Here is a 224,728-nt window from a genome sequence, read left to right as displayed (position 1 = left end):
GGCGCGGCGGCGGGGCGGGCGCGGGGCGGCGCGGGCGCGGCGCGGGCGCGGCGCGGGCGCGGGGGCGGCGCGGGGCGGGGCCGCGCGGGGGCGGGGCCGCGCGGGGGCGGGGCAGGGCGTTCGGGGCGGGGCCGCGCGGGGGCGGGGCACGGCGTGCGGGGCGGGAACGGCGAACGCCCCGCCGGCCGGAGCCGAGCGAGGCGTTCGCGAAGACGCGGGGGCGTCAGATCATCTTGGTGACCTGGTCGAACGACAGCTCGACCGGGGTCTCGCGCTCGAAGAGCGACACGAGCACCGTGAGCTTGCCGCTCTCGGGCTTGATCTCGCTGATCGTGCCGGGCAGACCCGCGAACGAGCCTTCCTTGATGGTGATCGTCTCGCCGGTCTCGAAGTCGACCTCGGCGGGGATGACACGGGCCGTGGTGGCCGAGCCCTTGGCGGCGGCACCCTTGACGGGGGCGGCCTCCTTGACCTCGACGAGGCTCTTCAGCATGTTGAAGGCTTCTTCGAAGCGCAGCGGGGTCGGGTTGTGGGCGTTGCCCACGAAGCCGGTGACACCGGGGGTGTGGCGAACGACCGACCAAGTGTCTTCGTTGAGGTCCATGCGCACCAGCACGTAGCCGGGGATGCGCACGCGGTTGACCATCTTGCGCTGGCCGTTCTTGATCTCGACGACGTCCTCCATGGGGACCTCGACCTGGTAGATGTCGTCCTCGACCTCGAGCGTCGACTTGCGCTGCTCGATGTTGGCCTTCACCTTGCGCTCGAAGCCGGCATAGGAGTGGATGACGAACCACTTACCGGGGAGCGAGCGCAGCTCGGTGCGGAACGCCTCGTACGGGTCGGCGTCTTCGTCGGACTCGGTGCTGTCGACATCGGCGGGCGACTCGGCAGCCTCGGCTTCGTCGATCTCGCTCGAGGCGGCGGCGACCTCGTCGACGAAGTCCTCGTCGAGCACGGGAGCGTCGGGCTCGCCGTTGACGTCGGGACCGTCGTAGGGGGTGACCTCGTCGGCGGCCTCGGCAGCCTCTTCCGCCTGCTCCTCCGCGAGGGAGTCGTTGAGGACCTCGGCGGCGGCCTCGGCCTCGCTGGTCTCGTCGATCTCGAGAGCGTCGTTCACGATCGCGTCCGCCTCCGGGTCGGTGATGTCGATGTCGCCGAGATCGGCGTCGTCGGTGTCGGTCTCGTCGTCGACGATGTGGACCGCGGCGTGCTCGGCCGAGTCGGAGGCGCGCTCCTGGGACTCGAGCACGTTGCCCTCCTGGGCTTCGTCGTCCTCGCTGGACTGCTCGGCGGCCGTCGCCCAGTCGGCGTCGTCGACATATCTTTCAGACACTGTGATCTCTTCCGTTCAGAGGCGGCCGCTCTCGGCGCCGCGCGTCCGTCCAGACGCCGGTCAGGCGCCGGCGGTACCGGGGACGCCGAAGACGGCGGTGGTGATCCACACGAACAGCACGTCGAGGCCGTAGACGATCGCCATCATGACGACGACGAACCCGAGGACGACGGCGGTGAACTTGATCAGCTCCTGCCGCGTCGGCGTGACGACCTTGCGCAGTTCTGCGAAGACCTGACGAATGAACAGGGCGATCCGCGCGAAGAAGTTGAGCTTCTTCTCGCGGGGCGCGCCGCGCTCGGCGACGATCTCGCCCTTCGCCTCGTCCTGCGTCATCGAACCACCTAGGTCTGTTGTCTGTGCCAGCGTGCGCTGTGCGCAGGGCGGACAGGAATCGAACCTGCAACCTGCGGTTTTGGAGACCGCTGCTCTGCCAATTGAGCTACCGCCCTAAGATCCCGAGGGATCCAGGATGCGAAATCCACGCGCTTCCGCCTGGAATCTCCCGGGGGAGGGATGCCACGCGCCCGGGGGCACGGCGAAAGAATGCAGATTTCGACTGCACTGCAAGTGTACGGCATCGGGCGGACCGCCGACGAACGGAGCCCCCCGGCAGTCTCACGGCGAGCGCTCGTGGATAGGCTGGGAAACGGTCGCCACCTTGGCCCCCGACTCATCGGCGACCGGTGAGAGTTCAGGAGCATCCCGATGAGTTCGCACGCGCCCGCCCAGCACTTCCAGGTCGATCTGCGCGGCGTCATCGACCTGTTGAGCCGCCACATCTACTCCGGTCCCCGCGTGTTCCTGCGCGAGCTCCTGCAGAACGCCGTCGACGCGATCGCCGCGCGTCGAGAGGTCGACGGCGGCGGCGGTCGCGTCCGGATCACCCCGATCAGCGCGTCATCCGATGAGTTCGTCCTCCGCGACGACGGGGTGGGCCTGACACTCGACGACGTGGCGGATCTGCTCGGGACGGTGGGCCGCAGCTCCAAGCGCGATGTGTTCGATCTGCCGCGCTCCGACTTCCTCGGGCAGTTCGGCATCGGCATGCTCTCGTGCTTCATGGTGTGCGACGACATCGTCATCCGCTCCCGCAGCGCCCGTGGCTCCGCGCCCGTGCAGTGGAGGGGGCGCACGGACGGGACCTTCGAGGTCGGCGCCGCCCCCGACGACACCCCGGTGGGGACGAGCGTGCACCTGCGCCCGCGCGGCGACAGCCGCGCGCTGTTGAGCACCGCTACCGTCATCGAGCTGGCCGAGACCTTCGGGCGTTTCCTCCCGATCTCGGTGAGCGTCGACCTCCCCGCCGGCGGCGAGACGACCATCACCGCCGCTCCCCCGTTCCTCGGCGATGACCGCGAGGAACAGGCGGCGTACGGGCGCGAACTGCTGGGCGCGGAACCGCTCGCGATCATCCCGCTCGCCGTCCCCGCCACTCAGACACGCGGCCTGGCCTTCGTGCTGCCGTTCGCCCCGGCATCCACCGCTCGTCAGAGCACGCGGGTGTACCTGCAGCGCATGCTGCTCACCGAACGCGCCGAGGATCTCCTCCCGGACTGGGCGTTCTTCGTCCGAGCGGTGGTCGACTCGGCGGGACTGCACCCGACGGCGAGCCGCGAGGCGCTCGTGGCGGACGACGCGCTCGAGCAGACCCGGACGGAACTGGGGGATGCCATCCGCCGGTGGATTCTCGACCTCGCGCTCAGCGATCCCCTCCGCCTGGCGCAGGTCGTGAGCGTGCACGAGGTCGCGCTGAAGTCGCTGGTCCGCCACGACGACGAGCTGGCGCGGTTCATCGTGCCCTGGCTGTCGGTCGAGACGAACGTCGGACGCCTCCGCATCGACGACCTCGTCGGGCGCTCCTCCCCCGTCCGGTTCGCCGAGTCCGTCGAGGCGTTCCGACAGGTCGCGAGTGTCTCCCCGGCCGGCTCGATCCTCGTCAACGGCGGCTATCTCTACGACGACGAACTCATCCGGATGCTTCCCGAGGTCATGCCCGACGTGCGCGTCGAAGCCGTCGACGTCGTCGACGAGATCGACCGTCTCGACCCGCCTCCATGGGATCAGCGCGCGCTCGCCCTCGCCTTCGAGGAACGCGCTCGTGATGCCCTGGGCGCCGTCGAGGTGGTGGCACGCGCTTTCGAGCGCGCGGAGACGCCCGCCCTCTTCGTCGCCGACCCCGACGTGCTGCGCGCACTCGACCGCGGGCGCGCGCGCAGCGCGGGAGGATCACTCTGGGCCGGAGTGCTGGATCGTGCCGAGCGCGCCGGTGCGCGGCCGCTCGACCAGGCACACGACAGGCCCGCCTCGCGTCTGTGCGTGAACTGGACGAACCCGACCGTGCAACGCCTCGCGCATGCCCCCGAGGGGCGGGCTTTCGCCGCGGGCGTGCAGGTGCTCTACGTGCAGGCGCTGCTCGCCGGTCACCATCCCCTCGGAGGGGGAGACCGGGCGCTGATGTCGTCGGCCCTCGCCGATCTGATCGAGCTCGCAGCCTCTTCCCCCGACCCCCTCACGAAAGGACCCGAATGACCGCCGCCGCCGAGAGCATCCGCGCTCTGTTCGACGAGATCGACCGGACGCCATGGGGTCCCCGGGAGCGCGCCCTCGTGGCCGAGGCCGTGGCCCGCGCGCAAGAGAGCGGTGACGCGCGCCTCGAGTACGAGGCACGCCTGCGTCAGACCTCGAGCGCCAACATGATCGGCGACACCGATCTCATGCTGACCTCTTTCGCGTGGTGCCTCGCGCAGCACGACGCCGATCCCGAACGTTTCCCCGCCGAGCTGGAGCCGGCCGGCGATCTGCTCTGGCAGTACAAGTGGATGGCCGGTGCCCTGCGCGGCTCGCCCGAGTTCTCGAGCGAGCAGATCGACGCCGTTCTCGATGACATGGAAGAGCACTACCACCGCGCCGGCGTCGGGCCGAGCGGTGCGATGATGGCGCGATTCGAGGACGCGTGGGCGGCCGGCCGCATCGACGAGGCCGCTGCTCTCCGCGAACGCCTCGAGGCGACACCGCGTGACGAATACAGCCACTGCGACGCCTGCGTCCGCAGCCAGTTCGCCGGGTTCTTCGCCGAGACAGGGCGCGAGGACGAGACCATCCGCCTCGTCGAAGAGATGGTCGAGGGCGGCTTCACGTGCGGCGAGGAGCCCGAACGCGCTCTCGCTCTCGCACTTCTGCCCCTGTTGCGAGCGGGCCGCCTGGATCAGGCCCGCGCGTTCCATCTGCGCAGCTACCGGCTGGCGAGGGAGAACCCCGACAACCTCACGATCATCGCCGACAACGTGGTCTTCTGCGCGCTGACCGGCAACGAGGCACGCGCCCTGAGCCTCGTCGAGAAGCACCTGCGGTGGTTGGCCCACGACGGTCTCAACGCCGAGGCGCACCAAGAGGCCTTCGCCGCCTTCGCGCTGGCTCTCGACGCCGTGACCCGCGCCGGCCACGGAGACACCCCCGTACGGGGATCGGATGCCGCCGAGCTCGCGCCGCTGCTCGGTGGGCGCGAGGCGATGCTGGCGGCATCCGAGCTGGCCTCCCTGTGCTGGGCACGGGCCGACGAGATCGCGGCGGCATTCGATCGACGCAACGGCAACGACGCGCACGCACGCCGACTGGAGCGCACGCGAGCGCTCGAGCGAGAGCACTACGACGTCCCGCTGTCGTCGTCGGGTTTCTCCGCCCCGGCCGCCGCCCCTCGTGAGCGGAACCTCGCCGAACGCATCGAGCGCGCCCAGGTGCTCGCCGCCGTCGGCACCCCGACCGCGATCGACGCCCTCGCCGACGTGCTCGACGACGCCGACGCCGCCGATCGCGTGACCCTGACCTTCGCGCTCCTGCGCGCGCTCGTCGCCGAAGCACGCCACGGCGACGCTGCAGCCGTGCTCGAGGCGCGCGTGGAGGCTCTGCGCGCGCTCGGACGAGACGATCGTGCCGACATCGAGGCCGAACGTGGCCCTGCCCTGTTCGGTGTCGACGACGAGGTCGCTCGCCGGACACTCGATGCTCACCCCGACGCTCCCGCTGACTTGACGGCTCACCTGCTGACGGTCATCGCCTTCCGCCACCTCGTCGAGAATCGGCTCGACGATGCCCTCGACGCGAGTCGCCGCGCCCGGGATCTGTACGCGCGGGAGGGCGATATCGAGCGCACGCACGCCCTGACTCATCTCGAGGCGGATGTGCGACGAGCGGCAGACGAGCCCGAGCGGGCGCTCGAGGTGCTCGACGCGCTGCTGTCCGAGGACACGGTCGCCCCGGGGCGACGCGTGCGACTGCTGATGGATCGGGCGACGATCCAGGATGCGCTGGGCGAGCCCCGGAGGGGTGCCGACGATGCCGACGAGGCCGCGCGACTGCTCCTGGTCTGGGACGTCGACGACCACGCCGTCGCGAGCGCCCTGTCGTTGGGCGCGCAGCTCGCGGAACGCGCGGGCGAGAACGACCGAGCCGTCGCCGGCTACCGGGTCGCCCTGCAGCGCCTCGAGGCCACGGGTGAGCCGACCACCGGGCTTCTCTACGGGCTGGGCCGCGCCCTCCTGGCTGCCGGCGCCCCGCACGAGGCGATCGAGGTGATCGACGACGTACTCGAACGGGAGACGGCGGCGAACGAGGCACCGGGGTCGCGGGCCATCACGGTGGGGCTGCTCGCTCGAGCCTTCGAGCACGCCGAGGAATGGGGCAACGCCCTGCGCGCGTGGGAGATCACGGCCGACCTGCACGTCGAGGCCGAGGAGCCGGCCCGCCGCGCATCGGCACTCGTGGCCCGTGCGCACCTGCTCGGTCGGCTCGGCGAAGAGGACGAAGCGGTCGAGACGTTGACGACGGCGGTCGCGGCCGCGCGAACCGACCCCGACAATCGCGGCATGCTCGCCGATGCCCTGCACTCCCTCGCCCAGGCCAAGGCCCAACGCGGGGACGACGACGCCCTCGCGATGCTGGACGAGGCGCTCGAGATCGGTCGGGCCGACGAGGCGGGGTGGCTCGTGGCCGACCTCCTCGACACGCGCGCGCGGATCCTCGGCGGCACCGGTCGCATCGACGAAGCGGTCGCCAACGCGCTCCAGGCGGCCGACGGATTCCTCGCCGCCGGGGGCGCGCCGCAGGCGGGAGCGTCGGAACTCCTCGCGGCCCGGATCCTGCGGGATACGGAACGCATCGAAGAGGCCGCCGCGGTGCTGCGCTCGGCTCACGAACACGCCGAGGGACAGGAGCAGCTGCGCCAGGCGATCGCCATCGACCTCGGCGACGCCCTCGAGGCGCTCGGCCGCCACGGCGAGGCGGCGGAGGTGCGCAGCACACTGCGCAGCTGACGGGGTCCTCACGAACGACGACGGCGGCACCCCTCCGGGTGCCGCCGTCGTCGTTCGTGAGGTCAGGCCGTACGGATGAGCTTCTTGTTGACGAACTCGTCGGCCGCCAGCAGGCCCATCTCGCGCGAGGTGCCGCTGCGCTTGACCCCGCCGAACGGCAACTCGGGCGAGTCGGCGAGCACGATGTTGACGTAGACCATGCCGGCCTCGATCCGATCGGCGATGCGCTGAGCCTGCTCGGCATCCGTCGTGAAGACGTAAGAGCCGAGACCGTAGCCGGTGTCGTTCGCGAGATCGACGGCCTCGTCCTCGCTCGAGACGCGGTAGACGGTGCCGACCGGGCCGAAGAACTCCTCGCCGTAGGCGTCCATCTCGCGCGTGACACCCGTGAGCACGGTGCCCGGGTAGAACGCGCCGTCACGGGTGCCGCCGACCTCGACCGTGGCGCCCTGCGCGACCGCGCGCTGCACCTGCTCGTCGAGACGCTCGGCCGCAGCCAGCGACGAGAGGGGGCCGAGGACCGTGTCGTCGGCGAACGGGTCGCCCACCTTGGCCTCGCCGAGCGCAGCCGAGAACTTCTCGAGGAACGCGTCGTAGAGCTCGTCGATCACGATGAAGCGCTTGGCGCCGTTGCAGGACTGACCGTTGTTGTCGAGACGGGCGTCGACGGCTGACTGCACCGCCGCATCCAGATCCTCCGTGGAGAGCAGGATGAACGGGTCGGATCCGCCGAGCTCGAGCGCGACCTTCTTGAGGTTGCGACCGGCGATCTCCGCCACCGCCGCCCCCGCACGCTCGGACCCCGTCACCGACACGCCCTGCACGCGGCGGTCGGCGATGACGGTCGCCGCCTGGTCGTTGGTGACGCGGATGTTCACGTACGCCCCCTCGGGCAGGCCCGCGTCGCGGTAGATCGCCTGCAACGCCTCGGCCGATTCGGGGCACTGGGGCGCGTGCTTGAGAAGGATCGTGTTGCCGACGGCGAGGTTCGGGGCGGCGAAACGGGCGACCTGGTAGTACGGGAAGTTCCACGGCATGATGCCGAGCAGCACCCCCAGCGGAGAGCGGCGGATCACCGCCGTACCCTCGCCCAGGATGTCGAGCGGGCTGTCGCCGGTGATCTTGTCGATGTTGTCGGCGTAGTACTCGGTGATGTCGGCGGCGAAGTCCACCTCGCCGAGCGCCGCCTCGAGGGGCTTGCCCATCTCGCGGACGATGATCGCGGCGAGGTCGTCGCGGCGCTCGCGGTGCAGCTGGGCGACGCGGCGCAGGCCCTCGGCACGCTCGGCCGGGGCGGTGCGCGACCACACGCGGTATCCGTCGTGGGCGGAGGCGATCGCTGCTTCGACTCGGGAGTCGCTCAGCGTGTCGTACTCGGCGAGGGTCTCACCGGTCGCGGGATTGACGACGGCGTAGTCGCTCATGGTGCTCCTTTTCGTTTCGTTGTCAGGACGTGATGCGGCGGCGGGCGCTGGCGGGGGCTTGTCGACCCAGGGTCTCACCGCGGAAGAAGCCCGGGCTCGCCACGCGCTGGGCGATCATGAGAACGAGTCCGACCACGATGATCACCACGGTGATCACGAACACGAGACCCACGCCGCCGATCTCGGAACCCGAGCCGTAGTCGGGGCTCGCGCTGTCGATGAGGGTGGTCACGAAAAGCACCGCGAGGATCAGCCCGCCGACGAGGGGAGCGAGCAGCGTCAGGAAGACGTTGCGCACCGAATCGAACCATTGCCTGCGGAAGTACCAGACGCACGCGAAGGCGGTCAGGCCGTAGTAGAAGCAGATCATCGCGCCCAGGGCGGTGATGGTGTCGGTGAGCACGTTCTCGCTCAGCACCCGCATGACGGCGTAGAACGCCGACGCGACGATCGCCGAGGCGACGGTGGCGTAGCCCGGGGTGAAGAAACGGGGACTGACCCTCGCGAATTTCTTGGGCAAAGCGTCGTAGTGGGCCATGGCCAGGAGCGTGCGCGCGGGCCCCACGAAGGTCGCCTGCAGCGAGGATGCCGAGCTGGTGAGCACCGCGAGCGAGACGAGGAACGCGAGGGGTCCCAGAATCGGGCCCGACAGGTGGAAGAACACGTTCTCCTGGATGTCCTCGTTGCCCAGGCCCAACTCCCCCGTGCCGTTGCCCGCGAACATGAGCAGCGCGACGGCGATCAGCAGGTACAGCGCGACGATCAGGAACACGGTGACGGTCGCCGCACGACCCGGCGTCTTGTCGGGATCCTTCGTCTCCTCGTTCATCGTGAGGATGACGTCCCACCCCCAGAAGATGAAGATCGACAGCGAGAGCCCGGCGGCGAACGCACTGAAGGACGAGACCTCGAAGGGGTTGAACCACGACGCCTGCACGGGACTCGCGTCGAAGGCGTTGCCGTTCATCATCTCGACGACGGCCGCGCCCGCGAAAATCAGCAGAACGAGGATCTGGAAACCGACCAGGCCGTACTGCAGGCGCTGGGTGGTCTGCAGGTCGCGGTACGACACGATCGTGGCCAACAGCATGAAGATCAGGCAGACGGCCACGTTGATCGGGACCACACGGGTGAGCTCGGCGATCTCGGCGTTTCCGGTGAGCTGCGCGATCAGCAGGAACAGGAAGTCCACGGCGATACCGGCCAGGTTCGACAGCACGATGACGGTGGCGGCGATCAGGCCCCAGCCCGCCATCCACCCCACCCACGGCCCGAAGGCGCGGGCTGCCCAGGTGAAGGAGGTGCCGGCATCCGGCATTCGCGAGTTCAGTTCGCGATAGCCGAGGGCGACGAGGAGCATCGGGATGAAACCGACGAGGATGATCGCGGGCACCTGGAAGCCCACGGCCGACACGGTCGGGCCGAGGGCTCCGGTCAACGTGTACGCGGGGGCGATCGTCGAGATGCCGATGACGACGGCGCCGATCATGCCGATCGAGCCGACCCGCAGTCCCTTGTTCGAGATGCCGGTGGTGACGGCGCTGTCCGGTGCCGGACTCGCCTCGTTGCGAGAACTGGTCATGAGGAGGCCTCCGAGGTGCGCGGCACCACGATCATGGGGACGGGAAGGGCGCGGAGGATGCGCCCCGCGGTGGAGCCGAGGAACAGACGGCGGGGCTGCGCGAGACGGCTCGAGCCCACGAGGGCCACCTCGCCCGGCTGCCAGTCGATGCGCGAGACGGCGTCTTCGATGTCGGAGCCCGCACCGACGACGGCCTCGACCTCGATCTCAGCGGGAAGCGCCGTGCGGGCGGCGTCGAGCACGCTCTCGGCGTGCGCGTGACCGGTCAATCTCGTCAGGGACGCATCGACGCGGCCGGGCAGGTCCACGCCCGCGAGCGAGAGGAGCCGCAGGGGCGCTTTCGCCCGACCGGAGAGGGATGCCGCGGCGTCGAGCAGGACCTCGGCTCCGGGGCGCGTGCCGATCGCGGCGGTGACGCGCGGCAGCCCGACAGCCGGGTCGACCTCGCGCGCTCCCTCGGGGGCGAGCGCGACGGGGACGGGCGCGGAGTGGACGAGCTCTTCGGCGGTGGTGCCGAGGCGATGACGGCCGCGGGATCCGCCCCCGCCGGTGCCGACGACGATGACTCCGGCGTCGAACTCCTCGGCCGCCGCCACGAGTCCGTCCGACACCGCCTGGGCGAAGCGGACGTGACCGCGGATACCGGGGTAGGGCGCGACGGCCTCGCGCAGCCAGCCGCGGGCGGTGTCCTGCACGAGGCGCTCGTAGCCGACATCCGTCGGGATCGACACGTTGTTCTCGGCCGAGGGCAGTACGACGACCGCGTGCACGGGGGCGTCGAGAGCGGCACCCAGCCGTGCGCCGAGCGCGAGGGCGTCGGCTCCCGCATCGGTGGCGGTGTAGCCGACCACCACGCGACGGGCGGTCACCCGCGCGTCCGCTCGAGGATCTCCTCGGCCGCACGGCGCCCCTGGCGGATCGCTCCGTCGACGTGCTGGAACCCGGCACCGGCCATGTCGCTGCACGCGAGGTGGATCGCGCCGACGGGCTCGCGGAGGTCGGCCCCGTAGCGGTGCAGACCGCCCATGTCGAAGCTCGCGGCGTACGCCCCGCGGGTCCACTCCTCGGTGCCCCAGTCGCTCTCGTAGTACACGACGGGGTTCTTCGCCTCGGGACCGTAGTAGTGCGACAGCGACTCGAGGATGCGCTCCTTGCGCTCCTCGGCGCTGAGGCGGAACAGGTCGTCGGCGTTGTGGTCCGAGACGAAACCCACGAGGGTCCCGCGCTCGTCGCCGTGGTTGGTGTTGTCGTACGCCTCGTGCGCGAGCTCGTAGGGGCTGAAGGCGGTGCCGGACAGACCCTTCTCGCGCCAGAACGGGGTCTCGTACACGGCGTGGACCTTGATGACGAAGCCCATCGAGATGTGCTGATGCATCTGGTGCTGCAGGCGCGGGAGGGGGGGCTCGAACGAGATGCGCGAGTACAGCACCGGCGCGAGCGCCAGGATCGCGAAGCGGGCGCGGACCGTGACGCCGTCGGCGATCACGGTGACCCCCGCCGAGGAGGTCTTCGCGGCCTCGACGCGGGCGGTCAGCGCGCGCAAGTCGTCGACCCGCTGGCCCGTCGCCGAATCGGCGGGGCGCTCGGGCGTCGCGACGGCGTCGCCCCAGATGATGCGGCGCACCGGCTGGTTCAGCAGCACGTCGTCGCCGAGGCGCTCGGCGAGCAGCTCGGGAACCTGCTGCAGACCCCCCGCGACGCGCTTGTCGAGGATGAAGTCGGCGTCGACAAGATTCGAGTACGAGCCCGCGGATGCCGCCATGTGCAGCGACTGCAGCAGCGAGAACGTGTGCGTGGGCTTGGTCAGCATCGCCGAGCCCGTGGCGAACGCAAGGTTGCGGACGGCCTCGTCGTCGTCGGTCTGCTCGCGCAGCCAGGCGTCCCACGAGATCCTGTCCCACTCGGCGGCCCGCGGGTGCGCCCACGGCCGGTCGGGGTCGATCTCGGCGACCATGGCGTCGAGGCGCGCGGTCACCTCGTCGATGACCTTCTCGGTCTCGGGCGCGACGGGGAACATCTCTCCGGTGAAGCGCTTCGTCTCGCCGTCGGGGCCGACGTAGACGCTGTCGCCCTCGCGGTAGCGGCTGTAGGTCGACAGCCCCAGGTCGGCGACGGTGTCGATGAGCGCCGTCTGGTCGGGCGACACCCACTGTCCGCCCAGCTCGAGCATCGCTCCGTCGATCACATCGGTCCACAGGCGCCCGCCGACGCGGTCGCGCGCCTCGAGCACCGTGACCGAGAGACCGGCCTTGCGCAGGTCGTTGGCGGCGGTGAGGCCGGCGGCGCCGGCTCCGATGACGACCACGTCTCGGGTGATCTCGTCCATGAAAGCGTCCTTACTTGTCGTGCGGAGTCGAAGGTATGGCCCCGACGGCGGCGGAGTTCGGGTCGACACCGCCGCCGGGACGTTCGTCAGTTGCGGGCGAGGGCGGCCGCGACCACGTCGAGACCCTCGTTGAGGAGTTCGTCGCCGATCGTCAGCGGCGGGAGGAAGCGGATGACGTTGCCGTAGGTGCCGCAGGTGAGCACGATGACGCCTTCGGCGATCGCGGTCTTCGCCACGGACGCGGTGAGGGCAGCGTCGGGCGCACCCGTGGTGGGGTCGACGAACTCGGCGGCGATCATCGCGCCGTGTCCGCGCACGTCGCCGATGCGCGGGTCGGCCTTCTGCAGCTCACGCAGGCGCCCCTTCAGAAGCTCCCCGATCTGCTGGGCGCGCTCGACCAGGCCCTCGTTCTCGAAAGCGTCGATCGAGGCCAGCGCCGCGGCGCACGCGATCGGGTTACCGCCGTAGGTGCCGCCGAGTCCGCCCGTGTGGGTGGCATCCATGATGTCGGCGCGGCCCGTGACGGCCGCGAGCGGCAGGCCGGCGGCGATGCCTTTGGCGGTGGTGACCAGGTCGGGGACGATGCCGAAGAGCTCGCTCGCGAACATCGCGCCGGTGCGCGCGAAGCCCGACTGCACCTCGTCGGCGATGAAGACGACGCCGTTGGCGCGGCACCAGTCGACGATCGCGTTGAGGAAGCCGTCGGCGGGGACGATGAAACCGCCCTCGCCCTGGATCGGCTCGATGATGACGGCGGCGAGGTTGTCGGCGCCGACCTGCTTCTCGATCAGCGAGATCGCCTTGGCCGCGGCGTCCGGGCCCGACAATCCGTCACGGAAGGGGTAGGACAGCGGCGCACGGTAGACCTCCGCCGCGAAAGGACCGAAGCCGCTCTTGTACGGCATGTTCTTCGCCGTGAGCGCCATCGTCAGGTTGGTGCGACCGTGGTAGGCGTGGTCGAAGGCGACGACGGCCTGGCGTCCGGTGAACTTGCGGGCGATCTTCACCGCGTTCTCGACGGCCTCGGCGCCCGAGTTGAACAGGGCGCTCTTCTTCTCGTGGTCGCCCGGCGTGAGGCGGTTGAGAGCCTCGGCCACCGCGACGTACGAGTCGTACGGCGAGATCATGAAGCACGTGTGGGTGAAGGCCGCGACCTGCTCCTGGACGGCCTTGACCACGGCGGGGTGGGCGTTGCCGACGCTGGTGACGGCGATGCCCGAGCCGAGATCGATGAGCGAGTTGCCGTCGGCGTCGACGACCACTCCCCCACCCGCGGCGACGGCCTGGATGGGCACGGTATGACCGACACCGGATGCCACGGCGACGGCCTTGCGGTCCAGCAGCTCCTGCGAGCGCGGGCCGGGGATGGCGGTGACGAGGCGGCGCTCCTGGGCGAGGGACGGACCGCCGACGAGGGGAAGGGTGTCGAGGCTCATGGCGCGATGCTACGGACGCCGTCACGAGACATGCACTCTCCTCCATGTACAGTCACAGGCACCGTCGTATACGAGTCGTACAGGAGCTGCCATGGTCGACACCGCCGTCGCCCCGCCGAGTCTGCGGGCCCTCCTCGCCCGCCGCGACCTGCACCTGCGCCTGGTGACCGGTGAGGACGAACTGTCACCGGGGAGCATCGACCGCCCGGTGAGATGGGTGCACTCCAGCGACCTCGTCGATCCCACGCCGTTCCTCAGCGAGGGCCTCGTGCTGCTGACGACGGGGACGCAGTTCGTCGACACGGCCGACTACACGGCGTACGTGGATCGGCTCGTCGCCCGGGGCGTGCGGGCGCTCGGCTTCGGTACCGAAGTGGTGCGCGACGGCATCCCGGCGGGACTCGCCGCGGCTTGCCTCACCGCGGGGATGCCGCTGTTCGAAGTGCCCTACCGCACGCCCTTCATCGCGGTGGCCCGGGCCGGCGCCGAGGCGATCGCCGCCGACGCCTACGCCCGCCGCAGTTGGTCGCTCGCCGCTCAACGCGCCGTCTCTCTGGCGGCCCTCCGCCCCGACGGGCTGACCGCCACCCTGGCAGAGCTGTCGAGGCAGCTCGACTGCTGGGTCGGGCTGTTCGACGCGGCCGGGGCCCTGCGCACCGCGTACCCCGCCGGTTCCCTCGCCACCCCGGCGGTCGACGCGGTGACGACGGAGGTGACCACGATGCTCCGCCGCGGGACGCGAGCGGCATCCAGCCTGCGGGTCGCGGGATCCGCCGTGAGCCTGCAGACCCTCGGGCGGGGCGGGCACCTGCGCGGAGCCCTCGCGATCGCCGACGACGACCTCGACCACGAGGCGCGCAGCGTCGTCACGGCCGTCGTGGCCATGGCCGCCCTCGCCCTCGAACAGCAGGACGGGCTGAGCCGGGCGATCGGTACGTTCCGCGCCGGGCTCGTGCAGTCGCTCGGCACCGACGATCCGACCCTCGCGCGGCGCGCGTCGCGCGACCTGTTCGGCCCCCTCCCCTCGGCCCCGGTGCTCGTCGCCCTGACCCCTGGCACGTCGTCGCGATCCGCCGCCCTCGGCGAGTGGCTCGAGATGCGTGCCCAAGAGGGGCGCGGCGAGATGTTCTTCGGCCGCGGGGACGACGGACTCGTCATCGTCGTGCCCACCGCGGGACGCGCCCTGCTGGACGAAATAGCCGACCGCTTCGAGATCGTCGTCGGGTGCTCCGCCCCCACCGGATACGACGCGTTCTCGAGCGCCCTCACGCAGGCGCGTACGGCGCGCGAGCGGCTCTCGGCGCCCGGGGTCGCCGACTTCGCCGACACGGCGCGCGCGGGGCTGCTCGCCGCCCTCGGTTCCGAGGCCGCACGCAGTGTCGCGGCGGGCGCGCTCACTCCCCTGCGCGCCCACGATGAGGCACAGGGATCCGCGCTGCTCGAGACTCTCGACGCCTGGCTCGCCCACGATTGCTCGCACGAGGCCACCGCCCAGGCCCTCGGCATCCATCGCCACACCGTTCGCGCGCGCATCGGTCAGGCGGAGCGCGTGCTGGGCCGCGACCTGTCGTCGTTCGCCGCGCGGGCGGAGATCTGGACCGCACTGCGGCTCGCGGAGTAGCGGGGCCGGGCCCGGGCCGTCGGGCGGAGTCCGTGCCCGACACGCCGGGCGCCGGCATGCCGAGTCGGCGTGTCGGCCGCATGACGGCACGGACGAACCCCGCAGCGGAACGGGGTGTCGCAGGACCGGGCCCCGGAACCTCAGCCGGCGTCGCCGAGGTTGTCGGACAGGATCTCGAGCACGCGCTCGCGGGCGAGGTCGGCGTCGCCCGCCCGGGCGCGAGCGACGGCGTCGACGAACGCCTCGGCGAAGACCGCGTGGGCGATGCGGGAGGTGTGCTCGAGCTCGTCGCGGAAGGTCCCGCCCGAGGCGAGGACGAGCGACAGATCGGCGCGCTCGGTCAACGGCGAGGCGACGAACGAGGTCAGGGCGATCACGCGCGCTCCGGCCGCCCGTGCCGCCGAAGCCGCCCGCAGGCTCGCCTCGTTGGCGCCCGAACCGCTGATCACCACGCACACGTCGTCGGGCGACAGGTGGCGCGCGGCGATCTGCTGACCGATCGGGTCGCCGAGAGTCTCGGCCGGGCGCCCCACGGCGGTCAGGCGCATCGCGAGGTCGGTCGCGACCGGGGCGGACAGGCCGCTCGCGACGACGAGCAGGCGCCGGGCGGTCACCACCGCTTCTACCGCGGCGTCGACCCCGTCGGCATCCAGCAGGCCCGTGGCGGTGCGCAGGTCGTCGGCGATGCGATCGATCGACGAACGGATGCCGCCGAGGGCGCCGTCCTGGGCGACCGGGGGCACCGCGCGACGGCCACGTTCGGCCGCGAGCGCCACGCGCAGTTGCGGATAGCCGCGGTACCCGAAGGTCTGGCAGGCGCGCACCACCGTGGATCGCCCCACCCCCACGCGATCGGCGATCTGCTGGGCGGTGAGTTCGATCACGGCATCCGGATCGTCGACGATGAGATCGGCGACGCGACGCTCGCTCGGCTGGAGGGAATTGCGGACGGCCGCGATGCGGGCGGTCACGGGGACCTCAGCGGACACGCGGACCCTCCATGATGCGGCGGCGGATGCGGCCCGAGACCGCGTCGATCGCGACGGTGACGACGACCACGACGATCAGGAGCATCCCGACCGTCGACCACTCACGGTACTGGGTGTACGAGGTGAGCATGTCGCCGATTCCGCCGACCCCGATCAAGCCGAGGACGGCCGACGCACGCACGTTGATCTCGAAGCGGTACAACCAGAACGACAGGAACGTCGGCGACGCCTGGGGCCACACGCCCCAGCGGAGCACCTGGGCGGTGGAACCGCCGGCCGCGCGGGCGGCCTCGATGGGGCCCGGCGCGACGTTCTCGACGGCCTCGTAGCCCCACTTGCCGAGCGTTCCGACACCGCCGATCGCGAGCGCGAGCGCGCCGGTGAGCGGGGTGAGTCCCGTGACCGACAGGATGATGATCGCGAACACGAGCTCGGGGACCGCCCGCACGAGCGAGAAGACGAAGCGCAGCACCGCGCGCACGGGCGCCGGTCCGAAGCCGCGCGCCGAGATCAGCGAGAGCGGGGTGGCGATCAGGATGCCGAGCACCGTGCCGATCCACGCCATCTCGACGCTGCGCCAGGTCTGCCACAGAGCCTCGGGGAGCTTCGACCAGTTCGGGGAGCCGAACATGAGCCCCAGGTAGCGCGCGATCTCGGCGGGCAGCTCGCCGAGCCGCGACCACGCGATGTCGGCGGACCAGAACCCGACGATCACGATGACGCTGACGACGACCCACGACAGGGTGCGCAGGGGGCGCCGGCGGCGGGGCGGCACGACGAGCGCGGCGGGGCGTGCGGGGGCGAGGGCGGTCATACGAGCCTCCGGCGGATCGCGTCACTGACGGTGTCGAGCACGACGACGATCACGAGGATCTCGACGATGATGAGCGAAAGCTGGTCGTAGCGGTAGAAGGTGCGGACGGCGTCGATGAGCAGGCCGATACCGCCCGCGCCGACGAGCCCCAGCACGGTGGACGCGCGCACGTTCAGTTCGAAGACGTAGAGCGTCTGCGACACGAAGGCGGGCCAGGTGTCGGGCAGGGCGATCGCGCGGTTGATCTGCGTCTGCGTCGCGCCCGCGGCGCGGCCGGCCTCGAGGGGGCCGAGGTCGGTCGCGTCGATCGACTCGGAGACGAGTTTGACGATGATGCCGACGTTGAACAGCACCAGCGCCAGGATGCCGGGAAGAGCCCCCACCCCGACCATGGCGACGAGCACCGCCGCGTAGACGAGCTCGGGAACGGCACGGACGACGTTCAGGATGCCGCGCACCGCCGCCCGCGTCGGGGTGAAGGGGTTCGTGGGCCGGGCCGCCCAGAAGCTCACCGGCAGAGAGATCGCGGCACCCACCGCGGTGCCGATGACCGCCATCTGCAGCGTCTCGAGGATCGGACCGACGGTGCGCGGAAAGAACGACCAGTCGGGGGTGAGCAGTTCGCCGACACGCAGCGCGCCCTGCTGCCAGTTGCGCGCGATCGCGGCGACGTCGAGGCCCACCCCGACCACGGGCAGGCACATGAAGACGGTCACCGCGACGACGACGCTCGCGGCGGTCCACGGCATCCATCGCCCCTTCGGACGCGGCGGAACGGTCAGCACCGTCATCGCTCGAGCCTGTCGGCTGCGGTCACTGAGCGGCCGTAAATCTGCGCGAAGTCGTCATCGGTGGCGGATGCCGCGGGGCCGTCGTACACGATCTCTCCGGCGCGCATGCCGATCATGCGCGTGCCGTACTCGCGGGCGAGATCCAGCAGGTGCAGGTTGACGAGGACCGTGATGCCGAGGTCCTCGTTGATGCGACGGAGGTCGTCCATGACGCCGCGGGCCGTGGGCGGGTCGAGGCTCGCGACCGGTTCGTCGGCGAGGACGATGCGCGGCTGCTGCGTCAGCGCGCGGGCGATGGCCACACGCTGCTGTTGCCCGCCGGAGAGGGCCGACGCGCGGTCCCAGACCTTGGGCAGGAGGCCCACGCGGTCGAGGGCCTCGAACGCCAGGCGACGGTCGCCCTCGCGGTAGGCGCCGAAGAGCGTGCGCCAGAGGGGGGTGTGAGCCAGACGACCGACGAGCACGTTGTTGAGCACCGTGGTGCGCCCGGCCAGGTTGAAGCTCTGGAACACCATGCCGATGTGTCCGCGGAGTTCGCGCAGTCGACGACCCGAAGCGCCGTCGACGCGGCGACCGCCCACTTCGACGATGCCGGAGGTCGCGGGCACGAGGCCGTTGATCGTGCGGATCAGAGTCGATTTACCGGACCCCGAGAGCCCCACCACGGCGATGAGTTCTCCCGGCGCGATGTCGAGCGAGACGTTCTTGAGCCCCACCGTGCCGTTGGGATAGCGCACCGAGACGCCGTCGAGGCGGATGCCCCAGGGCGCCGAGGCCAGAGCCTCGACGCCCGGGGTGAGCGTTCCGGTGGTCACTGGAGCCCGAGCTGCTGAGCGGCGCGGGCGACCACGTCGAGCGACGAGGGGTCGGCCGGGGCGAGCTTGGTGATCGAGTACACGGCCTTGAGTGCGGCGGAGCCCTCGTCGGTCGCGGAGTAGTCGGCGAGCGCCGTCGAGATCTTCTGCTGCAGCTCGGGCGAGAGGTCCTTCGACACGGCCACCCCGTCGTTCGGGATCTCGTTGGTCAGGCCGAAGACGACGACCTTCTGGCCCACGTCGGACTTGTCCTTCTTCACCAGGGTGCGGGCGTCCCAGAAGCTGAAGCCGACCTCGGCGTCGCCGTTGTAGACCGCGAGCACCGAGGCGTCGTTGGCCGTGACGGGCACCTTCTGGAAGCCGCTGTCGATGTCGACGCCAGCCTCTTTCAGCGCGAGCATCGGGTAGATGTAGCCGGCGGGCGAACCGGGCCCGAGCACGGCGACCTTGGCGCCGGCGATCTTCGAGATGCTGTCGAGACCCGCGGGGCCCTGCAGGGCGTCGGCACCGTTGCAGAACGACATGCCGTCGCGCTCCACGACCGGGGTCTCGCAGTACTTGTCGGGGTTGTTCGTCATGAACTGGCCCGGGTAGGTGATGTTGCCGTTGCGCTCGGTCTGCAGCACGACCGAGGCGCCGTAGCGGTCGTTCGCCTGCCACAGCTGCAGCGAGGGGAGGAAGCCGATCTGCGCCTGGCCCGCCCCCATCGCCTCGACGGCGGCCTGGTAGTCCTTCGACACGACCCCGGTGACCGGGATGCCGAGCTTCTCGGTGAGCATGTCGGTGAGGGGCTTCGCGGTGTCGACGAGGTTCGCCTGGTCCTGCGAGGGAACGAGCGCGAGCACGAGCGAGCTCGGGTCGGCGGCGGGACCGGAGGCGGCGCCCGCGGTTCCGGAGCAACCGGCCAGGGCGATCGAGGCGAGGGCGGCGGTGGCGAAGGCCGCGGCGAGACGGGTGCGACGAGTGTTCATGATTCCTCTGCGGTTCGGGTGGGATTCAGGCGTGAGAAGGGAGGTGTGCGGCGGGGGGAACGTCGACGTGGGCGGCGTCGACCCACGCGGCGAGTGCGGGCAGCAGCTCGTCGAGGGTGTCGGCGCGGAAGGTGGGAGCGGCGGCGGCATCGGCGTATCCGCCGACGAGAGCGGTGTCGAGACCACGGGCGTGGGCGGGGGCGAGGTCGTTGCGCCAGACGTCGCCGACCGCGAGCACGCAGATGCCGTCGTCGAGGTCGTCGAGCAGGGTCTCGAGCCCTGCGGGCTTGGAAGCGTCGGTGACGATGCGGTCGAACAAGCCGTCCAGGCCCATCGCGGCGAGCGCCTCGTCGAGGCGGGTGGCGGGGGCGTTCGTGACGAGGAGCCGCTCGGCATCCACGTCTGCGAGGAAATCCGCGAGGCCGCGAGCCGTCGACACCGGCGCGTCGACACTGCCGAGCTGCGTGCGACTGAGGGCGTACGCCGACGCCAGGTCGTCGTCGTCGACGCCGGCCTCGAGGGCCACGCGACGGACGGCGTCGTAGCCGTCGATGACGTCGTCCGTCGGGGCGGCGAGGTGGGCGGCGACGGCCGAGACGAAGTCGTCGGCGGATGCCGTGTGCACGGCGACCGCGCGGGCGTAGGCCAGCAGCGGGCCGTCGCCGACGGCGACGGTGCCGTCGAAGTCGAAAATGAGAACGGGGCGGGGCACGGGGAGACTCCTGTCGTGGACGTTGCGTCCATGTTGCACCTCAAATGTGGACGCAATGTCCACGCCGTGTAAACGCTGGATGAACGGCACCTGTGCGCCCCCGCTCCGGCTCTAGCGTGGAGCGGTGACCTCCTCCGCCGCCCTCGACGCCGCCGCCGCCCGGGCCCTGTCCGACCCCGCCGCCGCGATCTCGTCTCTGCCGTGGCTCTCGACCGCGCTCGCCGACGACGCCGCCGCGGGACGCTTCGCCGCGTGGGGTCGCTCGAGCGTGATCGACGAGAACGTCGCAGCCGCGGTCCTCGCTCGCCCCCTCTTCGACGAGCTGCACGCGCGGGCGGGGCTCGAGGCCTCGTGGCCGGTGGGGAACGCCGGTGTGCTGCACGTGTACGGCTACCTTCTCTCGACCACGCCGACCCCCTACGGCCTCAAGCGCGAGCGGTGGCTGACGGGCGAACTCGAACGCGCGTGCGGGCTCGACGCCGGGGCGTTCGTACCCTGGGTCGGCACGCAGACGCTCCTGTCACGCGCCACCGCGGCCGCGTCCGTGTTGCTGGCCCGTCCGGATGCCCTCACCGAGGAGGCCGAGGGCCGCACCGCGCGCATCGCGCTCGGCGCCCCGCTTCCCGAGGGCACCGCGGCTCTGGCCTACGCCGTCGACGGACTCCTCGTCACGATGTTCCCGGTGGCCGATCCCGCGGCATTGCGGGCGGGCCTGGGCGCCCCGCGGCTGCGGTGGAACGCGGTCTGAGCCGAACGGTCGCGGACCGTCCCGCGGAATCCAGGCCGGATGCGCCGCGACACGGCATCCCGAACCGGCGCGTCATCCCCGACCTCCGCCCGAGGGAACACCCCCCGGCGAGGGCGGACGGGGCTCAGCAGCCGCAGCTCCCCCGAACCAGCACGCGCGGCTCGAACACGACGTCGAAGGTTTTGCCCCTCGGCGGCGAACCGGCCGTTCCGGCGAGGATCCGCGCGGCCGCGCGTCCCATGGCCTCCATGGGCTGGCGGACCGTCGTCAGCGGCGGAGTGGTCAGGCGCGAGCCGAGCGTGCCATCGAACCCGGTGACGATCACGTCGTCCGGCACCCGTACCCCCTCGGCCGCCAGGACGTCGAGAAGGGTGAAAGCGTTCTGGTCGGTCGCGCAGACGAAGGCGCGCGGCATACGCCCCCCGGCCAGGAGCGCGCGCACCTGCGGCACGAGCTCGTCCTCGCCGCGCACGGTCGCGTCGATGGAATCGAGACGGGGGCGGATGCCGCGGGCCTCGAGCTCCGCGATCATCGCGTCACGACGCTCCACCGCATCCGTCGCCTCGAGGCGTCCGACGAAGGCGATGTCGGTCGCGGCGTGCTCCTCGACGAGGTGGGCGACGAGGTCGCGCATCCCTCGCGCATTGTCGACCCGCACGCGGTGATGGGGATCGTCGGCCGGGGCGGCGCTGAAGAGCACGATCGGAATGCTCGGAGTGTGTCGAGCCAGGGTCGGCGCGGTCTGCGGGGACGGGAAGATCGCCAGCCCGTCGACACGACCCACGGTGTCGGCGACCGAGACATCGGCATCCGATCCGCTGCTGAGCATGACCGGTCGCCCGAGCGCCCAGCACTCCAGTTCGAATCCCCGCTGGACCTCGTCGACGTACAACGGAAAGGCGCGGGGATCGGACAGCACGTCGTCGTCGGTCTGGTCCCAGGCGATCACGCCCCCGGCATCGAGCGCCGGCGACTGCATCCCGCTGAGCGGCTGCGCCCGCGGGTCGGCCCGCTCGAGCAGCAGGTCGAAGGCGTGCAGGCCGAGGATGCCGGTGCGTCCGCGCGCGAGCCCGCGGGCGGCGCCGCTGGGCGCATATCCCAGCCGCCGAGCGGCATCGAGCACCCTCTCGCGAGTCGCCTCGCTGAGCTTGTCGGGACGGCGGAAGGCGAACGACACCGACGCGATCGAGACGCTCGCCTCCTGCGCGACGTCGTAGACGGTCGGTCGACGCGTCGTCTGCTCCTCCGGCATCGGATCGGCCCTACCCCTCCTGCAGCGCGACGAGCTCCTCGAGCTCCAGCCCGTGGTGCACGGGGAAGACGGGATCGCCGCTGTCCGACGGTACATCCTCGCGCGAGGAACGCACGGCATCCATCGACCGGGGGATCTCGATCGGCAGCCGACCGCGCGGGGCGACGCGCCCCGTGAGGGCATCGAGCACCGCCGCCGACGAACTGCCGTAATCGGCGACGATCGCCGCGGCATGGCCCACGAACGGCGTGAGGATCGCGGGGCGGTCGAGGTTCACCACGATCACGAGGGGGCAGGACGCCGCGATCCGGTTCAACCGGTACACCAGACCCGGCGCGAACTCGAGCGAGCCCTGGTGGAACCAGGCCTCGAGGAAGAGATCGTCGCGGGGCTCGAACGGCGCACCGATGCGGACCAGGGCGAGATCGGCCTCGGCGGGGTCGGACACCACGCGTCCGAGCTCGGCCACGTCGTCGGCGCGGAAGCCCTCGACATAGACGCTCCCGGTGGGGCGGAGAGGCAGAGTCGACCCCTCGTTCACCAGCACGGTGAGCGAACGCGCCTGCGCCCGCTCGCCGAGGGCCCGGAATTCGGGATTGCCCACGAGGCGCTCGGCCGCGTCGACGTCGACGTAGGGATCGTCGAAGAGTCCGAGCTGGAACTTCACCCGCAGCAGGCGCCGCACCGACGCGTCGAGACGCTCCTCGGACACCCGGCCCGAGCGGACGAGATCCACGAGCATCTCGACGCATTCCTCTCCGCCGAACTGGTCGCTGCCGGCATCCAGGATCTTCTCCATGCGCTCGACGGCGGTGAGGTGTTCGACGCCCCAGGCTCGGGCGGGGAGCACCTGGTCGCCGACATGGTTGTCGTTGACGAGTTCCCAGTCGGTCACCACGACGCCGTCGTAGCCGAGCTGCTCGCGGAGCAGGCCCGTCACGATCTGCCGGTTGTACCCGAAACCGACCTCCTCGATCGGCTCCCCGTCGACCTCGAGACCGACGGGCATGCCGTAGTACGGCATCATGCCCGCCGTCCCCCGGCGGATCGCCTCGCGGAACGGCTCGAGGTGATAGTCGAACATGCCGCCGGGATACACCTGCTCGCGCCCGTAGGGGAAGTGCGCATCCTCGCCAGCGAGCTGCGGGCCACCGCCCGGGAAGTGCTTCGTCGTGCAGGCGACGCTGTCGGGTCCGAGCTCATCGCCCTGGAAACCCCGCAGATACGCCGCGGTGAATGCGGTGACCCGGTCGGCATCCTGACCGAGGGTCTGCGCCTGTCGACCCCACCGCGGTTCGGTGGCGAGGTCGATCTGCGGGTGGAGGGCCGCACGGATGCCGACGGCGACGTACTCGCGCCGCGCGACCTCGGCGAACCCGCGCACGGTGTCGACGTCGTCGAGCGCGGCGAGGCCCAGACCCTCGGGCCACTGCGAGAAGGGACCTGCCGAGAAGGCGACGCCCGTGTTCTCGACGAACGCGTGCCGCGGGTCGGTGCTGATCGTGACCGGGATGCCGTGGGGCGTCGTCTCGGCGAGCGCCTGGAGGTTGTTGTTCCAGGTCGCCGCCTGGCGTGCGGTACGGATCGCGTGCACGTTGAAGTGGTTCATGTTCTTGTGCACCACGACCGTGGTCGTCGGGGACTTCGAGATCTTGCCCGGCGTTTCGAGCAGCTCGCCCTCGTCGCCGACCTCGATGACGGTCTGGAACATCAGACCGGCCTTCTCCTCGAGGCTGAGGCGGTGAAGGAGGTCGTCGGTGCGCTCGTCGACGCTGAGCGTGGGGTTCTCGTACGGGTCCATCACACCGTTGCCGTTGAGATCGCGGAAGCGCGTTCCGTCGGGTGCGGTGAGGAAGCGGGCGGAGGTCATGGGGGGTCCTTTCGGGGCCGCCGGTGCAGGCGCGGGCGGCGGAGCTCGGGGGTCGGACCGGCGCGGGGGCCGGGCGGGCCGCGGTGACGCGACCCGCCCGCGCCTCACTTCAGACCGGTCGAGGCGATGCCCTGGATGAAGTAGCGCTGCAGGAAGACGAACAGCAGGATGATCGGCGCGATCACCAGCACGGAGCCGGCGAGCAGCAGGCCGTAGTCGGTGGCGCTCTGGCCCGTCGAGTACAGCGAGAGTGCGACCGGGAGGGTGTACTTCGCCTCGGTCTGCGCCGCGACCAGCGGCCAGAGGAAGTTGTTCCAGGAGGCGAGGAAGGTCAGGATGCCGAGGGTCGCCAGCGGCGGCCCGCACAGCGGCATGACGATCCGGGCGAAGATGCGCAGCTCGCCCGCTCCGTCGATCCGCGCGGCCTCGAGGAGCGGATCCGGGATGCCGAGCATGAACTGCCGCATGAGGAACACGCCCAAGGGGGTCGTGACGAACGGAAGGATGAGCGCCGCGTAGCTGTCGACGAGGCCGAGCGAGGAGACCATGACGAACAGCGGCACGAAGGTCACGACGCCGGGGACCATCAGGGTCACCATGACGACGACGAACAGCGCCTTCTTGCCGGGGAAGTCCATCTTCGCCAGCGCGTATCCGACCATCGAGCAGAACACGAGGTTGCCGGCGACGGTGAACAGCGCCACGACGATGCTGTTGCCGAAGAACTGGCCGAAGTTCAGCTGCCCGAACCAGGCGCCGAAGTTCTCCCAGGTGAACTGCTGCGGCCACCAGGTCGGCGGGCGCTGCAGGATCTCGCGCTGGGTCTTGACCGAGCCCAGCAGCATCCACGCGAAGGGCAGGATCCAGACGACCAGGCCGACGATCAGCACCGTGAAGGTGAGTGCGCGCCCCGGGGTGACGCGCTTGTCGGCGCGCCGGCGGCGCGGCGGCTCGGTCGCTTCGACGACGGCGGCCGGAGCCGCGGGAGACGTGAGTGTCATGGCATCCGCCCTCAATCCTTCGCGCGCAGCACGCGGAACTGCACGAGGCTGAGCAGCGCGATCGCGAGGAACAGCAGGTAGCTCGCGGCCGAAGCCGCGCCGTACTGCCCGAAGCCGAACTGCTTGAACGTGTAATAGGCCACCGAGAGGGTGGAGTTGAGGGGGCCGCCCTGTGTCATGACGAATGCCTCCTCGAAGAACTGCAGGAAGCCGACGGAGATGAGCACGGCACCCAGCAGCAGCGTCGGGCGCAGCAGCGGGAGGGTGACCGACGTCAGCCGCCGCCACGATGAGGCGCCGTCCATGAGGGCCGCCTCCTTGACGTCGGTGGGGATCGCCTGGAGCCCGGCGAGGAAGATCACCATCAGCGTGCCCACGTTTCGCCACACCGCCATCGCGATGAGCGAGGGCAGGGCGGTGCGGGTGTCATTGAGCCAATCCGGGCCCTGGATGCCGATGATCGCGAGCGCCGAGTTGAGCAGGCCTTCCGGTTGCAGGATGTAGCGCCACACCACCGCGACGGCGACGATGCTCGTCACGACCGGGGCGTAGAAGCCGACGCGCAGGATCGAGACGAAGCGGCCCGTGCGGGCGTTGAGCGCGAGCGCGAGCGCCAGGGCGATCGCCATCGTGACCGGGATGCCGACGACCACGAACGTGGCGGTCACGCCGAGCGAGGTGAGGAACACGGGGTCGGACAGCACGCCGATGTACTGCTGCAGTCCGACGAAGTTCACGGAGAACGGCGATCGGATGTCGCGCGCCGTGAAATCGGTGAACGACATCGCGAACGACCCCACGATCGGCACGACCATGAAGATCGCGAAGACCGCGACGAACGGCAGGGCGAAGCCCCACGCGACCCATCCCTGACGCCGGCGGCGGCTCGATGCCCCGCCGGCGCGGGTGCGACCGCGGGCCGGAGCCCGTCCGGTCGCACCCACGACTGCCTGCGTCATGATCTCAGCCCAGACCCAGCTGGTCGGCGGTGGCCTGGAGCTCCTTCAACCCGTCGGCCGGCGTCTGCTGGCCGAGTCGAAGCTTCTCGAGCATCGCGTCACCGGCCGCGGCGACCTGCACCCACGTGGTGACCGCGGGCACCGACTTCGCCGTCTCGAGCTGCGTACCGAAGGCCGCGAGGGTCTTCGACGAGGCGAGGGCGTCGGTCTTCCAGGCATCCTGCACCGCGGGGAGGTCACCGGTCGCGGCGTACCACGCGGCCTGCGTGTCGGGCTGGGTCAGCCACTGGACGAGCTTCCACGCGCTCGTGGCGTTCTTCGAGTTGTCGAACACGGCGAGGTTGGCGCCACCGCTGAACGACGTCGACGACTCCTTGGTGGGCAGCACCGCGGTGGTGAACTTGTCGCTGAAGCCGGCGCCGCCGAGTTCTTCGAGCTGGCCGATGAGGAAGGGCCCGTCGATGAGCATCGGGGTCTTGCCCGAGACGAAGTCCGCCTCCTGCGCCCCGGCCGAACGATCGGCCGCCGGGTTGGCCACACCGTCGGTGTAGAAGCTCTGGTAGTACTGGAACGCCTCGGCGGTCTCGGGGGTGTCGAGGGTCCATTTCGATCCGTCCTCGAGCTGAGCGCCGTTGGACCACGGCATCCACAGGTTGCCCTGGAACGAGTCGTTGCCGGCGGGGAAGCGGATGCCGTAGTCGGCGCCCCCCTTCGACTGCATGTCGGCGGCCATCTTCTTCAGGTCGTCCCAGGTGGCGGGCGCCTTGTCCCAGCCTGCTTGGGCGGCGATGTCGGTGCGGTAGTACAGCACGCGCGTGTCGACGTACCAGGGCACGCCCGTCGCGCGATCGTCGATCTTCGTCGAGTCGAGGGCTCCGGGGAAGATGCCGTCGGTGGACAGGTCGCTCGGCACCGTCTGCAGCGCGTCACCGAAATCGGCCATCCACGTCGAGCCCACCATCGCGAGGTCGGGGGTGTTGCCACCGGCGATCGCCGTCTGGAACTTGCTGTACGCGGCATCCCACGGCACGGGCGTCACATTCACGGTCACGCCGGGGTTGGCCTCCTCGAAGGTCTTCACGAACTCCGGCAGCGCCTCGCCCTCGGCACCCATCGCCCACATCGTGAGCGTGCCCTCGGCCTTGGCGTCGCCGATCGTGCCCGCCTCCGCCGCACCGGGACCGGCGTCGGAGGGCCGGCCGCAACCGGTGAGGACGATCGCCGCCGCGGCGATCACGGCCACGGCGCTCCATCGGGTCTTCTTCATGTGTTCCTCCTCGAACCAGGCACCCGCCGTCGGGTGCTCCCTGCACGTCACGTCCAAGTTTAAGCGCATAACCAAACCGTTGCAACCCATCTCCTCGCGCGACCGGGGCGCGAAATGTGCACTGGGGCGGACGTTTCGCGCCCCGCTGCACATTTCGCGCCCCACTCCCCCACGATGCCCTCGCGCGCATCCACCGGCGGGGGGCGGGGGGATGCCGATGGCTCAGGCCGGCGACTCCAGGTAGCCCCGCACGAACTCGGCGAAGAGCGCGGGCATGTCCACCGTCTCGTCGAGGAGCCACTGCTGCTGGAGACCGTCCATCACGGCGCTCAGCAGCCGCGCGGCGCGCTCCGGGTCGACGTCGGCGCGCACCTCCCCCGCGGCCTGCCCGGCCCGCAGCAGGTCGGCGGCCGTCGCGGCGCTGCGGCGGTACCGCTCGGCGAAGGCCTCGTGGGAGGGGTGGGCCGGGTCGCTGGCCTCGGCGACGACCAACGTGTACAGCGACGTCAGGCCGCGCGTGGTCGCGTTGTGCGCCACGACTTTGCGCATCTGCTCGACGAGGGTGTGCTCGTGCGGGTCCCCGGCGGCGGCGCGGACGCGCTCGTCGCGCTGGCGCAGCACCTCGGCGAACAGCTCCTCCTTCGAGGCGAAGTGATGCAGGAGCCCCGCGGGGGTCAGGCCCACACGGGTGGCGACCTCGCGGAGCGACCCGGCCGTCACGCCGGAGCGTCCGAAGACCACGACCGCCTCGTCGACGATGCGCTGTCGCGTCTGCTGCCCCTTCGCATAGCTGCCGCGGCGACCGCGCGGTGCGGGTGCGTCGGTCATCGGCATCCTCTCCCCCGTCCGAACACACCGATGCCCGGCACCTCCGCGAGGCACCGGGCATCGAGCGGTCGAGCCGTCAGCGACGCGAGGCGCCCCACGACGAGCCGAAGACCTGCTGTTCGATGGCGGGCCGGAGGTTCTGCTCCATCCTGTCATCGACCATGTAGTCCTTCAGCGTGTCACCGGTCAGCGCGTTGCCGATCGCCGCCATGATCATCGACTGGTCGAGCGACAGGTATCGCTCGGCGACCGTGCCGCTCTTCACCGCGACGGCGTCGTAGAAACCGCCCGGGCCGTAGGCACCGAGCTTCTTCTCGATGCCTCGCAGGTTCTTCAGCACACCGGCGCGGTCGTACGGCAGCGCGAGGAATGCGGCGTGCGGGGTGACGACGCCGTCGCCGAAGGTCGGGTCGGGGTTCGTCCCCTCGGCGCAGCCCGGGCGGTCGATGTCGACGTCGGTCTTCTCGGCATCCGAGGTGTATCCGTCGGACCGGATGCCGGCGATGTCGACGCCGTACTCGCTGTAGCCGCCGAACGGGTTGCTGGCGGGAGAGAAGCCCCAGTAGCCGTACCCGGCTTCCTTCAGCCCGTGGCGCTTCTGCACCTCGACGGTGATCGGGTGGTTCAGGCCCCACGAGCGCGGGCCCCACTCCGCCTCGGGAATGAGCATGTCGGGCATGAGCGCCTCGAACATGCTCCCGCCCCAGCTCGGCGCGAACGACATGCCGTCGTACGAATACACGCCCTCGTAGACGTCGACACCGTCGTAGGTGCGGGTCTGACCGGTGGGCAGCTGCTCCTGCCACGCCCAGTCGCAGCCCGCGGGCATCGTGCGGTGGGTGCCGTACAGGCCGGATGCCGGGATCGCCCCCTCCGAAATGCCGAGGTAGGTCGCGATGCGGCTCTCGCTCACGGTCGTGTCGTAGTGGTGACAGGTGTAGAACGCCTGCTCTCCGCTGCCGTTGTACATCGGCGCCTCGACCGCGCAGCCGTCGCCGGGAGGGGCCTCCCAGAAACCGCCGCGGTTCGTGCCGGCCGGAAGTCCCGCCGCCCCCGCCGCGTCGAAGAACGCCGCGAAGTCCATCGACCGGTAGAGCGTGTCGGCCCGGTCGGCGAGCGTCGGCTCGGCCTCGCGGACGATCCTCAGCCCCGCCGCGAGCCAGCCGTTGTCGACCGTGCTGAGGAACGGGTGAATGACCTCGCCCGAGGTGGGGAAGATCTCGAGCTTGGCGCCGGTGTCGGGCGCGTACCAGTTGTAGTACATGCCGCTCGCGTCGTTGCGCTCCATCGTCTCGAGCGTCGACACCGTCGCGGTCAAGCGATCCCGCGCCTCGTCGGCGTCGATGATGCCGAGGTCGCGCGCGGTCACCGTCGACCACAGGTACCCGCCGATGTTGGTCGGCGAGGTGTACCCGGATGCCGTGGACTCCTCCAGCGCACCCCCGATGTTGTCGTCGGGAAGGCCGGTGTTCTCGTGGGCCATCGCCGCGAGCGAGGCCCACGTGTCGGCGGCATAGCGCTCGAGGTCACGTGCGCCAGGTCCGGCGTGGGCGGGCGGACCGGCGTGGGCGGGCGGACCGGGCTTCTCCGGGGGTGCGGCGACGGCGGGGGATGCCGCGGCGACACCGCCCAGGACGAGTCCGACGACCGCGGTGGATGCCGCGAGGGTGTGCTTCATGGCTGGCTCTCCTCATCGAAAGCGCTCCGGGGGAATGGAGCTCACTGCTCCAAAACCTTACACATGGTAGGTATTCACGCAACCCCTCCTCCGTCGCACCGCGGGATCGGTGCTCGCGGCGTGAACCGTCGCGCGGAGTTCGTCCGCGACGCGCCGAGTCATCGGCATCCCGGACGGAGTGTCAGGCCCACACTCCGCAGGACGGCGAAGGCCGACGGTCGCGGGGCGCCAGGCGCGCGGCGCAGCTCGCCGCGACGGCCTCAGCGCAGCGCGCGGCAGGCGAGGTGCAGGGCGAGGCGGGCGTCGGTGTCGGTGAGGTCGACGCCCAGCACCTCCTGCGCACGAGCGATGCGCATCGCCACGGTGTTGCGGTGAAGGCCCAGGGCGGTCGCCGTGGCCGAGACGCCCGACTCGTGGTCGAGGTACGCGGTGAGGGTCTCGAGCAGCTCGGGGCCCTGTGACACGAGCGGCGCGAGCAGCGCCTCGGCGGCGGGCACGAAGGTGTCGGACCCGGCCCACGACAGCAGCACCTGCTCGATGCCGAGGGCGTCGACGCGCACGAACCAGCCCGTCGCGGCGCGTCCGGCGGCGATGCGCGCGCCGTCGACCGCGCCGTCGATGCTGCGCAACAGCCCGCTCGCGCCGCTGTCGAGCGAGCCGACGCCGGTTGCGACGTCGAACGAACGGCGGACGTTGTCGTGCAGGGCTCGGACGGCGGCGACGTGCTCGTCGAGGCGGTCGGCTGCCGGTGGCTCGGCGAAGCTCAGCCAGCCGGTCACGCCGCGGCCACTGGTCACGGCCTGCGAGTCGACGGGCAGTGCGGCCAGGTTCCGGCGCACGAAACGCAGCAGTTCCAACGTTTCGAGGCGGCGGCGGCCCGCAATCCGAAACGCGAGGTGGTACCCGCCCATGCGCCACCCCCGCTCGCTCATGCGCTGCTCGACGTCGGGATCGCGGGCGTCGCGGGCCTCGAGGAACTCCCGGAGGAGACCGGATGCCACGGCGGCATCGCTCACGTCGGCCACCTCGTCGATGAGGATACGGGCGGCGACCGCCGGCATCGCCACCTCGGCGGCCACGGCCAGGGCCGCCAGCTGTGCGGGGCTCAGCCCGGAGCCGAACACGGCCAGGCGCAGCCCGGCGCGGCTCGGGCTGTCGACGCGTACCGAGGCAGCCGCTCCCTCCGCGACCGAGACCGCATCCTGCCAGAGTCCGAAATCGATGGCAGCGCGTACCGCCTCGGGCAGGTCGCCGCCGGCCTGCAGCAGTACGCCCTCGGCGTCGATGAGGGCCACGCCGTGACCGACGCTGGCCGAGAGGTGGCGGAGCAGGTCGGCCAGGTGCGCGGCGGAGTACTCGATCGACTGCGCGACGCGTCGCACGTATCCGAGCGTCAGTGCGTCGCGCCCCTGTACGAGCTCCCACGCGGCGCGGGCCAGGGCCATCGGGTCGTCGACGGCGAGCAGGGTGAGTCCGAGCCGGGCGGCGAGGCCGCGGCTGCCGGCACCCAGCGCCTCGGCTCCGGAGAGGGCGAGACCGCGGAAGCCGCGGTCGCGCACCCGCCGCACGAGGGCGTCCTGCTGCCACGGCGCGGAGGGCGGAGGCTCGGTGAGCGCGGCGAGCTCGCCGTCGCCTCGCTCGGGCAGCAGCGTCTCGCGCGCGGCGACGACCACGCCGGCGAAGGCCTCCGCACCCGCGGACTCGACGAGCACGCGTGCGCGGCCGTTCGCGGGGTGCGCGAGCAGGGCACGGAGGTCCAGGGGCGTCATGGCGTCCCCCTCGGATCGCGGAGAGCACGACACGGCACGCTCACCATGACTCGACCTCGCGGTCGCGCAGGCCGCAGGCGGCGGGGCATGCAGGGCCGCACGGGCGTCACGACTCCATCTCCAGGTCACGCAGCCCGTAGGCGGCGGGCACCACGTGCGCGAGGCGCTCGGGGGACTCCCTCCACCACTCCGGCGCCGGAAGCGACAGCACGCGCACGTGCCGAGCGAGGGTCACGGCGTCGACCTGCAGCACGTCGCCCGAGACGGTGTCGATCGCGACGAGGACGTCGGGGGATGCGGCGATCGTGCGCCCGTCGCGAGTCACCGCGAGAAACTCCGAACGCGCGACGAGCCGCAGCAGCGCACCGTCGTCGCCCGTCAGCTCGACCGACCTGGCGAACGCGTCGTCGGGCACGGCATCCACCGCGCTCACCCGCCCCGCGCCCAGGATCCGCGCCCCGAGAAGCTCGCCAGCGGAGACGTCGGACTCGCCGAGCGCGAGCGCTCGAGCGAAAGTCCCCCGGATGCCGTGGGCCACGAGGTCGCCGACGGTGAAGCCCGCGACGAGGACCGCGCCCGCTCCCCCGGCCCGGATGACGCTCGCGCGCACGAGGCTCTCGACGTCGGCGGCCCGCGCCGACTCGACGACCATGACGCCCCCGCCCGTGTCGGCGACCAGCACGACACCGGGCACCGCGTCGACCACGAGGGAGAGCTGGTCGATCCCGGGCAGCGCGCGGCCCATGAGATCGGCATCGACGAGGGTGTGACCACGGGCGAGGAGGAACGGGGTGAGGCCGTTCAAGCCGGCCCCCTCCAGCGCGCACACGGCCACGGCCGCCACCCCGGTCCAGCGCTCGGCGGCGGCCAGGAGCGGCGCGAAAGCATCTTCCGCCGGCACGCGCTCGCCCAGGAGGTACGTCGACCCGGCGAAACCGACGGCGACGCACGGGGTGAGCGGATCGAGGTCGTCGAGGTCGTGAAGCGCGACCGGACCGTCCAGCACCTCGGCGGCCATGAGCTCGAGGAGCGTCGTCGCGCCCCCGCCGCCCGCGCCGAGCAGGGCGAACCCCCGTGCCAGCGCCGGCAGGCGGTCGGGCCCGAGGGTTCTCATGCTCACAGGGTAATGAGCCGCCGCACGTCGGCGCCTCGCAACCGCTCGACCGGCTCGAACGCGTCGGCGAGACCGAACGCCGACGGGCCGAACGCGGCGAGCGCACCGGGCGTGCGCATGATGTCGGGCGTCGAGATGCCGAGCACCCGCACGCGCTGGCCGTAGCGCAGGCCCTCGGTGGTGATGGGCTCGGCCGACTCGATGTCGGTGATGCAGATGAGATCGGGCACGATCGCCACCAGCTCGCCGTCGCGGCGGGCGACGAGGTTCTCGTTCTGGAACGCCACCTCGAGCGCCGCGTCGTCGTCGGGGTCGAGCGCGGTGATGGTGGCGCGTCCCTTCGCGAAGCCGTCGGTGGTGCGTCGCTCGACGTCGGTGACCTTGCCGACGAACAGCTCCCGCACGTGCGGGTACAGCGTGGTCGAGAGCACGTCGGCGATGGCCTCGAAGGGCGAACGGTGCTGTTCCCGTGCCTCGCGGATGCCGCGCCCCAGCGCCAGAGCCATCGACAGCGTCCGCGGAATCGCGGTGCGGCGCACGTCGGCACCGGTCATGGCGTATTCGGCGATGTGCGACACCCCGCCGAGGCGGATCGTGACGCCGCGCGCGAGCCACTCCATCTGCCGGTCGTCGTCGCCGGTGTCGATGATCGCCGTCTCGCCGCGCTCGCCCGCGAGGGCCAGGGGCGAGCCGTGCACGCCGTAGACGGCGAAGGTCTCCATCGACAGTTCGGGGAACGCGCGGCCCATGCCGTCGGCATCCACCACGGGAAGCCCCGTCTCGGCGGCGACGAGCAACGGGATCATGGAGTTGATGCCGCCGCATTCGATGGGCATGGTCGCGTCCGCGGTGCGGCCGAGGTGCTTCTCGAGGGTGCGCAACGCCAGCGTCGGCTCGGTGCCGGCCGGGATCTTCTCGATCATCACGGTCGGGGCGCCCATCTGCGCGGTGGGGATGACGAACAGGTCGTCGGCGATCTCGTCGGGGTCGAGCACGGTGATGCTTCCCGCCCCCAGCACGCGCTCGACGAGCTTCTGCCCGATGTAGGGATCGCCGCCGCCCCCGGTTCCCAGCAGCGTCGCACCGCGGGCCAGATCGGGCAGGTCGGCGGCGGTCAGGGTCCAGCTCATGCGGCGGTCTCCGAGTTCTCGATGGTTCCGTCGAAGCGGTGGGAGGGCAGGTCGTAGCCGAAGTATCCGGGGCCGACCATCGCGAGGGCTTCGGCGCTGTGCCACCGCTCGTCGCTGGGCGCGGCGATGACCCGCACGCGCTGGCCGTAACGCAGGCCCTCGGTGGTGATCGGCTCCGCGGTCTCGGCATCCAGGACGATGATGAGGTCGGGAGTCGTGACCAGGATGCCGGTGGTGGTGCGCGCGATGAGGTGCTCGTTCTGGAACGACAGCGTCACCGTGTCACCCCGGCCCTCGATGCGGGCGTTGCCGCGGGCGAACCCGGCGGTGGTCCCGCGCTCGACATCCACGACCTTGCCCTCGAACACCTCGCGTCCCCCCAGGGCGGCGACGACCGCGGCGACCGGGTCGGTCTTCGCCTCGCGCGCTTCGACGATGCCGCGTCCGATGGACAGGCACGCCGACAGCGAGGCGGGGACGAGGGCCTCACGCGCGCTCGCGCCCGACATGGCGAAACCGGCGAGCATGACCGAGCAGCCCATCTCGACGCACGCCACACGGGCGATCCGCTCGGTCCAGGTGTTGTCGATGGTCGACAGCACCGCGGTGTTGCCCTTCTCGTCGGCGAACGCGAGCGGCGATGCGGTGATGCCGTAGAGCGTGGGGAGCACCATCTGCAGCTCGGGAAACGCGCGCCCCATGCCGTCGGCATCCAGCAGCGGCAGCCCCAGGGCGGCCGCGGCGGCGATCGGGATGGTGGAGTTGACCCCGCCGGCCTCGGCGCACGCGATGTGGGTGACCGGGCGACCGAGCGAGGCGCCGAGCGCGTGCACGGGGGCGACGACCTCGTCGAGGCTCGGGAGCTTCTCGACCATGACGGTCGGCGCGCCCATCATCGCGACGGTGAGCACGAGGGCGTCGTCGGGCAGTTCGTCGAGGCCCACGACCGTGACCGGCCCGTGGACGGCGAGTGCCTGGCGGGCGAGCAGCGCCCCGATGTAGGGGTCTCCCCCGCCTCCGGTACCGAGCACCGCGGCACCGCGGGCGAGATCGCCCACGATCGACGGGGTGAGCTGCCAGCTCACGCCCGCACGCCCATGTCGAGGTCGCCCACGGCCTTCACGCGCACCCGGGTGGCATTGCCCGGCAGGTAGGGAATGGGCACCTCGTCGAAGTCGACGATCGACACCGACGACGGTCGCGCGCCCGCGGCGATGGCCTTGTCGACGGCCTCGGCGCGAATCGCGGCGATACCCTCGTCGCGGCGGCCCGCCTCGATCGCGTAGACCTTGTCGATCTCACCGCCCACCTGGGCGATGGATGCGCCGATGGCGTTGGCGACGGCGTAGTTGCGCGGGCGGTGCACGGCGCCGAACATCGGCAACTCATCGGGGAGCAGGATGCTGCCGCCGCCGACCGCGACGACCGGGATCGGCTCGGGCGAGGTGCGCATGCGGTCGACGGCCTCGGCCACGCGGTCGGCGATGCGTGCGAGCACGCGCTCGACGAAGGCGGGGTCGAGGTGCGCGACGCGCGAGGGGTCGCCCACGTTCGCCCGCCCGGCGGCCACGGCGATGTCGGTCGCGGTGAGGGTGGAGCCGCCGAAGACCAGCGCCTCCTCGGTCAGGCGGTACCCCACGGACGCGGGCCCCACCTCCGCGGTGTCTTCGTCGACGATCGAGCCGCCGCCGATGCCGATCGAGAGCACGTCCGGCATCCGGAAATTGGTGCGGATGCCGGCGACCTTGACCTCGTTCGCGGTCTCGCGCGGGAACCCGGCGTTGAGCAGACCGATGTCGGCCGTCGTGCCGCCGATGTCGACCACCGCGCACGTCTGCAGGCCGCTGGTGAGTGCGGCGCCCCGCATCGAGTTCGTCGGGCCCGAGGCGAAGGTCGCGACCGGGTAGAGGCGCACGTAGTCCTCGTCCATCAGGGTGCCGTCGTTCTGACTGAGGAAGATCGGTGCCTGGATGCCTTCGGCGCGCACCGCGGCCGTGAGGCCGTCGACGATCTCGGAGGCGAGTTCGCGGAGCGCGGCGTTGATGATCGTGGCGTTCTCGCGCTCGAGCAGGCCGATACGACCGATCTCGTGCGAGAGCGAGATGGCCACGTCGGGCCCCAGCACGTCGCCGAGGATCTCGGCCGCGCGCACCTCGAGGTCGTGGTTGACCGGCGAGAACACCGACGAGATCGCCACGGAGCGCACGCCGTTCGCCTTCATGTCGTCGGCGATGCCGCGCAGCTCGTCTTCGTCGAGCGGTGAGATCGGGCGCCCATCGAACTCGTAGCCGCCGTGTGCGAGATAGCTCCGCGCCTGGATCGCGTCGGTGAGGACAGTGGGCCAGTCCACCAGCGGCGGCAGGGCCTTCGTGGCGGGGAGGCCGAGTCGTACCGCGGCGGTCGGGGCGAGGCGCTGGGCCTGCACGAGAGCGTTGATGAAGTGCGTCGTGCCGATCATCACCGCGTCGATGTCGGCACCGGCGAAGTCGCGTTCGGCGCGCAGGGCCGCGATCGCGTCGACGATGCCGGTGGTGACATCCGGGCTGGTGGACTTCTTCACGCCGGCGAGGGTGTCCTTGCCGTCCATGAGCACTGCGTCGGTGTTGGTTCCGCCGACGTCGATGCCGATGTGCATGGGTGGAGCTCTTTTCGTTCGGGGGGGGGTGGGTCAGGATGCCACGGGGGCGGCGTCGCGCACGGGAACCTGCGCGGTGGTCGCCTCGCCGACACCGCGCACCCAGCCGAGCTTGCCGGCGACGGTGTACAGCACGATCGAGAGCACAAGCGAGGAGATCGCCGGGATTCCCCAGGTCACGAAGTAGCCGACGAGGGCCGAGACGAGCCAGACCACCAGGGTCACGGGAACCAGGCGCGGAGCCGTCGCCGGCAGGCGGCCCTCGGCGCGCGAGGCGTCGAGTTCGCCGCGCCAGCGACGCACGATGAAGTACTCGGCGACCATGATGCCGGCGATGGGCGGGAAGACGACGCCGAGGATGATGAGGAAGCCGGTGAACTGCGACAGGATGCCGGCGGCGGCGAGGATCGATCCGACGACGCCGAGCACGATGGTGGTGCTGACGCGGTGCAGGTTCTTGCCGAACGCGGTGGAGATGAAGTTCACCAGGCCGAGGGTCGACGAGTACAGGTTCCAGTCGTTGATCTTCAGCGTGCCGGTGATGACGATGATGAGTCCCACCAGGCCCACCGACGAGGTGACGATCGCGACGATGTTGCCCGACTGGGCCGCGTGGGCGAGGAGCACTCCCGAGAGGCCGATGACGAACTCGCCGAGCGAGACGCCCACGACCGTCTGCTTGACGACGTCGGCCTTGGAGCGGTTGAAGCGCGTCATGTCGGCGGTGATGATGGCGCCGACGATGAGGCCGCCGGCGACGATCGCCGTGCCCTGCCACACCGACATGGTGGGTCCCGGGGCGGGCGAGGTGATCAGGTCGCCGATCGAGTGGTTGCTGAGCTCGGTGATGATCGACCAGCCGACGAGCACGAGGAACAGCGGCACGGTGATGTTGGCGAGCCACTGCATCCCGACGAAGCCGACGGCGACGATCGCCGTGACGGCGAGGCCGAAGAGCAGGCTCCACGCCCACATCGGCATCAGGCCCGGCAGGAGCGAGTCGAGCGACTCGGCCGAGATGGCCGATTGGATGCCGAACCAGCCGATGAGGCTGATGCCGATCGCGAGGCCCACGAGTGAGGCCCCGATCTCGCCGAAACCGGTCCAGCGGGCCAGGAGCGCCGTGTTCAGGCCCTCCTTCTGCCCGATGATGCCGACGATGCACATGATCACTTCGAGGATGATCGAGCCGAGCAGCAGCGCGAGGAACGCCTCGCTGAAGGTCATCGCGTAACCGAGAGTGGCGCCGAGAAGGAACTGCGACAGCGCCGAGACCTGACCGAAACGCTGCACGGCGATGCCGAACCAGTGCTTCTGGGCGTCGGGGGTCACGCGGCTGAGGGCGAAGTCGTCGGCGTGGGCCATACGTGCCATGGGGGTGTCCTTTTGCGGAAGAGGGACGGTGCGGGTGCTGCACACGCTATTGCCGCCGCTCGACGCACGACATGGGCACCTCGCCTCACATTGCCCCGCCGTTGTGCATGTTGCACACTGCGCGCTTACTCGCCCGGCGCGTGCGCCTCGAGGAACTCGTACAGCTCCGTCGTGTCGACCCCCGGGAACGCCCCTGTCGGCAGGGTCGCCAGCAGCGTCCGCGGTGTCCGCACGTTCGGCCACGCCTTGTCGCGCCACGCGGCCTCGAGCTCCGCCGGCGCGCGGCGACAGCACGTCTCGACCGCATGCCGGGAGACGCCGCGATTCGGGGTGTCCCGCCCGCGGAACCACCTCGTGTCGTCGAAGCGCACCCCCACGCTCACCGAGTGCGCCCCCTCGCTCGACTGCTCCACGCGGGCGGTGCACCAGTACGTCCCGTTCCCGGTGTCGGTGTACTGGTAGTACGGGTTGAACAGGTCGTCCTCGTCGAAGACGACGCGGCTCGTCCAGCGCCGGCAGCACATCTGCCCCTCGATGGAGCCGAGGCGATCGGTGGGGAAGTTCACGTCGTCGTTCTCGTACGCCTTCGTGATCGTCCCCGACTCGTGCACCTTCAGAAAGTGCACCGGGATGCCGAGATGCACCGTCGCGAGATTCGTGAAGCGGTGCGCGGCGGTCTCGTACGACACCGAGTAGGCGTCGCGGAGGTCCTCGATGCTGAGGGCGCGTCGCTCCTTCGCCTCGCGCAGCGCCGGCACGACGTGCGCCTCGGGCATGAGCAGCGCCCCGGTGAGGTAATTCGTCTCGACGCGCTGTCGGAGGAACTCGTCGTAGCTCGTCGGCTCGCCGTGCCCGAGGATCCGGCTCGACAGCGCCTGCAGCACCGCCGCGCGCGGGTCGCCCTTCGCGACCTTCGTCGACAGATAGAGCCGGCCGTTCTTCACGTCGGCGATGCTGCGCGTCGACGAGGGGAGGTCGGGAACGTAGTGGAGCGTGAAGCCGAGATGGGCGGCGATATCGCTCGCGCCCCGCTGGGTGAGGGGTCCACCGGGGTGCTCGATTCGATCGAGAATCCCGGATGCCACCCGCTCGAGGTCGGGGAAATGGTTGTCCTGCGTGCGCATGAGTCGCCGCAGCGCGACGTTCGCGCGCCGCGCCTCCTCGGGCGTCGCCGACCGCTCCTCACGGAGGCGTTCGATCTCGGCCTGCAGCGCGAGCATCGCGGCGAGCGCCTCGTCGGGCACCGCGCGACCCACGCGGAACGGCTCGATCCCGAGCGCCTGGAACGTCTGGCCCCGCATCGCCCGCTCCACCGAGAGCTCGAGGGCGGCGCGGGCGTCGAGGGGCTCGGCATCCAGGATCTGATCCAGCGTGCACTCGAGCGCGCGGGCAATCGCCTGCAGCAGCGTGAGCTTGGCCTCGCGGCGCCCGTTCTCGATCATCGACATCTGGCTCGGGGCGCGGCCGACCGCTCCGGCGAGATCGTCGAGGGTCATCCCGCGCGCCGTGCGCAATTGCCGGATGCGTCGTCCGATGGTGAGCGTGTCCACCTCCCCATCGTCGAAGGGGAGGGATGCCGAAGAAGTCGAGACGCCGGTGCCCATACGCCACGTTCTCACAAAAACAGAAGATCGCGCGATCTTCACACGATGAATCCGGTTTCGACCCCGTGTTCTTCGCCCACAGTGGTCGTCACGGGGCACCGCCGCCCCGGCATCCGAGAGGAGAACGCTCATGACGATCCAGGCCACCCCCGCCCAGCAGCCCCTGCGCCCCGGCGACCAGACCGAGACCGCCGACGAGATCCGCGCCGCGTGGGAGAACGACCCGCGCTGGGACGGCATCGAGCGCACCTACACGGCCGACGACGTCGTCCGTCTCCGCGGCAGCGTCCGCGAGGAGTCGACCCTCGCCCGTCGCGGAGCCGAGAACCTCTGGAACCTCATCCACACCGAGGAGTACGTCCGCGCCCTGGGCGCCTACACCGGCGGTCAGGCCGTGCAGCAGGTGCGCGCCGGACTGAAAGCCATCTACCTCAGCGGTTGGCAGGTCGCCGCCGACGGCAACCTCGCGGGGCAGACCTACCCCGACCAGAGCCTGTACCCCGCGAACTCGGTCCCCGCGGTCGTCCGCCGCATCAACAACGCCCTGCTGCGACAGGACCAGATCGAGCGCGCCGAGGGGGAGATCACCCGGGATTGGCTCGCCCCGGTCGTCGCCGACGCCGAGGCCGGGTTCGGCGGACCGCTCAACGCCTACGAACTCGCGCAGTCACTCATCCAGGCCGGGGCCGCCGGCATCCACTGGGAAGACCAGCTCGCGAGCGAGAAGAAGTGCGGCCACCTCGGCGGCAAGGTTCTCGTGCCCATCCAGCAACACATCCGCACCCTCAACGCCGCACGGCTCGCGGCCGATGTCGCGGGCGTGCCCACGGTGATCATCGCCCGGACCGATGCTCTGGCCGCCGACCTGCTCACCAGCGACGTCGACCCGCGCGACGCGGAGTTCCTCACCGGCGAGCGCACCACCGAGGGGTTCTACCGCGTGCGGCCGGGCCTCGACTCCGTGATCGCGCGCGGCCTCGCCTTCGCCCCGTACGCCGACCTGCTCTGGGTCGAGACCGGCGAGCCCGACATCGAGCTCGCTCGCCGCTTCGCCGAGGCCATCCACGCCCGCTACCCGGGCAAGAAGCTCGCCTACAACTGCTCGCCGAGCTTCAACTGGAAGCGCCATCTCGACGACGAGCAGATCGCCACGTTCCAGGCCGATCTGGCCGCTCTCGGCTACGCCTTCCAGTTCATCACCCTGGCGGGTTTCCACGCCGTGAACCACTCGATGTTCGACCTCGCCCGCGGCTACGCCGAACGCGCCATGAGCGCGTACGTCGAGCTGCAGGAGGCCGAGTTCGCCGCCGAAGCCCACGGGTACACCGCCACGCGCCACCAGCGCGAAGCGGGCACCGGCTACTTCGACGTCGTCTCGACCGCGCTCAACCCCGACAGCGCCACCCTCGCCCTGGCCGGCTCCACCGAGACCGCCCAATTCCACTGACCCTCGCCGCGCGCGCCTTCGTGCGGACCATGTCCCCCTTTGGGCAGACCTTGTCCCACTTTTGGTCGCCCGGGCACACCTCGGGCAGCCACTTCTGGGACATGGTGCTCAAAGGAGCGACGGGCAGCGACACAGACAGAAAGACACGATCATGACCCTCATCACCTCTCCCCCGCCCACCTCGACCCCCACACCCACCGAGGAATCCCGGATGCCGGGCACCCCGGCATCCGCTCCGCACCTGCGTCTCGCGCGGCCCCTCGAGGGACGCGACGGCGAGATCCTCACCCCCGCGGCGATCGCCTTCCTCACCGAGCTGCACGACCGCTTCGCCCGGCGCCGGCACGACCGCCTCGCCGCGCGTGAGCGCCGCCGCTTCGAGATCGGCACGGGCGATGACCCGCACTTCCGCGCCGACACGGCGCACATCCGCGACGACCCGTCGTGGCGTGTGGCCGGTGCTGGTCCGGGTCTGGAGGACCGCCGCGTCGAGATCACCGGCCCCACCGATCCGAAGATGACCATCAACGCGCTGAACTCCGGCGCGCGGGTGTGGCTGGCCGACCAGGAGGATGCCACGAGCCCCACCTGGCGCAACGTCATCGGCGGTCAGCTCTCGCTGTTCGACGCGATCCGCGGACAGTTGTCGTTCACGAGCCCCGAGGGAAAGCGCTACGAGGTGACCGCCGAACGGACGCCGACGATCGTGATGCGCCCGCGCGGCTGGCACCTGCCCGAGAAGCACGTGACGTTCGTCGATCGCACGGGGCGGGAGCTGCCGGCATCCGGATCCCTCGTCGACTACGGACTGTACGTGTTCCACAACGCGCACGCCCTCGTCGCGGCCGGCCGGGGCCCCTACTTCTACCTGCCGAAGATCGAGTCGGCCGAGGAGGCGCGGCTCTGGGACGACGTCTTCTCGTTCACCGAGGAGCGGTTGGGCCTCGCGCACGGCACCATCCGCGCGACGGTGCTGATCGAGACGCTGCCCGCGGCGTTCGAGATGGAGGAGATCCTCTTCGCCCTGCGCGACCACTGCGCGGGGCTGAACGCCGGGCGCTGGGACTACATCTTCTCGATCATCAAGACCTACCGCGGTCGCGGGGCGCGGTTCGTCCTGCCCGACCGGAGCGAGGTGACCATGACGGTGCCGTTCATGCGTGCCTACACCGAGCTGCTCGTGCGCACCTGCCACAAGCGGGGCGCATACGCGATCGGCGGCATGAGCGCCTTCATCCCGAATCGCCGCCGCCCCGAGATCACCGAGGCCGCCTTCGAGAAGGTCGCCGCCGACAAGCGGCGCGAGGCCGGCGACGGCTTCGACGGCACGTGGGTGGCCCACCCCGATCTCATCCCGGTGGCCCGCGCCGAGTTCGACGCGGTGCTCGGTGATCGCGAGAACCAGCTCGACCGCTCGCGCGAGGACGTGTGCATCGAACCGCGGCAGCTGCTCGACCTGCGCATCGGCCTGCCGGTGACCACGGCGGGTGTGCGCGCGAACGTGTCGGTGGCGATCCGCTACATCGAGGCATGGCTGCGGGGCCTCGGCGCCGTGGCGATCGACGACCTCATGGAGGACGCCGCCACCGCCGAGATCTCGCGCTCGCAGATCTGGCAGTGGATCCACCAGGACCGCGAGACCGCCGAGGGCACCGCGATCACACGTCCGTTCGTCGAGGGCCTGCTGGCCGACGTCCTCGCCGAGGTGCAGCGCTTCGACGGTGAGCGCTTCGACGACGCCGCCGAGGTGTTCCGCGAGGTCGCACTGCGGCCGGAGTTCCCGGCGTTCCTGACGCTGCCGGCTTACGCGAAGTACCTCGACTGACCCTCTCTCGGGTTCCCCGCGTCGCCCCGCCGGGCGGGGGCGGGGAACCCGAGGGGAGTTCTTCGCACTCCACAACGTCACCGTCCGCGCCGCGTCGCGGTGTTGTACGGATCCTCACTGTTTCCCCTCGGTCCCCCTCGGTTTCGAGAGAGTCGCCCCACCTGCATCGTTCGAAGGAGAACCGCATGCGCCGCCTCACCGCCGCCATCGTCGTCGCCCTCACCGTTGCCGCGCTCACCGCCGCACCCGCGCATGCCGCCGCAGCCCCCGGCTTCTACGACCCGCCCGTCACCCTCCCCGACGACAACGGCGCCATCGTGCGATCGGAGCCCATGCACCTGGGGGCGTCCGTGCGCATCACCGGAACGACCCGCGCCCTTCCCGGCACGGCCACGCGACTCATGTACCGCTCCACCGACGCCGTCGGCTCGGGCGTCGGCGTGACCGGCGTGTACATCGAGCCGACACTGCCCTGGAGAGGGAGCGGCGCTCGGCCGCTCGTCGCGTTCGCGGCGGGGACGCAAGGCCAGGGCGACTCGTGCGCACCGTCGAAGAGCCTCGAATCGGTCGTCGTGGTCGACGCCGACGGGACGGGGTTCGGGTACGAGATCCCGTCCATCTACGGCCTCCTGTCCCGGGGGATCGCGGTGGTCGTGACCGATTACGTGGGGCTCGGGACCACCGATCGCGTGCACAGCTACACCACCCGCCTCGACATGGGCCATGCCCTGCTCGATGCCGCGCGCGCCGCTCTGCAGCTGCCGGGCACGTCGGTCGACGGCCGTTCGCCGATCGGGCTGTACGGATACTCGCAAGGCGGGGGCGCCTCCGCATCCGCCGCCGAGCTCGCGCCCTCGTACGCCCCGGAGCTGAATCTGCGCGGAGCGTACGCCGGAGCACCGCCCGCCGACCTGTTCGGCGTTCTGAAGACCGCCGATGGATCGAGCCTGACCGGGGTGGTGGGCTACGCGTTCAACGGCATCCTGCAGTACTACCCGGAGGCGAAGTCGTTCCTCCAGACGCAGCTGAACGGCACGGGCACGGACGCCCTACGGCGCGTGAGCACCCAGTGCATCGGCGAGACGCTTCTCACGGCCGGGTTCGCTTCGACGTCGTCGTGGACCCGTTCGGGGCAGTCGTTCCTCTCGATCGCGACCGCGGATGCCGCCACCCGCCGCGCCGTCGAGGACCAGCGGATCGGCACGCTCCGACCGGCGATCCCCGTGCAGGTGCTCACCGGCACCCGGGACGACATCGTGCAGCACGCACAGGCCAAGCAGCTCGCCGCCGACTGGTGCGCGAAGGGGGCCGACGTCACCTACGTGCCCGTCGTGCAGCCGGTCCCCTCGGGCGGCACGGGGACGAACCATCTGGTCCCCGCCTTCTCGCGCATCGCCCCGAGTCAGCAATGGCTCGTGGACCGCCTCCAGGGCGTCCCCGCGACGTCGAACTGCGGAGCTCTCGCGGCCCTGCCCTGACCCGACGACCGGCCGGGGCCACGCTGTCCCCGGCTCGGTCGATGGGGCCTGCGCCGACCTCGGTCAGTCGGTCGCCGTCCACAGCTCGACGCCCATGTCGGCGATCGCCGCGGCCGCGCTCTCGGGCAGCTCCGCGTCGCTCACGATGACGTCGAGCGCGTCGAGCGGCACGACCCGGAAGCGCTCGGCGGTGCCGTACTTCGTGCTGTCGGCGACCAGGGCGCCCGAGGTCGCGGCATCCAGGACCGCCCTCTTGAGCACGACCTTGTCGAGCTCTGGACTGGTCAACCCGTGGGAGGTGTCCCAGGTCCCGGTGCTGAGGATCGCGAGGTCGAGGGTCATGGCCGAGATGGTCGCGGCGGCGAGGGCTCCGCTCGATGACCCGCTCGCGGCATCCACCACTCCACCGGTGTGGATGACCTCGATCGCGGGGTGCGCGAAAAGCGCCGAGACGGTGAAGAAGTCGTTGGTCACCACGGTCAGTCCGCGGCGGGACGTCAGATGCGGGACGAGCGCCTGACAGGTGGTCCCCGCGTCGATGAACACGGTCATGTCGTCGGTGATGAGAGCGGCCGCACGACGGGCGACGGCTTCTTTGCGGGGGAGCTCCAAGGCCGCACGGGAATCGCGTTCGCGCGGGGGCTCCACCCCCGTGTGCTCGCGCAGGCGCACGCCGCCCTGCACGGCGTCGACGAGGCCCTCGTCTTCGAGCGTGGCGATGTCACGACGCACGGTCATGTGCGACACCCCCAGCGACGAGGCCAGGTGGCGGATGCTGAGCGCGCCCGCCCCGCGCAGCAGACGCATCAGTTCTCGCTGGCGCTGTTCCGGGATGAGGGGTGGCGGTGTCGACATCCCCTCGAGCCTAAGCCTCCGCTCGGTGAGAGACTGTGTTCTCTCGTGTTAATCCACGTGATATCGTGTGCAACGATGTTAAAGAAACATGAAGTCCTCTCCGCCGTGGTCGACAGCGGCGTCGTCCTGATCGTTCGCCTCGACTCCCCCGACGAGGCGCTCGCCGTCTCGCGCGCCGCGGTGGCGGGCGGCATCCGGGCCCTCGAGATCACCCTCTCGGTCCCCCGGGCGCTCGAGGTCGTGCGCACCCTCGCGGACGAGGTCGGTGACCACGTGGCGGTGGGCGTCGGAACGGTCCTGGATGCCGAGATGGCCGTCGCCTCCGTGCAGGCCGGGGCGCGCATGCTGGTCAGCCCCAACCTCAATCCCGACATGATCCGCGCCGCCAATCGCTACCAGGCGCTGACCATCAGTGGCGCGTTCACCCCGACGGAGATCGTGCAGACGATGGAGGCCGGTGCCGACATCGTCAAGCTCTTCCCCACCGAGATCGCCGGACCCGACTACCTGCGCACCGTCATGGCACCCCTGGCGCACGCGCCCATCCTCCCCGCGGGCGGCGCCACGCGCGACAACGTCGGCGACTGGTTCGCCGCCGGGGCGCTCGCCGTCGGCGTCGGCAGTGCGATCACCAAGGCCGCTCGCGCGAGCGGCGACATCGACGACGTCACGCGCGCGGCCGCCGACTTCCTCGCCGCGGTCGAGAGCGCTCGCACGACTTCCTAACCCCCTCACGGCGGACCGCGACGTCCGCCCCTCACCCGAACACGAAGGAGTGGACCATGAGCGAGACGACGGCCGACGCGCCCGTACTCACGCGCGACGAGAAGAAGACGATCCGGATCCGGTGGTTCCTGGTCGGCTTCCTCATCCTCGGCGGGGTGGTGAACTATCTCGACCGATCGACGCTGAGCGTGGCCAACACCACGATCGCCGGTGAGTTCGGGCTCGACCCGTTCGCCATGGGACTGCTGCTGTCGGCCTTCTCGTGGCCGTACGCGATCGCGAACCTTCCCGCCGGCTACCTCGTCGACAAGTTCGGGCCGAAGAAGATGTTCGCCTTCGCCGCCGGAGCGTGGTCGCTCGTGTCGATCGTGACCGCCGCCGCGAACTCCTTCGGCCTGCTGTACGCGTGCCGCGTCGCCCTCGGCATCGCCGAGTCGCCGTTCTTCACCTCGGCGCTCAAGGTCAACGAGCGCTGGTTCAACAAGTCCGAGCGCGCTCTTCCCGTCTCCCTCGTCAACACCGGTTCCCAGATCGCCAACGCCATCGCGCCTCCCCTTCTGACGTTCCTGCTGCTGACGATGAGCTGGCGCGGCATGTTCGTCATCGTGGGCGCTTTCGGCATCGTGGTGGCCCTGGTCTGGCTGCGCATCTACCGCGACCCGACGCTCAAGGAGCAGGCGCTCATCAAGGGCGCCGAGGCCGAGGCCCGCGTCGCCGAGTCGGTCGAGAAGGTCGGCTGGGCAGGCCTGCTGCGACAGGCCAACACCTGGTTCATGGTGCTCGGCGCGTTCGGCATCTTCTACACCGTCTGGGTGTACCTCACGTGGCTCCCCAGCTACCTGCAGACGGCCCGCGGCTTCAGCCTCGCGCAGAGCGGGTGGCTCGCGTCCCTGCCCTTCCTCTGCGGCATCGTGGGCGTGATCTTCGGCGGCTGGCTGTCGAACCGGCTCGTGCGCCGCGGCGTGGCCACGGTGCGCGCCCGCAAGATCCCCATCGTCGGCGGAGCGATCCTCGCCGCCGCCGCGGTGCTGCCTGTCGCGTACGTCGACAGCACCCCGCTCGCCGTCGTCCTGCTGTCCGTCGGCTACTTCGCCTCGCAGGTGCCCATCGGGTGCCTGTGGACCCTCGCCTCCGACGTCGCCCCCTCCAACCAGGTCGCCTCGCTCGGCGCGATCCAGAACTTCGGCGGATTCATCGGCGCCGCCGTCGCCCCCGTCGTCACCGGCGCGATCCTCACCTCCACCGGCGGCAACTACACGACGGTGTTCCTCATCGGCGGTGTCCTGCTGCTGGTGGGCGCCCTGTCGTACGGCCTGTTCGTCAAGGACCGCTCCGTCGCGGCATCCTGATTCCGCGCGGGGAGGACGACCTCTCGTCCTCCCCGCCCTCCGGAAGGAACCCCCATGACCGCACGACTGTTCTTCGTGATCGGCCCGGCCGGCAGCGGCAAGTCGACCGTGAGCACGCTCATCGCCCGCCGCATCCGCGCGACGTACCTCGACAAGGATTCCGTCGCCACCGCCTTCACCGAGGCTCTCCTCGAAGCCGCGGGCAGCGACAAGAACGAACGCGACAACAACCCCTACTACCAGAGCGTGGTGATGGGGCTGGAGTACGCGACGCTGCTCCGCCTCGCCGGCGACAACCTGCGCCTGGGCAACGATGTCGTGCTCGACGCGCCCTTCGTGCGGTACTTCACCGAAGAGGACTACCTCGAGCGCGCCGCAGCCGCACACGACTGGCCCACCGATGTCGTCATCACCGTCGTGCACGTGACGGTCGACGGTGGCCTCGTCCGTGACCGCGTCGACTCACGCGGCTACGGCCGCGACGCCTGGAAACTCGCCCACTGGGACGAGTTCTGGGCCACGGCGCAGGCCGCCGACTGCCGCTGGCGCGGCGCGCACCACGTACTCTTCGACAACAGCGCCTCGGGCGCCGACCCCGCGGCGCTCGAGGCTGCCCTGGCGGCCTTCGTCTGAGCCGCCGCTCACGACGCCGGTGATCAGGGGCGCGCCGGGTCGATCGGCGTGAACCGCCGCAGACTCGCGCGCGAGCTGAGCCGCGAGGCCGCGAGCGATCCCGCGACGGCGAGGAAGATCGGCAGCAACAGGGTGAACCCGGTGTCGGTGAACTCGATGATCAACGCGATCGCGGTGAAGGGCGCTCGCATATTGGATGCCAGGAACGCGGCCGCCGCGATGATCGCGAGCGCCGTGCCGTCCGCGCCGGGCCAGACGAACGCCCACCCGGCCGCCGCGGCCGCACCCAGAGCCGCGCCGATCGCGACCGAGGGTTGAAGGGTGCCGCCGATCGCGCCGGAGCCGAGCGAGATCGTCGTGGCGACGTACTTGAGCAGGGCGAGCAGCAGCAGGAGGAGCGCCGGCTGGGACAGGTCGAAGCCCGCCGTGGCCAGGGCGCGACCGTTGCCGAGGATGAGCGGGAAGAACGCCCCCAGCAGACCGACCGCCGCGAACGTGAGGGGAAGGACGACGAGGAGCTTCCAGCCCTTCGGGCGGAACCGCCCAAGCGCCTTGGTCACGGTCGCGAAACTCGTCGCGCCCCAGCCCATGAGCGGCCCGATGAGGACGGCCGCGACGACGAGCGAGGCGTTCACCTCGAGCGCGGGCACCTGGTACAACGACCCGTCGCCGACGAGGGGCCGCGCGACGAACGTGGCGATCGCGCTGACCGCGAGGGCGACCACCGCCCCGCCCACGCTGAACTGGGCCAGCAGGATCTCGATCGCGAACAGGGCGCCCGCCAACGGGACGTTGTACACCGCAGCGAGACCGGCACCTGCCGCCGAGGCGATGAGGATGCGCCGCCAGCGGGGGTCGAGACCGAACCAGCCGACGATCTTCGAGCCCGCCATCGCGGAGAGCTCGCGCGGAGCCACCTCCTTGCCGATCGAGGCACCGAGGGCCACCGACGTGACCTGGATGACGGTGTCTGCGAGGGTTTCCCACCACGGCATCCGAACCCCGTCGACACCCTGCTCGACCGTGGCGAGCGTGCGTCCGAAACGCCGCAGCAGGTACCAGCCGAGAGCGGCGACGACACCCGCGCCGCCGACGGTGACGACCGGCAGCCACCACGGAGACGGCAACGGGAGCCCGTCGAGGAACGGCCCCTCGTCGTGCCCCCAGACGAGGTGCTCGATCGAATGGACGATCCACACCAGCAGGAGCACGGCGAGACCGGTGGCCAGCCCGACGATCAGCGTGGCGAGGCCGAGCTTGAACAGCGCGAGGACGGCACGGCGATGCGCGCGCGTCGGCGCCAGGGGGTCTGCTGTCACCCCGCAACGTTAACGGACCCGCGTTACCGTCCCGTGACGTGGTCCCCGGTGACGCCCCCACGGCCCTGCCCGACCGGACGCGAGCGGGGACGGCGTGCGGGGTCGCCGCGGCGGGACCCGGCATCCGATGCTCCTCCCGCCGGGCGCGGGCGAAGAGCTCGGTCACGGCTCTCGTCGCACGCGGGCGCGGACAGTAGGCTCGGAATCGTGACTTCCCGCGCCCCGCTCTCCCGCAAGCTGTCCGCCATCGCCGAGTCCGCGACCCTCAAAGTCGATGCCAAGGCCAAGGCCCTCCAGGCCGCCGGTCGACCGGTCATCTCGTACGCGGCCGGAGAGCCCGATTTCGCCACCCCGTCCTACATCGTGGATGCCGCGGCGAAGGCGCTGCAAGACCCGAAGAACTACCGCTACACGCCCGCCGCCGGTCTCCCGGTGCTGCGCGAGGCCATCGCCGCCAAGACGCTGCGCGACTCGGGCCTCGAGGTCGCGCCCTCGCAGGTCATCGTCACCAACGGCGGCAAGCAGTCGGTGTACCAGGCGTTCCAGACCGTGGTGAACCCGGGCGACGAGGTGCTGCTCCCGGCTCCGTACTGGACGACCTATCCCGAAGCCATCGCCCTCGCCGAGGGCACGCCCGTCGAGGTCTTCGCCGGCGCCGACCAGGACTACAAGGTCACCGTCGCCCAGCTCGAGGCCGCCCGCACCGACAAGACCACGGTGCTCGTCTTCGTGTCGCCGTCGAACCCTACCGGCTCGGTCTACACCCCCGAAGAGACCGCCGAGATCGGCCGCTGGGCCCTCGAGCACGGCATCTGGGTCATCACCGACGAGATCTATCAGAACCTCACGTACGAGGGCGTCCGCGCCGTGTCGATCGTCGAGGCCGTGCCCGAGCTCGCCGACCAGACGATCCTCGTCAACGGCGTCGCGAAGACCTACGCCATGACCGGATGGCGCGTGGGCTGGATGGTGGGACCGGCGGATGCCATGAAGCTCGCCGGCAACCTGCAGTCGCACCTGTCGAGCAACGTCAACAACGTCGCGCAGATCGCCGCGGCGGCCGCCCTCACCGGGCCGCAGGACGAAGCCGAGCAGTTCCGTCTCGCCTTCGACCGCCGCCGCCGGCTGATCGTGGCGGAGCTGTCGAAGATCGACGGCGTCGAGGTGCCCAACCCGCTGGGCGCCTTCTACGCCTACCCCGACGTGCGGGGCCTGCTGAACCGATCGTGGGGCGGAGTGACCCCGACCACCTCTCTCGAGCTCGCCGACCTGATCCTCGAGCAGGCCGAGGTGGCCGTGGTGCCGGGTGAGGCCTTTGGCCCGAGCGGGTACCTGCGCCTGTCCTACGCCCTCGGCGACGACCAGCTCCTCGAGGGCATCCAGCGCCTCCAGCGCCTGTTCGCTTGAGCCCTCGCCTCCCGCCGATGCCGGTCACCCGTCGCGGTGACCGGCATCGCTGTTCGTTCGCCGGCGCTGCGCACGCCGAGCCGTCGCACGGAGATGCCCGCCGACACACCGCATCCACGGCATCCGGAACCGGCGTGTCACCCGCGAACTCCGCCCTGCGGCACAGCACGACCGGGCGAGCCGCCCGGGACTACAGCTCGACGTTGATCAGGACGGGCTCGGGCTGCAGGACGAGGCCGAACTCCGACGCCACGCGGTTCTGCACGAAACGCGCGAGCTCGGCGATCTCGGCCGCCGTCGCCTCGCCGCGGTTCGTCAGAGCCAGCGTGTGCTTCGTCGACAGGCCCGCCCGCGAGCGCGGGAACCGGAAGCCTCGGCGAAGCCCGGCGTTCTCGATCAACCACGCCGCGCTCACCTTGACGTCACGCGTGACGACGGGGGGCGGGGGCAGGATGCCGTCGAAGGCGGCGAGCGGGATCACCGTCACCGGATCGAGCACCGGCGCGAGGGGCCACTTCGGGCACTCCGCGGGAAGGGTGCGCGCGAAGGCGTCCGAGACGATCGCGTTCTGGAAGAACGAGCCGGCACTCCAAGTGTCGGGGTCTTCGGCGTCGAGCACCATGCCCTTTCGAGCGCGGGTCGCGAGCACGTGGTCCCGGATCCACCGCAGCGACACCGCCTGATCGGGCTCGAGCCCCAGGGCGCCGCGCAGCTGCTCTCCCGCGATGGGCCGCTCCTCGCCGCCCACACGCTCGAGTTCGAGAGTCACCGACAGGATGACCGCGGGCCGCTCGGGCACCGAGCCGTAGTGGTGCTTCAGCACCGAGGTACGAAAGCCCAGGCCGAGCTCCGAGGCCGGAACGGTGGCGACCTCGCCCGTCGACTCGTCGATCAGCTCCACCTCGACGAGGGTCTGCACGATCTCCTGGCCGTACGCCCCGACGTTCTGCACGGGCGCCGCGCCGACCGTGCCGGGGATACCCGACATGGCCTCGATGCCCGCGAGTCCGCGCTCCACCGTCTCGGCGACGAGGGCGTCCCAGTCGTGGCCGGCCTGCACCCGGAGCCGCACCGTGTCGGCGCGCGAGCCCGGCAGCTCGTCGATGCCGGTCGTTCGCACCCGGATGACGGTGCCCTCGAACGGCTCGTCGCCGACGAACAGGTTCGACCCGCCGCCGAGGACGAACCACGGCTCGCCCTGCGCCCACACCTCGCGCAGTGCGCCGACCAGTTCGTCGGGCGTCTCGGCCTCGACGAGACGGGCGGGTTCACCCCCCGTCCGCAGGGTGGTCAGCCGAGAGAGGGGAACGGGGGTGATCTCGGGCATCAGGTCAGCCGCACCCGCACCTGCGCCTTGCCGAGGACGGTGGTCTCGGCGAACGTCACGGTGAGGTCGATGCGCGCGGTCTCGTCGTCGACGGCTCCGACCTTGGCACTCACGTGCAGGTCGGCGCCGGTCTCGGGGTCGACGACCACGGGGCGCGTGAACCGCACGCCGTACTCGGCGATGCGACCGGAGTCTCCCAGTGCCTCGGCGAGCGTGCCGACCGCGATGCCCATCGTGAGCATGCCGTGCGCGAGCACGCCGGGGAGGCCCACGGCGGCGGCCACGTCGTCACGGTAGTGGATGGGGTTGAAGTCGCCCGACGCACCGGCATAGCGCACGAGCGACTCGCGGGTCAGGTGCACCGATCGCTCGGCGACGACGTCTCCGACGGTGAACGCGCTCATGCTCCGGCCTCCCCGGCGAGGAGGACACTGGTGGTGGTCACGACGTGGGCGCCGTCGGCATCCACGATCTCGGCCTCGCTCGTGATCATGGCGTTGCCGCCCATGGTGCGGATGCCGGTGACCGACTGCGTCGCGACGAGTTCGTCGCCCGCGACGATCGGGCGCGTGTACCGGAAGCGCTGCTCCGCGTGCACGAGACGCGAGAGCTCGATGCCCGAGTCGGGCTCGGCGAGCAGCTGCTGGAGCGCGAGGTCTTGGACGACCATCGCGAAGGTCGGCGGCGCCACCACGTCGGTGTACCCGAGGGCGCGGGCGGCCTCGGGGTCGGAGTGCTGCGGGGCGTCGGCGAAGACGGCGCGGGCGAACTCACGCACCTTCTCGCGGCCGACCAGATAGGGAGCGGTCGGCGGGAAGACTCGACCGACGAGTTCGGGGTTCACGGGCACTCCCCCAGTCTACCGAGCGGGCCCGTGAGACCGGGGGTGTCAGCGCTGGTGGCGACCGCGCACGGCCTTCACCGCGATCTGCGAGGCGATGAAGACGAGGAAGATCGAGAACAACACGTTGGCGACGAAGGGGTCGACGGCCTTGGCGATCTGCGCGCCCACGGCGGTCGTCGCGCACGCCGCGAGCCCGACGCACAGCGCCGCCGGCAGGTCGACGTTCGACCGGCGGAGGTTTCCGACCGTCCCCGACACCGCGGTCGGGATCATCATGAGCAGCGAGGTGCCCTTGGCGACGAGGTCGCTGGTTCCGAAGAACAGGAGCAGGGCGGGGACGACGATGATCCCGCCGCCGACACCGAGCAGCCCGGCCAGGATGCCGGTGATCACACCGAGCAGCGCGAGCCCGGGGCCGGTGATCCAGGTGAGTTCGAGCTCGGCGTCGCGAGAGGGGATGACGAAGTACAGGCTCACGATCACCGCGAGGAGGAAGGCCACGAAGGCCCAGCGCAGGGCCGTCTGCGAGAGCTTGGGCAGCAACCAGGTGCCGATCTGCGCTCCCCCCACGGCCCCCGCTGCGAGGATGAGGGCCGGCAGCCATGCGACGTGCCCGTCGACGGCGTAGGTGATGACACCGACCGACGCCGTGGGAACGATCGCGGCGAGAGAGGTTCCCGCGCCGAGGCGCTGGTCGAAGCCGAGCAGGAGCACGAGCAGAGGAACGATGACCGTGCCGCCGCCCACGCCGAACAGGCCCGACATGAGTCCCGCGAGCAGACCCACGCCGACGCAGACGGCGTAGAAGCGGGCGGTGCGGGGCGGGCGGATGGCGGTCGTCACGAAGCGATTCCTCGGGGTCGGGGCGGGGCCGATCCCGCCGGCATCCAGTGTCCCACCGGTGCGCCCCCCACCCGGACGAGGCGGGAGAAGAAAGCGGCCCCCGGTGGTCCGAAGCCGCGTCCACCGGGGGCCGTCGCCCTCACAGGTCAAGCAGGACGGTGACCCGAACACCGGACTGCGACCACTCGCGTGAGGGTGCGACAAGATGACGATAAATCCCGTCATTCCCGGGCCGGGACCGCTTGACACCGATTACTCATCCTGCTAGCTATTCAGTCCACTGAATTCTTGGTACCGCTCCCGGGAATGCGCGAGCGGGCGCACCGGTTCTGCACTCGCATGACAACCGTAGGAATCATCGGAGCAGGACACATCGGCTCGGCCCTCGCCAAGGGCTTCGCGAAGAACGGCTACGACGTCGTGATCGCGAACTCCCGCGGACCGGAGACCCTCGCCGACCTCGTCGCCGAGGTGGGCGACAAGGCGCGCGCCGCCACGGCACAGGATGCCGCGGAGGCCGGCGACATCGTCGTGGTCACCGTCCCGCTGAAGGCGATCGACGCCGTGCCCGCCGCTCCTCTCGCCGGCAAGACCGTGCTCGACACCAACAACTACTACTTCGAGCGCGACGGCCACATCGCCGCTCTCGACGAGAAGAAGACCACCACGTCGCAGATGCTGCAGGAGCACCTGCCCGAGTCGACCGTCGTGAAGGCGTTCAATCACATCCCCGCCGCGGACATCCTGACCGACGGCGCTCCCGCCGGCTCCGAGAACCGTCGTGCTCTCGCCACCTCGAGCGATTCCGACGAGGCCGTCGCCCTCGTGACCCGTATCTACGACGAGTTCGGTTTCGACACCGTCAACGTCGGCCCCCTCAGCGAGAGCTGGCGCGTCGAGCGCGACCAGCCCGCCTACGTCGTACGCCAGAACGCCGACGAACTCGCGCAGAACCTGGCCCGCGCCGCGCGCTGACCTTTCCACCCCCGGCCGCAGGACACGCATAAACGCGATCCGCGCTCGTAAACGCTCTCTACACGCGTTTATGGGCGCGGATCGCGTTTATGCGTGAGTACCGGGCCAGCGCGTCGCCGACGGCAGGCGCACGCCGGGCCAGGCACACACGGAGCCAGGCACACACGGAGCCGGGCACACGCGGAGCCGGGCACACACGAAGCCGGGCACACACGAAGCCGGGCACACGCGGAGCCGGGCACACGCGGAGCCGGGCACACACGAAGCCGGGCACACGCGGAGCCGGGCACACGCGGAGCCGGGCGCGTGCGAAGACAGGGACGCGGGGAGGCGGTCGCGCTCAGAGCGCGGCGAGCGCCTGGTCGACGTCGGCGACGAGGTCGTCGACCGACTCGATACCCACCGACAGGCGAACGATGGTGTCGGGCACCGCGAGTTCGGTACCGCGAACGGAAGCGTGGGTCATGGCATCCGGGTAGTTCACCAGCGACTCGACGCCGCCGAGCGACTCCGCCAGAGTGAACAGACGCGTCGACTCCGCGAAGCGGCGGGCGGCCGCGCCGTCGGCGAGCGCGAGCGAGACGATGCCGCCGAAGCCACTCATCTGGCGCGCCGCCAGCTCGTGCCCGGGGTGCGAGGGCAGACCGGGATAGTAGACCTGCGCGACCCGATCGTGCCCGGCGAGATGCTCGGCGACGGCCTGCGCGTTCGAGCTGTGGCGCTGCATGCGCACGGCGAGCGTCTTGATACCGCGCGTGGTCAGGTACGCGTCGAAGGGACCCGACACCGCGCCCGCCGCGAACTGCAGAAACTGCACCTTCTCGGCGAGCGCCGCGTCGGCGAAGGCCAGCGCTCCGCCCACGACATCGCTGTGCCCGCCGAGGTACTTCGTCGCGGAGTGCACGACGACGTCGGCACCGAGCGACAGCGGCCGCTGCAGAGCGGGCGAGGCGAAGGTGTTGTCGACCACGACGATCGCGCCGGCCTCGTGACCGAGTCGGGCGAGACCCGCGATGTCGGTGATCCGCAGCATGGGGTTGCTGGGGGTCTCGACCCACACCATCCGCGGCGCATGCTCCGCGATGGCGGCGGCCACGGCATCCAGATCGCTCATGTCCACGACGCGCAGCTTCACGCCCCACGGCCCCAGCACCCGCGCGAGCAGACGGTAGGTACCGCCGTAGACGTCGTTGCCGAGGAGGACCTCGTCACCCGGGACGAGGGCGGCGCGCAGCAGGGCATCCTCGCCCGCGAGACCCGAGGCGAACGACAGCGCGCGCGTTCCCCCCTCGAGGGCGGCGATCTGCGTCTCGAGGGCGGTGCGCGTGGGGTTGCCGCTGCGGCCGTACTCGTAGCCGCCGCGAAGGCCGCCGATGCCGTCCTGCGCGTAGGTCGTCGAGACGTGGATCGGCGGGATGACCGCGCCGGTGGTCTCGTCGGGCGCCTGTCCCGCGTGGACGGCGAGGCTGTCGAAGCCGCGGGCGGCGTCATGGGTGCTCATGCGGAGTGCTCCTCGGAGGGGGTCGGGAGAAGGGATGCCACGGGTGCAACGTCGTAGCCGCGCTCGATCATCCAGTCGTCGTCGAAGATCTTGCTCAGGTAACCGCGACCGTGGTCGGGCAGGACGACGACGACCACGGCGTCGGCGGGGAGATCCCGTGCGACGCGGAGAGCTCCGACCACGGCCATTCCGCTGGAGCCGCCGACGAGCAGGCCCTCCTCGCGGGCGAGGCGACGGGTCATGGCGAAGGACTCGGCATCCGAGACGCGTTCGTAGCCGTCGACGAGGGAGGGGTCGAACGCGGGAGGCCAGAAGTCCTCGCCGACGCCCTCGACGTCGTAGCCGTGGATGTCGCCGCCCGAGTAGATCGAGCCGACCGGATCGACCCCGACGATGCGCACGGCCGAACCCGCGACCTCGCGCAGGTAGCGGCCGGTACCGCTGATCGTGCCGCCCGTGCCGACGCCGGCGACGAAGTGCGTGAGTCGGCCGTCGGTGTCGCGCCAGATCTCGGGACCGGTGGTCTCGTAGTGGCTGCGCGGGCCGTTCGGGTTGGCGTACTGGTTGGGCTTGAAGGCGCCGGGGATCTCGCGGACGAGGCGGTCGGACACGCTGTAGTACGAGTTCGGGTCGTCGGGCTCGACGTTCGTCGGTGTGACGACGACCTCGGCGCCGTAGGCGCGCAGCACCGCCCGCTTGTCCTCGGCGACCTTGTCGGGAACGACGAAGACGCACCGGTAGCCGCGCTGCTGCGCGATGAGCGCGAGCCCCACTCCGGTGTTGCCGCTGGTCGGCTCCACGATCACTCCGCCCGGTTGGAGCAGACCGTCGCGCTCCGCGGCGTCGACGATGTTGGCCGCGATGCGGTCTTTCGCAGACCCGCCGGGATTGAAGTACTCGATCTTCGCGAGGACCGTCGCGGCGATGCCGTCGGTGACGCGGGAGAGGCGGACGAGGGGGGTGTTGCCGACGAGGTCGGCGACGCTCTGGGCGTAACGCACGATGGAGTCCTGAAGGTTGGTGCGCCCGGTGCGGGCGCGGCTGACGGGGTCGTCGAAAGGGAACGCGGGGCGTTCAGCGACAACAGCGACAGGTCAGCACGCCGTCAGCATACCCGAGGACTCCCGGTCACGACACGGCGCCGAGAAACTCCTCGAAACTCTGGGCGGGGCGACCTGTGACGCGCTCGACGTCGTGCGAGACGGCGGCTTGGTCGCCGCTCGCGATCGAGGTGTACGTGCTCACCCACGCATCGACCTGCCACCGTGGGGCCCCGAACGCCGCGCGCGAGGCATACGCCTCGTCGACCGTCTCGTCGACGAAACGCACCCGGTGCCCGCGCACCGCCGAGATCTTCTCGGCGACCTCGGCGAGAGTCAGGGCCTCGGGCCCGGTGAGGTCGTACGACGCGTCGGCGTGCGCTGCGGGATCGAGCAGCACCGCGACCGCCGTGGCCGCCACGTCGGCACGCGAGACGAGAGAACAGCGGCCGTCCCCGGCGGGGCCCCGGATGACCCCGTCGTCTCCGGCGAAGAGCTCCATCATGTCCATGTAGAAGTTGTCGCGGAGGAAGGTGTACCTCATGCCCGAGGCGCGGATGATGTCCTCGGTGGCGGCGTGATCGCGCCCCAGCGTGAAGACGGCGTCCGGGGCAGCGGCGAAGAACGAGGTGTAGACGATCGAGCGCACCCCCGCGGCCGCGGCCGCCTCGACGAAGGTGCGATGGTGCTCGACGCGGTCGGCCGTCTCGGAAGCCGACACCATGAAGAGCGTCTCGACCCCCTGAAGCGCCGCGCGGGCGGCATCCGCGTCGGAATATCGGGCGACGTGCACCTCGGCTCCCTCGAGCGAGGGGGCACGCGAAACGTCGCGGACGAGCAGACGCTGGGGGATGCCGCGGGCGGCGAGGTCACGCGCGACCCGACCCCCTACGGCTCCGGTGGATCCGGTGACGGCGATGACGGGCGGCGTGGACATTCGGCCTCCGGGGACGAGTGGGCGGTGCCTCCAGGGTAAGCCGGTTCTCCCTTCCCTCGGCCGGGACGCTCCTCAGGAGCGCGGAGCGATCAGGCGCGCCACGCGGACGCGCACCGAGGACGGGATGTCGTCCTCGCCGGCTCCGCGGGCGGCCGTCGCGACGGCGGCGGCCACCACGGCCGCGTCGTCCTCCGACGAGACACCGATGCAGACCGTGACGGCGCGAGTGCCGGCAGCGTCGTCGACGTCGGCGAGCGAGCCCTCGACGTCGGTCAGATGCTCGACGGCGCGGGCCACGACCGGACGCGCCGAATAGCACTCGCGCACCCCCTCGACGGCGGTCACGGCCAGGTCGATGCGCGGTGCGAGTTCTGCCGCGGAGATGGTCGTCATGAGTGTTCCCCCTCATCGAGGTGCACGTCGCCGACGGTGACGTCCACCCGTCCGACCCGAAGGTCGCCGTGTCGTTCGATGGCCGCGCGGATGCCGTTCCGCATCTCGTCGACCGCGATGTTCATCGCGCGGCCGAAGCGCACGCTGACGCTCACACGCACGTCGAGAGGGGCGTCGGGCTCGGGCTGGTCGAGTCGCACCCGACCCACCAGCAGCCCGTCGATGCCGTCTCCGACCGCGCGGATCAACTCGTAGAGCGCACCCTCGGTCACCACCAGTTCGGTTCCGTCGTCGGCGCGCGCGAGGGGGATGTCGCGTCCGGCTCGGAACTCGCGCATGACCTCGCGCATGATGCTGTCGTACCAGGATTCCGAGAGCGGCTCGGTCGCCTGCTCCTCCACGATCTCGCGGGACAGTCGGCCCATCCGCTCCATCGATGCCAGGATCGCCTGGCACTCCGCGTTGCGCTCGACGGCGGGGATCCGGGGGATGCGTCCGCGGTCGAGGTACGCCGAGAGGTCCTCGAGGGAGTAGCCCGACCCGCCGATGTCGTCGTTGTTCTCGCTCACTGGGGTCACCTCCACTCCTCCATGCGTTCCAGCACCGTTCTCCTCGCCCGGGCGAGACGCCCGCGCACCGTGGCGGCCGATTCGCCCACCTCGACGGCGATCTCGTCGTAGCTGTGACCACCGACCTCGCGCAGCACCCAGACGACGCGGAGTTCCTCCGAGAGCTCGCCGAGGACCTTCTTGAGCGCGTCCATCTGCGAGCTCGCCACGACCGCGCGTTCCGGGTCGTCTCGTCCCGAGACCATCTCCTCGTCGATCTCTTCCGAGATCTTTCGAGAGCGGAGACGGTCGGTGGCCTTGCGCGACACGATGGTCGTGAGCCAGCTTCGCACCTTCTCGGGATCCGTGAGATCGGGCAGACGTCGCCACGCCGTGATCAGCGCCTCTTGGACGCAATCGTCGGCGTCGGCCCGCGAGCCGGTCAGCCGGGTCGCGAAGGCGACGAGGAACGGCGCATGCCGACGCACCAGCACCCCGAAAGCGAGCTGATCGCCGTCGGCCGCGCGCGACGCGAGGAACGCGTCGGTGGCGGAGGTCAAAGAGGGCATCGAGATTCCTGTCGGCAATCGTTCCGTCTCGAGCCGTGACAGTTCACGAATCGAGTCCGTCCACATAGCGAAACACCCCGAGGTCGGAACACCCCGGGATCTTGACGGGAGGACGCTCGTCGTGGCATGTCGGGTTCCCCCGCGGCGGTCAACCCACCCGAGGGGTGTCGGCGACCGCCGGTATGGTCGGCTCATCCCCGACCCCGAAGGACACCCATGCGCATCGCCCTCACCGGTTCGTCCGGCAAGCTCGGCACCGTCGTCGCTCGCGAGCTGCGTGCCGCCGGCCACGACGTGATCGGTTTCGACGTCCGCGGCGAACGCGGCCCCGGCTTCGTGCAGGTCGACCTGACCGACTACGGCCAGGTCGTCGACGCCCTCACCGGGGTGAACGACCAGCACGACGGTTTCGAGGCCCTCGTGCACCTCGCCGCCATCCCGGCTCCCGGCATCCGCTCCGACATCGCCACCTTCCACAACAACATGGCGAGCACCTTCAACGTCTTCTGGGCCGCCACGCGTCTCGGCATCCACAAGATCGTGTACGCCTCGAGCGAGACCGTGCTGGGCCTCCCCTTCGACGTGCCGCCGCCCTACATCCCGGTCGACGAGGAGTACGCGCCGCGGCCCGAGTCGGTCTACTCGCTCGTGAAGACCCTCGAGGAGCGCCTCGCCGTGGAGTTGGTGCGCTGGAACCCCGAGCTGTCGATCACGGCGCTGCGGTTCTCGAACGTGATGGTCCCCGAGGACTACGCCGAGTTCCCCTTCGACGACGACGCCCGCACCCGCAAGTGGAACCTGTGGGGCTACATCGACGCCCGCGACGGCGCCCAGGCCGTGGAGCGCGCCCTCGAGACGGCCCCGGCCGGCTTCGACACCTTCATCATCGCGGCGGCCGACACGGTCATGACCCGCCCCAACGCCGAGCTCGTGGCGGAGGTGTTCCCCGGCGTCGCGACGCGCGGTGACCTGGGCGAGAACACCACGCTCCTCTCGATCGACAAGGCCCGCCGCCTGCTGGGCTACGACCCCCGGCATTCCTGGCGAGACGGGCGCTGACGCGCCGGCCCGGGTGCTCGTCGCCCGGGCCGAGGCCCCTCGCCGCGTGACAGACTCGCCCCATGGACGCCGACGCACGCACTCCCCCCTCTTCGCCGACGCCCGCGTCGGATGAGCCGGTCATCCCTCTGCCGAACGCGCGCGAGAAAGAGGTCAGCTTCGTCGCGCGCAGCGGTGCGGTGGTCACGCTCCGCCTCATCGACACGGGGCGCTTCGAGCTCAAGCTCGATACGCGAGGCGACTACACGGCCGTGCTCCTGCACGACGGAGAGACCTTCGAGCTGCACCCCGCGCCCGGCGTCCACGCCCTGGGCGGCACGGGCCTCACACCCACCCAGATCTACGAGGGGTTCTGACCCACGGCGCAAGCCCCGCGTTCAGGTCGTCGGCGCGGGATTGACTGAGGCTCTCGACCCGGGAGGACCATCGTGAGCCACGACGCCGACAGCTACGACATCGCCGTGATCGGAGCAGGTCCCGCCGGAACAGCCGCGGCCCTCCGCGCTGCGGAACTGGGCGCCTCGGTGGTCGTCCTCGAGGCGGGCCGCGTCGGTGGCACCTGCGTCAACACCGGGTGCGTGCCCACCCGCGTCCTCGCGAAAGCGGCGCGCCTCATGCGCGAGACCCGCTCCGCCGACGATTACGGCATCGTCGTCGACGAGCCTCGAGTCGACTGGGCAGCCGTGGTGTCGAGGGTGCACGAGCGGGTGGATGCCGTGCGCTCCATCAAACGCGAGGCCGAACGCTTCGCCGAGGCCGGCGTGGATCTCGTGCACGAGGGGCGTGCGCGCTTCGCGGACGAGCACACCCTCGTGCTCGACAGCGGTCGGCGAATCCGCGCGGAATCGATCCTGGTCTGCGTGGGCGGCCACTCCCGTCGCCTGCCGATCCCGGGGGCCGACCTCGCCACCGTCCCCGAAGACGTGCTCGGCCTGAGCGAGCTCCCCCGTCGCGTCGTCGTCATCGGCGCGGGCAACACCGGCGCCCAGCTCGTGACCGTGTTCCGCTCCTTCGGTTCGGAGGTGACGCTGCTCGATGTCGCGCCTCGCGTCCTCATGGCATCCGATGCGTCGATCTCGCGCGTGATCGCCGAGTCGCTCACGGAGCACGGGGTCGACGTGCGCACCGGGATCGACACGGTCGAGCGCCTCGATCGCGCCGACGACGGATCGCTCGTCCTGGCCTGGCGCGAGGGCGGCTCCCCGTGCACCGTCGATGCGGACGTCGTCATCATGGCGACCGGTTGGCCCGCCGACGTCGAAGACCTCGGGCTCGAGAACGCCGGTGTGGAGGTCGAGCGCTCCGCCATTCCGGTCGACCGCTACTTCCGGACGATCGTTCCCCACATCCTCGCCGTCGGCGACGCGAACGGCCGCGACATGCTCGTTCAGGCGGCGCAGTTCGAGGGCGAAGCGGCGGCCGAGAACGCCGTTCTCGGCGCCAACCGGCGAACGCCCCACCACCTGCTTCCCGCTGGCGGCTTCACCGACCCCGACTACGCCGGCGTCGGACTGACCGAGGAGCAGGCGCGCGACCGCGACCCCTCGTGCGTCGTGGCGACCGTTCGGTTCGCCGATCTGGACCGCGCCGTGATCGACGATCGGGAACGCGGGTTCCTCATGCTCGTCGCCGACCGTCGCCGCGAGCTCGTGCTCGGCGCCCACGCGGTGGGGGAGAACGCCGTCGAGGTCATCCAGTCGGTGACCACCGCGATGGCGGCCGGGATCGACGTCTCGACCCTCGCCGGCGTGCGCTTCGCCTACCCGACGTACAGTGCGGTGATCGGCAACGCGGCGCGCGCGCTGCTGCACGCGGACTCCCCCGCGCTGCTGGAGTGACACACTGAATCCGTGACCGCCGATCCCGCGACGACGCCCGCGACCGCCGACGACTCCGCGCCGTCCCGCGAGGCGCCCGCGCGCCGAGGACGGCCAGGGTACGACCGCGACGGCCTGCTCGCCGTGGCCGTGCAGCTCTTCAACGAGCAGGGGTACGACGCGACGAGCGTGTCCGATCTCGCGCGGCGACTGGGGCTGACGAAGTCTGCGCTGTACCACCACTTCTCCTCGAAGGAGGAACTGCTGGCCGTCGCCCTCGAGGCCGCTCTCGGCGGGTTGGAGGCTGTGCTCGACGAGCCCGGCGCCCGCGAGGGCGCGGCATCCGATCGCCTCCGTTTCGTGCTCACGGGGGCGACCGACGTGCTCGTCGCGCAGCTCCCCGCGGTGACCCTGCTGCTGAGGGTGCGCGGGAACAGCGAGGTCGAGCAAGCCGCTCTCGAACGACGACGACTGTTCGACCACCGCGTGACCGCCCTGGTCGCCGAGGCTCAGGCCGAGGGCGACGTGCGGGGCGACGTCGATGCGGCGGTCGCCGCGCGTCTGCTGTTCGGGATGATCAACTCCGTCGTCGAGTGGTATCGCCCCGGTGGCGGGGTCGACGGCGACCGCCTGGGCGCCGACATCGTGCGCATCGCGCTCGACGGCCTGCGCACCGCCTGACCGGCGCACTGCCCGCCGGGTCGCGCCGCGGCAGGCGCACATCCCCGGCCCGTCCTGCGGATATCGCGGCGGCACGCCGCCACCGGCGACCCGGCATGCCGACGGCGGGCGACGAAGTCCGCGGTACGGCGCACCGCCCCTCGGCCGACGCCGACGAACCGCTCCCGGCGACGCGCAACGGGGCCCTCGCCGACGCGAAGGGCCCCGTCACGGCATCCGGGATCACGCCCGCAGGTCGACTCCCTTCGTTTCCTTGATGAGCGAGACGGCCCCGAGAGAGACGAGCGCGGCAACCGCGATGTACAGGCCGATCGTCCATGAGGCGCCCGTCGAGCGCAGCAGCGCCTCGGCGATCATCGGCGCGAAGGCCCCGCCCATGATGGCGCCGAGCGCGTAGCCGATCGAGACGCCCGAGTAGCGGACGTTCGCGGGGAACATCTCGGCGTACAGCGCCGCCTGCGGCCCGTACGACAGCCCGAGACCGAGGGTCATCACGAACAGCGCGACGAAGTACCAGAAGATGTTCGCGGTATCGATGAGGAACCACATGGGCACGGCCCAGACGGCCAGCAGCAGATAGCCGAGCTGGAAGGTGCGGATGCGCCCCAGGCGGTCGGAGAGCCTGCCGCCCCAGAGCGTGAAACCGAGCCAGCCGAAGGAGGCCAGGGTCGTGGCCAGCAGCACGGTCGGGCGTTCCATGCCGAGGACCGACACCGAGTAGGTCGCGAAGAACGCGATGAGCAGGTAGCCGGCGGCGTTGTTGCCGATGAACACGAACGCGGTCAGGGCGACCTCGCGCCAGTTCTTGCGGAACAGCTGTCCGAGGGGAGCGGACGACTCTTTGCGACGGCGAACGAGGTCTTCGAAGACCGGGCTCTCCTCCACCGCGCGGCGGATGAGGTAGCCGACGAAGATGAGCACGATCGAGAAGAGGAAGGGAACGCGCCACCCCCACGCGAGGAAGGCCTCGGCCGACATCGACGAGGTGAGGATCCACAGCGTCGCCGTCGCGAGGATCATGCCCACCGGCACGCCGATCTGCGGGTAGGCACCGAAGTAGCCGCGGCGGTGGACGGGGGCGTGCTCGACCGAGAGCAGCGCGGCACCGCCCCACTCTCCGCCGGCGGAGAAGCCCTGCAGAACCCGAAGGAGGATGAGCAGGACGGGGGCGGCCACCCCGATCGCGGCATAGGTCGGCAGCACGCCGATGAGGGCTGTCGAGACGCCCATCATGATGAGAGTCAGCACGAGCATCTTCTTGCGGCCGAGGCGATCGCCGAGCCAGCCGGCGACGACGGCGCCGAGCGGGCGGAAGAGGAACGAGATGCCGATGGTGGCGAACGAGAGCACCTGCGCGATCGCGGGATCGCTCTGCGCGAGCGGGGCGAGGAACAGCGGCGCGAGCACGAGCCCGGCCGCCTGGGCGTAGATGAAGAAGTCGTACCACTCGATCGAGGTGCCCACGAGGGTCCCGGCGAGCACGCGCCGTTCCTCCCGTTTCATCCCGGTGGCAGGGGCGGATGCCGAGGTCAGCGAGGCCATGAGAACTCCGTCGTTCTGTGGGGCAGGGTGAGAGGCTCGAGCGATACTGTTACCGACCGAGCGTTCAGTAATAGTGTCAGAGGGGTGCGCCCCCAACAAGAGGGCGGCGGAAGGAGCACCCATGACGCCCTGGACCATCACCCCCGGCGCCCTCGACGAACGCCTCGGCATCACCGTGACCGAGCAGTCCGCGGATCGGGTCAGCGCGTGGATGCCCGTCGAGGGGAACACGCAATCGCTCGGTCGGCTGCACGGCGGCGCGACGGCCGCGCTGTCCGAGGCGGTGGGGTCCTGGGCCGCCATGATCCACGCCTCCGCGTTCGGCCTGGTGTGCGTCGGCGTCGATCTCAACATCACGCACCACCGCGGAGCCGAGGACGGGCGCATCCACGCCGTGGCCACACCCGCCCATCGCGGTCGCCGTCTGGCCACCTACGACGTCCGCGTGGTCGACGACGACGACCGTCTGATCGCGACGGCGCGCATCACGAACCTGCTGGTCGATCCCGCCTGAGAGACGGGCGCCGTCTCGCGGCACCCACCGTCTCTGCCATTGTGGATCGCATGAAGAAGATCCGAGGGGTTGCGCCGCCCCCAAGCGGCGCAACCCCTCGCCCGTCGCCGTCAGACCCGAACATCGGACGACGGGCGTATGGGTGCCTTCTCGAAGCCGGAGTCAGCACCCACCCCCGCATATGTCGTGTCCGGCGTGCGCCTTTCCTTACACACCGATCCGGAAATCTTTTCTCTCGCGCATCCGTAAGGTTCGCGACCACCCCGACACAGCCCCCGTACACGCACGAGGAAAGACAGCGGTGACGGACGACGCGGATTTCGTGGCGCTCTTCCGCGAGCACTACAACGCCGTTCGGCGATTCGTCGAACGGCGCGTGTCGGACCGCGATGCCGCCGACGACCTCACGATGGAATGCTTCGAGATCGCCTGGCGCAAGCGCGATCCGCGAGAGCCGTTCGGGTTGCCGTGGCTGTACCGCACGGCGCGCAACCTCATCGCGAACGAATACCGACGACGAGACCGGGAGGGGGCACTGTGGACGCACATCGAGGACCAGGTCCGCACCCTCTCGAACGAGTCGGAGGGCGAGATGCTCGACAGGCTCGTCGACGCCATCCGCGGCCTGTCCGAGAAGGAGCGCGAGATCCTCTGGCTCACCTACTGGGAGGACCTTTCGGCCGCCGAGGTCGGCCTCGTCGTCGGCGCGAGCGCCGGGACGGTGTGGACACGGCTGAACCGCGTGCGGGCCAAACTGCGCCCGCTCCTGTCCGGAACGCCCCTGTCCGCGGAAGAGGTGTTCGATGAGCGACGATGACCTCACCCGGGCGATGCGCCGACTCGATCCCGCGCGAACGCCCATCGACGCGCCGATTCCTCTCGACGCCGAGCGTCGGGCACGCGACTTCGCGGGGAGCGCGCAGCGAACGCGCCGCCGACCCGCGTACGCCGTGTGGGGCTCGGCCGCCGCGGTCGTCGTCCTGGTGCTCGCGATCGTCACCGGAGTCCTGTGGATGCCGGGGAGCCCGGCATCCGCCCTCACCCCGGAACCACTCGTGTTCACCTCGATCTCGGAGGACGCGTCCCAGGTGATCGCGCAGGCGCAGGAGCGGTTGACCGACGGGTCGGGCCCCTCCTCACCCGAGCGACGGTCGCTTTCGCTCGGGTGGTACTACAGCGGTTCGCCCGACGAGGCCGAGGCGACGGTGTTCCGCCGCGAGTGGATCGACGTGCGCTGGAATGCGGATCTTTCGGGCTCGGTCGTGACCACTGCCGCCGAAGCGACCAACGCGGCCGGTGACACGGTGCCCGCGGGCGAGCCGACGCCGGGAACCGTCGTCGGCGACCTGCAGTTCGTGCAGAACCAGTTCTCGCCGCTCTCCCCCACCGCTCCCGAACCCACCGTCGAGGCGATGCGAGCTCTCGTGCTCACCTCGACCGGTGCCGGGGATCAGCTCACGGCGGGCGACGCGATGCTCGGCGCACGCGCCCTCCTGGGCGAATGGACCCTCACCGGACCGCAACAGGCCGCCCTGCTCGAGGTCGTCGCCCAAGCTCCCGGGCTGCGCGTCGTCGGCACGGCCTTCGACCGCCTCGGCCGCCCCGTGGTCGGGTTGGCCGCGGTGCCGTCCGGGCTGACCACCTCCGAGGCGACGCTGCTGCTTTCTGCCGACACGGGACGCATCGTCGGTTTCGAATCCGAACTCCTCGCCGACAACGACAGCCTCAAGCTCCCCGCCGGATCCGTCACCGACTACACCCTCTGGGACGTCTTCGAGAGAAAGGCACGCACCGAATGACCACGACCGATCAGCTGCACCCCGACATCGCCGCGGCTCTCGCCGAGATCCCCGGCGGGGTCGTCATCGATTCGCATCACGCGCAGTGGCCGGAACTCGGGATGACCATCGACGTCCCCTCCGAGCACGAGCGTGCCGTCGGCGGGTGCGCCGACGGCAACGTCTGCGCCTTCAGCGGGTCGAACCTCTCGGGGACGCGAGCGTCGTTCTCGTACTGCGGCACGTACTCCCCCGGAATCACCGTGCGCTCCATCGCCAACGCGCGATCGGCCGGGTACGTGCAGGCCCGCTCCTCGTCCGGGTCGGTGCTCGCGACCGCGATCGCCACGTCGTGGGCGAACGTCTCGGGCACGGTCGCGACGCTGAACTGCGTGCCCTGACCGCCGCTCAACGCCAGGGGCGTTCCGACCGGCGACGCCAGTAATCGACGGGGTCCGTCGCCAATTCCCCCGCGGTGTCCACCGGCCGCGCGCTCGCGCCTCGTCGCAGATGCGCGAGCGTGGTCGCGCCGCTGAGCACGATGTCGGCCCACGGCTGCGCCAGCGCGGCGCCCAGCGCGAACACGTCGGACGGCATTCCGGATGCCAGGGCCTCGAGGCGACTGCCCGATTCGGCGCGGGCGAGGTCGCCGTTGGCGAGGGCCTCTTTGACAACGACCGTCCAGTCGGCGTCTCGCGCGGCCTGCAACGCGGGGGCGACCGATGGCTCGAGGAGGTTCCACGTCGACTGCACGACCGTGAACGGCGAGTCCCGGAGCGCGAGAGCGCTGCGGATCACCTCGCCCTGGTGCGGCCCGCTGGTCGACAGCCCTACCCGCACGCCGTTCGCCCGTAGGCCGCGCAGCCGATCGAGAAGCCCGGTGTCCGCCAGAGCCGTGCTCTCCGGAGTTACCGAGTGGATCAGGTAGTAGTCCGGGGCCGACCCCAGAGCCTCGAGCGTCTCGGGCCACTGCTGGTCGAACATGGCGACCGAGTGCTCTTTGCGCTCGTGCACGGCGGCATCCATCCGCCACTCTCCGACGTAGGCGTAGCCCCACTTCGACCCCACGGTGAGCAGCTCGCGTCGGCCCGGGTGGGCGTCGAACCACGATCCGAGGAAGTGCTCCGCCCGACCGTAGGAACGCGCAACGTCGACGTATCGGATGCCGAGCGCCCAGGCCTCGTCGAGCAGCAGGTGCGCACGCTCGCGCATCGCGTCGACCGAGCGTTCGGCGGGGTCCCCCAGGTCGCTGTCACGCGCGGTCGTGATGTAGGCCGGGCGACCGACGGCGGCGAGGCCGAGACCCAGACGGGCGGAGGTGACATGCATGCCTCGACGCTAGCGTCCGCGCGCCCTGCTCGCGTCAGCTGCGACGGCTCCGGTGCACCTCGACGGCACTGAGCACGATGGCAGATCCCGAGAACACCACCGACACCGCGAGAGCCAGAGTGAGCGCGTCGGCGAAAGCCCCCGGGTCCGCGGCGGGGGTACCCGGGCCCGCGGCCGCCGCGGCTCCCACGACGGCCAGCGCGAAGGCGGTACCCAGTACCGTCTGCCCGATCGAAGACCCCACCCGCTGGGCGGTCTGCACGACTCCCCCGGCGACGCCGCCGCGGCGGGGGTCGACGTCGGCGAGCGTCAACGTCTGATTCGGGGTGACGATCGCTCCGCCCGCGATCCCGAGGACGAACAGGGGCACGCAGAGCCGCAGGATGACGCCCACCGGATCGGTCGCCTCGGCACCGGCCTGCACCAGCAGCCCCAGAACGACCGTGACGCCCGTGAACACCGCGACCGCGCCGACGAGCAGCGGGCGTCCCACGCGCGAGACGAAGCGCCCGGCGACGGGCGCTCCCACCACCGAACCGATGGCGTAGGCCGTGACCCCCAGGCCCGATTGCAGGGCGGTGAAGCCCAGACCGTCCTGGTAGTACAGCGCGAGCACGAGGGGAATCCCGGTGTTGCTGCAGAAGAAGACCACGGCGAAGACCACACCCGTGACGAACGAGCGGACGCGGAACAGGCGCAGATCCAGCAGGGGCCCGGCATCCGCCCTCGTCAGGCGCGCCTCATGCCGCACAAGCGCCAGGAGGAACCCCGCGGCGGGGAGCAGGAGGAGGAGGGTCACGGGGCCGCCACCCTGGCCCGTCTCGACGATGGGGAACAGCAGGCACAGCACACCCGCGCCGAGCAGGAGCGCGCCGAGCAGGTCGATGTGGCGGGCGGATGCCGTGGAAGACGGCTCATCGGCGGGAACCCACCGGCGAGCGAGCAGCACGGCCGCGATCCCGACCGGCACGTTGATGAAGAAGACCAGCCGCCAACCGATGTCGGGGCCACCAGCCGAGATGAGCAGACCCGCGATCACCGGACCGAGCGCCGTCCCCGCACCGACGGTGAGGCCGAGCCTGCCGAAAGCCCGCCCTCTCTCCCACGCCGGGAAGGCGTTCTGGATGAAGCCCGACACCTGCGGGCCCATCATGCCGCCGAACAGCCCCTGCACGACCCTGGCCGCGATGAGGAGCCCCGCGTTCGGCGCCAGACCGACGGCAGCGCTGGCGGTCACGAACCCGAGCACGGCGATCGTGAAGATGCGTCGTCGACCCCGCTGGTCGCCCAGCCGTCCTCCGATGACGGGGACCAGCGCGAAGGCGAGCACGTACCCGGTCACGATCCACTGCAGCTCGTTCGAACCCGCCCCGGTGGAGCGCCCGATCGAGGGCAGGGCGACGTTGGTGACGCTGACGTCGAGGAGGGCGGCGAACTGGCCCATGAGCATGACCGAGAGCGCGCTCCAGCGCCTCGGATCGGGAGCGGGGATGGATGCCGTCATGCGGCCTCCGCCACCGGAGCGGAGCCCGCGGCGACGCGAGGGTTCGGCATGGGCCGAGCCTATGCCTGCGGCGAAGCGTGCGGGTCGGAGATCATCGCGGGGAACATCGCGGCGACGCGGGGAGTTGTCCTCCCCGAGAGCCGACGAGCGGAACGCGATGACGTACAGAGACCCCTACGACGACACGGCACAGCCGATCTGCCCCTCGTGCGGGGTGACGATGCACCCGCTTCTCGAAGAGGGCGGCGGCGCCGACGAGTGTCGTGAGTGCGGCTTCCGACTGGAGTGGTCGACGGGGGCACCCGCTCGCAATGACGACGACGACGACCGCCCGCGGGATCGCTGGATCGACGAGTCCTAGCTGTCGCCGGCGACGTCACCCTCGACCGGGATATGGACTGCACGCGTCGGCGACATCCTGCTTCGTGCATCTAGCTCGCTGACGGGGCGAGCGCCGCCGAGCGGGTGGCGGTGTCCAAGACAGCCGCCACGCTCTCCTGCAGCTCGGATCCGACGTTCGCGAGTGCCGCTTCGAAAGCGTCGTCGAAGCGGGTGAGGCATCTCCACGGATCGGTCGTCAGGTCGACCATCGCGTAGACGTGGGTCACCCTCCGGTCATCCGGGTCGAACTCCCGGCGCAAGACGTCGCGACGCACGAGACGATCGACGATCGTCGTCACCCCCGCCCCGGTGATCCCGAGGTGTCGCCGGAGGTCGGAGGGGCGCACGCCCGGGTTGCGCGCGACATGGATGATCGCGACGACATCGATGTCGTTCAGCCCCATGGTGCGACGGGCCTCCGCCAGGCACCGGGTCCTCTCGAACAGGTAGCGCGCGAGAGCCAGTGAGATGGGCGAGATGTCGTGAGCGAGTGCAGTCATCGGCGGTGCCGTATCGATTCGTTTCGTGTCACCGCGCCCATTCGGACGCGCGACCTCACGGTAATCGGCGCCGCGCGGTTATGCGGCCGCGCCCGGCCCTGTTGACAAAGGGGCAGCAACCGTATCTCAGCGCTCGAGGACCACCGCGAGCCCCTGGCCCACGCCGATACAGATCGCCGCGACGGCGACTCCCCCGCCGCGACGCTTCAGCTCGTGCGCGGCGCGCGCGATGATGCGGCCACCCGACGCTCCGAGGGGGTGCCCGATCGCGATCGCCCCACCGTGCGGGTTGAGAAGCTCGGGGTCGAGCTCGGTCCACAGCTTGGCGCACGCGAGCGACTGCGATGCGAAAGCCTCATTGAGCTCGACGAGGCTCACGTCGGCCCAGGTGCGACCGGCACGCGCGAGCGCGCGGTTCGCCGCCTCGACGGGGGCGACGCCGAAGACGTCGGGATCGTTACCGAACGCGGCCCGACCCGCGATGCGCGCGAGGGGCTCGGTATCCAGGATCCCCTCCGCCCCCAGCAGCACCGCCGAGGCGCCGTCGTTGATGGGTGAGGAGTTTCCCGCCGTGACCGTGCCGTCCTTCTGGAATGCGGGTCGGAGGGTCGCGAGCACCTCGACGGTCGAATCGTCGCGGATACCCTCGTCGCGCGCGAGCGCGTGGCCTTCGACCTGCACGATCTCGTCGTCGAAGCGTCCCTCTGCCCACGCCGCGGCAGCGAGACGGTGGCTGCGGGCAGCGAAGGCGTCCTGCTGCTCACGCGTGATGGCGTAGATCTCGGCGAGCTTCTCGGCGCTCTCGCCGTTCGAGATCGTCCAGTCCGCCCTCAAGCGCGGGTTGGTCATGCGCCAGCCGATCGAGGTGTTCCACATCGTCTGGTTCGCCGCGGGGAAAGGACGCGGGCTCTTCTCGACCACGAAGGGGGCCCGCGTCATCGACTCGACGCCGCCGGCGAGGATGACATCGGCATCGCCGGCCTCGATGGCGCGGGAGCCCTGGATCACGGCATCCAGAGACGATCCGCACAGCCGGTTGATCGTCGTCCCCGGCACCGACGACGGGAAGCCGGCCAGCAGCGCACCGAAGCGCGCGACGTTGCGGTTGTCTTCGCCCGCCTGGTTCGCGTCGCCGAAGATCACGTCTTCGATGCGCGCGGGGTCGATTCCGGTGCGCTCGACGACGGATGCCATGACGGTGGCCGCCAGATCGTCGGGGCGGACGTCGGCGAAGGCCTTGCCGTGGCGCGCGAAAGGGGTGCGGACGGCGTCGTAGACGAAGGATGCGGGCATGTCTCAGGCCTCCAGGCTCAGACCGAGCAGGGACTCGATCTCTTCGTGCGTGTTGTCGCCGAAAAGCTCCCACACGCGGAAGCCGTCGGGGGTGACGTCGAAGACGCCGTGGTCGGTGTAGACCCGCGAGACGCAGCCCACACCCGTGAGGGGATAGCTGCAGGCGGCGACGAGCTTGGGCTCGCCGCCCTTTGTGAGCAAATCGGTCATGACGTAGACGTCTTTCGCGCCGATCGCGAGGTCCATGGCGCCGCCGACCGCGGGGATCGCACCGGGCTCGCCGGTCGACCAGTTGGCGAGGTCGCCGCCGGCCGACACCTGGAACGCCCCCAGCACGCACACGTCGAGGTGCCCGCCGCGCATCATCGCGAACGAGTCGGCGTGGTGGAAGTACGCAGCCCCCGCGAGCGCGGTGACCGGCTGCTTACCCGCGTTGATGAGATCGGGGTCGACGCGCCCGCGCTCGGGAGCGGGGCCCATGCCGAGCATGCCGTTCTCGGTGTGCAGGACGATCTCGAGTCCCGCCGGCAGGTAGTCGGCGACCAGGGTCGGAGCACCGATGCCGAGGTTGACGACCGCGCCCTCGGGAATGTCGGATGCCACGCGGGCGGCGAGATCGCGCCGCGAGATGCGAGTTGTCATTTCTCCTCCTCGGATGCCAGAGCCCGGCCCTCGATGTCGACGCCGCCGACGAACGCGCCGTCGCGGAGCCATGCGCGCTCCCCCACCGCGACCACGCGATCGACGTAGAGACCCGGGGTGACGACCGACTCGGGATCGAGCGAGCCGAGCTCGACGATCTCGTCGACCTGGACGATCGTGGTGGTTGCGGCCGCGGCCATGATGGGGCCGAAGTTGCGCGCCGTCTCGCGATAGACGAGGTTGCCCCAGCGGTCGGCGGCGCGGGCGCTGATCAGGGCGGCATCCGCGCGGATGGGGTATTCGAGCACGTAATCGCGGCCGTCGATGCGCCGCGTCTCTTTGCCCTCGGCGAGCTGCGTCCCGAACCCGGTGGGGGTGAAGAACCCACCGATGCCGGCGCCGGCCGCACGGATGCGCTCGGCCAGGTTGCCCTGCGGCACGAGCTCGAGCTCGACCTTGCCGGCGCGGTACAGCCCGTCGAAGACCCATGAGTCGCTCTGGCGCGGGAAGGAGCAGATCATCTTGCTCACCTGCCCGGCCGCGAGCAGGGCGGCCAACCCGGTGTCGCCATTGCCCGCGTTGTTGTTGACGACGGTGAGATCGCGCGCACCGTGCGCGATGAGCGCGTCGATCAGTTCGACGGGCTGACCCGCGCGGCCGAAGCCGCCGATCATCACGGTCGCACCGTCGGCGATGCCGGCGACGGCCGCCTCGAGGTCGGGAACGGTCTTGTCGATCATGCGGAGCACCCTTGCTTGTTCGCTCTGCGTACATGCGTACGTCCTGCGAACAGGATACGCCGACCACCGCGAAGACGGCAAGGGAGGACCGCTCTGGGCCCGTAGCCCGGATTCAGACCAGGCGGAGGTCCGCGTCGATCTCGCCCGCGGCGGCCCGCAACGCCGGCAGGCACCGCTCTCGCCACTCGTCCGCGTCACCGCGGGAGCTGGCCGAGATGTTCACCGCCGCAACCACCGCCCCCGAGCGGTCGTGGACGGGCGCCGCGAGGGAGCGCAGCCCCTCTTCGAGCTCGCCGTCCACGAGAGCCCACCCCTGAGCACGCACCGCCTCGAGCTCGACGGCGATCGCATCGACGTCCGTCCGCGTGCGCGGGGTGAGAGAAGCGGGGTGCGAAGCGGCCACGATCTCTCGCGCGTCCGCGTCGGGAAGCGCCGCGAGCAGCACGCGCCCCATGCTGGTCGCGTAGGCGGGGAAACGCGTGCCGATCGTGATTCCGACGCTCATGATCCGTCGCGTGGGAACACGGGCGACGTAGACGATGTCGGCCCCGTCGAGCACGGCCGAGGAGACGCTCTCCCCCACCTCGCGCGACAGACGCTCGAGATGCGGCTGGGCGAGCGCGGGCAGCGAGAGCGCGGAGAGATAGCTGAAGCCGAGCTCGAGAACGCGCGGCGTCAGCGAGAAGACCCGACCGTCGGCGCGCACGTAACCGAGGGTCTCGAGCGTCTGGAGGAACCGGCGGGCCGCGGCACGGGTCAGATCGGCGCGGCGGGCGACGTCGCTGAGGGTCAGCGCCGGGTTCTCGGCGTCGAAGGCCCGGATGACCTCGAGACCGCGAGCGAGGGATTGGACGAACTCTCCCGAATCACTCACGCGGCTCACCCTATCGGGGCGCCGTGAGGACCTCGTGCGGGAACGCGTCGGAGAGAAGCGAAAGCCGCCCCGGGGGACGGCTTTGCGGCGAATCTGTAGCGGGAGCGGGGCTTGAACCCGCGACCTCACGATTATGAGTCGTGCGCTCTCACCAACTGAGCTACCCCGCCGCACGGCATCCAGGATTCAGATGTGGATGCCTTGAGCCCCGAGTCAGGATTGAACTGACGACCCCTTCCTTACCATGGAAGTGCTCTGCCACTGAGCTATCGGGGCGTACCCGGATCGCTCCGGGCAACTAGAAGAGAATATCAGACCTCGACACTCTCTTACGAATCGAGGGTCAGCCGCCGGCGTGCTGACGCAGCCACGCGATCGGGTCGATCGGGGTGGTGCCGTTCTGCAGGATCTCGACGTGCGTGTGCGCGCCGAACGAGCGACCCGTGTTGCCGGTGCGTCCGAGGAACTGGCCGACGTGCACCTTCTCGCCCGGGGTGACCTGCAGCGAGCCGTACTGCATGTGGCCGTACCGGCTCGACACGAGCTGGCCGTCGATCACGTGGTCGATCAGCACGGTCACGCCGAAGGCGCCACCCTGCTCGGTCGCGATGCGGACGGTGCCGTCGGCGATCGCCTGCACGGGCGCGCCCTCGCCGGGCACGAAGTCGGCACCCTCGTGGAAGCCGCCGTCACGCATGCCGAAGCCGTACGAGATCGACACGCCGACCGCGAAGGGCCACTGGATGGGTGACGTCGGGTTGTTGACGTAGAAGTTCGTGGGGTACTTGATGCCCGAGTCGACGGCCATCTTGGAGTACGTGGTGGCGCTGTAGCCGTCGGCGCGGTCGACGACCGCGGCCTGCGACTGGGCGGGCGCGACGTAGGCCTGGATCGCCCCGTCGGGCGAGGCGACGTCTCCGCCGACCGCCAGACGCGTGGTCGCGGTGTCGGCGGCGGGAGCGGTGATGCTGTCGGTGCCGCTCGCCGAGGCGATGGCGCTGACGGGCATGGTCATGCCGACCGTGAGAAGACCGACGACGCCCATGACCCCGACCGAGAACGACGTCGCAGCGATGCGGCGGACGTTGCGGCGGGTGCGGGGAGCGGCCGCGGCGGGCAGCCCCTCCGAGACGGGCTCGGGAGCGGGGGTGACGGGGGCCGCCTGCTGCGTGGGCGTCTCGCCCGTGAACGAGAACAGGCGTGCGGCGGTGGCGAACTCGTCGGCCACGGTGTCGTCGGGGGTGCTCGAGGCGACGGCGGACTGCTCGATGGCGGCCTGCTCGACGACGGGCTTCGACGGACGCGGAACGGACGTCTTCGCCACCCGGTCGGCGGAGGACTCGACGACCGGCTCGGCCACAGCTTCGTCGACGGTCGAGTCGAGGATGACCGATGCCTGGGGGCGTCGACGCGCGCGGCGACTGACGGGAAGCGTGATGGGCGAGGTCGGGAGGGATACCGGGGTGGTGGCGACGGCGCCGTCCGCGCTCTGCAGGATGACCGCGACATCGTCGGCACGACGCTGCTCGTCGACGACCGTGACGTCGAGTGCGTCGGAAGCCGTGGCATCCGGGGTCTGGTCGGCGGAAGACACGGCAGTGTCGCGAGGCGGAAGCGTGGGCTCGATGGTCGCGGCGATGACGGTCTCGACCACGGCAGCGGCAACGCTCTCGATCAGTTCGGGCTGAGAGGCGGCGTCGGCGTCGACCGGTGCGGGATCGGCGGCCTTCTGCTCGGACGCGGGGGCGTCGAGCGTCGCGACGGCGTTTTCGCTCGCGGCGAGACGGCGCATCTCGGCTCGGGTCAGCCGGGGGGTCGTCTCGGGAGCGGGCGTGGAGAGGGGGCGACGAGACCGTCGGGTGACGGCGGGCTCAGTCTCAGAGGCTTCTGACGGCAACGCGGAAGGGCTCTCGTGTCGTGTCGCGAAAAGCGACGGCTTCGGGCTTGGGGGCTTGGCCATCTCCGCAGGTTCGGGTTGCGGAAGATAACGAACTGGTAAACACCCTACCTCGGCTGGTCTGGGAATGCCATGGGCGCGACCTCTGTCACCGCTCGTAGTCGAGCAGCGGCTCGAGACGGCGGTAGAAGTCGGGGCCCGCGGCGATCACCATGCCGTTGCCGGGGCGTCCGCCGGGCGCTCCCCCGATGATTCCCCCCGCTTCTTCGACCAGCAGCGAGCCCGCGGCGTGATCCCACGGCTGCGTGCCGCGTTCGTAGTAGGCGTCGACGCGACCGGCGGCAACCGACGCCAGGTCGAGAGAGGCCGCGCCGATGCGGCGCACGTCGCGGGCGATCGGCATGACGCGAGACAGCTGTGCGAGCGCGGGTCCGTGCGTCTCGGGGTTGTAACCGAAGCCGGTGGCGACGAGCCCCCCGGCCGGACCCACCTCGCCCACGGACAAGCGGGTGTCACCGAGCCAGGCTCCCCCGCCGCGCGAGGCCCGGAACAGCTCGCCCGTCACGGGGTTGAAGACCGCCCCGGCGAGCGCGGTCCACGACGCGGTCTCGGCGGTGCCCTCGACGGCGGCGATACTCACGGCCCAGGCCGGAATGCCGTAGGCGTAGTTGACGGTGCCGTCGATCGGGTCGACGACCCACGTGATCCCGCTCGTTCCCTCTTCGGCCCCGGATTCCTCGCCGAAGAAACCGTCATCGGGCCGCTCTCGCGCGAGCTCCGCCCGAATGAAGGCTTCGACCTCGCGGTCGGCGGCGGTGACGATGTCGGCGGCGGCCGATTTGGTCGCCGCGACCGTCACGCCCTCGCGACGGCGACGGTGGGCGAGTTCACCGGCCTCTCGGGCGATACGCGTGGCGATCTCGAGCAGGTCGGCTGCGGAAGTCATGGCATCCAGGCTACGTGCGCCACCCCCTGCGACGAATTCGCCGCTGTCGTTAGCGTGGGCTCATGACCGCTTCGGATTCTCGCCGGTACGACGTCGTCATCGTGGGGGGTGGGCACAACGCCCTCGTCGCCGCGGCCTATCTCGCCCGCGCAGGGCGCCGGGTGGTGGTGATCGAGAGATCGGATGCCGTGGGCGGCGCCGCCGTGTCGGAGCGCCCGTGGGCGGGAGTCGATGCACGCCTGTCGCGGTACTCCTACCTCGTCAGCCTGCTGCCGCAGCGGATCATCGACGACCTGGGCCTGCGCATCGAGCTTCGCCGGCGCCGGTACTCCTCTTATACGCCCGACCCGACCGACCCCACGCGCGGCGTGCTCGTCGATACCCGGGATGCCGAGGCCACCGCCGCCTCGTTCGCGCGCACCCTCGGCGACACCCACGAGGCGGCGCGTTTCGCGGCGTTCGGCGAGCGTCTCGCCCCGGTGGCCCGTGCCGTCTTCCCGACGATGGCCGAACCGCTGCCCACGTCCGACGAGCTGCGCGAGCGCGTGGGCGACGACGAGCTCTGGGATGCCCTCACCACCCGCCCGCTCGGAGATCTCCTGCGCTCCTCGCTCGACAGCGACCTCGTCCGGGGCGTCGCGCTCACCGACGGGCTCATCGGCACCTTCGCGTCGTCCGACGACCCCTCCCTCACGCAGAACCGGTGCTTCTTGTACCACGTGATCGGCGGCGGGACCGGCGACTGGGACGTCCCCGTCGGTGGCATGGGCGCGGTGACGGCCGAGCTCGAGCGCGCCGCCCGCGAGGCGGGGGCCGAGATCGTCACGGGTGTCGAGGTCGTCTCGGTCTCGCCCGACGGCGACGTGCACACGATGACCGATCGCTCCGAAGTCTTCCGAGGCGACCTCGTGCTCAGCGGCGTCGGCCGCGCGGTGCTCGACCGGCTGCTGACCGCCGGCGGATCATCGACGACCGGCGCCGAAGCGCCGGAGGGTGCACAGGTCAAGGTGAACATGCTGCTCTCGCGCCTGCCACGTCTGCGCGATGAGTCGGTGACCCCCGAGGCCGCCTTCTCGGGTACTTTCCACGTCAACGAGACCATGACCCAGTTGGATGCCGCTCACGTGGCGGCATCCGGAGGACTCATCCCCGAACCACTCCCCGTCGAGGTCTACTGCCACTCGCTGACCGACCCGTCGATCCTCGGCGAGGAGCTGCGGGCGTCCGGCGCGCAGACGCTCACGATGTTCGGTCTGCAGGTGCCGCACCGCCTCATCGACGACACCGATCCGGTCGCCGCGGGAGCGCGCCTGCTGGCCGCCGCCCAAGCCTCGTTGGATTCCGTCCTCGCCGAGCCCCTGCGCGACTGCATCCTGCGGGCGCCCGACGGGCGACTCTGCATCGAGGCCCGCACCACCCGCGACCTGGAGGAGTCGCTCGCCATGATCGGCGGCGACATCTTCCACGGCGCCCTGTCGTGGCCGTGGCTGTCGGCTCCCGCCGACTCCCCCGCCGCGCGCTGGGGCGTGTCGACGCCGCACGCCCGCATCCTGTTGTGCGGGGCGAGCGCTCAGCGCGGCGGGGCGGTGAGCGGCATCGGCGGCCAGAACGCGGCGATGGCGGCGCTGGAGATCCTCGGGGGGTAGGCCGAGGCCCTGGCATCCCGGCCGTCCCGCGGACGCCGAGGCGACACGCCGCACGCGCCTCACCGCACCCGGCACGTCGGCGTCGGAGTCCGCACGACGCCCCGGGGTGCGAGGGTCGTGGCTTCAGACCACGACGACCGGCTGCTGCAGTTCGGTCACCCAGTCGGACTGGTCGTCGGACTCGGCCCGCATGTACAGCTCGCGGCAGGGTCCCGATGGCACGTACCCGCGGTCGAGGATCTGCGCGTGGATGGACTGCCAGCTCTCACCGATCCGTTCCATCGATCCCAGATGGATGCCGCACACGGCTATCTCGACGGCGGGGAGTTCGACGATCTCTATGCCGTCGTGCACTGTTCCGAGATAGAGATACCCGGCGATCACCTCCGTGCCGTCCTCGCGAACCGCGTATTGCGCGACGGGGGTGTCGAGTGCTCCCTTCTCCGCACCGATGACTGCGGCGACGGCGTCGAAGGCCGGTCCGACGACGTCCGCCATCTCCGCGCCGTCGGCCACCAGGCGACGACGGGCGGCAAGGCGGAGGGCAGGCAGTGACTTCTGGACGATCTCGATCTCTCGCATGTGCTTTTCTCTCTCGATGAGGTGGAGGCGCCGCTCCACGTCGACGAGCCGTGCGGCGGCGATCCGATGCTCACGCTCCACCTCGACGCGACGCTCCCGCAGCAGCACCGCGATGCGATCGGCACCCACACCCTGGTTCAGAATCGAGGCGACGTCGTCGAGGCCGAAGCCGAGCTGCCGCAGCGCCACGATTCGGTGCAGCCTCTCGAGCTGCGACGGATCGTACGAGCGGTAACCGCTGTGCTCGTCCACGTGCGCGGGCACGAGCAGACCGGCGCTGTCCCAGTGCCGGAGCATCCGGTGGGTCACCTGGCCGATCTGCGCGAACGCTCCGATGGACAACATGCTTCTGTTCTCCTTCCTCACACCGTGTCAGGGTCAAGTCGCGGCCCAGAAGCGACGGCGCGCACGATCGCGATGAGTTCCGCGACGGCGGTCATCAGCACCGGCGTCGACGGCTCGGCGTAGCCGAACACGATTCCCGCGGGCACATCGACGGCGGCCCCCGGCACCGCATACCCGGAGAGGGGCGACACCAGGATGCCGCGGGCTGCGAGCTGGTCGACCACAGCCTGCTCGGTCGCGGCCCCGGCGACGGGCAGCAGGACCACGGCGTGCAGCCCGCCGTCCGTCGCGGTGAGCTCGACCCCGTCGATCCCGGCGAAGGCCTCCAGCAGAAGGCGGCGACGGTGACGGTAGTCGCGCCGGCGACGAGCGGTGTGCCGCGCGAGCGCGCCCTCGCCGAGGTACAGGGCCAGGGCGCGCTGCTGCACCTGCGAGACCGGCGGGTCGAGGTCGGCCCGCGTCGCGACGAGGCGATCGCGCAGCTCGCCGGTGGCGACGATCCACCCGCTCCGCAGCGACGGGCTGAGGACCTTCGACAGGGTGCCGATCATGACGACCCGCCCCGGATCGAGCAGGTGGAGCGGGGGCAGCGGCGCGCGACCGTGGGGGAACTCGCTGTCGTAGTCGTCTTCGACGATCACCGCGCCGGTGCGCGCGGCCCAGGTGAGCAGTCGCGCGCGGGCAGCGGCATCCAGCCGTGTTCCGAGGGGGTAGTGATGGTGAGGGGTGACGACGAGGGCGTCCAGGTCGGCGCGGGCCTCGACGGCGTCGAGATCGAGACCGTCGTCGAGGCGTACCGGGAACGGCACCACCTCGACCCGAAGCCGGTGCAGGATGCGACGGACGCGCGGATACCCCGGGTTCTCGATGCCCACGCGGAGCGGGCGGCCGACGTTCCGGGGCGTGAGAGCGAGCACCGTCAACAGCACCGCGTCGCTCGTCCCCGCGGTCACGATGACCTCGTCGGGCACGACGTCGAGCCCGCGGGTGCGTCCGAGGTGCCGGGCGATCTGGTCGCGCAGAGGCGGGTGGCCGCGCACGTCGTCGACGTCGGATACCGGATCGACACCCCCCGCCCGCCGCCAGGCCGAGCGCCATGCGGCATCGGCGATACCGGTGGTGTGGGGGCGCCCGGGGCGCAGGTCGACGACGGCCGGAGCCGTCTTCGCAGAAGCGTGGTCTCCCCTCTCGACCGGGCGGGTCGACGAGCCGACGACCTCGGCCACGACGGTCCTCCCGCCGGGGCGGGTCGAGAGGTAGCCCTCCCCCGCGAGGATCTCGTACGCGGCGACCGCGGTGCCGCGCGCGATCCCCAGATCGGCCGCGAGAGCGCGAGTCGAGGGAACCGCATCTCCCCCGCTCGCTCGCCCGGCCACGATGGTTGCGCGCAGGTTGTGCGCGAGCTGCTCGTGGAGGGGCACGTCGGAATCGCGATCCAGGATGCCGGCGGAGATCATGCCCCCACCCTCTCACTGGTCTATCGACATCCGCGAAAAGCGGACTACGCGCTGGACCAGCCGTTCACCTGGAATGGTGTCATGACCGACCTCCCCCTCACCGCCCTGACCCGCGTGCGTCGCGGCGCACACCACCAGCGCACCGACCGCGCCGCCCTCTACGACGTGATCGACGCAGCCCTCTATGCCACCCTCGCCATCGTGCGCGACGACCGGCCGGTGGCTCTGCCGGTGGGGATCGGCCGCGACGGCGACGATCTGCTCATCCACGGCTCGACGGGCAGCGACTTCTTCCGCCGCATCGCCGCGGGTGCCCCCGTGAGCCTCACGATCACGCACCTGATGGGCCTGAAGTATGCGCGTTCGCTTTTCGACAGCTCGATGCGGTATCGCTGCGCGGTCGTGCACGCCGTGGCATCCGTCGTCCCTCCCGAAGAGAAAGAAGCAGCCCTGCTCACGCTGTCGGAACACCTCATGCCGGGGCGCAGTGCCGACGTGCGTCCGATGACCGCGCGGGAGATCGCCGCGACCCTGGTGCTGCGCGTTCCGCTGACGGAGGCGAGCGTGAAGGACAACGCCGGCTCGCTCGTCGAGGTCGACGACGATGGCGAGGACCGGTCGGTCTGGGCGGGCATGCTGCCGCTGCGAGCGGTCGCCGGTGAGCCCGTCACCTCGGCTCAGACCGCGGCGGGCGTGGCGGTTCCGGACTCCGTGCGCCGAGCGGCCGAACGGGTTTCGGCGGCGGGCATGTCGTAGCCGCGGCCCGGTTCCGTCGACGCTCACGTCGGGCGTGAATCCGCTCCCGGACGTGGCGACGGGGCCGTCCCCGAGGGAACGGCCCCGTCGTCGGGAGGATCAGCCGACCAGCGGCGGCACCTCGTACCGCCGGGGCGTGCCGAAGCGGTGGGCCGTGATCGACACGGCCTGCTCGCGCAGGAACGGCAGCAGTTCGACGTGCCCGGCACGGGTGACCTCACCGGCGTACACCGCGACCGCGGGCGAACCGCCGGTGGCCTCGGCGAGAACTGCCGGCGAGCCCCCGAGCAGGCGCACACGCCCACCGGTGCGCACCAGACGTGCCGCGCGGCGGCTCCAGTCGGCGGTGTCCTCGACGGCGGCGCGGACGCCCACACCCTCGAGCCACGCGCGGACGGCGGGCGACAGCTCGCGCGCGGCGCTGACGGTCACGGTGGAGCGCGCCCGGACCCCGGCGGCGACCACTCGCACGAGCGCGGCCTCCGACGCGTCCTCGAGGCGCACGGTGACCGGCACCGCCGCGTAGCGGAGGACGTTCTGCTCCGACTCCAGACCCGTCACGTCGCGAGCCAGCGAGAACTCAGCGGCCCACGCGGCGGCGTCGCTCGAGAGGGCGGATGCCAGCCACTCGCGATCGCGCGCGGGCACGGCGGCCACGGCGGCGGCGGCGAGGGCGTCCGGTCGGGAGGGGCCGGACACCTCGGCATCCGCCCACGTTCCGAAGCCGGACAGGTAGTGGGGCCCGCCGGCCTTGGTGCCCGCGCCGACGGCCGACTTCTTCCATCCGCCGAACGGCTGGCGCTGCACGATCGCACCCGTGGTGCCGCGGTTGACGTAGACGTTGCCGGCCTCGATGCGCGAGAGCCACTGCTGGATCTCGGCCTCGTCGAGCGCGTGCAGGCCCGAGGTGAGGCCGTACTCGATCGCGTTGACGATCTCGATCGCGTCGTCGAGGGTCTCGGCGGTCATGATGCCGAGCACGGGCCCGAAGTACTCGGTGCGGTGGAACTCGCTGCCGGGCTGCACGCCCTCGCGGATGCCGGGACGCCACAGCATCCCCTCGTCATCGAGCTTCTGCGGCTCGACCACCCAGCGCTGGCCGGGCTCGAGGCTCGTGAGGGCCGTCAGCAGCTTGCCGTTCGCGGGCTCGATGAGCGGTCCGACGCGCGAGGCCTCGTCCCACGGCAGGCCGACCTCGAGCGAGGTGACGGCGTCGACCAGCTGGTCGCGGAAGCGGCGCGAACGGGCGACCGAGCCGACGAGCACGACGAGGGATGCCGCGGAGCACTTCTGTCCCGCGTGACCGAAGGCCGACATCGCCACGTCCTTGGCCGCGAGGTCGAGGTCGGCGCTGGGCGTGACGATCACGGCGTTCTTGCCGCTCGTCTCGGCGAGCAGCGGCAGGTCGGGGCGGAACGAGCGGAAGAGCTCGGCCGTCTCGTAGGCGCCGGTGAGCACGACCCGCCCGACGGCGGGGTGGGTGAGCAGCTGGCGACCCAGGTCGTTCTCGGACAGCTGTACGAGCTTCAGCACCTCGCGAGGGACGCCCGCCTCCCACAGCGCCTCGACCATGACCGCGCCGGAGCGCTCGGCGAGCACCGCCGGCTTGATGACCACGGCGGAGCCGGCGGCGAGCGCGGCGAGAGTGGAACCCGCGGGGATGGCGACGGGGAAGTTCCACGGCGGGGTGACCACGGTCACACCGACCGGGGTGAAGGTCGCCCCGTCCACGTTCTCCAGCGTCCGCGCCTGCTCGGCGTAGTAGTGCGCGAAGTCGATCGCCTCCGACACCTCGGGGTCGCTCTGCTCGATGACCTTTCCGCACTCGGCGCCCATGACCTCGAGCAGGTCGGCGCGGTGCTTCTCGAGCACGTCGCCGGCGCGGTGCAGGATCTCGGCGCGGCCGGCGGCTCCGAGCGCGCGCCAGGCGGCGGCCGAGTCGGCGGCATCCTGGATCACCGCGTTCAGCGCCGATTCGTCGGTGACCGTGTGCGCGGCGATGGTGTCGCGCCCCAGGGCGGAGCCCTCCATGCGCTGGATGATCGCGCGTGACCAGTCGCGGTTCGCGGCGATCGCCGGGTCGGAGTCGGGGGTGTTGCGGAAACCGTGGGTCGGCGCGGGAGCGGCCTCGGACGAGCGGTCCTGCACGCGGTTCGAGGCGGGAACGCCCTCGGGCATGTCGGCGAGGGATGCCAGGAAGCGGTCGCGCTCGCGAGCGAACAGCGCCGCGTGGGTGTCGAGGTCGAACACCGCCGACATGAAGTTCTCGCTCGAGGCGCCCTCTTCGAGGCGGCGGATGAGGTACGCGATCGCCACGTCGAACTCCTGCGGGTGCACGACGGGGGTGTAGAGCAGGATCGAACCGACCGTGCGACGCACGACCGCCTGCTGCGCGGTCGCCATGCCGAGGAGCATCTCGACGTCGATGCCCTCGGTCACCCCGCGCCGCTCGGCGAGGAGCCAGGCCAGGGCGACGTCGAAGAGGTTGTGACCGGCGACGCCGATTCGCACGTTGGTCGTGTGCTCGGGTCGCAGCGCGTAATCGAGGACCGCCTTGTACGAGGCGTCGGTCGCCTGCTTCGACGGCCAGGTGGCGAGCGGCCAGTCGTGCACGTCGGCATCCACCCGCTCCATCGGCAGGTTCGCGCCCTTGACGACCCGCACCTTGATGGGGGCGCCCCCGGATGCCACGCGCGCGGCGGTCCACTTCTGCAGGCGGATCATGGCGGCGAGTGCGTCGGGCAGGTACGCCTGCAGCACGATGCCCGCCTCGACGCCGCGGAACTCGTCCTCCGACAGCAGCGTCTCGAAGACGGCGAGGGTGAGGTCGAGGTCCTTGAACTCCTCCATGTCGAGATTGAGGAAGGTCCCCGTCTCCTTCGCCACGCGGTAGAGGGGGCGGAGGGCGGCGACCGCATCGGCGACCGCGGCGTCGAAGGCCCACGGCGTGTGCGGGGCGACGGTCGACGAGACCTTGATCGAGACGTAGTCGACGTCGTCGCGCGAGAGGAGCTTGCGGGTGCCGGCCAGACGGCGCGCGGCCTCCTTCTTGCCGAGGATCGCCTCGCCGAGAAGATTGACGTTGAGACGGATGCCGTCTCCCCGGCCGCGGATCGAGGTGATGGCCTCGCCCAGCTTGCGGTCGGTCGCGTCGACGATGAGGTGGCGCACCATCGAGCGCAGTGCCGTGCGGGCGGCGGGTACGACGACCTGCGGGAGGATCGGCGCGGCGAGGGCGCCGAAGCGGATCGCCGCCTTGAGGTGCAGCGGCAGGAAGCCCGGGATGAGCGGGGTGAGGGCGGCGAGGTTGCGCGCGGCGACGCGCACGTCTTCGGGGCGCACGACGCCGTCGACGAAACCGACGGTGAAGTCGAGGCCGTGCGGGTCGCGCAAGACACCCGCGAGGCGTTGAGCGGCGGCGTCGACGGGCTCGTTCCGACTCTCGGCGAGCCAGCGGCGCACGAGGGCGATCGCGTCGTCGGCGAGGTCGGCGGGGGCGACCGGAGCGGCGGGGGTGGGGCCGGACGTGGGGGCCGACGTCGTGTCGGGGGCATCGGTGAGCGACATGGCGATCCTTCCTCGGATGCTCTCAGTGTGGAGCGAGCATTCGTTCGAGAAAAGCGATGATTCCTGACGCATACTGTTCGACAGAGCCGAAGGGATGCCATGTTCGATCTGCGCCGTCTGCGCCTGCTGCACGAGCTGTCGGTGCGGGGCACTCTCGCCGCCGTCGCCGACGCCCTGTCGTACAGTCCGTCGACCATCTCACAGCAGCTCGCCCTGCTCGAGAAGGAGGCCGGGGTGCCCCTGCTCGAGCCCGACGGCCGTCGCGTGCGCCTCACCGCGCAGGGAGCCGCCCTCGCCGCCCACGCGGCGCGCATGCTCGCCGCCGACGAGGCAGCCCGCGCCGAGCTGGAGCACATGCGTCCATCGCTGGCACCCGTGCGGGTGGCGGTCATGCAGTCCGCCGCCCACGGCCTGCTCCCCGGAGCCCTCGACGCCCTGGCCGAGAGCGAGCCGCAGCTGCGCATCGAGGTGGCCGAACTCGCTCCCGAGGAGGGGCTGTTCGAGGTCGCGGCGCGCGGTTTCGATCTCGTCGTCGCAGAGCAGTACCCGGGTCACACGCGCGAGCACCGCGAGGGTCTCGAGCGCAGCCTGCTGGGGCGGGATGCCATCCGTCTCGCCGTCTCGAGCGACGATCCGGCGCAGAACCTGGAGGACCTGCGCGAGCGCGCCTGGGTCATGGAGCCGGTGGGCACCGCCGCCCGGCAGTGGGCCACGCAGCAGTGCCGCGCCGCCGGGTTCGAGCCCGACGTGCGCTTCGAGATGGCCGACCTGACCGCGCACGCCCGGCTCGTGGCATCCGGTCATGCCGTCGGCATGATCCCCGATCTCGTCTTCGCGGGTGAGACGCCGCCCGTGCGACTCGTGGGCCTGCCGGGCCAGCCGCGACGCGAGGTGTTCACGGCCGTCCGTCGAGGAACGGCCGACCGCCCCGGCGTACGCGCGGTGCGCGGAGCACTGCAGGTGGCGTACGACCGGGGCGGTCGGTGACGGTCAGCGCGTCAGCGCGATCTCGTTCGGCGTCTTCTCGAGGGTGACGCTCTTCACGACCTCACCGGTGGTGAGATCGACCGCGTGCACGGCGTTCTTCGCGGGCTCGGTCACGTAGGCGATGTCGCCCGAGACCTTGATGGCGGGGTGCGCGTCCTGCCACTCCGCCGGGCCCTCCCACGCGTCGATCACGGGGAAGGCGTCGGTGAACGTCCCCTTCTCGAGGTCGAGCACGTGGATCGCACCGTCAGAGGCCAGGACGTATCCCATATCCCGCGGACCGCGCGCCAGGTCACGGAAGGTGTACTCGGCCCCTGCGGGCATGTCGATGACGGTCTGCGTCTTGGCGGCCGTGTCGACGACGGAGACGCGGTGCAGCAGGTAACCCTCGGCGTCACGGTCGTCCTTGTAGTCGCCGAGCACGAGCGGGCTGGTCTCGCTCACGAACATGTTGCCCGAGCGTCCGTATGGCTGGTCGAAGGCCTCGATCTTGGTGATCTGACCCTCGTCGAGCACGAGAGCGCCGTTGTCGCACCCGAAGACGACGACCTCGTCCTTGGCGGTGCCTTCACCGTGCACACCCGGGCAGGCCGCGTTATCGGCGATCGTCGCACCCGAGGAATCCTTCACCACGATGCCCGTGCGACCGTTGGCGTTGCCCACGGTGGTCACGAACGAGCCGTCCTCGAGCACGATCGACACACCGTGGTGCGCCTCGACGCCCGGAACCGTCTCGACCGCGGGCAGGGACTCGGTGGATGCCAGCAGGGCATCGGTGTCGAAGATCGTCGAGTCGCTCGTGCCGTCGGCGTAGAGCACCGTCTTTCCTCCGTGCGTCACCACGTGACCGGGCTTCGACGCCGGGAAGACGAGGTCGGTGAGCTCGGGCTCGGCGGCCGAGGTCCCGGCATCCAGAACCTGGAAGCCCTCGCTCATGGTCACCATGATGTGCTGGCCGTCGCCGGCGGAGTTCAGGCGGGTGAACTCCTCCGACGGGAAGTCGCCGACGGTCTCGAGGGTCTGACCGTCCAGCACCAGGATGCCGCCGGGGTATGACAGCGCGACGCGCGTAGCCGCGTCAGCGGGGGCGGTCGACGCCGGGGCGGCGGACCCGGGAGCGGTGCCGCCGGCGCAGGCCGACAGGGTGACGGTGGCGCCGATCGCGAGGGCGACAAGGCCCGCGCGGGGCAGGGAGAAGCTGCGCATTGGTGTCTCTTTCTTCGGTGGGGTGGGTCTCGTCAGGGAGAGAGCCCGGTGGCGATGCGCTCCGTGTTGACGCGCATCATGGTCAGGTAGTCGGGGGCGTCGCCCGAAGCGTCGGTGAGCGACTCGGTGAACAGCTCGGTCACCTCGACGTGGCGGTCGGCTTCTTCGGCGAGCGCGCGTACGAGCCGGTCGGGAGACGAGGACTCGGCGAAGATCGTCGGCACCTTCGCCTCGTCGATGGCCGCGACGAGGTCGGCGAGGTCGCTCGTACTCGGAGCGGCGAGGGTCGTCCCGCCGGGGATCACCGCCCCGATGAGGCGGAAGTCGAAGCGATCGGCGAGGTAGCCGAACACGTGATGGTTGGTGACGAGGGCGCGCCGCTCGGCGGGGATCGCGGCGAAGGCCGCGGTCATGTCGGCATCGAGCTTCTCGAGCTGTGCGCGATAGGCGACCGAACGCTCGGCGACCTCCGCTCCGCCCAGACCTTCGAGCACGGGCGCGAGCCGGTCGACCACGGCGATCATCTGCGCGGGATCCGTCCAGAAGTGCGGATCGTCGGCTCCCTCCGCATCGGCCGAGGTGTACGGCAGCACGGTGACCACGTCGCCGGCGACGACCGTGTCCACCCCGTCGGCGGCCGCGGCGTCGAGGTGCTGCTGCAGGCCCTCCTCGAGACCGAGCCCGTTGGCGACCAGCAGGTCGGCCGAGCGCATGCGCGCGGCCTCGGCGGCGGAGATCTCGAACGAGTGCGGGTCGGCCCCCGGTCGCATGAGCGTCAGGACCTCGACGTCGTCGCCGGCCAGCTTCGACACGACGTCGCCGAGGATGTTGGTGGTCACCACCACCAGGGGACGATCGGATGCCGCGGTACCGCTGCATCCGGCGAGGCACAGCAAGGCGGCCGCGGCGAGGACGGCGAGGATCCGGCGCATGTCAGCGTCCCGTCTCTGCGAAGAAGAGCGGCGTGCGCTCGGGGGTGAACTCGCGCGCGATGCGTGCGCCGTCGGCGAAGTCGATCTCCCACATCCGGTTCTCGGCCGGCCCGTTGAGGTAGGCGCGCTGCTGGTCGGCGACGAGGGTCACCGGCTGGCCCGCGGCGAGACTCCCCGAGACCAGGGGGTCGGATGCCGCGCGCACCGCGCCGGTGTCGCCGTTCAGCACCAGCACCCGCCCACCGGCGGTGAGGGCCAGGAGGTTCGCGTTCTTGTCGTCGACGGCGGTGACCTGCACGAGCGGCTCGGGGGCGGCCAGGAGTGTCCACGCACGCTCGCGGGTGTCGAGGATCCAGACGCCGGCGTCGCCCGCGAGAGCGGCGACGCTCGGTCGTCCCTCGCGATTGTGGAAGGCCGTGGCGCGGGGCGCGGTGGTCCCGGGCGGGTAGGCGATGACCTCGGCGACCGGCTGCTCGCCGTCGACACTCACGAGCACGGCGCCGTCACGGCATCCGATCACCGCTCCGACGCGTGTCGTGATGGTACCCGCGGGATCCGCGCACGGGGTGGTCGCCCCCAGGGCCGTGCCGTCCGCCGCGTGCAGCGACACCTGCCCGGCGGCGGCGATCGCCGCGAACGACCCGGCGGGGACGACGAGACCCGCGCCCGGCTCCGTGGTCACGCGGAACTTCTCGGCCACTTCGCCCTTCGACAGCGCCTCGGTGTCGAGCAGGACCGCCTCACCGGAGTCGGGGAAGAACACCCCCGTGCCGCCCGTGGTCGACGAATTGGAGGTCGCCACCGTGGCCACGCCCTCGCCCGCGACCTCGCCGACCACCCGGGCGGGAGCCCGGTAGTAGTGGAAGTGGTCGACGTGATCCCACGTCCACACCCCGCTGTCGACGATCGAGACGCCGTCCGCATCGGCGGAGAAGAGGTAGCGACCGTCGGAATGCACCGCCGCGGGCGCGCGGACGGTTCCGAGGTCGGCCGTCGACTCGTCGAGGAGGTCGAGGTGCGAGACCCGGCCGTCGGCGTCGATCGAGGTGAGCCCGAGCGCGGGCTCGGCGAGCTCTGCGGCGCCGTCGATCTGACCGTGCGCGTCGACGAGAGGGGTGGAGGTCGCCGCGGACGGCGCAGACGGGGCGGCGCAGCCGGCCAGGGCGACGAGCAGAAGAGCGCCGAGGGGCGCGAGGCGTCGGGTGGGAGGGAGCATGGGGGGGCTTTCCAGGGGGAACGGGAAGGAACGTCAGGCGGGTACAGGCAGGAGGGCGGGAACGCGACGACGCACCTCGTTCGTCGCGAGGCGCAGCAGCCACGAGACGCCCGCGGCCACGATCGCGGTGGCGGCGATCGTCGCTCCGGCCGCCGTCGCGGCGTGCCACGACACGAGCAGCCCGCCCGCGACGGCGACCGCACCGATACCGGCCGCGAGCACCATGGTCGAGGGGATGCGTTCGGTCCACTGCCGCGCCGCGACGGCGGGAGCGACGAGCAGCCCCACGACGAGCAGCGAGCCGACGGCCTGGTACGAGGCCACGACCGCCAGGGTCACCAGACCGACCAGCACGGTCTGTGCGAGGCGCGGGCCGAGGCCCAGCACTCGCGCGACGCGCTCGTCGATCGCGAGCGCGACGAGAGAGCGGTGCGTCAAGGTCACGGCGGCGATTCCGACCACCACCGCCACCGCGAGGACGACGAGATCGGCACTCGTGACGGCGAGGATGTCGCCGAAGAGGATGGCCGTGGCATCCGTCGCGAAGCTGCGCGCGTGGGAGATCACGATCACGCCGAGCGCGAGCATGCCGACGAACAGCAGGCCGATGCTCGTGTCGTACGAGAGCTTCGCGCGCCGCTGCACGGCGCCGATGCCGAGGCTCATCACGACGGCGCTGAGAGCCGCCCCGATCAGCACCGGCACGCCGAGCACCGTGGCCAGGGCCACACCGGGGAGCATGCCGTGCGCGAGCGCCTCGCCGAGGAAGGCCATACCCCGCACGATCACCCAGGTACCGGCCACCGCGCACAGCACCGCGACGAGCACGCCGCCGAGGAGGGCACGCTGAACGAATTCGAGCGAGAAGGGATCGGTGAGCCAGGACACGATGTTCGACCGTAGCGTTAACTGAGAACGGTTATCAAACTCATATGATGGAGCCCATGACGATCTCCGCCCTGCGCGCTCGCGGTCTCCGCGTCGAGTTCCCCGGAACGGTCGCCCTCGATCGCGTCGACCTCGACCTGCCCCCAGCGGCGCTCACCGTGATCGTCGGCCCCAACGGCGCGGGCAAGTCGACGCTGCTCGAAGTCCTCGCGGGCGCGCGCCCGCCGTCATCCGGGACGATCGAGACCGGCGACCGGTCGATCGCCTTCGTCCCCCAACGTGCCGCCGTCGCGGAACACCTCCCCCTCACCGTCCGCGATGTGGTGACCGTGGGGGCGTGGGGCCGCGTCGGCCCGTTCCGCCGCCTGGGGCGCACCCATCGAGAGGCGATCGACCAGGCGATGCGTCGGCTCGACGTGGCGCACCTGAGTCGGCGTCCGTTCTCCTCCCTGTCCGGAGGGCAGCGCCAGCGCGCGCTTCTCGCGCAGGGCCTCGCGCGCAGAGCCGACATCCTGCTGCTCGACGAGCCGACCACGGGACTCGACGCGGAGAGCGCGGAGCTGAACCGCTCGGCGATCGATGACGAGATCGGCCGAGGTGCGACCGTCGCGTGCGTCAGCCACGACGAGAGGCTGATCGCCGAGGCCGACGTCGTGGTCCGCCTCGAGGCGGGCCGACTCAGACCCGCGTACGCACCCGTTCCGTGATGCGGTGGAGGAGGGCGGCGGCGGCCTCGGCGACCTCGCGCGGCTCCAACAGCACGGCGGCTTCGACCTCGGTCGGGAAGCGGCGCAGACCGGCCCAGGGCTCCACGGTGAGGTCGATCTCGAGATAGATGTGGTTCACGCGCCGGTCGTCCGCGTCGAGTTCGCGGCGCAGCAACCCGCGGCCGATGAGGCGATCGACGAGGGTGGTGACACCTGCCGGCGTCACCCCGAGACGCGATCGCAGGTGCGACGGACGGATGCCCGGCTCGTCGCCGATGCAGCGCAGAGCCGCCGCCTCGAGCTCGCTCACACCGAGGTCGATTCGCGCCTTCGCGGCGATCTCATCTCGTGCTCCGACGTACTCGTCGAGCGCCACTGTCAACGCAGAGGACTGTGTCATTTCCGCCACTTCCCCTTCCGGCCCGGCCGGCCACACCTCCACCATAGTGAACATCTCGAATATTTTGCGTAATTAATTAAATCTGTGAAATACGTGCTACCTTAAAGATTAGCCCGCGACCCCAAGCGAAGGAGATCGTCATGGCCACGTTGTTTTACGGATCGGATCTGAACCCGATCGTTCTGCCCGATCGCCTGATGGGATACATCAAGGTGATCACCTCGACCAAGCTCCGACGCGGTGAGTCCTTCACCCTGACGTGGACGGGCACGGCCGAAGAGACCGGCCGCTCCACCATCTGGCTGCAGCCCTCGATTCCCCTGCGCTTCGTCTTCGACGCCGTCGAACCGGAGCAGCTCGTTGGGGAATACCTCCGCTCCCTCGCCGACCAGGCGAACGCCGCCTCGGGTCTCGTCATCGACACGCGCACGTGGGAGACCGCCGAACAGGCCGTCCACGCCCCCGCACGCGTCACGCGCCCCGCCGGCCGTTCCATACGCGCTGCTTGATACCATTTCGAGCCAGCCCGATGCCGCCCGACCCCGCACCGTGCATACTGTGGGGGTGCGACACATTCGCGCGAATGGATCGGAGAGGCCCGTGCCGGTACGCACTCTGCTCGACAAAGCACTGCTCGAGGCGTGGCTGACAGAATTCCGCACGCTCGGCTACCTGACGGGCAGCGACATCCGCGTCCTGGATCAGGAGGACGACACCGACCCCGACACCGGGCTGATCGTCGTCGACCTCACCGAGGCGAAGACCATCACGTACCTGCAGCCCATCACGGGCGAGGACGGCGCGTGGAAGGCGACGATGGAGGCGCGGGACGCCACCATCGAGCTCGGGGCTGTCGCCCTGGTCAACCTCGGCAACGAGGTCAACGTGCTCGGCGCACTCGTGAGCTTCCTCGAGGCGAAGTCGAAAGCACTGCTCGCCGCGAGGTGATCCGGACGTCGCATCCGGAACGAAAAAGGGCACCCGATCGGGTGCCCTTTTCTTTCTCGGTGGCGAGTGAGGGATTCGAACCCCCGAATGCAATGCAGTCTGATTTACAGTCAGATCCCTTTGGCCGCTTGGGTAACTCGCCAGGTGCGCACCCGTCCGGCTTTCTCAGTCGACCGGAGGCGCGATAGACCACTCTACTATCCCGCGAGGGATGCTCGAAACCATCCCGGTCACTCGGGCGTGCGCAGCAGGGCACCCTCGTGCCGGCAGGTCGCGGCGGCGACGTCCATGGCCCGCGAGAGCACGGCATCCCACTCCCCCGCATCCGCGGGAAGCCGGTCGCGCACGAGAGCGGCGGTCGTCGCGAGCACCGCGTCTCCTCCGCCCATCGTGTCGACGATGCGGCCGGGCAGATCCGAGATCGGGCGCGACACCGAGCTACCGGCCGCGTCGATCGCGGCCCCGCCCGCGCCGTACGTGGCGAGCACCGCACCCACACCCAGGTCGACCAGTCGCGCGCGCAGGTCGTCGAGCGGTCCGTCGTACAGCAGCTGCGCGTCGTCCTCGCCGACCTTCACGATCAGAGCCCCGGATGCCGCCCGCTCGAAGCCGCGGACGAACTCGGCACGGTCGTGCAACATGCCACTGCGCGGGTTGGGGTCGATCGCGAGGGGCGTCGAGGGCGAGGCCGTCGCCTCGACCAGCAGGGAGGTCTGCTCGGGATCGTCGAAGGGGAAGCAACTGACCACGACCATCGGCGCCGCGGCGATTGCGGCGCGTTCGGCCTCGCCGTACGCCACACGACGGTTCTGGGCTGCCTCGTTGAAGACGTACTCGGGCTCGCCGCCCGGCGAACGCGTACTCACGGCGCGCGACGAACCGTGCTCCGCGGGGCTCGCGAGCAGTTCGACATCGTGCTCGTCGAGGAAGGCGCGGATCTTCTCGCCCGGCGCATCGTCGCCGACCATGGCGATGAGGGATGCCGGCACCCCGAGCCGCGAGAGGCCCACGGCCACATTGAGCCCGGCGCCGCCGACGAACTCGCGAACGCCGGTCTCGTCGCGGATCTCGTCGATCAGCGCATCGCCGATCACGACCACCCGGCCGGTCATCGCGGGACCTCGGCGGTGTCGAGCACGCGGGCGACGAAGTCTTCGGTGCGGCGCTTGGTGCCGTCGATCTTGCGGTCGACGCTCGCGCGGATCTCGCTCGGGGCGAGCGGAGCCGCCAGGCGCACGGTCTCGTGGCACGACATGTCGGCGCAGATGTAGGTGCCGACCGTATCGCCGTGCTCGCCCGCGTCTCCGGCCTTGCGCGCGGTGAACAGCGACACCTGGTCGCCGGGCTGCATCGTGTGGCAGAGGTTGCACATCGCCGACCGCGCTCGCGACTGTCCCTCGGCCGCGCGCAGCACGATCGCGGCGGGTTCTCCGTCGGCCTCGGTCAGGATGTAGCCGCGTCCGCGCGTGCGCGGATCGCGCCACGCCAGGAAGTCGAGGTGGTCCCAGTCGGTCAGGACGAAGTCGTGCGGAAGCTCGACGACCCTCAGCTCCTCGGGGGCGGCGTTGACGAACGCAGCCCGCACCTCTTCTTCGGTGAGTGCTCGCATGGCATCCGAGTCTACGAGCGCCTCTACCCGTGTGGGTCGGACGATGTCGAGGGGGTGTCGACGCGGGGGTCGCGAATAGAATCGATCCATGGCTGATTCTTCGTTCGACATCGTCTCCAAGATCGACCGGCAGGAAGCCGACAACGCGCTCAACCAGGCGCACAAAGAGGTGGAGCAGCGGTACGACTTCAAGGGCACCGATGCGTCCATCGCCTGGAGCGGCGAGTCGATCGTCATCAAGGCGAACTCCGAGGAGCGCGCCAACGCCGTGCTCGACGTCTTCCAGACCAAGCTCATCAAGCGCGGGATCTCACTGAAGAGCCTCGAGACCGGCGAGCCCGTGCAGAGCGGCAAGGAGTACCGCATCACCTCCACGCTGAAAGAGGGCATCTCGCAAGAGAACGCCAAGAAGGTCAACAAGATCATCCGCGATGAGGGCCCCAAGGGCGTCAAGTCGCAGATCCAGGGCGACGAGCTGCGCGTGCAGTCCAAGTCGCGCGACGACCTGCAGGAAGTGCAGCGCATCCTCAAGGCCGCCGACCTCGACGTCGACCTGCAGTTCACGAACTACCGCTGAGCCCCACAGCCGGAGGGATGCCATGGCCGTCCGCGTCGATCTGAACATCTCGCTCGACGGGGTGGCCATGCCCGCTGACCCCTCGCCGGAGAATCCGATGGGCGAGGACTGGGGGCGCCTGGTCGCCGACTACATGGCGACCCGGACGTTCCGCGCGCGTGTCTTCGGCGACACCTCGGGCGCCGGGACCACCGGTATCGACGACCGGTATGCCGCGGCATACTTCGAGGGCGTCGGAGCCGAGGTCATGGGCGCGGCCATGTTCGGACTCCACTCCTTCCCCGACGATCCGGATTGGCGCGGCTGGTGGGGAGACGACCCGCCGTTCCATGTTCCGGTGATCGTGCTGACCCATCGCGAGCGCGCCCCCCTCGCCTTCGCCAACGGCACGCGTTTCGAGTTCTTCTCCGAGAGCATCACGGATGCCGTGGCCCGAGCACGCGCTCTCGCCGGCGACGCGGACGTGCGCGTGGGAGGCGGACTGTCGACCGTCCGGGCCGCTCTCGCCGCCGACCTCGTCGACCGCCTCCACGTGGCCGTCCGACCCGTGATCCTGGGCCGCGGAGGTCGGTTGTGGGACGAGCTGCGCGAGCTGGACACGCGGTACACCGTGACGAGCGAGGTCGCCGAGAGCGGCGTCGTCCACGTCACGTTCGCGCGGTGAGCACTCCCGACGGGTTGCCCCGCTGCCCCACGTGCGGTGACCCCCTGCGGTTCGAGGTGCTCGACGACGAGAGGTTCCTCGTGGCGTGGTCGTGCGTGACCTGCGGCCTCATCCGCACGACCGAGCCCGACTGAGCCCATCCGTCAGTTGATGATCTCGGCGTTCTCGTCGCGCATCGTCGTCAGCCTCTCGCGCCAGGCCGCGAGAGCCTCGGGTGTCAGGCGCGTCCAGTCGCCGCGCTCGGCGACGATCCGCAGGGGCGCCGCACTGCGGAACGACCGCGTGGGGTTGCCGGGGAACTTCTTGTCGGTCACGTTGGGATCGTCCTCGAACGCGCCCGTCGGTTCGACCTCGTAGACGCGGGGCGGCCCGTCACCCGGAATGATCTCCGCGGCCAGGCCCGCACCGTCCAGACGCGAGGTGAAGTACACGTGGTTCATGACGGCCTCGGGCCGGTAGTTCGACCGGAACCCGGGCGTGAGCAGATCGCCCACAGCGAGGTGGGCCTTCGTCCCGTGGAAGAACGGCCCGGTGTCGAGGGGTTCGACCATCGGCACGAGGGGCCGTCAGCCCTCGATGCCGTTGATCATCTGCGTGATCTCGCGCTCGGTCTCACGGCCGACGTTGCGCTGCTCGGTGCGCGAGGGCATGTCGCTGTCGTCGTCGACGGTCGGGTTCTCGAACGGCTGCTTCTTGTCCTTGTCCATCTGTCGATGGTGACACGCCGGGGTGGCCGGCGCGAGGGGCTTGCACGTCAGCGATCGCCCCGCAGGGCGGCATCCGTCCACTCCTCGCAGGTGATCTCGCCGCGCGCGACGGCCTCTTCGCGCTGGCGCAGCTCGACCCGGCGGATCTTGCCCGAAATGGTCTTGGGCAGGTCGAAGAACTCCACGCGGCGCACGCGCTGGAACGGAGCGAGCCGTTCGCGCGCGAAGCGCAGGATGTCGAGCGCGACCTCCTGACCCGCCTCACGGCCCGCGGCGAGCACGATGTACGCCTTCGGCACGGCGAGCCGCAGTTCGTCGGGGGCGGGCACGACGGCGGCCTCCATCACGGCGGGGTGCTCGATGAGCACACTCTCGAGCTCGAACGGACTGATCTTGTAGTCCGACGCCTTGAACACATCGTCGGTGCGCCCGATGTAGGTGATGCTGCCGGTCTCGTCGCGGCGCGCGACATCGCCCGTGTGGAAGAGTCCGTCGGCGAAGGCCTCGGCGTTGCGCTCGGGGTCGCCCACGTAGCCGGTCATGAGGTTCACCGGACGTTCGGTGAGGTCGATGCAGATCTCGCCCTCGTCGACGCGCTCACCGGTCACCGGGTCGACGAGCACGATCGGGCATCCGGGAAGGGGGCGTCCCATCGATCCCGGCACGAGCGGGGCGCCGGGCGTGTTCGCCACCACGGCGGTCATCTCGGTCTGCCCGTAGCCGTCGCGAATGTCGAGGCCCCACGCCCGCTGCACCGAGGCGATGACCTCGGGGTTCAGCGGCTCGCCGGCCGAGACGACCTCGCGAAGCGCACCGCGGCGCCCGGTGAGATCCGCCTGGATGAGCATGCGCCACACGGTCGGCGGCGCGCAGAAGGTCGTCACGCGGTCGTTCTCGAGCTCCGACAGCAGCCGCTCGGCCGAGAACCGCGAGTAGTTCAGGGCGAGCACGGTCGCCCCCGCGATCCAGGGGGCGAAGAACAGGCTCCACGCGTGCTTCGCCCACCCCGGCGAGCTGATGGCGAGGTGCACGTCGCCGGGCTGCAGCCCGAGCCAGTACATCGTGCTGAGGTGGCCGACCGGGTACGACGAATGCGTGTGCTCGACGAGCTTGGGCTTCGACGTGGTGCCCGAAGTGAAGTAGAGCAGGAGGCGGTCTTCGGCGGTGGTCCCCGGATGCCGGGCCGGCTCGGCATCCGTGTGGAACGCGTCGTCGTACGTCGCCCAGCCGGCGTACTCGCCGCCCACGACGATGCGGCCCAGTCCCTCGGGCAGGTCGTCGAACTTGTCGGCGTCGGCCGCTCCGACCACGACGTGCCGGATCTCGGCACGCACGATGCGGTCGGCGAGATCGACCCGGCCAAGAGCCGTGGTGGTCGGGGCGATGACCCCGCCGATCTTCATGATCGCGAGCATCGCCTCCCAGAGCTCGACGCGATTGTCGAGCATGAGCAGCACCGACTCGCCGCGACGGACACCGCGGGATGCCAGCCACGCCGCGACCTGGTCGGAGCGGCGCGCCAGCTCGTCGAAGCTGCGCTGGTGGTGGGTGCCGTCGTCGTCCACGACGATGAGCGCGGGCGCGTCATTGCCCCGCGCCATCGGGTCGAACCAGTCGATCGCCCAGTTGAACGCACCGTCGAAGGTCGGCCAGCGGAAGGACGCCGCCTGCTCGGGGTCGGTCCGCGCGGCGAGGAGTTCGTCTCGAGCGGCCCGGTAGCGCTCGGTGGCGGACGCGTCGGTGGGGATCATGGTGCTCCTTCGATCGCGTTCTACGCTATCCGTCCCACCCAGGATCCGAGCGCGTCGAAGGCCGCGGCGCGCGCGGCCGGCGCCGACAGGAACACGTCGTGCACCGCCCCTTCGATGCGCGAGATGGTGACGGTGCGGGCGATGCGGGTGGCGGCGCGCGCGATGTCGTCGACCACGAGCACCGAGTCGGTCTCGCGCATCGCGTCGCTCCATCCGAGCGTCACCGTCGATCGGGCCGACAGCAGCACCAGCGTCGGGCACCCGACATCGACCCCGGATGCCACCCGCGCATGACCCGCGATGATCGCGGCGAGCCAGCCGGGATGGGTCGGGAACCCCTGGGCCGGGCGCCACCCCTCGGGACCGTCGGGGAGGGTGCCCAGCTCGCGCTGGGCGCGCGTGTAGAAGCCGAGGTCGACGACCGGATGCGTGCCGAGCGGGTCGAAGCGAGCGCGCGCGTTCACGATCGGCGCGAGCGCCTGGCGTCCGAGCGGGCCGAGCTGCAGCTCGAGCCACGGGCTGTTGAGCACGAGGGCATCGGCGACACCCGGATGCCGCGCCGCCCACAGGGTCAGCGTGAGCCCCCCGGTGCTGTGCCCGAGCAGCAGGAGGCGCCGCCCCGCGCTCTTGGTGCCCATGGCATCCAGGGCTGCCTCGATGTCGGCGTCGTACACGTCGAGCGCCGCAACGTAGCCCGGGGTCTGACCGGGTCGCAGACTCCGGCCGTACTTGCGCAGGTCCAGGGCGCAGAATCGGGCACCGCGGTCGGTGAAGAACCGCGCGAGATCGGCCTGGAAGAAGTAGTCCGACCACCCGTGCACGTACAGCACGTCTGTCTCACGCAGTTCGCCGAACAGACGGGCACCGGGGTGGGGACGCGAGCGCACGAGGGTAGCGACGACCTCGCCCTCGGTATCGCTGCCGAGCGGCAGGGTCTGCTGTTCGAACCCGTCGCCGAGGATATCCGGATGCCACTCCCCCATCGCGCCAGCCTACGGCGGGCGCTTCGCGCACACGAGGGGCTGCCGAAGCCGCATCGAACTCCTGAGGCGCACCGCCCAGCGGACTCGACAGGGCGGTTGGCGTCGTTCTCGGCGCCATGTCTCAGGAGTTGCGCACACGCGGCCCGTAAGACGAACGCGAACCGCCCCGTCCGAAGACGGGGCGGTTCGATCGAGAGGTCTACTCGCCGCGCGAGATCGCGATCATCTCGTCGCGCGGAACCACCTTGATGCGCGCACGCTCGTGCGGCGCACCCAAGGCCATCTCGTGCTCGTCGAGGCGGTGCCAGCCCTCGAGGTCGGTCCAGCGCACGCCGCGCTGCTCGAGCAGGGCCGGGATCGCGTCTTCTTCGGGGTGCGCGGGCTGCCACCACTCACTCGCGTCGTTGATGACGTGGCGCACCGTCTCCATGGCATCCGACTTGGTGTGTCCGATGAGGCCGACGGGGCCGCGCTTGATCCAGCCGGTGGCGTAGACGCCGGGGATCCGCTCGTTCGAGTCGGCGGACAGCACCTGACCCTCGTGGTTCGGGATGACGCCGTGCTGCTCGTCGAAGGGGACGCCCGTCAGCGGCGATCCGAAGTAGCCGACCGCGCGATACAGCGCCTGGATGGGTACCTCGCGGATCTCGCCGGTGCCGACGACACCACCCTCGGCGTCGGGCTTCGTGCGCTCGTACCGGAACGCGGCGACGCGGCCCCCGGCATCCTTCACGACCTCGACGGGCTTCGCCCAGAAGTGCAGGTGCAGACGGCGCGACGCCTCTCCGCCGGCGTTGTTCACGCCCGGGCGGGTGCGCCACTGCTGCAGGACGCGGTCGATGACCTTGACCTGCTTGTTGGTCTGGATCGCGGCGAGCGACGCCTCGTCGTAGTCGAAGTCCTCGTCGTACACGACCATGTCGACGTCGCGCAGCTCGCCCAATTCGCGCAGCTCGAGCGGCGTGAACTTCACCTGCGCCGGACCGCGACGGCCGAAGACGTGCACGTCGGTGACGGGCGAGGCCTTGAGCCCCTGGTACACGTTGTCGGGCACTTCGGTGGGCAGGAGGTCGTCGGCGTGCTTGGCCAGCATGCGGGTCACGTCGAGCGCCACGTTTCCGTTGCCGATCACCGCGACCGACTCCGCCTCGAGGGGCCACTCGCGCGGCACGTCGGGGTGGCCGTCGAACCAGCTGACGAAGTCGGCGGCGCCGTAGGAGCCGTCGGCGTCGATGCCGGGGATGTCGAGGTCGGCGTCGCGGATGGCGCCGGTCGAGAAGATGACGGCGTTGTAGTGCTGCTTGAGGTCGTCGAGGGTGATGTCCTCGCCGAAGCGCACATTGCCGAAGATGCGGATGTCTCCGCGGTCGAGCACCTCGCGCAGCGCCGTGACGACGCCCTTGATGCGCGGGTGGTCGGGAGCGACACCGTAGCGGACGAGACCGTACGGCGCGGGCAGCTGCTCGAACAGGTCGATCGACACGTCGAACTGACGCTCGGACTTCAGCAGGATGTCGGCGGCGTAGATGCCGGCGGGGCCGGCTCCGACGATGGCCAGGCGCAGCTTCGTCATGGGTTCCTCTCGATCGCGATCGGGGGGGGTGGAAAGGGGGGTCAGGCCGAGCGATCGGCGACCGCGCGGGCGAAGCGCGTCAGCGCCTCGCGCACGGCGCCGTCGGGCAGCGGCGCGAGGGCGTCGATCGCCTCTTGCGACCACTGGTGCGCAAGGCGCAGCGTCTCGTGGGTGGTGTCGTGTTCGCGCAACTCGGCCAGCGGGCCGTCGAGCACCGAGGGGTCGGCTCCGGCGGCGATGCGCTGCTGGCCCTCGTCGATGCGCGCACGAAGATCGGCGGATGCCGCGTCAGAGCGGTGCCCGAGCAACAGGTACGGCATGGTGGGCACGCCCGCGCGCAGGTCGGTGCCGGGCACCTTGCCCGTCTCGGAGGGGTCGGGCGACAGGTCGATCACGTCGTCGAGCAGTTGGAAGGCCACACCGGCCTTCTCGCCGAAGACGACCATGGGCTGCTCGAACTCCTCCGGCGCACCGGAGTAGATGACCCCCGACTGCGCGGCGGCCGCGATCAGCGACCCCGTCTTGTCCGCAAGCACCTTGAGGTAGAAGTCGACGGGCTCGTCGCCCTCTTGCGGGCCCACGGTCTCGTGCATCTGGCCGAGGACGAGCCGCTCGAAGGTGTCGGCCTGCAGCTGGATCGCGCGCTCCCCGCGGCGGGCCATGAGCTGGCTGGCACGGGCGAAGAGGAGGTCGCCGGTGAGGATGGCGATGTTGTTGCCCCACACCGTCTGCGCGCTCGGCACACCGCGGCGTTTGTCGGCACCGTCCATCACGTCGTCGTGGTACAGCGAACCGAGGTGGGTCAGCTCGAGGGCCGTGGCCACCTCGACGACCTCTTTCGTCGTTCCCTGACCGAGCTGAGCGGTGAGGATCGCGAGCATGGGCCGCACCCGCTTGCCGCCGGCCTCGTAGAGGTAGCGCGCGGTGACGTCGGCGAGCTTGTCGGCGCTGCGGACCTCGCCCTCGAGCTCGGTCTCGACGCGCGCGAGACCCGCCTCGACGGTGGAGAGCAGGGTGCGCGAACGCAGGCCGGCGAAGATGCGGTCACTCAGGCCCAGCTTGCCCGACAGGCGGGTGCCGGCCGCGGGCGGTCTCGGGGTCACGGTTTCAGCCTATCCTGGCGCGCTGAGGGCCCGCCGACGGTTTTTCGACGGTTCACAGGGGTTAGGAAGCGGGGCGGATGCCGCGGTGCAGCGCGACGATGCCGAAGGTGAGGTTGCGGTAGGCCACGTCGTCCCACCCGGCATCCCTCATCCACGCGGCGAGCGTCGGCTGGTCGGGCCAATCGCGGATCGACTCGTTGAGGTAGTCGTAGGCTTCGGCGTTGGAGCTCACGGCCTTCGCGACGATCGGGAGCACGCGATCGTTGTAGAAGCGGTAGAGCCCGTTGAACGCGCGGGACGGCGGGTGCGAGAACTCGCACACCACGATGCGCCCGCCGGGGCGCGTGACGCGCCGCAACTCGCGGAGCGCCCGACGCGGGTCGATGACGTTGCGGAGCCCGAACGACATCGTCACGGCGTCGAACTCCCCGTCGGCGAAGGGGAGGTCGGTGGCGTCGGCCTGCACGAACTCGAGGTTCGGCACGTCACCGTGACGGCGACGCCCCTCTTCGATCATGCCGCGCGAGAAATCGGCGGCAACGACGTGCGCTCCACTCGGCACGAACGCCATCGACGAGGTCCCGGTACCGGCCGCCAGGTCGAGGATGCGCTCCCCCCGCTGCGGCGCGACGGCGCGCAGCGTGGCGACGCGCCAGAGACGGTCGTTGCCGAGGCTCAGCACGGAGTTGGTGCGGTCGTACGCTGCCGCCACCTGGTCGAACATGCCGCTGACGCGCTGCGGATCTTTGCCGAGGTCGGCGCGGTTGGGTTCGCTGCTCACCCGTCGAGTCTAGGCGCGTGCCGTCGAGGGGTCTTCGGGGGTTGCCAGCGCGGCGAGACGTTCGAGCCAGGGGCCCGTCACGGCGTCGGAGAACGGCGCCTCGCGCGAGAGCACCCGGCGTTCCAGGTCGAGGGCCGTCGCCTCGAGGTGCGCGACGATCTCCGCCGGGTAGCCGTACCGCACGCGGTGCTCGTCCCACTCGTCGCGGTCGTCGATCCACGTGCCGCGCTCGTCGGTGCGGCGGACGACGTCGAGATCCATGTCGATGCCGCGGGGCACGCCGTCATCGTGCCAGCGCACGTCCCATCCCAGGTCGATGTAGACGGCCACCGGGTGCGGGTCGGCGTTGTGGGTGAAGGCCCAGTCGCCCGTCGCCGGGACCAGCGTGACGTTCGGTTGACGACACACGAACTCGGCCCCCGGCCGAGCACTCCGCCATCCCACCTGCTGGCCGAACCACTCGCCCCACTCGTCGGAACCGAGGTAGACACTGTCCTGCACCCAGTGCGGCGAGCCGTCCCACTTGCGCCACTCGAACATCAGGCGGGTGCCGGGCGCGGGTCGAGGATCCATGTCCGGAGTCTAAAACGCGCGCGGACGCCCGCGTCTCGCTCGACGCCGAAGCATCCCGGTGCCGCGTCCCTCCGGCCCGCCGAACGCGGGTCTACGCTGAAAGACGTGCTGGAACCCGCGGAAGACGTCGTGCCGCGCCTGCGCGTGATCACGCGCGAGCTGCCCCCCATGGACGATGTCCTGGCGTACACGACCCCCTACGACCCCCTCTTCTGGAGTCGCCGCGGCGAGTCGCTCGCCGCCTTCGGCGACCTCCTCACCCTGCGCTACACCGGGGAGCAGCCGGGGGATGCCACCGCCTCGGAGCGCTGGCGTGCGATCGCCGCCGCCGCGGAGGTCGACGATCCCGTCCAGCTCCCGGGTACCGGCCTGGTCGCCTTCGGATCGTTCGTGTTCGACCCCCAGTCCGAGCGCGAGAACGTCCTGCGCGTCCCCGGGATGATCGTCGGCCGGCACAGCGGTCGCGCCTGGGTGACCCGCCTCGCTTTCGACGACACCCCCGACGAGCCCGAACCCGAGCTCCCGCCCCGATCCCCCTTCGGTCCGCACTGGTCCGCCACGCTCGGCCCCGGGAGGCAGACGGCGGAGAAGTACCAGGATGCCGTCCGCCAGGCCATCGAGGCCATCGGCCGTCGCGAGGTGGGAAAGGTGGTGCTGGCGCGCGACATCACCGGCACGGTTCCCGCCGGCTCCGACCTGCGTCGCCTGGTGCGCTCCCTTCTCGAGGGCTACCCGGACTGCTGGGTCTTCGCCGTCGACGGCCTGATCGGCGCAAGCCCCGAGACCCTCGTCACCGTCTCGGGCGGAACCGTCACCGCGCGCGTCCTCGCGGGCACGGTGGCGCGCGGCGGCGACGCCGACGCCGACGTCGCGGCATCCGTGGGTCTCACGCGGAGCACGAAGGACCAGGACGAGCACCGGTTCGCCGTGCAGAGTGTGCTCAAGGCCCTCGCCCCCCACACCTCGGCTCTCGCCGCCGCCGACGAACCCTTCACGCTCAAGCTTCCGAACGTCTGGCACCTCGCCACCGACGTCGAGGGCGAGCTGAGCGAGGATGCGTCTTCCCTCGACCTGCTCTCGGTCCTGCACCCCACTGCCGCCGTGGCGGGTACGCCCACCGCCGTCGCCATGGACGTCATCCGCCGCCTCGAGCCCTTCGACCGCGGCCGCTACGCCGGGGCGGTCGGCTGGACCGCCGCCTCGGGCGACGGCGAGTGGGCCATCGCCCTGCGGTGCGCGCAGATCGACCGTGCGGCCCCCTCGTCGCCCACGGCGCCGATCACGGCCTACGCCGGGGCGGGCATCGTCGCCGACAGCGTGCCGGAATCGGAGCTGCTCGAAACGCGCGTGAAGTTCCGCCCGATCGTCGAGGCACTCGCCTGACTCACGAGTTCGCGAGCCGCTCCTTCTCGACCACGACGTCGTAGTCGGCCGCGGGCCACCGCGGGTCGATGTCTTCGAGGGCGTCGATCAGCAGTTGCTGGACGGCGAGGCGGGCGTACCACTTGCGATCCGCCGGAACGACGTGCCAGGGAGCGATCGGCGTCGACGTCCGCTCGATCGCGACCTGGTACGCATCCATGTAGGCGTCCCAGAGCTTTCGCTCGTCGACGTCGGACGGGTTGTACTTCCAGTGCTTGTCGGGACGCTCGAGACGCTCGCCCAGGCGCTCGCGCTGCTCGTCCTTCGAGATGTGCAGCATGACCTTGACGACGCGGATGCCCATCTCGGCCGCCCGCGCCTCGAACGACACGATGGCGCCGTAACGGCGTTCGATCTCGTCGCGCGGGGCGAGTTCGCGCACCCGACCGATCAGCACGTCCTCGTAGTGCGACCGGTCGAAGACGCCGAGGCGTCCGGCATCGGGCAACCGCTTCTCGATGCGCCAGAGGAAGTCGTGCTCGAGCTCCTCGGCGGTGGGCTTCTTGAACGAGGCGAGCTCCACGCCCTGCGGGTCGACGGCGCCGACGACGTGCCTCACGATTCCGCCCTTGCCCGCGGTGTCCATCGCCTGGAGCACGAGGAGCACCGAACCGGTGGCGGTGCCGGCAACGCTCTGGGCGAAGAGACGCTCCTGCAGGTCCTCGAGCGGCGCACGACCCGCCTCGAGATCGGCTCGACCGTCGTTCTTGTCTCCGCCGTAGCCGGGCGTCGAGCGCGGGTCGATGTCGGCGAGGCGGAACCCGGGCTCCACCCGCAGGGCGTCGGCGGCGGGCGTGGACCAGCGGTTCTTGGAAGTCACGGGGTCATGCTGCCGCGGCATCCAGGGTCATCGCCACCCGTTGACGGGCCGGATTCAGCGCGGGAGGGGGACTTCGATCAGCTGCCGCCCGCCGGTGGGGGCGGTGAGCACCTGGTCGAGGGCGACGCGGGTGGCGCAGCGGTGGTACTCCCACCCGAAGGCGAGGGCGAGCTGCTCGAGCCGGGCCGTGTGCGGGGTGTACTGCACGCGCGCCATGGCATCGTCGCCCGCGACCGTCGCCACCTCGAGACCGTCGAAGATCGTGCCGCCACCGTCGTTCCCGACGACGACCTGCAGGCGCGGTTCGGTCTCGCCGGGGGGCAGCATCAGCGCGCCCACGTCGTGCAGGAAGGCGAGGTCGCCGAGCAGCAGACGCGTCACCCCGGGGCGTTCCTCGACCTGACTGGCCAGGGCGACCCCCGTGGCCGTGGCGATGGTTCCGTCGATGCCGGCGAGCCCGCGGTTGGAGTGCACGGCGACCTTCTTGCCGCCGAGCAGCTCGTCGGCGACACGCACGATGCGCGACGAACCGAACACGAGGCGGTCGTGGGGCCAGGTCGCGCGCCAGAGCGCGTCGACCAGCGCGGGGCGATCGAGGGGCGCGCGCATGACCTCGAGCTCGGCGTTGATCGCCCCGAGCCGCTCGTGAGGGACGACGGAGGCGAGTCCGTCGGCGTCGGGGGCGGGCGGCGAGAGGTCGACGGCCCGGGCGCGCGAGGCACGCATCCACTCCCCCAGCCACGCGCGGTCGCCCTCGCCCACGCCTGCGCGGACGGCGTCGACGGCGAGGGTGGAACCGTTCAGGTTCACCGGTTCACCCGGTCCGCGCACCGCGATCACCTCGACGTCGTCGCGCATCAGCAACCGGGTGACCTCGCGACTGAGCGTGGGCCGACCGAACACGACCGCGCGTTCGATGCGTCCGCCGAGTTCGGGGGCGTTCACGAGGGCGCGGTATCCGTGCACGATCTGCCGACCGAAGCGCGAGCCGCTGACGATCTCGGCGATCAGGGGGAAGCCCCCGTCGTGGGCGAACTGCTCCGCCGCGGCCCCCGCATCGGCGCCCGCGACGACAACCGTTCGCGGCCCGGGCTCGACCACGTGCGCCGCCTCGGCCTCGGGCGCCACGTCGGCTTCGCCGATGCCCCCGCCGCCCTGGTAGAGCGCTCCGGAGCCGTCGGCGTTCTCTCCGGCGGGACGGGCTCCGGATGCCGCCCGCTCCGCCACCCACGACGGAGCCGCCCCCGCGAGCGGCTCGCGGAACGGGACGTTCAGGTGCACGGGACCCGCGGCCCGCGCACCCTGACCCCGCGCCGCGGCGAGCGCGGAAGCCGCCACGGCATCGAGCTCGGCGGTCTGCGCAGAGCTCGCGTCGTCGTCGGTGACCGTGGGGACCGCCAGGTCGGCTTCGAGGCGGACGGCGGAGCGGAACAGCCCGGGCTGCCGCGTGGTCTGGTTCGCGCCGACCCCGCGCAGTTCGGGCGGCCGATCGGCGGTGAGCAGCAGGAGGGGTACCCCGGCGTGATGCGCCTCGAGGGCGGCCGGCACGAGGTTGGCCACGGCGGTGCCGGAGGTGCAGACGACGACCGCCGGCATCCCGGTCTCACGCCCGATGCCCAGGGCGGTGAAGCCGGCGACACGCTCGTCGATGCGTACGTGCAGGTGAACGAGTCCCTGGCGTTCGAGCTCGGCGGCGACGAGCGCCAGGGCCTGGGATCGGGAACCCGGGCTCACGACGATGTGACGGACGCCGCGGGAGACGAGACCTGCCAGGAGGGCGGCGGCCGCGTCCGTCGCCGGCGCGGCCGCGCGCGCGTTGTCGAGGACCACGACTCAGCCGACGGCGCCGCGCTGACCGCGGGTGTCGTCGTCACCCTTGCCGGGGGTGTCGTCCGGGTCGGTCGTCTTCTTCGGGGGCTGCGGGTCGTCGGCTTCGGAGTCGAGCTGCGCCAGCTCCTCTTCGAGACGGCGGATGCGCTCGTCCTGCTCGGCGCGCGCCGACGCGGTCATGCGACCGAGGAACTCGGGGTCGTCGTCGGGGGCGCGTCGCACGACCGTCTGGGTCGCACGGCCCCGACCGATGGCGAACCACAGGATGCCGCCGAGCACGGGCAGAAGGATCACGATCGCCAGCCACGCGGGCTTGTTGACGCCGCGATGGCGAGAGGGGCTCTGCACGGCGCAGTCCACGATCGTGTAGACCCAGAAGACGGTCGCCACGAGCGCCAGGATGAGAAGCAACCGTGCCATGACCTGATTCTACGTGCGCCGGCTGGGCAGGGGCCCGGAGCCGGCGCGCGGTCTTCCACGCTCGAACCACCCGGGATCGCCGCAGAAGCGCCCGCCGTAGAATGACGGTATGCGCGCTCGTTCGGCCCTCGTCTACACGGTGCTGCGATTGCTCGCCTTCCTCGTGCCCCTCGGGATCCTGCTGCTATTCCCGGTGTTCCAAGAACTGCCGTGGCTCGCCGCCATCTTCGCCGCTCTGATCGGCTTGAGCCTGTCGACGCTGTTCCTCCGTCGTCCGCTCGACAAGGTCACCGGCGGTCTCGCCGAGCGTCGTGCGCAGCGCACCGCCACCGGTCGCCGGACCGGTGCTCAGACCGACGCCGACGCCGAAGATGCGGTGGTAGATGCCACGCGCAGCGACGTCGCCGAGGACCCGAGCGCGGCGGGCGAGGCTTCGCGCGGCTGATCGCCGCCCCTCGAAGGTGTCGACGGGCCGGTTCTCGCGCTGACGCCCGACGGCCGCTTCGCGCGAAGCGCCGTCAGACCGCGAACGCCCCGAACAGGACCGCGCCGTACGCGACCGAGGTGAAGCTCGTCACCTGGAGCGCGGTGATCAGCTCGCGCGGGGCGCGGTAGGTCCACACGATGAGGATCGCGGCGAGCCCGCCGAGCAGCGGGATCCCCTCGAGCCAGGCCACCGGGTAGACCAGGGCGAGGAACGCGGCGATCGCGAAGGGTGCGAGCACGAAGACCGTGAACAGCACCTGGGTCGCGCGACGGCCGATGAGAACCGAGAGGGTGCGCTTTCCCGCGAGACGGTCTTGGTCGATGTCGCGCAGATTATTCGCCAGCAGCACCGCGCAGGCGAGGAGCCCCGCGGCGACCGCCCCGAACCACGCCTCTTGCGGGAGGGACAGCACCTGCAGCCAGGTCGTGCCGAGGGTGGCGACCAGGCCGAAGAACACGAAGACGAAGATCTCGCCCATCGCGTTGTAGCCGTAGGGACGCTTGCCGCCGGTGTAAAACCAGGCCGCGACGATGCACACGGCGCCGACGAGGAGAAGCCACCACTGCCCCGTGCGGATCACCAGGGCGAGCCCGATCACCGCGGCGAGAGCGAAGAACGACAGCGCGACGATCAGCACGGTCCGCGGCTTCGCCTTCTTGCCGCCGGTGAGGCGACCCGGGCCGACGCGCACGTCATCGGTGCCGCGGATGCCGTCGGAGTAGTCGTTGGCGTAGTTGACGCCGATCTGCAGCGCGAAGGCGACGGCGAGACACGCGAGGGCGATCACCCCGTGCAACTGGTCGTCGACGAGGGTCGCAGCCCCCGTACCGATGAGCACAGGGGTGATGGCGAGCGGCAGCGTGCGCAGGCGCGCGGCGGCGATCCAGTCCCGCGCGGTGGCGGGCGTGACCGCCTGCGGCGCACCGCTCTTCGCCTTCTGCGGGTTGCCGCCCGAATGACGCTTCTTGGCGGTGTTCGGACGCTTGCGAGACTGTGCTGCCACGAGGGGTCAGTCTAATCCCGCGGGTCCGGCGAGCCCTCGCCGACGAGTCGACGCAGCGTTGCCCGATCGGGTTTGCCCGAGCGCAGGGTGGGCACCTCGGCGATCGCGATCACGCGGGCCGGTCGTGCCGGGGCCCCGACCGCCGCACCGACGACCTCGCGCACCGCGGCGAGCACCTCGCGCTCTCGGGACGGATCGATTCCGGTCACCACCACGGCGGACCCCTGGCCCCAGTCCGCGTCCGGGATCGGCACGACGACGGCGGATTCCAAGCCCGGGATGCCGCGCACGGCCGCTTCGACCCGGTCGAGCGAGACGTTCACCCCTCCCGAGACGATGACGTTGTCGAGGCGACCGGTGACGTTCAGCACGCCGTCGACGACCTCTCCCCCGTCGCCCGTGCGGTACCACCGAGTGCCGGCCGCATCGGAGGGGAAGGCGGATGCCGTGCGCTCGGGGTCGCCGAGGTAGCCCCCGGCGAGCGTCGGTCCCGACAGGCGCACCTCGCCGTCGACGATCGCGACGCCCACGCCGTCGAGCGGGACGCCGTCGTAGACGCACCCGCCGCTGGTCTCGCTCGAGCCGTAGGTGCGCACGATCCGTGCTCCCGCTGCCTCCGCTCGCTCTCGCACCGACGGGGCCAGAGCTTGCCCTCCGATCAGGATGGCCTCGAACGAACGCAGGGCCTGCGCCACGGTGGCGTCGTGCTCGGCGGCATCCAGAAGTCTCTGCAGCTGCGCGGGGACGAGCGAGGTGTAGCTCGGGACGCGGGCACCGTCGACGTGCGACGCCATGCCGAGGGCCGCCGCGGCGAACGGCTCGGCGCGGAACGGGCCCGAGACGACGGCGGGTTCTCGATCGGCCAGGAGTGCCCGCACGATCACCTGCACCCCGGCGACGTAGGTGGCGGGGACCGCGAGCAGCCACGCGCCCTCGCCGATGCGCGCCGCCGTGGCGTACGCACTCGCGATGAGGGCGTTGCGGCTGATCACGACCGACTTGGGCACACCCGTCGACCCCGAGGTCGTGACCACCGCCGCCGTCCCCGGGGGGACCTCACCGGCGAGGTCCGAGCCGCCGAGCGCCACGGCGGGACCCGCGCCGAGGACGGCCGCCCGCAGAGCGCGCAGCACGTCGCGCGGATCGTCGGATGCCGCCGGCTCGAGCTTCACGCGCGCGACCCGGTGCTCAGTAGTGCCACGGCACGTCGGACCAGTCGGGGTCGCGCTTCTCGAGGAACGAGTCACGCCCCTCGGCCGCCTCGTCGGTGCCGTAGGCGAGGCGCGTCGCCTCGCCGGCGAACAACTGCTGGCCGACGAGACCGTCATCGACGGCGTTGAAGGCGTACTTGAGCATGCGGATCGCGGTCGGCGACTTCGTCAGGATCGTGCGCGCCATCTCGAGGGCCTCGCGCTCGAGCTCGGCGTGCGGCACGACGCGGTTGACCGCGCCCATCTCGTACGCGCGCTCGGCGGAGTACTCCTCGGCGAGGAAGAAGATCTCGCGCGCGAACTTCTGGCCGATCTGGCGCGCGAAGTACGCGGAACCGTACCCGGCGTCGAACGAGCCCACGTCGGCATCCGTCTGCTTGAAACGACCGTGTTCGGCGCTCGCGATGGACAGGTCGCACACGACGTTGAGGGAGTGTCCGCCGCCCGCCGCCCACCCGGGGACGACCGCGATGACGACCTTCGGCATGAACCGGATGAGCCGCTGCACCTCGAGGATGTGCAGGCGACCCGCGCGACCGGGGTCGTGCACGGTCGTCTCGTCTTCGGAGTACTTGTAGCCGTCGCGGCCGCGGATGCGCTGGTCACCACCGGAGCAGAACGCCCAGCCGCCGTCCTTGGGGCTCGGGCCGTTGCCGGTGAGCAGGACGACGCCGATGCGATGATCCTGCCGCGCGATGTCGAGGGCGCGGTACAGCTCATCGACCGTGTGCGGGCGGAACGCGTTCCGCACCTCGGGACGATCGAAGGCGATACGCGCGACCCGACCGTCGTGCGTGACGTGGGCCGTGATGTCGGTGTAGTCCTCGGCGCCGGGCGCCAGGGTCCATTCCGCGGGGTCGAAGAGCTCGGAGACGGTCACCCGCTCAGCCTACGCGCGGGGGTCGCCGCGAGAGCAGGCATGAATGCGGTGGACGACCGTCCCCATGCCCCGTAGCCTGGACGACCCCGACGATCGGAGTCAGCATGACGAAGAAAGTGTCGATCCTGGGCCGCATCCGCGAGTACTTCCTCGGAGCGCCCGCACACGACCAGTCTGAGGACGCACGGCGGTCGATGAACCACCAGAGCGAGAGCGCGTACTACCAGGGCGAGGCCGCGAAGAACTGGACGGGGACGTCCGGGGGCGCGCAGTTCACACCGTGACCGCGACGGCGCCCCGACATCGCCGGGGCGCCGTCGTCGTCACGCGTTCTTGCCGTCGCGCCACCGCAGCCAGCGCTCGACGAGCGAGTAGTCCCACTCGGGACCTGAGAAGCCGAGCGTGAAAAGGCGGGTTCCGGCGTCGAACAGGGCGTCGGCCACGTCTTCGTCTCGGTCCTTGAGCTCGTTCGAGACGACGAGGCCCGACAGGTCGCGCTGCTCTGCCTCGGCCCACTTCTCGATCACACCAAACTTGTGCGGCAGTTCGTCGGGGGTGACGAAGCTGTGCCAGATGTCGGCGTGACGAGCGACGATGCGCAGGGTCTTCTGCTCCCCCTTGCCGCCGATCATGACGGGGATCTTGCGGGTGGGCGCCGGGTTGAGCTTGCCCCAGCGCGCGACGACCCGGTCGAGATCGGTCGCCAGAGCGTTGAGCCGCGTCCCGGCGGTGCCGAAGTCGTAGCCGTACTCGTCGTAATCGCGCTGGAACCATCCCGATCCCGTGCCGAAGATGAAGCGACCCGTGTCGCCGCCCTTCTTGCTGATGTGGTCGACGGTGCGGGCCATGTCGGCCTGCAGATCGGGATTGCGGTAGCTGTTGCAGTTGACGAGGGCGCCGAACTCGACGCGCTCGGTCTGCTCGGCCCAGGCGGAGAGCATGGTCCACGACTCGAAGTGCTCGCCCTCGGGGTCACCGTAGAGGGGATAGAAGTGGTCCCAATTGAACAGGACGTCGACGCCCATCTCTTCGAGACGGAGGACGGCGTCGCGGATGTCGGAGTACTGCACGTGCTGCGGCTGGATCTGCACGCCGAGCCGGACGGGGGTATCGAAGAGCATGGCGTCAGCCTATGCCCGCCCTCCGACACCCGGGCGGGTGGATTCTCCGCTCGGTGCCGCGTAGCGTGGGAAGGCCCCGACGATCGGAGTCAGCATGACGAAGAAGATGTCGAAGCTCGCGCGACTGCGCGATTACCTGTTCGGCCCGCGACGCACCCACGAGCAGTCCGAGGCGGCGAAGGAGTCGCTCGAGTCCACCCCCGACCTCTCCTCCTACACCGTCGAACGTCAGACGTTCTGGCTCGGCGGGTTCGGCGGCGGCGGGCCGCGCTGAGCGGCAGGATGAGGGCATGAGCACCGTCGCCCTCCCCTCGCTCGCCGAGATCCTCGACTCGGCGCGCGTCGTCTCCCTCCCGCTCGCCGCCCGCTTCCGGGGGATCGAGACACGAGAGGCGCTCGTGTTCGAGGGCCCCGAGGGGTGGACGGAGTTCTCGCCGTTCGTCGAGTACGCCGATGCGGAAGCCGCGACCTGGCTCGCCGGGGCCATCGACTTCGGGTGGCGTCCGTCACCGCCGGCCGTGCGCGACCGCGTCGCCGTCAATGCCACGATGCCCGCGGTCGCGGCATCCGAAGTGCCGAGGATCCTCGCCCGGTATGACGGATGCCGCACGGTCAAGGTCAAGGTCGCCGAGGCGGGCCAGACGCTCGCCGATGACGTCGCACGCGTCCGAGCGGTCCGCGAGGCGATGGGGCCCGAGGGACGGGTGCGCGTCGACGCGAACGGTGCGTGGAACGTCGACGAGGCCGAGCGAGCGGTCCACGCCCTCGCCGAGTTCGACCTCGAGTACGTCGAGCAGCCCTGCGCCGAGATCGACGAGCTCGCCGAGCTGCGCGAGCGGATCGACTATCTCGACATTCCGATCGCGGCCGACGAGAGCGTCCGCAAGGCCGCCGACCCCCTGCGTGTGGCGCGTGCGGGTGCCGCCGATCTGCTCGTCATCAAAGCTCAGCCCCTCGGCGGCGTCCATGCGGCGCGAGAGATCGTCGCGCAGGCGGGACTGCCCGCCGTGGTGTCCAGCGCCCTCGACACCTCCATCGGCCTGTCGATGGGGGTGGCGCTGGCGGCGGCGCTGCCCGACCTCGACTACGACTGCGGACTCGGCACCGCCTCGCTGTTCACGGTCGATGTCGTGGGATCCCCCCTCGTGGCCCGCGGCGGAATGCTGCCGCTCGAGCGCCCCCGCCCCTCGTCGTCCGATTTCGATCGGGTGGCCGCGACGGACGATCGACGGGAGTGGTGGCTGGACCGGCTGCGGCGGTGCTACGCCGCTCTCGAGATCACTCGAGGATGAGTCGCACGATCTGAGCGAGCCGCTCGCCCAGCTGACCGCGCGCGTCGGAGGGTGACGTTCCCGTCATGACGGCGGTCTCGGATGCCGAGATCCAGGCCGACAGCAGAAGCTCCGTCGCGGCGTCCGCGGGCAGGCGCAGAGTCAGCCCCCGCGCGTCGGCGATGTCGCGCACGAACTGCGTGACACTGTCGCACAGGGCGCCGTTCGATGAGAGGTAGGCCGCCGCGAACTCGGGGTTGCGCAGGGCCTGCACGCGCGTCTCGGCGCCGAGGAGGACGTCGAGGCGGTCCTCGCCCGCGACCTCGAGTACTTCTTGGACGAGATGGAGGACTTCGCCCGTGGCATCCAGTCCGCGGTCCTCGATCGAGGTGACCCGGTCGCGGACAGCGGCGATCGTGGTCTCGGCGGAGCGGCCGCAGAGGGCGAGGAAGAGCTCCTCCTTCGAGGCGAAGTTCGAGTAGAAGGCACCGCGCGTGAAGCCCGCGCGGTCGCAGATCGCTTCGACGGAGGCAGCGTCGATGCCGACCTCGGCGAACATCTCCGCGGCGGCGTCCATGAGACGCGTCCGGGTGTTCTCGCGCCGACGCGAGGGGGCGGGTGCGGTGTCGGTCATCCGCGTCTCCTGTTCTGGGTGGACGTCCAGCTAGGATCGCACCCTTCAGGTCTACGATACATTGATGTATCCGATACGGTGATGTATCGACTCGTTCACCGATCGTGGGAGCCGCCGTGTCGACATTCCTCTACACCCTGGGCCGCTGGTCGTTCCGCCACCCCTGGCGCGTGCTGACCGGTTGGCTGCTGATCCTCGCGATCGCGGGCGGCGGCGTCGCCGTGTTCGCGAAGGGCACCGACAACACCTTCGCGATCCCGGGCACCGAATCGCAGGCCGGTCTCGAAATGCTCGATCGCACCTTCCCCCAGGTGAGCGGCGCGAGCGCCGAGATCATCGTCGTCTCGGCCGAGGGCTCGAGCGTGCGCGATCAGGCCTACCAAGACACGATCGAGAAGGCAGAGGGTGAGATCGGCACGCTCGACTTCGTCGAGGCCGTCACCGACCCCTACGACGCACGGATCTCGGGCGGGATCTCCGACGACGGACGGGCGGCGATCGTGCGCATCCAGTTCGCCGGCGAATCGACCGCCGTGCCCGCCGACACGAAGGACGGGCTCCGAGCCGCCACGACGGCCCTCAGCACCGACCTCCCCTCCGGATCGCAGGCGATCCTCGGCGGCCAGTTGTTCGCCACCGAGATCCCCGGCGCCTCGCTCACCGAAGCCGTCGGCGTCCTCATCGCCGCGCTCGTGCTCATGATGACGTTCCGCTCGTTCCTCGTGGCCGGGATGCCGCTGGCCACCGCCATCCTCGGCGTCGCCCTCTCGATCGGGCTCATCTTCATCGCGACCGGCTTCGCCACCGTGTCGTCGACCACTCCCCTGCTGGCGGTGATGCTGGGCCTGGCGGTCGGTATCGACTACGCCCTCTTCATCGTGTCGCGACATCAAGACCAGACGCGCGCCGGAATGGACCCCGAGGAATCGACCGCCCGCGCCGTCGGCACCGCCGGATCCGCGGTCGTCTTCGCCGGAATCACGGTGCTCATCGCGCTCATCGGCCTGAGCTTCGCCGGCATCCCGTTCCTGACGACCATGGGCATCGCCGCCTCCGTCGCCGTGGCGATCGCGGTCTGCGTGGGACTCACTCTCACGCCCGCCTTCCTCGGGTTCGCGGGCCACCGCGTCGTGGGGTGGGGATACAAGCGACCGAAGAAGGGCGCTCACGGCGCCCCCGCGAACGACGACGACGAAGCGCGCGAAGCGGACGCCGCCGAGCGCGCAGAGAAGGCGAAAGCCGCCAAGGCGCGCGCCGAACGCAACGGACCGGCCACGCGTTGGGTGGGCCTGGTGACTCGGCATCCCGTGGTCACGACCGTCGCCGTCATCGGCCTGCTCGGCGTCACGGCGATCCCGGCCGCGTCGCTCGCTCTCACGCTCCCGAACGCCGGCCAATTGCCGAAGGGCGACGAGGCGCGCGTCGCCTACGAGCTGACCGACGAGTACTTCGGGCCCGGCGCCAACGGTCCCCTCATCATGACGGGCACGATCGTCACCTCGAACGACCCGCTGAACCTCATGACGAGCATCGGCGACGAGATCGCGAAGATCCCGGGGGTCGCGAAGGTGGCCCTGGCGACGCCGAACGCCACCGCCGACACCGGCATCGTTCAGATCGTGCCCGAGACCGCGCCCGACGACCCGCGCACCGCCGACCTCGTGCGTGCTCTCCGCGCCGCCGAGCCCCGCCTGTACGACCAGTTCGGCGTGCACCTGCTCGTCACCGGCTACACCGCCGTGACGATCGACATCTCCGACCAGCTGGGTGCCGCACTCCTGCCCTTCGGTCTCTTCGTGGTGGGCCTCTCGCTCGTCCTGCTGATGATCGTGTTCCGCTCCATCTGGGTGCCGCTGACCGCTGCCGGCGGGTACCTGCTCTCCGTCGCCGCGTCGTTCGGCGTCGTGGCCGCCGTGTTCGAGTGGGGGTGGTTCGCCGATGCCCTGCACGTGGCGAAGGTCGGCCCCATCATCAGCTTCATGCCGATCGTCGTGATGGGCGTGCTGTTCGGCCTGGCGATGGACTACCAGGTGTTCCTCGTCTCGCGTATGCGCGAGGACTACGTGCACGCGAACCGCGAGGGCCGTACGCCTCGCGAGGTCGCGCTCGGTGCGGTCCGCAGCGGCTTCTCGGCCTCGGCCCGTGTGGTGGTCGCCGCCGCCGTGATCATGTTCGCCGTCTTCGTCGCCTTCGTCCCCGAGGGCGACTCGAGCCTCAAGCCCATCGCACTGGGCCTCGCCGTGGGCGTCGCGGTCGACGCGTTCCTCGTCCGCATGACCCTCGTTCCGGCGATCCTCGCGTTGCTGGGCGCGAAAGCCTGGTGGATGCCGCGCTGGCTCGACCGGCTCCTGCCGAAGCTCGACGTCGAGGGCGAGGCCGTCGAGCGCGAGGTGCGCCTGGCCGATTGGCCGAGCGAGCCCGCAATGGCGATCGCCGCCGACGATCTGCGCGCGATCGGACCGACGGATGCCGAGGAACCGGTGTTCTCGGACGTGTCGCTGCGCCTCGCCTACGGCGGCACCCTGCTGGTCACGGGCGAGACCCGCACGACGCGGACGCTGCTGCTCGCCCTGTCGGGGCGACTGTCGCAGATCGACGGACGACTGCGTGTCGACGGCCTCCTCGTCCCCGAGCGCGCCGGAGCCGTCCGCGCCCGCGTCGGAGTCGCTCTCCTCGACGACCCCGCCGCGGCCGCGGCTGACGTGGCGCAGGCCGCCGCGCGCGGTACGCGTGTGCTGCTCGTTTCCGACATCGACCGTCTCGACGACGATGCCCGCGACGACGTCGCCGAGGTGCTCCGTCGCGCCGCGACCGAGGCGCGGGAGCGCAGCGAAAACGATGCGTCGGCGTTCACCCTCGTCGTCTCGGCGCGCGACGAACGCCGCGCCCTGGCCCTCCTGGCCGAAGCGCAGCGACCGCACATCGCCTCCCTGCACCTGCCGACCCCTCGTCGTCACCGCACCGAACCCGAAACCTTCGCCGATCTCTCCGAGGTGTTCGCATGACTCTCCCCGTCGAGCGCTCCCGTTCGCGCCGCCCCGTCACCTGGCTCACGCTCATCGGCGTGCTGCTGCTGCCCGCCGTGATCGGCGGCATCCTCGTCGGAGCGCTCTACAAGCCCACCGACCGCCTCGAGAACATCACGGCCGCGATCGTCAACGACGACAAGGCCGTGGAGCTCGACGGGCAGCTCGTCCCCCTCGGGAGACAGCTCACCGGCGGTCTCGTCAAGGGCGCCGACGACCAGCCGAGCAACATCGACTGGGTCATCTCCAACGACGAGGACGCCGCGGCGGGGCTCAAAAACGGCACCTACACGGCCGTCGTGACGATTCCCGAGAACTTCACGGCCGCCTCCCTCTCGACCCGACCGGGCGAGACACCCGAGAAGGCCACGATCGGCGTGCAGACGGCGCCGAACGCCCGCGTCGTCGACGGCGCGATCACCGGGGCCCTGGCATCCACCGCCTCCAACGTCTACGGCAGCACGCTGTCGTCGCAATACCTGAAGAACGTCTTCCTCGGCTTCACGACCCTCAGCGACCAACTCGGTACGGCCGCGAGCGGGGCACACCAGCTCGCCGACGGCGCCTCGCAGGCGTCCCACGGAGCCGAAGGACTCCGCGACGGCCTCGGCCAGCTCTCGAGCGGTGCCACCGGCCTCGCCGACGGCGCCTCGAAGCTCGCCGCGGGAGCCGGGCCTCTGACCGACGGGGCGACACAGCTCTCGACGGGAGCGGGGGCACTGGCGAACGGGACGCGCTCCGCGGCGGCGGGAGTCACTCAGCTGGCCGACGGCAACGCGGAACTGGCCAGACAGATCACGGCCCTCGCCGCCCAGATCCCGCCCGGATTCGCCGAGGACGCACAGCAGCTGTCGGCCGCCGCGCCGCAGATCAACACCGCTCTCACCGATGCCGCCGCCGCTCTGCAGACAGCCGCGGACACGTGCACCGGAACCCCCGAGCAGTGCGCAGCACTGCGCACCGCCTCCGACAACGCCAACGCGGCCCTGCCGAAAGCGAAGGCGACCGTCGCGCAGATCGGCGGTCTGACGGCGGAGGCGTCGAAGCTCCCCGCCGGGTTCAGCGCCCTCGCCCAGGCGAACCAGAAGCTCGCCGACGGCGGCTACGACGCCGCGAAGGGCATCGGCGCGATCGCGAGCGGCATGGACGGCATCGCGGGCGGAGCCACCACGCTCGCTGACGGCGCCCGCCAGTTCGGCACGGGAGCCTCGGCTCTGGCCTCGGGCGCCGGTCAAGTGGCATCCGGAGCCTCCGGCGCCGAGACCGGAGCAGGCCAGCTCGCAGACGGCATCACCCAGGTCGCGACCGGAACGGCATCCCTCGCGGACGGCCTCGACACCGCCGTCGCGAAACTGCCCACCTACACCGACGCGCAGGCCACGAACCTCGCCGATGTCGTCGCCGACCCCGTCTCGGCGTCGGGCAGCAGCGACTCGCTCTTCGGCATCGCGGCGGTACCGCTGCTGGCGATGGCCGTGCTGTGGTTCGGAGCTCTCGCATCGTTCGTGGTGTTCCAGGCGGTCTCGGCCCGCGCTCTCACCAGCCGGCGTTCATCGGGTCTCGTCGCGCTGCGCGGCTTCGCTCCCGCGGCGGTGGTCGGAGCCGTGCAGGGAATGCTGGTCGCGGGCGTCGTGCAGGTGGCATCCGACTACGACTGGGGCGACTGGGCGTTGTTCGCCATGATCTGCGTGGTCGCGGGCGTGGCCTTCGCGGCCGTGAACCAGGCGCTCGTCGCGCTCTTCGGCGGTGCGGGCCGTTGGATCGCCGCGATCGTCGGCGCGCTCGCCCTCGCGACGAGCATCGTCTCGACGGTGCCGCCCGTCTTGGCGGCCTTCGCCTCGCTGCTGCCGACGGCCCCCGCATACAACGCGATGCTCGGCGCACTCTCGTCCGTCGGCGGCGTGGGAGCGGGAGCCGCGGGACTGGTCGTCTGGGCCGTGCTGGCGCTGGTGGTCACGACGCTGGTCGTCGTGCGTCGCCGTACGGTGTCGACGCGGGCCGCGAGCGCCGTCGCCACCGCGGGGTAGCCGGCGGCGCGCTCGCGCCCCGCGTCTCGCGTGCCCCGCGTCCCGCGCCCCGCGCCCCGCGCCGTCCGGCGCCCCGCGGTCCGCGGTCCGCGGTCCGCGCCCCGCGGTCCGCCCCGTTGAGTGTCCAAGACACCCGAACGGATTCGAAAATCGTCCGGGTGTTTTGGACACTCAAGGTGCGCGCGGGCCCAGATGCCGCGCGAGCAGTTCGCGAGGCGGCTCCTCCCCCGTGTTCACGCTTCCGCGCCTCTCCACAACGGGCGTCACGACGCGCGCGGGCTCGCATCGCGACGCGCTGAAGTAGGTGCGTGCAACGCCGACAACTCCCCGAAGAACTCGGGACGTCCTTCACTGTGCGCGAGGCGAAGCGGCTCGGGGTGCCGCGCGACCGGCTGACGGCGATGGATCTGCGCTCACCGTTCCACGGAACGCGCACCTCGGTCCACCTTCACACCACCGCCGATCGATGCCGCGCCTACGAGCCCAGGCTCACCGCCGCGCAGTTCTTCAGCCATCAGACGGCGGCGCTTCTCTGGGGCTTGCCGCTGCCCGGCCCTGTACCGCAGCACCTTCACGTCTCGGCGATGCCACCCGGACGTGAGCCGCGTACGCGCGGCGTCATCGGGCACCGACTCGAGATGTCCCCCGACCAGCTGACGCTACGCCACGGCCTACCCGTTGCGAGTCCCTCGGAGACGTGGGCGCAGCTCGCCAGCACGCTCGGCGAGGACGACCTCGTCGCCGTGGGCGATGCGATCCTGACAGCCGGTCTCGCGGATCGCGCAGACCTCGTCGAAGCATCCGAGCGCCCACGCCGTCGCGGCGCGAAAGCGCTCGCGGCGGCGGTGCCGTTCCTGCGGGCGGGAGCCGAGTCGCCTCGCGAGTCAGCCGTCCGTCTCGTGCTCGTGCGCGCAGGTCTGCCCGAACCCGAGCTCAATTGGGTACTCCGCGACGCCGCCGGGCGCTTCGTCGCCCGCCTCGATCTGGCCTACCCCGACTACCGGGTAGCCGTGGAGTACGACGGGCGCCAGCACGCTGACCTCGAGCAGTTCCGTCGGGATGCCGACCGGTGGCCGGCCATCGCCGGACAGGGCTGGGTGCTCATCCGCGTGCTCGACCACCACCTTCGCGAGCCCCGAGGCCGCGTCGTCGAACCGACGCGGAAGGCTCTGCAATCACGCGGCTGGCCGGGCTCCCCCGTCGTCGGGTGAGCGTCCCCCGGACGAACCCACGAACCCACGAACCCACGAACCCACGAACCCACGAACCCACGAACCCACGAACCCACGAACCCACGAACCCACGATGAGTGTCCAAAACACCCGGACGGATCCGAAAATCGTCCGGGTGTTTTGGACACTCATCACAAGGACAGAGCCACCCAGGGCGCCGACGGAGTTGTCAGGACATCACGCGCCCGGGCCGCCACGCGCCCGCGCACAACCCGCACACACATCACCCGCTCGGGACGCCACGCGCACGGCATCACGAGCACGGGCCACCACACACCCGGGCACTACGCACACGAACACCGCCCACGCCACGCCCCGGGGGAGCAGCCCGCGTCAGGTGGTCAGGCCGCTGTAGGCGTGCAGGCCCTTGAAGAACACGTTGACGATCGTGAAGTTGAACAGCACCGCGGTGAAGCCGATGATCGACAGCCAGGCGGAGCGGGTGCCGCGCCAGCCGCGCGTCGCGCGGGCGTGAATGTATCCGGCGTAGAGCACCCAGATGACGAAGGTCCAGACTTCCTTCGTATCGAAGCCCCAGAAGCGGCCCCACGCGTCGTTCGCCCAGATGGAGCCGGCGATGAGGGTGAAGGTCCAGAAGATGAAGCCGACGATGGCGAAGCGGTACGCCAACGACTCCAGCGCCTCGGCGTTCGGGACGGTGCGCAGGAAGCTGCGCTTGGTCTCGGCATCCGTGGGACCGTCGAGCAGCTTGCGCTCGCGGCGCGTCTGGATGAGCTGCACGACCGACAACCCGAACGCGAGCGCAAACAGGGCCGTCGCGAGGCTGGCGACGAACACGTGCACGACCAGCCACACCGACTTCAGCGGGTCGGCCAGGGGCACGACCTCGACGTGGAAAGCGAGGGTCGCCCCACCCAGCAGCAGCACGGCCAGACCGGTCATGAGCGAACCGAGGAAGCGCAGGTCGTAGCGCGTCAGCACCACGAGGTAGACCGCGATGATCAACAGCAGACCGGTCAGGGCGAACTCGTACATGTTCGACCACGGCACGCGTCCAGCCGCGACTCCACGCAGCACCGTCGCGACGAGGTGGAAGACGAAGCCGAGCGCGGTCAGGACCGTGCCGAGTCGCGCCCAGAGGTAGCGGGGCTTCGCCGACGAAGCGGATGCCGGAGCCCCGGAGCCCGACGAGATCACTCCCCCGCCGCCCGCGGTCACCAGCTCTCGAGCGACGATCTGGTCTTTCGCCTTCAGCGCGAGGTCTGAACGACGGGCGAGATCGATGGCGTAGGCGATGAACGCCAGCACGTAGATGGCGACCGCCGTCCACACCAGGAGGAGGGAGATCTCGTCGAGGAGAAGCGGGTCGGTTCCGGGCATGGTGTCAGTCTACTTTTCCGGTGTCGGGGTGGCTCTGGGAGGGAAGGGTCGCGCCGTGCTTGTCGGCGAGCTGATCGACGGCTGCGGCGAGAGTAGGGTCTTCGCCGCGGGCCAGGCCCGCGTATTCGATCTCGACGCTGCCGTCCCGCGGAGTCGCCTTGACCCACATGCGCCGGCGCGGCACGAAGAGGGCCGCGAGCAGACCGAACAGGGCGAGAAGCGCGAAGCCCAGAACCCAGGGACCGGCGAGGTCGCGGTGGATCGACAGCGACGCGAAGCGCTTGACCGACTGCTCGTAGCCGACGGCTCCGGGAGGGGCCTCGTTCTCGAAGGTGATGGTGCCGAGTCCGTTCGGCAGGTCTTCGGTCTGCCCCGGCATCAGCTGGATCGCGGGGTTGCCGCTGTCGCCGCCCGCGATCTGCGTCATCTTCGACGGGTCGAGCGTGTAGACCGACCGCGGCGTACCGTCGTCGATGCCGAGATCGCCCTCGTACACGCGAAGCGTGAGCGTCGGGTACTCGAGGGCGCCGTAGGTCGATGTCAGAGCACCCGAATCGAGCACGTCCATCGTCGGATAGAAGAACCCGAGCAGGCCGAGCTGCTGCGGAAGCCCGTCGGCGACCTTGATGACGCCGAGCGAGGTCATGTTGGCGTCCTGGGGCAGGAACGCGACCGAGTCGTGGAACACCTCTTTGCCGTCGGCGTCGCGGATCGTGACGGTCGGGGCGTACCCGTTGCCGAGCAGGTAGACGCGGTCGCCCTGCACATCGAGGGGGTGGTTGACCCGCACTTCGCCGTCCTGCGCATCGCCTCCGGGTGTCTGGGTCGTCACGTGCGCGACGAAGTTGCCGGCCTGCCCCGAGCCGGGCTGTCCGGGCGGGACGTAGGTGACGTCGAACTTGTCGAGGGTCATCGAGTACGGCGTCAGGGTGTCACCCCCGACGAATCGACCGGGATTGAACGAGGAGTAGTCGAGCAGGCTGTTGCTGAACGCCTGTCCTTCCACGAGCACGCGCTGACCGGTGTAGGTGAAGCCGCCGCCGACGCCCACCGCGATGAGGACACCGACCAGAGCCCCGTGGAACAGCAGGTTGCCGGTCTCACGCAGGTAGCCGCGCTCGGCCGACACCGAGAAGCTGCCCCGGGAGTCGTAACGCGCCACGCGATAGCCGCTCTTGCGCAGCTGGGCGGCCGCGCTCTCCACGGCGGCCGCGGCCACGGCATCCGTGTCCGCGTCGACCTGGATCGTGCGGGTGCGGTGGTCGTCCAGTCGCGACAGTCGAGCGGGGGTGCGCGGAGGCTGCGAGCGCAGAGCCTTCCAGTGGTGCTTGGTGCGCGGCAGCACGCAACCGATGAGCGAGATGAACAGCAGGAGGTAGATCGCCGAGAACCACGGCGAGCTGTACACGTCGAAGAGGCTGAGCTTGTCGAGCACCGGTGCGAGATCGGGGTTGTCGGTGAAGTACTGTGTAACGCCGTTGGGGTCGGCGGTGCGCTGGGGCACGAGCGAACCGGGAACGGCCGCGATGGCGAGCAGTAGCAGCAGCACCAGAGCGGTGCGCATCGACGTCAGCTGGCGCCAGCCCCAGCGAAGCCAGCCCACGACCCCGAGGCGCGGCTGCGTGACCTCGTCGGAGGTCGAGTCGGCGTGGTCGGAGGGACGCAGCGGGTCGGTCACGGTGTTACCTCGGTCGGAACGATCAGAGCGGGAGCTGGACATTGCCGATCACCCCCTGCAGGGTCGACATCCACTGGCCCCAGAACCCGGTCACCATCAGCAGGCCGAGCACGATGAGCAGCGCTCCTCCGATGAGGTTGACCACGCGGATGTGCGTGCGGACGAACGCCACCGACTTCGTCGCCCATCCGAATCCGAGGGCGAGGAGCAGGAACGGGATGCCGAGACCCAGCGAGTACGCCAATCCCAGGAGCGCGGCCCGGCCGGGGTCGCCCAGGTTGTACGACACCGACAGGATCGCGGTGAGCGTGGGCCCGATGCAGGGCGTCCACCCGATGCCGAGGGCGATGCCGAGGAGCGGGGCGCCGATGAGGCCGAGGTTGCTGCGCGACTGCATCCGGATCGAGCGCTGCGCGAGGCCGAAGAGACCGATGAACACCAGCCCCATGAGGATGATGACGACGCCCATGACACGGGTGATCACGTCGGCGTACTCGACGAAGAAGCGACCGAGCGCTCCCCCGAGCACGTTGATCGCCATGAACACGAGGGTGAACCCGGCGATGAACAACAGGGTCCCGCCGAGCAGGCGGCCCTTGCCGGAGGCGGATGCCGAACCCCCGCGCGGCGCCACGGCACCGCTGATGTAGCCGAGGTACCCCGGCACGAGCGGGAGCACGCAGGGCGAGAGGAAGGAGATGAGGCCGGCGGCCAGGGCGATGGGAACGGCGATCCACAGCGCCCCGTCGAAGACGAGGGCGCCCGGGCTCACGCGTTCTCCGCGACCAGCGTGCGCACGATCGACTCGAGGATCGAGGCCTCGGGCAGCTCGCCGACGATACGCGCGGCGACGCGGCCCTGCTTGTCGAGCACGAGGGTCGTGGGGGTGGCGTTCAGGGGTGCCGCGTCGGTGAAGGCGAGCTTGAGCTGCGCGTCCCCCACGGCCATGGCGCTGGAGTACGACACCCCGTGATCGCGGGCGAACGACAGGGCGGTGGCCGGCTGGTCGTACGTGTTGATGCCGAGGAAGGCGACGTCCTGGCCCTGGAACGTCTGATACGCCTGCTCGAGGCGCGGGGCCTCGATGATGCACGGGCCGCAGGTGGCGTACCAGAAGTTGACGACGAGCACCTTGCCGGCGAAGTCGGCGCTCGAGACGGCGGAGCCGTTGTCGAGAGAGCCCGTGAATTCGACGGGGTCGCCGCGGTTCTCGGGAGGGATCTCGGTGGTCTGGAAACCGTTGGCGGCGATGTAGCCCTTGTTGTCACCCTCGCGGTACTGCGCGGCGAGCGGGTCTTCCGCGCACGCGGACAGACCCACGACGAGAGCGACCGCGGCGGCGATCGACCCCGCGGCGGTGAGGAATCTGCGCATCAGACGGCTCCTACATCGACGGCTCCGGCGGTGCTCGCCGGCTCGGCGTACGCCACCTCGACCCAGCGCGTCGAGCCGTCGGCGCCGTCTCGCCGTTCGAAGCTCGTCACGCTCGACAACGCGCAGCGGCGCTTGCGGGGGTCGTGGCGGGTGGGTTGGTGGGACAGGGCGAGGTGCGTCACCCAGATCGGGAGTTGATGCGACACGACGACCACATCGCCCGAGGGGACGCGGTCCCAGGCGTCGGTCATCGCGGAGGTCATCCGGGCGACGATGCGCTCGTACGGCTCGCCCCAGCTGGGCACGGACGGGCGGCTCAGGTGCCGCCAGTTGAGGGGGTTGGCGAGGGCCTGCTTCATGCGCCGCCCCTCGAAGACGTTGGTGGGCTCGATGACCCGGTCGTCGATGTACGGCTCGATGTCGAAGAGCTCTTCGAAGGGCTCGGCCGACTCGCGGGTGCGCTGGAGGGGCGAGACCACGAGGGCTTCGACCGGGCGGTCGAGGCCCTTCACGTACTCGGCCGCCTGACGCGCCATCCGGCGCCCGTCTACGCTGAGGCCGAATCCGGGGAGCCGACCGTAGAGCACGCGACGGGGGTTGTGGACCTCTCCGTGGCGCACGAGATGAAGGCGGTCGGCGGGCACGGCGCCAGTCTACGGGCGGGTTCTGTGGTCTGACTGAGTCCGGATGCCGGTTGCCTCGACGTGGAGATAACCCGCGGGACGACTTTCAGGCGTCGCGCGGCGCGGGTGCGGACCCATCGCGATCGCCCTCGCGCTTCGAGGCCAGCAGGGAGCGGACGCGGGAGTACAGGAACCAAGCGACACCGATGGCGACGACGGCGATGACCACGTACTGCAGGATCGAGGCGTACTCCTCGACGATGTGCCAGTTCTCGCCCAGCAGGAAGCCCGAGAGCACGAAGATCGTGTTCCAGATGAGACTTCCCGCGCCGGTGAGCAGACCGAAGCGCCACAGCGGCATCTTCGAGACCCCGGCGGGGATCGAGATGAGGCTCCGGAAAATCGGGATCATCCGCCCGAAGAACACCGCCTTGCCCCCGTGCCGCTCGAACCACGCGACGGTGCGGTCGACGTCTTCGGGATGCAGCAGCGGCATCTTCGACGCGAACGCGCGAAGTCGCGCGGCCCCGAGCCAGCGCCCGAGGCCGTACAGCATGAAGGCGCCGACGACCGATCCGATCGTCGTCCACAGCAGCGCCTCGAACAGCGTGAACGATCCGCGGCTGGCGGTGAGCCCCGCCATGGGGAGCACGACCTCGCTGGGCAGAGGCGGGAACAGGTTCTCGAGGGCGATCGCGACCCCGGCACCGACAGGGCCGATGATCTCCATGAGCGAGACCGTCCAGTCCGCGAGGGACGTCAGCCAGGACTGTCCCTCCCCGGATCCGGACGTCGACCGCAGCGGGACGAGAGAGACGGTGGTGTCGGTCATCGGGTGCCTTCGCGCTCGGTGATCGGCCGCCCGGTGCGGGCGCCCGCTCTCAGGTTAGGTCGCGCACCCCCGCCCTCCCTGGGGGTTGCCCCCGAACGGATCAGGATGCCGAGACCCCCGCGCCCACGAGGGCAGCGGCGACGAACCACACCGCGACGATGGCGACGACCGTGACCAGCGGCACCCAGAAGGCGAGGCGATGACGCACGAGTCGGACGATGGCGACGATCACCCCGATCAGGAGCACCCCCCAGGGCGAGACCACCGCGGTCCAGAAGCCGATGTTCATCAGCCCGGTGTTGCAGGTCGTCGAGACGCACGCGTCCGAGGCGTACGCGAGGAGCACCCCCGCGTACGAGGCGGCGAGCGCCAGGAGCGGGAGCAGTACGAGCAGCACGATGGTGAGGGCGACATCCCATCCGCGCGACCTGCGCACCGTCGGTTCCGGGCGCAGTGTCCGGAACGACTCGGGCGGCATCGAGAAGGTCACGCCCCCATCGTAGGTTCGCGCCCGGTGTCGTGCGGACCGCGCACGTAGACTGGTCGATCGTGAGCGAACGCGTCCTGGTCAACCAGCTGAAATCCCTCCCCGCCGGCCCCGTCGAGGTGTCGGGATGGGTCGAAACCGTGCGCGATCAGAAGAAGGTGCAGTTCGTCGTCCTCCGCGACGAGACCGGCGCCGTGCAGCTGGTCAACCCGGCGACCCGCCCCTCCGAAGAGACGGAGCAGGATGCCGCCGCCCTCGCGTTGACCGAGACGATCGGCACCCTCGCGACCGGCACGTTCCTGACCGTTCGCGGCGAACTCAAGCACGACGAGCGCGTCAAGCTCGGCGGCGTCGAGATCAAGGTCGGCGAGCTCGAGATCGCGGCCGCCGCGAACCCCGAGACCCCGATCGCCAGCGACAGCAGCCCCGACAAGCGCATGGACTGGCGCTTCATCGACCTGCGTCAGCGCCGCAACAACCTCATCTTCCGCGTGCAGACGACCCTCGAGCACGCCATGCGCACGTACTGGGTGGAGCGCGACTACATCGAGGTGCACTCCCCCAAGCTCATGGCATCCCCCTCGGAGTCCAACGCCGAGCTGTTCGAGGTGCCCTACTTCGAAGACAAGACCGCCTACCTCGCGCAGAGCCCGCAGTTCTTCAAGCAGATGGCCCAGGTCGCCGGCTTCGGAAAGATCTTCGAGATCGCGCCCGCCTTCCGCGCCGACCCCTCGTTCACCAGCCGTCACGCGACCGAGTTCACCTCGATCGACGCCGAGATCAGCTGGATCGACTCGCACGAAGACGTCGCGCGCATGCAGGAGGAACTGCTCCGCACGGCGTTCCAGGCCGTCGCCGACAAGCACGGCGACGAGATCCGCGAGCTGTTCGGCGTCGAGGTCGAGGTTCCTGCGGTGCCCTTCCCGCGCATCCCGTTGGCCGAGGCTCGAGAGATCGTCGCGGCCCGCGGCTACGACATCCCCCGTACAGACGGCGACCTCGACCCCGAGGGGGAGCGTCAGATCGCCGCTCATGTCCGCGAGACGTACGGCCACCCCTTCGTCTTCATCACCGACTACCACCCCGAGATCCGTGCGTTCTACCACATGCGCGACGAGGAGACCGGGCTGACCAAGTCGTACGACCTGCTGTTCAACGGCGTCGAGATCACGACGGGCGCGCAGCGCGAGCACCGCGTCGACATCCTGATCGAGCAGGCGAAGGAGAAAGGTCTCGACCCCGAGCACCTCGACTTCTACCTCGACTTCTTCCGCTTCGGAGCCCCGCCGCACGGCGGTTTCGGCATGGGCCTCGCGCGCATCCTCATGCTCATGCTGGGCGAGTCGTCGATCCGCGAGGTCACCTTCCTCTTCCGCGGCCCCACCCGTCTCGCCCCGTAAAGGTTCGAGTGAGCGACGCCCGGGGTTCACCGCCCGGGCGTTCGTGCGTCATGCGCTCTTTCTAGCGTGAGCGAATGGTCGCCGTCACCCCCATGGATCCGTCGCCTCTCGGGGAGGCGCCGCGGTCGGGGTGGTCCATCGCCCTGCGGGGCGTGCACAGGGAGCGCGCCGGGGTGTCGATCCTGCGCGACATCGACCTCGACGTCGCGCCCGGGACCATCGTCGCCCTCGTCGGCCCGTCGGGCTGCGGAGCGTCGACCCTCCTCCGCGTCGCGAGTGGCGTGGAGCGAGCGGATGCCGGCACGGTGATCGTCGAGGGACGCACGGGCGCCGCAGCGCCCCGCATCGCGGAGGTCCGCGACCGTACGCCGGTCGCTCGCTTCGGGCGCGTGCGCGCGGCGATCTCGGCGGCGGCACGGCACGCCGGCGACGACGACCCACGGGCGGAGACCGATCGGCTCCTCGATGTCGTGGGCCTCGACCCCGCCGACAAGAGCGTGCGCCGCCTCTCGCACGGTGATCGACAGCGCTGGGCTCTCGCGCGTGCCCTGGCCGCACGACCGCAGGCCCTCGTCCTCGACGACGCCCTCGCGGCGCTCCACACGACCGCTCGCGCCGAGACCCGCGACCGGCTGGTCCGCGAGCTGCGCGATCGCGGCGTCACGACCCTCTGGGCGACACGCGACACCGCCGAGGCTGCGGCCGTCGCCGACCACCTCGTTCTCATGGACGAGGGACGCATCGTGGCCGCGGGCCGCCCCGACGAGGTCTACGCCCGCATCGCGGACGCCGCGGTCGCCGAGGTCCTCGGACCGGTGAGCGCGGTCCCCGGAATCGTGGAGGGACTCACGGTCGAGGTCTGGGGCCAGGAGCTGCCCCTCGCGGAGTCCGCGCACGACGGTCACTGCGAGGTCGTCGTCCGCCCCGAGAACGTCCTGCTGGTCGGGGCGGACTCGCCCGGTGTCGACGGAGTGGTCGAGGACTCGACCTTCCTGGGCAGCGTCCGCCGCTCGACGGTCCTCACGAGCGACGGCAGCCGCGTCGTGGTCGAGCATGCTCCCGAGCAGCGACTCGAGGACCGCGACACGGTGCGCCTCGCCCTCGCGATCGTGCCGGCGACGGTGCGGCCGATCGGCTGACAGGAGAGGGCCCCGGGACGCGCCCGGAGCCCCTTCCCTCACCCGCGTCCCGCGCGACGGCGTCGGGTGAAGACGATCAGGACGCCGCCGCCGACCGCCGCGAGAACACCCGCGATGATCAGCCCGGGAACGGCCGAGACTTCCGCGCCGGTCTTCGCCAACGCTGTCGACGTCGATGCCGCGGCACCGCCCACGGCGCGGACGTCGTCCTTGCCGATGGGGCCGGGCGTCAACTGCTCGGGAGACGAGCCGTCCGAGGGCCGAGGCTGCGGTGCCGGCTGGCTCCCGGACCCCGGATCCGACGAGTTCTGCGGAGCATCGGCCGTGACGACGCCGACGCGCACGAGGGCACCGAGGCCGCGACGGTCATCCACTTGGAGCGCCACAGCGGTCTGCGCCTGCCCGTCGAGCGCCTGCGCGTTCAGCGTGACGACCGCCGTCCGCCCCGCCACGGCGAAGCGGGTCCCCGCCGCCACCGCGCCCGCCGGAACCGTCTGTCCGGCGACCGTTCCGCCCCCGGTGGTCAGTGTCGTCCCGACCGCGGTGACCCGGAGGCGCACGTCCCGCAGGGATACCTCCATTGCCGTCCCGGGGTACAGGACGAGGTCGTCCACCCCGACCGAGGCAGCCGTATCGGAGCTGGAGGTTTCGATGCCCCGCACCGCGATCTGCCCGGCGAAACCGTCGGTCACCGCCGTCGCATCGGCGCCGGTCGATGCGACGTGAGCGGTCATCGTCTCCCCGGGCGCCGCGACGAACGCCGGGGCAATGGCCGAGGGGCCCGTGGCGTCGACCGCGAAAGCGTATCGCCGCGGCAGGGGCGGCGCGGTGGTCGTCGTCGGCTCGGGAGTGGGCGTCGGCCCGGCCGCCGCGGGAGACCACCGCACGACACCGAGGCTGACCGCAGGGTAGGCGCCGGTGAGGTCCTCGTAGCGCAGCGCGGTGATGAGCACGCTGCCGTCGCTCTGTGCGACGCGCTCGTTCAGGTGCACGCGCACGCGCGGCGAGCCCGTGGCATCCACGCCCGTGTAGAGGTCGGTTCCCGTGTTGATCCAGATGCCGTTGACGAAGACCGCGGACCCCGTATCGGCGAAGGTCAGGCGCGACGAACCATCGCTGTCGACGCTGAGACGCAGACCGTAGACGCGCAGGGCCGACCACATGTAGTCCCCCACGGACGAGGTATCCGGCACCTGACGGAACGATCCGACCGAGACCGCGCTCGATCCGTCCGCCGCGTGTGCGACCGAGACGTCGGAGGCCGTCGACGCCGGTGCGGTTCCGCTCACCGCCTGTGCGGAGACCGACCCCTCGGCATCCAGGTGCGGAGCTCCCGGAATGAGGACGGCTCCACTCGGCGCCGTGACGGTGACTCCCGAGACCAGGGCGGGAGATGCGAGGGCCGCAGGAGCGCAGACCGCGACACCGAGACGCACGCGCCAGATCTCCGACCACCCGGCTTCGGCCTCGATCCGAAGGGCCGTCACCTGGGCCCGGCCACGGTCGACGGTGCGTTCCCCGACGATCAGCCGCGTCGACCCCCATGTGGCGGACGTCGGCAGTGCGACCGTGTATCCCGCAGACAGCTTCGACGTGTTCAAGACGTTCTTGCCGTCGACGGTCAGGGTGTCGAACGTCACCGATGTGCTTCCATCGGTCCCGCAGCTGGCACGAAGACCGGTGAAAGCGATCGGGACGCGGTCCCGCAACTGGAAGAGTCCGCTGTCGATCGTCGCCTGCGCCCCATCCGAGGCGGCTCGAGCGGTCACCCCGGTCGTGCGGGTGGTGTTGAGCTTCAGCACGTCGCCGGTCTGAGCGAGGGAGTTCTCCACGGTCGCCCCGCCGGTCCATTCGCTGAGGGGCGCCGGTTGCTGGAGCGCCCCGCCGTCGGCATCGAGCATCTGGATGCCGGAGGCGGAGGTCGAGGCGATCGTCGCCGCTCCGCTCGCGGGGACGACGCCCGCGACGATCGCGGCCGTCACGACCGCGCCGAAGACGAGGGTGAGGAGTCCGGTGCGAGGACGCGTGATCACTTTTCTGCTCCGAATCGGTCGAGGAAAGCGGTTCCGGTGGGGATGCCGACACCGGTGACCGGGTCCCACCCGGTCGCGGATTGGAGGGATTGCGGGCGCGCGTCCCACAGGTACAGGGTCTCGAGCCACAGTTGGCCGGTGCTCTTGTCACGCCGGTACCAGGTCCCGGCGGAAGCGGGAACGACGTCGCGGATCGCGCTCGACCCGCTCAGCGCGTAGAGGAAGGGCGCGGCGAGGCCGACGTCCACCCCCGTGCGCGCCTTGGCGATCGCCACCATGCTGGCCACCATCGGCGTTGCCAGGCTCGTGCCGCCGTGGGCTTCGTACGACACGGCTCCGTTGCGGGGAACCGCGACGGTGAAGCCCGTGTTGGGGTCGGCGAGCGAGGCGACGTCGGGGACGAGACGCCCCGATCCGGAGTGCGCGATGCGTTCGCTCTGCCAGCTGGGGCGCGGGTAGAAGGCCGACTCCCCGCCCCCGGCACCGTAGACGAACCCCGGCGGGATGATGCCCCCGTTCTGCGCGAAGCGGGTCTGCACCTCCCACCCGGCCTCGACGGCGATGCGGTTGTCGGCATCGAGCCCGACGCTGGCTCCACCCACGGCGGTGACGTACGGGCTGGAGGCCGGGGTGGCCACGTCGGTCTCGTCGTGGTGGTCGCCGGCGAGGGAGTAGTCGCCGTCGTTGCCGCTCGAGGCGAAGACGGACACACCGCGAGACGCGGCCTCGACGAGGACGCGGTTCAGCAGAGTTCGATCGGCATCGGTGTCGAGCTCCTCCGGACCACCGAAAGAGAGCGAGACCACGCTCGGGGTGACGGGTGCTTCCACGGCGTCGAGAACGCGCAGGTAGAGCGTCGCCGCGAGGCAGTCGTCGGCGCCCCAGTAGACGATGTCGGCGTCCGGCGCCATCGCGCGCACCGCCTGGACGTCGAGATGCTGCTCGACGGTCCATGCCGAGGGGCCTCCGCAGCGGGTGACGTCCGGGTTCGCGGAAGCGTGGTGGGTGTACTGTCCCTCCCGGAGAGTGGGCAGACCCTCCCGCGCGAAGTACGCGTCGGTGTTCGCGGCGACCGTGTCGTCGTCGAAGACTCCGACGATCGCCACGGTCGCTCCCGCGCCGCGTGCATCCGCCGGGAGCTGGTGGATGGCGCGCAGTTGCGTGGGCCCGTACCCGCACAGTGCATTCGAGCGATGCTCGACCTGGACCGACGACGGCCACGACGACGAGAGCGTCTGCCCCCAGTACGCGGCGCAGTCGTCGCTGCGCACGGGAGCGGCGTCGGTGCTGGGGCTCATCGCGTCGGTGTCGACGAGACCGGCGACGGACTCGATGGCACCGGCCTCGCGAGGGACGGACAGATCGCGCGTGGGCGCGACGGCCGCGCGACCGTCCACGGTCGTCTCGCCGAAGGCGGTGTCGAAGGCCGAGGCGAACGCTGATGCCGGTCCGGTCACGGAGAGCGCTCGGACACTCTCGCGCTCTCGGATGACGTCGATTCCGGCGGTCTCGAGCCACGAACGCGCCGCGCTCGTCTCCGCTGCCGTCGCCGAGTCGGCGAGCAGCACGGTGGCCGTCAGGCGCGCGTCGAGCGACACCTCGGCGGCGCTGGAGGCCCACCCCGGAGCGGTTGCCGTCAGCACTCGACGGTCGTCGACGGAGCCGGGCGATGCGACCGGCGGGGCGCTACAGGCGGTGGATACGGTCGCCGCTGTGAGCAGCAGGGCGGCCAGGGAAGTCGTCGATCGACGACGGAGACGTGGGGGCATGGACAGCTTTCTCGGTCGGAGGCTCGGGTGAACCGATCGAGAGCTTATCGATATTGAGAACCGTTATCACAAACGGGCGAAGAAAGAGGCCCCGCAGGGGGCCTCCCGCTCAGAACGGGTAGTCGACTGAAGCCCTGTCCGCCACGACGGAGCGCACGAAGGCTGCGACCTCCTGATGGGCGGGGTGCACCTGGTAGCGCTCGAGCGCGTCGACGTCGGCGAACTCGCTGACCAGAGCGACGTCCCAGTTCGACTGCGGGCTGACGACGTTGCGCCCCACCTCGATGTGCTGGATCTCGTCGATGACCGCGTCGAGAGCCAACAGGCGCTCGGCGATCTGTTCCGCGTGCAGCGCACGCGTATCGGCGTCGTCGGCCGAGAGCTTCCACAGGACGATGTGACGGATGCTCACGCGGAGGCTCCTTGGGTGTCTGCCGCGAGAAGGGCGGCGCGGAGACGGTCGGCCGAGACGCGCCAGTGCGCGTGGAGCTCCCCGTCGATGAGGACGACGGGGATCTTCTCCCACCACTTGTCGTAGAGGGCGGCGTCGTCGGCGATCGAGGCCTGCGTGATCGTGACGCGGTCGGCGGCACCCTCGGGGAGCCCGCCGACGACCGTCTCGACGATCTGCTCCGCCACGTCGCAGAGATGGCAGTCGGGCTTTCCGATCAGCGTGAGAGTCGTCACCCTGACCATCCTAGAAGGCAGGGGAAGGGCGAGACCCGGTGCGCGACGGGCGTGTCCGCTCGCGGCTCAGGACTCGACGTCGTAGCCCGAGGCGATCCACTCGCCCGTGCCACCCTCGACGTTGGTCGCGTCGTGTCCGCGCGCAGTGAGGGCTTCGACGACCCGCGCGGATCGCCCGCCGGCCTGGCAGATGACGTCGAAGGGCTCACCGGGGAGCGCGTCGAGGTGCTCCCCGATGGTCGACATCGGGAGGTTCACGGCGCCGGGGACGTGACCTGCGGCGAACTCGTGCTCCTCGCGCACGTCGATCAGGGGGCGTTCACGCCCCGCGTGCAGGTCGTGGACCGAGATGGACTGCATGCTTACCTCCGGAGAGACGAACGGGACCGGATACACGAAGCGCCCGTCGCGAATCGGACAGGCGCTCGGTGTGGTGGCCGCTTTACTTCTTGTTGCGGCGCTGGTGACGAGTCTTACGAAGCAGCTTGCGGTGCTTCTTCTTCGCCATGCGCTTACGGCGCTTCTTGATGACAGAACCCACGGAAAACCTCACTAAGTCGGGGTCTGGGTGCCGATTTCGGCCCCCGGGAACAGCAGGCGTTGAAAAAAAGCCTCGGATCAGTCTAGCCGACGTCGGACACCGGTCGTTGCACGGCATCGGCGACGGCCGATTCGGGCACTCGGTAGCTGCGACCGAAACGAACCGCGGGGAGTTCCCCCGCGTGCACGAGACGGTAGACCGTCATCTTCGATACGCGCATGAGTTCTGCGACCTCGGCGACCGTCAAGAACCGCACGTCCGGCAGCTCGGCCATCGCTCACCCCTCGTTCCGGGTGAACTCACCCTCCTGATGCTGACCACACTCTAGGGTCTGTCCGGGACGGCTGTAAACCTATGGGCCCACTGTGACGAATGTGATTCACGGATGCCGGGATTCCGGGCATCCGCGGGGCTCATCGCCCCGGGAGCTTGCGGAACGCGGTCGAGAAGGAGTGCTTCACCGACGCGGCGGCGCGGCCCACGACTTCGGCGGCATGCATCGCGGAATCGGGGAGGGCCGGCTCGTGCTCCTCGTCGATCGAGAAGAACGGCACGAGCCAGTCGTCCACCTCGTCGAGCGGGGCGACCGTGAGGCTGTAATAGCGATGCTGCCCTTCTTCGCGAACGGATACCAACTCGGCCTCACGCAGCACCTTGAGGTGCTTGGAGACGGTGGGTTGACTCACACCGAGGGCCGCGACGATCTGCGACACACTCGTCCCGCGTTCGCCGCCGGTCGCCCGGTCGAGGAGCAGCTGAAGGATGTCGCGACGCGTTCCGTCAGCGATCACGTCGAAGATGTCCGCCATGGCATCAGATTAGCGGCGCCCCGGCCCGAGTACCATGATTCGGGTTCGGGCACCGAAGGGAGCGGCGCATGGCGGCGACGCCGAACGAGGCTCGACGGGCTGCGCGGCTGCGTCGCATCGCCTACGAGGCATGGGATCGTCTGCGCAACCTGACGACCGCTTCACCCGCGCGATTCGCGGTGCTCGTGTTCGTCACGCTCATCGCGCTGTTCACCGTGCTGTTCTCGCTCCCCGCGGCGTCCGCAACCGGTGAACGCATCCCCTTCGCCGACGCCCTGTTCACCGCGGTGTCTACGATCTGCGTCACGGGACTGTCGACGCTGAACATGTACTCCGACTTCTCGCCCCTGGGCCGTGTCATCACCTATATCGGCGTCAACGTCGGCGCGCTGGGTGTCCTGACCCTCGCTTCGATCCTCGGCCTGGTCATCTCGAAGCGGCTGGGGCTGCGCGCCAAGCTCATCGCCGCGGGCGACAGCAACCCCCTCCGGGTCCACGGCGGTCCGGTCAACGAGGGTCAGACCGTACGCCTCGGCGAGGTCGGCCAGCTTCTTCGCACGGTGGCGCTGTCGACGCTCGTGATCGAAGCGGGACTCACCGTCCTCATCTACCCCTCGCTGGTGATCGGGGGGATCAATCCCTTCGTGGCTCTGTGGGAGGCTCCGTACTACGCGGCGATGGCGTTCACGAATACGGGATTCGTCCCGAATCCCGACGGGCTGACGCCCTTCGCGCAGGACTACTTCCTCCTCTCGGTGCTGATGGCGGGCGTGTTCCTGGGATCCATCGGTTTCCCGGTGATCTTCACACTGTGGCGGCACTATTGGCGTTTCCGCCTGTGGTCCCTGCACGCGAAGCTCACGATCATCACGACGGTGATCCTGTTCTTCGCCGGAGCCGGGGTCATTCTGCTGCTGGAATACGACAACCCCCTCACATTCGGGAGCATGGATGCGTGGGACACCACGTTCCAGGCGTTCTTCCTCTCCGCCATGACGCGCTCCGGCGGGTTCAGCGTGATCAACATCGGCGATCTCAACGGCGCGACCCTCATCGTGGGCTCGATGCTGATGTTCGTCGGGGGCGGTTCCGCCTCCACCGCGGGCGGCATCAAGGTCACGACGCTCGCCGTGCTCGCCCTCGCGGTGTTCTCCGAGGCGAAGGGGCGCCCGTCGGTCCAGGCGTTCGGTCGCCGTATCCCCAGCGACGTCCAGCGCGTCGCCCTCTCGGTCGTCGCGTGGGGCGCGACGATCGTCGCCCTTTCGACCGTCACGATCAGCCGCATCACCGACGCCCCCATCGAGCACGTTCTGTTCGACGTGGTCTCGGCGTTCGCGACCGTCGGCCTGTCGACGGGCCTCACCGCCGAGCTCCCCGAAGCCGCGAAGTACGTGATGGCGGCCACGATGTTCATGGGGCGCATTGGTACAGTGACACTCGCTGCGGCAGTGGCTGCGTCGTCCCGGTCGCAGCTGTACGCGCTCCCCGTGGAAAGGCCCATCGTTGGTTGAACGCATCCGCAGTGACGCGCCCGTCCTGGTGATCGGGCTCGGCCGCTTCGGCGCCGCCTGCGCCGGGGAGCTCGACCGTCTCGATCGCGAGGTCCTGGCCGTCGACGGAAATCTCGAGCTCGTGCAGAAGTGGTCGGAACGCGTCACGCACGCCGTCCAGGCGGACGCCCGCAACATCGATGCCCTGCGCCAGATCGGCGCCCAGGACTTCCAGGTCGCGGTCGTGGCCGTGGGCTCGCTCATCGAGGCCTCCGTGCTCATCACCGCCAACCTCGTCGACCTCAAGGTGCCGCAGATCTGGGCGAAGGCCGTCTCGCAGTCGCACGGCAAGATCCTCGCCCGCGTCGGCGCCAACCACGTCATCTACCCCGAGGCCGAGGCCGGCGAGCGTGTGGCCCACCTGGTCAGCGGCCGCATGCTCGACTTCATCCGTTTCGACGACGACTTCGTGCTCGCCAAGATGTACCCACCCAAGCTCGTGCGCGGGGTGGGACTCAACGAGTCCGGCGTGCGGTCGAAGTACAACGTGACGGTGGTGGGCGTGAAGAGTCCCGGCCGGCCGTTCCGCTACGCCGAGGCCAACACGGTCGTCACCAACCACGACCTCATCATCGTGTCGGGGACGAACTCCGACATCGAGCGGTTCGCCTCGCTCGACCGCTGAGCGCCCGGCGCCGCACTCAGGCGTCGATGTCGAGCGTGACCTCGACCTCGTCGTCGACGCAGAGGCCCTCGGCATCCTGGAGCGCTTTCTTCACCGGAACGACGTAACCGCCGTCCTTCGGCCAGAGCGAGGTGGTCGTGGTCGTACGGCCGATCGTCACGGAGGCCGGGATCATCCCCCACCCGTACGTCACGACCGCGGCGACCTCGGCGATCATCGCGGCCTCGGCCTCGGGCACCGAGACGAAGTGGAACGGCGCGGGGCCGCGCCAGTACCAGATCGTCCCGGTGAACCGCAGGCGCATGGTCAGTTCCCCTCGGCGAGCTCCTTCGCCCGGGCGAGGGCGGCGTGGGCGGCGGTGGTGAACGTGTCGTCGAGGCGGGCATCCTGCAAGACGGCCACGGCGCGCTCGGTGGTGCCCTTCGGGCTGGTGACACGGCGTCGGAGTTCGGCGGGATCCACATCGGCGGATGCCAGGAGCGCGGTCGCCCCGATGAAGGTCTGCTCCGCGAGCAGACGCGCCTGATCGTCATCGAAGCCCATCCGCACGGCCGCCCGCGTGAACTCCTCGACCAGGAGGAAGACATAGGCGGGGCCGGAGCCCGAGATGGTCGAGAGGGCGTCGATCTGCGACTCGGGGATTTCCAGGACCGACCCCACGGTCTCGAAGAGCGCTCGGACCAGGGCGACGTCATCGGCGGTCGCGGCGGACCCCGCGGCGAGACCGGTGACGCCCTTGCCGACGAGCGAGGGGGTGTTGGGCATGGAACGCAGCGTGGCGACGCCCTCGCCGAGGTGCGCGGCGAACGTGTCGAGGGTGACGCCCGCGGCGAGGCTCACCACGATCGCACCGGGTCGCAGGTGCGGGGCGATCTCGTCGAGCAGGTCGGGCACCATGGCGGGCTTGACACCCACGAGCACGATGTCGGCGGCGGCCACCGCATCGGTGTTGCCCGCCGGATTCACCTCGAGAGCGACGCTGGTCACCCCGTCGAGGTCGGCGAGCTCAGCGGCCTTCGCGATCGAACGGTTGGTCGCCGTCACCCCTCCCCCGGCGAGGCCGGACGCGACGAGGCCGTGGAGGATCGCGCCTCCCATGGAACCGGCTCCGAGGATCGCGATCGGGGGCAGCGAGGTCGTGGCATCCGTCATGCGAGCCAGTCTACGAACCGGGCTCGGCCGGCGGGGCAAGTCTGAGTGCGACTGATGGGGGCGCGCGTTAGAGTCGGAAAACGGTGTGCCGGAGCACCGGCGAGCGACACGGAGGACTAGCGATGACTCTCTTCGACGGCATCACCGCCCGCCTGGTCGAGACCGACCGGCTGGGGGTGAACGTGCTCGAGCGCGTCGGCGACAGCCCCGCCACCTCTCCCGAGCACACGGTCGTCTTCGTGCACGGTCACGTCGCGTCCTCGCTGTTCTGGCAGGAGATCATGCAGGACCTGCCGAGCGAACTCCGCGTCCTCGCCGTCGACCTACGCGGCTTCGGTCGGACCGAGCACAGCCCGATCGACGCCACCCGCGGCGTGCGCGACTTCAGCGACGATCTGCACGCGACGCTCGAGGCCCTCGGCATCCCGGCCGCTCACCTCGTCGGCTGGTCGATGGGCGGTGCCGTCGTGCAGCAGTACGCGCTCGATCACCCCGTTCTCTCTCTCACGCTGCAGTCACCCGTATCGCCCTACGGCTTCGGCGGCACGCGGCGCGACGGTTCGCGCCTGAACGACGAGGGCGCGGGTACCGGAGCGGGGGCCGCGAACCCCGACTTCATCCAGAGACTCATCGACCACGACACGACCGCTGAGGCCCCGACCTCGCCGCGCTCCGTCTTCCGCTCGGGCTACGTCGCCGCGGGCTACCAGAGCGAGCACGAGGACGTGTGGGTCGAGGCGATGCTGTCGACCTCGACGGCCACCGGCAATTACCCGGGCGATTCCATCGCCACCTCGACCTGGCCGGGCTTCGCCCCCGGCACGACCGGTGTGCTCAACGCGCTTGCCCCGACCTACTTCGATGTCTCGGGAATCGTGGACCTCGCCGACAAGCCCCCGATCCTGTGGATCCACGGCACCGCCGACGCGATCGTGTCGGACGCGTCGTTCTCGGACGTCAATCACCTGGGTGCGCTCGGGGTGGTTCCCGACTGGCCCGGCGCCGACGTCGCCCCCGCGCAGCCCATGGTCTCGCAGACGCGGGATGTGCTCGCCGCTTACGCCGAGAAGGGCGGTGAGGTCACCGAGGTGTCCGTCGAGGGAGCCGGGCACTCCGTGCACCTCGAGCGACCGGCGCAGTTCCGCCAGGCGCTGCTGACGCACATCGGCTACGTCGGTCGGCCCGCCGACCCGGCGCCGCCGACCGAGGCGATCATTCTGCGTTCCGCCGACTGACCCTTCCCCCATCCCGCCCCCGGAGGCCCCCGTGGAGTACTGCCTGTTCACCGAGCCCCAGCAGGGCTTTTCCTACGACGACCAGCTCGCCTTCGCGCGTTCGGCGGAGCAGCACGGCCTCGACGGCTTCTTCCGCTCGGACCACTACCTGCGCATGGGCGACGGCGACCCGCGTCCCGGCCCTACCGATGCGTGGACGACCCTCGCCGGCCTCGCACGCGAGACCTCTCGCATCCGCCTGGGCACGCTCGTGTCGTCGGTGACCTACCGCTTCCCGGCGATCCTCGCGATCCAGGTCGCGCAGGTCGACGCCATGTCGGGCGGACGCGTCGAGCTGGGCCTCGGTACCGGCTGGTTCGAGCGCGAGCACGCGGCCTACGGCATCCCCTTCCCGGCGAAGCGCTTCGACCTGCTCGAGGAGCAGCTCCAGGTCGTGACGGGTCTCTGGTCGACTCCGGATGCCGAGACCTTCACGTTCCGCGGGAAGCACTACACGCTCGACGCAGCGCCGGCGCTGCCGAAGCCGGTGCAATCGCCGGTGCCCGTGATCGTGGGAGGCGGCGGACCGAAGCGCACCCCCGCTCTCGCCGCGAGATACGCCACGGAATACAACATCGGTTTCGTCGCGGAAGACGTCGTGGCCGAGAAGTTCGCGGTCGTGCGCGCCGCGTGCGAGGCAGTCGGCCGCGACCCGCAGACGCTCAAACTCTCGGTCGCCCTGCCGACCATCGTCGGGTCGGACGACGCGCAGATCGCGCGCAGGGCCGAGGCGATCGGCCGCACGCGCGAGCAGTTCGACGACGGCGCGAACATCATCGGCACGCCCGAGCAGGTCGCCGAGAAGGTCGAACGACTGCGGGCCCTCGGCGCCGAGCGGGTGTACTTCCAGCTCATGGACCTGCGCGACGTGGATCATGCCGATCAGATCGGGGGCGAGGTCCTTCCCCTGCTCCCGCGCTGAGCGATCAGCGGCGATCCTCGAAGAACGCCCGGAGCTGCGCGGCGGCCCGATCCTCCTCGACGCCGCCGACCACCTCGACGCGGTGAGGAAGACGCCGATCACGCAGGACATCGTAAAGAGACCCTGCGGCCCCTGCCTTGGCATCCCACGATCCGAAGACGACACGCCCGATGCGTGCCTGGAGGATCGCCCCCGCGCACATCACGCACGGCTCGAGGGTGACGACCAGCGTGGAGTCGGTCAGGTGCCACGAGCCCAGGTGGCGGGCGGCCTCGCGCAACGCCACGACCTCGGCGTGTGCGGTGGGGTCCCCCGTCACCTCGCGGAGGTTGCGTCCCTCGCCGATGATGCGACCGGTGGCGTCGACGACGACGGCGCCCACCGGAACGTCCCCGCCGGCAGCGGCGACGTCGGCGAGTTCGAACGCCCGCCGCATCGCGGCGAGGTCGACGGTGGTGGGCGTCACGGGGACTCCGGAAATCGGGGGCGGTGGCGTGCGGGTGGAGCGGTTAGCCTTGAGCCTATGCGTGTCCACGTCGCCGATCACCCGCTCATCACCCACAAGCTCACGGTGCTGCGTGACGTGCAGACCTCGTCTCCGGTCTTCCGCCAGCTCACCGAGGAGCTCGTGACGCTCCTCGCCTACGAGGCGACCCGCAACGTACGCGTCGACCCGGTCGAGATCCAGACCCCGGTCACCACGACCACGGGCGTGAAGATCAGCGAGCCCCGCCCGATCGTCGTGCCGATCCTGCGTGCCGGCCTCGGCATGCTCGAGGGCATGGTGAAGCTCCTCCCCACCGCCGAGGTCGGCTTCCTCGGCATGGTGCGCGACGAAGAGACCTTCGAGCCGACGACCTACGCCGAGCGCCTGCCCGACGACCTCAGCGACCGCCAGTGCTTCGTGCTCGACCCCATGCTCGCGACCGGCGGCTCGCTCGGCGCGGCCATCAAGTTCCTCTTCGCGCGTGGCGCGCAGGACGTCACCGCGATCTGCCTGCTGGGCGCGCCCGAGGGCGTCGCGGCGATCGAGAAGCAGGTCGAGGGCCACGACGTCACCCTCGTGCTCGGTGCCGTCGACGAGCGCCTCAACGAGAAGGGCTACATCGTGCCCGGTCTCGGTGACGCGGGCGACCGCCTCTACGGCACGGCCTGATCGCCCACCAGTCGAGCGAATCCACTGAGCCGCGCGACCCCCTCGGGGGTCCGCGGTAGATCGTCGAGCAGGGCCGGCGAGTACACCACGTAGGCGGCTTGCATCGCGCGCGAGATCGCGACGTTGATGCGGTTTCGCAGCAGCAGGAACTCCAGCCCGCGCGGCGCCTCCCGGCCCGATGACGCGGCGAGCGTCAGGATCGCGACGACCGCCTCCTTGCCCTGGAACCGATCGACCGTACCGACCGGCACGTCGGCGAAGCCCGCGGCGGCCAGAGCTTCTTCGACGGCGACCTGCTGAGCGTTGTACGGGGTGATGACGATGATGTCGTCTGCCCGCAGCGCGCGGGGTTCGAGCACGGCGGCGGAATCTCCGGCTCCCCCCTCGGCGCCCGTCCACTCGCGTCCGACGAGTTCGGACACCACGCGCGCGACCTCGGCGGCCTCTTCGTGCGAGAACGTCGAGTTGCCACTGTGCCGCACCGGAACGACGTGCAGGCCGGGCTCGACGCCGTCGAGACGACGCAGGGCGGTGGAGGGGTGCGCAGCGAGACGCCCCTCGTACGACAGCCGTGACACCGGCTCGGCGATGGCGGGATGCATGCGGCGCGTGCGGGCGAGGAAGTAGCCGAACTCCTCCGGCACGACCTCGGCGCCGTCGATGATCCAGCCGAGGGCCGAGGTGTCGACGGGCTCGGGGTGCGTGCCCTGGCTCACCTGCGGCAGCTGCTGCGGGTCGCCCAGCAGAAGCAGACGCTGCGCCGCGAGCGACACGGCGATCGTGGAGGCGAGCGAGAACTGTCCTGCCTCGTCGATGACGAGGAGGTCGAGACTCCCGCGCGGGATGCGCGCCTCGTGGCTGAAGTCCCACGCGGTCCCCCCGACGACGAAGCCGGTCGAGACGTTCTCGGCGGTGAACGCCGCGACGCCGTTCTTGGGAAGCACGGTGAAGGCATGCGGAGCGCCCGGGTCTTTCGGAGCCTTTCCGACCCGGGATGCCGGCACACCGGCCGCGATCACCTGATCGAGCATGTGCTCGATGGTCGCGTGGGATTGCGCCACGACCCCGATGCGATATCCGCGCTCGGCGACCAGGCGTGCGATCACGTGCGAACCCACGTAGGTCTTTCCCGTACCGGGAGGGCCCTGGACGGCGAGGTAGCTGCGATCGAGGTCGGCGACGCTGCGAGCGATGGCGGTGACCTCGTCGTCGCCGGTTGCTCCGTCGACGCTCGTGACCGGCGAGAGAGACCCCGACAGCGTGCGCGGAGGGATGCGGCGCAGGATGTCGGCGGCGGCTCCCTCGGGGATGCGCGGAGCGGCCGCGAGGACCGCATCGGCCCACGCGTCGATCGCCTTCTGCTGATTGCCCGCGCGCGGAGGCGCGGGCGGGGTGAGCGCGAGCGGCAGATCGTCCCAGGTCGCGCCGTCGGCGGCGGTCTCTTCGACGATGGCCCCGTCGTCGAGCACCTCGCGCACGGTGACCCGGCGCGCGCCGTGGATCCATCGAGGGCGCGTCTCGAGCGGAAAGGGCGCGGGAAGGTCGTAGACCGCGTAGGGCTCGCCGTCGACGCTGAGGCGCGTTCCGGGGGCGACCTCACCGCGGAGCTCGACGAGGCGACGCTGCGATCCGCGGCCCGACTCCGGGAAATGCCAGTCTTCGACCACGCGCGAGCGCTCAGCGTCGATCACGACGACATCGCGGGTCTCCTCCCACACCGAGAGCGGTTCGCGCAGACGCAGGAAGTGCGTCGCCCAGTAGGTCTTCTCTTCGCGGGGGTAGTAGTCGATGGCGGCCGCAGCGAGGCGGAGCGCGGTCGCGTCCGCTCCGATCGCACCGGGGTCGGCGGGACGGGGGTCGGCGGCACCGGGAGCGGTCGCCTCGGCCGCCCACCTCTGCAGAGCGGTCGCTCGGGGGGACGGTTCGTAGACCTGCTCGTCGGGCTCAGCCCCGGGCGAGGGCACGGCACCCGACTCCCGAGCGCGATCGACGAGCCAGTCACGCAAGCGCCGCGTCGAGACGCAGTCGTAGCGGTTGTAGTCGGCGAGGTCGTCGAGCACGTGCTGTGCGGCGACCGAATCGCCGTCGGCGGCGAGCGCACGGGCCTCGACGTACTTCACGATCGAGTCGTCGCCGCGCTGCACGTCGCTCGTACGCACCTCGTCGCCCATGTAAAGGGGCTCGAGCTTCTTGATCGAGTACGAACGGGACCCCACCCGCAGCGCCCTCCGGACGACGGGGTACAGATCGACGAAGACACCGTCGCGCAGAAGCCGATCGACGTCGGCCTCGCGGACACCGTATCGGGCGGCCATCGCGAGCAGGTGCGTCGGTTCGTAGGGGGCGTAGTGGTAGATGTGCATGCCCGGGTACTGCTGGCGGCGCAGCGCGACCATGTCGAGGAAACGCTCGAGCGCGACCCGCTCTTCGTCGAAGGTGTGCGCCCAGAGGGCTCCATAGCTCTCTCGGGTGTCGACCCACCCGAAGAGGTAGTCGATGCCCCAGTGCGTGCCGACACCCTCGGTGTAGAGCGGATCGCCCTCGAAATCGAAGAAGAGGTCGCCGTGGTCGGGCCGAGGCAGCACGCCGAGCGACTTCGGCGCGACGACCTCGAACGTCGGCACGGCGTGAGCGGTCGCGTCAGCGCCCGGGACCCCGGCGGGGCTCTCGAGTTGCAGGCGCGCCTGTGTGCGCAGCGACGCGAAAGTGTCGGCGCTCATGGCCGCGGGCGGTGCGGACGCAGCCGCCAATCGGTCGATCGTCTCGATGCCACCCGCGCGCAGTCGATCGCGCTGGACGGGCCGCATGCCCGCGACGAGCAACAGGTCGCGGTGGGCGACGACCTCGAGCTCGCACGTGGCGCACCGGCCGCACGCGATGACGCCGAGATCGCCGCGCGAATCGCCCCACGCGATCACGGGACCGGCGACACCGAGGTCGACCCGGCGGTCGGCGATCAGGGCGCGCAGACGCTCGCGGCGCAGGCCGAAGACGGGGAGCAGATCGTCGACGCGATGCGTGCTCGTCGACCCGTCGCCGAGCAGCAGCTGCACCTCGTCGGAGCGCGGTACGCCGAGACGATCGAGCTGATCGACGTAGGCGGCGAGCTGCATGAGCGCCGTCACGCGCGCCCGGCGCGCGAGCTTGGTGTCTTGCACGATCCACCGGCGCGTTCCGTCGGACGACGTCTCCGGTTCACGCACGAGGAAGTCGGCGAACCCGACGAACTCGTCGGTGGCGAAAGCGGCCTGGTAGACCACCTCGACGGACGGGTCGGCGAGCGCCTCGTCGGTGAGGCGCACCGCCTCGGCGAGCGCCTCGGCATCGGACGATCGCGCCGCGGGGATCTCGCGCACCGCCGCGCCGAAGCGGGCGCGGTCGTCGGCGAGCACACGCAGTTCGTGCGCGGTCCCCAAGCGGGCCGCGCGCTCGAGGGTGGCGTCCTCGGGATCGTCGACGGGGGCGATACGCCCGATCTTCGCGTCGATGGCGCGCAGCCACGCGAACTCGCACTCCGCCGCCGCCTTGAGGTCGCTGGCGCTCCAGACGATCCGCCCGTTCTGCTCGATGTACCGCATGGTGTTCCACGCTAATCGGGGCCACCGACATCGGCTGCCGCCGGTCCACAGGCAGGTCGCTCCCGCAACCGGGCTGCACGGTGTCCGAGGGTGCTGACAGACTGAGGGGGTGATCACCGATCTGCCGTTCGAGAACGTGTACCGGCACGGGTTCGCGCGCGTCGCCGCGTGCACGATCCCCGTCGCGGTCGCAGACCCCGCCACGAACGCCGATGCCGTGCTCGACTCGGCGCGCGCCTGCGACGCCGAGGGGGTCGCCGTCGCGGTCTTCCCCGAGCTGTGTCTGACCGGCTATGCCATCGACGACCTCGTCATGCAGGATCCCCTCCTCGACGCCGTCGAGACGGCCCTCGAGCGCCTGGTGCTGGCATCCGCAGACCTCCTCCCGATGCTGCTCGTCGGGGCGCCGCTGCGCCACGGCAACCGCCTGTTCAACTGCGCGGTCATGATCCACCGCGGCCGAGTGCTGGGCGTCGCCCCGAAGGCGTATCTGCCCACCTACCGGGAGTTCTACGAGCATCGCTGGTACGCCCGCGGAGACGATCAGGCCGGCCAGCACATCCGCGTCGCGGGCGAGACCGTGCCGTTCGGCCCCGACCTCCTCTTCGAGGCGGTCGACGTGCCCGGTCTGACGGTGCACGCCGAGGTCTGCGAAGACGTGTGGGTACCGATCCCGCCCTCGTCCGGAGCAGCGCTGGCCGGGGCGACCGTGCTCGCGAACCTGTCGGGCAGCCCCATCACGATCGGGCGCGCCGACGACCGCAACCTGCTCTCGCAGTCGCAGTCGATGCGGTGCCTCGCCGCCTACGTCTACGCGGCCGCGGGCCAGGGCGAGTCGACCAACGACGTCTCGTGGGACGGCCAGACCATGATCTACGAGGGCGGGCAGTTGCTCGCCACGACCGAGCGTTTCCCCGACGGACCGCGGCGCAGTGTCGCCGACGTCGATCTCGACCGACTCCGTCAGGATCGCCTGCGTCAGGGCACGTTCGACGACAACCGCCGCACGACGGCCCCCGCGTTCCGCTCGGTGACGTTCGAGCTCGCCCCGCCCGCGATCGACCTCGGCCTGCGCCGCGCCGTCGATCGCTTCCCGTTCGTCCCCGACGACCCCGCCCGCCTCGCCCAGGACTGCTACGAGGCGTTCAACATCCAAGTGTCGGGCCTTGTGCAACGCCTGCAGGCGATCGGCAACCCGCGGCCCGTGCTCGGAGTGAGTGGCGGACTCGATTCCACGCACGCCCTGCTCGTCATCGCGCGCGCCATGGACCGGATGGGGCGTCCGCGCAGCGACATCCTCACCTACACGCTTCCCGGCTTCGCGACGAGCGAGAAGACCAAGGGCAACGCCATCGCGTTGGCGAAGGCGGTCGGCGCCTCGATCGAAGAGATCGACATCCGCCCCGCGGCGACCGAGATGCTCTCGCGCATGGGGCACCCTTTCGCTTCGGGACAACCCGTGCACGACGTCACCTTCGAGAACGTGCAGGCGGGCCTGCGCACCGACTACCTCTTCCGCCTCGCCAATCAGAACGGCGGGATCGTCGTCGGCACGGGCGATCTGTCGGAGATCGCGCTCGGGTGGTCCACCTACGGCGTGGGTGATCAGATGAGCCACTACTCGGTGAATCCCGGGGTGCCCAAGACGCTCATCCAGCACCTCATCCGGTGGGTGATCTCGTCGGGGGAGCTCAGCGACGACACCGTGCAGGTTCTGCAGGCCGTCCTCGACACCGAGATCAGCCCCGAGCTGGTTCCGGCGGGGCAGGACGGCCGGATGCAGTCCACCGAAGACCGCATCGGCCCCTACAACCTTCACGACTTCACGCTCTACCACGTGCTGCGGTTCGGCTTCCGACCGTCGAAGATCGCCTTCCTCGCGGCGCACGCCTGGCAGGATCCAGATGCCGGTGCCTGGCCTCCCGGCTACCCCAAGGGAGGGCGTCCGACGTACGACCTCGTCACGGTGGCGAAATGGCTCGAGGTGTTCCTCACGCGCTTCTTCGGGTTCGCGCAGTTCAAGCGCTCCGCGACTCCGAACGGGCCGAAGGTGTCGCCCGCGGGGTCGCTCTCGCCGCGCGGCGATTGGCGCGCCCCCTCGGACGGCAACGCGCGGGTGTGGCTCGCCGACCTGCACGCGGCCGTGCCGCAGGCCTTCCGCGGCGACTGAGTCACGGCATCCGGTCGCGGTCCTCTCGGCGCCTCGCGGCGCGGGTCACCACCCCATCGAGCCGGGGACGCCCTTGAACGGACCGGCGAGATCGCTCGTGACCCAGCCGCCGTAGAAGCCGCCCGGCTGGGGCTGGACCGTCTCGCCGCCCAGGACGACACGATCCATGGGGCCCGCGTAGACGGCGACGCGGTCTTCGAGCAGCTCGTACCCCGGCATGGGGTGCGGGTAATTCCAGGCTGCCCGAGGTGCGACCGCTCCCCCGCCGCCGTGCACGTCGAAGTATCGAGCGCCGCCCTTGAACTCGCAGAACGAGGCGCCCTCGCCGAGGGTCAGGGCATCGCCGAACGCGGCGATCGGCACGTAGTAGACGGGCGGGTGGCTGGTCTCGAGCACCCTCACGACGTCGTCCGTATCGGCGATGCGCACGCCGCCGAAATCGATCTGCACGCGCTTGCGAACGCGCTCCACCCGTGGAGGACGAGGGTAATCCCACACGGATTCCTGGCCGGGGAGGACGGGGTCGGGTACGGGGCGTGGCATGCGCCCACGGTACGCCGCGATCCGCATACTCGGGCGATTCCCCGCCTATCGGCTCAGGAGGCGCACAGCTTTTCGGTAGCCTGGAGCGGAGGGGGCACCGTGAGCGAACACCAGACCACGCCGGTCAGCCGGCGCTATCGCGTCTACCAGATCATCGGCATCGTGCTGGCTCTGCTCTTCCTCGCCCTCGGCGTCATCGCCTACCTCGCCGGCGGAGGACCCATCATCGCCGCCATCGCCGTCATCGGAGGTCTCGCCGTGCTCATCGTCTCGATCATCACGATGGTGCGCTCGTGAGCGCCCCCGAGACCCCGGGTGGCTCCGACGGGAAGAAGAAGTACCCCGCGGGCACCGTCGTCATCTGGATCGCCGGGGCGGGCATCGGCCTGTGGCTGCTCGTCAGCGGACTGATCGGCATCCTCTCCGGAGGCAGCTGAACCCGCGCGTCGCGGGAATGTCCTCGAGTCGTCGTCGTTGACCCTCACGTCAACGATTTCGATAGGAAGGGCATCATGACGCGTATCGGACGCAGCGACCTCGACATCCTCCCCCTCTCCCTGGGCGGTAACGTCTTCGGCTGGACCGCCGACCGCGAGACCTCGTTCGCGGTTCTCGACGCCTTCCACTCCGGGGGCGGGAACTTCATCGACACCGCCGACGCGTACAGCGCCTGGGTGCCCGGCAACTCGGGCGGTGAGAGCGAGACCCTCATCGGCGAGTGGCTGGCCTCCCGCAAGCCCGAGAACGTCGTCGTGGCCACGAAGGTCAGCCAGCACCCCGAGTTCCGTGGGCTGAGCGCGACGAACATCCGCGCCGCCGCGGAAGCCTCGCTCACGCGTCTCGGCGTCGACTCGATCGACCTGTACTACGCCCACTTCGACGACGCGGAGACGCCTCTCGAAGAGACCGTCGCCGGTTTCGCCGACCTCGTGCGCGACGGACTCGTGCGGTACGTGGCGGTATCGAACTACACCGCGGCGCGCATCCGCGAGTGGATCTCGTTGGCCGAAGCATCGGGAGCCGACCTCCCGGTCGCTGTCCAGCCGCACTACAACCTCGTGCACCGCACCGAGGTCGAGAGCGAGATCGTGCCCGTGGCCGAGCAGCACGGCATGTCACTCGTGCCCTATTACGCGCTCGCGAGCGGATTCCTCACCGGCAAGTACCGTTCGGCCGACACGAGGGGCGATTCACCCCGCGCGGAAGGCGCCGCGAAGCTGGCCACTCCGGCCGGACTGGCGCTGATCGACGCGCTCGAAGAGGTCGGCGACGCGCACGGTGCCTCGATCGCGACCACGGCCCTCGCGTGGCTGCGTGCCCAGCCGACCGTCGCCGCTCCCATCGCGAGCGCCTCGAAGGTGGAGCAGGTCGCGGACCTTCTCGCCAGCGCCTCTCTCGAGCTGACGGCCGACGAGGTCGCGCACCTGTCGTCGGTGTCGGAGGCCGCCCAGGGCTGAGGAGGGCGGGATGCGCGGGTACAGCCCACGCCTTTGCTCCCTCGACCTAGGAACGCCCGCCGTACGGGGATCCGCGTGCAGCGTGTTCCCCCCCTACGGCGGGCGTTCCTCGCGGTGGGACTCGCTGCGTCGACACCCGCAGTGGGCGAGAATGAGGACGTGAAGCTCCTCGTTGCCGCCCATGCGTCCGAACTGATCGCCTTCGAGGCGGAGATCCCCGGTTTCGAGCGTCTGCTCACCGGCGTCGGAAAGATCCCCGCCGCCTACGCGCTCACGCGGGCTCTGTGCGAGGGAGACTACGACGAAATCGTGGTCGTCGGCACGGCGGGAGCGATCGACGATGACGTCGAGGGCGGTATCTACGACATCGCTGCAGCGATCCAGCACGACGTGAAGGGCCTGGACGGCACATTCGGAGAGCATGTGTCGCTTCCGTCCCGCGTCGAGACCGGCTCCGAAGGCATGGTCATCGCGACCGGAGACCACTTCGTCGACGACGCAGAAGCCGTGCGCCTCATTCGCGGCCTCGGTGCCCGCCTGGTCGACATGGAGTCGTACGCGTTGATCTGGGTCGCGCAGCAGTTCGGCGTGCCCATCCGCATCCTGCGCGCCGTCTCGGACCGGGCACAGGACGGCGCCACCGAACTGTGGGACGACGTCGTCGAACGGTGCAGCCACGAGTTGCGCGCCGAAATCCGCGCCCGCTACGGCGTCTGATTCCGCTCCGGGGATCGCGCGCGCCTAGGGTGTCTGCGACCCCGATCGCGCGCGACCCGCGAGATCGGTGACGCCGACGACGAGCGCGAGCGCGAGGAAGATGCCCACCGTGATCATGCCCGACGCGTAGGCATCGTGGTAGAGCACGGCCGCGTCGTCGACGCTGGCCTGCTCGCGATAGACCGTCGCATAGAACAGAGCGAGGGCGATGGCCGTGCCGACCGCGGTGCCGATGCGTTGCCCCAGTTGCCCCACGGATCCCGCGACACCGCCGCTCTTCACGGGGATCTCGGCGAGGGTGAGCGTCTGGTTGGGCGAGATGACGAGACCGCCCGCAAAGCCGCCGAAGGTCATGACGGCGGCCATCGCCCACGGGGTCCATTCCGGGGGCGTGAAGAGAGCGGCCAGGACGAGGCCCCCGGCGGTGACGACCATGCCCACAATGCCCCAGACCACCAGCGGGCGCCCGAGTCTGGTGACGAGGTTTCCGCCGATCCACGAACTCCACGCGGATGCGACGGCGAAACCGATCGTGACCATCCCGGCGAACACCGGCTCGAGGCCCAGACCGCCCTGCAGGAAGAGCGTCCCGAGCAGGAACATGGCGGGGACCGCGGAGAAATAAGCGGTCGAGATGAGCACGCCGTTGCGATACGACGAGAACGAGAAGATCGCGAACGGCATGAGCGGCATCCGTCCCCGCTCTGCATAGCGGCGCTCCCAGAACACGAACCCCGCGGCGAAGATCACGGACGCCACCAGGAACCACCAACGGTGCGGGTTGTCGTCCGGGCTCCCCGTGGTGAACAGGAACGGCCACATGAGCGACAGGATCGTCAGCGCGAAGAGCACCACACCGACCGGATCGAGATCGAGCTTGCGGTGCGACCTGGTCCGCGTGTCGGGTAACAGCCACGCCGCCAGGGCGATGACGATGGCGACGAGCGGGACGTTGATCCAGAAGATGAGGCGCCAGCCGTCGGTGTCTCCGCCCAGGGCGATGAGCAGACCGCCCAGTGTGGGGCCGAAGGCCGTCGCGATGCCGATCGTCGCACCGAACAGGCCGAACGCGCGGCCTCGCTCCTTGCCCTGGAACAGCTGCTGCACGAGACCGAGAACCTGAGGCATCTGAATGCCGGCGGCGACGCCCTGCAGCAGGCGCGCGACGAGGAGCACGGTCGTGTTCGGGGCGAGAGCGCACGCCAGGCTCGTGACGAGGAACAGCGAGAGCCCGACGAGGAACAGCATGCGTCGCGAACGGAGATCTCCCAAGCGTCCGGCCGGGACGAGCACCAGCCCGAAGGTGAGGATGTATCCCGAGACCACGAGCTGCAGCTCGGTCGGACCGGCATTCAGCGCCGCCTCTATCGAGGGGAGCGCGACGTTGACCTTGGTGAGGTCGAGGATCGTCAACGCGGCGACCGCGACCGCCACCCAGTAGGCGCGCCACCGGTGCTTCGGTGACAGCACGATGTCGCGGGTGGGGGGATGGGCGGAATCCGTGGGCGCGGAAGATGGAGGAGTCATCGCTGCCGACGGTACTCCGGGGCTCGGACACCCGATCCGGGGTTGCGCGCCGGGGCGCGATGACCTCGGGACGAACGCGTCAGTCGGCGTCTCGGCGCGCGAAGACCGCGCGCAGCACGAAGAAGACGATGAGCGCGACGACCGCGACGGCGAGGAGGCGGAAGACGAACGCGATGAGCGAGAACAGGATGTTCACCAGAACCCACGCGATGATCACGGCGACGACGACGCCGAGGATGGTCCACAGGGTGCTCTTGCGCATATGCCCAGCCTAGAGCGGAAGGCTGGCAGATGACCCGGCCCGGGCTTCTCCCCCCCTGGGCCTGCCGTCCGGCGAAGCGGCCCCTCTCAGGCCATCAGCGCCGGGGCGTCCTGTCGGATCACGCTCGGTCCCCTGGGCGTGGCCGTGACGTGCAGCTGCGCGGGGAGCTGGTCTTTCATCGCCGCGACGTGGCTGATGACGCCGACCGTTCGCCCACCCTGCCGCAGTTCGTCGAGAGTCCGCATGGCGAGGTCGAGCGTGTCGTCGTCGAGCGAGCCGAAGCCCTCATCGATGAAGAGCGTATCGAGCCGGATGCCGCCCGCTCGCGCCGTCACCACCTCGGCGAGGCCGAGGGCCAGCGCGAGGGAGGTGAGGAACGTCTCACCGCCCGACAGCGACTGCGGGGGCCGGCTCTGCCCCGTGAACGCGTCGACCACCTCGAGCCCGAGTCCGCTCGCCGCTCCGCGGGCGGCCAGGGCGTCGGTGTGCTGAAGACGGTAGCGACCGGACGACATGTCGTCGAGGCGCAGGTTGGCCGCTGCCACGATCTCTTCGAGCTCGGCGGCGAGCACGAAGGTCTCGAGGGTCATGCGACGTGTGTTCGGCGCACGCCCGGCGACGGTATCGGCAAGTCGAGCGATGACGGCGTGCTCGTCGGAAAGCGCCGCCACAGCCGCGTGAGCGTCGTCGGCGCGCTGGGCGAGCCCTCTCAGCCGATCCGCGAGAACCCGAGCGGACGAATGCGCAGCGGTGGTCTGCTGGACGACCTCGCGGGCGCGGGCGACGGCCTCGGCGTACGGGGCGGGGTCGACGGGGTCATCGGGTGCATCGACGAGGAGGAGCTCGAGCTCGAGCAGCCGTTGGCGAACCGAGGCTCTCGCCGCATCGTGTTCGGCGATGGCGGTATCGAGGCGACGGCGATCGGCTGCCGGCCGGAGCGCCCGGATCACGGCGTCGACGTCGGCGAAGGAGCTCTCGCCCACGCGCGACGCGACCGTGTCCGCCGCCTCGAGCTCGTGCGCGGCCGCCGCCTCGACCGCGTCTCTTGCCGCGACCAGCTCGCGCACCGCATCTTGCCGGGAACGCAGATCGCTCTGGCGAGCGGTCACGCTGTCGAAGTCTCCCCGCGCGGCGGCCACCTCGCTACGCAGACCCGTCACCCTCTGCTCGGCCAGAGCGAGATCCTGTCGCGTGCTCGCGAGCCTGCTCGTAAATGCGTCGATACGCGAGGCGACCGCCGCATCGAGGTCGACCACGCGCGCCCGTTCCGCGTGGAGGCTCTCGCGCTCGGCGACCTCGGCCGAGGCCGCCGCGAGCGCCTCATCGGCCCGAGCCAACCTCTCCTCGAGGGCTTCGACGCTTTCTCCCCCAGCCAGGGCTGCGGCGAGCGCGTGAGCGTCACGCGCGACGCGAGCAGCGTCGGAGGCGAGTCGGTCCTGCTCGACCGCCGCGTTCTTGCGGTCTTCTGCGGCGGTGATCTCGTCATCGGTCACGGGCTCTTCGTCGCCGCGAGCGGGAGCGGGGTGCTCCCGTGCACCGCACACGGCACACGGCTCTCCGTCGACGAGGTCATGGGCCAGCTCGACGGCCGCGCCTGCGAGTCGGCGACGCAGGAGGCTGGTCCACGAGTCGACGGCGCGCTGTACCTCGTCGGCGCGCACCAGGGATGCGAGATCGGCCTGATCGCGTTCGTCTTGCAGCTGCGCCGCACGGCGCGCGGCCTGCACGCGGCGAACCAGGTCGTCGCGTGCGCTCGTCGCGGTGGTCTTGCGGGTCTCGGCGCCGGCGAGCTGTTCGAGGCGCTCGTCGAGAGCACGCAGGGCCTCGGGAACCTCGGCTCGTCCCTCGACGAGAGCATCGCGATCGGCGGCGGTCCGGGCGACCAGGGTCGTGAGCCGATCGAGCTCAGCCTCGAGGACGTCGAGCTCGGCTTCGGCGCTCAGGGCGGACTGTCCCCGCGCGAGCAGCGCGGTGAGCTCGTCGTCGCGGGCGACGAGAACGGCCCGATCGAGGGCGGCTCCGCCGGGAGGGGCGGGGTTCGCCGTCGTGTCCGTCGAGGGTCCGACGGCGGCGCCCGCGCTACGCGGTTCCCCGAGCAGACCGGCCTTCTCTTTCGCCGTGTCGGCGGCGTCCACGGCGGATGCGAGCGCCTTCCGTGCGATCTCGGCCGCATCGATCGCGGCCCGCATCGTCTCGGCCTCGGCCGCGCAGCGCGACTCCTCGCGCGCGGCGGTGATGCGCGCGTCGTCCGCCTCGAGAACCGCCAGACGGTCCCGCAGTCGCGATCGATCCTGCTGGCGTTCATGGAGCGTGGCCGCTTCCCGCTGAGCGGCCAGGGCCCGATCGAGTCGCGCATCGCTGTCGTCGCGCTCTCGCGCGGCGGTCTCGACGCGATAGTCGGTGCGTTCCACGGCTCGAACGACGAGGGCCAGCCGTTCGCTCACGCTGACGGGTGCACCTGCCGGGGTCTCGACGACCTCGGCGGCGGCGAGGTCGTCTTCGGGATCGAGTTCGCCGGCAAGACGCTCCGCCTCGTCGAGAAGCGTCGTCACCTCGACGCCCTCGGCAGCGAGACGTTGCGCCGCGCTCTTGCGACGCTCGTCGAGGTCGGCCGCGTACTGCTCGAAGGAGCGCGTCCCGAACAGCGTTCGCAGCAGGCTCAGGCGCTCGTCGTTCTTGGCGAGCAGGAACCGTGCGAACCGGTTTTGCGCGAGCAGGATGACCTGCAGGAACTGCTGCTGGGTCAGGCCCAGGATCTCGTCGAGGCGCGCGGCGACGTCGACGGGCCGTGCGGCCACTCCGGTCCAGCCCTCGGGGGCGAGGATCTCGAGGAGGGCGCGGTGCGGTTCCTTCGTCGTCCCCCCACCGCGCCGTTTCGGACGTTCGAACTCGGGCGAGCGGGTGATGCGCCACCGCTCCCCCTCCGCGCTGAACTCGAGCGTGACGCGCGTGGGGTCGTCGGGTCGGCAGTGGTCGCTGCGCAACCGGCGGTCAGCGCCGTCGTATCGCGGCACGCCTCCGTAGAGGGCGTAGCAGACACCGTCGAGCACGCTCGATTTACCGGCGCCCGTGCGCCCCGTGATGAGGAAGATGCCGTCTGGCGTGAACGCGTCGAAGTCGACCGTCTGCGCCTCGAGGAACGGACCGAACCCTTCGAGGACGAGGCTGTGGAGTTTCATGCGTTCGCCTCCGCGACGGACCGCGCGTCGAGCACGTCACGGATGAGCGCACGTTCGGCTTCGGACGCCCCCTCTCCTTCACGGACGTGAGCAAGGAACGTATCGACGATCTCGGCGTCGTCGCGTGCGGCGCGCACACGTCGCGCGTACCCGGCGCCGTCGTCGGCTTGCGTCTCGGCGGGCAGATGGACCACCGTCGCGCACCAGGGGAAGCGCGACTGCAGTCGCCGCATCGGATCGGGCTGAGGCGTGGAATCGGTGTACTCGGCGCGCACCCAGTGCTCGTCGTGGCCTGCGAAGCGCTCGTCGGTGAGCAGCTCGTCGAGGCGGGCGCGAAGCGTCACGAGCGGACGGGGCACCGGCAGATCGAGCCAGGTCACGTCGGCCAGCCCCTCGGCGTCGAGGTCGACCAGCCACGAACCACGGGGTTTTCCTGCCTCGCCGAAGCTGTAGTGCACCGGGGCGCCGGCGTAACGGACGCGATCGGACAACTGCTGACGACCGTGGATGTGGCCGAGGGCGACGTAGTCGGGCCCGTCGAACGCGGGGAGCGGGACGACGTCGAGGCCGCCCTGTCGGATCTCGCGTTCGACTCCCGGGGTGGCATCGACCCCCGCGGCGAAGCAGTGCGCCGCGACCACCGAACGCCCGCCGCGTTCGCCGAGGTCGGCGCGGACGAGGTCGAGCGCGTGCTGCATCGTCTGCGCCTGGCTGCGCAGCTCGACGCCGTCCCAGAGGTGGCGAACGATGGCGGGCTCGAGGTACGGGATGCCGTAGATGTGCACGGGACCGTCCTCGTCGTCGACGGTCACCGGGGTGCCGACGGAACGGGGATCGGTGACGACCGTGATCTCCTTCCGAAGGAGAGCGGACTGGAAACCGAGGCGGGCGGCGGAATCGTGGTTGCCGCTCGTGACGACGACCCGTGCGCCGGCATCGGCGAGCGCCGCCAAAGTGGACGAGAGGACCGGGTAGCAGGCCGCGGAGGGGGCGGCGGAGTCGAAGACGTCGCCCGCGACGATCACCACGTCGACCGCATGCTCGCGGACCTGCGTGACGAGGGCTTCGAGGACGCTGCCCAGTGCGTCGAGCGTCGAGTGCCCGTGGAAGGAGCGCCCGATGTGCCAGTCGGAGGTGTGCAGGATCCGCATGCAGACACGGTACGTCGCCCCTCCGACATCGGCTCGCAGCAAACGCCCGACCACGCTCCCCGCAGACGCGAAAACGCCCCACCGCCGGGTGTTCCCGGGGCGAGGCGCTATCGCTGGGTCAGGAGCCGGCGACCTCGGCGGCCAGTGCCCGGATACGGTCGTCGCCCAGGTCGAGACCGATGTCGAGGAAGCGCTGGCGCAGCACGTCGGCGATCCGCTCCTCGCTCTTGTCCCCGACGTCGGCACGCGTCTGCACGACGACGCCCTGGATACGGGCAGTGTCGTCGGTCGCATGCATGTCCATCGCCGGTTCCGACTGCTCGTCGGGGTGCGAGAGCTTGCGGTCCTGGTGGACAGCGCCGCCCACCGAGTCCGCCGCGTCGGCGCCGCCGCCGGGGCCGCTGCTGGGCTGGGGCGCCCGGGTGTCATCCGACATGTCAGTCCTCCGTGCTCAGATCGGGGTCGATGCCCTGGCTGGCGGCATCCCCCTCGATGGGGTCCGAGGGCTCCGCGTCGTTCAGTCGCGGCGAGCCCTTCGCGTGCTCGTTCTGTTCTGCGGTCTCGCCGTCTGCGACGGCGCCACTCTCCCAGCCACCGGCGGGGTCGGCGTCGATGACGCCCTCGGGCAGGTCGCGGTCGTCTGTCATGACTTCCCCTTTCTCCGGGTACAGCTTCGTCTCGCCGGCATCCGACCGGGCAGGGGTTGACGACCGCTCACGGGCTGCGTAGGCGCCGGACTCAGCCCGCGGGGCGCTGGTGCAGCAGGCCCGCGCGCTCGGGGTGCGACTCGAACCACTCCCCCACGTACCAGCAGACGGGCAAGATCTCACGGTCGCCCGCCGCCTCGATCGCATCGACCGCCCGCTCGGTGATCACGGCCGCGTACCCGTGGCCGCGGAAGGTGGGGATGGTGAACGCGCGCGTGAGAGCGACGGTGCGTCCGTCGTCGCGGTAGTCGAGCACGGAGACGAGGTCGTCTCCGTTGTGCAGGGTGTAGCGGGACGCGGTCTTATCGTCGGCGAAAAGCAGATCGGCCATGGTCGAGAGGCTACGCCGATGACGACCCCCCGGCTCTGTTCGCGCAGATTGCACGGTCCGAGGCCCCAGGAAGCCACCCGATCTGAGCAGGATGCTCCATACTCGAGCACCTCGTGCGATTTGACGAAGTCCGACGTCCTGCGTCATAATCCCCCCATGACTCTCAACGCGCGTTCTCTGTCCGCCCGGGAGGCGAACAGGACTGCCGGCATGATGATGCCCGGCCGCGTTGCGATGTGTTGTCGAATGTGCCGCTAACAGCGACCCTCGCTCGGACCACCTCGGTTTCTGAACACCGACGTTGTCTCCGGTCGTCTGACGTCCGCGTCGATCACGCGTACCCCGACAACCGCACTCCGGCCCCTCGGCCTCTACCTCCCGTCGAACCCCGCTCTCGTTGACGCCCGGGTTCACACACCCAAGGACTTTCTCCTCATGTCGATCTCCGCCGTTCTCGACCGCCCCGCGACCACCGCCGTCCGTCCCGCCACTCCCCGCGCCACGGCGGGAGTGACGAGCGCCGCCCCCGCGGCACGTCCTGCCGCGCCCGCGACGACCGCCCCGCGCGGATTCGCCCTCTACGTCGGCATCGACGAGGCCAAGGCCGCCGCCGCGGGCGTCAGCCTCGGCACTCTCGTCGAGGCTTTGCGCCGCACCCTCGGCGAATTGGCCCCTGCCGCCGAGACCTACGCCACCGTCGCCCTCGCCCCCGTCGGCTCAGGCGGCCGCGATGTCGATGTCGTGCGCCTCGCGCTGCACGAGCCGTCCGCCGTCGCCCGCACGAAGGACAAGCCCGCTGAGGAAGATCGCGCGCCTGGCGGTGTCGTGGTCGACATCTCACGCAAGCGCGTCCTCATCGACGGCGAATCGGCCGCCTTCACGTTCAAGGAATTCGAGCTGCTGCAGTACCTCGTGCTCCGTGAGGGTCGCACGATCGAGCGCACCGAGCTCGTGGCATCACTCTGGGAGGGCTCGACCGACGACGAAGCCCCGGGTGAGCGCACCATCGACGTGCACGTGCGCCGTCTGCGGGCGAAGCTCGGCGTGTACGAGGACATCGTGCGCACCGTGCGCGGCGTCGGGTACCGCTTCGACCGTCACGCCGACGTGTCGATCCGCTACGGCCACGGAACCCCTTCGCCCGACCGCTTCTGAGCGGCGGCTCGACCGGTCGGCCGCGATCGCCCCGGATGCCGCGTTGTCGGTGGGGCGACGTAGGGTGTCGGCATGAGATCGACCGGGGTGCGCACGCGGCAGATACCGCGCGAGCTCGCCGCCTCGGTCGAGAAGCCGGTGGAGTCCGAGTACCGACCGACGGTTGCCACGGACGTCGGTCGTGCCGTCCTCGCTCAGCGGCACGGCCGCAACGACCCGACATTCACCGCGTCGACCCCTCTGTCGGCGGGAGGCATCGTCTGGCGGGCCAGCCGCACCCCGCTGGGCGTCGCGACCCTCGCCCTGAGACAGAGCGCGGCCGGTACCGTCCGGGCCGCGGCCTGGGGGCCGGGCGCCGAGTGGGCCCTCGACCAGGTGCCGGCCTTGTGCGGCCGCGATGACGATACGGACGGCTTCGACGCGTCGCGGCATCCCTCCGTCTCCGAGTGGCACCGCCGGCACCCCGACCTGCGCATCGGCCGCACCGACCTCGTCTTCGACGCGCTCGTCAGCGCGATCATGGAGCAGAAGGTCACGAGCATGCAGGCCTTCTCCGCGTGGCGGAGCATCGTCACCTGGTACGGCGAGCGCGCACCCGGGCCGACCCCGCGCCCGATGTTCGCCCCACCGACCGTCGACGGCTGGCGTCTCATCCCCTCGTGGGCGTGGCATCGCGCAGGTCTCGAGCCGCCGCAGTCCCGCACGATCGTCGAGACGTCCCGTCGAGGCGCCTCGATCGTGCGCGCGGCGAGCACGGCCGCCGACGGCGAGGCCCGCGACCGCGTCTTCATCAGCCTCCGCGGCGTGGGCATCTGGACGAGTGCCGAGACGCGCATCCGCGCTTTCGGCGATCCGGATGCCGTGAGCGTCGGCGACTACCACCTCGCTCACCAAGTCGGTTTCGCGCTCACCGGGCACCGTACCGATGATGACGGCATGCTCGAGTTGCTCGAGCCCTTCTCTGGACACCGCCAGCGCGTCATCCGTCTCATCTACGCCGGCTCCGCACTCGAGCCGCGCCGCGGCCCCCGACTCCATCCCGAAGACCACCGAGACCGCTGAGCGAGCTCACCGTGCCGGGTGACAGTCTCGGCTCGACGGTGCACACTGGCGGCATGACAACCGCACTGGTGGCATACCTGCAGTTCCGCTCCTGCACGCGCGAGGCGATGGAGTTCTACCATTCGGTCTTCGGGGGCGAACTCGACGTCGCGAGCTTCGACGACTTCCAGATGCCCGTCGGCGAGGGCGAGGGGCATCTCGTGATGCACGCGCGACTGCGGACGCCCCGGGGTTTCGTCCTCATGGCCTCTGACACGCCCTCGGGGATGGATGTCTCCCCCGTCGGCGGCTTCTCTCTGGCGCTCACCGGCGACGAGGAGGACACGCTGCGCGAATGGTTCGACGCTCTCGCGGCGGGCGGCCGGATCGACATGCCGGTCGACGTGCCGCCGTGGGGCGGGCTCTACGGGACGCTCGTCGATCGCTTCGGCGTCGCGTGGATGGTCGCCGTCGGCGAGGGCGACTGAGCACTCCCCTAGGCTGGGCGCATGACGCAGACGGGAACCGGCTGGCCGCGAGGGCGCACCTACTGGGTGCTCGGGAGTCTGCTGCTCCTCGGGCTCGGCGTGCTCTTCGGACTGGTGTGGCAGAACGTGTGGCTCGGCATCGTCATCGCCGCCGCGGTGTCGGTGGGATGGCTGATCGCTTACGAATCGAGCCGCGGCCGCAACGTCGGCGTCAACGACGAAGACAACGGCATCCACCTCTGACGACGCAACGCGAGCACGGCGCCGGCGGGCCCGACCCGTCGAAGTGGACCGCGACCGGTGGACGCCGGCCGGATCGCACGGACGGCCCCTAGGCGCGCCCATCGGAGACGTACAGTTCGCACTCCGCGTCGTAGTAGTCCCTCGTAAGGCCCGCGGCAGACATTCCGATGCGCCCCGCCACGCCACCGGAGGCGGTGTTCGCCGGGTTGGTCACGGCGACGACGCGATCGATGCCGTGCCGATGGGCCAGGGAGAGCACCGCGGATGCCGCCTCGGTCGCGTACCCGTGTCCCCAGGCATCGGGGTGAAAGTGCCAGCCGAGCTCGATCTCCTCGTCGCGACCGGTCGCGACGGCCTCCGACCACGGGATGCGCTTGAGCAGCACCGAACCGATCCGCTTCCCGTCGGCGGTTTCGACGCCGCGCACGCCGAGAATCCCCGCGCCCATCCCCTGCCAGCGGTCGAGCAGGACGTCGACCTCGGCGGGATCCGTCATGACCTGACCGTCGGCGAGATACCGCCGCACCTGGGAACGACGGTACATGTCGAAGAGGAAGGCGCGATCGTCGTCGGAGCGCGTCCACTCGCGCAAGACCAGACGCTCGGTGGCGAGGTGCGTGCGCCGCATCGGCACGTGCGGGATCCCGTCCTCGGCGAAGGGCGCGCCCGACACGACGAAGCCGAACCGCCCGTACCAGGGAGCGAGGTGGGCCTGGGCATCCAGCAGGATCGGGATGCCGGGGGCCTCGGCATCCAGCACCTCGATCGCCGCTCGCATGAGCTGGGCGGCGATGCCGCGGCCTCGAGCTTCGGGGGCGGTGGCGACGCGACCGATGCGCGTGTTGGCGGGCTCGCGGAGCACACGGAGCGTCGCGAGGACCTCGTCGCCGTCTGCGGCCCAGAGCAACTCGGCGCCGGGTTCGATGTCTCGCCCGTCGATCTCGGGGTAGGCGGCCTCTTGCTCGACGACGAAGACGGCCACGCGCATCCAGAGGATGCGGTAGAGCGTGAGCGGGGCGATGTCGGCGACGGGCGAACGGTGCACGGAGACGGGCATCCTTCGACCGTACAACGCTGCCCCCCTGGGCTCGCTCTCGGCCCGCGCCTGCTCGCGGAAGGCCCCGACGACCAACACGTGAGACCGGTGGATGCCGCCGATGGGCGACCTACCGAAGATGCTGATGGAGCCGGCGACCGCCCCCGTGTCTTGGCTGCTCGGGCCGAGAGGACAGACTGGACACATGGCCTCGATCCTCACCACCTCCGAAGAGTTGCACGACGCCCTCGCCACCGGCCGCTACGACGATGGCGGACCGGTCCGCCTGCTCGACGTGCGGTGGCGCCTCGACCGCCCCGACGGGCGCCCGGACTACCGCTCGGGCCACATCCCCGGGGCGCAGTACGTCGCCCTCGATCACGACCTCGCCGACCATGACGCTCCCGTCACCGAAGGTCGGCATCCGCTCCCCTCCATCGACGATCTGCAGGCGACGGCACGTCGATGGGGGATCGACGCCGGCGATACCGTCATCGTCTACGACGACGCGAAGAACATGGCGAGCGCCCGGGCCTGGTGGCTCCTGCGCTCTGCCGGCTTCGCCGACGTGCGTCTGCTCGACGGCGCCCTGCGCGCGTGGATCGATGCGGGTTACGAGACGGAGGAAGGGGATGCCGCGACCCCGGCACCCGGATCCGTCGAACTCTCCTACGGGGCACTCCCGTCGCTCGCGCTCGACGACGTCGCCGGATTCGCGGAACACGGACTGCTGCTCGACGCGCGGGCGGGCGAGCGCTACCGCGGCGAGACCGAGCCGATCGATCCGCGCGCAGGCCACGTCCCGGGAGCGGTGAGCGCACCGACCACCGAGAACACGAGCGAGGACGGACGGTTCCGTTCGCCCGAAGACCTGCGGTCGCGGTTCCGCATGCTCGGCGCCGAGGACGGCATGAGCGTCGGCGTCTACTGCGGGTCCGGGGTCACCGCGGCGCACCAGGCCGTTGCGCTCAGCCTCGCGGGCTTCGAGCCTCGACTGTTCCCGGGCTCGTGGAGTCAGTGGTCGAACCACCCCGAGCTGCCCGTGGCGACGGGGCCCGAGCCTCGTTAGAGCGGTCGCGCAGCTCCGTCACGGCGGCCGCACTGCACGAAGGCGGCTGAGCCTGCCGGGGCACGGGCTCCGCGGCTACGCCCAGAGGTCGCTGACCGGAATCTTCGCACCGAGCACGTTCTGCGCCGCCCGGTGCCCCGACAGCAGGGCGCCGGGGACGGTCGCGGGATCGTCGCCCCACGTCGCCTCACCGGCGAGGTGCAGGACGCCGTCGACGGGCTCCGCGAGATCGTCGTGGTCGGCGCCGATCGAACCGGGGAGCATGAACGCGTACGAGCCCCGCGAGAACGGATCGTCCTGCCAGCGGGTGACGATCGCGCTCGTCGGGTCGGGCACGGCCTTCCCGTACAGCCGCCGCAGTTGCGTCAGCGTCGAGGCGACGATCTGCTCGTCGCTCCAGGTGCGCGTGGCGACCGCGGCGGGGCCGGCCGCGAAGGTGAGTAGCGCCGGCTCGTCGTGGAGTCGTCCGAGGTCGTACCAGGAGTGCCACCACTCCCCCTCGTCGCCGAGCTGACGGATGCCGTAGACCCCGGCATCCCAGAATCGTTCGGCGAAGCGCAGCACGACCTTCTCGAACGCGTTCATGCGAAGCAGACCGAGGGCTCGCCGATGCGCCTCGGGAAGAGGGGGCTCGATCATCAGATCGCCCGCATGGAGCACGCCGACGGGTACCGTCACCACGACCTCGCGCGCCGCGAGAGCTCCGCGGTCGCTCTCGACGACGACGCCGGCGCTGGAGCGCTCGATGCGCGACACGACGTGCTCGAGGCGGACATCGAGGCCTGCCGCCAGATTCGTCGCGAGCTCGTCGTACCCGCGGGGGAAGACCACTTCGTCGCCGTCGACGGTGTCGTCGTCGAGGCCGTGCGCACCGAGCGCGCTCGCGCCGACGCCGTACTGCTCCTGGGCCCGGCGTTCGTTGTACTCGCGCACGCGTTCTTTGCGCTCGTCATCCCACTCCTGCGCGGCCAGGGCGCGCTCGACGGCCTCGGCGTAGGTCGCCTCGGAACCCGCCTGGGCGATGATCTCTGCGAGTGTCGCATTGAGCGCGCGGATATCGGCGGCGTACTGCCGTATCGCATCGGTGCCGAGTCGACCTCCGCGCGCGTCGAAGTAGGCCAGCGGCCGGGAGTCGGGCTGGTAGCCGCCGACGGTGAACTCGATCATGGGCATGCCGAAGGCGCGGGCCGCGGCGGCCACCGGACTGTCGTTGATGCCGTGGATCCATGAGGCACCGCGGTCGGTGACGTGCCCGCCGGAGCGATCGGTGAAGACGCGTCCGCCCACCCGGTCGCGGGCTTCGAGCACCACGACCCGGCGCCCGCCCCGCGCGATCAGGCGAGCGGCGGCGAGTCCCGCCACCCCCGCCCCGACGACGACGGTGTCGACGGTTTCCATGGGTCCTCCCGCGTGCTCGGTGTTGCGGCGACGCTACTGCGGGCAGCGGGGTCCGGGCATCCGCCACCCCGGCGCTCGGGAGGGGCAGGACTGGACGCGGTGTACAGCCCCTCTCGGCTCAGGCGACGGGCGCTTCTTCGTCGCGGCGCGTGGGCGCGAGGCCCCGGCGGCCGTAACGCAACCAGAAGAACAGATAGCACAGACCCACGAACGGGATGCCGAAGTACAGCGCCGCGACCTGGTTCGGGTCGAACGCGATCGCCACGATCGACGCGGTGAGCAGCACGAACGCGAGGATCGGGACCAGCGGGTACAACGGCGTGCGGTACGCGAGGGTCGAGAGGTCGCCGCCCTCGCGCAGGAACGCGCGCCGGTGGAAGAACTGCGCAGCGACGATCGCCATCCACACCGCCACGGCCGCGAACCCGGCGATCGACACGAGCACGATGTACACCGTCTCGGCTGCGACGACACTCGTGATGAGCGAGACGAGGCCGATCGCGAGGCTGACCACCAGAGCCACCATCGGGATGCCACGGCGCGTCAGCTTCGTGAACGCCCGCGGCGCATATCCCTCTTCGGCGAGCGAGAACAGCATGCGCGCACAGGAGTACAGGCCGCTGTTGCCGACCGAGAGCAGGGCGGTGATGACGACGAAGTTCATGATGTCGGCGGCATACGGCACCCCGACGATGTCGAAAACCTCGACGAAGGGGCTCTCGCTGACGCCGGCTTCGTCGTACGGCAACAGGGCGGCGATCACGACGATCGACCCGACGAACAGCACGAGCAGGCGGAGCACCGTCGAGCGCAGGGCCCGCGGGATGTTGCGGGCGGGGTCCTTCGTCTCACCGGCGGCGACTCCGACGATCTCGGCACCGCTGAAGGCGTAGAAGACGGCGAGCGAGGTGATGAGCACGCCGCCCAGACCGGCGGGCAGCAGCCCCTCGGGCGTGACGAAGTTGCTCAACAGCACCGCTTCGTGCGGCTCGGACGACAGAGGGGTGAAGCCGAAGATGGCCATGCCCCCGAGGACGATGAGCGCCACGATCGCGAGCACCTTGATGAGGGCGAACCAGAACTCGGTCTCGCCGAACACCCGCGCCGAGATGGCGTTGAGGGTGAACAGGATGGCGGCGAAGACGACGCACCACACCCACACATCGACGTTCGGGAACCACCTCTGCATGAGGATCCCGGATGCCGTGAACTCCGACCCGAGAGCCACGACCCAGCACAGCCAGTACAGCCAGGCCGTGGCGAAGCCGGTCGCCGGCCCCATGGTGCGCGCGGCGTAGATGTGGATCGAGCCCGACACGGGGTAGGTCACCGCGAGCTCGCCCAGGCACACCATGACCAGCCACACAACGAACGCACCGAGCAGGTACGCGAGCACGGCGCCGAGCGGACCCGCCTGCGCGATCGTGTACCCCGAGCTGAGGAAGAGTCCCGACCCGATGACGCCGCCGAGGGCGATCATGACGAGGTGGCGAGCATTCATCGCCCGACGGAGCTGCCGCGACTCGGACGACCCGGCGGTCTCGACGGAGGGACCCGAGGGTCGGTTCATGAGGGATCTCGCATTCGTCCTCGAGCCCGCGCGTTCGGGCGACCGCAGGTCAGAGTAGTTCATGAGCGCTGGCTACGCTGATCGAGGCGCGCGCACCGAGTCCGGAAGGTGCGACAGGAAGGACGCCGTCATGGCCGAACGCCCCGACCGCACCGACAGCGGCACCCTCGCCGAGGCGAGCCTCGCCGTGCACGGCGGCAAGCTGCTCGACAGCACGAGGGCGCTGCGCACGCCGCTGGTCATGTCGAACTCGTACGAGCTACCCGAGGACCCGAGCGAGATCAGCTGGTCGGCCACCGCGCCCGGGCTCTACACGCGCAATACGGGCGTCAACCAACTCGCGCTGGAGCGCAAGCTCGCCGCCCTCGAGGGCGGCGAAGAGGCCGTGGCCCTCGCCTCGGGCGTCGCCGCGCTTCACGCGGTCTTCTTCACGCACGTGAGCGCGGGCGATCACGTCGTCGTGAGCGATGTCGTCTACGAAGCGACCTGGCGTCTGTGGACCGAGCTGCTCCCCCGGCGCTACGGCATCCGGGCCACCTTCGTGGACATCTCGGATCCGGATGCCGTCCGCGCGGCCATGCGACCCGAGACACGGCTCGTGTGCGTCGAGGCGATCGCGAACCCGACGACGAAGGTGACCGATGTCGCGGCCGTCGCCGAGATCGCCCATGCCGCCGGGGCCCTGCTCATGGTGGATTCGACCTTCACCCCTCCGCCGTTCTACCAACCGCTGGCGGACGGCGCCGACCTGGTCGTGCACTCGCTGACGAAATACATCAACGGACACGGCGATGCGATGGGCGGGGCGGTGATCGGAAGGTCCGAGCTGATCGAGCCGATCAAGGCCGACGCGATGGTCGACGTCGGCGGGGTGATCTCGCCCTTCAACGCGTGGATGATCGAGCGCGGATCGGTCACGCTTCCCCTGCGCCTGCGCCAGCACCTCTCGTCGGCGGAGCGAGTTGCCGCATTCCTCGACGCCGACCCGCGGGTGGCGTTCGTCGCCTACCCGGGGCTCGAGTCCCATCCCGAGCATGGGATCGCGCGACGCCAGTTCGGCGGGCGGGGGTACGGCGGAATGCTGGCCTTCGCCATCGACGGCGGTCCCGAGGCGCAGAACCGCTTCGTCGCGCACCTGCGGTTGATCACCTCGGGCTTCTCGCTCGGGCACGACGACAGCCTGATCGTGCACACCGCCGCCGACGGGCCGCGAACGGCGACCTACCCGGAGGAGTTCCGACGGTACGGACACCTGCGCCTGTCGGTCGGGCTCGAAGATCCCGACGACCTCCTCGCCGACCTCGCGGCGGCGTTGGAGGCGTCGGAGGTCTGAGCGCTCAGGCGTCGGGGAACAACTCGTCGATGGTCGTCAGCACGCCGTGGTCGAGGTGGGAGGGGGCACGGTATCGGGCGCGCGCGACGACCTCGGGATGGGCTTCACGCATCGCGTACGACCAGTCCGCGGCATCCAGCATCTCGAGATCGTTGAGGTAGTCGCCGAACGCCGCCGTCTGCGCCGACGTGAGGCCGAGGGCCTTCTGAAGGCGGCGAAGGGCCGCGCCCTTGTCGACGTCGACGTTCATGATGTCGACCCAGTGGCGCCCCGACACCACGACGCGGTGCGTACGGGCGATCTCATCCAGGGCGGGCGCGACGCTGTGCTCGGCCACGGCGAAGTCGTAGATCGCGATCTTGAGAACGTCGTCGTCGACCGCGAGCACGTCGTCCACGGCTTCGAGGGCCGCGTAGTACGCGTCGGCCTCGGCACGGAAGGCATCGTCTGTGCGCTCGATGTACGCCGAACGCTTCCCGCACAGCACGACACCCAGTTCGTACCCCCGCTGACCCAGGTCGCGAAGGTGCCGGATGACGCGCTCGACGACGACGCGGTCGATGCTGTCGGACGACACCTCGACGCCCTTGCTCACGACGTAGGCACCGTTCTCGGCGATGAACGTCATCTCACCGGCCGCGTCGCCGAACGAGCGCTGCAGTGTGGCGAGCTGTCGCCCCGAAGCCGGCACGAAGGCGACCCCGCGCTCCGCCAGGCGCGGCAGGAGCGTCCAGAGTGGTGCGGGGATGTTCCCCTCACCGTCGAGGAGGGTGCCGTCCATGTCGACGGCGATGAGGCGGATGTCGTGGGGCACGGTTCCATCCTCCCAGGCGGCTCACCGATGTCCGGGCCCGAGGCGCCCGACGTGGGGCTCGAGGTGGGTCCCGACACGGGGGTGACACACGGGTGAGCAGGCGGTGCTGATTGACTCGAGGAATGAGCCTCGAGCGGTGTCGACCGACGGACGTCGACGCATTGACCGACTTTCTCGCTGCCGTCGACCTCACCCTGAGCGGCCTGGATGCACCGACGGTGCGGCTCTGGATCGAGCGCGACGCCACGGGGACGGTGACGGGAAGCACCGGGTACGAACTGAGCGGCGACGGCCGCCACGCCCTGATCCGCAGCGTCGCCGTCAGCCCGCACGCGCGTTCTCGGGGGCGCGGGACCGGGCTGGCGCGCTTCGCTCTTGCGCGGGCCGCCGACGAGGGCGCGTCGCGGGCGTGGTTGTTCAGTCGGCGCTCGGGGCCGTTCTGGAGGAGCCTGGGCTTCGTCCCCGCCGATCGAGACGACCTGGTTGCGGCGCTGGCGGACACCCATCAGGTGCGCCTGTTCTCGAGCACGGGCCAGCTGGACCGTGAGGTGGCATGGTCCCGCGCACTGGCTCGAGGGGAGTCCGACGGAAGGCCTGACCACGGACGCAACCTATGAAACAGAGAAGAACGCTGCGACACCCTTCCGCACCGTTACCTCACCGTTATAGAGTGCTCGCACGGTAGTTGTTTTGCTGTGGCAGCTGCCGACATGTGATTGCAGGACACTCTGGTGCAGGAAAGGGCCGGTCGGGAATCTCCCGACCGGCCCTTCGTCCGTTCCGTGCCCGCCGTCACCCCTGCGTCGGCGCTCACAAGGCAGGATGAAGACGTGAAGGACGACGACCTGACCGAACCCGACGGACGCCTCGTGCTCGTGCGCCACGGCGAGACCGAGTGGAGCCGCACGGGCAAGCACACGGGACTCACCGACATCCCCCTCACCGAGACGGGCGCCTACAAGGCCGAGCTCGCGGGCACCCTCCTGGCGACCCGCCATTACGACCTCGTGCTCACGAGCCCTCTGGAGCGCGCCGTCGAGACCGCCCGTCGTGCGGGGTACCCCGGCGCACAGCCGGAGCCGCGCCTCGTCGAGTGGGATTACGGCGCGTACGAGGGCTTGACCACGCCCGAGATCGTCGAGCAGCTCGGTCGCCCGTGGACGATCTGGCAAGCGGGCGCCCCCGCCGGGGCCACCCCGGGCGAAACGGTGGAACAGGTCACGGCTCGCGCCGAATCCCTCCTCGACGACCTCCGCCCGCGCGTGCGCGCGGGAGAACAGGTGCTGGTGTTCTCCCACTCGCACTTCCTGCGCGCCCTCGCGGGCACGTGGCTGGGTCTGACGGCCGCGGGCGGCCGGTACTTCGTGTTGGGCACTTCCGCGGTCAGCGAGCTCGGCTTCGAGCACGGCTCCGAGGTCATCACGCAGTGGAACCACGTGCGCGGGCGGTGATGTAAACCCAGCGACCGGTATGAGTGATGGCGTGCGCGTGTATCGCGGGTCGCTAACCTGGCGAAACCACGTCGCTGGACCGATGGGAAAGTCTTGACAATTCTCCGTGCCCTCCGAGACCTCAGGTCCCGAGGAACCGTCTTCGTACACAGCGACGCCGCACTAGCGGCCACCGTCGCGCAACGCCAACAAGACAACCTCGCGGCGGGACTGAATCGAAGGAACCCGGTTCACATCCCGGCGAAGGCGCTCGTGGCCCCTGCGAACGGTATTCATGGCGCGATGCGCCTCCGCCCCATCGATGCTCTTCTTGAACTCGCTCGCGGCACGGCACTACGCGCCGACCGCGAGATCGCCGCGTTCGCCGGCACGTGGGCCGCCCTACGCTACCTCGGGCTGATCTTGAGGGACCATGCGACCGACCGCTTACAGCTACACGTCGACACCATGGCCCGGATCGGGCCGAACCAACGCAGGGTGGTCTCGGAAGAGCTAGGGGTGGGTTTCGGCATCCTGGTCGCGAAGCAGTGGTGCCTCGAGCGGAACCCCGGCACAAGCATCGTGACCGCGACGGATTTCGACATCGCCGTCCACGGAGGGCTCGTTCCCCAGCTCACGCTCGCGGATCGGCAACCCGACTACGTGCTGTCGTATTCGACACCGGCGAGCGCTGGGGCCAACATCTACGAGTTTCTCGAGACGAAGGGCACCGCCAGCTCCCCCAACGCCTACACGCAACTCGGTCGCGCCGTGACCCAACTCGCCGCCCCCACGATCGCGGGCGCTCCCGTGACGGGTCTCGCCGTATCGACCGTGTCGACGACAGAGGAGATTTCGGCATACGCGGTCGACCCTCCTGAACGACCCGTCGTGTGGCGTGCCGTCGAGGAGAAGCTTCAGCGTTCGCGAGAACGCCCCGCCTCCCCGCGAACGACGCACACCTCCATCAACCTGGACCCCGACGAGTTTCTCTCCAACGTCACCAACACCGAGTATGCGAGCCTGGCTCGGTATGCAGGCTTAGACAGCGCCGCGGAACGTTGGCTGCCATCGCTTCACACCTCAAGGCGCCCAGGCCCTGCGCCCGGCGAGATACTAAGCCTCGACGGACAGACGTATCGGGGCAGCAGCCAACGCTTCACCCTCCCGAACGGCCAAGGACAGCTGCGCGTCTTCGCGGGCGTAGATACCAACGTCGCCGATGCACTTCGCTCTGCAGACCTCGATGCGGCGCGCCAAGCCCAACGTGAGTACGCGGAGAATCGCCAGGAGGAGGCTTCGTTCGACGCAAACACGCCGACTAACGCCACAGCGACATCCTCGGAAGGCGCTGTCCTGCGGATCTCGCTCGACTGAACGCGGCCACGTGTCGCTGTGTCCGCGAGATTGCCGGCGGAGACAGCGGATCGCGAGAAAACGGATCACGAAAATATAACGACGCCCTCTTCCCCTCCGTTACCTCACCGTTATAGAGTGCAAGCACGGTAGTTGTTTTGCTGTGGCAGCTACCGACATGTGATTGCAGGACACTCTTGGTGCAGGGACAAGGGCCGGTCGGAAGCCTCTCCGACCGGCCCTTACTCTTGCGTCACACGCGGGACGAACGGGTTGCCGACGGCTCTACGCTGAACGTATGACCGATCGCCGTCTCGCCGTGCAGGCCTGGGAGAGCCTCTTCCGCGCTCAGCACGAAGTCTTCGAAGACATCCGGTCGGATTTCGACAGCACCGAGTTGACCCAGGCGGAGTACGACGTGCTCCTCACCGTCACGCGAGCGCCTCGCATGACAGCGCGCTTGCGCGACGTGACCGGCAACATGCTCATCAGCCAGCCGAGCGTCTCGCGCCTGGTCGAACGCATGGTCTCCCGGGGGCTGCTGACCAAGTGCGCCGACCCCGAGGACGGGCGCGGCTCGTTGGTGACCGCCACCGAGAACGGCGCCGTCATGTTCCGCCGCCTCGCCGCCGCGCACGGCCGCTCGATCGCCGAGCGCATGGCCCGTCTCGACAACGACGAGCTCGCGCAGCTCCACGTGCTCACCGCGAAGCTGCGCGGACGGGACTGACCCCCGGTCGGTGCACTTCAGCACTCGATGACGTTCACCGCGAGACCGCCCTCGCTGGTCTCCTTGTACTTCGTCGACATGTCGATACCGGTCTGACGCATCGTCTCGACCACGGCATCCAGCGACACATAGTGCGACCCGTCGCCCCGCAGCGCGAGCCGCGCCGCCGTCACGGCCGTGGATGCGGCGATCGCGTTGCGCTCGATGCAGGGGATCTGCACGAGGCCGCCCACCGGGTCGCACGTGAGCCCGAGGTGATGCTCCATCGCGATCTCGGCGGCGTTCTCGATCTGCCGGTTCGTTCCGCCCATCACCGCGGTGAGGCCCCCGGCGGCCATCGCGCACGCCGAGCCGACCTCCGCCTGGCACCCGCCCTCGGCGCCGGAGATCGACGCGTTGGCCTTGAAGAGCGACCCCAGCGCCGTCGCGGTGAGGAGGAACCGGCGGATACCGCGTCGGCGGTTGGCCTCGGCCACGTCACCGTCGTCCCATCCCGCCACTTCGCCGCGCGTCACCGCGTGTCCGTCGTAGCCGAGCAGTGCACTGCCCACGAGCTCGCCGTAGGGCGTGACAGCGTTGCCGGCGCCGAGACCCGAGTCGGCCAGGAACCGCCACCAGTACATCGCCACCGCGGGCAGGATGCCCGCCGCGCCGTTCGTGGGCGCCGTGACGACGCGCCCACCGGCGGCGTTCTCCTCGTTGACCGCGAGGGCGAAGGCGCCGAGCCACTCCCCCGGAAGTTCCCGGTGCCCCTCGGCCTCGATGGCATCCAGCTGCCCTCGAATGACCGCGGCTCGCCGTTTCACTTTCAGGATGCCGGGGAGCACGCCGTCGTTCTCGAGCCCCGCAGTCACACACGCCGCCATGGCGTCCCAGATGCGGTCCAGACCCGCCGCGATCTCTTCGTCCGAGCGGAGTGCAGCCTCGTTCAGGCGCGCCGCCTCGGCGATCGTGATGCCGCGCTCGTCACACAGCTCGATCAGGGTCGCCGCGTCGTCGAAGTCGAGCGGCACCGGCGCTGCGGCCACGCGCGCCGGCTCGCCCTCACGGCGGATGAAGCCGCCGCCGATCGAGTAGAACGTGTCCTCCGCGACGACAGCTCCCTCGCTGTCGCGGGCGATGAGCGTCATCGCGTTCGGGTGGCCGGGCAGGCGCGTGCGTGGCTCGAGAACGATGTCGGTCTTGCGGAACGGTATCCCGTGCCGGCCCGCGAGCGCCAGGCTCTGCCCCTCGGGCCAATCCGACCACGCCCGCCGGACGGCATCCGGATCGACGGTCTCGGGATCGAGACCCTGCAGACCCGCCACGACCGCGTCGGGGGTGCCGTGGCCGATACCTGTCGCACCGAGCGAACCGTAGAGGGCACACGAGACGGATGCCACCGTGTCGAGGACGCCGTCGTCCTCGAGTCGCGCGACGAAGTGGAGGGCGGCCTTCATGGGGCCGACGGTGTGGGAGCTCGAGGGTCCGATCCCGATGGAGAACAACTCGAACGCGGAGGTGTATGCGCTCATGCGGCCAGCGTACGTCGCGCCCCGTCAAGACACCTGGTCGCCACCGCCGCGCCACGCCCGGGATGCACGCCGTTCCGGGCCGATTAGACGTCTCCGTCGGCCCCGGCTATGCTGGACCACGGCCTGCGCGCCGTTTCGCGCGGAGGCCCTGCGCCCGTAGCTCAATGGATAGAGCATCTGACTACGGATCAGAAGGTTAGGGGTTCGAGTCCCTTCGGGCGCACACTGTGTTGAGACAGTAAGAGAAGCCCTGGCGTGAGGAAACTCCGCCGGGGCTTTTTCTCTGCCCGGATGCCGAGACCCCGGCCGAGCCACGAGCCCTCAGGCCTCGTCCGGGTGTGCCGCGCGCGGGAACGGGGTCAGCGCGCGGTGGATTTCTTCTTCTTGCCGCTCTTGCCCGATTCGGCTGCGTCGCTCGGCTCCTTCGCCTCGTCTGCAGCGGCGCGATCCTTCGCCCGGCGCTTCGCCTGCGAGGCGAGGCGGGCGAGGTCGACCATGCGAAGGGCGTCCATGCGCGCCTTGCGCATCTGGGCGTACTCGGGATCGGCATCCGCCGTCATGCCCTCGACGTCGAGTCGTTGGCTGAGGTTCGCCTCGACATCACCCCAGGCGGCGATCCGCGCATCGCCGACCAGCGCCTTCACCCGCTCGGGATCGTCGGCGAGCGCACGCAGTTCTTTCGCGACGCCGCGGGACTGCTTCGCGCGACGACGAAGGTTGCGCGTGTCGCGGTCGCGGTAATCGTGGGTGCCCGACGAGTCGGAGAACCGGCCCCAGGCGCGCTTGCGCTGATGCGTCACGCGCTCGGCCGCCTGGTCCTGCTCGTCGGCGAGAGAACGCAGCGTCTCACGCGCCAACTCGGCGAAGACCTCGCCGTCGAACTGACCACCGCGAGCGATCGTGTCGACGAGGATCCGGTTGCGCACGGCGAGCCGCGCCGCGGCTGTCGCGATCGACAGTCCCTCGGCGATGGCCTCCTTCGTGCGCCCCACGTGACCTCCCCGTCCAGGCTATCGCCCGGGGCGCATCGGCCGCTCAGGTGAGCTTCGCCACGACGGTTTCGATGCGACGGGTGCGGGTGTCGGCGGTCTTCGCTGCGGCGACGTTCGTCACGTGCGCCTTACGCGCGCTCGGCGAGAGTGCGTCGAACGCCTCGCGCACGCCCGCGGAGCCGAGGGCCGCGGCCAGGTCGTCGGGCACCTCCACCGTGCGGGGCACCGTGTCGAGGGTGAGCTCGACGGAGATGGCATCCCCTCCCGACAATCCCGTGGCGGCGCGTTTATCGGCGGAGAAGGGGATGAGCGATTTCCCACCCATCGCTCCGATCGTGCTGGGGAAGGTGAACCCGTTCACGTCGACGACGACAGCGGCACGCTTCCCGCCGCCCAGACCGTCGATCACCTCGGGCGGTACCTCGATCCCCGTGTTGTTGCCCATCTGCCGCAGGGTCGTCTCGAAACGCATGGCGAGAGTGTGGCAGACAACCGACTATGTGAACAGCAGCCGAAATGCAATCCCCTCCGCCCGCACGGGGGGTCTGTCTATCGTCTCTTCTGTTGCGGAGGGCCTCGGAGAGTACTCGGGGGCCTTCTGTCGTTTCCGCGCTCATAGCGGACATAACCGGTGCGCGCAAAGCCCAATCCGAATTGAGCATTGTCTCCGAAGATGTGGTGAAGCGACCGGACGGTCGCTGCCAACAATCTGGGAGGTTCATCATGAGCTCGTCACCCAACCGTCTCGTGGCCACCGTCTTCGGCGCTGTCTACCTGCTCGTCGGTCTGCTCGGCTTCGCCGTCACCGGCGGGGTCGGTTTCATCGCGACACAGGGCGGACTGCTCCTCGGCATCTTCGAGGTCAACCCGCTGCACAACATCGCCCACCTTCTGATCGGTGCCGCGCTGCTGGTCGCCGGTCTGGCCAACGCGCGCGCCGCCAAGGGCGTCAACACGACCGTCGGTGCCGTCTACCTGCTCCTCGGTATCGTGGGCTTCTTCCTGGTCGGCACCGCCGCGAACATCCTCGCGCTGAACGTGCCCGACCACTTCCTCCACCTCGCCAGCGCCGTCGTACTGCTGGGTGTCGGCCTCGGCACCGAGCGCAACGTCCCGCGTACCGCGGCGGTCTGAGCATGACTGCTGCGACCTTCGTGAGGTCGTGGCCCTCCGTATCCGCGTGGGGGGCCGGTCTCATCACCGCCGCCCTCGGCGCGGGTGCCGTCATCCGTCCCGATTCCGGGGCCGTCGCAAGCGGCCTCGGAATCGGGATGGTGATTCTCGGCCTCGCCTCCCTCACCTGGGGAGCGGCCACCCTGTCGGCGGGGCGACTCGTGGTCCCGCGCACCGCTCTGGCGGGCGCCCTCGCCGCTCTCGCGCTCACGACGGCCCTGATGTTCGCCGCACCGGCGCACACGAGCATCCTCGGCGTCGCTGCGGCATCCGCTCTGCTCGTCGTCGTGGGAGCCACCGCTGCCGTCCACCTTCGTCGCGCGAGCCGCGGCCCGGGTGCGACGCGCACCGCTCAGCCGATGAGCGTCATCGGACTCCTCGTCGCCGCCGCCGTCATCGCCGTGGTCGTCACCCCCGCTCTCGGGGCGACGCAGAACGCCGTGCTGCTGCGCGACGACGGCACCGTCCCCGTCATCTCCCACGAGGGACACTGAGCACTTTCCCGGGGCCCACCCGCTCAGACGGTGGCACGCTGGAAGAGTGACGATCGACCCCTCTTCTTCCGTTCCCGGATGGATCTCGTCGCTGCGCGGCAAGATCCTCGTCGCCCTGGCGGGGGATCCCACCGGCATGGCGCCGTACGTCCGCGCCATCGCCGACGGAGACGACACCGGCTACTTCGTCGAGAACGGCCCCGCGTGGACCGTGCACGCCGGAATGGGCACGCTGGTGGCCGGCATCCGGGCTCTGCTCCTGCAAGCCCTGCACCCGGGCGCTCTCGCCGGCGTGCACGACTGGTCGCGCTATCGCGAGGATCCGATCGGCCGGCTCACCGGTACCGTCCGGTGGGTCATCACGCTCACGTACGGCTCGCGGACGCAGGCGGATGCCGAGACCGCGCGGGTCGCGAGATTCCACCGCCGGGTGAAGGGCGAGTACGTCGGCGGCGACGGGAGCGAGCGCGCGTACACCGCCGACGCGACCGACCTCGTGCGCTGGGTGCACCTCGCCTTCACCGATGCGTTCCTCGCCGGGCACGAGGTGTCGCGCACGGCCATCCCCGGGGGGCCCGACGCCTACGTCGCCGACTGGGCGACCGCGGGCCGGCTCATGCGGGTCGTCGACCCTCCCCTCACGCGTGACGCCCTGCGGGCCGAGATCGACGGCTTCGCCGACCGCGGCGAGCTGCGCGGCGACGAGCGCGTCGCCGACGTCGTGCGATTCCTGCGCAAGCCGCCGTTCCCCGGCGTGATGGGCCTGTCGTATCGCGTGCTCTTCGCCGCCGCGGTCGCGACCATCCCCCGTCGCTACCGGAAGATGCTCGGGGTGCGGCGGTGGCCGCTTCCTGTGCTGACGCTCACGCGGCTGATCCTGCGCGTCACCGAGCGCGCCCTGGGCTCCGGTCCGCGCGCCCAGGACATGGCGCGGCTACGACTGGCCCGGCTGGAGCGTGAGGGACGGGAGGCCGCGTGAACGACGACGCCCGCCAGGCGGCCGAGCGATATCGGCTCGACCGACAGCTCCGCGACGCCGGCCTCGAACCCGAACCCGCCGAACCCGAGGGGCCCGCGCGGGGCTCGACCGCCGAGGAGCGCGCCGCCTTCGTCGAGACCTCGATCCAGCAGGCGATCCGCCGCGGCGAGTTCGACAACCTCCCCGGCGCGGGCAAGCCCCTGCCCGACCTCGGCGGCTCCCACGATCCCGACTGGTGGATCCGCCGCAAGATCGAGACCGAGCAGCTGACCGGTCTCGGTCCTCCCGCGCTGACCCTGCGCGTCGAGCACAGAGAGATGGCCGAACGGCTGGATGCCATCGCCCGCGAATCCGAGGTGCGCGAGGCGGTCGAGGACTTCAACCGCCGTGTGATCGAGGCACGGCGGCAGCTTCAGGGCGGCCCTCCGGTGGTGACGCCGACGGTGGACGTGGATGCCGAGGTGGAGGCGTGGATCGAAAGGCGTCGGGCGCGTGCGGATGCCGCCGCGGTGGCCGCGCCGACGCGGCGGCGGCGGTGGTTCCGGCGCGCCTGACCGGTGTCCGCTCGGCCGCGGCGGGCATGGAGATCCCCCGATCGGAGCGAGTTCACGCGTTCCGGCGCTCGTATCGCGACATCTCGAGAGGACCGTGCGATCTCGCGGGGCGCAGAGCCGGGGAGGACGAGCGCGGGACCCGTCCGCCGTCAGAGCGCCGCCAGCGCCTCCGCGCGCTCGACCAGCGCTCGCGCGCGAGCCAGCGTCGGCGCGTACGAGCCGTCGACCGGGCCGTCGGGCGTCGTCGACAGCAGGGACCGAGCCGCCTCCACCTCTGCGGGCGCGGGCGTGAACCCGGCATGGGCGCCGGAGACGGCGGCATCCCGCAGCGCGAGCGTTCCGGTGAAGCCCATCGCGACGGCGTGCAGGGCGGCATCCCGAGCCTGATCGACCGGACCGCACGGGCCGTCGATCGGCCCGGCGATCCCTGCCGCAGCGGAAGCGACGACGAGCTGTGCGCGAGGCCACGACAGTGCGATGCGATCGGCGGCCATCCCGGTGTCGCGGCGGAAATCGCCGGTACCGAAAGCGAGGCGACGGGTCGCGGGGTGGGCGGCGATGGCAGGGGCGGCCAAAAGCGCCGCGGCCGACTCGACCATGGCGACGATCGGGACGCCGGAGGGGAGGGATGCCGCGACGTGAGCCACGTCGTCGGCACTCGCGCACATCGCCAGGACGACGCCGGCGAGGCGGTCGTCGAGGTCGCGACCGAGTGCGAGATCGGCTTCTCCGTCGCTCGTTCCGGCAGCGCTGATGCGCAACCACACGGGTGCCTCAGCGGCCGCCCGGCGAGCGCGGTCACGTCCCTCGGCCTTGCGTCCGGAGGGCAAGCCGTCTTCGAGATCGAGGACGAGGACATCGGCCGCGGTCTCGAGTCCGCCCGCGAGGGGCGAGCGGAGCATCCACGTGCGCGCGAGGTCGACGCGCGCCGGGGCGGGGACGGCCGAAGCCGCCCCCGCCGAGGTGTTGTGCGTGAGGGTCACAAGCGGCCCCGTGCGGCGGCCTCGGCCTCCGCCTGCGCGCGGAAGGCGTCGAGCGACTGCGTGTCGACGGTCGCGGCGGGGCCGGTACCCGCCTGTGCCGACGCCTGTTCCTTGGCATCCGCTGCGGGCGTCGCCGAGTGGTCGTGGCCGGTCAGCAGCGTCTCGTCGAAGGGGATGTTGCCGGCGAGGACGTCGCGGACACGCTGACCGTCGTACTCCTTCGTCCAGACACCGATGAGCATCGTGGCCACGGCGTTGCCGGTGAAGTTGGTCACGGCGCGGGCCTCGGACATGAAGCGGTCGATACCGACGATGACGCCGACGCCGTCGACCAGGTCGGGGCGATAGGCCGACAGACCACCGGCGAGGGTGGCGAGACCGGCACCGGTGACACCTGCGGCGCCCTTGGAGGCGATGATCATGAAGATCATCAGACCGATCTGCTCACCGATCGACATGGGCGAGCCCATCGCGGTGGCGATGAACAGCGAGGCCATCGTGAGGTAGATCGCCGTGCCGTCGAGGTTGAACGAGTACCCGGTGGGGACCGTGATGCCCACCACGGGCTTCGAGACACCGAGGTGCTCCATCTTGGCGATGAGACGGGGAAGAGCGGCTTCGGAGGACGAGGTGCCGACGATGAGCAGGTACTCGCGGCCCAGGTACTTCATCAGCGTGAAGATGTTGACGCGGGTCACGACGTACAGCAGCGTGCCGAGCACCACGGCGATGAAGAGGAAGCACGTGATGTAGAAGGCGCCCATCAGGATGCCGAGGCTGATCACGGCCTGGAACCCGGTCTTGCCGACGACCGCGGCGATCGCGCCGAAGGCGCCGATGGGCGCGAGCCACAGGATCATGCCGAGGATGCGGAAGACGAGCACCTGGAAGTTGCGGATGCCCTCGACCATGCGCGCGCCGCGCTCGCCCATGCCCTGCAGGGCGAAGCCGACGAGCAGGGCGATGAACAGCACCTGCAGGATGCTGCCGCCGGTGAAGGCCGAGAAGAAGGTGGTCGGGATGATCCCGAGGATGAACTCCTGGGTGGAGGTCGCCTCGGCCGCGGGGGCGTCGTACTGGGCGCCCGCGATGTTCAGCCCCTCACCCGGGTGGATGATGTTGCCGACGACCAGGCCGATGATCAGGGCGAACGACGACATGACGAGGAAGTAGACCATCGCCAGGCCGCCGATCTTGCCGACCGTGGAGGCCTTCGCGATCGAGCCGATGCCCACGACGATCGTGCAGAAGATCACCGGGGCGATCATCATCTTGATGAGGCTGACGAAGCCCTTGCCGATGGGCTCGAGAGCGGTGGCGAACTGCGGCGCGACGAGGCCCACGATGACACCGGCCACCACCGCGACGATGACGGAGATGTAGAGCCAGTGATTGCGGTCGATCTTCTTACGCGGCCGGCCGTCGCGTGTGGTGCGGAGTGAGAGTGCCATGAGCGACTTCCCCTTTTCTAACGCCTTCGTTGAGTCCGGCGGGGGCGCCGGTTGATGTGACGACTGTGGTCGACGCGGGACCTGCGGGCGATTTGTGGTCGTATTGTTCACGGCAGGCGCGACGAAGGGCGGGGTGATGAGACTGAGCGTGGGTGGCCGGCTGGCGTTGGTATCCCTGGGCGTCGTCGTGCTCGTCGCGGGCGTCCTGGCGGCGCTGCTGTCGGTGCAGTTGAGCGACTCCGGCAGGCGCGAGGCCGAGAAGGTCACCCGCTCCGTGGCCGAGACGCTCGCGCACGAACCCGACGTCGCCGCTCTCATCTCGCTGCGCGACTCGGACGCCCTGCAGCCGATGGTCGAACAGATCCTCCCCGACGCCGACCTGTCGTTCGTCACGATCATGACGCCCGACGGCATCCGCCTCACGCACCGCAACCGCTCCGAGATCGGCGACCAGTACCTCGGGTCTCGCGCCGAGGCGCTGGCCGGACAGACCTTCACCGAGGTTTACGACGGCACCCTGGGCCCCTCGGTGCGCACGATCGCGCCGATCCGCGACGGAGGCGACGAGAGCGGCGACATCGTGGGTCTCGTCGCCGTGGGGGTCACGCTCGGCGCGGTCCAGCAGGATCTCGCCGCTCGCGCACCGCTGATCGTCCTGGCATCCGCCGCCATCGTCGGCCTGGGCGTGCTGGGCGCTGTCTACGTCCGACGGAGTGCGCGACGCGTGACCGGCTCGTACACGCCCGCCGAGCTGTCGCGCCTCGTCGAGAGCTACGAGACGGTGCTGCACTCGCTGCGCGAGGGTCTCGTCGTGACCGACCGCTCGGGGCAGATCGTGCTCTACAACGACGAGGCCGCCGACCTGCTGGGACTGCCCCCGGCCACCTCGGGGCAGGTATCGCTCGACCCTCGCGACATCGACATGGATGCCGGCCTCGCCGAGGCGATCGCAAGCGGTCGGCGCATGGTCGAGGAGACCGTGGTCAACGGGGAGCGGGTCCTGCTGGTCAATCAGGAGGAAGCGCGCGATCTGGCGGGACGACGCGCCCCCGAACGCGGTCGCGTCATGACCCTGCGCGACCGGTCGGAGCTGCAGGCACTGCTCGGCGAACTCGAGGGCGTCCGCACCCTGAGCGACACCCTGCGCTCGCAGACCCACGAGCACGGCAACCGCCTGCACGCGCTGCTGGCCCTGCTCGAGCTCGGGCGCATCGACGAGGCCCGCCGCCTGATCGTGGCCTCGACCGGTGACCGCCAGGAACTGGCCGACCGCCTGGTCTCGGACGACGACGACGCCGTCGTCGTGGCTCTGCTGCTCGGCAAGCTCGACGAGGCGGCCGAGCGCGGCGTGCGTCTCGACCTCGACGTCGCCGAGCCCACCCCCGCTCTCCCCCTCGCCGCGGCCGAGGCGGTGACGGTTGTCGGAAACCTCGTCGACAACGCCCTGGATGCCGCCGCGACCGGGGCGGAACCCCGCTGGGTGCGCGCGGTGCTCCGCGAGGGCGGTGGCGATGTGGTGGTCGAGGTGTCCGACAGCGGCACCGGCTTCGACCCCGCGCTCGCCGACCCCTTCGCCTTCGGCGCCTCGACCAAGCCCGCGCACTCCCCCGGCGGTCGGGGCGTCGGTCTCGCCCTCGTGCGCGATATCGTCGCGGCGCACGGCGGAACCTTGCAGATCGCCCAAGACCCCACGACCGTGCGCGTCTTCCTCCCCGCCGCGATCTCGGAGGTGGTTCCGTGATCCGCGTGCTGGTCGTCGACGACGACGCCCTCGCCCTCGAGCTGCACCGCGCCTACGTCGAGCGCGTGCCGGGGTTCGAGGTCGCCGGCCTCGCCTCCGGTGCCCGCGCGGCGGTCACGGCCCTGGCCGACCCGGATCGCGAGATCGACCTCGTCCTGCTCGACATGACCATGCCCGACGGGTCCGGACTCGACGTGGCGCGGCGCCTGCGTGCGACGGGATCGCGCGTGGACATCATCGCCGTGACCGCGGTGCGCGATGCCGCGACGGTACGAGCGGCCGTGTCGATCGGGGTCGTGCAGTATCTGATCAAGCCGTTCGCGTTCGCGGCGTTCCGCGAGCGTCTCGAGGCCTACCGCTCCTATGTGGAGGGGCTGGACCGCGCTGCGGGCGAGGCCACCCAGTCCGAGGTCGACGCTCTGCTCGGGTCGCTGCGCGCGGTGACGGCGCCCGCCCTTCCGAAGGGTCTCAGCGATGAGACGCTGCAGGCCGTCGCCGAGCACGTGCGCACCGCCGCAGGAGCCGTGTCGTCGACCGAGGTCGGCGAGAGCGAGGGGATGTCGCGCGTGACCGCCCGCCGCTATCTCGAGCACCTCGCCGACGTGGGCCGCGTGCGCCGCGTCCCCCGCTACGGCGGCCCGGGCCGCCCCGAGATCACCTACGCCTGGGTGCGCGCGTAGAGCCCGGCCGCCGAGGCTGCGTGCTGCTCACCGCTCACCCCGGGCGTCGTACTGCCCTTTGAGTGTCCAAAACACCCGGACGTTTCCGAAAAGCGTCCGGGTGTTTTGGACGCTCACGCGAGGGGCGAGCCCGCGGCAGCGACGTGGCCGCGGCTACAGGGAGAACGCGGCGCGGACGCCCTCGTTCACCACGACACCGGCGCGCACGTTCAGGCCCTTGGCCAGGGCGGGATCGGCGGATGCCGCGGCCTCCCATCCCTGGTCGGCGATGCGCGTGATGTAGGGCAGGGTGGCGTTCGAGAGGGCTCGGGTCGAGGTGTGCGGCACCGCGCCGGGCATGTTCGCGACGCAGTAGTACAGCGACTCGTGCACGCGGAACGTGGGGTCGTCGTGGGTCGTGGGACGCGAGCCCTCGAAGCAGCCGCCCTGGTCGATCGCGATGTCGACGAGCACCGAGCCGGGCTTCATCGCCGCGACCATGTCATCGGTGACGAGCTTGGGGGCAGCGGCCCCCGGAATGAGCACCGATCCGATGACGAGGTCGGCGTCGGCGAGCTGCTCGGCGATCTCGAGGCGGGTCGAGGCGCGCGTCTCGATCGCGCCGCCGAAGCGCTCCTCGAGCTGGCGGAGCTTGGGCAGGGAGATGTCGACGACCGTCACACGGGCCCCGAGACCCAGGGCGTTGGCCGCGGCGTGCTCTCCCGCGACGCCGCCGCCGATGACGACGACCTTCGCACGAGGGGTACCGGGAACGCCACCGGGGAGAAGCCCGCGTCCGCCCGAGGCGCGCAACAGGTGGTGGGCGCCCTCGATGATCGACAGGCGTCCGGCGACCTCGCTCATCGGCGCCAGCAACGGCAGGGCGCGATCGGCGGTCTGCACGGTCTCGTAGGCGACGGCCGTGGTTCCCGCGGCCACGAGCGCGTCGGTCAGGGGCCGATCGGCGGCGAGGTGGAGGTAGGTGAAGAGAGTGAGGTCTTCGCGCAGGAAGCCGTATTCGGGCGAGATCGGCTCCTTGACCTTGACCAGGAGCTCGGCGCGCGCCCAGGTCTCTTCTGCGGTGGCGATGATCTCGGCACCGGCTGCGCGGTACTGCTCGTCGGAGAAGCCGCTGCCCTCGCCCGCGCCCGCCTGCACGAGCACGTCGTGGCCGCGGTGGACGAGCGCATCGACCCCCGCGGGCGTCATCGCGACGCGGTTCTCGTTGTTCTTGATCTCGGACGGCACAGAGACGCGCATGGGGTTCTCCTCGAGCGGATGAGCGATGCGGAGAGAATCGCAGGAAAAGGTGTTTCCGTGGTGTTTCCCCGTAGATACTTCGGCTATCCCGTCAGGAGAGCAGATATCGTCGTATAACGGGGGCCCAACCGGCCCTCGGATGCGAAGGATCTGCGATGACCGAAGACGACCTCCACCCGCTCGACGCACGGATCATCGAGCTGCTGTCCGCCGACGCCCGGATGACGAACGCCGCCCTCGCCGACGCGCTCGGGGTCGCGGCATCCACTGCCCATGCCCGCCTGCGAGGCCTCACCGATCGTGGTCTCATTTCGGGTTTCCACGCCGCCGTCGACCAGAGTCGTCTCGGCCGGGGCCTGCAGGCGATCGTCGGCGTGACTCTGCGACCGGGGCAGCGCCACGAGAGCATCCGCGCGTTCGCGCACGAGATCCGCCGCCACCCGGACGTGATCCAGTTGTTCTTCCTGGGCGGGGCCGACGACTTCCTCGTACACATCGCGGTCGACGATTCTTCGGCGGTACGGCGCTTCGTCGTCGACCATCTGTCCGCCCGGCACAGCGTGGCCTCCACCCGCACGAGCATCATCTTCGAGTACCACCGCAACGCGCTGGCGGCCGATTTCGACTGAACCCCGCCCGCGTCGATAGCTTCTCGCGCAACCGGCGTCAAGACGGACGGTGCACCCCACCACGCCGCCATGATGAGACCCCGGAGGGGGTTCCATGGTGCTGTCGATCGGTGTGGCCGTGATGTGCGTCGGGCTGGCGATCGGCGTGGTGTGGGTGATCCTCCCGCGCATCGGCTCCACGGGTCCTCTGGGGGTGTTCCTGCGCGTCGGGGCCCTCTCGGGAGCGGTCTCGGTTGGCGCGGGTGTGCTGGACATCATGGCCTCGAGCGGCGCCGGAGACCTCAGTCGCGTGGCGGCCGACGCCGCGATGGTCCTCGCCCCCGCGTTGCTGTGCGCCGCTCTCGTCGTCGCGCCCGGTCGCCCCCTCGCTCGATCCCTGCCGATAGCGGCGACGGTCGCGGCCGGCGCCGCCCTGAGCTTCGCCCTCGTCCCCGCCGCGGCTCCGACGATCAAGGCGTTCACGCTCACAGCGGCCTGCGGCCTCTGCGCGGTGCTGGCGTTGCGGGCGCCGGCTCTCCCCCGCCGATCCCGCTTCGTGCTCGCCGCCACGATGGGCTCCTACGGTCTGTACTCGGCTGTGCGCGGGGTTCTCTCCGTCACGGGCGACTCCCTGGGCCCCGCGTTCTCTCCCCCCGGCGTCACCGTGGCCGGCATCGCGGCGATGCTGTCGACGGGTGTCTCGATCATGATGGTCGGTCTGCCCTCCGCGAGCGGTGCCACCGGGGGACGCCGGCGCGGGGCGTCGATCTCGATCGGCGACTGGAATCTCGCCACCGCCGCCCTCGGCCGCGAGCGCGTGCGCGTTCTCCTGCTCGATCTGCGTCTGGCCGCGCGCGATCTGGACCCCGCGGCCATCGACGGACCGCGCGGTGTCGAGACCTCGCTGCCGTCGGCGGCAACGGCGCTGCGCGAACGCCTGGCCACCGGCTACGGCTGGCGCCCCGAGGAGGTCGAGTTGATCACCGACGCGACGCCCCGGCGGCGATTGCGCATCACGATCTGAGCGTCGCGATCGCTGGCCGCCGTGCCGGGGTGGCGGCTCAGCCCACCGCGGCCGCGATCGCCGCGACGTCGGCGGGCGTCGAGCGGCAGCAGCCGCCTACCAGGCGCGCACCGGCAGCGACCCACGAGGGAGCATCGTCGGCCAACGCCGCCGCGCCCCCATGCCACGTTCGCGTCGCGGCATCCCACCGCTCACCGGTGTTCGGATAAGCGAGGAGAGGGATGCCGGGAGCTTCGCCGAGCGCCGAGAGCACGGAGCCGGGCGCGCAGCAGTTGACGCCGACGGCGAGCACGCTCGAGACGGATGCCGCGACGCGCAGGGCTTCGGCCCGCGAACCGCCGGGCGCGAAACCCGTGCTGTCGGCGGAGACGCTGACGAAGGCGGGGACACCGAGGCCGTCGAGTTCGAGGGCGAGGGCTTCCACCTCGAGAAGGGAGGGAATCGTCTCGACCGCGAGAACGTCGGCGCCCGACTCGGCCACCACGTGCAGGCGTCGGCGGTGGGCCTCGCGCAGCTCATCGAGGGTCAGTCCGTAGGCACCGGTGTATTCACTGCCGTCGGCGCGCAGGGCTCCCACCGGGCCGACGGATGCCGCGACCACCACGTCGGCGGCCTCACGAGCAACAGACACCGAGCGGCGTAGGAGCGCTTCGACCTCGGCATCCGGGATCGCTCCGCCGTAACCCAGCTGGTAGGAGGCGGTGATCACGACCTCGGCCCCCGCGGCGGCGAACTCGGCATGGGCAGCGCGTACCTCGTCGGGCTCGTCGCGCAGCACTCGTGCCGACCACAGTGCAGAAGTCACGTCGTTGCCGCGCGCTTCGAGGAGAGTGCCCAGGCCACCGTCGAGGACGACGGGGCGCTGCGCGAGAGCGGTGGCGAGGTCGATCACGCCTCGTGCGTCTCGCCCGCAGCCAGCACACGCAGCGCGCTCGCGAGCAGGGCCTGATCCTGACGGCTGACCTCGCGCAGAGCCTCGGCCTCGAGGCGCACGAGTTCGGTCATCGCGGCATCCACGCGCTCGATGCCCTCGGGGGTGATCGCGACGAGGATCGCCCGGCCGTCGGAGGGGTTGGGGCGGCGGTTGACGAGTCCGCGCTCGGCGAGCTTGTCGAGCCGGTTGGTCATGGCGGCGCTGCCGATCATCGTCGCGGTGATCAGGCGCGTGGCGCTGAGCTCGGTGCCGGCGCGGCGGAGGACGGCGAGCACGTCGAACTCCCAGACGGCGATCTCGGCGCTGGCGAAGGCCTTGGCCCGGAGCTTCGACAGATGAAACGCTGCGCGGCGCAGGCGCGACATCACGTCGAGGGGCGTCAGATCGACGTCGGGAAGCAACTGCGACCACGCGTCGATGAGGAGGTCGACCTCGTCGTCTTTACTGCTGGCAGTGGGCACCCTCCGACGGTACCCGAGCCGCGGGGTGGTGCGGTGCGCGACGGGCGGGGTGGGCGTTTTCACATACTCCCGGGGTGGAGCGCGTCGAGTGTCCAGAACACCCGGACGTTTTCTCGGGGCGTCCGGGTTTCTTGGACACTCACCGGGCCGATCGGGGCGATGACCGCGGTCGAGACACCCGATCACGTCTCGCGGCGCGGCTCACCGGCGGCGCGGCTCACCGGCGGCGCGGCTCACCGGCGGCGCGGCTCAGCGCGAGCGCAGCTCAGCGCGAGCGCAGCTCAGCGCGAGCGCGGCGGCGCGGTCGTCCCCCGCGCCACGAGGCGCGTGGCGAGTTCGATGTGCGTCTCGGGCAGGGTCTCCCCCGCGAGGAGCGCCAGCACCATCCGCACGGCCTCGGCGCCGAGACGCTTCATCGGCTGGCGGACCGTGGTCAGGGCGGGCTGCGCGCGAGCGGCCTCGGGGACGTCGTCGAAACCGACCACCGACAGGTCGTCGGGCACGCGCAGCCCACGCGCGACGGCGACCTCGATGATCGACAGCGCCGAGAGGTCGTTCGCGGCGAACACCGCCGTGGGCGGGTCGTCGAGCGAGAGCATGGCCTCGGCGGCTTCGCGCGCGACGTCCTGTTCGTAGCGTCCGACCCCGACCAGCGCCGGGTCGAACGGCAGGCCCGCGGCCGCGAGCCCGGCACGGTACCCGGAGGCCCGCGCGACCGCCGAGCGCAGATCGGGCCGCCCCGCGATGAAGCCGATGCGCCGGTGACCGAGCTGCGCGAGGTGATGCACGGCCTGCTGCGCGCCGGTGTAGCTGTCGGACTCGACGGTGGGCAGGTCTCCCCGACCCGTGTGTGGGTCGATCGCGACGATCGGCACCTCCCCCGAGACGGTGACGACGGTCGGCGTGACGATGATGGCGGCGTCGATCAGCGTGCCGCTCAGGCGGCTCAGCGAGCGGCGCTCCCATCCCTCTCCGTCGCGGCGCGCACCGGTGTAGGCGAGCAGGTCGTACCCGGTGCCGGAGAGGGCTCCGCCGACGCCCTTGAGGATCTCGGCGGAGAAGGGCTCGATGTCGGCCACGAGCACGCCGATCACGCCGGTGCGGCGAGAGCGCATGCTGCTCGCGACGAGGCTCGACTCGTATCCGAGGGTCTTCACGGCGTCCAGCACCCGCACGACGGTCTCGGCCGACACCCCGTAGCGACCGTTCACCGCTTTCGACACCGTGGCCACCGAGACTCCGGCCGCCGCGGCGACGTCGTGGATGGTCGCGCGCCTCGTCATGGCATCCGACCCTAGCGTGGAAAACATTTTCGAAAACGTTTGACGACTCCGCGACCGCCGGGCGACACTGCTCACACCTCGGCGGGCAGCAGACCCCGAGAAGCGCACGAACGGCGAAGCAGCCGAACACCGACGCGTCCCACGGCGCACCTCGACGAAGAGAAACGGGAATCACATGAACACGCGCAAGATCCTCGCCGGAGCGGCCCTCGCCGTCGCCGGAACACTCGCGCTCGGCGGCTGCGCCGCGGGCGGCGGCGGGCAGAACGCCGACGGTTCGGTCACTCTGACGCTGTGGCACAACTCCACGACCGGCGACGGCAAGAAGTACTGGGAAGACACGGCCGCAGCGTTCGAGGCGGCCAACCCCGGCGTCACGATCGAGATCCAGGCCGTGCAGAACGAAGAGATGGACGGCAAGCTCCAGACCGCCCTCAACTCCGGCGACGCCCCCGACCTGTTCATGGCCCGCGGAGGCGGCAAGCTCGCCGACATCGTCGCGGCCGGCCAGGCGATGGATCTCACCGACAAGATCTCAACGGATGCCAAGACCGCCCTCGGCACCTCGCTCGGCGCCTTCGAGGTCGACGGGAAGAACTACGGCATGCCCGTCGCCGTTCTGCCCTCGGGAATCTTCACCTCGCAGGACCTCCTCACCGCGGCCGGGGTCACCGCCGCCCCCGCCACGATCGACGACCTCAAGGCCGCCGACGCGAAGATCCGCGCCACGGGCGTCGCCCCGATCGCCGTCGGCGCGAAGGACGCCTGGCCCGCGGCTCACTGGTACTACAACTTCGCGCTCCGCGCCTGCTCGAAGGACGTCCTGGACAGCGCGGCACAGAGTCGCAGCTTCGACGACCCGTGCTGGCTCCAAGCGGGCGAGAACCTCGAGTCGTTCCTGAAGACCCAGCCCTTCAATGACGGCTTCCTCACCACGGCCGCCCAGCAGGGCGCCGGTTCGTCGGCGGGACTTCTCGCCAACCACCAGGCCGCCATGGAACTCATGGGCGCCTGGAACCCCGGCGTGATCGCCTCGCTCACGCCCGACGAGAAGCCCCTCGCCGACCTCGGTTGGTTCCCCTTCCCCGAGGTTCCCGGGGGCAAGGGCGAAGAGGGCGCGATCATGGGTGGCGTCGACGGCTACTCCTGCTGGGTCAACGCCCCGGCGCAGTGCACCGACTTCCTGAACTTCCTCGTCAACAAGGAGAACCAGGAGAAGTACGCCGCGGCCTTCCAGACCATCCCCGCCTCGAGCGAGGCGACGGATGCCGTCACCACCCCCGCCCTGCAGTCGGCGCTGAAGGCGTACACCGACGCCCCCTACGTCTCGGTCTGGCTCGACACGCTGTACGGGCAGAACGTCGGCAACGCGTTGAACGTCGCCGTGGTCGACCTGTTCGCCGGCAAGGGCAGCCCGCAGGGCATCGTCGACGCCGTCAACGCCGCCGCCTCCCGCTGAGGACACCGACCATGACCACCCAACTCGCCGTTTCGGCGGCCGACGCCGGGTCTCGTCGCCCGGCCGGGGAGGGCGCCACGCGCGCCCCCTCGGCCGGGCGGCCGCCCGCGCGGCGCCGGCTCGAGAACTGGCGCATCCGCGGCGAACTCGCGATCCTCCTGGGCCCCGCCCTGGTGGTGTTCGTGTCGTTCGTCATCCTGCCCGTCGCCCTCGCCGCCTACTACGGCTTCTACAAGTGGTCGGGCTTCGGCGCTCCGGTCGACTTCGTCGGACTGCGCAACTACGTCACCATCCTCACCGACCCGGCCTTCCACGAGGCCCTCGGCCACAATGCGTTCATCGTCGTCGGCTCCCTCGTCCTGCAGGGGCCGCTCGCGCTGGGTCTCGCACTGCTGTTGAACCGCAAGATGCGCGCGCAGTCGCTCATCCGCGTGCTGATCTTCGTGCCCTACGTCATCTCCGAGGTCGTCGTGGGTCTCGGGTGGGGCCTCATGCTGCAGTCGGGGGGCGCGCTCAACGGGGCTCTGGAGAAGATCGGGCTCGGCTCACTTCGCGCGGACTGGATCTCCGACCCGGCACTCGCGATCTGGACGCTGCTCATCATCATCACGTGGAAGTACATCGGCTTCGCCGTGATCCTCTTCCTCGCCGGGCTCCAGGGCATCCCCGAGGAGCTGAGCGAGGCTGCCGCGATCGACGGCGCCTCGTACTGGCAGATCCAGCGCCACATCGTGCTGCCGCTCATGGGTCCGACGATCCGCATCTGGGCGTTCCTGTCGATCATCGGCTCGCTGCAGTTGTTCGACCTCGTCTGGATCATCTGGGGTCAGTACGTCGCCTCGACGGCGGGCACCTCCACCATGGCCACCTACATGGTCGCCAACGGCCGCAACGCCGGCAGCTTCGGCTACGGCAGCGCCGTGGCCGTGGTGATGTTCCTCATCTCGCTCGCCGTCGCCCTCATCTACCAGCGCTTCGTGCTCCGCCGCGACACGGCCGGCGCTCTCACGGGAGGCACCTCATGACCGCCACCGCCACCCTCGTCGCCCCGAAAGCTCCGCGGTCGGTGCGCCGCGCCCCGGCCGGCTCGAAGCGCTCGACCGGCGTCGTCGTCGGCTTCGTCGCCCTGCTGCTCATCGGGCTGATGCTCGCCCCCGTGGTGTTCATCATCCTGGGCGGCTTCCGCTCCAATGCCGAGATCACGGTCGACCCCTCGGGCTTGCCGACCACATGGAACTGGCAGAACTACGCCGACGTGCTGACGAGCGGCGTCTTCTGGGGACAGGTCGGCAACTCCGCGATCGCCGCGATCGCCACGACACTGTTCGTCGTCGCGCTGGGTCTGATGGCCGCCTACGGCCTGTCTCGCTATCGCTTCCGCGGCCGCGGCGCGGTGTTCGCGCTGTTCACCGCGGGGCTCATGTTCCCGATGACCGTGGCCATCACGCCGTTGTACATCCTCGTGCGCAACCTCGGCCTGATGAACTCCCTCGCCGGCGTCATCGTGCCGCAGATCGCGTTCGCGTTGCCGCTGACGATCATCATCCTGTCGCCGTTCCTCTCCGCGATCCCGCGAGAACTGCAGGAGGCGGCATCCATCGACGGACTCGGTCGCCTCGGCTTCTTCTGGCGCATGGTGCTCCCCCTCGCGGTGCCCGCGGTGGTGACGGTCGGCATCCTGGCCTTCGTCAACAGCTGGAACTCCTACATGTTGCCGCTGTTCATCCTGAACAACGAAGCCGCCTACACGCTGCCGCTCGGCACGCAGGCCTTCGCCTCGCAGTACTCCGTCGACACCGCGCGAGTGCTCGCGTTCACCTCGCTGTCGATGATCCCCGCTCTGCTGTTCTTCAGCGTGTTCGAGCGGCGCATCGTCGGCGGCCTCACCGGCGCCGTGAAGGGCTGATCCCCCATGACCATCCAGAACACCGACGTCGGTGCTGCCCGCGCACCGGGAATCTCCCCCCGCGTGCTGGCCCTCGTGGCCGACATGACCCTCGACGAGAAGCTCGCGCAGCTCGTCGGATACTGGGTCGACCAGGGCGACGAGGTCGTCGCGCCCCTGTCGGGCGAGAAGATCACCTCGGCGGCCTACACGGATGCCACGGTGCACGGCCTCGGCCACCTGACCCGGGTCTACGGCACGCGGCCCGTCGACCCGGTCGAGCGCGCCGCCTGGTTGTGGGGCGAGCAGCGCCGCCTGCAGACCGACACCCGCCTCGGCATCCCGGCTCTCGTGCACGAGGAGTGCCTGACCGGGTTCGCGGCGTGGAAGGCGGCGACCTTCCCCACGCCCCTGGCCTGGGGCGCGTCGTTCGACCCGGAGGCCGTGGAGCTCATGGCATCCGCGATCGGTCGCTCCATGCGCGAGGTGGGGGTTCACCAGGGCCTGGCTCCGGTGCTCGACGTGGTGCGCGACGCGCGGTGGGGCCGGGTCGACGAGTGCATCGCCGAGGACCCCTACGTCGTGGGCACGATCGGCACCGCGTACGTGCGCGGGCTGCAGGGGGCGGGCGTGCACGCGACGCTCAAGCACTTCGTGGGCTACTCCGCCTCACGCGCCGGCCGCAACCACGCACCCGTGTCGGCCGGTCGGCGCGAGCTGCAGGATGTCTTCCTCCCCCCGTTCGAGATGGCGGTGCGCGACGGCGGGGTGCGGAGCGTCATGAACTCGTACACCGAGATCGACGGTGTGCCCGTCGCCTCGAACCCCGAGCTGCTGACCGACCTGCTCCGCCGCCGCTGGGGCTTCGACGGCACCGTCGTCTCCGACTACTTCGCCGTGGAGTTCCTCCGATCGATGCACGGGGTCGCGGCCGACCGCGGCGAGGCCGCGCAACTCGCGCTCGAAGCGGGGATCGACGTCGAACTCCCGGGGCCCGACGCGTATCCGCACCTGGCCGAGCGGGTGGCATCCGGAGACCTCCCCGAAGCCGTCGTCGACCGCGCCGTCGCGCGGGTGCTCGCCGAGAAGGAAGATCTCGGACTCCTGGATGCCGACTTCACCGACGCCCCGACCGAGATCGACCTCGACGATGCCCAGCACCGGGCGCTGGCCCGCCGTCTCGCGGAGGAGTCGGTCGTGCTGCTGCGCAACGACGGGGTGCTGCCGCTTCGCGCGCCGGGACGGATCGCGGTGATCGGCCCGAACGCCGACAGCACCGACGCCCTCATGGGCTGTTACTCGTTCGCGAACCACGTACTCGCGCACCACCCGAGCTTCCCGCTCGGCTTCTCGCTGCCGACCGTGCGCGAGGCCTTGGTCGAGCGCTTCGGCGAGGTGGCGTACGCGGAAGGATGCGCCGTGGAGGGCTCGGACCTCTCGGGGCTGGATGCCGCCGCCGCCCTCGCCCGCGAGGCCGAGGTCGCGATCGTCGTCGTCGGCGACCGTGCCGGGCTCTTCGGTCGCGGAACCGTCGGCGAGGGCAACGACGCCGACTCGCTCGACCTGCCGGGCGTGCAGCGCCAACTCGTCGAGGCGGTCGTGGCGACGGGAACCCCCGTCGTGCTCGTCCTGCTGACGGGGCGCCCCTACGCTCTGGATTGGGCGCTCGACACCGCAGGCGGTCCCGCCGCGGTGTTGCAGGCGTTCTTCCCCGGCGAGGAGGGCGCGCCGGCGCTCGCTGCCCTCGTGGCGGGGGATGCCACCCCCTCGGGCCGTCTGCCCGTCTCGCTCCCCCGTTCGGCCGGCGCGCAGCCGTACTCGTACCTGCACCCGCTGCTCGGCGGGCCGTCGGGGGTCACGAGCACCGACTCGACGCCCGTGCGTCCGTTCGGGTTCGGGCTGTCGTACACGTCGTTCGAGCGCGGGGGGTTGACGGTGGACGGGGTCGCGGCGGCCGCAGCTGCCGGTGGCGCCGGTGTGCCGGCATCCGGAGCTTCTGTCGAGGTGCGCGCCGGTGACGCGTTCACCGTGTCGGCGCGCGTGATGAACACCGGAGACCGGCACGGGGCGGATGTCGTGCAGGTGTACGCGCACCGCGCGGTGGCCAGCGTCACACGCCCGGTGGCGCAGCTCGTAGCGTACGCGCGGGTCGAGCTCGCGCCCGGCGAAAGCGCCGAGGTGCGCTTCACCGTGCCCGCCTCGCGCCTGGCCTACAGCGACCGTTCGATGCGGCGCGTCGTCGAGGCGGGCGAGGTGGAGCTGCGGCTCGGGTCCTCGTGCGCCGACATCGACGAGGCGGTGGCGCTGCGGATCGTCGGGCCGACGTACGAGCTGGGCGTCGAGGACGCGCGGATCGTCGAGGTCGAGGTGCGGCGGGGCTGACGGCGCGGGCGGGGTGCGAGACAGACCACCGCATCGGCTCTCGCGCCGGTTTTCACACCTGCTCGGAACCGCGCGGCGAGCAGTGGCGGCCGGTGACGCACGCAGCCCCGCGCTTCAGCTGGTGCTGTCGAGGATGAGTCGTGTCGCTTCGTGGGGAACGTCCCACTGCGGAAAGTGGCCGCATCGTTCGAACCAGTGCAGCGAAGCGTCCGGGAACAGGTGGGTGGCGCGATCGGCCTGTTTGGGCACGGTCACCAGGTCGCGCCGACCCCACCCGATCGTGACCCGGCCGGGTACCGTGCCCGCGGGGGCGCCCTGTTGCAGGGGGCCCTTGGTGAGGGCATTCATGGCGGCTCCGACCGAGGGGGAATCGGCCAGTCCGCGCACGTCCGGCAGCACCGTTTCCCGCGAAAGGACCCACGGTCGCGCTGACAATTGCGCCAGAAGCACCGTCCGTCCGACGGGGTTACTGAGCAAGGCGGGCAGAACGCCGCGCAATGCGCGAACCAGCACGATCGACGGCCGCAGCGTGGCGGCGAAGACAGCGCGCTCGCGGGGACTCCAGAACCCGCCAGGGTCCAAAGCGACGCTGTCCCCGCCCACTCCGCGCCGCGCAAGCTCGAGCACGATTCGGCCGCCCATCGACTGCCCGACGGTTGAGACCCCCTCCAGTCCCTGCTCGCGGATGAAGTCCGCGACGGCGTCGGCCAGCGTGGCAATCGAGACGTCACCGGACAGCGGCGGTGTCTCACCGAATCCCGGCAGGTCGACGGCGATGACCTCTCGGTGCCGGGCCAGCTCATCGAGGATCGGAGTCCAGGATCGCCAGCCTGCGCCCAGGCCGTGCACCAGCAGCAGTGGGCTGCCACTCCCGCGTCGAACATGATTCAGCGTCATGTTCGCAACGCTAACCCGGGTACTTTTCGAGCGCTCGGCGACTCGGACGATTGCGTCGGTCAGCATCGAGGCGTATAAGAGGGAGCTGCGTTTTCCCAGCGAGCGCCACGGTCACTACGGTGCCGCCCGGCGTGGGCGCCGGGGTCGGGTTTTCACGGCCGGCGGGATGCCAAGAAGTCAGCCGTCGCGTTCAGGAGCCGGTCGGCGTCGTCCCGCGTGTTGTATGGCGCGAGGCCGACACGGAGAGCACCACCATCGCCGAGTCCGAGTCGTCGTGAGGCCTCGATGGCGTAGAAGTGACTGGCCGGGGCATTGATGTAGCGGCTGGCGAGAAAACGGGCGCGTTCCTGATCGCGACCGCACGCGACCGAGACGAACAGGGTCGGAGACCGACGCGCGGCACGCGAGTGTACGGTGAGGTCGTCAAAGGCGGCGAAGCCGGTCTCGATGACTTCTCGCAGATCGGTCTCGTGCTCGTCGATCGCTTCGATCGCTCGGACGAGGCGTTCGCGGCGGGTTCCCTCGGGGCCGCCGATCGCGGCGATGAAATCGACGGCGGCAGTCGTGCCGGCCATCAGCTCATAGGGCAAGGTGCCGAGCTCCCGGCGGCGACTCGGGTGAACGACCCGGGCCTGGGCGGGGACAGCCAGCACGAGAAGGCCTCCCGGGTTCTCCCCCACGGTTCGGGGAGCAGGGTCTCCTTCGAGCTGAACGCCACCCCGCAAGAGACCGACGAGGTGCCGCGAGAGCGGCGACCGTCTCTCTCGTCCCACGCAGGAGAGCCGTCGCCGCCAGAACCACCGCCGTCAACGGCGAACGACACGGCCGAGACGGCGCGTTAGCGTGGATCCACGTCGTCGACGCCGCGAGAGGACCGCTTTGCTCCACAACGAGACCACTCCCCCGGCATTCGCCGCGCGCCCGGAGCACGTGAACGTCGACCAAGACGCCGTCGTCGGCAACCCGGCATCCCGCGTCCACCCCGACCACGACGACGCTCGCGCCGACCCGTGGTCGATCGATCTGGAGCGCATCCAGTTCTCGCCGTACTTCTCGCGGCTGTCGGCCGTCACGCAGGTCGTGTCGCCCTCGATCGGCGGGGCGCCCGTGCACAACCGACTCACCCACACGCTCAAGGTCAGCGCGATCGCGCGCGTCGTCGCCCAGCAGCTCAACACCCGTTCGCGGCAGGCCGGCGAGGGCGACGTCTGCAACGCCACGGTCGTCGAGGCGGCCTCGTACGCCCACGACCTCGGCCACCCGCCGTTCGGCCACCTCGGCGAATCCACCCTCGACCGCCTCGCGCGCGACGAGCTGGGCCTGACCGACGGGTTCGAAGGCAACGCCCAGACCTATCGCATCCTCACCGCCCTCGACGTGGTCGAGAACGCCCCTCGGGGACTCAACCTCACCGCCGCCGTGCGCGCCGCGTCGGCGAAGTACCCGTGGGCACCGTCGGTCGAGGCGGCCGACGTCGAGCGGATCGGCCCGCCCCGTGGCATCCGCCGCTCCGCCGACGGCGCGTATCGGGTGCATAAGTACTCGGCGTACGACCTCGATCTCGCCGACCTGGCCGCCGCCCGGGAGGGGGTGGATGCCGCGCCCCTGCGCCAGAGCATCGAGGGAGCCGTGATGGACCTCGCCGACGACATCGCGTACTCGGTGCACGACGTCGACGATTTCTACCGGGCGGGGATCCTGGACCACGCGCCCATCGCGGCGGAGTTCCGCGGCTGGCTCGACGACGTGCTCGAGTGGCGCGACCGCGACGACGCCGAGGTGCGGGCCGAGCTCATGCCCGGGGCGGGCCTGGAGCGCCTGCGCCGCAAGATGCGCCGCGACGACCCGTGGATCGCCGACGACGAGGCCTTCCTCGACGCCGTCAGCGACGTGGATGCCGAGATGGTCACCGACCTGCTCGCCCGCCCCTTCGACGGCTCGCTGACGGCCGAGCGCCGGCTCGCGGCCTTCACCGATCGGTGGATCCGCCGGTTCCAGGAGTCGGCGCGGCTGCGGCCCCTCGACACCCCCCGAGCGGGGCCGGTCGTGCTGTCGCCCTGGGCCTGGCACCACGTCGAGGTGCTGAAGTTCGTGCACAAGCGCTTCGTGCTGAGCCGCCCCGACCTGGCGATCCAGCAGCGCGGGATGAGTCGCATCCTCGCCCGCTCGGTGCGGGCACTGGGCGAATGGCTCGACGACGACCTCGACCGCGCTCGCACGCCCCGCCGCTTGCGGGAGCTCATCTCCCTGGCCCGTGAGCAGTACGCGACCCTGCCCGCCGAGCGTCGACCCTCGGATGCCGAGGCCGAGACGCTCGCGCGATCCCGCGGGATCGTCGACTACGTGGCATCCCTCACCGATTCGCAGGCGTTCGCGCTGTCGGAGGCGATCTCGGGGCGCGCGGACCGGCTCTGGGCGCTGGGGCAACGGCTGTAGGCCGGGGCCCTTCCCCGTGTCCCGAGATGTGCGGCGGCAGCGATGGAAGGTGCACGAAGTGGGACACCACCGCACTGACTTCGCGCAGCGACACACGCCAGCGGATGCCACGGCAGCCGTGTCCCCACATGCGCAGCCGGACGCCACGAAAGTTGCACAAAGTGGGACATCTCGCGCGAGCGGACCGCGTGCGCGAGCTCAGGGAATGAGACGCGCCGCCCGGTACCGCTCGAACAGGCGCGAGAACGAGTCCCGCGTGCGGTGATGCTCGACGAAGCCCGCCAGGCGGCTCTTCGACATGTCGGTCATCACTTCGATGTCGCGTCCGAGATCGGCATCCGTGTGCCACCACGAAGCGACACGCGCAAGGTCCGGCTCGACGAGACCGTGCTTCTCGACGATCTCGGCCCACACCGGCGCCGCATCCGCCATCTGCTGCTCGAACGGTCGAGGCGCGGTGTCGAAGCCCTCGGCCTCCACACCGAGGTCCGACGCGATGCGCGGCCACATCCAGCGCCAGCGGAACACGTCGCCGTTGGCCGTGTTGAAGGCCTCGTCGGCGCCCTCGGGGTGTGTGGCCGCCCACGCCATCTGGCTCGCGAGCAGATCGGCGTCGGTCACGTCGGTCAGGCCGTTCCACTGCGTCTCGCTGCCGGGGAAGACGAGCGGGCGACCGGTGTGGCGGCTGATCGCCGCGGCCACGGCGATGGTGAGGCCCATGTTCATCGCGTTGCCCACCGCGTGCCCGAGCACGGTGTGCGAGCGGTGCACCGACCAGGTGAAGCCCTGGCGCTTCGCCGCGGCGAAGAGCTCATCCTCTTGCGCGTAATAGAAGTTGTCGACGTCGAGCCGCGGCTCGTCCTCGTGGAACGGGGTGTCGGGCATCTCGCCCTGACCGTAGGCCTCGAAGGGCCCGAGGTAGTGCTTCAGCCCGGTCATCAGAGCGACGTGCCGCACCGGCGCCTCGGCGAGCGCGGCGAGCAGGTCGCGGACCATGCCGCCGTTGACGGCGATGTTCTCGGCCTCGGTCTCCTGCCGTGACCACGCGGTGAAGAAGACGTGCGTGACGGGGACGCCCCGCAGGGTCGAGGTCAGCGCGTCGCGCGAGCGCAGGTCGGCCGATCGCCACGTCACTCCCGGCCGCGCCGGGCCGGGCCGCCGCGACAACGCCGTCACCTCCCAGCCGTCGTCGACCAGTCGATCGAGCAGGGCGCCGCCGGCGATACCGGTCGCGCCCACCACGAGGGCATGTGAAGAGTCAGTCAAGAGGAAAGTTCCCATCGATCGAGGTGAACGAGGGGCAACCACGGGTGTTCGGCGGGTATTCCTCGGTACGGGGTTCCGTTCCGCGAGCGACCGCGCGACCCTGGAGTGATGCAGTCCACCCACCCGATCCCGGGAGACCCCTGGCCGCACGACATGATCCTGGCCATCGAGGACGACCCGCACGAAGCGATCGAGATGCTCTGGGTCCGCGAGGCTTTCGCGCTCGAGGTCGCCGGCGACGTTCCGCCGCCGCTGATCGACACTCCCGCCCCGGCCGCGCGAACGCTCGGCGAGACCGAGCGTGCTCGATGGCAGTCCGCCTGGCCCGCTCTCTGGGCTCGGGTCGTCGCACACGCGGGGCGCCCGACCGACTCCCCCGCCATGGACAGGCTCATGCGGCAGGATCTGCCGCCCGAGGAACGCGCGGCCCTGCTCGCCGAGGTCACCGGCCCCTCGTGGCGCGAGGAATTCGGCGACAGCGTCTTCGACGATCCGTCGTTCCACGACGCGCGGGACCGCGCATCCGACGCGCGGCGTTCGGCACGGCCGCACTCGTTCGCCGACATCCCCGAACGCCGCGATGTCGAGGCTCTCGTCCCCGCCTGGCGGCAGGGCCTCGTGCGGATCGTGGTCATCCCGTGTCGGGGAGCGTACGCCCGGTCCCTCGGCGCGACGGGCCTTCTCGTCACCCCCGGGGTTCGTGCCGACTCGTCCGCCTACCGCGTCGCGCTGACGTCCTTCGCGCCGACGGCGGCGTCTTGATCGGTCGCCTGACGCCGCGACCCCGGATGCCACGGCACCCATGTCCCGAAAAAGGCGGCCTCAGCACCCCGCAGGCCGCACAACTTGGGACACGACCCCACCGAAACCGGGACACGGCCCCCACCACCGGATACCACGGCACCCATGTCCCAATAAAGGCGGCCTCAGCACCCCGCAAGCCGCACAACCTGGGACACCACCCCACCCAAACCGGGACACGGCCCCCACCACCGGATACCACGACACCCATGTCCCGAAAAAGGCGGCCTCAACACCCCGCAGGCCGCACAACCTGGGACACCACCCCACCCAAACCGGGACACGCCCCTCAGGCGCAGATGCCACGGCACCCCCCGCACCAAAAGTGCCCCGGATCCCGGGCAGCCCACCGCCACCAGGGATCCGGGGCACGGTCCGCTCGCCGAGGCGGTAAGGGGCACCTCGGCGAGCGGGGCGCGTTCCGAGCGAACGGAAAGCGCACGTGCCGCACCGCCCCGGGGCATCACGCTCCCGGGGCGGCGGGGGTCTTACAGGCCCTGGGCCAGGCGGTAGTACGCCTGGTTCCAGCGCAGCTCGCTCTGGAAACCGCGGACCGTGGTGTCGTCGTCGATGACGACGAGCTCGGTCTTGGCGATCTCGGCGAAGTCGCGGAACACCTCGATGCCCACGGCCGTCGTCATGACGGTGTGGTGCGCGGCACCCGCGGCGAGCCAGCAGCCGGCGGAGGTCGCGAAGTCGGGGGCGGGCTTCCACACCGCGCGGCCCACGGGCAGCTTCGGCAGGTCGGGGGCGTCCACGTTCTCGACGACGTTGGCCACGAGGCGGAAACGGTCGCGCATGTCGCTCATCGCGACGACGAGGGCGGGGCCGGCGTCGGCGGTGAAGACCAGGCGCACCGGGTCGTCCTTGCCGCCGATGCCCAGCTCGTGGATCTCGAGGCGCGGCTTCTTCGTGGTCAGCGAGGGCGAGACCTCGAGCATGTGCGCACCGAGGATGCGCTCCGACCCGGGCACCAGGTCATAGGTGTAGTCCTCCATGAGCGAGGCGCCGCCGGGCAGGCCCGCACCCATGACGTTGGCGACGCGCACGAGGATCGCCGTCTTCCAGTCACCCTCGGCGCCGAAGCCGTAGCCCTCGGCCATGAGGCGCTGCACCGCGAGACCGGGAAGCTGCTTCAGCGCGCCCAGGTCTTCGAAAGAGGTGGTGAAGGCGCCGAAGCCGCCCTCCTCGAGGAACGAGCGCAGGCCCAGCTCGATCGCCGCGCCGTCGCGCAGCGACTGATGACGCGCGCCGCCCGGGAGCAGTTCGTCGACGACGTCGTAGCTGTCGACGTACTCCTGCACGAGGGCGTCGATGTCGGCATCCGATGCCCGCTCGACGGCCTCGACGAGCTCGTTGACGCCCCACGTGTTGACCTGCACGCCGAAGCGCAGTTCGGCCTCGGTCTTGTCGCCCTCGGTGACGGCGACGAAGCGCATGTTGTCACCGAAGCGGGCGAGCTTGAGGGTGCGGGCGGCGGTCCAACCGGCGGCGGCGCGCTCCCAGTCCTCGATCTGCTGGCGTACGGCCGGGTTCGACACGTGGCCGACGACGGTCTTGCGCGACACACCCAGGCGCGTCTGGATATACCCGAACTCGCGGTCGCCGTGGGCGGCCTGGTTGAGGTTCATGAAGTCGAAGTCGATGTCGTTCCACGGCAGCTCGACGTTGGCCTGCGTGTGCAGGTGCAGCAGCGGCTTCTGCAGCGCGTCGAGGCCGGCGATCCACATCTTCGCGGGGCTGAACGTGTGCATCCACGCGATCACGCCGATGACGTCGTCGCGACCGTTGATCTCGAGAGCCATGCGGCGGATGCTGTCGGAGTCCTTCAGCACGGGCTTCCAGACGACCTTCACCGGCAGGCCGTTCAGGCCCTCGACGACGGCCTGCGACTGCTCGGCGACCTGCTTCAGCGTCTCTTCGCCGTAGAGGTTCTGGCTGCCGGTGACGAACCAGACCTCGTAGCCGTCGAGGTCGTTCTTGAGGGGAGAGCGGGTCATGACTGTTCCTTTTCGAGTGATCAGAGGGATGCCACGGCGGCGGCCTCGACGGCGAGTCCGGCGCGGTAGCGGTCGAGGTAGGTCGAGAATCCGGCGACGTCGGCCGGGTCGGGGTCGGCGGTGACGATCGGCGCGTCGGCGAAGATCGCCTCGCGCAGGTAGGTGTCGAGATCGCGGCCCTGGCCGTCGACGACGTAGGCCGCGAGCACGGCGATGCCCCACGCGCCGCCCTCGGATGCCGTCTCGGCGACCGCGACGGGAGCGTCGAGGGCTGCCGCGAGGAAGCGCTGGGCGACACCGGCCGTGCGGAACATGCCGCCGTGCGCGTACATCCGGTCGAGCTGCACGCCCTCGCCGTGGAGCACGTCCATGCCGAGCGCGAGCGTGCCGAAGACGCCGTACAGCTGCGCGCGCATGAAGTTCGGAAGCGTCAGGCGGCTGTCGGGCGTGCGCACGACGAGCGGTCGACCCTCGTCGAGACCCGCGATGGGCTCACCGGCGAGGTGGTTGTAGGCCAGCAGTCCCCCCGCGTCGGGCTCGCCGTTCAGGGCCGCTTCGAACAGCGCCGCGTACGTGGCATCCGGGGTCACGGGTGTGCCCGCCGCAGCAGAGAACGCGGTGAACATGTTGGCCCACGCGGCCAGCTCGCTCGCGCCGTTGTTGCAGTGCACCATCGCGACCGCGTCGCCCGAGGGCGTCGTGACGAGGTCGAGTTCGTGGTGCACCTCGCTGAGCGGGCGCTCGAGCACGACCATCGCGAAGATGCTCGTGCCGGCGCTGACGTTGCCCGTGCGGGGGGCGACGGCGCAGGTGGCGACCATGCCGGTGCCCGCGTCGCCCTCGGGAGGTGCGAACGGGATGCCGGGACGCAGGGTTCCACTCGGGTCGAGGAGCTGAGCCCCCTCGTCGGTCAGGTTCCCGGCGGAGGTGCCGGCGACGAGCGACTGCGGCAGCAGGTCTTTCAGCGCCGGGACGCGGCCTGCGGCCACGTGGTCGTAGCGGGCGACGAGCTCGGCGTCGTAGTCGCGGGTGGCGGAGTCGATGGGGAACATGCCCGAGGCATCGCCCACGCCGAGCACCTTCTCACCGGTGAGCTTCCAGTGGACGTAACCCGCGAGGGTCGTGAGGAAGCGGATCTCGGGCACGTGGGGCTCGGCGTCGACGACGGCCTGGTGCAGGTGGGCGATCGACCAGCGGAGCGGGATGTTCACGCCCAGCAGCTCGGTGAGCTCGGCGGCCGCGACCCCGGTGTTGGTGTTTCGCCACGTGCGGAAGGGCGCGAGCAGCTCGCCGTCGGCATCGAACGCGAGGTAGCCGTGCATCATCGCCGACACCCCCATCGCGGCGTACCGCTCGGGGGTGACGCCGTACTTCTGCCGCACGTCGGCGACCAGCTCGACGTACGCGGCCTGCAGGCCCGACCACACGGCATCCAGGGAGTAGGTCCAGAGCTTGTCGGCGTAGACGTTCTCCCACTCGTGGGAGCCGACCGCGAGCACCTCGGCGTCGGGGCCGATGAGGCACGCCTTGATGCGGGTGGAGCCGAGCTCGATGCCGAGCGAGGCGCGGCCTTCTTCGACCAGGGCGGTGATGTGGGCGTTCATCGGCGGTCGTCCGTGCTCTGTCCGTAGACGTTCTGGTAGCGGTTGTAGAGGGCGTCGATCTTGTCCTGCGGGATCGGGATGAGCGGGCCGGCCTCACGCGCGATGTGCACGGTGCGCGCGACGTCTTCGAGCATGACGGCGGCCTTGACGGCGTCTTTCGCGTTCGTGCCGATCGTGAAGGGACCGTGGTTCTGCATGATCACGCCGCGCGAGCGGTGGCCGCGCAGGGTCTCGACGATGCCGCGACCGATCGAGTCGTCGCCGATGATCGCGAAGGGGCCGACAGGGATGGGACCGCCGAACTCGTCGGCCATGGCCGTGATGACGCAGGGGATCTCTTCGCCACGTGCCGCCCAGGCGACGCCGTAGGTGGAGTGCGTGTGCACGACGCCGCCGACCTCGGGCATGTTGCGGTAGACGTAGGCGTGCGCCGCGGTGTCGCTCGAGGGGCTGCGTTCGGAGCCGGGGGTGCCGGGGATGGCGTTGCCGTCGAGGTCGCAGAGGATCATGTTCTCGGGCGCGAGATCGTCGTACGAGACGCCGGAGGGCTTGATCACGAACAGGTCGGCGCCGGGCACGCGACCCGAGACGTTGCCGCCGGTCCAGACGATGAGGTTGTAGCGCACGAGCTCGGCGTGCAGTTTCGCGACGTCGGCGCGGACGGCGTCGATCGCCTCCTGCACCTCGGGCGCGAACGTGGCGGCATCGGACACGCGTGTCTCCTTCGACGGGGTTCGGGGTGGGCGCGGCGCCCTCGATCCGTAATGTTACCGGTAACATCGCGGCGCCGCGAGGGCGCTTTTCGCGGGTTGCCGCCCCGCGCGCACCGAGATCACACGATCTCGAGGCGCCGTTGGGCCGGGTGCGGGGCGAAGGGCGGGCGGGGGTTCGGCGGCGTCGCGGCGCGGCGGGGTGTGCGGGGGGTCGGCGGCGTCGCGGCGCGGCGGGATGTGCGAAACTCCGGAGTTTCCGGCCCTCCAGGTGGATCCAGTCGGGGCGGGGAGGCAGATCAGGGCGCTTTTTCAGGAGTTTCGCACGGCCCGGCGCCGCGCCAGCCCCGGACGCCGGGACCCTGCGCACGCGTCACGGCCCGCCGCCGCGCCAGCCCCCCGTGCGCCGCGCGCCGCCCACGCCCGCGTCACAGCCCGGCGCCGCGCCAGCCCGCGCGCCGCGCGAGCCTGCGCCCGCGTCACAGCCCGCCGCCGCGCCAGCCCCGGGCGCCGGGACCCTGCGCACGCGTCACGGCCCGCCGCCGCGCCGACCTTCGGCGCCGCCGGCCCGCAGCCGCGTCGCTGCCCGCTGCAGCACCGGCCCCGCGCGCCGCGCCCCGCGCGAGCCCGTGCGGCGTCAGGCCGGCGGGGCGGTGGAGTCCCGGACCACCAGCACGGGAGCCGCCGGCGCGACGACCGCATCGCCCAGCACGGCGGCCACGGCGTACTCCGCTTCCCCCTCGACATCGAGGCGCACCGTCGTGAGCGACGGGGTGTAGAACGCGGCATCCGGATTGTCGTCGAAGCCCGCGACCGAGACGTCCGCCGGCACCCGGAGACCTCGGGACATGAGACCGGCCGTGAGTCCGAGGGCCATCTGGTCGTTGGCGACCGCGACGGCCGTGGCCCCCGCCGCGATGCCGGAGGCGACCGCCTCCGCGACGGCAGCCCCTGAAGCCGCGCTCCAGTCTCCCTCGAGCCGGTCCGCGCGTTCGAGGCCGCGGCGGTCCACGGCGTCGGCGACGCCGGCCGTGCGCGCGAGGGCCTCGCGCCAGTCCGACGGGCCGGCCACCTCGACGATGCGCCGGTGCCCGAGGTCGGCGAGATGGTCCACGACGAGGGCGGCCGCATCGCGTTGCCGACTCCCGGACTCGCCGTACAGCGGCACGATCGGCACGTCGTATCCCTCGAGGGAGGTGGCTCCGTGCGCGGCGACGAGCACGATCCCGTCGACCCCCTGATCCAGGAGGTGGCGCACGGCGGCGTCGATGTCGGCGGGGTCGTCCGAGTCTGTGTAGGCGGTCGAAATCCACCGACCGCGCGCCCGCGCGGCCCGCTCGAGGGCGGTGATCCCCGCCGCGGGGCCGTGCAGGACCGCGTCGGATGCCACGACCCCGACCGTCCGCGTCAGGCTCGTGCCGAGTGCGCGCGCGGCGTTGTTCACGCGATAGTCCAGGGCGGCGACCGCGTCGAGCACGCGCTCCCTGGTCGCCTCGCGGATGCCCGGGTATCCGTTCAGGACGCGCGAGACCGTCTGCGCCGACACCCCGGCGGCGACGGCGACGTCACGAACGCCGATGCGCTTGCCGCCGGTGTCGCCACTCATGAGGACTCACAGTAGCGGCGCGGGAGAGGCGGCACGGGAAGGATCCGCGGCATCCCCCCGCATAGGCACGCCCCCGCCCCGGTCGGCGGGGCTAGTTCTCACCCCGGACGACCGGATGCCGCGGCTCCGTAGGGGACGGAACCGGGGCATCCGGGATCGTTCACTCGAAGTTGCGATGGCGGGCGACGAGATCCTCGAACTTCGCGCCGGTGCGACGCACGAGCATGAGGTACAGCACGTCCCAGAAGATCCAGAGCGACTGCTCGAACAGGCTCCCCATCGCCTGGATAGTGGGGACCAGAACGCTCGGGTCGTCGGCGCCGTAGGTGTGGGCGGGCACCGTCAGCACGATGTCGGCCAGCTGCGCGGTCGGCCCGTCGGGGACGGCCGTGGCGACGAGCAGAGTCGCGCCCGTCTTCTTGACCTGCTCCGCGACGTAGTGCAGGTGCGGGATGTTCGCCGGGCCCGTGGGCATGATGAACAGGTCGTCCGCCGTGACCGCGGGCGTGGTGTCGTCCCATCCCCAGTGCACGGTCTTCCCGAAGTGCGTGAGGCGCATCGCGAAGGCCTTGGAGCCGAGCCCCTCCCGCCCGATGCCGAGCACGAAGATGCGCTGGTGCTTCTCGAGGGCGTCGAGGGCGGCGTCGAGGTTCTCCTCCGGTACGCGGCGGAACACCTCCCCCAACTCGGCGACGACGGTCGAACTGATGTCCTGGAATTCCGACATGGGCGCGGTCCTTTCTTTCGTCTGCGGTCTCGGGCTCAGTGCGCGTTCGAGCGGGCACCCCAGCGGCCGACGAGCAGCGCCAGGAGGATGACCGCACCGTACACGGCGTTGATCCAGAAGGTGGGGACACCGGCGAGCGTGAGCACGTTCGTCAGGGTGCCGAGCAGCAGCACACCCAGGAGGGCCCCCACGATGCGCCCCTGCCCGCCGTTGAGCTGCACGCCGCCGATGACGGCCGCGGCGAGCGCGCTGAAGATGAGGTTGTCGCCCATGCCGCTGGTGACCGAGGCGAGACGCCCCGCGAGCATGAGACCGGCGAAGGCGGCGAGCGCGCTGGCCACGACGAAGGCGGTGATGAGGACGGCATCGACCCGGATGCCGGCGGCTCGGGCCGCGTCGGCGTTGCCGCCGATCGCGTAGAGCGCACGGCCCCACGCGGTGTAGCGCAGCACGAGCCCGGCGACGAGGAACAGGATGCCGGTGATCCAGATCGCCGCGGGGATGCCGGCCCAGCGCGCCGAACCGACGTAGCGGAAGGCTTCGGGCAGGCCGGCGAGGGTCTTGCCCTGGCTGACGCCGAGCGTGATTCCGCGCAGCAGGATCAGCATCGCCAGCGTGACGATGAACGGATCGAGCTTGACCTTCACGACGAGGAAGCCGTTGATCAACCCGATCAGGACGCCGATCGCGAGGGTGACGAGGATGGCCACCCCGGGCCCGATCTCGGAGCCCAGGCCGCCCATCGCGGCCGGCACCATCAGCCACGCGGCGACCATGGGGGCCAGGCCCACGGTCGACTCGAGCGAGATGTCGAGCTTGCCGGTGATGAGGATGAACGTCAGGCCGATCACGACGATCCCGAGTTCGGCGGATTGCCGCAGGATCAGCGTGAGGTTCGCGGCGGACAGGAACGCGGGGCTGACGACGGCTCCGACGATCGCGACGATGACGAGGCCCGGCAGGACGCTCAGCTCGCGCACGTTCTTCACGACGGAGCGCACCACGGGGTTCGGGGTGCTGACGGGGGTTCTGACGACGGTGGTTCGCACGGTGTTCACTCCAGGCCTTCGATGGCTCGAACGATGTCTTCTTCGGTGGGATCGGCGAGTTCGGACGAGATCCGTCCCTCGCGCATGATGAGGACGCGGGGGCTGACGAGCAGCTCCTCGACGTCATCGGAGATGAGGATGACGGCGACGCCGTCGGCGAGGGCCCTCAGCATCAGGGCATAGATGGCGTCCTTCGCGGCGATGTCGACACCCGCGGTGGGCGAGATGAGCACCAGCACTCGAGGGGAGCGCGCGAGCGCCCGCGCCAGAACGACCTTCTGCTGGTTGCCGCCGCTCAGGCCCGACACGGCGAGCTTCGGGTCCGGGGGCACGAGGGCCACGTCGGCGATGAGCGTTCGCGACATCTCGGTCTGCGCGCGCGGCGAGAAGAAGCCCCTCGGGGCGAGTTGGTCCATGACGCCCATGGTCATGTTCTCGGCGACGCTGAGCTGGGGGACGTATCCGTCCTTGTGCCGGTCGGCGGGGACGAAACCGACGCCCGCCCGCTGGCTGGCTTTGACGTCGCCGGTGCGGATCGGGTCGCCCGCGACGACGATCTCCCCGCTGCCGAGCGGCCGGAGTCCCGCGATGGCCTCGCCCACCGAGTACTTCCCCGATCCGCCCACGCCGCCGATGGCGATCAGCTCGCCGGGCGCGACCGAGAGGGTGACGTCCGTGAACGCCCCCTCGCGATCGGTGGCCCCGCGCAGCTGCACGGCGGATCGGGCGTCGAGGGCCGGAGCGGTGTTCTCGGCACGGTGCCGACGCTGCTCCTGGCCCGCGAGCAGGGCGTCGACGAGGTCGTCGGAACGGATGTCGTCGCCGGTGCGCGACCAGAGCAGCTTCCCGTCGCGCAGCACGGTCGCCGAGTCGCAGATCGCGGTCACCTCCCGGAGGAAGTGCGAGACGAACACGAAGGTGACGCCCGCTTCCTGCAGCTCCTGCACCTTGTCGAAGAGGCGTCGGATGGCGGCGCCCTCGAGCTGCACGGTGGGCTCGTCGAGGAGGACGATGCGCGTCCCCGCCTCGAGCGCCTTCGCGATCGTGAGCATCTGACGCTCCTCGATCGGGGCGTCCGCGAGCAGCAGCTTCGGGTCGAGGCGGATGTTCCACGCGTCGAGGATCCGCTCGGCCTCGGACTGCATCTTCGCCCACGAGACGCGGGCGCCGGTGGTGGGCAGGCGCCCCGCGAAGAGGTTCTCCGCGATGGTGAGGTTCGCGAAGACCGAGGGCCGTTGGTACACGCAGGCCACGCGTTGTTGCCAGGCCTTGGGGTCGGATGCCGGCGGGGCCGCCTCCCCGAAGAAGCTCACCGTCCCCGTGTCGGGCGTCTCGAGGCCCGTGATCATGCGCAGCAGGGTGGATTTACCCGCACCGTTGCGTCCGATGAGGCCGTGCACCTGCCCGGGGAGGATCGAGACGGAGACGTCTTGCAAGGCCTTCGTCGCACCGTAGGTCTTGCTCACGCCGTCGATCTGGATGGCGGGCACGGTGGCCGTGAGGATGGTCATGACGTCTCCGTCTCGCTGGGGTGGATGGCCGGGTTACTTGCTGACGCCGAACGCGTCGAGGGCGAACTTCTTGTTGCCCCAGAGGTCCGGGTCTTCGACGTTGTCCTTGGTCACGACGGGCGTGGGCAGCAGGTCGACGAGGTTGCCGTTGCGCTCCTCGATCGTGCTGCCGTGGTCGGTGGCTCCCGGCTGGAAGGTCTCGCCCTTGATGGCGCGGGTGAGGTAGTCGACGCCGTAGTCGATGTAGTCGGTCATCGGCTGGGCGACGGCGGCATCCAGCCATCCGTCGCGGATCGCGTTCATCGCCATCGGGCTGGCGTCGACCGAGACCTGCACGATGTGGCCCGTCTGCCCCGCGGGCACGAGCTTGCCGGCCGACTTGAGCGTGTCGAGGATCGTCGGGAAGAAGGTCGCGTCGCTCTGGTTGTAGATACCCGCGACGTTGCCGTACTGGTTCAGCGCGGTCTCGATACCGGATGCCGCCTTCGCGGGGTCCCATTCGGTGGCGACGTTCACGAGCTTGACGCCCGGGTACTTCGAGGCCATGCAGTCGTTGAATCCGTTGGTGCGATCACGACCGTTCGAGGTCACCGGGTCTCCGTCGAGGGTGACGACGACCGCATCGGCCGCGACGCGCTTGCCCATCTCCTCGCACGCGAGTTCACCCATCTGGACGTTGTCGGCGCGGACGATCATGGCGATCTTGCCGGAGGCGGGGGCTTCGTCGATCGCGACGATCGGAACGCTCGAGTCGTTGGCGTATTCGATGGCCGGGACGATCGCGTCGGCGTCGCCGACCGAGATGACCAGGCCCTTGGCGCCCTTGTTGATGAGCGTCTGGATGTCGGTGATCTGCTGGGCCGCGTCGCGGTCGGCGTTGGTGGCCGGGATGGTGGCGTAGCCGAGCTCGGCGAAGCGCTCCATGGAGCCGACGTTCTCGGCGTTCTGGAACGGGTCGGTGTGGGGCTGGGAGTAGCTCAGCGGAGTGTCGGCCGGCTCGCCGGAGCCGGAGCCGGCGTCGCCGGATGCACCGCCCGCGCATCCGGCGAGCAGCAGCGCGCCGGCGCCGAAGAGGGCGAGTCCGGTGATGGGTGAAGTTCGCATGCGTACTTCCTCTCTGAAGTGCAGAAGCCTCTGGGGTAGATGGCGGTTTCGCTGTACAGGACCGAAGCCCTGCCCGTATCGTACGTCTTGTACGTACAGAATGTACAGCGCAATTCAGAAGATGAGAACGGATGACGGCTCGGGGGTTCGCGGGATCGGGTATCCGCACCGTCTGTACAGTCAGAACCAAACGTACGACGAAGGCGCGACGATGCGCACGACGACGAGGAGAATCACGTGGCGCACACGATCGAACGGGTCTCCCCCGTGCCGTATTACGAACAGCTCTACGAGATCCTGCGCGAGCAGATCTCGCAGGGCGAGATCGCCGAGGAAGAACGACTGCCCAGCGAACTCGAACTCTGCCGCGAGTTCGGCCTGTCGCGAGCCACGGTGCGCCAGACGCTGACCAAGCTCGAGAACGACGGGTACGCGCACCGCATCCCGCGGCGCGGGGTGTTCGCGAGCGTTCCCGGCCAGACGGCCGGGTGGACCGTTCAGGAAGGTTTCCTCGAATCGCAGCTGCGGCACGGACGGACGGGCATCACGACGACCGTCGTGCAGACGGGCTACGTCACCCCCGAAGCCCACGTCGCGGACGCCCTGCGCGTCGGCCCCGACACCGAGGTGTTCGCACTGGAGCGCGTCCGCTCGCTCGACGGACGCCGGGCCATGTACAGCACGAACTGGTTCCCCCGCGAGGTGGCCCGGACGATCGCCAGCGAATCGGGCGTGCTCGACGGCTCGGCCTCGCTCAACGGTCATCTCCGATCGGCGGGCTTCGTCAGCAGCGGTGCGCAGCGGGTGATCCACGCCCTGGCCGCGCCGGACGCGGTCGCCGCTCACCTCGACGTCGAACCGGGCCACCCCGTGCTCCGCGTGCGCTCCTCGTCCTGGGCGGCCGATGGCACGCGGTTCGATTACTACGAGACCTGGGTGCTCACCGACGTCATCCCGCTCGAGGTCAGCGTCTCGGCGAGCTGAACACCCTCATCCCAGCATCCCGCTGACGAAGCCCCCCAGCGCGTCGACCGGGTCGGGACTCCACCCGCGTGCGGTCGCCGCGAGCAGCGCGGCTCCGACCGCCGTGACCTCCGGCTCGAGGATGGGCACCGCGGGCGCCCCGTTCACCGCGGCCTTCAGCGCGATCCAGCCCGGGGAGCGCACCCATCCCCCGGCCATGCGGACCTCGGCCGTGCCGCCCACGTCACGACGCACCGCGTCGACCGCGTCGCGACCGGCCACCGCGAGAGCTCCCAGCACCGCGGATGCACGGACACGGGGGTCGACCGGCGCATCGGGTGCGTACGACGGCTGCCCTCCGCCCCGCTGACCGGGGACGAACCAGCCCGACTCCCACAGCGGCAGGGGTGCGGAGCGACCGATCAACAGGTGCCGGATCGCGCGCCCCACCTCGGCGTCACGTGAGGCCCACTGCACGTTGCGCGCCAACTCCTCGACGAGCAACAGGGTGCTGCCGGAGGCGCGGATGCCGGGGGCCACATCGACGTGGTCATCGCCCCGCCGCCTCGCGGACGACGACTGCGCGACGACCACCTCGGCGGTGCCCATCGAATCGAGCACCGCTCCCGGGACCATGAGCTGTACGCCCCACCCCCCGATCGGATGATCGTGACCGCCGGCCACGGCGATGGCATCCGCCGCCATCACTCCCGCCGCGCGGAGCGCCGGCGAAACGATCTCGCCGACCACCTCCCCGGTGGGGACGACGGGCGGAAGCAGGTTCTGGTCGCCGAGGGACACGGCCACGCGATCGTGGGCCCAGGCGCGTTCGCCGCTGCGCCAGGCCGCCGTGCGCGGGGCGAGGGTGTCGCTGAGGAAGGCGCGGCCGGTCCAGGCGACGGCCGGGAGGTCGGTGAGGGCGATCCACGCGGCGGCGCGCTCGGTTCCCGGCTGCGCCCGGGCCCACCTCCAGCCCACGAGGGAACGCACCGGATCGGTGTCGACGTCGAAGGTGTGATCATCGACGAGGTCGGGGCGCAGTGCCTCGAAGACGGCGTGACGCCGCGGGTCGAACCACGCCAGGGCGGGGGTCAGCGGGCGCAGCCGCCCGTCGACGAGGACGCCGTCCTCCCCGATCCCGGCGACGCACAGGGCATGGATCACGCGACTGTCGCCGCAGACCTCGACGACCATGTCCTCGATCGCGAGCACCAGAGCGGCCGCGTCGACGGCGAGGTCTGCTCCGGCGCGCCGCGTGGGGCGACTGGCGCGAGCCACGACGGCGCCGTCCGCGGTCAGCGCGACGACCTTGGTGTTGGTGCTGCCCACGTCGATGCCCACCACGACCGGAAGGCGTACACGCAGAGTCACCGTCGATTCCTCCCGGGGGCGAAGACGACTGCCCTCCCCTCGACCTTAGCGGCGCCGATCAGACGCGCGCGGGCGTGGGAGACGGCGCGCTCGCGAGGTAGCCGAGGGCGAGCTGCGCATCGTGGTGCTGTCGCGCGACCTGGGGCGCGGGGGGCGCGGGGGCGACGGGAGAGGTCTCCACGGACCATCGGGGGAAGGCACCGGTGAGCGCGGCCGCCGCCTGCATCGCGGCGCCCTTGGCGACGTACTCGTCGGCCGTCGGCACGGCGAGGGGCAGGTCGACGAGCTCGGCCAGTACGCGCTGGACGGCACGGTTCTTCGCCGCACCGCCGATCACCAGCAAGCGGCGCGAGTGCACACCGCACGCGGCGAGCGCGTCCAGCATCGCGACCTGACTCGCCACCGTCCCCTCGACGATCGCGCGCGCCATGTTCGCCCGTGTGAAGTTGGAGAGGCTCGCGCCCAGCACGGCCGCCCGCGCGTGCGGCAGGTCGGGTGTGCGCTCCCCCTCGAAATACGGCAGCAGCGTCAGCCCCTCCGCTCCCGGGGGTGCCGCGAGCGCGAGCTCGGCGAGCTCCTCGTGCGTGCACCCCAGCAGTTCCGCACCGACCTGCAGGTTGCGCGCCGCATTCAGGGTCGCGACGATCGGCAGGTGATCGCCGGTGGCGTCGGCGTAGCTGCAGACGTACCCCGCGTAGTCGTGGACAGGATCCGCCGTGCGCGCGTAGACGACGCCCGAGGTGCCCAGGCTCAGGACGGCGTCCCCCTCTTCGAGACCCAGCGCGAGAGCCGCAGCGGCGTTGTCACCGCTGCCGACCCCGATCGGAAGGCCGGCGGGGATACCGGGGAGTCCGGCGGCCGTGACCCCGGCACGCTCGAGGGGGCCGAGGATGACGGGCAGCACGACCGGATGGCCGAACGCGTGCTCGAGCAGATCGAGGGTGTACTCCCCCGTCTCGCCGGACCAGTACCCGGTCCCCGATGCTTCGGACCGGTCCGTGACGAGGCTGTCGATGCCCCCCGTGCCGGGACCGAATCCGCGCAGACGCCAGGTGAGCCAGTCGTGCACGACGGCGATGGCCGCGGTGCGGGCGGCGGCATCCGGGAACTCGTCGCGCAACCAGCGCGCCTTGACAACCGTGTCCGACAGGGTGAGGGGCAGACCGGTCCGCCGGATCCAGGTGTCCCGACCCAGCTCGGCGTTCAACGCCATCATGTGCGGGTGCGAGCCCAGATCGTTCCAGAGGGGCGACGCGGTCACGGGGGTTCCGGTCGCGTCGAGGAAGATCGGCGTGTGCTGCTGTCCGCTCACCGACACCGCGAGCACGTCGTCGAGTCCTCCCGCCGCCTGCACGGCGTCGAGCAGGGCGTGCCACCACACGTCCGGGTCGACGATGGTCGCGGCCGGGTGCGGCGCCGACCCTTCTCGGACGCAGACCCCGGTGTCGAGGTCGCGCACGGTGACCTTGCAGCTCTGGGTGGACGAGTCGATTCCCGCGACGAGCCTCATCGCTGCGCCTTTCGTTCGGAGGAGCGTGCGGCGCTCACGCCGGCATCGCCTTCAGGTGTTCCCAGCGCGCAGCGGTGGCGGCCACCCCGTCCTGCAGCATCCGGTGTCGTCGCGGATCGGGGGCGATCTCGCGGGGGAGCGCGTCCTCCCAGGGGCGGCGGGCGCCGTGCGCCAGCGCTTGCGCTCCGCGGGAGACGATCTCGTCGACCCCGGCGGCGCTGACCGGAGCACCGAGCAGGTCGGCTTTGAGCTGGAGCCAGAGCGGATTGGATGCCGCGGGCCCGATGACCTTCACGCGGTCCAGGTCCGCGCTGAAGAGGGTCCAGACGTCCGCGAACTGGCGGGCGAGCCCGAGGAAGCACCCGAACACGAGCTCGACGGCGGTGGTGTCGGTGCCCACGCCCGCGATCGCGCCTCGGGCGTTCGCGTCCTTGTCCGGCGGCGGGCTGCCGCGGAAACGCGGCAGGACGAGGGGCACACGACCGAGGTCGATCTTCCCGTCGAGGTAGGCCCGGTGGGCGCGATCGATGAGAGCGCGCACCTCCGCCTCGTCGCGGTCGAGGAGCGTGCGCACCGTCGCGAAGGCCGAGCCCCCGGTCGGGATGGAGGCGAAGAGCGTGAAGGACTCGCCGTCGCAGGCGAGGCCGCCCGCGATCTTGGTGGCCGCGGTGGCGGCATCCGTCCGCGGTTCGCGCACGAGGGTGAGGATCCCCTCGGTGGTCCCGGTGGAATCGAGCATCTCCCCCGGCTGCAGGTCGGCGCCGACACCCCCGACCATATGATCGTGGCCGGCGACGTGGACCGTCACCTCGTCGAGGCCCCAGGTGTGCGCGATCGCGGGGTCCATCGCGACGCCGAGCGCCGCCGGACGCAGCGGGGGGAAGATCGCCGGATCGACGCCGAGGAGCGCGCACACCTCGCGCGAGGGGCGCCGCTCGCGCAGGTCGAGCGCCATGGTGCGGCTGGCGAGCGAGGGCTCGGACCACCGTCGGCCGGTCAGCAGCGCGGCGACGAATTCCGACACATTGAGCCAGAGGGCGTCGGCGGTGTCGCCCTCGGCGTGGGCCAGGGCCCACGCGACCTTGGACAGCGCGTAGTTGGCGTTGACGGGCAACCCGGTGACGGCGTAGACGCGCTCCCGCTGCGCGGGGGTGAGGTCTCTCAGCAGGGCGGCGCCGCGCTGATCGTGCCAGAGGATCATGGGCGATCGCAGCGAGAGGTCGGCGCCGACGAGCCCTCCCGATTCGCCCACGCCCGCGAGCGCGATGCGCTGGACCGCGCGGCGCAGAGGCGGTTCGAGATCCGCGACGAAGTCCCGGACGGCGTCGAGGAGCGCCGCGACGTCGTAGACCTCGCCGATCCCGTCGCCGACGGTGGGCGTCGCGACGCGTCGCGAGACGACGAGAGCGCCGTCGCCGTCGAACACGCAGAGCTTGATGCTCGTCGTGCCGATGTCGACCGTGATCGTGGGGGTCATGAGCGTCAGAGCGAGGGGTTGAGCATGCGGATGCGACGCTCGACGACGTCGGAGATCGCCGCGACCGCGTCGAGGGAGACCCGGATGAGGGAGTTCTCGTTCGGGTTCGCGGCGTACGCCTCGCCAAAGCTGCGGATCATGGCGTTGCGCAGGTCGCTCGCGACGTTGACCTTGACCACGCCGAAGTCGGCCAGGCGGCCGAGCTGCTCTTCGGGCAGGCCCGAGCCGCCGTGGATGACGAGGGGGACCGGGCTGGCCGCGCGCACGCGCTCGAGGAGGTCGAAGTCGATGCGCGCGTTCGGCGCGTACCCGTGCACGTTGCCGACCGACACCGCGAGCATGTCGCAGCCGACGGCGGCGACGAAGTCGGCCACCTGCGCCGGGTCCGTCGTGCTGGCGAACTCTGGGGCGACGTCGTCTTCTTTGCCGCCGATGCTGCCGAGTTCGGCCTCGAGGGCGATCGTCGCACCGCACATCCGCCGCGCCGTCGCCGAGGTGGCGGTGTTCTCGGCGAGCGGCTCCTCGGAGGCGTCGATCATGATCGAGGTGAAATCGGCGGCCAGGGCCGCTTCGACGGCCGCGAGGGACTTGCCGTGGTCGAGGTGCAGGGCGACCGGGACGGTCGTGTCCGCCAGGCGCCGCGCGACCATGTCGTAGACGTACTCGTAGCCGGAGAGCTTCACATTCGTCGGAGCGACCTGGATGAAGGTCGGCACACCGACCTTCTCGACCGCATCGATGATGCCCATGGTCGTCTCGATGTTCGTGGTGTTGAACGCTCCCGCCACGAGCCCGCGGGCCGTGCACTCCTGGATGACGTCGTGTCCGCTGACCAAAGGCATGGGCAGTCCCTCCGTTGTGGTGACGGAGGCGGGACGGCGAGGCGTCCCGGATCGATCCGTCCGCGGTCCCTTCCGCGTTGGATGTCAGCGTAGTGCGTAACGTCCATATCGTCCAGTCTGTACGTACAACATGGACGACAACGAATCTCACCGTCGCTCGAGGGCGCGGCCGACGACCGCTCACCACCTCGGGGACGAGCGAACACGCGCAGACGGTGGGGCGGAAGCTACCGCCGTCGCGACCCCGGGCGACGGAGGGATGCGCGGGCGCGCGGCGATCAAGGCGGGCAGCCCGCACCCTGAGGGAGCGCTCCCGCGAAGAACCCGCCGACGCCCCCCTTACAAGACGTCGACGGGTCCCGCCCTAACTCTGGCGCATCCGGGTTCGCCGAATCCACCCCAATCTGGGTGGTCAGCTCTCTGTCGCGCGCAGCGCCGAGATCACGTCGTAACGCTCACGGATCTCGGGTCGGTGGTCGGATTCGACCGTGCGGGTCATCGCGACCGACCAGTCGACGGGTCCTCCCGCGAGCACTCCCGCCGCCTGGCGGGCCGCACCGAGCGCGACGTACTCCCCCGCGGCGGGGACGACGATCTCGGCGTCGAACACCTGCGCGGCGATGCGCGCCACTCCCTCGTTCGCCGCTGCCCCACCGATGAGCAGCACGCGGCGCACCTCGACACCCTGCGCCTGGATCGCCTCGAGCCCGACGGCCAAGCCGCTCAGCATGCCCTCGATCGCGGCGCGCGCGAAATTCGGACGGTTCGTGGATGCCAGGGTCAGGCCGGTCAGCGATGCCTGCGCGTGCGGCAGGTTCGGTGTGCGCTCCCCCTCGAACCAGGGCACGAGCACCACGCCGCCGGCGCCGGGCTCGGCCTCGAGGGCCAGGGCACCGAGCTCATCGTGCGAGACGTCGAGGAGGCCCGCGAACGCGTCGAGCACCCGAGCGGCGTTGAGGGTGGCCACCAGGGGCAGGAAACGCCCCGTCGCGTCGGCGAAGCCGGCGACGGCGCCCGTCGCGTCACGGGCCGGGGTGTCGGTGACGGCGAACACGGTGCCCGAGGTTCCGAGCGAGACGACCACGTCGCCGACGCCCGCGCCGAGGCCGAGCGCAGCGCCGGCGTTGTCTCCCGCGCCGGGTCCGACGAGGGCGCCACCGGGCAGTGCCCCGGCGCTCTCCCACGGACCGAGCACCCGCGGAAGCACCGCCTCGTGGCCGAGCGCGCGCGTGAAGAGGTCGAGGTCGTACCCGTCCGCGCCCCAGTACGCGGTACCCGAGGCGTCGGAGCGGTCGGTGACCAGCTCTTCGAGCACGGCGTTGCCGGGGCCGAAGCCGCGCAGACGCCAGGTCAGCCAGTCGTGGGGCAGGGCGACGGCGGCGACGCGCGCGGCGTTGTCGGGCTCGGCGTCGCGCAGCCAGCGCAGCTTCGTGCCCGTGAACGACGCCACCGGCACCGCCCCGGTCCGCTCCGCGAATTCCGCCGCGCCGACCTCGTCGATCAGGTCGCGCGCGGCCTGCGCCGACCGGGTGTCGTTCCACAGCAGGGCGTCGCGGATCACCGCGCCCTCGGCGTCGAGCACGACCATGCCGTGCTGCTGGCCCGCGATCGACACCGCGGCGACCTCGTCGAGACCGCCGGCCTGGGCGATGGCATCCTGAAGTGCTTTCCACCACGCTTCGGGATTCACCGACGTGCCCGAGGGGTGCGACGCACGACCCTCGCGGACGACCTTCCCGGTCTCGGCGTCGACGACGACGACCTTGCACGACTGCGTCGACGAGTCGACTCCCATGACGAGCGCCATGCTCTGCCCTTCTGTCCGCCGCGCCTTCGTCGGCGCGGTCCGAGTTGTCTGTGTCGCGGGGGTGCGCCCCGTGGCGTCGAGGCCCCGCCGTGCCCTCATCCCCTTTTGAGCGTCCACAACACCCGGAGACTTTTCGAGTTCGTCCGGGTGTTCTGGACACTCGAGGTGAGGGCGGGGCCCCTCGGCGGATGCCGCGATTCAGTCGGGGCGAATGTACCGCGAGCGGGGCCCGGATGCCGCGGCATCCGGACCCCCTCCGACTCAGCGGGCGCCGAGCAGGTGCTCGGTGGCGAGCTGCTGCAGGCGGACGAAGCCGAAGCCCTTGCCGCCGAGGTACGCGTCGGCGTCGAAGTCCTCGTAGGCCGAGCGGTCGGCGAGGAAGTCGTCGTAGGTCTCGCCCTCGTTGAGCGTCGGCTGTGCGAGCTCGGCGACCTTCGCGGCCTCGAGGGCCTCCTGCACCTCGGGGTCGGCGCGGAAGGCCGCGGCGCGCTCCTTGAGCAGCAGGTAGGTGTTCATGTTGGCCGAGACGGAGTCCCAGACGCCGGTCTCGTCCTCGGTGCGAGAAGGCTTGTAGTCGAAGTGACGGGGGCCGTCGTACGCGGGGACCCCGCCGGGGCCGCCGTTCTCGAGCAGGTCGACCAGGGCGAAGGCGTTGTGCAGATCGCCGTGGCCGAAGACGAGGTCCTGGTCGTACTTGATGCCGCGCTGACCGTTGAGGTCGATGTGGAAGAGCTTGCCGTGATACAGCGCCTGGGCGATGCCGGCGGCGAAGTTCAGGCCCGCCATCTGCTCGTGGCCGACCTCGGGGTTCAGGCCCACCAGCTCGGGACGCTCGAGCGAGTCGATGAACGCGATGGCGTGTCCGAGGGTCGGCAGCAGGATGTCGCCGCGGGGCTCGTTGGGCTTGGGCTCGATCGCGAAGCGAATGTCGTAGCCCTTGTCGGTGACGTAGTCGCCGAGCAGGTTGACGGCCTCGCGGTAGCGCTCGAGCGCCTGGCGGATGTCCTTCGCCGAGTCGTACTCGGCGCCCTCGCGGCCGCCCCACATGACGAAGGTCTTCGCGCCGAGCTCGGCGGCGAGGTCGAGGTTGCGCAGCACCTTGCGCAGCGCGAACCGGCGCACCTGGCGGTCGTTCGAGGTGAATCCGCCGTCCTTGAAGACAGGGGCCGAGAAGAGGTTGGTGGTCACCATCGGCGTGACGATGCCGGTGTCGCTCATCGCGCCCTTGAGGCGGTCGATCTGCTTCTGACGCTCGGCGTCGGTGGAGCCGAAGGCGAAGAGGTCGTCGTCGTGGAAGGTCAGGCCGTAGGCGCCGAGCTCGGCGAGCTTCTCGACGACGTGCACGACGTCGAGGGGCTCACGCGTGGGGCCGCCGAAGGGGTCGGTGCCGTTGTAGCCGACGGTCCAGAGACCGAACGAGAACTTGTCGTCGCGGGTGGGGGTGGGCATTCCTGCTCCTTCGCATGGACGCACGAGCGCGCGGTGGCGCGCAGCGGGTTTGTTGGTTCTCACAACATATACCCCGGATGCCGCGGCGTCCACCCTCGCGCGAGTGTCGATGCGGCAAATGATGCCCTATATAGCGAAGGAGTGATCATGGCCCTCACCAGCGTCGACCTCGACCCCCGACTCATCGACTCGCCTCGGGAGACCGCGCGATCCGAACGCGTCTTGGTCGAATCGTCCGCTACCCCTCCGACCTCTTCGTCACCTGTCCGCCCCAGGTTCTCGAGTTCTGTCGCATCGCGCGGTCACCCGAAGAGCACGCGCACTACCTCGAGCAGGTCTCCCTGGGCTTTCCCCTCGAGCGGGCGCCGGACGAGTCGCTTGCCGTCGGCATCCAGTCCGCCCTGGGGAACGCCGGTTTCGTGCGCGGCGCGGGCGCGGGCGCGGTCGGCATCCTGATCGCTGCCTACGCGATCGCGAACGACGCGACGATTCTGAGCGCAGACCGCGACTTGAGCACGTCGCCGCGGTGACAGACCTCGCTCACGAGTTCGTCGCTCCCGCTCCCCGACCCGTTCGCGTCAGCGCCCGAGCGCCGCGTCCACCACCGCGAACACCTCAGGGTCCCAGGTGAGTGCGCGCTCCCACGGCAGACCGAACGCCTCGGCGAAGAAAATGCTGTGCACGTGGTCGTCGAACGTGTGCCGCTCGACGATCGGCAGCACCGCGGAGGGCACGTGATCGGCGCGACCACTGGTGAGCGAGACCAGACCGTCGTGGGGCCAGAGCTGCGCCGGCTCGGCCGACGCGGCGAAGTACCCGGCGCCGACGGCGGTCACCGGAATGCCATCGAGCACACCCGCGTGACGGTCGTTCCAGCCGCGCAGGTACCGACGCGAGACCTCCGCCGCCGCCCCCTCGGAGTTCGCGGCCGCGTACGGGCGGGCCTCGGCCAGGATCTGCAGGGTGGCGGGGTCGCCCTGGGCATCGGACTCGGAGATCTCGCCGTCGATCAGGTCTCCGAGCACCGATCCGTCCCAGGGCGTGCCGAGGGTCACGAGGTGCTCCACCCGCGGACCGTCGCCCGCGAGCTCGCGGATCGCGGCACGCGAGAACAGTCCGCCCATCGAGTGGCCAATGAGGTCGAGGCTCGCCAGCCCCTGCTCCGCGGCGAGCCACCGCAGGAACGCGGCGAGCGAGACCCCGGCGTCGTCGATCCGTCCGACAGCGTTGATCGTGACCGCATCCGACAGCACGACGGGCACGTCGTCGAAGCCCTGCCACCCGGCATCCCGCTCGACCGTCCCCGCCCCGATGCGGGCGGGCGCCGTGAACACGGGCACCCCCCGATTGAGGTGGTGCGCGCGCAGCGCCGTCATGGTGTTACCGGCCGCAAGCCCCGTCGCCGCCGCCCGCTCGGGGTCGGTGAACGGGGTGACGGCGGCGCCGCCGGACACGAGGACGACGGCATCGGCCATGAAGACTCCTTCGGGTCGGATCCCGGTCAGGATAGGGCAGACCACCGACACCGGCCGATCGCGGCCCAGAACGGCCGAGTGCCCGCGGCACGCCGCGACGGCCCGCCCGCTCCGGCGTTCGGGAGACGCCGCCGGGGCAGCGGCGGCCGGGGCCGGTCGCGGCGGGGCCTCAGCGCAGCAAGGCAGGGCCTCAGCGCGACGGCGCGGGACCTCAGCGCGACGGGCCCGGGCCTCAGCGCGGCGGGGCGGGGCCTCAGCGCGGCAAGGCGGGGCCTCAGCGCAGCAAGGCGGGGCCTCAGCGCAGCAAGGCGGGGCCTCAGCGCGGCAAGGCGGGGCCTCAGCGCGGCGGGGCGGGGCCTCAGCGCGGCAGCGCGTCCTCGATCGCGGCGACGACCTCGGGGGCGTCGGGCAGGGTCCGCGGGCTGAAGCGGGTCACCCGGCCGTCGGGGGCGACGACGAACTTCTCGAAGTTCCACGAGATGCGGCCGGTCTTGCCCTCGGCATCCGGGGTCGTCGTCAGCTCTTTGTACAGCGGGTGCGCGCTGCGCCCGTTGATCTTGACCTTCTCCGACATCGGGAAGGTCACGCCCCACGTCGCGGAGCAGTACTCGGCGATCTTGTCCTCGTCGCTGAGCTCCTGCAGGAACTGGTTGCTGGGGAAGCCGATCACCGTGAAACCACGGTCGGCGTACTTCTTGTGCAGCGCTTCGAGCGCCTCGTACTGCGGCGCGAGGCCGCAGCGCGAGGCGACGTTCACCACGAGGGCGGCCTTGCCGTCGGTCAGCGCGCCGAAGGTCGTCTGCTCGCCGCGGATGGTCGTGATCGGGATGCCGGAGAGGTCCATGATCCGATCCTGGCACTGCATTGTTGTGGTCGGGGTGGGAATCGGCGGGGCACGCGGGTGCCGACGCTCCGGCCCCACCGCATGGCACAGTGGTCGGATGGTCACCGCGGGAAGCCGGGGCGACGGCATGCGCCGCGCCAATCTGGCTCTAGTGCTGCGTACCGTCCACCGCGAGGGATCGCGCTCGCGCGCAGAGCTCACCGAGGCGACGGGATTGAACCGTTCGACGATCGCCGACCTCGTGGGCGAGCTGCAGCGCGCGGGGCTCGTGGTCGAGCGCGCCTCCGAAGCGCAAGGGCGCGTCGGCCGCCCCTCCCCCATCGTCGAACCCGACCCGCGGGTCATCGCCGTCGCCGTGAACCCCGAGGTCGACGCTCTCGACATCGCGGCGATCGCCCTCGACGGGTCGATCGTGGCGCGCGAGCGCCTCGACCAGTCGACGCTGCTCACTCCCGAGCGCACGGCCGAGCTCGTCGGCATCCGCCTCGACGTCTGGCGCCGCCGGCCCCTCGCCGACTCCCGCCTGATCGGTGTGGGGGTCGCGGTGCCCGGCCCGGTGCGCGCGTCCGACGGGCTCGTCCGCGAGGCTCCGCACCTCGGTTGGACCGACGCCGCTCTTGCCGGCCTGATGACGGATGCCACGGGCCTGCCCACCCACGTCGCCAACGACGCGGCGCTGGGTGCCGTGGCCGAGCACCTGTTCGGTGCCGCGCGCGGCGTGCACGACGTCGTCTATCTCAACGGCGGCGCGAGCGGCATCGGTGGGGCGGTCATCGTCGGCGGGATGCCGCTGGGCGGGGCGGGCGGCTACGCCGGGGAGTTCGGGCAGAACAGACCCGGAATCGCCGATCCCGACGATCGGCGCGCTCCCGAGGGCGTCCTCGAGGACGAGGTCAGCCGGTCGCTTCTGCTGCGCGCGCTCGGCATCGACGCGGCCGACGACGCGGCCCTCGCGGCGGCCCTGGTCCGCAGCACCGACCCGGCGGTGCGGGCCGAGACCGATCGACAGCGCCGCATCCTCGCCACGGCCCTCGCCAACGCCGCGAACGTGATGAACCCCGCGGTGATCGTGCTCGGCGGGTTCCTCGCGATCCTCGGCGAGCTCGACCTCGCCGGCCTCGACTCCGCGGTGCGCGCGCAGACGATCCCCGCGTGCGCCGAGGGGCTGCGCCTGGCCGCCGCCGAGCTCGGCGAGAACCGCCTGCTCGTCGGCGCGGCCGAAGCCGTGTTCGAGGCCGCGCTCTTCCCCGCGCGCTGAGCGCGAAGCGCTCCTCGTCACCTCGCGCCCGGCCCCGATGTCGGTGGTCCGGGGCAGGATGGGTGGGCGACGACGCGAGGAGAACAGATGATCGAGACACGTTCCGCCGGAGCCACCTGGTCGGGCAACCACCAGTACCGCGCCACCGAGGTGCGACTGCCCACCGGCATCGACGAACTGGCCGAGGTCGTGGCATCCGCCGCTCATCTGCGTGTGCAGGCGACCCGCCACACCTTCAACGACGTCGCCGACAGCGAGGGTGCGCTCGTCTCGCTCGAGAAGATGCCCACGCGCGTCGACGTCTCCGGCGACCGGGTGCGCGTCGAGGGGCTCGTGACCTTCGCCCAGCTGGCGCCCGTGCTCGAGGCCGAGGGCCGGGCGCTGCACAACCTCGGCTCGCTCCCCCACATCTCGGTGGCGGGCGCGACGGCGACCGGCACGCACGGCTCCGGGGTGCGCAACGGAAATCTCTCGAGCGCCGTGACGGGCGTCGAGCTGATGGATGCCGACGGCCGCACGCACCGCATCGACGAAGACCACCCGTGGTTCGGCGCGGCCGCGCTCAGCGTCGGCGCCCTGGGCGTGGTCACCGCGGTCGAGCTGCGCACCGAACCGACCTACGCCGTCTCGCAGCAGGCGTACACCGGGGTCGCGTGGGCCGACATCGCCGCGGACCCGATCGCGGTGCTCGGCGGCTCGCGCAGCGTCAGCATCTTCACGACCTGGGGAGACCCCGCGCACGACCTGGTCTGGGCCAAGAGCGACACGGGCGCGCCGTCGTGGGTCGAAGAGCTCGGTGGCACCGCCGTCGGCGATGACATCCACCTGGGCAGAATCCGCACCGTCGACAACACGACTCCGCGGGGCACCGCGGGGCCGTGGCACACGCGTCTTCCGCACTTCCGCGCCGACGCGCCCCCCAGCGACGGCGACGAGATCCAGTCGGAGTACTTCGTGCCGCTGGCCTCGGCGGCCGAGGCTCTCGCTGCCGTCCGCGAGATCGCCCCGGACTTCGCCGCGCACCTGCTGGTGACGGAGCTGCGCACGGTCGCCGCGGACCGGCTGTGGCTGAGCCCCGCGTACGAGCGCGACGTGCTCGCGATCCACTTCACGTGGCGCAACGACACCGCCGGTGTGCTCTCGGTGCTGCCGCGAATCGAGGCCGCTCTCGCGCCGTTCGACGCGCGACCGCACTGGGGCAAGGCGTTCACCATGCCCGGCGAACGGATCCTGGCGACCCTGCCGCGGGGCCGCGACTTCGACGCGGTCGCGCGCGAGGCCGACCCGCGCGGCGTCTTCCGCAACGCGTTCCTGCAACGCGTGTTCGGCGGCTAGCCGAGCCCCGCGGCTTCGACGGGCTCAGCCCCCTCGCGCGGCCGCGGGGCGAGGCCTCATCCCTGAGCTCGCCCGAGGTCTGAGCCGGCCCAGGCCCCTGCGTCCGTCGACGGGACCGGAACCCGCGCACCGACGAGGACTCACCACGAGACGGCGCCGCCCACCGCGACGCCGCCCCGCGGCATCCGGGATCAGCGGCTGGAGTAGCCGCCGTCGATGGGGAGCGAGACGCCCGAGATCATGCCCGCGCCGTCGCCGAGGAGGAAGACGATCGGCGCCGCGATGTCGTCTTCGGTGGCCCACTTGTGCAGCGGCATCGCCTCGAGGAAGGGGCCCTCGATGTCGGGACGACCCCAGTACCAGGCCGACATCGGGGTCATGACGACCGTGGGGTTCACGCTGTTGACGCGGATGCCGTACCCACCGAGCTCGAGGGCCGAGACCCGCGTGATGTTGTCGAGGGCGGCCTTGGACGATCCGTACGAGATGTGACCGGTGAGGGCGACGAGGCTCGCCTGGCTCGAGACGTTCACGATCGCCCCGCCCTTGCCCACGCGGATCATCTCGCGGGAGGCGTACTTGGTGACCAGCAGCGAGCCGCGGGCGTTGATGCGCATGACCTTGTCGAAGACGTCGATGTCCGTCTCCATCGGGGTCGCGATCTCGCCGCCCCAGCCGCCGCAGTTGACGACGCCGTAGATGTCGCGGCCCTCGATGGCCGCGCGGATCTCGTCTTCGGATTCGAGGTCGAACACGACGGGCTCGGCGCCGGTCTCGGCGCTGATCGCAGCGACGCTGTCGGCGTCGCGCCCTGCGGCGAGGACTGTCGCGCCGGCGGCCACGAGGTGACGCACGGTCGCGCCTCCGATGCCGCCCCCGGCTCCGGTGACGAGGATGGTGCGGTCGGTGAATTCGGTCATGGGTGGGCTCTTTCGCGGGTCCGGGAGTCGAGGACGACGACAGTGTCGTCGCGGCCCATGATAACCACAGAATCACGCGGATGACTTCGGTGTCATGACGAATTGATCACGGATGTTGACACCGGTGTCACGGTGGGCTTACCGTAACCGGAGTTCGACCGGTGGACACCCCCGCCGGACCCGCTTCATCGACGCAGCACTCCGCCGTGGTGCGTCGCCCGGAAGGACCACACCGCTGTGACCCACACCTCGAAGGACGACGCGACGACCACCGCCGCGACCGTGCACCTCGACGACCTCGTCGCTCGTGCCCGGCAGCTCGTGGCGTCGGGCGAGCGGCGCATCCTGGGCGTGGTCGGCACCCCCGGCGCGGGCAAATCGACCGTGAGCGACGCCCTGCTCGCCGCCCTCGGCGACGACGCGGTGCTCGTCGGCATGGACGGCTTCCACCTCGCGAACGAGGAGCTCGTGCGCCTCGGTCGCCGCGACCGCAAGGGCGCTCCCGACACCTTCGACGTCGACGGCTACGTGTCGCTGCTCGATCGCATCCGGGCCGGTCACACCGTGTACGCCCCGCGCTTCGACCGCGGGCTGGAGGAGTCGATCGGCTCCGCGGTCCTCGTCCCCGCCGACGTCCCGCTCGTCGTCACCGAGGGCAACTACCTCCTGCACGACGAGTTCGGGTGGGATGCCGTGGCTCCCCGCCTCGACGAGGTGTGGTTCCTCGACATCGAGGCGCACGCCCGCCGCGAGCGACTCATCGCCCGCCGTCTCTCCCACGACCACCCCCACGACGAGGCCGTCGCCTGGGTCCGCGAGGTCGATGAGCGCAACGCGCTCGTCGTCGAACGCGGACGCCACCGCGCCGACCTGATCGTGACCGTCTCCGATGCCCCCGTCGGTCTCCACGAAGGAGCTTCCTCATGAGCACCACCACGACCGTGCCCGTGCTGCAGGCGCGCGGCCTGTCGCGTCAGTTCGGATCCGTCCGCGCCCTCAACAACGTGGACTTCGAGGTCTACCCCGGTGAGGTCACCGCC

Annotated in this window: 213 protein-coding genes and 5 tRNA genes; 79 read left to right on the top strand and 139 right to left on the bottom strand. The window is 70.6% G+C overall.

All coding sequences use genetic code 11. The features are described 5' to 3' along the window. Positions 1-223 precede the first annotated feature (223 nt). The 3 genes from nusG to MTE01_RS11915 all read right to left on the bottom strand — a co-directional run bounded on the left by nusG (position 224) and on the right by MTE01_RS11915 (position 1,788). On the bottom strand, positions 224-1,336 hold the full coding sequence (gene nusG, locus MTE01_RS11925) for a transcription termination/antitermination protein NusG (RefSeq protein WP_141377699.1): 1,113 nt from the start codon (positions 1,334-1,336) through the stop codon (positions 224-226). 60 nt (positions 1,337-1,396) lie between these two features. Beyond that, positions 1,397-1,672, bottom strand: coding sequence for a preprotein translocase subunit SecE (gene secE, locus MTE01_RS11920; RefSeq protein WP_056230372.1), 276 nt, complete (start codon positions 1,670-1,672; stop codon positions 1,397-1,399). A 43-nt stretch (positions 1,673-1,715) separates the two neighbouring features. Beyond that, positions 1,716-1,788 (bottom strand) — tRNA-Trp (locus MTE01_RS11915). 256 nt (positions 1,789-2,044) lie between these two features. Between MTE01_RS11915 and MTE01_RS11910 the strand changes: the two genes are divergently transcribed. Then, positions 2,045-3,868, top strand: a complete 1,824-nt coding sequence (locus MTE01_RS11910) for an HSP90 family protein (RefSeq protein WP_141377697.1) — start codon at positions 2,045-2,047, stop codon at positions 3,866-3,868. Continuing rightward, complete coding sequence (locus MTE01_RS11905) at positions 3,865-6,648, top strand: tetratricopeptide repeat protein (protein WP_116239223.1); 2,784 nt, start codon at positions 3,865-3,867, stop codon at positions 6,646-6,648. The genes MTE01_RS11910 and MTE01_RS11905 overlap by 4 nt, the downstream gene beginning before the upstream one ends. 62 nt (positions 6,649-6,710) lie before the next feature. Here the strand turns inward: MTE01_RS11905 and MTE01_RS11900 are convergent, their stop codons facing one another. The 5 genes from MTE01_RS11900 to gabT all read right to left on the bottom strand — a co-directional run bounded on the left by MTE01_RS11900 (position 6,711) and on the right by gabT (position 13,416). Next, positions 6,711-8,072 carry an NAD-dependent succinate-semialdehyde dehydrogenase gene (locus MTE01_RS11900; RefSeq protein ID WP_141377695.1) on the bottom strand — a complete coding sequence of 454 codons (1,362 nt, stop codon included), beginning with the start codon at positions 8,070-8,072 and terminating at the stop codon, positions 6,711-6,713. Positions 8,073-8,094: 22 nt separating this feature from the next. Beyond that, entirely contained in the window at positions 8,095-9,654 is a 1,560-nt protein-coding gene (locus MTE01_RS11895) for an APC family permease (protein WP_141377692.1), read from the bottom strand. After that, positions 9,651-10,523 carry a universal stress protein gene (locus MTE01_RS11890; protein WP_141377690.1) on the bottom strand — a complete coding sequence of 291 codons (873 nt, stop codon included), beginning with the start codon at positions 10,521-10,523 and terminating at the stop codon, positions 9,651-9,653. Before MTE01_RS11890 ends, MTE01_RS11895 begins: the two co-directional genes overlap by 4 nt. Further along, the gene (locus MTE01_RS11885; RefSeq protein ID WP_103205961.1) at positions 10,520-11,980 is read right to left on the bottom strand and encodes a flavin monoamine oxidase family protein; all 1,461 of its coding nucleotides are present in this window, start codon (positions 11,978-11,980) and stop codon (positions 10,520-10,522) included. Before MTE01_RS11885 ends, MTE01_RS11890 begins: the two co-directional genes overlap by 4 nt. Before the next feature lie 86 nt (positions 11,981-12,066). Beyond that, the gene (gene gabT, locus MTE01_RS11880; protein ID WP_141377688.1) at positions 12,067-13,416 is read right to left on the bottom strand and encodes a 4-aminobutyrate--2-oxoglutarate transaminase; all 1,350 of its coding nucleotides are present in this window, start codon (positions 13,414-13,416) and stop codon (positions 12,067-12,069) included. 91 nt (positions 13,417-13,507) lie between these two features. Between gabT and MTE01_RS11875 the strand changes: the two genes are divergently transcribed. Continuing rightward, positions 13,508-15,037 (top strand): PucR family transcriptional regulator, encoded by a 1,530-nt coding sequence (locus tag MTE01_RS11875; protein WP_141377686.1) that lies wholly within the window; start codon positions 13,508-13,510, stop codon positions 15,035-15,037. Positions 15,038-15,177: 140 nt separating this feature from the next. Here the strand turns inward: MTE01_RS11875 and MTE01_RS11870 are convergent, their stop codons facing one another. Genes MTE01_RS11870 through MTE01_RS11845 form a run of 6 tightly spaced genes read right to left on the bottom strand, consistent with a single transcriptional unit; the run spans position 15,178 to position 20,129 of the window. Continuing rightward, positions 15,178-16,026 (bottom strand): MurR/RpiR family transcriptional regulator, encoded by an 849-nt coding sequence (locus MTE01_RS11870; RefSeq protein WP_103205958.1) that lies wholly within the window; start codon positions 16,024-16,026, stop codon positions 15,178-15,180. Continuing rightward, complete coding sequence (gene phnE, locus MTE01_RS11865; RefSeq protein WP_141377683.1) at positions 16,016-16,840, bottom strand: phosphonate ABC transporter, permease protein PhnE; 825 nt, start codon at positions 16,838-16,840, stop codon at positions 16,016-16,018. The genes MTE01_RS11870 and phnE (MTE01_RS11865) overlap by 11 nt, the downstream gene beginning before the upstream one ends. Then, positions 16,837-17,631 carry a phosphonate ABC transporter, permease protein PhnE gene (gene phnE, locus MTE01_RS11860; protein WP_141377681.1) on the bottom strand — a complete coding sequence of 265 codons (795 nt, stop codon included), beginning with the start codon at positions 17,629-17,631 and terminating at the stop codon, positions 16,837-16,839. Before phnE (MTE01_RS11860) ends, phnE (MTE01_RS11865) begins: the two co-directional genes overlap by 4 nt. After that, positions 17,628-18,446: a phosphonate ABC transporter ATP-binding protein gene (gene phnC, locus MTE01_RS11855; protein WP_103205955.1), complete on the bottom strand. Its 819-nt coding sequence runs from the start codon at positions 18,444-18,446 to the stop codon at positions 17,628-17,630. Before phnC ends, phnE (MTE01_RS11860) begins: the two co-directional genes overlap by 4 nt. Beyond that, positions 18,443-19,417, bottom strand: coding sequence for a phosphate/phosphite/phosphonate ABC transporter substrate-binding protein (locus MTE01_RS11850; protein WP_103205954.1), 975 nt, complete (start codon positions 19,415-19,417; stop codon positions 18,443-18,445). Before MTE01_RS11850 ends, phnC begins: the two co-directional genes overlap by 4 nt. Before the next feature lie 25 nt (positions 19,418-19,442). Continuing rightward, positions 19,443-20,129 carry an HAD family hydrolase gene (locus MTE01_RS11845; RefSeq protein ID WP_141377679.1) on the bottom strand — a complete coding sequence of 229 codons (687 nt, stop codon included), beginning with the start codon at positions 20,127-20,129 and terminating at the stop codon, positions 19,443-19,445. 124 nt (positions 20,130-20,253) lie between these two features. On the opposite strand from MTE01_RS11845, the gene MTE01_RS11840 reads away from it, so the two are divergent. Then, a complete protein-coding gene (locus MTE01_RS11840) occupies positions 20,254-20,877 on the top strand; it encodes an amino acid deaminase (protein ID WP_141377677.1) in 624 nt (207 codons plus the stop codon). A 124-nt stretch (positions 20,878-21,001) separates the two neighbouring features. Here the strand turns inward: MTE01_RS11840 and MTE01_RS11835 are convergent, their stop codons facing one another. The 14 genes from MTE01_RS11835 to MTE01_RS11770 all read right to left on the bottom strand — a co-directional run bounded on the left by MTE01_RS11835 (position 21,002) and on the right by MTE01_RS11770 (position 39,358). Then, positions 21,002-22,129, bottom strand: coding sequence for a LacI family DNA-binding transcriptional regulator (locus MTE01_RS11835; protein ID WP_141377675.1), 1,128 nt, complete (start codon positions 22,127-22,129; stop codon positions 21,002-21,004). Between the two features lie 10 nt (positions 22,130-22,139). Further along, a complete protein-coding gene (locus MTE01_RS11830; RefSeq protein ID WP_141377673.1) occupies positions 22,140-23,999 on the bottom strand; it encodes a glycoside hydrolase family 3 protein in 1,860 nt (619 codons plus the stop codon). Between the two features lie 104 nt (positions 24,000-24,103). Continuing rightward, a complete protein-coding gene (locus tag MTE01_RS11825) occupies positions 24,104-25,000 on the bottom strand; it encodes a carbohydrate ABC transporter permease (protein ID WP_103205949.1) in 897 nt (298 codons plus the stop codon). Between the two features lie 11 nt (positions 25,001-25,011). Continuing rightward, complete coding sequence (locus tag MTE01_RS11820; RefSeq protein WP_103205948.1) at positions 25,012-25,959, bottom strand: carbohydrate ABC transporter permease; 948 nt, start codon at positions 25,957-25,959, stop codon at positions 25,012-25,014. Between the two features lie 4 nt (positions 25,960-25,963). Further along, positions 25,964-27,226 (bottom strand): extracellular solute-binding protein, encoded by a 1,263-nt coding sequence (locus MTE01_RS11815; protein WP_141377671.1) that lies wholly within the window; start codon positions 27,224-27,226, stop codon positions 25,964-25,966. Between the two features lie 222 nt (positions 27,227-27,448). Continuing rightward, positions 27,449-28,054: a TetR/AcrR family transcriptional regulator gene (locus MTE01_RS11810; protein ID WP_116239232.1), complete on the bottom strand. Its 606-nt coding sequence runs from the start codon at positions 28,052-28,054 to the stop codon at positions 27,449-27,451. A 76-nt stretch (positions 28,055-28,130) separates the two neighbouring features. Continuing rightward, a complete protein-coding gene (locus MTE01_RS11805) occupies positions 28,131-29,732 on the bottom strand; it encodes a glucoamylase family protein (RefSeq protein WP_141377669.1) in 1,602 nt (533 codons plus the stop codon). A gap of 260 nt (positions 29,733-29,992) precedes the next feature. After that, the gene (locus MTE01_RS11800) at positions 29,993-31,501 is read right to left on the bottom strand and encodes a helix-turn-helix domain-containing protein (RefSeq protein WP_141377667.1); all 1,509 of its coding nucleotides are present in this window, start codon (positions 31,499-31,501) and stop codon (positions 29,993-29,995) included. Between the two features lie 106 nt (positions 31,502-31,607). After that, positions 31,608-32,615 carry an S-methyl thiohydantoin desulfurase domain-containing protein gene (locus MTE01_RS11795; RefSeq protein ID WP_141377665.1) on the bottom strand — a complete coding sequence of 336 codons (1,008 nt, stop codon included), beginning with the start codon at positions 32,613-32,615 and terminating at the stop codon, positions 31,608-31,610. Between the two features lie 2 nt (positions 32,616-32,617). Continuing rightward, positions 32,618-33,745 (bottom strand): S-methyl thiohydantoin desulfurase family protein, encoded by a 1,128-nt coding sequence (locus tag MTE01_RS11790; protein WP_116239236.1) that lies wholly within the window; start codon positions 33,743-33,745, stop codon positions 32,618-32,620. Beyond that, positions 33,742-34,830 carry an S-methyl thiohydantoin desulfurase family protein gene (locus MTE01_RS11785; protein WP_116239237.1) on the bottom strand — a complete coding sequence of 363 codons (1,089 nt, stop codon included), beginning with the start codon at positions 34,828-34,830 and terminating at the stop codon, positions 33,742-33,744. Before MTE01_RS11785 ends, MTE01_RS11790 begins: the two co-directional genes overlap by 4 nt. Beyond that, complete coding sequence (locus MTE01_RS11780; protein ID WP_116239238.1) at positions 34,827-36,380, bottom strand: hydantoinase/oxoprolinase N-terminal domain-containing protein; 1,554 nt, start codon at positions 36,378-36,380, stop codon at positions 34,827-34,829. The genes MTE01_RS11785 and MTE01_RS11780 overlap by 4 nt, the downstream gene beginning before the upstream one ends. Positions 36,381-36,413: 33 nt before the next feature. Next, complete coding sequence (locus MTE01_RS11775; protein WP_103205939.1) at positions 36,414-37,754, bottom strand: purine-cytosine permease family protein; 1,341 nt, start codon at positions 37,752-37,754, stop codon at positions 36,414-36,416. Between the two features lie 125 nt (positions 37,755-37,879). Beyond that, positions 37,880-39,358 carry an XRE family transcriptional regulator gene (locus tag MTE01_RS11770; protein WP_371861620.1) on the bottom strand — a complete coding sequence of 493 codons (1,479 nt, stop codon included), beginning with the start codon at positions 39,356-39,358 and terminating at the stop codon, positions 37,880-37,882. A gap of 130 nt (positions 39,359-39,488) precedes the next feature. On the opposite strand from MTE01_RS11770, the gene aceA reads away from it, so the two are divergent. The 3 genes from aceA to MTE01_RS11755 all read left to right on the top strand — a co-directional run bounded on the left by aceA (position 39,489) and on the right by MTE01_RS11755 (position 44,108). Continuing rightward, positions 39,489-40,805: an isocitrate lyase gene (gene aceA / locus MTE01_RS11765; protein WP_103205938.1), complete on the top strand. Its 1,317-nt coding sequence runs from the start codon at positions 39,489-39,491 to the stop codon at positions 40,803-40,805. Between the two features lie 211 nt (positions 40,806-41,016). Next, on the top strand, positions 41,017-42,630 hold the full coding sequence (aceB, locus tag MTE01_RS11760) for a malate synthase A (RefSeq protein ID WP_371861622.1): 1,614 nt from the start codon (positions 41,017-41,019) through the stop codon (positions 42,628-42,630). 185 nt (positions 42,631-42,815) lie between these two features. Further along, complete coding sequence (locus MTE01_RS11755) at positions 42,816-44,108, top strand: lipase family protein (protein ID WP_141377661.1); 1,293 nt, start codon at positions 42,816-42,818, stop codon at positions 44,106-44,108. 63 nt (positions 44,109-44,171) lie between these two features. Here MTE01_RS11755 and MTE01_RS11750 read toward each other — a convergent pair whose 3' ends face one another. Further along, positions 44,172-44,963: a DeoR/GlpR family DNA-binding transcription regulator gene (locus MTE01_RS11750; protein WP_103205935.1), complete on the bottom strand. Its 792-nt coding sequence runs from the start codon at positions 44,961-44,963 to the stop codon at positions 44,172-44,174. Positions 44,964-45,038: 75 nt separating this feature from the next. On the opposite strand from MTE01_RS11750, the gene MTE01_RS11745 reads away from it, so the two are divergent. Genes MTE01_RS11745 through MTE01_RS11735 form a run of 3 tightly spaced genes read left to right on the top strand, consistent with a single transcriptional unit; the run spans position 45,039 to position 47,671 of the window. After that, on the top strand, positions 45,039-45,689 hold the full coding sequence (locus MTE01_RS11745) for a bifunctional 4-hydroxy-2-oxoglutarate aldolase/2-dehydro-3-deoxy-phosphogluconate aldolase (protein WP_116239242.1): 651 nt from the start codon (positions 45,039-45,041) through the stop codon (positions 45,687-45,689). A 56-nt stretch (positions 45,690-45,745) separates the two neighbouring features. Continuing rightward, complete coding sequence (locus MTE01_RS11740) at positions 45,746-47,038, top strand: MFS transporter (protein ID WP_141377659.1); 1,293 nt, start codon at positions 45,746-45,748, stop codon at positions 47,036-47,038. Positions 47,039-47,092: 54 nt separating this feature from the next. Next, positions 47,093-47,671: a P-loop nucleotide/nucleoside kinase family protein gene (locus MTE01_RS11735; protein ID WP_141377657.1), complete on the top strand. Its 579-nt coding sequence runs from the start codon at positions 47,093-47,095 to the stop codon at positions 47,669-47,671. A 23-nt stretch (positions 47,672-47,694) separates the two neighbouring features. Here MTE01_RS11735 and MTE01_RS11730 read toward each other — a convergent pair whose 3' ends face one another. Further along, positions 47,695-48,990: a chloride channel protein gene (locus MTE01_RS11730; RefSeq protein WP_103205931.1), complete on the bottom strand. Its 1,296-nt coding sequence runs from the start codon at positions 48,988-48,990 to the stop codon at positions 47,695-47,697. A gap of 207 nt (positions 48,991-49,197) precedes the next feature. Here MTE01_RS11730 and MTE01_RS11725 point away from each other — a divergent pair, with 207 nt between their 5' ends. Beyond that, positions 49,198-50,397: a pyridoxal phosphate-dependent aminotransferase gene (locus MTE01_RS11725; protein ID WP_103205930.1), complete on the top strand. Its 1,200-nt coding sequence runs from the start codon at positions 49,198-49,200 to the stop codon at positions 50,395-50,397. A gap of 190 nt (positions 50,398-50,587) precedes the next feature. Here MTE01_RS11725 and MTE01_RS11720 read toward each other — a convergent pair whose 3' ends face one another. Genes MTE01_RS11720 through MTE01_RS11705 form a run of 4 tightly spaced genes read right to left on the bottom strand, consistent with a single transcriptional unit; the run spans position 50,588 to position 53,411 of the window. Further along, complete coding sequence (locus MTE01_RS11720; RefSeq protein ID WP_141377655.1) at positions 50,588-51,724, bottom strand: UDP-N-acetylmuramate dehydrogenase; 1,137 nt, start codon at positions 51,722-51,724, stop codon at positions 50,588-50,590. Then, complete coding sequence (locus tag MTE01_RS11715; RefSeq protein WP_103205928.1) at positions 51,724-52,128, bottom strand: MaoC/PaaZ C-terminal domain-containing protein; 405 nt, start codon at positions 52,126-52,128, stop codon at positions 51,724-51,726. Before MTE01_RS11715 ends, MTE01_RS11720 begins: the two co-directional genes overlap by 1 nt. After that, positions 52,125-52,574, bottom strand: coding sequence for a MaoC family dehydratase N-terminal domain-containing protein (locus tag MTE01_RS11710; protein ID WP_116239247.1), 450 nt, complete (start codon positions 52,572-52,574; stop codon positions 52,125-52,127). Before MTE01_RS11710 ends, MTE01_RS11715 begins: the two co-directional genes overlap by 4 nt. A 39-nt stretch (positions 52,575-52,613) precedes the next feature. After that, on the bottom strand, positions 52,614-53,411 hold the full coding sequence (locus MTE01_RS11705) for a sulfite exporter TauE/SafE family protein (RefSeq protein ID WP_103205926.1): 798 nt from the start codon (positions 53,409-53,411) through the stop codon (positions 52,614-52,616). Between the two features lie 339 nt (positions 53,412-53,750). Here MTE01_RS11705 and MTE01_RS11700 point away from each other — a divergent pair, with 339 nt between their 5' ends. Beyond that, the gene (locus tag MTE01_RS11700) at positions 53,751-54,386 is read left to right on the top strand and encodes an NADPH-dependent F420 reductase (protein ID WP_103205925.1); all 636 of its coding nucleotides are present in this window, start codon (positions 53,751-53,753) and stop codon (positions 54,384-54,386) included. 340 nt (positions 54,387-54,726) lie between these two features. Here the strand turns inward: MTE01_RS11700 and MTE01_RS11695 are convergent, their stop codons facing one another. The 6 genes from MTE01_RS11695 to MTE01_RS11670 form a co-directional block, all read right to left on the bottom strand. Then, complete coding sequence (locus tag MTE01_RS11695; protein WP_141377653.1) at positions 54,727-55,887, bottom strand: cystathionine gamma-synthase; 1,161 nt, start codon at positions 55,885-55,887, stop codon at positions 54,727-54,729. Then, positions 55,884-56,888: a pyridoxal-phosphate dependent enzyme gene (locus MTE01_RS11690; protein ID WP_141377651.1), complete on the bottom strand. Its 1,005-nt coding sequence runs from the start codon at positions 56,886-56,888 to the stop codon at positions 55,884-55,886. Before MTE01_RS11690 ends, MTE01_RS11695 begins: the two co-directional genes overlap by 4 nt. Before the next feature lie 127 nt (positions 56,889-57,015). Beyond that, positions 57,016-57,864 (bottom strand): SDR family oxidoreductase, encoded by an 849-nt coding sequence (locus MTE01_RS11685; protein WP_103205922.1) that lies wholly within the window; start codon positions 57,862-57,864, stop codon positions 57,016-57,018. A 72-nt stretch (positions 57,865-57,936) separates the two neighbouring features. Next, entirely contained in the window at positions 57,937-58,257 is a 321-nt protein-coding gene (locus MTE01_RS11680; protein WP_141377649.1) for a hypothetical protein, read from the bottom strand. After that, complete coding sequence (locus tag MTE01_RS11675; RefSeq protein WP_103205920.1) at positions 58,254-58,826, bottom strand: Asp23/Gls24 family protein; 573 nt, start codon at positions 58,824-58,826, stop codon at positions 58,254-58,256. Before MTE01_RS11675 ends, MTE01_RS11680 begins: the two co-directional genes overlap by 4 nt. A 5-nt stretch (positions 58,827-58,831) precedes the next feature. Further along, entirely contained in the window at positions 58,832-59,374 is a 543-nt protein-coding gene (locus tag MTE01_RS11670; protein ID WP_103205919.1) for an RNA polymerase sigma factor, read from the bottom strand. 216 nt (positions 59,375-59,590) lie between these two features. Between MTE01_RS11670 and MTE01_RS11665 the strand changes: the two genes are divergently transcribed. The 4 genes from MTE01_RS11665 to MTE01_RS11650 all read left to right on the top strand — a co-directional run bounded on the left by MTE01_RS11665 (position 59,591) and on the right by MTE01_RS11650 (position 62,931). Further along, positions 59,591-60,433: an NAD-dependent epimerase/dehydratase family protein gene (locus MTE01_RS11665; protein WP_103205918.1), complete on the top strand. Its 843-nt coding sequence runs from the start codon at positions 59,591-59,593 to the stop codon at positions 60,431-60,433. Between the two features lie 62 nt (positions 60,434-60,495). Next, positions 60,496-60,789 (top strand): hypothetical protein, encoded by a 294-nt coding sequence (locus tag MTE01_RS11660; RefSeq protein ID WP_103205917.1) that lies wholly within the window; start codon positions 60,496-60,498, stop codon positions 60,787-60,789. Between the two features lie 72 nt (positions 60,790-60,861). After that, complete coding sequence (locus tag MTE01_RS11655) at positions 60,862-62,271, top strand: dihydrolipoyl dehydrogenase family protein (protein WP_246078266.1); 1,410 nt, start codon at positions 60,862-60,864, stop codon at positions 62,269-62,271. A 12-nt stretch (positions 62,272-62,283) separates the two neighbouring features. Then, complete coding sequence (locus tag MTE01_RS11650) at positions 62,284-62,931, top strand: TetR/AcrR family transcriptional regulator (protein ID WP_141377645.1); 648 nt, start codon at positions 62,284-62,286, stop codon at positions 62,929-62,931. Positions 62,932-63,153: 222 nt separating this feature from the next. Here MTE01_RS11650 and MTE01_RS11645 read toward each other — a convergent pair whose 3' ends face one another. Further along, positions 63,154-64,473, bottom strand: a complete 1,320-nt coding sequence (locus tag MTE01_RS11645; protein ID WP_141377643.1) for an MFS transporter — start codon at positions 64,471-64,473, stop codon at positions 63,154-63,156. Positions 64,474-64,594: 121 nt separating this feature from the next. Between MTE01_RS11645 and MTE01_RS11640 the strand changes: the two genes are divergently transcribed. The 4 genes from MTE01_RS11640 to MTE01_RS11625 all read left to right on the top strand — a co-directional run bounded on the left by MTE01_RS11640 (position 64,595) and on the right by MTE01_RS11625 (position 67,166). Further along, entirely contained in the window at positions 64,595-64,987 is a 393-nt protein-coding gene (locus MTE01_RS11640) for a PaaI family thioesterase (RefSeq protein WP_103205913.1), read from the top strand. 301 nt (positions 64,988-65,288) lie between these two features. Further along, positions 65,289-65,804, top strand: coding sequence for an RNA polymerase sigma factor (locus MTE01_RS11635; RefSeq protein WP_170210689.1), 516 nt, complete (start codon positions 65,289-65,291; stop codon positions 65,802-65,804). Beyond that, positions 65,791-66,786 (top strand): hypothetical protein, encoded by a 996-nt coding sequence (locus tag MTE01_RS11630; RefSeq protein ID WP_141377639.1) that lies wholly within the window; start codon positions 65,791-65,793, stop codon positions 66,784-66,786. The genes MTE01_RS11635 and MTE01_RS11630 overlap by 14 nt, the downstream gene beginning before the upstream one ends. Beyond that, entirely contained in the window at positions 66,783-67,166 is a 384-nt protein-coding gene (locus MTE01_RS11625) for a hypothetical protein (protein WP_103205910.1), read from the top strand. Before MTE01_RS11630 ends, MTE01_RS11625 begins: the two co-directional genes overlap by 4 nt. A 7-nt stretch (positions 67,167-67,173) precedes the next feature. Here MTE01_RS11625 and MTE01_RS11620 read toward each other — a convergent pair whose 3' ends face one another. Both MTE01_RS11620 and MTE01_RS11615 read right to left on the bottom strand, forming a co-directional pair. Continuing rightward, positions 67,174-68,094 carry an aldo/keto reductase gene (locus tag MTE01_RS11620; RefSeq protein WP_141377637.1) on the bottom strand — a complete coding sequence of 307 codons (921 nt, stop codon included), beginning with the start codon at positions 68,092-68,094 and terminating at the stop codon, positions 67,174-67,176. A gap of 34 nt (positions 68,095-68,128) precedes the next feature. Beyond that, a complete protein-coding gene (locus MTE01_RS11615) occupies positions 68,129-69,598 on the bottom strand; it encodes an MFS transporter (RefSeq protein ID WP_141377635.1) in 1,470 nt (489 codons plus the stop codon). A gap of 157 nt (positions 69,599-69,755) precedes the next feature. On the opposite strand from MTE01_RS11615, the gene MTE01_RS11610 reads away from it, so the two are divergent. Then, the gene (locus MTE01_RS11610; RefSeq protein ID WP_116239258.1) at positions 69,756-69,959 is read left to right on the top strand and encodes a zf-TFIIB domain-containing protein; all 204 of its coding nucleotides are present in this window, start codon (positions 69,756-69,758) and stop codon (positions 69,957-69,959) included. A 70-nt stretch (positions 69,960-70,029) separates the two neighbouring features. Here MTE01_RS11610 and MTE01_RS11605 read toward each other — a convergent pair whose 3' ends face one another. The 9 genes from MTE01_RS11605 to MTE01_RS11565 all read right to left on the bottom strand — a co-directional run bounded on the left by MTE01_RS11605 (position 70,030) and on the right by MTE01_RS11565 (position 76,871). Then, on the bottom strand, positions 70,030-70,479 hold the full coding sequence (locus tag MTE01_RS11605) for a MarR family transcriptional regulator (RefSeq protein WP_103205906.1): 450 nt from the start codon (positions 70,477-70,479) through the stop codon (positions 70,030-70,032). 126 nt (positions 70,480-70,605) lie between these two features. Next, positions 70,606-71,772: a thiolase family protein gene (locus tag MTE01_RS11600; protein ID WP_141377633.1), complete on the bottom strand. Its 1,167-nt coding sequence runs from the start codon at positions 71,770-71,772 to the stop codon at positions 70,606-70,608. A 3-nt stretch (positions 71,773-71,775) separates the two neighbouring features. Beyond that, positions 71,776-72,414 (bottom strand): 3-oxoacid CoA-transferase subunit B, encoded by a 639-nt coding sequence (locus MTE01_RS11595; RefSeq protein WP_141377631.1) that lies wholly within the window; start codon positions 72,412-72,414, stop codon positions 71,776-71,778. Next, positions 72,411-73,154: a 3-oxoacid CoA-transferase subunit A gene (locus tag MTE01_RS11590; RefSeq protein WP_141377629.1), complete on the bottom strand. Its 744-nt coding sequence runs from the start codon at positions 73,152-73,154 to the stop codon at positions 72,411-72,413. The genes MTE01_RS11595 and MTE01_RS11590 overlap by 4 nt, the downstream gene beginning before the upstream one ends. 112 nt (positions 73,155-73,266) lie before the next feature. Continuing rightward, positions 73,267-74,028 (bottom strand): IclR family transcriptional regulator domain-containing protein, encoded by a 762-nt coding sequence (locus MTE01_RS11585; protein ID WP_246078264.1) that lies wholly within the window; start codon positions 74,026-74,028, stop codon positions 73,267-73,269. Between the two features lie 96 nt (positions 74,029-74,124). Next, positions 74,125-74,198 (bottom strand) — tRNA-Met (locus MTE01_RS11580). Between the two features lie 34 nt (positions 74,199-74,232). Then, a tRNA-Thr gene (locus MTE01_RS11575) sits at positions 74,233-74,304 on the bottom strand. 67 nt (positions 74,305-74,371) lie between these two features. Then, complete coding sequence (locus tag MTE01_RS11570) at positions 74,372-75,820, bottom strand: M23 family metallopeptidase (RefSeq protein WP_170210688.1); 1,449 nt, start codon at positions 75,818-75,820, stop codon at positions 74,372-74,374. A gap of 253 nt (positions 75,821-76,073) precedes the next feature. Next, a complete protein-coding gene (locus MTE01_RS11565) occupies positions 76,074-76,871 on the bottom strand; it encodes an inositol monophosphatase family protein (protein ID WP_141377623.1) in 798 nt (265 codons plus the stop codon). A gap of 62 nt (positions 76,872-76,933) precedes the next feature. On the opposite strand from MTE01_RS11565, the gene MTE01_RS11560 reads away from it, so the two are divergent. Beyond that, positions 76,934-78,517 carry a phytoene desaturase family protein gene (locus MTE01_RS11560; protein ID WP_141377621.1) on the top strand — a complete coding sequence of 528 codons (1,584 nt, stop codon included), beginning with the start codon at positions 76,934-76,936 and terminating at the stop codon, positions 78,515-78,517. 123 nt (positions 78,518-78,640) lie between these two features. Here MTE01_RS11560 and MTE01_RS11555 read toward each other — a convergent pair whose 3' ends face one another. Together MTE01_RS11555 and pdxR are read right to left on the bottom strand one after the other, a co-directional pair. After that, a complete protein-coding gene (locus MTE01_RS11555; protein ID WP_141377619.1) occupies positions 78,641-79,444 on the bottom strand; it encodes a MerR family transcriptional regulator in 804 nt (267 codons plus the stop codon). Between the two features lie 17 nt (positions 79,445-79,461). Next, complete coding sequence (pdxR, locus tag MTE01_RS11550; protein ID WP_141377617.1) at positions 79,462-80,901, bottom strand: MocR-like pyridoxine biosynthesis transcription factor PdxR; 1,440 nt, start codon at positions 80,899-80,901, stop codon at positions 79,462-79,464. An 81-nt stretch (positions 80,902-80,982) separates the two neighbouring features. Here pdxR and MTE01_RS11545 point away from each other — a divergent pair, with 81 nt between their 5' ends. Beyond that, positions 80,983-81,657: a pyridoxamine 5'-phosphate oxidase family protein gene (locus tag MTE01_RS11545; RefSeq protein WP_141377616.1), complete on the top strand. Its 675-nt coding sequence runs from the start codon at positions 80,983-80,985 to the stop codon at positions 81,655-81,657. A 99-nt stretch (positions 81,658-81,756) separates the two neighbouring features. Here the strand turns inward: MTE01_RS11545 and MTE01_RS11540 are convergent, their stop codons facing one another. Further along, on the bottom strand, positions 81,757-85,224 hold the full coding sequence (locus MTE01_RS11540) for a bifunctional proline dehydrogenase/L-glutamate gamma-semialdehyde dehydrogenase (protein ID WP_141377614.1): 3,468 nt from the start codon (positions 85,222-85,224) through the stop codon (positions 81,757-81,759). A gap of 99 nt (positions 85,225-85,323) precedes the next feature. Here MTE01_RS11540 and MTE01_RS11535 point away from each other — a divergent pair, with 99 nt between their 5' ends. After that, positions 85,324-86,211: a LysR family transcriptional regulator gene (locus tag MTE01_RS11535; RefSeq protein ID WP_141377612.1), complete on the top strand. Its 888-nt coding sequence runs from the start codon at positions 85,324-85,326 to the stop codon at positions 86,209-86,211. A gap of 3 nt (positions 86,212-86,214) precedes the next feature. Here MTE01_RS11535 and aztD read toward each other — a convergent pair whose 3' ends face one another. Genes aztD through aztB form a run of 4 tightly spaced genes read right to left on the bottom strand, consistent with a single transcriptional unit; the run spans position 86,215 to position 90,453 of the window. Continuing rightward, positions 86,215-87,417 (bottom strand): zinc metallochaperone AztD, encoded by a 1,203-nt coding sequence (gene aztD / locus MTE01_RS11530; RefSeq protein ID WP_141377610.1) that lies wholly within the window; start codon positions 87,415-87,417, stop codon positions 86,215-86,217. 32 nt (positions 87,418-87,449) lie between these two features. Continuing rightward, complete coding sequence (aztC, locus tag MTE01_RS11525) at positions 87,450-88,349, bottom strand: zinc ABC transporter substrate-binding protein AztC (RefSeq protein ID WP_141377608.1); 900 nt, start codon at positions 88,347-88,349, stop codon at positions 87,450-87,452. Between the two features lies 1 nt (position 88,350). Then, on the bottom strand, positions 88,351-89,565 hold the full coding sequence (locus MTE01_RS11520; protein ID WP_141377606.1) for an ABC transporter: 1,215 nt from the start codon (positions 89,563-89,565) through the stop codon (positions 88,351-88,353). A gap of 33 nt (positions 89,566-89,598) precedes the next feature. Continuing rightward, the gene (gene aztB, locus MTE01_RS11515; protein WP_103205891.1) at positions 89,599-90,453 is read right to left on the bottom strand and encodes a zinc ABC transporter permease AztB; all 855 of its coding nucleotides are present in this window, start codon (positions 90,451-90,453) and stop codon (positions 89,599-89,601) included. Positions 90,454-90,509: 56 nt separating this feature from the next. On the opposite strand from aztB, the gene aztA reads away from it, so the two are divergent. After that, a complete protein-coding gene (aztA, locus tag MTE01_RS11510; RefSeq protein WP_218026358.1) occupies positions 90,510-91,160 on the top strand; it encodes a zinc ABC transporter ATP-binding protein AztA in 651 nt (216 codons plus the stop codon). Here aztA and MTE01_RS11505 read toward each other — a convergent pair. Next, positions 91,132-91,560, bottom strand: coding sequence for a MarR family winged helix-turn-helix transcriptional regulator (locus MTE01_RS11505; RefSeq protein ID WP_174799688.1), 429 nt, complete (start codon positions 91,558-91,560; stop codon positions 91,132-91,134). The genes aztA and MTE01_RS11505 overlap by 29 nt on opposite strands. Positions 91,561-91,700: 140 nt before the next feature. On the opposite strand from MTE01_RS11505, the gene MTE01_RS11500 reads away from it, so the two are divergent. Beyond that, entirely contained in the window at positions 91,701-92,069 is a 369-nt protein-coding gene (locus MTE01_RS11500; protein ID WP_103205888.1) for a DUF7882 family protein, read from the top strand. Between the two features lie 91 nt (positions 92,070-92,160). After that, complete coding sequence (locus MTE01_RS11495) at positions 92,161-92,508, top strand: hypothetical protein (protein WP_103205887.1); 348 nt, start codon at positions 92,161-92,163, stop codon at positions 92,506-92,508. Between the two features lie 60 nt (positions 92,509-92,568). On the opposite strand, the gene MTE01_RS11490 is transcribed toward MTE01_RS11495, so the two are convergent. From MTE01_RS11490 to MTE01_RS11480, 3 genes are all read right to left on the bottom strand, one after another. After that, a tRNA-Tyr gene (locus tag MTE01_RS11490) sits at positions 92,569-92,650 on the bottom strand. Positions 92,651-92,738: 88 nt separating this feature from the next. Further along, positions 92,739-93,620, bottom strand: a complete 882-nt coding sequence (locus tag MTE01_RS11485) for a PfkB family carbohydrate kinase (RefSeq protein ID WP_141377602.1) — start codon at positions 93,618-93,620, stop codon at positions 92,739-92,741. Then, a complete protein-coding gene (locus MTE01_RS11480; RefSeq protein WP_103205885.1) occupies positions 93,617-94,117 on the bottom strand; it encodes an FBP domain-containing protein in 501 nt (166 codons plus the stop codon). Before MTE01_RS11480 ends, MTE01_RS11485 begins: the two co-directional genes overlap by 4 nt. An 88-nt stretch (positions 94,118-94,205) precedes the next feature. On the opposite strand from MTE01_RS11480, the gene MTE01_RS11475 reads away from it, so the two are divergent. From MTE01_RS11475 to MTE01_RS17100, 3 genes are read left to right on the top strand one after another with little or no spacing between them, the layout of a single operon-like run. After that, the gene (locus MTE01_RS11475) at positions 94,206-94,694 is read left to right on the top strand and encodes a YajQ family cyclic di-GMP-binding protein (RefSeq protein ID WP_103205884.1); all 489 of its coding nucleotides are present in this window, start codon (positions 94,206-94,208) and stop codon (positions 94,692-94,694) included. A 22-nt stretch (positions 94,695-94,716) separates the two neighbouring features. Then, a complete protein-coding gene (locus tag MTE01_RS11470; RefSeq protein ID WP_141377600.1) occupies positions 94,717-95,358 on the top strand; it encodes a dihydrofolate reductase family protein in 642 nt (213 codons plus the stop codon). Then, positions 95,355-95,492 carry a hypothetical protein gene (locus MTE01_RS17100; protein ID WP_170210687.1) on the top strand — a complete coding sequence of 46 codons (138 nt, stop codon included), beginning with the start codon at positions 95,355-95,357 and terminating at the stop codon, positions 95,490-95,492. The genes MTE01_RS11470 and MTE01_RS17100 overlap by 4 nt, the downstream gene beginning before the upstream one ends. 9 nt (positions 95,493-95,501) lie before the next feature. Here MTE01_RS17100 and arr read toward each other — a convergent pair whose 3' ends face one another. The 8 genes from arr to MTE01_RS11435 all read right to left on the bottom strand — a co-directional run bounded on the left by arr (position 95,502) and on the right by MTE01_RS11435 (position 102,829). Next, positions 95,502-95,909, bottom strand: coding sequence for an NAD(+)--rifampin ADP-ribosyltransferase (gene arr, locus MTE01_RS11465; protein WP_141377597.1), 408 nt, complete (start codon positions 95,907-95,909; stop codon positions 95,502-95,504). A gap of 15 nt (positions 95,910-95,924) precedes the next feature. Next, the gene (locus MTE01_RS17095; RefSeq protein ID WP_170210686.1) at positions 95,925-96,065 is read right to left on the bottom strand and encodes a hypothetical protein; all 141 of its coding nucleotides are present in this window, start codon (positions 96,063-96,065) and stop codon (positions 95,925-95,927) included. A 47-nt stretch (positions 96,066-96,112) separates the two neighbouring features. After that, positions 96,113-97,816, bottom strand: a complete 1,704-nt coding sequence (locus MTE01_RS11460) for an AMP-binding protein (protein WP_141377595.1) — start codon at positions 97,814-97,816, stop codon at positions 96,113-96,115. Positions 97,817-97,836: 20 nt separating this feature from the next. After that, entirely contained in the window at positions 97,837-98,799 is a 963-nt protein-coding gene (locus MTE01_RS11455) for an alpha/beta hydrolase (RefSeq protein ID WP_116239277.1), read from the bottom strand. Between the two features lie 199 nt (positions 98,800-98,998). Further along, positions 98,999-100,372 carry an FAD-dependent oxidoreductase gene (locus MTE01_RS11450; RefSeq protein ID WP_116239278.1) on the bottom strand — a complete coding sequence of 458 codons (1,374 nt, stop codon included), beginning with the start codon at positions 100,370-100,372 and terminating at the stop codon, positions 98,999-99,001. A 41-nt stretch (positions 100,373-100,413) separates the two neighbouring features. Beyond that, complete coding sequence (locus MTE01_RS11445) at positions 100,414-101,475, bottom strand: polyprenyl synthetase family protein (protein WP_103205878.1); 1,062 nt, start codon at positions 101,473-101,475, stop codon at positions 100,414-100,416. Between the two features lie 61 nt (positions 101,476-101,536). Then, the gene (locus MTE01_RS11440; protein WP_141377593.1) at positions 101,537-102,256 is read right to left on the bottom strand and encodes a demethylmenaquinone methyltransferase; all 720 of its coding nucleotides are present in this window, start codon (positions 102,254-102,256) and stop codon (positions 101,537-101,539) included. A gap of 9 nt (positions 102,257-102,265) precedes the next feature. Further along, the gene (locus MTE01_RS11435) at positions 102,266-102,829 is read right to left on the bottom strand and encodes a DUF402 domain-containing protein (protein WP_103205876.1); all 564 of its coding nucleotides are present in this window, start codon (positions 102,827-102,829) and stop codon (positions 102,266-102,268) included. A 108-nt stretch (positions 102,830-102,937) separates the two neighbouring features. Here MTE01_RS11435 and MTE01_RS11430 point away from each other — a divergent pair, with 108 nt between their 5' ends. Further along, entirely contained in the window at positions 102,938-104,212 is a 1,275-nt protein-coding gene (locus MTE01_RS11430) for an isochorismate synthase (protein ID WP_498043689.1), read from the top strand. A 1-nt stretch (position 104,213) separates the two neighbouring features. Here MTE01_RS11430 and MTE01_RS11425 read toward each other — a convergent pair whose 3' ends face one another. Genes MTE01_RS11425 through MTE01_RS11415 form a run of 3 tightly spaced genes read right to left on the bottom strand, consistent with a single transcriptional unit; the run spans position 104,214 to position 107,321 of the window. Then, positions 104,214-105,092, bottom strand: coding sequence for a polyphosphate kinase 2 family protein (locus tag MTE01_RS11425; protein WP_141377590.1), 879 nt, complete (start codon positions 105,090-105,092; stop codon positions 104,214-104,216). Between the two features lie 33 nt (positions 105,093-105,125). Then, the gene (gene menD / locus MTE01_RS11420; RefSeq protein WP_141377578.1) at positions 105,126-106,901 is read right to left on the bottom strand and encodes a 2-succinyl-5-enolpyruvyl-6-hydroxy-3-cyclohexene-1-carboxylic-acid synthase; all 1,776 of its coding nucleotides are present in this window, start codon (positions 106,899-106,901) and stop codon (positions 105,126-105,128) included. A gap of 3 nt (positions 106,902-106,904) precedes the next feature. Then, positions 106,905-107,321 carry a PLDc N-terminal domain-containing protein gene (locus MTE01_RS11415; RefSeq protein ID WP_103205873.1) on the bottom strand — a complete coding sequence of 139 codons (417 nt, stop codon included), beginning with the start codon at positions 107,319-107,321 and terminating at the stop codon, positions 106,905-106,907. Positions 107,322-107,430: 109 nt separating this feature from the next. Between MTE01_RS11415 and MTE01_RS11410 the strand changes: the two genes are divergently transcribed. Beyond that, positions 107,431-107,766, top strand: a complete 336-nt coding sequence (locus tag MTE01_RS11410) for a DUF4229 domain-containing protein (RefSeq protein ID WP_103205872.1) — start codon at positions 107,431-107,433, stop codon at positions 107,764-107,766. Positions 107,767-107,839: 73 nt separating this feature from the next. Here the strand turns inward: MTE01_RS11410 and MTE01_RS11405 are convergent, their stop codons facing one another. From MTE01_RS11405 to MTE01_RS11395, 3 genes are read right to left on the bottom strand one after another with little or no spacing between them, the layout of a single operon-like run. Beyond that, positions 107,840-108,811 (bottom strand): 1,4-dihydroxy-2-naphthoate polyprenyltransferase, encoded by a 972-nt coding sequence (locus MTE01_RS11405; protein ID WP_141377576.1) that lies wholly within the window; start codon positions 108,809-108,811, stop codon positions 107,840-107,842. Between the two features lie 11 nt (positions 108,812-108,822). Next, a complete protein-coding gene (locus MTE01_RS11400) occupies positions 108,823-109,983 on the bottom strand; it encodes an AMP-binding protein (protein ID WP_141377574.1) in 1,161 nt (386 codons plus the stop codon). Positions 109,984-109,999: 16 nt separating this feature from the next. Next, positions 110,000-110,902: a 1,4-dihydroxy-2-naphthoyl-CoA synthase gene (locus MTE01_RS11395; protein WP_141377572.1), complete on the bottom strand. Its 903-nt coding sequence runs from the start codon at positions 110,900-110,902 to the stop codon at positions 110,000-110,002. 104 nt (positions 110,903-111,006) lie between these two features. On the opposite strand from MTE01_RS11395, the gene MTE01_RS11390 reads away from it, so the two are divergent. Further along, the gene (locus MTE01_RS11390) at positions 111,007-111,186 is read left to right on the top strand and encodes a hypothetical protein (RefSeq protein ID WP_141377570.1); all 180 of its coding nucleotides are present in this window, start codon (positions 111,007-111,009) and stop codon (positions 111,184-111,186) included. A gap of 39 nt (positions 111,187-111,225) precedes the next feature. Here the strand turns inward: MTE01_RS11390 and MTE01_RS11385 are convergent, their stop codons facing one another. After that, positions 111,226-112,023 carry an LLM class F420-dependent oxidoreductase gene (locus MTE01_RS11385; protein WP_141377568.1) on the bottom strand — a complete coding sequence of 266 codons (798 nt, stop codon included), beginning with the start codon at positions 112,021-112,023 and terminating at the stop codon, positions 111,226-111,228. Between the two features lie 94 nt (positions 112,024-112,117). Here MTE01_RS11385 and MTE01_RS11380 point away from each other — a divergent pair, with 94 nt between their 5' ends. Beyond that, positions 112,118-112,297, top strand: a complete 180-nt coding sequence (locus tag MTE01_RS11380) for a hypothetical protein (RefSeq protein WP_056223970.1) — start codon at positions 112,118-112,120, stop codon at positions 112,295-112,297. 16 nt (positions 112,298-112,313) lie between these two features. Further along, positions 112,314-113,315: an o-succinylbenzoate synthase gene (locus MTE01_RS11375; RefSeq protein WP_141377566.1), complete on the top strand. Its 1,002-nt coding sequence runs from the start codon at positions 112,314-112,316 to the stop codon at positions 113,313-113,315. Here the strand turns inward: MTE01_RS11375 and MTE01_RS17235 are convergent. After that, positions 113,302-113,928 (bottom strand): TetR/AcrR family transcriptional regulator, encoded by a 627-nt coding sequence (locus MTE01_RS17235; RefSeq protein WP_218026357.1) that lies wholly within the window; start codon positions 113,926-113,928, stop codon positions 113,302-113,304. The two genes, MTE01_RS11375 and MTE01_RS17235, sit on opposite strands and share 14 nt — an antisense overlap. A gap of 116 nt (positions 113,929-114,044) precedes the next feature. On the opposite strand from MTE01_RS17235, the gene MTE01_RS11365 reads away from it, so the two are divergent. From MTE01_RS11365 to MTE01_RS11355, 3 genes are all read left to right on the top strand, one after another. Continuing rightward, a complete protein-coding gene (locus MTE01_RS11365) occupies positions 114,045-116,933 on the top strand; it encodes an MMPL family transporter (protein ID WP_141377564.1) in 2,889 nt (962 codons plus the stop codon). Further along, the gene (locus MTE01_RS11360; protein ID WP_141377562.1) at positions 116,930-118,981 is read left to right on the top strand and encodes a YhgE/Pip domain-containing protein; all 2,052 of its coding nucleotides are present in this window, start codon (positions 116,930-116,932) and stop codon (positions 118,979-118,981) included. Before MTE01_RS11365 ends, MTE01_RS11360 begins: the two co-directional genes overlap by 4 nt. A 308-nt stretch (positions 118,982-119,289) precedes the next feature. After that, entirely contained in the window at positions 119,290-120,192 is a 903-nt protein-coding gene (locus MTE01_RS11355) for an endonuclease domain-containing protein (RefSeq protein ID WP_141377560.1), read from the top strand. A 354-nt stretch (positions 120,193-120,546) separates the two neighbouring features. Here the strand turns inward: MTE01_RS11355 and ccsB are convergent, their stop codons facing one another. The 7 genes from ccsB to MTE01_RS11320 all read right to left on the bottom strand — a co-directional run bounded on the left by ccsB (position 120,547) and on the right by MTE01_RS11320 (position 126,551). Beyond that, on the bottom strand, positions 120,547-121,554 hold the full coding sequence (gene ccsB / locus MTE01_RS11350; RefSeq protein ID WP_103205861.1) for a c-type cytochrome biogenesis protein CcsB: 1,008 nt from the start codon (positions 121,552-121,554) through the stop codon (positions 120,547-120,549). 4 nt (positions 121,555-121,558) lie between these two features. After that, the gene (gene resB, locus MTE01_RS11345; protein WP_103205860.1) at positions 121,559-123,274 is read right to left on the bottom strand and encodes a cytochrome c biogenesis protein ResB; all 1,716 of its coding nucleotides are present in this window, start codon (positions 123,272-123,274) and stop codon (positions 121,559-121,561) included. After that, positions 123,255-124,004: a cytochrome c biogenesis CcdA family protein gene (locus tag MTE01_RS11340; RefSeq protein ID WP_141377558.1), complete on the bottom strand. Its 750-nt coding sequence runs from the start codon at positions 124,002-124,004 to the stop codon at positions 123,255-123,257. Before MTE01_RS11340 ends, resB begins: the two co-directional genes overlap by 20 nt. Further along, positions 124,001-124,606, bottom strand: coding sequence for a TlpA family protein disulfide reductase (locus MTE01_RS11335; protein ID WP_103205858.1), 606 nt, complete (start codon positions 124,604-124,606; stop codon positions 124,001-124,003). The genes MTE01_RS11340 and MTE01_RS11335 overlap by 4 nt, the downstream gene beginning before the upstream one ends. Beyond that, positions 124,606-125,250 (bottom strand): histidine phosphatase family protein, encoded by a 645-nt coding sequence (locus MTE01_RS11330; protein ID WP_103205857.1) that lies wholly within the window; start codon positions 125,248-125,250, stop codon positions 124,606-124,608. The genes MTE01_RS11335 and MTE01_RS11330 overlap by 1 nt, the downstream gene beginning before the upstream one ends. Before the next feature lie 85 nt (positions 125,251-125,335). Next, positions 125,336-126,061: a DedA family protein gene (locus tag MTE01_RS11325; protein ID WP_174799687.1), complete on the bottom strand. Its 726-nt coding sequence runs from the start codon at positions 126,059-126,061 to the stop codon at positions 125,336-125,338. Between the two features lie 100 nt (positions 126,062-126,161). Next, positions 126,162-126,551 (bottom strand): DUF6264 family protein, encoded by a 390-nt coding sequence (locus tag MTE01_RS11320; RefSeq protein WP_103205856.1) that lies wholly within the window; start codon positions 126,549-126,551, stop codon positions 126,162-126,164. A 59-nt stretch (positions 126,552-126,610) separates the two neighbouring features. On the opposite strand from MTE01_RS11320, the gene aspS reads away from it, so the two are divergent. Then, positions 126,611-127,948, top strand: a complete 1,338-nt coding sequence (gene aspS / locus MTE01_RS11315) for an aspartate--tRNA(Asn) ligase (protein WP_141377556.1) — start codon at positions 126,611-126,613, stop codon at positions 127,946-127,948. A gap of 74 nt (positions 127,949-128,022) precedes the next feature. Continuing rightward, the gene (locus MTE01_RS11310; RefSeq protein WP_103205855.1) at positions 128,023-129,087 is read left to right on the top strand and encodes an ATP-binding cassette domain-containing protein; all 1,065 of its coding nucleotides are present in this window, start codon (positions 128,023-128,025) and stop codon (positions 129,085-129,087) included. 38 nt (positions 129,088-129,125) lie between these two features. Here MTE01_RS11310 and MTE01_RS11305 read toward each other — a convergent pair whose 3' ends face one another. The 8 genes from MTE01_RS11305 to MTE01_RS11270 all read right to left on the bottom strand — a co-directional run bounded on the left by MTE01_RS11305 (position 129,126) and on the right by MTE01_RS11270 (position 134,926). Then, positions 129,126-131,120: a hypothetical protein gene (locus MTE01_RS11305; protein WP_141377554.1), complete on the bottom strand. Its 1,995-nt coding sequence runs from the start codon at positions 131,118-131,120 to the stop codon at positions 129,126-129,128. Then, on the bottom strand, positions 131,117-132,889 hold the full coding sequence (locus tag MTE01_RS11300; RefSeq protein ID WP_141377552.1) for a S53 family peptidase: 1,773 nt from the start codon (positions 132,887-132,889) through the stop codon (positions 131,117-131,119). The genes MTE01_RS11305 and MTE01_RS11300 overlap by 4 nt, the downstream gene beginning before the upstream one ends. A 109-nt stretch (positions 132,890-132,998) precedes the next feature. Further along, positions 132,999-133,301, bottom strand: coding sequence for a Dabb family protein (locus tag MTE01_RS11295; protein WP_103205852.1), 303 nt, complete (start codon positions 133,299-133,301; stop codon positions 132,999-133,001). Beyond that, entirely contained in the window at positions 133,298-133,576 is a 279-nt protein-coding gene (locus MTE01_RS11290; protein WP_103205851.1) for a glutaredoxin family protein, read from the bottom strand. The genes MTE01_RS11295 and MTE01_RS11290 overlap by 4 nt, the downstream gene beginning before the upstream one ends. 66 nt (positions 133,577-133,642) lie before the next feature. After that, a complete protein-coding gene (locus MTE01_RS11285) occupies positions 133,643-133,936 on the bottom strand; it encodes a rhodanese-like domain-containing protein (RefSeq protein WP_103205850.1) in 294 nt (97 codons plus the stop codon). Positions 133,937-134,018: 82 nt separating this feature from the next. Next, positions 134,019-134,117, bottom strand: a complete 99-nt coding sequence (locus MTE01_RS11280; RefSeq protein WP_003792170.1) for a 30S ribosomal protein bS22 — start codon at positions 134,115-134,117, stop codon at positions 134,019-134,021. An 82-nt stretch (positions 134,118-134,199) separates the two neighbouring features. Next, positions 134,200-134,391, bottom strand: coding sequence for a helix-turn-helix domain-containing protein (locus MTE01_RS11275; RefSeq protein WP_103205849.1), 192 nt, complete (start codon positions 134,389-134,391; stop codon positions 134,200-134,202). A gap of 139 nt (positions 134,392-134,530) precedes the next feature. After that, positions 134,531-134,926, bottom strand: coding sequence for an ArsR/SmtB family transcription factor (locus tag MTE01_RS11270; protein WP_141377550.1), 396 nt, complete (start codon positions 134,924-134,926; stop codon positions 134,531-134,533). 68 nt (positions 134,927-134,994) lie between these two features. Between MTE01_RS11270 and MTE01_RS11265 the strand changes: the two genes are divergently transcribed. Continuing rightward, positions 134,995-136,437: a TrkH family potassium uptake protein gene (locus MTE01_RS11265; RefSeq protein WP_141377548.1), complete on the top strand. Its 1,443-nt coding sequence runs from the start codon at positions 134,995-134,997 to the stop codon at positions 136,435-136,437. Next, positions 136,430-137,101 carry a potassium channel family protein gene (locus tag MTE01_RS11260; RefSeq protein WP_056224009.1) on the top strand — a complete coding sequence of 224 codons (672 nt, stop codon included), beginning with the start codon at positions 136,430-136,432 and terminating at the stop codon, positions 137,099-137,101. Before MTE01_RS11265 ends, MTE01_RS11260 begins: the two co-directional genes overlap by 8 nt. A gap of 16 nt (positions 137,102-137,117) precedes the next feature. On the opposite strand, the gene MTE01_RS11255 is transcribed toward MTE01_RS11260, so the two are convergent. Together MTE01_RS11255 and proC are read right to left on the bottom strand one after the other, a co-directional pair. Then, complete coding sequence (locus MTE01_RS11255) at positions 137,118-137,405, bottom strand: DUF1905 domain-containing protein (RefSeq protein WP_103205846.1); 288 nt, start codon at positions 137,403-137,405, stop codon at positions 137,118-137,120. A gap of 2 nt (positions 137,406-137,407) precedes the next feature. Further along, a complete protein-coding gene (gene proC / locus MTE01_RS11250; protein ID WP_116239298.1) occupies positions 137,408-138,253 on the bottom strand; it encodes a pyrroline-5-carboxylate reductase in 846 nt (281 codons plus the stop codon). A gap of 122 nt (positions 138,254-138,375) precedes the next feature. Here proC and MTE01_RS11245 point away from each other — a divergent pair, with 122 nt between their 5' ends. After that, complete coding sequence (locus MTE01_RS11245) at positions 138,376-139,488, top strand: alpha/beta hydrolase (RefSeq protein WP_103205844.1); 1,113 nt, start codon at positions 138,376-138,378, stop codon at positions 139,486-139,488. A 31-nt stretch (positions 139,489-139,519) separates the two neighbouring features. Then, positions 139,520-140,449: an LLM class F420-dependent oxidoreductase gene (locus tag MTE01_RS11240; protein ID WP_141377546.1), complete on the top strand. Its 930-nt coding sequence runs from the start codon at positions 139,520-139,522 to the stop codon at positions 140,447-140,449. A 4-nt stretch (positions 140,450-140,453) separates the two neighbouring features. On the opposite strand, the gene tadA is transcribed toward MTE01_RS11240, so the two are convergent. Continuing rightward, the gene (gene tadA / locus MTE01_RS11235; protein ID WP_141377713.1) at positions 140,454-140,885 is read right to left on the bottom strand and encodes a tRNA adenosine(34) deaminase TadA; all 432 of its coding nucleotides are present in this window, start codon (positions 140,883-140,885) and stop codon (positions 140,454-140,456) included. A gap of 87 nt (positions 140,886-140,972) precedes the next feature. On the opposite strand from tadA, the gene upp reads away from it, so the two are divergent. After that, positions 140,973-141,605 carry a uracil phosphoribosyltransferase gene (gene upp / locus MTE01_RS11230; RefSeq protein ID WP_103205842.1) on the top strand — a complete coding sequence of 211 codons (633 nt, stop codon included), beginning with the start codon at positions 140,973-140,975 and terminating at the stop codon, positions 141,603-141,605. Here upp and MTE01_RS11225 read toward each other — a convergent pair. After that, positions 141,590-145,183 carry a TM0106 family RecB-like putative nuclease gene (locus MTE01_RS11225; RefSeq protein WP_141377544.1) on the bottom strand — a complete coding sequence of 1,198 codons (3,594 nt, stop codon included), beginning with the start codon at positions 145,181-145,183 and terminating at the stop codon, positions 141,590-141,592. The two genes, upp and MTE01_RS11225, sit on opposite strands and share 16 nt — an antisense overlap. Positions 145,184-145,292: 109 nt before the next feature. Between MTE01_RS11225 and MTE01_RS11220 the strand changes: the two genes are divergently transcribed. Continuing rightward, on the top strand, positions 145,293-147,353 hold the full coding sequence (locus tag MTE01_RS11220; protein ID WP_141377542.1) for an NAD(+) synthase: 2,061 nt from the start codon (positions 145,293-145,295) through the stop codon (positions 147,351-147,353). 45 nt (positions 147,354-147,398) lie between these two features. Here MTE01_RS11220 and MTE01_RS11215 read toward each other — a convergent pair whose 3' ends face one another. Beyond that, positions 147,399-147,896, bottom strand: a complete 498-nt coding sequence (locus MTE01_RS11215; RefSeq protein ID WP_116239300.1) for a DUF427 domain-containing protein — start codon at positions 147,894-147,896, stop codon at positions 147,399-147,401. Positions 147,897-147,995: 99 nt separating this feature from the next. On the opposite strand from MTE01_RS11215, the gene MTE01_RS17090 reads away from it, so the two are divergent. The 4 genes from MTE01_RS17090 (at position 147,996) to MTE01_RS11200 (ending at position 150,070) form a co-directional block, all read left to right on the top strand. Next, complete coding sequence (locus tag MTE01_RS17090) at positions 147,996-148,193, top strand: hypothetical protein (RefSeq protein WP_103205839.1); 198 nt, start codon at positions 147,996-147,998, stop codon at positions 148,191-148,193. Beyond that, entirely contained in the window at positions 148,190-148,333 is a 144-nt protein-coding gene (locus MTE01_RS17085) for a hypothetical protein (protein ID WP_170210685.1), read from the top strand. Before MTE01_RS17090 ends, MTE01_RS17085 begins: the two co-directional genes overlap by 4 nt. Before the next feature lie 75 nt (positions 148,334-148,408). Continuing rightward, positions 148,409-149,353 (top strand): aldo/keto reductase, encoded by a 945-nt coding sequence (locus MTE01_RS11205; RefSeq protein ID WP_141377540.1) that lies wholly within the window; start codon positions 148,409-148,411, stop codon positions 149,351-149,353. Positions 149,354-149,512: 159 nt separating this feature from the next. Further along, positions 149,513-150,070 carry a phosphorylase family protein gene (locus MTE01_RS11200; protein ID WP_103206406.1) on the top strand — a complete coding sequence of 186 codons (558 nt, stop codon included), beginning with the start codon at positions 149,513-149,515 and terminating at the stop codon, positions 150,068-150,070. Between the two features lie 24 nt (positions 150,071-150,094). Here MTE01_RS11200 and MTE01_RS11195 read toward each other — a convergent pair whose 3' ends face one another. The 7 genes from MTE01_RS11195 to MTE01_RS11165 form a co-directional block, all read right to left on the bottom strand. After that, entirely contained in the window at positions 150,095-151,597 is a 1,503-nt protein-coding gene (locus MTE01_RS11195) for an MFS transporter (protein ID WP_246078262.1), read from the bottom strand. 79 nt (positions 151,598-151,676) lie between these two features. Next, on the bottom strand, positions 151,677-151,859 hold the full coding sequence (locus MTE01_RS11190; RefSeq protein ID WP_103205837.1) for a hypothetical protein: 183 nt from the start codon (positions 151,857-151,859) through the stop codon (positions 151,677-151,679). Between the two features lie 86 nt (positions 151,860-151,945). After that, positions 151,946-155,038 (bottom strand): AAA family ATPase, encoded by a 3,093-nt coding sequence (locus MTE01_RS11185; protein WP_141377538.1) that lies wholly within the window; start codon positions 155,036-155,038, stop codon positions 151,946-151,948. Then, positions 155,035-156,189 (bottom strand): exonuclease SbcCD subunit D, encoded by a 1,155-nt coding sequence (locus MTE01_RS11180; protein ID WP_103205835.1) that lies wholly within the window; start codon positions 156,187-156,189, stop codon positions 155,035-155,037. The genes MTE01_RS11185 and MTE01_RS11180 overlap by 4 nt, the downstream gene beginning before the upstream one ends. Positions 156,190-156,307: 118 nt before the next feature. Next, complete coding sequence (locus tag MTE01_RS11175; RefSeq protein ID WP_103205834.1) at positions 156,308-156,625, bottom strand: hypothetical protein; 318 nt, start codon at positions 156,623-156,625, stop codon at positions 156,308-156,310. Position 156,626: 1 nt separating this feature from the next. Continuing rightward, positions 156,627-156,836: a hypothetical protein gene (locus tag MTE01_RS11170; RefSeq protein ID WP_103205833.1), complete on the bottom strand. Its 210-nt coding sequence runs from the start codon at positions 156,834-156,836 to the stop codon at positions 156,627-156,629. 91 nt (positions 156,837-156,927) lie between these two features. Then, positions 156,928-157,227, bottom strand: coding sequence for a GNAT family N-acetyltransferase (locus MTE01_RS11165; protein WP_116239305.1), 300 nt, complete (start codon positions 157,225-157,227; stop codon positions 156,928-156,930). A gap of 435 nt (positions 157,228-157,662) precedes the next feature. Here MTE01_RS11165 and MTE01_RS11160 point away from each other — a divergent pair, with 435 nt between their 5' ends. The 4 genes from MTE01_RS11160 (at position 157,663) to MTE01_RS11145 (ending at position 160,154) form a co-directional block, all read left to right on the top strand. Then, positions 157,663-158,382: a winged helix-turn-helix domain-containing protein gene (locus MTE01_RS11160; protein WP_141377536.1), complete on the top strand. Its 720-nt coding sequence runs from the start codon at positions 157,663-157,665 to the stop codon at positions 158,380-158,382. 72 nt (positions 158,383-158,454) lie between these two features. Then, the gene (locus MTE01_RS11155) at positions 158,455-159,444 is read left to right on the top strand and encodes a DNA-3-methyladenine glycosylase family protein (protein ID WP_141377534.1); all 990 of its coding nucleotides are present in this window, start codon (positions 158,455-158,457) and stop codon (positions 159,442-159,444) included. Between the two features lie 53 nt (positions 159,445-159,497). Continuing rightward, the gene (locus MTE01_RS11150; RefSeq protein WP_141377532.1) at positions 159,498-159,911 is read left to right on the top strand and encodes a VOC family protein; all 414 of its coding nucleotides are present in this window, start codon (positions 159,498-159,500) and stop codon (positions 159,909-159,911) included. Positions 159,912-159,932: 21 nt separating this feature from the next. Further along, positions 159,933-160,154: a hypothetical protein gene (locus MTE01_RS11145; RefSeq protein WP_103205829.1), complete on the top strand. Its 222-nt coding sequence runs from the start codon at positions 159,933-159,935 to the stop codon at positions 160,152-160,154. An 88-nt stretch (positions 160,155-160,242) separates the two neighbouring features. Here MTE01_RS11145 and MTE01_RS17465 read toward each other — a convergent pair whose 3' ends face one another. After that, on the bottom strand, positions 160,243-161,211 hold the full coding sequence (locus MTE01_RS17465) for a GNAT family N-acetyltransferase (protein ID WP_170210684.1): 969 nt from the start codon (positions 161,209-161,211) through the stop codon (positions 160,243-160,245). A 184-nt stretch (positions 161,212-161,395) separates the two neighbouring features. Between MTE01_RS17465 and MTE01_RS11135 the strand changes: the two genes are divergently transcribed. After that, entirely contained in the window at positions 161,396-162,259 is an 864-nt protein-coding gene (locus MTE01_RS11135) for a sulfurtransferase (RefSeq protein ID WP_103205828.1), read from the top strand. A 75-nt stretch (positions 162,260-162,334) separates the two neighbouring features. Here MTE01_RS11135 and MTE01_RS11130 read toward each other — a convergent pair whose 3' ends face one another. After that, positions 162,335-163,657, bottom strand: a complete 1,323-nt coding sequence (locus MTE01_RS11130) for a flavin monoamine oxidase family protein (RefSeq protein WP_141377530.1) — start codon at positions 163,655-163,657, stop codon at positions 162,335-162,337. Positions 163,658-163,775: 118 nt separating this feature from the next. After that, entirely contained in the window at positions 163,776-165,227 is a 1,452-nt protein-coding gene (locus MTE01_RS11125) for an amino acid permease (RefSeq protein WP_141377711.1), read from the bottom strand. Between the two features lie 130 nt (positions 165,228-165,357). Between MTE01_RS11125 and MTE01_RS11120 the strand changes: the two genes are divergently transcribed. After that, a complete protein-coding gene (locus MTE01_RS11120; protein ID WP_141377528.1) occupies positions 165,358-166,560 on the top strand; it encodes a trans-sulfuration enzyme family protein in 1,203 nt (400 codons plus the stop codon). 4 nt (positions 166,561-166,564) lie between these two features. On the opposite strand, the gene MTE01_RS11115 is transcribed toward MTE01_RS11120, so the two are convergent. Continuing rightward, on the bottom strand, positions 166,565-167,374 hold the full coding sequence (locus MTE01_RS11115; protein WP_281285410.1) for a Cof-type HAD-IIB family hydrolase: 810 nt from the start codon (positions 167,372-167,374) through the stop codon (positions 166,565-166,567). Positions 167,375-167,496: 122 nt separating this feature from the next. Between MTE01_RS11115 and MTE01_RS11110 the strand changes: the two genes are divergently transcribed. The 4 genes from MTE01_RS11110 (at position 167,497) to MTE01_RS11095 (ending at position 170,890) form a co-directional block, all read left to right on the top strand. After that, positions 167,497-167,991, top strand: a complete 495-nt coding sequence (locus MTE01_RS11110) for a GNAT family N-acetyltransferase (RefSeq protein ID WP_141377526.1) — start codon at positions 167,497-167,499, stop codon at positions 167,989-167,991. 213 nt (positions 167,992-168,204) lie between these two features. Then, positions 168,205-168,825, top strand: coding sequence for a histidine phosphatase family protein (locus MTE01_RS11105; protein ID WP_116239313.1), 621 nt, complete (start codon positions 168,205-168,207; stop codon positions 168,823-168,825). A gap of 93 nt (positions 168,826-168,918) precedes the next feature. Further along, positions 168,919-170,181 carry a hypothetical protein gene (locus tag MTE01_RS11100; protein ID WP_141377524.1) on the top strand — a complete coding sequence of 421 codons (1,263 nt, stop codon included), beginning with the start codon at positions 168,919-168,921 and terminating at the stop codon, positions 170,179-170,181. Positions 170,182-170,458: 277 nt separating this feature from the next. Continuing rightward, the gene (locus MTE01_RS11095; RefSeq protein WP_141377522.1) at positions 170,459-170,890 is read left to right on the top strand and encodes a MarR family winged helix-turn-helix transcriptional regulator; all 432 of its coding nucleotides are present in this window, start codon (positions 170,459-170,461) and stop codon (positions 170,888-170,890) included. Positions 170,891-170,907: 17 nt separating this feature from the next. Here the strand turns inward: MTE01_RS11095 and MTE01_RS11090 are convergent, their stop codons facing one another. Next, positions 170,908-172,404, bottom strand: a complete 1,497-nt coding sequence (locus MTE01_RS11090) for an L-serine ammonia-lyase, iron-sulfur-dependent, subunit alpha (protein ID WP_103205821.1) — start codon at positions 172,402-172,404, stop codon at positions 170,908-170,910. Positions 172,405-172,554: 150 nt separating this feature from the next. Here MTE01_RS11090 and MTE01_RS11085 point away from each other — a divergent pair. Further along, a tRNA-Arg gene (locus MTE01_RS11085) sits at positions 172,555-172,627 on the top strand. Positions 172,628-172,763: 136 nt separating this feature from the next. Here MTE01_RS11085 and MTE01_RS11080 read toward each other — a convergent pair. Both MTE01_RS11080 and MTE01_RS11075 read right to left on the bottom strand, forming a co-directional pair. Beyond that, positions 172,764-173,396, bottom strand: a complete 633-nt coding sequence (locus MTE01_RS11080) for an asparagine synthase (RefSeq protein ID WP_103205820.1) — start codon at positions 173,394-173,396, stop codon at positions 172,764-172,766. Between the two features lie 43 nt (positions 173,397-173,439). Beyond that, on the bottom strand, positions 173,440-173,868 hold the full coding sequence (locus tag MTE01_RS11075; RefSeq protein WP_141377520.1) for a YdeI/OmpD-associated family protein: 429 nt from the start codon (positions 173,866-173,868) through the stop codon (positions 173,440-173,442). Between the two features lie 251 nt (positions 173,869-174,119). On the opposite strand from MTE01_RS11075, the gene MTE01_RS11070 reads away from it, so the two are divergent. From MTE01_RS11070 to MTE01_RS11055, 4 genes are read left to right on the top strand one after another with little or no spacing between them, the layout of a single operon-like run. Next, a complete protein-coding gene (locus MTE01_RS11070) occupies positions 174,120-174,530 on the top strand; it encodes a DUF4383 domain-containing protein (protein ID WP_103205818.1) in 411 nt (136 codons plus the stop codon). Positions 174,531-174,532: 2 nt separating this feature from the next. Further along, complete coding sequence (locus tag MTE01_RS11065; RefSeq protein ID WP_103205817.1) at positions 174,533-175,063, top strand: hypothetical protein; 531 nt, start codon at positions 174,533-174,535, stop codon at positions 175,061-175,063. A 46-nt stretch (positions 175,064-175,109) separates the two neighbouring features. Beyond that, positions 175,110-176,042: an oxygenase MpaB family protein gene (locus MTE01_RS11060; RefSeq protein WP_246078259.1), complete on the top strand. Its 933-nt coding sequence runs from the start codon at positions 175,110-175,112 to the stop codon at positions 176,040-176,042. After that, positions 176,039-176,596: a DnaJ family domain-containing protein gene (locus MTE01_RS11055; protein ID WP_141377518.1), complete on the top strand. Its 558-nt coding sequence runs from the start codon at positions 176,039-176,041 to the stop codon at positions 176,594-176,596. Before MTE01_RS11060 ends, MTE01_RS11055 begins: the two co-directional genes overlap by 4 nt. A gap of 149 nt (positions 176,597-176,745) precedes the next feature. On the opposite strand, the gene MTE01_RS11050 is transcribed toward MTE01_RS11055, so the two are convergent. Continuing rightward, positions 176,746-177,579: an aldolase/citrate lyase family protein gene (locus MTE01_RS11050; protein ID WP_141377516.1), complete on the bottom strand. Its 834-nt coding sequence runs from the start codon at positions 177,577-177,579 to the stop codon at positions 176,746-176,748. After that, on the bottom strand, positions 177,576-179,030 hold the full coding sequence (locus MTE01_RS11045) for a cation:dicarboxylate symporter family transporter (RefSeq protein ID WP_141377514.1): 1,455 nt from the start codon (positions 179,028-179,030) through the stop codon (positions 177,576-177,578). Before MTE01_RS11045 ends, MTE01_RS11050 begins: the two co-directional genes overlap by 4 nt. Before the next feature lie 136 nt (positions 179,031-179,166). Here MTE01_RS11045 and MTE01_RS11040 point away from each other — a divergent pair, with 136 nt between their 5' ends. Further along, positions 179,167-180,771 carry a sensor histidine kinase gene (locus MTE01_RS11040; RefSeq protein WP_141377512.1) on the top strand — a complete coding sequence of 535 codons (1,605 nt, stop codon included), beginning with the start codon at positions 179,167-179,169 and terminating at the stop codon, positions 180,769-180,771. Then, the gene (locus tag MTE01_RS11035; RefSeq protein WP_103205812.1) at positions 180,768-181,451 is read left to right on the top strand and encodes a response regulator; all 684 of its coding nucleotides are present in this window, start codon (positions 180,768-180,770) and stop codon (positions 181,449-181,451) included. Before MTE01_RS11040 ends, MTE01_RS11035 begins: the two co-directional genes overlap by 4 nt. Before the next feature lie 153 nt (positions 181,452-181,604). Here MTE01_RS11035 and ald read toward each other — a convergent pair whose 3' ends face one another. Further along, positions 181,605-182,690, bottom strand: a complete 1,086-nt coding sequence (gene ald / locus MTE01_RS11030) for an alanine dehydrogenase (protein ID WP_141377510.1) — start codon at positions 182,688-182,690, stop codon at positions 181,605-181,607. Between the two features lie 155 nt (positions 182,691-182,845). Between ald and MTE01_RS11025 the strand changes: the two genes are divergently transcribed. Next, on the top strand, positions 182,846-183,319 hold the full coding sequence (locus MTE01_RS11025; protein ID WP_103205810.1) for an Lrp/AsnC family transcriptional regulator: 474 nt from the start codon (positions 182,846-182,848) through the stop codon (positions 183,317-183,319). A gap of 94 nt (positions 183,320-183,413) precedes the next feature. Then, positions 183,414-184,322 carry a hypothetical protein gene (locus tag MTE01_RS11020; protein WP_141377508.1) on the top strand — a complete coding sequence of 303 codons (909 nt, stop codon included), beginning with the start codon at positions 183,414-183,416 and terminating at the stop codon, positions 184,320-184,322. A gap of 37 nt (positions 184,323-184,359) precedes the next feature. Here MTE01_RS11020 and mmuM read toward each other — a convergent pair whose 3' ends face one another. From mmuM to MTE01_RS11005, 3 genes are all read right to left on the bottom strand, one after another. After that, entirely contained in the window at positions 184,360-185,214 is an 855-nt protein-coding gene (gene mmuM, locus MTE01_RS11015; RefSeq protein ID WP_141377506.1) for a homocysteine S-methyltransferase, read from the bottom strand. Continuing rightward, positions 185,211-185,717 (bottom strand): MarR family winged helix-turn-helix transcriptional regulator, encoded by a 507-nt coding sequence (locus MTE01_RS11010; protein WP_103205807.1) that lies wholly within the window; start codon positions 185,715-185,717, stop codon positions 185,211-185,213. Before MTE01_RS11010 ends, mmuM begins: the two co-directional genes overlap by 4 nt. A 281-nt stretch (positions 185,718-185,998) precedes the next feature. Beyond that, complete coding sequence (locus tag MTE01_RS11005; protein WP_103205806.1) at positions 185,999-187,000, bottom strand: LacI family DNA-binding transcriptional regulator; 1,002 nt, start codon at positions 186,998-187,000, stop codon at positions 185,999-186,001. Positions 187,001-187,175: 175 nt separating this feature from the next. Between MTE01_RS11005 and MTE01_RS11000 the strand changes: the two genes are divergently transcribed. From MTE01_RS11000 to MTE01_RS10985, 4 genes are read left to right on the top strand one after another with little or no spacing between them, the layout of a single operon-like run. Next, positions 187,176-188,459, top strand: coding sequence for an extracellular solute-binding protein (locus MTE01_RS11000; protein WP_116239323.1), 1,284 nt, complete (start codon positions 187,176-187,178; stop codon positions 188,457-188,459). An 11-nt stretch (positions 188,460-188,470) separates the two neighbouring features. Further along, positions 188,471-189,484, top strand: coding sequence for a carbohydrate ABC transporter permease (locus tag MTE01_RS10995; protein ID WP_141377504.1), 1,014 nt, complete (start codon positions 188,471-188,473; stop codon positions 189,482-189,484). Next, complete coding sequence (locus MTE01_RS10990) at positions 189,481-190,365, top strand: carbohydrate ABC transporter permease (RefSeq protein WP_103205803.1); 885 nt, start codon at positions 189,481-189,483, stop codon at positions 190,363-190,365. The genes MTE01_RS10995 and MTE01_RS10990 overlap by 4 nt, the downstream gene beginning before the upstream one ends. A gap of 6 nt (positions 190,366-190,371) precedes the next feature. After that, complete coding sequence (locus tag MTE01_RS10985) at positions 190,372-192,726, top strand: beta-xylosidase/alpha-l-arabinosidase (RefSeq protein WP_141377502.1); 2,355 nt, start codon at positions 190,372-190,374, stop codon at positions 192,724-192,726. A gap of 114 nt (positions 192,727-192,840) precedes the next feature. Here the strand turns inward: MTE01_RS10985 and MTE01_RS10980 are convergent, their stop codons facing one another. Both MTE01_RS10980 and MTE01_RS10975 read right to left on the bottom strand, forming a co-directional pair. After that, positions 192,841-193,623, bottom strand: coding sequence for an alpha/beta fold hydrolase (locus MTE01_RS10980; protein ID WP_141377500.1), 783 nt, complete (start codon positions 193,621-193,623; stop codon positions 192,841-192,843). Between the two features lie 152 nt (positions 193,624-193,775). Then, complete coding sequence (locus MTE01_RS10975; RefSeq protein ID WP_218026355.1) at positions 193,776-194,276, bottom strand: aminotransferase class V-fold PLP-dependent enzyme; 501 nt, start codon at positions 194,274-194,276, stop codon at positions 193,776-193,778. A 226-nt stretch (positions 194,277-194,502) separates the two neighbouring features. Here MTE01_RS10975 and MTE01_RS10970 point away from each other — a divergent pair, with 226 nt between their 5' ends. Further along, entirely contained in the window at positions 194,503-196,059 is a 1,557-nt protein-coding gene (locus MTE01_RS10970) for a deoxyguanosinetriphosphate triphosphohydrolase family protein (RefSeq protein ID WP_246078256.1), read from the top strand. 198 nt (positions 196,060-196,257) lie between these two features. Here the strand turns inward: MTE01_RS10970 and MTE01_RS10965 are convergent, their stop codons facing one another. Next, positions 196,258-197,340: an SDR family oxidoreductase gene (locus MTE01_RS10965; RefSeq protein WP_141377496.1), complete on the bottom strand. Its 1,083-nt coding sequence runs from the start codon at positions 197,338-197,340 to the stop codon at positions 196,258-196,260. A 93-nt stretch (positions 197,341-197,433) separates the two neighbouring features. Here MTE01_RS10965 and MTE01_RS10960 point away from each other — a divergent pair, with 93 nt between their 5' ends. Next, a complete protein-coding gene (locus MTE01_RS10960) occupies positions 197,434-198,087 on the top strand; it encodes a hypothetical protein (RefSeq protein ID WP_141377494.1) in 654 nt (217 codons plus the stop codon). A gap of 527 nt (positions 198,088-198,614) precedes the next feature. On the opposite strand, the gene araA is transcribed toward MTE01_RS10960, so the two are convergent. The 8 genes from araA to MTE01_RS10920 all read right to left on the bottom strand — a co-directional run bounded on the left by araA (position 198,615) and on the right by MTE01_RS10920 (position 208,437). Continuing rightward, positions 198,615-200,126, bottom strand: coding sequence for an L-arabinose isomerase (gene araA / locus MTE01_RS10955; RefSeq protein WP_141377492.1), 1,512 nt, complete (start codon positions 200,124-200,126; stop codon positions 198,615-198,617). A 20-nt stretch (positions 200,127-200,146) separates the two neighbouring features. Further along, positions 200,147-201,730, bottom strand: coding sequence for a xylulokinase (locus tag MTE01_RS10950; RefSeq protein ID WP_141377490.1), 1,584 nt, complete (start codon positions 201,728-201,730; stop codon positions 200,147-200,149). Next, entirely contained in the window at positions 201,727-202,443 is a 717-nt protein-coding gene (locus MTE01_RS10945) for an L-ribulose-5-phosphate 4-epimerase (protein WP_056224118.1), read from the bottom strand. Before MTE01_RS10945 ends, MTE01_RS10950 begins: the two co-directional genes overlap by 4 nt. A gap of 634 nt (positions 202,444-203,077) precedes the next feature. Further along, the gene (locus MTE01_RS10940) at positions 203,078-204,046 is read right to left on the bottom strand and encodes a LacI family DNA-binding transcriptional regulator (protein ID WP_141377488.1); all 969 of its coding nucleotides are present in this window, start codon (positions 204,044-204,046) and stop codon (positions 203,078-203,080) included. Between the two features lie 160 nt (positions 204,047-204,206). Further along, entirely contained in the window at positions 204,207-204,773 is a 567-nt protein-coding gene (locus MTE01_RS10935) for an SIS domain-containing protein (RefSeq protein ID WP_141377486.1), read from the bottom strand. Between the two features lie 35 nt (positions 204,774-204,808). Next, positions 204,809-205,822: an ABC transporter permease gene (locus MTE01_RS10930; protein ID WP_218026354.1), complete on the bottom strand. Its 1,014-nt coding sequence runs from the start codon at positions 205,820-205,822 to the stop codon at positions 204,809-204,811. A gap of 5 nt (positions 205,823-205,827) precedes the next feature. Continuing rightward, a complete protein-coding gene (locus tag MTE01_RS10925) occupies positions 205,828-207,333 on the bottom strand; it encodes a sugar ABC transporter ATP-binding protein (protein WP_141377483.1) in 1,506 nt (501 codons plus the stop codon). A gap of 33 nt (positions 207,334-207,366) precedes the next feature. Further along, positions 207,367-208,437 (bottom strand): sugar ABC transporter substrate-binding protein, encoded by a 1,071-nt coding sequence (locus MTE01_RS10920; protein ID WP_141377481.1) that lies wholly within the window; start codon positions 208,435-208,437, stop codon positions 207,367-207,369. A 237-nt stretch (positions 208,438-208,674) separates the two neighbouring features. Here MTE01_RS10920 and MTE01_RS10915 point away from each other — a divergent pair, with 237 nt between their 5' ends. Next, the gene (locus MTE01_RS10915; protein ID WP_141377479.1) at positions 208,675-209,421 is read left to right on the top strand and encodes a GntR family transcriptional regulator; all 747 of its coding nucleotides are present in this window, start codon (positions 208,675-208,677) and stop codon (positions 209,419-209,421) included. Between the two features lie 6 nt (positions 209,422-209,427). Here MTE01_RS10915 and MTE01_RS10910 read toward each other — a convergent pair whose 3' ends face one another. The 8 genes from MTE01_RS10910 to MTE01_RS10865 all read right to left on the bottom strand — a co-directional run bounded on the left by MTE01_RS10910 (position 209,428) and on the right by MTE01_RS10865 (position 220,175). Then, positions 209,428-210,771 (bottom strand): FGGY-family carbohydrate kinase, encoded by a 1,344-nt coding sequence (locus MTE01_RS10910; RefSeq protein WP_141377477.1) that lies wholly within the window; start codon positions 210,769-210,771, stop codon positions 209,428-209,430. A gap of 58 nt (positions 210,772-210,829) precedes the next feature. After that, complete coding sequence (locus MTE01_RS10905; protein ID WP_141377475.1) at positions 210,830-212,281, bottom strand: FGGY family carbohydrate kinase; 1,452 nt, start codon at positions 212,279-212,281, stop codon at positions 210,830-210,832. 34 nt (positions 212,282-212,315) lie between these two features. Then, entirely contained in the window at positions 212,316-213,758 is a 1,443-nt protein-coding gene (locus tag MTE01_RS10900) for an FGGY-family carbohydrate kinase (protein WP_141377473.1), read from the bottom strand. A gap of 5 nt (positions 213,759-213,763) precedes the next feature. Next, positions 213,764-214,600, bottom strand: coding sequence for a class II fructose-bisphosphate aldolase (locus MTE01_RS10895; protein WP_141377471.1), 837 nt, complete (start codon positions 214,598-214,600; stop codon positions 213,764-213,766). Positions 214,601-215,012: 412 nt separating this feature from the next. After that, a complete protein-coding gene (xylB, locus tag MTE01_RS10890; RefSeq protein ID WP_141377469.1) occupies positions 215,013-216,407 on the bottom strand; it encodes a xylulokinase in 1,395 nt (464 codons plus the stop codon). Positions 216,408-216,668: 261 nt separating this feature from the next. Beyond that, entirely contained in the window at positions 216,669-217,856 is a 1,188-nt protein-coding gene (gene xylA, locus MTE01_RS10885; protein WP_141377467.1) for a xylose isomerase, read from the bottom strand. Between the two features lie 578 nt (positions 217,857-218,434). After that, complete coding sequence (locus tag MTE01_RS10875; protein WP_141377465.1) at positions 218,435-219,331, bottom strand: esterase/lipase family protein; 897 nt, start codon at positions 219,329-219,331, stop codon at positions 218,435-218,437. Positions 219,332-219,689: 358 nt separating this feature from the next. Further along, on the bottom strand, positions 219,690-220,175 hold the full coding sequence (locus tag MTE01_RS10865) for a glutathione peroxidase (RefSeq protein WP_141377463.1): 486 nt from the start codon (positions 220,173-220,175) through the stop codon (positions 219,690-219,692). Positions 220,176-220,272: 97 nt separating this feature from the next. On the opposite strand from MTE01_RS10865, the gene MTE01_RS10860 reads away from it, so the two are divergent. Further along, positions 220,273-221,433 (top strand): ROK family transcriptional regulator, encoded by a 1,161-nt coding sequence (locus MTE01_RS10860; protein ID WP_141377461.1) that lies wholly within the window; start codon positions 220,273-220,275, stop codon positions 221,431-221,433. Between the two features lie 87 nt (positions 221,434-221,520). Further along, positions 221,521-222,768 (top strand): D-arabinono-1,4-lactone oxidase, encoded by a 1,248-nt coding sequence (locus MTE01_RS10855; protein ID WP_141377459.1) that lies wholly within the window; start codon positions 221,521-221,523, stop codon positions 222,766-222,768. A 191-nt stretch (positions 222,769-222,959) separates the two neighbouring features. Here MTE01_RS10855 and MTE01_RS10850 read toward each other — a convergent pair whose 3' ends face one another. Then, positions 222,960-223,688 (bottom strand): SDR family oxidoreductase, encoded by a 729-nt coding sequence (locus tag MTE01_RS10850; RefSeq protein WP_141377457.1) that lies wholly within the window; start codon positions 223,686-223,688, stop codon positions 222,960-222,962. Positions 223,689-223,925: 237 nt separating this feature from the next. On the opposite strand from MTE01_RS10850, the gene MTE01_RS10845 reads away from it, so the two are divergent. After that, on the top strand, positions 223,926-224,615 hold the full coding sequence (locus MTE01_RS10845) for a nucleoside/nucleotide kinase family protein (RefSeq protein ID WP_246078252.1): 690 nt from the start codon (positions 223,926-223,928) through the stop codon (positions 224,613-224,615). The last annotated feature ends 113 nt before the right edge of the window (positions 224,616-224,728 follow it).

It is taken from the genome of Microbacterium testaceum (genome assembly GCF_006539145.1).
GTDB classification, from domain to species: Bacteria; Actinomycetota; Actinomycetes; order Actinomycetales; family Microbacteriaceae; genus Microbacterium; species Microbacterium testaceum.
This window is presented reverse-complemented; position numbering and strand designations above follow the sequence as displayed.

Excerpts from the sequence above, each read along its gene's own strand:
- MTE01_RS11700 (WP_103205925.1), top strand. The coding sequence starts at position 53,751 with ATGACAACCGTAGGAATCATCGGAGCAGGACACATCGGCTCGGCCCTC.
- MTE01_RS11275 (WP_103205849.1), bottom strand. The coding sequence starts at position 134,391 with ATGGCCGAGCTGCCGGACGTGCGGTTCTTGACGGTCGCCGAGGTCGCA.
- MTE01_RS11070 (WP_103205818.1), top strand. The coding sequence starts at position 174,120 with ATGAGCTCGTCACCCAACCGTCTCGTGGCCACCGTCTTCGGCGCTGTC.
- MTE01_RS11205 (WP_141377540.1), top strand. The coding sequence starts at position 148,409 with ATGACGCGTATCGGACGCAGCGACCTCGACATCCTCCCCCTCTCCCTG.
- MTE01_RS11815 (WP_141377671.1), bottom strand. The coding sequence starts at position 27,226 with ATGAAGAAGACCCGATGGAGCGCCGTGGCCGTGATCGCCGCGGCGGCG.
- MTE01_RS11425 (WP_141377590.1), bottom strand. The coding sequence starts at position 105,092 with ATGCCGCGGCAGCATGACCCCGTGACTTCCAAGAACCGCTGGTCCACG.
- MTE01_RS10940 (WP_141377488.1), bottom strand. The coding sequence starts at position 204,046 with ATGAGTGGCGACACCGGCGGCAAGCGCATCGGCGTTCGTGACGTCGCC.
- MTE01_RS11895 (WP_141377692.1), bottom strand. The coding sequence starts at position 9,654 with ATGACCAGTTCTCGCAACGAGGCGAGTCCGGCACCGGACAGCGCCGTC.
- MTE01_RS17465 (WP_170210684.1), bottom strand. The coding sequence starts at position 161,211 with ATGCCCGTCTCCGTGCACCGTTCGCCCGTCGCCGACATCGCCCCGCTC.
- MTE01_RS11040 (WP_141377512.1), top strand. The coding sequence starts at position 179,167 with ATGAGACTGAGCGTGGGTGGCCGGCTGGCGTTGGTATCCCTGGGCGTC.
- MTE01_RS11595 (WP_141377631.1), bottom strand. The coding sequence starts at position 72,414 with ATGACAACTCGCATCTCGCGGCGCGATCTCGCCGCCCGCGTGGCATCC.
- MTE01_RS11000 (WP_116239323.1), top strand. The coding sequence starts at position 187,176 with ATGAACACGCGCAAGATCCTCGCCGGAGCGGCCCTCGCCGTCGCCGGA.
- MTE01_RS10980 (WP_141377500.1), bottom strand. The coding sequence starts at position 193,623 with ATGACGCTGAATCATGTTCGACGCGGGAGTGGCAGCCCACTGCTGCTG.
- pdxR (WP_141377617.1), bottom strand. The coding sequence starts at position 80,901 with ATGATCTCCGCCGGCATCCTGGATCGCGATTCCGACGTGCCCCTCCAC.
- MTE01_RS11360 (WP_141377562.1), top strand. The coding sequence starts at position 116,930 with ATGACTCTCCCCGTCGAGCGCTCCCGTTCGCGCCGCCCCGTCACCTGG.
- MTE01_RS11665 (WP_103205918.1), top strand. The coding sequence starts at position 59,591 with ATGCGCATCGCCCTCACCGGTTCGTCCGGCAAGCTCGGCACCGTCGTC.
- MTE01_RS11500 (WP_103205888.1), top strand. The coding sequence starts at position 91,701 with ATGGCCACGTTGTTTTACGGATCGGATCTGAACCCGATCGTTCTGCCC.
- tadA (WP_141377713.1), bottom strand. The coding sequence starts at position 140,885 with ATGCGGCGGGCGTTCGAACTCGCCGACGTCGCCGCTGCCGGCGGGGAC.
- MTE01_RS11145 (WP_103205829.1), top strand. The coding sequence starts at position 159,933 with ATGACGCAGACGGGAACCGGCTGGCCGCGAGGGCGCACCTACTGGGTG.
- MTE01_RS11660 (WP_103205917.1), top strand. The coding sequence starts at position 60,496 with ATGGACGCCGACGCACGCACTCCCCCCTCTTCGCCGACGCCCGCGTCG.
- MTE01_RS11160 (WP_141377536.1), top strand. The coding sequence starts at position 157,663 with ATGTCGATCTCCGCCGTTCTCGACCGCCCCGCGACCACCGCCGTCCGT.
- MTE01_RS11570 (WP_170210688.1), bottom strand. The coding sequence starts at position 75,820 with ATGCGCCGTCTCGCCGCGAGCGAAAACGCCGTCGCGACGCTCGACGCC.
- MTE01_RS11680 (WP_141377649.1), bottom strand. The coding sequence starts at position 58,257 with ATGACGACCATCTCCGCGGCAGAACTCGCACCGCGCATCGACCTGGCC.
- MTE01_RS11175 (WP_103205834.1), bottom strand. The coding sequence starts at position 156,625 with ATGTCGGATGACACCCGGGCGCCCCAGCCCAGCAGCGGCCCCGGCGGC.
- MTE01_RS11180 (WP_103205835.1), bottom strand. The coding sequence starts at position 156,189 with ATGCGGATCCTGCACACCTCCGACTGGCACATCGGGCGCTCCTTCCAC.
- MTE01_RS11565 (WP_141377623.1), bottom strand. The coding sequence starts at position 76,871 with ATGACTTCCGCAGCCGACCTGCTCGAGATCGCCACGCGTATCGCCCGA.
- MTE01_RS11540 (WP_141377614.1), bottom strand. The coding sequence starts at position 85,224 with ATGTCGCTCACCGATGCCCCCGACACGACGTCGGCCCCCACGTCCGGC.
- MTE01_RS17235 (WP_218026357.1), bottom strand. The coding sequence starts at position 113,928 with ATGACCGACACCGCACCCGCCCCCTCGCGTCGGCGCGAGAACACCCGG.
- MTE01_RS11025 (WP_103205810.1), top strand. The coding sequence starts at position 182,846 with ATGACCGAAGACGACCTCCACCCGCTCGACGCACGGATCATCGAGCTG.
- MTE01_RS11265 (WP_141377548.1), top strand. The coding sequence starts at position 134,995 with ATGGCGGCGACGCCGAACGAGGCTCGACGGGCTGCGCGGCTGCGTCGC.
- MTE01_RS11130 (WP_141377530.1), bottom strand. The coding sequence starts at position 163,657 with ATGGAAACCGTCGACACCGTCGTCGTCGGGGCGGGGGTGGCGGGACTC.
- MTE01_RS11640 (WP_103205913.1), top strand. The coding sequence starts at position 64,595 with ATGACGCCCTGGACCATCACCCCCGGCGCCCTCGACGAACGCCTCGGC.
- MTE01_RS11715 (WP_103205928.1), bottom strand. The coding sequence starts at position 52,128 with ATGAGCGCGTTCACCGTCGGAGACGTCGTCGCCGAGCGATCGGTGCAC.
- MTE01_RS11535 (WP_141377612.1), top strand. The coding sequence starts at position 85,324 with ATGTTCGATCTGCGCCGTCTGCGCCTGCTGCACGAGCTGTCGGTGCGG.
- MTE01_RS11185 (WP_141377538.1), bottom strand. The coding sequence starts at position 155,038 with ATGAAACTCCACAGCCTCGTCCTCGAAGGGTTCGGTCCGTTCCTCGAG.
- MTE01_RS11835 (WP_141377675.1), bottom strand. The coding sequence starts at position 22,129 with ATGCCGGAGGAGCAGACGACGCGTCGACCGACCGTCTACGACGTCGCG.
- MTE01_RS10965 (WP_141377496.1), bottom strand. The coding sequence starts at position 197,340 with ATGGGAACTTTCCTCTTGACTGACTCTTCACATGCCCTCGTGGTGGGC.
- aztA (WP_218026358.1), top strand. The coding sequence starts at position 90,510 with ATGACGATCTCCGCCCTGCGCGCTCGCGGTCTCCGCGTCGAGTTCCCC.
- MTE01_RS11820 (WP_103205948.1), bottom strand. The coding sequence starts at position 25,959 with ATGACGCAGGCAGTCGTGGGTGCGACCGGACGGGCTCCGGCCCGCGGT.
- secE (WP_056230372.1), bottom strand. The coding sequence starts at position 1,672 with ATGACGCAGGACGAGGCGAAGGGCGAGATCGTCGCCGAGCGCGGCGCG.
- MTE01_RS10990 (WP_103205803.1), top strand. The coding sequence starts at position 189,481 with ATGACCGCCACCGCCACCCTCGTCGCCCCGAAAGCTCCGCGGTCGGTG.
- MTE01_RS11325 (WP_174799687.1), bottom strand. The coding sequence starts at position 126,061 with ATGACCGACACCACCGTCTCTCTCGTCCCGCTGCGGTCGACGTCCGGA.
- MTE01_RS11590 (WP_141377629.1), bottom strand. The coding sequence starts at position 73,154 with ATGATCGACAAGACCGTTCCCGACCTCGAGGCGGCCGTCGCCGGCATC.
- MTE01_RS11435 (WP_103205876.1), bottom strand. The coding sequence starts at position 102,829 with ATGGATCCTCGACCCGCGCCCGGCACCCGCCTGATGTTCGAGTGGCGC.
- MTE01_RS11695 (WP_141377653.1), bottom strand. The coding sequence starts at position 55,887 with ATGAGCACCCATGACGCCGCCCGCGGCTTCGACAGCCTCGCCGTCCAC.
- MTE01_RS10925 (WP_141377483.1), bottom strand. The coding sequence starts at position 207,333 with ATGACCATCCTCACGGCCACCGTGCCCGCCATCCAGATCGACGGCGTG.
- MTE01_RS11555 (WP_141377619.1), bottom strand. The coding sequence starts at position 79,444 with ATGTTGTCCATCGGAGCGTTCGCGCAGATCGGCCAGGTGACCCACCGG.
- MTE01_RS11905 (WP_116239223.1), top strand. The coding sequence starts at position 3,865 with ATGACCGCCGCCGCCGAGAGCATCCGCGCTCTGTTCGACGAGATCGAC.
- MTE01_RS10920 (WP_141377481.1), bottom strand. The coding sequence starts at position 208,437 with ATGCGAACTTCACCCATCACCGGACTCGCCCTCTTCGGCGCCGGCGCG.
- MTE01_RS11850 (WP_103205954.1), bottom strand. The coding sequence starts at position 19,417 with ATGAACACTCGTCGCACCCGTCTCGCCGCGGCCTTCGCCACCGCCGCC.
- MTE01_RS11245 (WP_103205844.1), top strand. The coding sequence starts at position 138,376 with ATGACTCTCTTCGACGGCATCACCGCCCGCCTGGTCGAGACCGACCGG.
- MTE01_RS11505 (WP_174799688.1), bottom strand. The coding sequence starts at position 91,560 with ATGACACAGTCCTCTGCGTTGACAGTGGCGCTCGACGAGTACGTCGGA.
- MTE01_RS11385 (WP_141377568.1), bottom strand. The coding sequence starts at position 112,023 with ATGCTCTTCGATACCCCCGTCCGGCTCGGCGTGCAGATCCAGCCGCAG.
- MTE01_RS10900 (WP_141377473.1), bottom strand. The coding sequence starts at position 213,758 with ATGACCCCCACGATCACGGTCGACATCGGCACGACGAGCATCAAGCTC.
- MTE01_RS11745 (WP_116239242.1), top strand. The coding sequence starts at position 45,039 with ATGTTAAAGAAACATGAAGTCCTCTCCGCCGTGGTCGACAGCGGCGTC.
- xylA (WP_141377467.1), bottom strand. The coding sequence starts at position 217,856 with ATGCCCACCCCCACCCGCGACGACAAGTTCTCGTTCGGTCTCTGGACC.
- MTE01_RS11045 (WP_141377514.1), bottom strand. The coding sequence starts at position 179,030 with ATGGCACTCTCACTCCGCACCACACGCGACGGCCGGCCGCGTAAGAAG.
- MTE01_RS11455 (WP_116239277.1), bottom strand. The coding sequence starts at position 98,799 with ATGGGGGAGTGGCATCCGGATATCCTCGGCGACGGGTTCGAACAGCAG.
- aztC (WP_141377608.1), bottom strand. The coding sequence starts at position 88,349 with ATGCGCCGGATCCTCGCCGTCCTCGCCGCGGCCGCCTTGCTGTGCCTC.
- MTE01_RS11485 (WP_141377602.1), bottom strand. The coding sequence starts at position 93,620 with ATGACCGGCCGGGTGGTCGTGATCGGCGATGCGCTGATCGACGAGATC.
- MTE01_RS11195 (WP_246078262.1), bottom strand. The coding sequence starts at position 151,597 with ATGACTCCTCCATCTTCCGCGCCCACGGATTCCGCCCATCCCCCCACC.
- proC (WP_116239298.1), bottom strand. The coding sequence starts at position 138,253 with ATGACGGATGCCACGACCTCGCTGCCCCCGATCGCGATCCTCGGAGCC.
- MTE01_RS10850 (WP_141377457.1), bottom strand. The coding sequence starts at position 223,688 with ATGACCGAATTCACCGACCGCACCATCCTCGTCACCGGAGCCGGGGGC.
- MTE01_RS11545 (WP_141377616.1), top strand. The coding sequence starts at position 80,983 with ATGACCGACCTCCCCCTCACCGCCCTGACCCGCGTGCGTCGCGGCGCA.
- MTE01_RS17095 (WP_170210686.1), bottom strand. The coding sequence starts at position 96,065 with ATGGACAAGGACAAGAAGCAGCCGTTCGAGAACCCGACCGTCGACGAC.
- MTE01_RS11630 (WP_141377639.1), top strand. The coding sequence starts at position 65,791 with ATGAGCGACGATGACCTCACCCGGGCGATGCGCCGACTCGATCCCGCG.
- MTE01_RS11090 (WP_103205821.1), bottom strand. The coding sequence starts at position 172,404 with ATGAGCGCATACACCTCCGCGTTCGAGTTGTTCTCCATCGGGATCGGA.
- MTE01_RS11770 (WP_371861620.1), bottom strand. The coding sequence starts at position 39,358 with ATGGGCACCGGCGTCTCGACTTCTTCGGCATCCCTCCCCTTCGACGAT.
- MTE01_RS10855 (WP_141377459.1), top strand. The coding sequence starts at position 221,521 with ATGATCGAGACACGTTCCGCCGGAGCCACCTGGTCGGGCAACCACCAG.
- MTE01_RS11670 (WP_103205919.1), bottom strand. The coding sequence starts at position 59,374 with ATGCCCTCTTTGACCTCCGCCACCGACGCGTTCCTCGCGTCGCGCGCG.
- MTE01_RS11755 (WP_141377661.1), top strand. The coding sequence starts at position 42,816 with ATGCGCCGCCTCACCGCCGCCATCGTCGTCGCCCTCACCGTTGCCGCG.
- MTE01_RS11600 (WP_141377633.1), bottom strand. The coding sequence starts at position 71,772 with ATGCCCGCATCCTTCGTCTACGACGCCGTCCGCACCCCTTTCGCGCGC.
- MTE01_RS11120 (WP_141377528.1), top strand. The coding sequence starts at position 165,358 with ATGGCCGAACGCCCCGACCGCACCGACAGCGGCACCCTCGCCGAGGCG.
- MTE01_RS11410 (WP_103205872.1), top strand. The coding sequence starts at position 107,431 with ATGCGCGCTCGTTCGGCCCTCGTCTACACGGTGCTGCGATTGCTCGCC.
- MTE01_RS11645 (WP_141377643.1), bottom strand. The coding sequence starts at position 64,473 with ATGGCCTCGCTGACCTCGGCATCCGCCCCTGCCACCGGGATGAAACGG.
- MTE01_RS11875 (WP_141377686.1), top strand. The coding sequence starts at position 13,508 with ATGGTCGACACCGCCGTCGCCCCGCCGAGTCTGCGGGCCCTCCTCGCC.
- MTE01_RS11615 (WP_141377635.1), bottom strand. The coding sequence starts at position 69,598 with ATGACGGCATCCATCCCCGCTCCCGATCCGAGGCGCTGGAGCGCGCTC.
- MTE01_RS11560 (WP_141377621.1), top strand. The coding sequence starts at position 76,934 with ATGACCGCTTCGGATTCTCGCCGGTACGACGTCGTCATCGTGGGGGGT.
- xylB (WP_141377469.1), bottom strand. The coding sequence starts at position 216,407 with ATGGCGCTCGTCATGGGAGTCGACTCGTCGACGCAGTCGTGCAAGGTC.
- MTE01_RS11790 (WP_116239236.1), bottom strand. The coding sequence starts at position 33,745 with ATGAGCTGGACCCTGACCGCCGCCGACCTGCCCGATCTGGCCCGCGGT.
- MTE01_RS11215 (WP_116239300.1), bottom strand. The coding sequence starts at position 147,896 with ATGCCACGCCCCGTACCCGACCCCGTCCTCCCCGGCCAGGAATCCGTG.
- gabT (WP_141377688.1), bottom strand. The coding sequence starts at position 13,416 with ATGAGCCTCGACACCCTTCCCCTCGTCGGCGGTCCGTCCCTCGCCCAG.
- MTE01_RS11475 (WP_103205884.1), top strand. The coding sequence starts at position 94,206 with ATGGCTGATTCTTCGTTCGACATCGTCTCCAAGATCGACCGGCAGGAA.
- aceA (WP_103205938.1), top strand. The coding sequence starts at position 39,489 with ATGACGATCCAGGCCACCCCCGCCCAGCAGCCCCTGCGCCCCGGCGAC.
- MTE01_RS11480 (WP_103205885.1), bottom strand. The coding sequence starts at position 94,117 with ATGCGAGCACTCACCGAAGAAGAGGTGCGGGCTGCGTTCGTCAACGCC.
- MTE01_RS11780 (WP_116239238.1), bottom strand. The coding sequence starts at position 36,380 with ATGCACATCGGCATCGACGTCGGCGGAACCAACACCGACGCAGTGCTC.
- MTE01_RS11830 (WP_141377673.1), bottom strand. The coding sequence starts at position 23,999 with ATGACCTCCGCCCGCTTCCTCACCGCACCCGACGGAACGCGCTTCCGC.
- ald (WP_141377510.1), bottom strand. The coding sequence starts at position 182,690 with ATGCGCGTCTCTGTGCCGTCCGAGATCAAGAACAACGAGAACCGCGTC.
- MTE01_RS10875 (WP_141377465.1), bottom strand. The coding sequence starts at position 219,331 with ATGGCCGATGCCGTCGTCCTCGTGTCCGGCGGCGCCGCCGTCACCCCG.
- MTE01_RS11795 (WP_141377665.1), bottom strand. The coding sequence starts at position 32,615 with ATGAGAACCCTCGGGCCCGACCGCCTGCCGGCGCTGGCACGGGGGTTC.
- MTE01_RS11685 (WP_103205922.1), bottom strand. The coding sequence starts at position 57,864 with ATGTCCACGCCGCCCGTCATCGCCGTCACCGGATCCACCGGAGCCGTA.
- MTE01_RS11335 (WP_103205858.1), bottom strand. The coding sequence starts at position 124,606 with ATGCGCAGATTCCTCACCGCCGCGGGGTCGATCGCCGCCGCGGTCGCT.
- MTE01_RS11125 (WP_141377711.1), bottom strand. The coding sequence starts at position 165,227 with ATGAACCGACCCTCGGGTCCCTCCGTCGAGACCGCCGGGTCGTCCGAG.
- MTE01_RS10895 (WP_141377471.1), bottom strand. The coding sequence starts at position 214,600 with ATGCCTTTGGTCAGCGGACACGACGTCATCCAGGAGTGCACGGCCCGC.
- resB (WP_103205860.1), bottom strand. The coding sequence starts at position 123,274 with ATGTCCAGCTCCCGCTCTGATCGTTCCGACCGAGGTAACACCGTGACC.
- aceB (WP_371861622.1), top strand. The coding sequence starts at position 41,017 with ATGCCGGGCACCCCGGCATCCGCTCCGCACCTGCGTCTCGCGCGGCCC.
- MTE01_RS11285 (WP_103205850.1), bottom strand. The coding sequence starts at position 133,936 with ATGCAGTCCATCTCGGTCCACGACCTGCACGCGGGGCGTGAACGCCCC.
- MTE01_RS11605 (WP_103205906.1), bottom strand. The coding sequence starts at position 70,479 with ATGACTGCACTCGCTCACGACATCTCGCCCATCTCACTGGCTCTCGCG.
- upp (WP_103205842.1), top strand. The coding sequence starts at position 140,973 with ATGCGTGTCCACGTCGCCGATCACCCGCTCATCACCCACAAGCTCACG.
- MTE01_RS10960 (WP_141377494.1), top strand. The coding sequence starts at position 197,434 with ATGCAGTCCACCCACCCGATCCCGGGAGACCCCTGGCCGCACGACATG.
- araA (WP_141377492.1), bottom strand. The coding sequence starts at position 200,126 with ATGACCCGCTCTCCCCTCAAGAACGACCTCGACGGCTACGAGGTCTGG.
- phnE (WP_141377681.1), bottom strand. The coding sequence starts at position 17,631 with ATGACGGTGCTGACCGTTCCGCCGCGTCCGAAGGGGCGATGGATGCCG.
- MTE01_RS11020 (WP_141377508.1), top strand. The coding sequence starts at position 183,414 with ATGGTGCTGTCGATCGGTGTGGCCGTGATGTGCGTCGGGCTGGCGATC.
- MTE01_RS11460 (WP_141377595.1), bottom strand. The coding sequence starts at position 97,816 with ATGATCCCCACCGACGCGTCCGCCACCGAGCGCTACCGGGCCGCTCGA.
- MTE01_RS11225 (WP_141377544.1), bottom strand. The coding sequence starts at position 145,183 with ATGCGGTACATCGAGCAGAACGGGCGGATCGTCTGGAGCGCCAGCGAC.
- MTE01_RS11095 (WP_141377522.1), top strand. The coding sequence starts at position 170,459 with ATGACCGATCGCCGTCTCGCCGTGCAGGCCTGGGAGAGCCTCTTCCGC.
- MTE01_RS11380 (WP_056223970.1), top strand. The coding sequence starts at position 112,118 with ATGACGAAGAAGATGTCGAAGCTCGCGCGACTGCGCGATTACCTGTTC.
- MTE01_RS11150 (WP_141377532.1), top strand. The coding sequence starts at position 159,498 with ATGACAACCGCACTGGTGGCATACCTGCAGTTCCGCTCCTGCACGCGC.
- MTE01_RS10865 (WP_141377463.1), bottom strand. The coding sequence starts at position 220,175 with ATGGACCTCTCCGGCATCCCGATCACGACCATCCGCGGCGAGCAGACG.
- MTE01_RS11375 (WP_141377566.1), top strand. The coding sequence starts at position 112,314 with ATGAGCACCGTCGCCCTCCCCTCGCTCGCCGAGATCCTCGACTCGGCG.
- MTE01_RS10950 (WP_141377490.1), bottom strand. The coding sequence starts at position 201,730 with ATGAACGCCCACATCACCGCCCTGGTCGAAGAAGGCCGCGCCTCGCTC.
- MTE01_RS11155 (WP_141377534.1), top strand. The coding sequence starts at position 158,455 with ATGAGATCGACCGGGGTGCGCACGCGGCAGATACCGCGCGAGCTCGCC.
- MTE01_RS11065 (WP_103205817.1), top strand. The coding sequence starts at position 174,533 with ATGACTGCTGCGACCTTCGTGAGGTCGTGGCCCTCCGTATCCGCGTGG.
- MTE01_RS11625 (WP_103205910.1), top strand. The coding sequence starts at position 66,783 with ATGACCACGACCGATCAGCTGCACCCCGACATCGCCGCGGCTCTCGCC.
- MTE01_RS11135 (WP_103205828.1), top strand. The coding sequence starts at position 161,396 with ATGGCCTCGATCCTCACCACCTCCGAAGAGTTGCACGACGCCCTCGCC.
- MTE01_RS11520 (WP_141377606.1), bottom strand. The coding sequence starts at position 89,565 with ATGCTCCCTCCCACCCGACGCCTCGCGCCCCTCGGCGCTCTTCTGCTC.
- MTE01_RS11800 (WP_141377667.1), bottom strand. The coding sequence starts at position 31,501 with ATGACGCCCCTGGACCTCCGTGCCCTGCTCGCGCACCCCGCGAACGGC.
- MTE01_RS10905 (WP_141377475.1), bottom strand. The coding sequence starts at position 212,281 with ATGAGGCTCGTCGCGGGAATCGACTCGTCCACCCAGAGCTGCAAGGTC.
- MTE01_RS11005 (WP_103205806.1), bottom strand. The coding sequence starts at position 187,000 with ATGACGAGGCGCGCGACCATCCACGACGTCGCCGCGGCGGCCGGAGTC.
- MTE01_RS11390 (WP_141377570.1), top strand. The coding sequence starts at position 111,007 with ATGACGAAGAAAGTGTCGATCCTGGGCCGCATCCGCGAGTACTTCCTC.
- MTE01_RS11900 (WP_141377695.1), bottom strand. The coding sequence starts at position 8,072 with ATGAGCGACTACGCCGTCGTCAATCCCGCGACCGGTGAGACCCTCGCC.
- MTE01_RS10935 (WP_141377486.1), bottom strand. The coding sequence starts at position 204,773 with ATGTCGGAATTCCAGGACATCAGTTCGACCGTCGTCGCCGAGTTGGGG.
- MTE01_RS11310 (WP_103205855.1), top strand. The coding sequence starts at position 128,023 with ATGGTCGCCGTCACCCCCATGGATCCGTCGCCTCTCGGGGAGGCGCCG.
- phnE (WP_141377683.1), bottom strand. The coding sequence starts at position 16,840 with ATGACCGCCCTCGCCCCCGCACGCCCCGCCGCGCTCGTCGTGCCGCCC.
- MTE01_RS11110 (WP_141377526.1), top strand. The coding sequence starts at position 167,497 with ATGAGCCTCGAGCGGTGTCGACCGACGGACGTCGACGCATTGACCGAC.
- MTE01_RS11810 (WP_116239232.1), bottom strand. The coding sequence starts at position 28,054 with ATGACCGACGCACCCGCACCGCGCGGTCGCCGCGGCAGCTATGCGAAG.
- MTE01_RS11910 (WP_141377697.1), top strand. The coding sequence starts at position 2,045 with ATGAGTTCGCACGCGCCCGCCCAGCACTTCCAGGTCGATCTGCGCGGC.
- MTE01_RS11450 (WP_116239278.1), bottom strand. The coding sequence starts at position 100,372 with ATGACGAAGCTGCGCCTGGCCATCGTCGGAGCCGGCCCCGCCGGCATC.
- MTE01_RS11470 (WP_141377600.1), top strand. The coding sequence starts at position 94,717 with ATGGCCGTCCGCGTCGATCTGAACATCTCGCTCGACGGGGTGGCCATG.
- MTE01_RS11620 (WP_141377637.1), bottom strand. The coding sequence starts at position 68,094 with ATGCATGTCACCTCCGCCCGTCTGGGTCTCGGCCTCGCCGCCGTCGGT.
- MTE01_RS11075 (WP_141377520.1), bottom strand. The coding sequence starts at position 173,868 with ATGCGTTTCGAGACGACCCTGCGGCAGATGGGCAACAACACGGGGATC.
- MTE01_RS11750 (WP_103205935.1), bottom strand. The coding sequence starts at position 44,963 with ATGTCGACACCGCCACCCCTCATCCCGGAACAGCGCCAGCGAGAACTG.
- MTE01_RS11885 (WP_103205961.1), bottom strand. The coding sequence starts at position 11,980 with ATGGACGAGATCACCCGAGACGTGGTCGTCATCGGAGCCGGCGCCGCC.
- ccsB (WP_103205861.1), bottom strand. The coding sequence starts at position 121,554 with ATGCCCGGAACCGACCCGCTTCTCCTCGACGAGATCTCCCTCCTCCTG.
- arr (WP_141377597.1), bottom strand. The coding sequence starts at position 95,909 with ATGGTCGAACCCCTCGACACCGGGCCGTTCTTCCACGGGACGAAGGCC.
- MTE01_RS11775 (WP_103205939.1), bottom strand. The coding sequence starts at position 37,754 with ATGGCACGTATGGCCCACGCCGACGACTTCGCCCTCAGCCGCGTGACC.
- MTE01_RS11610 (WP_116239258.1), top strand. The coding sequence starts at position 69,756 with ATGACGTACAGAGACCCCTACGACGACACGGCACAGCCGATCTGCCCC.
- MTE01_RS11270 (WP_141377550.1), bottom strand. The coding sequence starts at position 134,926 with ATGGCGGACATCTTCGACGTGATCGCTGACGGAACGCGTCGCGACATC.
- MTE01_RS10995 (WP_141377504.1), top strand. The coding sequence starts at position 188,471 with ATGACCACCCAACTCGCCGTTTCGGCGGCCGACGCCGGGTCTCGTCGC.
- MTE01_RS11255 (WP_103205846.1), bottom strand. The coding sequence starts at position 137,405 with ATGCGCCTGCGGTTCACCGGGACGATCTGGTACTGGCGCGGCCCCGCG.
- MTE01_RS11300 (WP_141377552.1), bottom strand. The coding sequence starts at position 132,889 with ATGCCCCCACGTCTCCGTCGTCGATCGACGACTTCCCTGGCCGCCCTG.
- MTE01_RS10985 (WP_141377502.1), top strand. The coding sequence starts at position 190,372 with ATGACCATCCAGAACACCGACGTCGGTGCTGCCCGCGCACCGGGAATC.
- MTE01_RS11735 (WP_141377657.1), top strand. The coding sequence starts at position 47,093 with ATGACCGCACGACTGTTCTTCGTGATCGGCCCGGCCGGCAGCGGCAAG.
- MTE01_RS11415 (WP_103205873.1), bottom strand. The coding sequence starts at position 107,321 with ATGGCACGGTTGCTTCTCATCCTGGCGCTCGTGGCGACCGTCTTCTGG.
- MTE01_RS11170 (WP_103205833.1), bottom strand. The coding sequence starts at position 156,836 with ATGACAGACGACCGCGACCTGCCCGAGGGCGTCATCGACGCCGACCCC.
- MTE01_RS11825 (WP_103205949.1), bottom strand. The coding sequence starts at position 25,000 with ATGACACTCACGTCTCCCGCGGCTCCGGCCGCCGTCGTCGAAGCGACC.
- MTE01_RS11805 (WP_141377669.1), bottom strand. The coding sequence starts at position 29,732 with ATGAAGCACACCCTCGCGGCATCCACCGCGGTCGTCGGACTCGTCCTG.
- MTE01_RS10860 (WP_141377461.1), top strand. The coding sequence starts at position 220,273 with ATGGTCACCGCGGGAAGCCGGGGCGACGGCATGCGCCGCGCCAATCTG.
- MTE01_RS11165 (WP_116239305.1), bottom strand. The coding sequence starts at position 157,227 with ATGGCCGATCTGCTTTTCGCCGACGATAAGACCGCGTCCCGCTACACC.
- MTE01_RS11740 (WP_141377659.1), top strand. The coding sequence starts at position 45,746 with ATGAGCGAGACGACGGCCGACGCGCCCGTACTCACGCGCGACGAGAAG.
- MTE01_RS11190 (WP_103205837.1), bottom strand. The coding sequence starts at position 151,859 with ATGCGCAAGAGCACCCTGTGGACCATCCTCGGCGTCGTCGTCGCCGTG.
- MTE01_RS11720 (WP_141377655.1), bottom strand. The coding sequence starts at position 51,724 with ATGCCCGAGATCACCCCCGTTCCCCTCTCTCGGCTGACCACCCTGCGG.
- aztD (WP_141377610.1), bottom strand. The coding sequence starts at position 87,417 with ATGCGCAGCTTCTCCCTGCCCCGCGCGGGCCTTGTCGCCCTCGCGATC.